General features: G+C 46.5%; 186 protein-coding genes, 3 tRNA genes and 4 pseudogenes (2 of these 193 running past the window's edge). 97 read left to right on the top strand and 96 right to left on the bottom strand.

The genetic code is table 11. The features are described from left to right. Positions 1 to 1,167 carry the 5' portion of a nucleoside kinase gene (locus NQ518_RS11205; protein WP_227961843.1) on the bottom strand. Its footprint begins 495 nt before the window's first position, so 1,167 of the gene's 1,662 nt are visible here — the first part of the coding sequence; its start codon is at positions 1,165 to 1,167; its stop codon lies beyond the left edge, outside the window. A gap of 98 nt (positions 1,168 to 1,265) precedes the next feature. Here NQ518_RS11205 and NQ518_RS11200 point away from each other — a divergent pair, with 98 nt between their 5' ends. Beyond that, complete coding sequence (locus NQ518_RS11200) at positions 1,266 to 2,981, top strand: Na/Pi cotransporter family protein (RefSeq protein WP_102696220.1); 1,716 nt, start codon at positions 1,266 to 1,268, stop codon at positions 2,979 to 2,981. A gap of 178 nt (positions 2,982 to 3,159) precedes the next feature. Here NQ518_RS11200 and NQ518_RS11195 read toward each other — a convergent pair whose 3' ends face one another. Both NQ518_RS11195 and NQ518_RS11190 read right to left on the bottom strand, forming a co-directional pair. Then, positions 3,160 to 3,513 (bottom strand): DUF1893 domain-containing protein, encoded by a 354-nt coding sequence (locus NQ518_RS11195; RefSeq protein ID WP_227961845.1) that lies wholly within the window; start codon positions 3,511 to 3,513, stop codon positions 3,160 to 3,162. Positions 3,514 to 3,600: 87 nt separating this feature from the next. Beyond that, positions 3,601 to 4,305 carry an SIR2 family NAD-dependent protein deacylase gene (locus tag NQ518_RS11190; RefSeq protein ID WP_227205307.1) on the bottom strand — a complete coding sequence of 235 codons (705 nt, stop codon included), beginning with the start codon at positions 4,303 to 4,305 and terminating at the stop codon, positions 3,601 to 3,603. A 166-nt stretch (positions 4,306 to 4,471) separates the two neighbouring features. Here NQ518_RS11190 and NQ518_RS11185 point away from each other — a divergent pair, with 166 nt between their 5' ends. The 6 genes from NQ518_RS11185 (at position 4,472) to NQ518_RS11160 (ending at position 10,588) form a co-directional block, all read left to right on the top strand. Beyond that, complete coding sequence (locus NQ518_RS11185) at positions 4,472 to 5,077, top strand: FKBP-type peptidyl-prolyl cis-trans isomerase (protein WP_227205309.1); 606 nt, start codon at positions 4,472 to 4,474, stop codon at positions 5,075 to 5,077. A gap of 15 nt (positions 5,078 to 5,092) precedes the next feature. After that, entirely contained in the window at positions 5,093 to 5,965 is an 873-nt protein-coding gene (locus NQ518_RS11180) for an FKBP-type peptidyl-prolyl cis-trans isomerase (RefSeq protein WP_102696223.1), read from the top strand. Between the two features lie 123 nt (positions 5,966 to 6,088). Beyond that, positions 6,089 to 6,997 (top strand): FKBP-type peptidyl-prolyl cis-trans isomerase, encoded by a 909-nt coding sequence (locus NQ518_RS11175; RefSeq protein ID WP_227205332.1) that lies wholly within the window; start codon positions 6,089 to 6,091, stop codon positions 6,995 to 6,997. Positions 6,998 to 7,286: 289 nt separating this feature from the next. Beyond that, positions 7,287 to 7,766, top strand: coding sequence for an Lrp/AsnC family transcriptional regulator (locus NQ518_RS11170; protein ID WP_227205311.1), 480 nt, complete (start codon positions 7,287 to 7,289; stop codon positions 7,764 to 7,766). Then, entirely contained in the window at positions 7,763 to 9,520 is a 1,758-nt protein-coding gene (locus NQ518_RS11165) for a membrane dipeptidase (RefSeq protein ID WP_227205313.1), read from the top strand. The genes NQ518_RS11170 and NQ518_RS11165 overlap by 4 nt, the downstream gene beginning before the upstream one ends. A 42-nt stretch (positions 9,521 to 9,562) precedes the next feature. Then, positions 9,563 to 10,588, top strand: a complete 1,026-nt coding sequence (locus NQ518_RS11160; RefSeq protein ID WP_227961847.1) for a M28 family peptidase — start codon at positions 9,563 to 9,565, stop codon at positions 10,586 to 10,588. A gap of 165 nt (positions 10,589 to 10,753) precedes the next feature. Here NQ518_RS11160 and NQ518_RS11155 read toward each other — a convergent pair whose 3' ends face one another. Then, the gene (locus tag NQ518_RS11155; RefSeq protein ID WP_227962357.1) at positions 10,754 to 11,371 is read right to left on the bottom strand and encodes a DUF4294 domain-containing protein; all 618 of its coding nucleotides are present in this window, start codon (positions 11,369 to 11,371) and stop codon (positions 10,754 to 10,756) included. Positions 11,372 to 11,521: 150 nt separating this feature from the next. On the opposite strand from NQ518_RS11155, the gene NQ518_RS11150 reads away from it, so the two are divergent. The 7 genes from NQ518_RS11150 to NQ518_RS11120 all read left to right on the top strand — a co-directional run bounded on the left by NQ518_RS11150 (position 11,522) and on the right by NQ518_RS11120 (position 21,276). Then, positions 11,522 to 13,381, top strand: coding sequence for a 2-oxoacid:acceptor oxidoreductase subunit alpha (locus NQ518_RS11150; RefSeq protein ID WP_227961849.1), 1,860 nt, complete (start codon positions 11,522 to 11,524; stop codon positions 13,379 to 13,381). After that, a complete protein-coding gene (locus tag NQ518_RS11145; RefSeq protein WP_227961851.1) occupies positions 13,378 to 14,385 on the top strand; it encodes a 2-oxoacid:ferredoxin oxidoreductase subunit beta in 1,008 nt (335 codons plus the stop codon). Before NQ518_RS11150 ends, NQ518_RS11145 begins: the two co-directional genes overlap by 4 nt. 372 nt (positions 14,386 to 14,757) lie before the next feature. Beyond that, the gene (locus NQ518_RS11140; protein ID WP_227961852.1) at positions 14,758 to 16,923 is read left to right on the top strand and encodes a glycoside hydrolase family 3 C-terminal domain-containing protein; all 2,166 of its coding nucleotides are present in this window, start codon (positions 14,758 to 14,760) and stop codon (positions 16,921 to 16,923) included. A gap of 126 nt (positions 16,924 to 17,049) precedes the next feature. After that, positions 17,050 to 19,044 carry a ComEA family DNA-binding protein gene (locus NQ518_RS11135; protein ID WP_227961854.1) on the top strand — a complete coding sequence of 665 codons (1,995 nt, stop codon included), beginning with the start codon at positions 17,050 to 17,052 and terminating at the stop codon, positions 19,042 to 19,044. 78 nt (positions 19,045 to 19,122) lie between these two features. Further along, the gene (locus NQ518_RS11130; protein WP_227961856.1) at positions 19,123 to 19,908 is read left to right on the top strand and encodes a polysaccharide deacetylase family protein; all 786 of its coding nucleotides are present in this window, start codon (positions 19,123 to 19,125) and stop codon (positions 19,906 to 19,908) included. After that, a complete protein-coding gene (locus tag NQ518_RS11125; RefSeq protein WP_227961858.1) occupies positions 19,905 to 20,861 on the top strand; it encodes a glycosyltransferase family 2 protein in 957 nt (318 codons plus the stop codon). The genes NQ518_RS11130 and NQ518_RS11125 overlap by 4 nt, the downstream gene beginning before the upstream one ends. Continuing rightward, entirely contained in the window at positions 20,851 to 21,276 is a 426-nt protein-coding gene (locus tag NQ518_RS11120; RefSeq protein ID WP_227961860.1) for a GtrA family protein, read from the top strand. Before NQ518_RS11125 ends, NQ518_RS11120 begins: the two co-directional genes overlap by 11 nt. Here NQ518_RS11120 and NQ518_RS11115 read toward each other — a convergent pair. Beyond that, positions 21,221 to 22,417, bottom strand: coding sequence for a glycosyltransferase family 87 protein (locus NQ518_RS11115; protein WP_227961862.1), 1,197 nt, complete (start codon positions 22,415 to 22,417; stop codon positions 21,221 to 21,223). The genes NQ518_RS11120 and NQ518_RS11115 overlap by 56 nt on opposite strands. Positions 22,418 to 22,605: 188 nt before the next feature. On the opposite strand from NQ518_RS11115, the gene NQ518_RS11110 reads away from it, so the two are divergent. Further along, positions 22,606 to 23,568, top strand: coding sequence for a glycosyltransferase family 2 protein (locus tag NQ518_RS11110; RefSeq protein WP_227961864.1), 963 nt, complete (start codon positions 22,606 to 22,608; stop codon positions 23,566 to 23,568). Here the strand turns inward: NQ518_RS11110 and NQ518_RS11105 are convergent. Genes NQ518_RS11105 through NQ518_RS11090 form a run of 4 tightly spaced genes read right to left on the bottom strand, consistent with a single transcriptional unit; the run spans position 23,565 to position 27,562 of the window. Then, complete coding sequence (locus NQ518_RS11105; protein ID WP_102696233.1) at positions 23,565 to 24,572, bottom strand: glycosyl transferase family 90; 1,008 nt, start codon at positions 24,570 to 24,572, stop codon at positions 23,565 to 23,567. The genes NQ518_RS11110 and NQ518_RS11105 overlap by 4 nt on opposite strands. Further along, on the bottom strand, positions 24,569 to 25,378 hold the full coding sequence (locus NQ518_RS11100; RefSeq protein WP_102696234.1) for a glycosyltransferase family 2 protein: 810 nt from the start codon (positions 25,376 to 25,378) through the stop codon (positions 24,569 to 24,571). The genes NQ518_RS11105 and NQ518_RS11100 overlap by 4 nt, the downstream gene beginning before the upstream one ends. Before the next feature lie 36 nt (positions 25,379 to 25,414). Then, positions 25,415 to 26,575 (bottom strand): glycosyltransferase family 4 protein, encoded by a 1,161-nt coding sequence (locus NQ518_RS11095; protein WP_102696235.1) that lies wholly within the window; start codon positions 26,573 to 26,575, stop codon positions 25,415 to 25,417. A 15-nt stretch (positions 26,576 to 26,590) separates the two neighbouring features. After that, positions 26,591 to 27,562 carry a lysophospholipid acyltransferase family protein gene (locus NQ518_RS11090; protein WP_227961867.1) on the bottom strand — a complete coding sequence of 324 codons (972 nt, stop codon included), beginning with the start codon at positions 27,560 to 27,562 and terminating at the stop codon, positions 26,591 to 26,593. Positions 27,563 to 27,827: 265 nt separating this feature from the next. On the opposite strand from NQ518_RS11090, the gene NQ518_RS11085 reads away from it, so the two are divergent. Continuing rightward, positions 27,828 to 28,652, top strand: a complete 825-nt coding sequence (locus NQ518_RS11085; RefSeq protein ID WP_227961869.1) for an alpha/beta hydrolase — start codon at positions 27,828 to 27,830, stop codon at positions 28,650 to 28,652. A 105-nt stretch (positions 28,653 to 28,757) separates the two neighbouring features. Here the strand turns inward: NQ518_RS11085 and NQ518_RS11080 are convergent, their stop codons facing one another. Continuing rightward, positions 28,758 to 29,933 carry a redoxin domain-containing protein gene (locus tag NQ518_RS11080; protein WP_374211116.1) on the bottom strand — a complete coding sequence of 392 codons (1,176 nt, stop codon included), beginning with the start codon at positions 29,931 to 29,933 and terminating at the stop codon, positions 28,758 to 28,760. A gap of 698 nt (positions 29,934 to 30,631) precedes the next feature. On the opposite strand from NQ518_RS11080, the gene topA reads away from it, so the two are divergent. The 5 genes from topA to NQ518_RS11055 all read left to right on the top strand — a co-directional run bounded on the left by topA (position 30,632) and on the right by NQ518_RS11055 (position 36,601). Next, the gene (gene topA / locus NQ518_RS11075; protein WP_227961871.1) at positions 30,632 to 32,962 is read left to right on the top strand and encodes a type I DNA topoisomerase; all 2,331 of its coding nucleotides are present in this window, start codon (positions 30,632 to 30,634) and stop codon (positions 32,960 to 32,962) included. Between the two features lie 16 nt (positions 32,963 to 32,978). Continuing rightward, positions 32,979 to 33,506 (top strand): shikimate kinase, encoded by a 528-nt coding sequence (locus tag NQ518_RS11070; RefSeq protein WP_227961873.1) that lies wholly within the window; start codon positions 32,979 to 32,981, stop codon positions 33,504 to 33,506. A 22-nt stretch (positions 33,507 to 33,528) separates the two neighbouring features. After that, positions 33,529 to 35,421 carry a biosynthetic arginine decarboxylase gene (gene speA, locus NQ518_RS11065; protein WP_227961875.1) on the top strand — a complete coding sequence of 631 codons (1,893 nt, stop codon included), beginning with the start codon at positions 33,529 to 33,531 and terminating at the stop codon, positions 35,419 to 35,421. 189 nt (positions 35,422 to 35,610) lie between these two features. Continuing rightward, positions 35,611 to 36,123 carry an RNA polymerase sigma factor gene (locus tag NQ518_RS11060; RefSeq protein ID WP_227961877.1) on the top strand — a complete coding sequence of 171 codons (513 nt, stop codon included), beginning with the start codon at positions 35,611 to 35,613 and terminating at the stop codon, positions 36,121 to 36,123. After that, positions 36,113 to 36,601 carry a pyruvate ferredoxin oxidoreductase gene (locus NQ518_RS11055; protein WP_227961879.1) on the top strand — a complete coding sequence of 163 codons (489 nt, stop codon included), beginning with the start codon at positions 36,113 to 36,115 and terminating at the stop codon, positions 36,599 to 36,601. The genes NQ518_RS11060 and NQ518_RS11055 overlap by 11 nt, the downstream gene beginning before the upstream one ends. 184 nt (positions 36,602 to 36,785) lie before the next feature. Here the strand turns inward: NQ518_RS11055 and NQ518_RS11050 are convergent, their stop codons facing one another. Genes NQ518_RS11050 through NQ518_RS11035 form a run of 4 tightly spaced genes read right to left on the bottom strand, consistent with a single transcriptional unit; the run spans position 36,786 to position 41,833 of the window. After that, positions 36,786 to 37,631, bottom strand: coding sequence for a CPBP family intramembrane glutamic endopeptidase (locus NQ518_RS11050; RefSeq protein ID WP_227961881.1), 846 nt, complete (start codon positions 37,629 to 37,631; stop codon positions 36,786 to 36,788). Further along, a complete protein-coding gene (locus tag NQ518_RS11045; protein WP_227961882.1) occupies positions 37,628 to 38,578 on the bottom strand; it encodes a bifunctional riboflavin kinase/FAD synthetase in 951 nt (316 codons plus the stop codon). The genes NQ518_RS11050 and NQ518_RS11045 overlap by 4 nt, the downstream gene beginning before the upstream one ends. A gap of 4 nt (positions 38,579 to 38,582) precedes the next feature. Then, positions 38,583 to 39,194: an HAD family hydrolase gene (locus NQ518_RS11040; RefSeq protein ID WP_227207768.1), complete on the bottom strand. Its 612-nt coding sequence runs from the start codon at positions 39,192 to 39,194 to the stop codon at positions 38,583 to 38,585. Next, complete coding sequence (locus NQ518_RS11035; protein WP_227961884.1) at positions 39,191 to 41,833, bottom strand: calcium-translocating P-type ATPase, PMCA-type; 2,643 nt, start codon at positions 41,831 to 41,833, stop codon at positions 39,191 to 39,193. The genes NQ518_RS11040 and NQ518_RS11035 overlap by 4 nt, the downstream gene beginning before the upstream one ends. Positions 41,834 to 42,107: 274 nt before the next feature. Between NQ518_RS11035 and NQ518_RS11030 the strand changes: the two genes are divergently transcribed. After that, complete coding sequence (locus NQ518_RS11030; RefSeq protein WP_227961886.1) at positions 42,108 to 43,064, top strand: alpha/beta hydrolase; 957 nt, start codon at positions 42,108 to 42,110, stop codon at positions 43,062 to 43,064. Between the two features lie 98 nt (positions 43,065 to 43,162). Here NQ518_RS11030 and NQ518_RS11025 read toward each other — a convergent pair whose 3' ends face one another. After that, positions 43,163 to 43,930, bottom strand: a complete 768-nt coding sequence (locus NQ518_RS11025; protein ID WP_227961888.1) for an ABC transporter ATP-binding protein — start codon at positions 43,928 to 43,930, stop codon at positions 43,163 to 43,165. Between the two features lie 86 nt (positions 43,931 to 44,016). On the opposite strand from NQ518_RS11025, the gene NQ518_RS11020 reads away from it, so the two are divergent. The 3 genes and pseudogenes from NQ518_RS11020 to NQ518_RS11010 all read left to right on the top strand — a co-directional run. Further along, positions 44,017 to 45,996, top strand: a complete 1,980-nt coding sequence (locus NQ518_RS11020) for an AAA domain-containing protein (RefSeq protein ID WP_227962361.1) — start codon at positions 44,017 to 44,019, stop codon at positions 45,994 to 45,996. A 31-nt stretch (positions 45,997 to 46,027) separates the two neighbouring features. Then, positions 46,028 to 46,444, top strand: a complete 417-nt coding sequence (locus tag NQ518_RS11015) for a hypothetical protein (RefSeq protein ID WP_227961890.1) — start codon at positions 46,028 to 46,030, stop codon at positions 46,442 to 46,444. Positions 46,445 to 46,503: 59 nt separating this feature from the next. Next, positions 46,504 to 46,632: pseudogene (locus NQ518_RS11010) on the top strand (arabinan endo-1,5-alpha-L-arabinosidase); the annotation flags it as partial. A 207-nt stretch (positions 46,633 to 46,839) separates the two neighbouring features. Here the strand turns inward: NQ518_RS11010 and ribD are convergent. Further along, complete coding sequence (gene ribD, locus NQ518_RS11005; protein ID WP_227961898.1) at positions 46,840 to 47,784, bottom strand: bifunctional diaminohydroxyphosphoribosylaminopyrimidine deaminase/5-amino-6-(5-phosphoribosylamino)uracil reductase RibD; 945 nt, start codon at positions 47,782 to 47,784, stop codon at positions 46,840 to 46,842. Between the two features lie 29 nt (positions 47,785 to 47,813). On the opposite strand from ribD, the gene prmC reads away from it, so the two are divergent. From prmC to NQ518_RS10975, 6 genes are all read left to right on the top strand, one after another. Next, a complete protein-coding gene (gene prmC / locus NQ518_RS11000) occupies positions 47,814 to 48,677 on the top strand; it encodes a peptide chain release factor N(5)-glutamine methyltransferase (protein ID WP_227961900.1) in 864 nt (287 codons plus the stop codon). Further along, a complete protein-coding gene (locus tag NQ518_RS10995) occupies positions 48,674 to 49,177 on the top strand; it encodes a regulatory protein RecX (protein ID WP_227961902.1) in 504 nt (167 codons plus the stop codon). Before prmC ends, NQ518_RS10995 begins: the two co-directional genes overlap by 4 nt. After that, positions 49,170 to 49,865 carry a ComF family protein gene (locus NQ518_RS10990; protein ID WP_227208269.1) on the top strand — a complete coding sequence of 232 codons (696 nt, stop codon included), beginning with the start codon at positions 49,170 to 49,172 and terminating at the stop codon, positions 49,863 to 49,865. The genes NQ518_RS10995 and NQ518_RS10990 overlap by 8 nt, the downstream gene beginning before the upstream one ends. A 92-nt stretch (positions 49,866 to 49,957) precedes the next feature. After that, positions 49,958 to 50,596, top strand: a complete 639-nt coding sequence (gene pyrE / locus NQ518_RS10985; RefSeq protein ID WP_004347598.1) for an orotate phosphoribosyltransferase — start codon at positions 49,958 to 49,960, stop codon at positions 50,594 to 50,596. 37 nt (positions 50,597 to 50,633) lie between these two features. Then, entirely contained in the window at positions 50,634 to 51,047 is a 414-nt protein-coding gene (locus tag NQ518_RS10980) for a hypothetical protein (protein WP_004347599.1), read from the top strand. Between the two features lie 52 nt (positions 51,048 to 51,099). After that, the gene (locus NQ518_RS10975) at positions 51,100 to 51,675 is read left to right on the top strand and encodes a hypothetical protein (RefSeq protein ID WP_227961904.1); all 576 of its coding nucleotides are present in this window, start codon (positions 51,100 to 51,102) and stop codon (positions 51,673 to 51,675) included. A 171-nt stretch (positions 51,676 to 51,846) separates the two neighbouring features. Here the strand turns inward: NQ518_RS10975 and NQ518_RS10970 are convergent, their stop codons facing one another. From NQ518_RS10970 to NQ518_RS10960, 3 genes are read right to left on the bottom strand one after another with little or no spacing between them, the layout of a single operon-like run. Beyond that, entirely contained in the window at positions 51,847 to 52,812 is a 966-nt protein-coding gene (locus tag NQ518_RS10970; protein ID WP_227208259.1) for a transporter, read from the bottom strand. Between the two features lie 29 nt (positions 52,813 to 52,841). After that, positions 52,842 to 53,036 carry a hypothetical protein gene (locus NQ518_RS10965; protein WP_227208257.1) on the bottom strand — a complete coding sequence of 65 codons (195 nt, stop codon included), beginning with the start codon at positions 53,034 to 53,036 and terminating at the stop codon, positions 52,842 to 52,844. Positions 53,037 to 53,040: 4 nt separating this feature from the next. Beyond that, positions 53,041 to 53,469 carry a Fur family transcriptional regulator gene (locus NQ518_RS10960; protein WP_227961907.1) on the bottom strand — a complete coding sequence of 143 codons (429 nt, stop codon included), beginning with the start codon at positions 53,467 to 53,469 and terminating at the stop codon, positions 53,041 to 53,043. A 4-nt stretch (positions 53,470 to 53,473) separates the two neighbouring features. On the opposite strand from NQ518_RS10960, the gene NQ518_RS10955 reads away from it, so the two are divergent. The 10 genes from NQ518_RS10955 (at position 53,474) to NQ518_RS10910 (ending at position 62,564) form a co-directional block, all read left to right on the top strand. After that, on the top strand, positions 53,474 to 53,689 hold the full coding sequence (locus tag NQ518_RS10955) for a hypothetical protein (protein WP_227961908.1): 216 nt from the start codon (positions 53,474 to 53,476) through the stop codon (positions 53,687 to 53,689). Between the two features lie 507 nt (positions 53,690 to 54,196). Next, positions 54,197 to 54,952 (top strand): 4-hydroxy-tetrahydrodipicolinate reductase, encoded by a 756-nt coding sequence (gene dapB, locus NQ518_RS10950; RefSeq protein WP_227961910.1) that lies wholly within the window; start codon positions 54,197 to 54,199, stop codon positions 54,950 to 54,952. 44 nt (positions 54,953 to 54,996) lie between these two features. Continuing rightward, a complete protein-coding gene (lepB, locus tag NQ518_RS10945) occupies positions 54,997 to 56,442 on the top strand; it encodes a signal peptidase I (protein ID WP_227961913.1) in 1,446 nt (481 codons plus the stop codon). Positions 56,443 to 56,478: 36 nt separating this feature from the next. Beyond that, positions 56,479 to 56,937, top strand: coding sequence for a signal peptidase I (gene lepB, locus NQ518_RS10940; RefSeq protein ID WP_102696253.1), 459 nt, complete (start codon positions 56,479 to 56,481; stop codon positions 56,935 to 56,937). Continuing rightward, entirely contained in the window at positions 56,930 to 57,559 is a 630-nt protein-coding gene (locus NQ518_RS10935) for a WbqC family protein (RefSeq protein WP_227208249.1), read from the top strand. The genes lepB (NQ518_RS10940) and NQ518_RS10935 overlap by 8 nt, the downstream gene beginning before the upstream one ends. Before the next feature lie 111 nt (positions 57,560 to 57,670). Continuing rightward, positions 57,671 to 58,279, top strand: a complete 609-nt coding sequence (gene nrfH, locus NQ518_RS10930; RefSeq protein WP_227208247.1) for a cytochrome c nitrite reductase small subunit — start codon at positions 57,671 to 57,673, stop codon at positions 58,277 to 58,279. 21 nt (positions 58,280 to 58,300) lie between these two features. Beyond that, a complete protein-coding gene (gene nrfA / locus NQ518_RS10925; protein WP_227208245.1) occupies positions 58,301 to 59,794 on the top strand; it encodes an ammonia-forming cytochrome c nitrite reductase in 1,494 nt (497 codons plus the stop codon). 116 nt (positions 59,795 to 59,910) lie between these two features. Further along, positions 59,911 to 61,140 (top strand): cytochrome c biogenesis protein ResB, encoded by a 1,230-nt coding sequence (locus NQ518_RS10920; RefSeq protein ID WP_227208243.1) that lies wholly within the window; start codon positions 59,911 to 59,913, stop codon positions 61,138 to 61,140. Next, on the top strand, positions 61,137 to 61,925 hold the full coding sequence (gene ccsA, locus NQ518_RS10915; RefSeq protein WP_227961916.1) for a cytochrome c biogenesis protein CcsA: 789 nt from the start codon (positions 61,137 to 61,139) through the stop codon (positions 61,923 to 61,925). The genes NQ518_RS10920 and ccsA overlap by 4 nt, the downstream gene beginning before the upstream one ends. 87 nt (positions 61,926 to 62,012) lie before the next feature. Continuing rightward, a complete protein-coding gene (locus NQ518_RS10910; protein WP_374211115.1) occupies positions 62,013 to 62,564 on the top strand; it encodes a DUF3332 domain-containing protein in 552 nt (183 codons plus the stop codon). A 115-nt stretch (positions 62,565 to 62,679) separates the two neighbouring features. Here NQ518_RS10910 and NQ518_RS10905 read toward each other — a convergent pair whose 3' ends face one another. Further along, on the bottom strand, positions 62,680 to 63,915 hold the full coding sequence (locus NQ518_RS10905) for a M16 family metallopeptidase (protein WP_227961918.1): 1,236 nt from the start codon (positions 63,913 to 63,915) through the stop codon (positions 62,680 to 62,682). A 173-nt stretch (positions 63,916 to 64,088) separates the two neighbouring features. Between NQ518_RS10905 and NQ518_RS10900 the strand changes: the two genes are divergently transcribed. The 3 genes from NQ518_RS10900 (at position 64,089) to NQ518_RS10890 (ending at position 66,987) form a co-directional block, all read left to right on the top strand. Then, positions 64,089 to 65,033 (top strand): carbohydrate kinase family protein, encoded by a 945-nt coding sequence (locus NQ518_RS10900; RefSeq protein ID WP_227961920.1) that lies wholly within the window; start codon positions 64,089 to 64,091, stop codon positions 65,031 to 65,033. Between the two features lie 38 nt (positions 65,034 to 65,071). Continuing rightward, a complete protein-coding gene (locus NQ518_RS10895; protein WP_227961922.1) occupies positions 65,072 to 66,265 on the top strand; it encodes an FprA family A-type flavoprotein in 1,194 nt (397 codons plus the stop codon). 467 nt (positions 66,266 to 66,732) lie between these two features. Continuing rightward, entirely contained in the window at positions 66,733 to 66,987 is a 255-nt protein-coding gene (locus NQ518_RS10890; RefSeq protein ID WP_227961924.1) for a hypothetical protein, read from the top strand. A 66-nt stretch (positions 66,988 to 67,053) separates the two neighbouring features. On the opposite strand, the gene murI is transcribed toward NQ518_RS10890, so the two are convergent. From murI to NQ518_RS10815, 15 genes are all read right to left on the bottom strand, one after another. Next, a complete protein-coding gene (gene murI / locus NQ518_RS10885) occupies positions 67,054 to 67,893 on the bottom strand; it encodes a glutamate racemase (protein WP_227206325.1) in 840 nt (279 codons plus the stop codon). 16 nt (positions 67,894 to 67,909) lie between these two features. Next, a complete protein-coding gene (locus NQ518_RS10880) occupies positions 67,910 to 68,431 on the bottom strand; it encodes an OmpH family outer membrane protein (protein ID WP_227206406.1) in 522 nt (173 codons plus the stop codon). A gap of 270 nt (positions 68,432 to 68,701) precedes the next feature. Beyond that, positions 68,702 to 69,202: an OmpH/Skp family outer membrane protein gene (locus NQ518_RS10875; RefSeq protein ID WP_227206327.1), complete on the bottom strand. Its 501-nt coding sequence runs from the start codon at positions 69,200 to 69,202 to the stop codon at positions 68,702 to 68,704. A gap of 34 nt (positions 69,203 to 69,236) precedes the next feature. Beyond that, a complete protein-coding gene (locus NQ518_RS10870) occupies positions 69,237 to 69,743 on the bottom strand; it encodes an OmpH/Skp family outer membrane protein (RefSeq protein WP_227206329.1) in 507 nt (168 codons plus the stop codon). Positions 69,744 to 69,848: 105 nt separating this feature from the next. Continuing rightward, positions 69,849 to 72,464, bottom strand: coding sequence for a BamA/OMP85 family outer membrane protein (locus NQ518_RS10865; RefSeq protein WP_227206331.1), 2,616 nt, complete (start codon positions 72,462 to 72,464; stop codon positions 69,849 to 69,851). After that, entirely contained in the window at positions 72,461 to 73,222 is a 762-nt protein-coding gene (locus tag NQ518_RS10860; protein WP_227962365.1) for an isoprenyl transferase, read from the bottom strand. The genes NQ518_RS10865 and NQ518_RS10860 overlap by 4 nt, the downstream gene beginning before the upstream one ends. Before the next feature lie 22 nt (positions 73,223 to 73,244). Next, positions 73,245 to 73,928 (bottom strand): type IX secretion system protein PorG, encoded by a 684-nt coding sequence (gene porG / locus NQ518_RS10855; RefSeq protein ID WP_227206333.1) that lies wholly within the window; start codon positions 73,926 to 73,928, stop codon positions 73,245 to 73,247. A gap of 19 nt (positions 73,929 to 73,947) precedes the next feature. Next, positions 73,948 to 75,354, bottom strand: a complete 1,407-nt coding sequence (locus NQ518_RS10850) for a DUF6242 domain-containing protein (protein ID WP_227961926.1) — start codon at positions 75,352 to 75,354, stop codon at positions 73,948 to 73,950. Positions 75,355 to 75,592: 238 nt separating this feature from the next. Then, complete coding sequence (locus NQ518_RS10845) at positions 75,593 to 75,871, bottom strand: hypothetical protein (RefSeq protein ID WP_227961928.1); 279 nt, start codon at positions 75,869 to 75,871, stop codon at positions 75,593 to 75,595. A gap of 206 nt (positions 75,872 to 76,077) precedes the next feature. Then, on the bottom strand, positions 76,078 to 76,473 hold the full coding sequence (locus NQ518_RS10840; RefSeq protein WP_227961930.1) for an HmuY family protein: 396 nt from the start codon (positions 76,471 to 76,473) through the stop codon (positions 76,078 to 76,080). Beyond that, complete coding sequence (locus tag NQ518_RS10835) at positions 76,470 to 77,969, bottom strand: C1 family peptidase (RefSeq protein ID WP_227961932.1); 1,500 nt, start codon at positions 77,967 to 77,969, stop codon at positions 76,470 to 76,472. The genes NQ518_RS10840 and NQ518_RS10835 overlap by 4 nt, the downstream gene beginning before the upstream one ends. After that, positions 77,962 to 80,130, bottom strand: coding sequence for a HEAT repeat domain-containing protein (locus NQ518_RS10830; protein WP_227961933.1), 2,169 nt, complete (start codon positions 80,128 to 80,130; stop codon positions 77,962 to 77,964). The genes NQ518_RS10835 and NQ518_RS10830 overlap by 8 nt, the downstream gene beginning before the upstream one ends. A gap of 93 nt (positions 80,131 to 80,223) precedes the next feature. After that, positions 80,224 to 81,810, bottom strand: coding sequence for a DUF6850 family outer membrane beta-barrel protein (locus NQ518_RS10825; RefSeq protein WP_227961934.1), 1,587 nt, complete (start codon positions 81,808 to 81,810; stop codon positions 80,224 to 80,226). 80 nt (positions 81,811 to 81,890) lie between these two features. Next, positions 81,891 to 83,096, bottom strand: a complete 1,206-nt coding sequence (locus NQ518_RS10820) for a DUF4876 domain-containing protein (protein WP_227961935.1) — start codon at positions 83,094 to 83,096, stop codon at positions 81,891 to 81,893. Positions 83,097 to 83,121: 25 nt separating this feature from the next. After that, positions 83,122 to 85,950, bottom strand: coding sequence for a TonB-dependent receptor (locus tag NQ518_RS10815; protein WP_227961936.1), 2,829 nt, complete (start codon positions 85,948 to 85,950; stop codon positions 83,122 to 83,124). A gap of 840 nt (positions 85,951 to 86,790) precedes the next feature. On the opposite strand from NQ518_RS10815, the gene NQ518_RS10810 reads away from it, so the two are divergent. Then, positions 86,791 to 86,861: transfer RNA gene (locus NQ518_RS10810), tRNA-Gln, on the top strand. 72 nt (positions 86,862 to 86,933) lie between these two features. On the opposite strand, the gene NQ518_RS10805 is transcribed toward NQ518_RS10810, so the two are convergent. After that, positions 86,934 to 87,221 (bottom strand): HU family DNA-binding protein, encoded by a 288-nt coding sequence (locus NQ518_RS10805; protein ID WP_459554063.1) that lies wholly within the window; start codon positions 87,219 to 87,221, stop codon positions 86,934 to 86,936. A 197-nt stretch (positions 87,222 to 87,418) separates the two neighbouring features. Between NQ518_RS10805 and NQ518_RS10800 the strand changes: the two genes are divergently transcribed. The 3 genes from NQ518_RS10800 (at position 87,419) to secDF (ending at position 92,586) form a co-directional block, all read left to right on the top strand. Then, positions 87,419 to 88,333 carry a rhomboid family intramembrane serine protease gene (locus NQ518_RS10800; RefSeq protein WP_227961937.1) on the top strand — a complete coding sequence of 305 codons (915 nt, stop codon included), beginning with the start codon at positions 87,419 to 87,421 and terminating at the stop codon, positions 88,331 to 88,333. A 12-nt stretch (positions 88,334 to 88,345) separates the two neighbouring features. Beyond that, positions 88,346 to 89,434 carry an endonuclease/exonuclease/phosphatase family protein gene (locus tag NQ518_RS10795; protein WP_227961938.1) on the top strand — a complete coding sequence of 363 codons (1,089 nt, stop codon included), beginning with the start codon at positions 88,346 to 88,348 and terminating at the stop codon, positions 89,432 to 89,434. Positions 89,435 to 89,541: 107 nt separating this feature from the next. Next, the gene (secDF, locus tag NQ518_RS10790; protein WP_227961939.1) at positions 89,542 to 92,586 is read left to right on the top strand and encodes a protein translocase subunit SecDF; all 3,045 of its coding nucleotides are present in this window, start codon (positions 89,542 to 89,544) and stop codon (positions 92,584 to 92,586) included. A 260-nt stretch (positions 92,587 to 92,846) separates the two neighbouring features. On the opposite strand, the gene dusB is transcribed toward secDF, so the two are convergent. The 10 genes from dusB to NQ518_RS10740 form a co-directional block, all read right to left on the bottom strand. Beyond that, on the bottom strand, positions 92,847 to 93,836 hold the full coding sequence (gene dusB / locus NQ518_RS10785; protein ID WP_227961940.1) for a tRNA dihydrouridine synthase DusB: 990 nt from the start codon (positions 93,834 to 93,836) through the stop codon (positions 92,847 to 92,849). Between the two features lie 102 nt (positions 93,837 to 93,938). After that, positions 93,939 to 95,072, bottom strand: coding sequence for a DNA-processing protein DprA (gene dprA, locus NQ518_RS10780; protein ID WP_227962369.1), 1,134 nt, complete (start codon positions 95,070 to 95,072; stop codon positions 93,939 to 93,941). Positions 95,073 to 95,074: 2 nt separating this feature from the next. Beyond that, positions 95,075 to 95,473: an acyl-CoA thioesterase gene (locus NQ518_RS10775; RefSeq protein WP_227961941.1), complete on the bottom strand. Its 399-nt coding sequence runs from the start codon at positions 95,471 to 95,473 to the stop codon at positions 95,075 to 95,077. A 100-nt stretch (positions 95,474 to 95,573) separates the two neighbouring features. After that, positions 95,574 to 96,875, bottom strand: a complete 1,302-nt coding sequence (locus NQ518_RS10770) for a DUF2851 family protein (protein WP_227961942.1) — start codon at positions 96,873 to 96,875, stop codon at positions 95,574 to 95,576. Between the two features lie 95 nt (positions 96,876 to 96,970). Next, positions 96,971 to 99,034, bottom strand: a complete 2,064-nt coding sequence (gene metG / locus NQ518_RS10765; protein ID WP_227961943.1) for a methionine--tRNA ligase — start codon at positions 99,032 to 99,034, stop codon at positions 96,971 to 96,973. A 96-nt stretch (positions 99,035 to 99,130) separates the two neighbouring features. After that, on the bottom strand, positions 99,131 to 100,672 hold the full coding sequence (locus NQ518_RS10760; RefSeq protein ID WP_227961944.1) for a YifB family Mg chelatase-like AAA ATPase: 1,542 nt from the start codon (positions 100,670 to 100,672) through the stop codon (positions 99,131 to 99,133). A gap of 11 nt (positions 100,673 to 100,683) precedes the next feature. Then, positions 100,684 to 101,679, bottom strand: coding sequence for a TlpA disulfide reductase family protein (locus NQ518_RS10755; RefSeq protein WP_227206365.1), 996 nt, complete (start codon positions 101,677 to 101,679; stop codon positions 100,684 to 100,686). Positions 101,680 to 101,693: 14 nt separating this feature from the next. Then, positions 101,694 to 103,367 (bottom strand): tetratricopeptide repeat protein, encoded by a 1,674-nt coding sequence (locus NQ518_RS10750; protein ID WP_227961945.1) that lies wholly within the window; start codon positions 103,365 to 103,367, stop codon positions 101,694 to 101,696. 23 nt (positions 103,368 to 103,390) lie between these two features. Further along, positions 103,391 to 103,476: transfer RNA gene (locus NQ518_RS10745), tRNA-Leu, on the bottom strand. A gap of 99 nt (positions 103,477 to 103,575) precedes the next feature. After that, positions 103,576 to 103,648, bottom strand: a tRNA-Gly gene (locus tag NQ518_RS10740). 305 nt (positions 103,649 to 103,953) lie between these two features. Here NQ518_RS10740 and NQ518_RS10735 point away from each other — a divergent pair. The 3 genes from NQ518_RS10735 to NQ518_RS10725 all read left to right on the top strand — a co-directional run bounded on the left by NQ518_RS10735 (position 103,954) and on the right by NQ518_RS10725 (position 108,014). After that, positions 103,954 to 104,211 carry a hypothetical protein gene (locus NQ518_RS10735; RefSeq protein ID WP_227961947.1) on the top strand — a complete coding sequence of 86 codons (258 nt, stop codon included), beginning with the start codon at positions 103,954 to 103,956 and terminating at the stop codon, positions 104,209 to 104,211. Between the two features lie 337 nt (positions 104,212 to 104,548). Beyond that, positions 104,549 to 106,597, top strand: coding sequence for a protein-disulfide reductase DsbD family protein (locus NQ518_RS10730; RefSeq protein WP_227961949.1), 2,049 nt, complete (start codon positions 104,549 to 104,551; stop codon positions 106,595 to 106,597). A gap of 124 nt (positions 106,598 to 106,721) precedes the next feature. Further along, positions 106,722 to 108,014 carry an L-cysteine desulfidase family protein gene (locus NQ518_RS10725; protein WP_227961951.1) on the top strand — a complete coding sequence of 431 codons (1,293 nt, stop codon included), beginning with the start codon at positions 106,722 to 106,724 and terminating at the stop codon, positions 108,012 to 108,014. Between the two features lie 186 nt (positions 108,015 to 108,200). Here NQ518_RS10725 and NQ518_RS10720 read toward each other — a convergent pair whose 3' ends face one another. The 17 genes from NQ518_RS10720 to NQ518_RS10640 all read right to left on the bottom strand — a co-directional run bounded on the left by NQ518_RS10720 (position 108,201) and on the right by NQ518_RS10640 (position 133,347). After that, positions 108,201 to 109,772: a S41 family peptidase gene (locus NQ518_RS10720; protein ID WP_227206375.1), complete on the bottom strand. Its 1,572-nt coding sequence runs from the start codon at positions 109,770 to 109,772 to the stop codon at positions 108,201 to 108,203. A gap of 70 nt (positions 109,773 to 109,842) precedes the next feature. Next, positions 109,843 to 111,855 carry a DNA topoisomerase IV subunit B gene (locus NQ518_RS10715; protein ID WP_227206377.1) on the bottom strand — a complete coding sequence of 671 codons (2,013 nt, stop codon included), beginning with the start codon at positions 111,853 to 111,855 and terminating at the stop codon, positions 109,843 to 109,845. A 147-nt stretch (positions 111,856 to 112,002) separates the two neighbouring features. Continuing rightward, entirely contained in the window at positions 112,003 to 113,151 is a 1,149-nt protein-coding gene (locus tag NQ518_RS10710; protein ID WP_227961953.1) for an N-acetyltransferase, read from the bottom strand. 406 nt (positions 113,152 to 113,557) lie between these two features. Then, on the bottom strand, positions 113,558 to 114,814 hold the full coding sequence (locus tag NQ518_RS10705; protein WP_227961955.1) for a class I SAM-dependent methyltransferase: 1,257 nt from the start codon (positions 114,812 to 114,814) through the stop codon (positions 113,558 to 113,560). Between the two features lie 45 nt (positions 114,815 to 114,859). Next, positions 114,860 to 115,534, bottom strand: coding sequence for a M15 family metallopeptidase (locus NQ518_RS10700; RefSeq protein WP_227961956.1), 675 nt, complete (start codon positions 115,532 to 115,534; stop codon positions 114,860 to 114,862). A gap of 57 nt (positions 115,535 to 115,591) precedes the next feature. After that, positions 115,592 to 116,350 (bottom strand): glycerophosphodiester phosphodiesterase family protein, encoded by a 759-nt coding sequence (locus NQ518_RS10695; RefSeq protein ID WP_309565387.1) that lies wholly within the window; start codon positions 116,348 to 116,350, stop codon positions 115,592 to 115,594. 117 nt (positions 116,351 to 116,467) lie between these two features. After that, complete coding sequence (locus tag NQ518_RS10690) at positions 116,468 to 117,991, bottom strand: DUF3943 domain-containing protein (RefSeq protein ID WP_227206385.1); 1,524 nt, start codon at positions 117,989 to 117,991, stop codon at positions 116,468 to 116,470. Between the two features lie 215 nt (positions 117,992 to 118,206). Beyond that, positions 118,207 to 119,508, bottom strand: coding sequence for a tyrosine--tRNA ligase (tyrS, locus tag NQ518_RS10685; RefSeq protein WP_227206387.1), 1,302 nt, complete (start codon positions 119,506 to 119,508; stop codon positions 118,207 to 118,209). A 61-nt stretch (positions 119,509 to 119,569) separates the two neighbouring features. Beyond that, positions 119,570 to 119,788, bottom strand: a complete 219-nt coding sequence (gene yidD, locus NQ518_RS10680; protein WP_004350642.1) for a membrane protein insertion efficiency factor YidD — start codon at positions 119,786 to 119,788, stop codon at positions 119,570 to 119,572. A 29-nt stretch (positions 119,789 to 119,817) separates the two neighbouring features. Continuing rightward, positions 119,818 to 120,231, bottom strand: a complete 414-nt coding sequence (gene rnpA / locus NQ518_RS10675) for a ribonuclease P protein component (RefSeq protein WP_227206391.1) — start codon at positions 120,229 to 120,231, stop codon at positions 119,818 to 119,820. 8 nt (positions 120,232 to 120,239) lie between these two features. Continuing rightward, complete coding sequence (locus tag NQ518_RS10670; RefSeq protein ID WP_227206393.1) at positions 120,240 to 120,989, bottom strand: uroporphyrinogen-III synthase; 750 nt, start codon at positions 120,987 to 120,989, stop codon at positions 120,240 to 120,242. A gap of 7 nt (positions 120,990 to 120,996) precedes the next feature. Next, positions 120,997 to 122,019: a DUF4271 domain-containing protein gene (locus NQ518_RS10665; RefSeq protein ID WP_227206395.1), complete on the bottom strand. Its 1,023-nt coding sequence runs from the start codon at positions 122,017 to 122,019 to the stop codon at positions 120,997 to 120,999. Positions 122,020 to 122,022: 3 nt separating this feature from the next. Then, positions 122,023 to 123,282, bottom strand: coding sequence for a methionine adenosyltransferase (gene metK / locus NQ518_RS10660; RefSeq protein ID WP_227206396.1), 1,260 nt, complete (start codon positions 123,280 to 123,282; stop codon positions 122,023 to 122,025). Positions 123,283 to 124,850: 1,568 nt separating this feature from the next. After that, a complete protein-coding gene (locus tag NQ518_RS10655) occupies positions 124,851 to 127,673 on the bottom strand; it encodes a M16 family metallopeptidase (protein WP_227206398.1) in 2,823 nt (940 codons plus the stop codon). A gap of 312 nt (positions 127,674 to 127,985) precedes the next feature. Then, entirely contained in the window at positions 127,986 to 130,763 is a 2,778-nt protein-coding gene (locus tag NQ518_RS10650) for a fimbrillin family protein (protein WP_227206400.1), read from the bottom strand. Positions 130,764 to 130,841: 78 nt separating this feature from the next. Beyond that, positions 130,842 to 131,012 carry a hypothetical protein gene (locus tag NQ518_RS10645; protein WP_227206402.1) on the bottom strand — a complete coding sequence of 57 codons (171 nt, stop codon included), beginning with the start codon at positions 131,010 to 131,012 and terminating at the stop codon, positions 130,842 to 130,844. 451 nt (positions 131,013 to 131,463) lie between these two features. Next, the gene (locus tag NQ518_RS10640) at positions 131,464 to 133,347 is read right to left on the bottom strand and encodes a DEAD/DEAH box helicase (RefSeq protein WP_227961958.1); all 1,884 of its coding nucleotides are present in this window, start codon (positions 133,345 to 133,347) and stop codon (positions 131,464 to 131,466) included. 292 nt (positions 133,348 to 133,639) lie between these two features. Between NQ518_RS10640 and NQ518_RS10635 the strand changes: the two genes are divergently transcribed. Continuing rightward, complete coding sequence (locus NQ518_RS10635) at positions 133,640 to 134,521, top strand: PfkB family carbohydrate kinase (RefSeq protein ID WP_227961960.1); 882 nt, start codon at positions 133,640 to 133,642, stop codon at positions 134,519 to 134,521. A 95-nt stretch (positions 134,522 to 134,616) separates the two neighbouring features. Here the strand turns inward: NQ518_RS10635 and NQ518_RS10630 are convergent, their stop codons facing one another. Together NQ518_RS10630 and xerA are read right to left on the bottom strand one after the other, a co-directional pair. Further along, complete coding sequence (locus NQ518_RS10630; protein WP_227961962.1) at positions 134,617 to 135,657, bottom strand: YeiH family protein; 1,041 nt, start codon at positions 135,655 to 135,657, stop codon at positions 134,617 to 134,619. A 458-nt stretch (positions 135,658 to 136,115) separates the two neighbouring features. Continuing rightward, positions 136,116 to 137,078, bottom strand: coding sequence for a site-specific tyrosine recombinase/integron integrase (gene xerA / locus NQ518_RS10625; RefSeq protein WP_227961964.1), 963 nt, complete (start codon positions 137,076 to 137,078; stop codon positions 136,116 to 136,118). A gap of 106 nt (positions 137,079 to 137,184) precedes the next feature. Here xerA and aroQ point away from each other — a divergent pair, with 106 nt between their 5' ends. After that, positions 137,185 to 137,601 carry a type II 3-dehydroquinate dehydratase gene (aroQ, locus tag NQ518_RS10620; RefSeq protein ID WP_227961966.1) on the top strand — a complete coding sequence of 139 codons (417 nt, stop codon included), beginning with the start codon at positions 137,185 to 137,187 and terminating at the stop codon, positions 137,599 to 137,601. 156 nt (positions 137,602 to 137,757) lie between these two features. Beyond that, complete coding sequence (locus tag NQ518_RS10615) at positions 137,758 to 138,399, top strand: O-methyltransferase (protein ID WP_227961968.1); 642 nt, start codon at positions 137,758 to 137,760, stop codon at positions 138,397 to 138,399. Between the two features lie 34 nt (positions 138,400 to 138,433). Here NQ518_RS10615 and NQ518_RS10610 read toward each other — a convergent pair whose 3' ends face one another. Then, on the bottom strand, positions 138,434 to 139,390 hold the full coding sequence (locus tag NQ518_RS10610) for an acyltransferase family protein (RefSeq protein ID WP_227961970.1): 957 nt from the start codon (positions 139,388 to 139,390) through the stop codon (positions 138,434 to 138,436). A gap of 103 nt (positions 139,391 to 139,493) precedes the next feature. Here NQ518_RS10610 and rbfA point away from each other — a divergent pair, with 103 nt between their 5' ends. Both rbfA and NQ518_RS10600 read left to right on the top strand, forming a co-directional pair. Further along, on the top strand, positions 139,494 to 139,829 hold the full coding sequence (gene rbfA / locus NQ518_RS10605; RefSeq protein WP_004350660.1) for a 30S ribosome-binding factor RbfA: 336 nt from the start codon (positions 139,494 to 139,496) through the stop codon (positions 139,827 to 139,829). A gap of 32 nt (positions 139,830 to 139,861) precedes the next feature. Beyond that, the gene (locus tag NQ518_RS10600; protein WP_227208179.1) at positions 139,862 to 141,097 is read left to right on the top strand and encodes an FtsX-like permease family protein; all 1,236 of its coding nucleotides are present in this window, start codon (positions 139,862 to 139,864) and stop codon (positions 141,095 to 141,097) included. A 147-nt stretch (positions 141,098 to 141,244) separates the two neighbouring features. Here the strand turns inward: NQ518_RS10600 and NQ518_RS10595 are convergent, their stop codons facing one another. The 5 genes from NQ518_RS10595 to NQ518_RS10575 all read right to left on the bottom strand — a co-directional run bounded on the left by NQ518_RS10595 (position 141,245) and on the right by NQ518_RS10575 (position 145,981). After that, positions 141,245 to 142,003, bottom strand: coding sequence for a succinate dehydrogenase/fumarate reductase iron-sulfur subunit (locus NQ518_RS10595; RefSeq protein ID WP_102696311.1), 759 nt, complete (start codon positions 142,001 to 142,003; stop codon positions 141,245 to 141,247). A 130-nt stretch (positions 142,004 to 142,133) separates the two neighbouring features. Beyond that, positions 142,134 to 142,493 carry a four helix bundle protein gene (locus tag NQ518_RS10590; protein WP_227208178.1) on the bottom strand — a complete coding sequence of 120 codons (360 nt, stop codon included), beginning with the start codon at positions 142,491 to 142,493 and terminating at the stop codon, positions 142,134 to 142,136. Positions 142,494 to 142,589: 96 nt separating this feature from the next. Then, positions 142,590 to 144,569 (bottom strand): fumarate reductase/succinate dehydrogenase flavoprotein subunit, encoded by a 1,980-nt coding sequence (locus NQ518_RS10585; RefSeq protein WP_004350665.1) that lies wholly within the window; start codon positions 144,567 to 144,569, stop codon positions 142,590 to 142,592. 34 nt (positions 144,570 to 144,603) lie between these two features. After that, positions 144,604 to 145,290 carry a fumarate reductase gene (locus NQ518_RS10580; protein ID WP_040563199.1) on the bottom strand — a complete coding sequence of 229 codons (687 nt, stop codon included), beginning with the start codon at positions 145,288 to 145,290 and terminating at the stop codon, positions 144,604 to 144,606. A 376-nt stretch (positions 145,291 to 145,666) separates the two neighbouring features. Further along, the gene (locus NQ518_RS10575) at positions 145,667 to 145,981 is read right to left on the bottom strand and encodes a DUF3467 domain-containing protein (protein ID WP_004350668.1); all 315 of its coding nucleotides are present in this window, start codon (positions 145,979 to 145,981) and stop codon (positions 145,667 to 145,669) included. An 841-nt stretch (positions 145,982 to 146,822) separates the two neighbouring features. On the opposite strand from NQ518_RS10575, the gene NQ518_RS10570 reads away from it, so the two are divergent. Then, the gene (locus NQ518_RS10570) at positions 146,823 to 147,743 is read left to right on the top strand and encodes a YitT family protein (protein ID WP_102696315.1); all 921 of its coding nucleotides are present in this window, start codon (positions 146,823 to 146,825) and stop codon (positions 147,741 to 147,743) included. An 86-nt stretch (positions 147,744 to 147,829) separates the two neighbouring features. Here NQ518_RS10570 and NQ518_RS10565 read toward each other — a convergent pair whose 3' ends face one another. Next, a complete protein-coding gene (locus NQ518_RS10565) occupies positions 147,830 to 150,391 on the bottom strand; it encodes a beta-N-acetylglucosaminidase domain-containing protein (protein WP_227206439.1) in 2,562 nt (853 codons plus the stop codon). A gap of 320 nt (positions 150,392 to 150,711) precedes the next feature. Between NQ518_RS10565 and mnmG the strand changes: the two genes are divergently transcribed. The 8 genes from mnmG (at position 150,712) to deoC (ending at position 158,516) form a co-directional block, all read left to right on the top strand. Further along, a complete protein-coding gene (gene mnmG, locus NQ518_RS10560; RefSeq protein WP_227206441.1) occupies positions 150,712 to 152,583 on the top strand; it encodes a tRNA uridine-5-carboxymethylaminomethyl(34) synthesis enzyme MnmG in 1,872 nt (623 codons plus the stop codon). Positions 152,584 to 152,663: 80 nt separating this feature from the next. Continuing rightward, complete coding sequence (locus NQ518_RS10555) at positions 152,664 to 153,194, top strand: adenine phosphoribosyltransferase (protein WP_004350676.1); 531 nt, start codon at positions 152,664 to 152,666, stop codon at positions 153,192 to 153,194. Positions 153,195 to 153,344: 150 nt separating this feature from the next. Then, complete coding sequence (uvrC, locus tag NQ518_RS10550) at positions 153,345 to 155,183, top strand: excinuclease ABC subunit UvrC (protein WP_227206443.1); 1,839 nt, start codon at positions 153,345 to 153,347, stop codon at positions 155,181 to 155,183. Between the two features lie 129 nt (positions 155,184 to 155,312). Further along, positions 155,313 to 155,741 carry a hypothetical protein gene (locus tag NQ518_RS10545; protein ID WP_227206445.1) on the top strand — a complete coding sequence of 143 codons (429 nt, stop codon included), beginning with the start codon at positions 155,313 to 155,315 and terminating at the stop codon, positions 155,739 to 155,741. A 275-nt stretch (positions 155,742 to 156,016) separates the two neighbouring features. Further along, the gene (locus NQ518_RS10540) at positions 156,017 to 156,412 is read left to right on the top strand and encodes a hypothetical protein (protein WP_227206447.1); all 396 of its coding nucleotides are present in this window, start codon (positions 156,017 to 156,019) and stop codon (positions 156,410 to 156,412) included. Between the two features lie 342 nt (positions 156,413 to 156,754). Then, a complete protein-coding gene (gene dtd, locus NQ518_RS10535; protein WP_227206449.1) occupies positions 156,755 to 157,207 on the top strand; it encodes a D-aminoacyl-tRNA deacylase in 453 nt (150 codons plus the stop codon). Between the two features lie 31 nt (positions 157,208 to 157,238). Continuing rightward, positions 157,239 to 157,562 carry a nucleotide pyrophosphohydrolase gene (locus NQ518_RS10530; protein ID WP_227206451.1) on the top strand — a complete coding sequence of 108 codons (324 nt, stop codon included), beginning with the start codon at positions 157,239 to 157,241 and terminating at the stop codon, positions 157,560 to 157,562. A 3-nt stretch (positions 157,563 to 157,565) separates the two neighbouring features. Beyond that, a complete protein-coding gene (gene deoC / locus NQ518_RS10525) occupies positions 157,566 to 158,516 on the top strand; it encodes a deoxyribose-phosphate aldolase (protein WP_227206453.1) in 951 nt (316 codons plus the stop codon). A 90-nt stretch (positions 158,517 to 158,606) separates the two neighbouring features. Here deoC and NQ518_RS10520 read toward each other — a convergent pair whose 3' ends face one another. Both NQ518_RS10520 and NQ518_RS10515 read right to left on the bottom strand, forming a co-directional pair. Further along, positions 158,607 to 159,971, bottom strand: coding sequence for an alpha/beta hydrolase (locus tag NQ518_RS10520; RefSeq protein WP_227206455.1), 1,365 nt, complete (start codon positions 159,969 to 159,971; stop codon positions 158,607 to 158,609). 78 nt (positions 159,972 to 160,049) lie between these two features. Then, a complete protein-coding gene (locus tag NQ518_RS10515) occupies positions 160,050 to 161,027 on the bottom strand; it encodes a polyprenyl synthetase family protein (protein ID WP_227206457.1) in 978 nt (325 codons plus the stop codon). 86 nt (positions 161,028 to 161,113) lie between these two features. Between NQ518_RS10515 and polA the strand changes: the two genes are divergently transcribed. Then, positions 161,114 to 163,876: a DNA polymerase I gene (polA, locus tag NQ518_RS10510; RefSeq protein WP_227206459.1), complete on the top strand. Its 2,763-nt coding sequence runs from the start codon at positions 161,114 to 161,116 to the stop codon at positions 163,874 to 163,876. Between the two features lie 60 nt (positions 163,877 to 163,936). Then, on the top strand, positions 163,937 to 164,143 hold the full coding sequence (locus tag NQ518_RS10505; RefSeq protein ID WP_227206461.1) for a type II toxin-antitoxin system Phd/YefM family antitoxin: 207 nt from the start codon (positions 163,937 to 163,939) through the stop codon (positions 164,141 to 164,143). A 361-nt stretch (positions 164,144 to 164,504) separates the two neighbouring features. On the opposite strand, the gene NQ518_RS10500 is transcribed toward NQ518_RS10505, so the two are convergent. From NQ518_RS10500 to NQ518_RS10485, 4 genes are all read right to left on the bottom strand, one after another. Further along, a complete protein-coding gene (locus NQ518_RS10500) occupies positions 164,505 to 166,151 on the bottom strand; it encodes a hypothetical protein (RefSeq protein ID WP_227961972.1) in 1,647 nt (548 codons plus the stop codon). A 120-nt stretch (positions 166,152 to 166,271) separates the two neighbouring features. After that, positions 166,272 to 168,392, bottom strand: a complete 2,121-nt coding sequence (locus tag NQ518_RS10495; RefSeq protein WP_227206464.1) for a TonB-dependent receptor — start codon at positions 168,390 to 168,392, stop codon at positions 166,272 to 166,274. Between the two features lie 225 nt (positions 168,393 to 168,617). After that, positions 168,618 to 168,929, bottom strand: a complete 312-nt coding sequence (locus tag NQ518_RS10490; protein ID WP_227206466.1) for a hypothetical protein — start codon at positions 168,927 to 168,929, stop codon at positions 168,618 to 168,620. Between the two features lie 176 nt (positions 168,930 to 169,105). After that, positions 169,106 to 170,398 carry a histidine-type phosphatase gene (locus NQ518_RS10485; RefSeq protein ID WP_227206468.1) on the bottom strand — a complete coding sequence of 431 codons (1,293 nt, stop codon included), beginning with the start codon at positions 170,396 to 170,398 and terminating at the stop codon, positions 169,106 to 169,108. Positions 170,399 to 170,580: 182 nt separating this feature from the next. Here NQ518_RS10485 and NQ518_RS10480 point away from each other — a divergent pair, with 182 nt between their 5' ends. From NQ518_RS10480 to NQ518_RS10460, 5 genes are all read left to right on the top strand, one after another. Then, positions 170,581 to 171,231 carry a hypothetical protein gene (locus NQ518_RS10480; protein WP_227206470.1) on the top strand — a complete coding sequence of 217 codons (651 nt, stop codon included), beginning with the start codon at positions 170,581 to 170,583 and terminating at the stop codon, positions 171,229 to 171,231. Between the two features lie 176 nt (positions 171,232 to 171,407). Then, a complete protein-coding gene (gene rpoN / locus NQ518_RS10475; RefSeq protein WP_227962373.1) occupies positions 171,408 to 172,901 on the top strand; it encodes an RNA polymerase factor sigma-54 in 1,494 nt (497 codons plus the stop codon). 81 nt (positions 172,902 to 172,982) lie between these two features. After that, a complete protein-coding gene (locus tag NQ518_RS10470) occupies positions 172,983 to 173,603 on the top strand; it encodes a phosphatase PAP2 family protein (RefSeq protein WP_004347835.1) in 621 nt (206 codons plus the stop codon). Positions 173,604 to 173,629: 26 nt separating this feature from the next. Beyond that, complete coding sequence (gene purE / locus NQ518_RS10465) at positions 173,630 to 174,139, top strand: 5-(carboxyamino)imidazole ribonucleotide mutase (RefSeq protein ID WP_227961974.1); 510 nt, start codon at positions 173,630 to 173,632, stop codon at positions 174,137 to 174,139. 15 nt (positions 174,140 to 174,154) lie between these two features. Next, positions 174,155 to 176,002: a 4-hydroxy-3-methylbut-2-en-1-yl diphosphate synthase gene (locus tag NQ518_RS10460; protein ID WP_227961976.1), complete on the top strand. Its 1,848-nt coding sequence runs from the start codon at positions 174,155 to 174,157 to the stop codon at positions 176,000 to 176,002. Between the two features lie 92 nt (positions 176,003 to 176,094). Here the strand turns inward: NQ518_RS10460 and rnc are convergent, their stop codons facing one another. From rnc to NQ518_RS10445, 3 genes are all read right to left on the bottom strand, one after another. Beyond that, entirely contained in the window at positions 176,095 to 177,147 is a 1,053-nt protein-coding gene (rnc, locus tag NQ518_RS10455; RefSeq protein ID WP_227961978.1) for a ribonuclease III, read from the bottom strand. Next, entirely contained in the window at positions 177,137 to 178,399 is a 1,263-nt protein-coding gene (fabF, locus tag NQ518_RS10450) for a beta-ketoacyl-ACP synthase II (protein WP_227961980.1), read from the bottom strand. Before fabF ends, rnc begins: the two co-directional genes overlap by 11 nt. Before the next feature lie 86 nt (positions 178,400 to 178,485). Continuing rightward, positions 178,486 to 178,722: an acyl carrier protein gene (locus NQ518_RS10445; protein ID WP_004347843.1), complete on the bottom strand. Its 237-nt coding sequence runs from the start codon at positions 178,720 to 178,722 to the stop codon at positions 178,486 to 178,488. Positions 178,723 to 179,118: 396 nt separating this feature from the next. Here NQ518_RS10445 and NQ518_RS10440 point away from each other — a divergent pair, with 396 nt between their 5' ends. From NQ518_RS10440 to rd, 4 genes are all read left to right on the top strand, one after another. Next, entirely contained in the window at positions 179,119 to 179,292 is a 174-nt protein-coding gene (locus NQ518_RS10440; protein WP_227961982.1) for a hypothetical protein, read from the top strand. A 304-nt stretch (positions 179,293 to 179,596) separates the two neighbouring features. Further along, positions 179,597 to 180,199 carry a DUF4254 domain-containing protein gene (locus NQ518_RS10435; RefSeq protein ID WP_227206477.1) on the top strand — a complete coding sequence of 201 codons (603 nt, stop codon included), beginning with the start codon at positions 179,597 to 179,599 and terminating at the stop codon, positions 180,197 to 180,199. Further along, entirely contained in the window at positions 180,200 to 181,258 is a 1,059-nt protein-coding gene (locus NQ518_RS10430) for a glycosyltransferase family 9 protein (RefSeq protein ID WP_227961983.1), read from the top strand. It abuts the gene before it with no gap. A 33-nt stretch (positions 181,259 to 181,291) separates the two neighbouring features. Then, a complete protein-coding gene (gene rd, locus NQ518_RS10425; protein WP_004347849.1) occupies positions 181,292 to 181,456 on the top strand; it encodes a rubredoxin in 165 nt (54 codons plus the stop codon). A 486-nt stretch (positions 181,457 to 181,942) separates the two neighbouring features. On the opposite strand, the gene NQ518_RS10420 is transcribed toward rd, so the two are convergent. The 7 genes from NQ518_RS10420 to leuS form a co-directional block, all read right to left on the bottom strand. Continuing rightward, positions 181,943 to 182,911 carry an acyltransferase family protein gene (locus NQ518_RS10420; protein WP_227206479.1) on the bottom strand — a complete coding sequence of 323 codons (969 nt, stop codon included), beginning with the start codon at positions 182,909 to 182,911 and terminating at the stop codon, positions 181,943 to 181,945. 125 nt (positions 182,912 to 183,036) lie between these two features. Next, positions 183,037 to 183,222 (bottom strand): hypothetical protein, encoded by a 186-nt coding sequence (locus NQ518_RS10415; RefSeq protein ID WP_227961985.1) that lies wholly within the window; start codon positions 183,220 to 183,222, stop codon positions 183,037 to 183,039. 407 nt (positions 183,223 to 183,629) lie between these two features. After that, on the bottom strand, positions 183,630 to 184,901 hold the full coding sequence (locus NQ518_RS10410; RefSeq protein WP_227961987.1) for a glycosyltransferase family 39 protein: 1,272 nt from the start codon (positions 184,899 to 184,901) through the stop codon (positions 183,630 to 183,632). Further along, on the bottom strand, positions 184,877 to 186,892 hold the full coding sequence (porZ, locus tag NQ518_RS10405; RefSeq protein WP_227961989.1) for a type IX secretion system anionic LPS delivery protein PorZ: 2,016 nt from the start codon (positions 186,890 to 186,892) through the stop codon (positions 184,877 to 184,879). Before porZ ends, NQ518_RS10410 begins: the two co-directional genes overlap by 25 nt. A gap of 12 nt (positions 186,893 to 186,904) precedes the next feature. Next, a complete protein-coding gene (locus NQ518_RS10400) occupies positions 186,905 to 187,543 on the bottom strand; it encodes a non-canonical purine NTP diphosphatase (RefSeq protein WP_227961991.1) in 639 nt (212 codons plus the stop codon). Further along, on the bottom strand, positions 187,491 to 188,468 hold the full coding sequence (locus tag NQ518_RS10395) for a YitT family protein (RefSeq protein WP_227206489.1): 978 nt from the start codon (positions 188,466 to 188,468) through the stop codon (positions 187,491 to 187,493). The genes NQ518_RS10400 and NQ518_RS10395 overlap by 53 nt, the downstream gene beginning before the upstream one ends. Continuing rightward, positions 188,465 to 191,317, bottom strand: coding sequence for a leucine--tRNA ligase (gene leuS, locus NQ518_RS10390; RefSeq protein WP_227961992.1), 2,853 nt, complete (start codon positions 191,315 to 191,317; stop codon positions 188,465 to 188,467). Before leuS ends, NQ518_RS10395 begins: the two co-directional genes overlap by 4 nt. Before the next feature lie 696 nt (positions 191,318 to 192,013). On the opposite strand from leuS, the gene NQ518_RS10385 reads away from it, so the two are divergent. The 7 genes from NQ518_RS10385 to NQ518_RS10355 all read left to right on the top strand — a co-directional run bounded on the left by NQ518_RS10385 (position 192,014) and on the right by NQ518_RS10355 (position 199,200). After that, on the top strand, positions 192,014 to 193,243 hold the full coding sequence (locus NQ518_RS10385) for a site-specific integrase (protein ID WP_227961994.1): 1,230 nt from the start codon (positions 192,014 to 192,016) through the stop codon (positions 193,241 to 193,243). A 51-nt stretch (positions 193,244 to 193,294) separates the two neighbouring features. Continuing rightward, on the top strand, positions 193,295 to 194,572 hold the full coding sequence (locus NQ518_RS10380; protein ID WP_227961996.1) for a site-specific integrase: 1,278 nt from the start codon (positions 193,295 to 193,297) through the stop codon (positions 194,570 to 194,572). 464 nt (positions 194,573 to 195,036) lie between these two features. Next, complete coding sequence (locus NQ518_RS10375) at positions 195,037 to 195,372, top strand: helix-turn-helix domain-containing protein (RefSeq protein WP_025064766.1); 336 nt, start codon at positions 195,037 to 195,039, stop codon at positions 195,370 to 195,372. A gap of 6 nt (positions 195,373 to 195,378) precedes the next feature. Continuing rightward, on the top strand, positions 195,379 to 195,759 hold the full coding sequence (locus tag NQ518_RS10370) for a MerR family transcriptional regulator (RefSeq protein WP_025064767.1): 381 nt from the start codon (positions 195,379 to 195,381) through the stop codon (positions 195,757 to 195,759). Then, positions 195,756 to 197,816, top strand: coding sequence for a bifunctional DNA primase/helicase (locus NQ518_RS10365; protein WP_227961998.1), 2,061 nt, complete (start codon positions 195,756 to 195,758; stop codon positions 197,814 to 197,816). The genes NQ518_RS10370 and NQ518_RS10365 overlap by 4 nt, the downstream gene beginning before the upstream one ends. Beyond that, on the top strand, positions 197,804 to 198,112 hold the full coding sequence (locus NQ518_RS10360; RefSeq protein WP_007173247.1) for a helix-turn-helix domain-containing protein: 309 nt from the start codon (positions 197,804 to 197,806) through the stop codon (positions 198,110 to 198,112). Before NQ518_RS10365 ends, NQ518_RS10360 begins: the two co-directional genes overlap by 13 nt. Positions 198,113 to 198,273: 161 nt before the next feature. Continuing rightward, on the top strand, positions 198,274 to 199,200 hold the full coding sequence (locus tag NQ518_RS10355; RefSeq protein WP_007173248.1) for an Abi family protein: 927 nt from the start codon (positions 198,274 to 198,276) through the stop codon (positions 199,198 to 199,200). 103 nt (positions 199,201 to 199,303) lie between these two features. On the opposite strand, the pseudogene NQ518_RS10350 reads toward NQ518_RS10355, so the two are convergent. The 5 genes and pseudogenes from NQ518_RS10350 to NQ518_RS10330 all read right to left on the bottom strand — a co-directional run. Further along, positions 199,304 to 200,419 (bottom strand): annotated as a pseudogene (locus tag NQ518_RS10350) (helicase); the annotation flags it as partial. A gap of 103 nt (positions 200,420 to 200,522) precedes the next feature. Then, complete coding sequence (gene ltrA / locus NQ518_RS10345) at positions 200,523 to 202,208, bottom strand: group II intron reverse transcriptase/maturase (RefSeq protein ID WP_153113795.1); 1,686 nt, start codon at positions 202,206 to 202,208, stop codon at positions 200,523 to 200,525. A 678-nt stretch (positions 202,209 to 202,886) separates the two neighbouring features. Further along, a pseudogene (locus NQ518_RS10340) lies at positions 202,887 to 207,986 on the bottom strand (DUF2958 domain-containing protein); the annotation flags it as partial. Positions 207,987 to 208,097: 111 nt separating this feature from the next. Beyond that, positions 208,098 to 210,182 carry a type IA DNA topoisomerase gene (locus NQ518_RS10335; RefSeq protein WP_007173277.1) on the bottom strand — a complete coding sequence of 695 codons (2,085 nt, stop codon included), beginning with the start codon at positions 210,180 to 210,182 and terminating at the stop codon, positions 208,098 to 208,100. A 21-nt stretch (positions 210,183 to 210,203) separates the two neighbouring features. After that, on the bottom strand, positions 210,204 to 211,604 hold the full coding sequence (locus NQ518_RS10330; RefSeq protein WP_007173278.1) for a DUF4099 domain-containing protein: 1,401 nt from the start codon (positions 211,602 to 211,604) through the stop codon (positions 210,204 to 210,206). 243 nt (positions 211,605 to 211,847) lie between these two features. On the opposite strand from NQ518_RS10330, the gene NQ518_RS10325 reads away from it, so the two are divergent. The 11 genes from NQ518_RS10325 (at position 211,848) to NQ518_RS10275 (ending at position 223,088) form a co-directional block, all read left to right on the top strand. Then, complete coding sequence (locus tag NQ518_RS10325) at positions 211,848 to 214,331, top strand: outer membrane beta-barrel protein (RefSeq protein WP_130828312.1); 2,484 nt, start codon at positions 211,848 to 211,850, stop codon at positions 214,329 to 214,331. 93 nt (positions 214,332 to 214,424) lie between these two features. Further along, complete coding sequence (locus NQ518_RS10320; protein ID WP_130828679.1) at positions 214,425 to 214,769, top strand: ISAon1 family transposase N-terminal region protein; 345 nt, start codon at positions 214,425 to 214,427, stop codon at positions 214,767 to 214,769. Position 214,770: 1 nt separating this feature from the next. Continuing rightward, positions 214,771 to 215,754: an ISAon1 family transposase gene (locus tag NQ518_RS10315; RefSeq protein ID WP_419471398.1), complete on the top strand. Its 984-nt coding sequence runs from the start codon at positions 214,771 to 214,773 to the stop codon at positions 215,752 to 215,754. A gap of 145 nt (positions 215,755 to 215,899) precedes the next feature. After that, complete coding sequence (locus tag NQ518_RS10310) at positions 215,900 to 217,312, top strand: leucine-rich repeat domain-containing protein (RefSeq protein ID WP_048741237.1); 1,413 nt, start codon at positions 215,900 to 215,902, stop codon at positions 217,310 to 217,312. Positions 217,313 to 217,373: 61 nt separating this feature from the next. After that, positions 217,374 to 217,904: a hypothetical protein gene (locus tag NQ518_RS10305; protein ID WP_227962003.1), complete on the top strand. Its 531-nt coding sequence runs from the start codon at positions 217,374 to 217,376 to the stop codon at positions 217,902 to 217,904. A gap of 6 nt (positions 217,905 to 217,910) precedes the next feature. Next, positions 217,911 to 218,588: a DUF4903 family protein gene (locus NQ518_RS10300; protein ID WP_007173282.1), complete on the top strand. Its 678-nt coding sequence runs from the start codon at positions 217,911 to 217,913 to the stop codon at positions 218,586 to 218,588. Positions 218,589 to 218,628: 40 nt separating this feature from the next. Beyond that, positions 218,629 to 220,731 carry a TonB-dependent receptor plug domain-containing protein gene (locus tag NQ518_RS10295; RefSeq protein WP_227962005.1) on the top strand — a complete coding sequence of 701 codons (2,103 nt, stop codon included), beginning with the start codon at positions 218,629 to 218,631 and terminating at the stop codon, positions 220,729 to 220,731. Continuing rightward, positions 220,731 to 221,477 carry an HmuY family protein gene (locus NQ518_RS10290; RefSeq protein ID WP_007173284.1) on the top strand — a complete coding sequence of 249 codons (747 nt, stop codon included), beginning with the start codon at positions 220,731 to 220,733 and terminating at the stop codon, positions 221,475 to 221,477. Before NQ518_RS10295 ends, NQ518_RS10290 begins: the two co-directional genes overlap by 1 nt. 19 nt (positions 221,478 to 221,496) lie before the next feature. After that, complete coding sequence (locus tag NQ518_RS10285) at positions 221,497 to 222,378, top strand: hypothetical protein (RefSeq protein ID WP_227962007.1); 882 nt, start codon at positions 221,497 to 221,499, stop codon at positions 222,376 to 222,378. 152 nt (positions 222,379 to 222,530) lie between these two features. Further along, positions 222,531 to 222,845, top strand: a complete 315-nt coding sequence (locus NQ518_RS10280) for a hypothetical protein (RefSeq protein WP_130828313.1) — start codon at positions 222,531 to 222,533, stop codon at positions 222,843 to 222,845. A gap of 108 nt (positions 222,846 to 222,953) precedes the next feature. Continuing rightward, a complete protein-coding gene (locus NQ518_RS10275; RefSeq protein WP_007173288.1) occupies positions 222,954 to 223,088 on the top strand; it encodes a hypothetical protein in 135 nt (44 codons plus the stop codon). A 309-nt stretch (positions 223,089 to 223,397) separates the two neighbouring features. Here NQ518_RS10275 and NQ518_RS10270 read toward each other — a convergent pair. Then, positions 223,398 to 223,703 (bottom strand): annotated as a pseudogene (locus tag NQ518_RS10270) (hypothetical protein); the annotation flags it as partial. 476 nt (positions 223,704 to 224,179) lie between these two features. On the opposite strand from NQ518_RS10270, the gene NQ518_RS10265 reads away from it, so the two are divergent. From NQ518_RS10265 to NQ518_RS10255, 3 genes are all read left to right on the top strand, one after another. After that, complete coding sequence (locus tag NQ518_RS10265; RefSeq protein WP_048739352.1) at positions 224,180 to 224,950, top strand: class I SAM-dependent methyltransferase; 771 nt, start codon at positions 224,180 to 224,182, stop codon at positions 224,948 to 224,950. Positions 224,951 to 225,027: 77 nt separating this feature from the next. Next, the gene (locus NQ518_RS10260; RefSeq protein ID WP_007173291.1) at positions 225,028 to 225,642 is read left to right on the top strand and encodes a tail fiber domain-containing protein; all 615 of its coding nucleotides are present in this window, start codon (positions 225,028 to 225,030) and stop codon (positions 225,640 to 225,642) included. 6 nt (positions 225,643 to 225,648) lie between these two features. Next, positions 225,649 to 227,457, top strand: coding sequence for a S8 family peptidase (locus NQ518_RS10255; RefSeq protein ID WP_080975323.1), 1,809 nt, complete (start codon positions 225,649 to 225,651; stop codon positions 227,455 to 227,457). A 99-nt stretch (positions 227,458 to 227,556) separates the two neighbouring features. On the opposite strand, the gene mobC is transcribed toward NQ518_RS10255, so the two are convergent. Both mobC and mobB read right to left on the bottom strand, forming a co-directional pair. Then, positions 227,557 to 229,560, bottom strand: coding sequence for a conjugal transfer protein MobC (gene mobC / locus NQ518_RS10250; RefSeq protein WP_007173293.1), 2,004 nt, complete (start codon positions 229,558 to 229,560; stop codon positions 227,557 to 227,559). A gap of 65 nt (positions 229,561 to 229,625) precedes the next feature. Beyond that, positions 229,626 to 230,686: the 3' portion of a conjugal transfer protein MobB gene (gene mobB / locus NQ518_RS10245; protein ID WP_007173294.1), read on the bottom strand. Its footprint extends 220 nt past the window's final position; the window shows 1,061 of its 1,281 coding nt (coding positions 221-1,281); the start codon falls outside the window, past its right edge — the gene reads right to left on this strand; its stop codon occupies positions 229,626 to 229,628.

The raw sequence follows: 230,686 nt of genomic DNA, 5'->3' as shown, positions 1-230,686 counted from the left end.
CAGGCGCAGTCGTTTACCACTCATTCCGCTTCTACCTGACAGGAAATCATACTTGGGTAGCTCAATCTCTTCACCCCTAAACAACGCACTGAGCTGTAAGTTGATGAGATTGATGTCTAAGGCGTGAATGCTTTCGTAGTCCCAATCGCCATCGGCATCCTTGGGCGTTTTTTCGCGATCTACAAAGTAGTCATCCAACGATATCTGCACGGGACGAATGCCGTTGGCCAGCAATTGGATGCTCAGTCGCTTGCAGAAGGTGGTCTTACCCGATGAGGACGGCCCGGCTATAAGCACCACTCTCACCTCTGGGTGCGTGGTGATTTGGTCGGCAATCTGCGATATTTTCTTCTCTTGCAGGGCTTCACTCACATTAATGAGATTGGTAGCATGGCCCGCTTTCACAGCCTCATTGAAGTCACCTATAGTACTCACGCCCAGAATGTGCTGCCAACGATGCTGCTCCAGGAATACTTCGAACATCTTGTCTTGCTTGACGAGCGCACCAAGTTGTGAGGGGTCGTGCTTCGAAGGAATGCGCAGCAACAAGCCTTCGAAATACCTTTCCAGTCCGAACAAGTAAATGTCCGACGTGTTGGTGAGCAACGCACCGTAGTAATAATCCACATAATCGTCGATACGGTGGTACACCGTGTAGAGCGAACCCACGCTCTTGAGCAGTTTCACCTTGGCCTCATCACCCTTTTGCTCAAACATGCGGATGGCCTCTTCGGTACGCACCTCGAAACGTTCGATGGGAATTTTCTCGTCAATGATTTGCTGCATGCGTTCGCGAATGCGCGTCGCATCCTCATCGGTTACCTCGCGTCCGATGTGCAAATTGATGTAATAGCCTTTGGAAACAGGAATATCAATCACCACTCTCGACCCCGGATAGAGGTCGTGAACAGCTTTGCACAGAATGAAGAACAGCGTTCGGGTGTAGTTTCTTGATGCCGAAGCATCGTGCATGTCCAAGAACTCTACATCTTTGTTGTGGTACAGTTGATAGTTCATTCCCACGACCTTGTTATTCACTCGCGCACAGATAGGCCCGTACGACATTTTCAAATTAAATTGCTTGAATACATCAGAAAGTGTGCTTCCGATAGCTACATCTTGAGTTTTTTTGTTATTTTTGCAACAAATTTGCAATACTTGTTTCATCAGCCTCGTTCGTTTTGGTTATTAAAATGTTACGGAGCGTAAAGATAACGAATTTCTACTGAAGCGCAAAAATTATATCGCATTACAATTCAATTATTATGACAACGAGTGATTATTTAGCGATTTTTTTCAAGATCATCGGCTCATTGGCTCTGCTGATTTACGGTATGAAAGTAATGAGCGAAGCTCTTCAAAAGATGGCAGGCTCACAGTTGCGCCACATTTTGAGTGCAATGACCACCAATCGGTTCACCGGCATGCTCACTGGTACGTTCATCACCTGTGCCGTACAGTCATCTTCAGCCACCACGGTGATGACCGTGTCGTTTGTCAACGCCGGACTGTTGACCCTCGCTCAGGCCATATCGGTAATCATGGGTGCGAACATTGGAACCACGCTCACGGCGTGGATTATGTCTTTAGGCTACACGGTTGACCTGACCAGCTTTGTCTTTCCGTCTTTCCTCGTGGGCATCATACTGATTTACAGTCGCAAGATGCGGTACATAGGCGATTTTCTCTTCGGTATCTCTTTTATGTTCTTCAGCTTGGTTCTGCTCAACACGTCGGGCAAAGAACTGCAACTGGAGAGCAATCCGCAAATCATTGAGTTTTTCAAGTCGTTCGACGTTGACAGCTATCTTACGATACTTTCTTTCCTGTTTATTGGCTCCATCATCACCTGTATCGTACAGTCGTCGGCTGCTGTGATGGCTATCACCATCCTGTTATGCTCGTCTGGCGTGCTTCCGATCTATCTGGGTATCGCGCTTGTCATGGGTGAAAACATCGGAACTACGGCCACGGCCAACCTTGCGGCCTTAGGTGCTAACACCCAAGCGCGACGAACCGCATTGGCCCACCTGGTGTTTAACCTCATCGGAGTGATTTGGGTATTGTGCGTGTTCTATCCGTTTGTCAATGCCGTGTGCGGCTTAGTACACTACGATCCCACGGGACACAACCTGACACAGGAGCAATTGGCCGTGAAATTGCCTATCGTCTTGGCGGCCTTCCACTCGTCTTTCAACATCATGAATACAGCTGTTTTGATATGGTTCATCCCTCAAATAGAGCGGTTGGTATGCATGCTGATCAAGCCAAGGCACAGCGATGACGAGGAAGACTTCCGTCTGCAATTCATCCAAGCGGGCATCATGAAGACGCCAGAGCTTTCGGTTTTGGAGGCACATAAGGAGATACGGTCGTTTGCCGGACGTATGCAGCGCATGTTTGGGATGGTGAGAGACCTTCTTGTCGAAAAGGATGAAAACACGTTTACCAGAATATTCGACCGGATAGAGAAATACGAAGGCATCAGCGACAGCATGGAAATAGAGATTGCCAACTATCTGGATCAAGTAGGAACGGCGCACCTCAGCGACGACACCAAGATGAAGATACGATCGATGTTACGAGAGATTACCGAGATAGAGAGTATCGGAGACAGTTGCTACAACATTGCCCGTGCCTTGAAACGCAAGCGCACTGGCAAGGAAGAGTTCCCCGAAAAGCTGTACGAGCAGTTGCACCAGATGTTCGAACTCACCGACGATGCCCTCACACAGATGAACGTCATCCTCTCTGGACGTAAGGCTAATCTGGATGCCGGTCTATCTTTTAACATCGAGAACGAAATCAACAGCTATCGAAATCAACTCAAGACAACCAACATCACCGATATCAATGCGCATCTATATACCTATGCCATTGGTACCATCTACATGGATATCATTCAAGAATGTGAAAAACTGGGCGACTATGTGGTGAATGTTGTTGAGGCTCGTATGGGTGTTCGGCAGCACAATGGGTGATCAGCTTACGGAGATTCTGCATGCCTCAACCAATAAGGTTCTAACTAACATGCAGGTTTCCCATTAACTGTATAGCGCTTACCTCACACAAATAGCATGCCCTGAGGGCCATACCGTTCACGACAAACGGTGAACTTGGCCATCAGGTTAGCTGCGAGATTGCTGCATAGGGGTGGCATCAATCTTTAATTTCGCCCATCTGCTTCCATATTTCCAAGAAGCGGTGGTGGTTTACTTTCTTATCGTAATCCACCTTTATGCCAGCGTCTTTGAGCCTATTATGCGCCTCTTCGCTTATCACATCAGCGTAGACTTCGGTTACACCACCATCTACCATGGCCTTGGCGGCGGTCTTACCAACTGCCTTAATGGCTACTTTCGACTTAAAAAGCGATTCGGGTTCATCGTTCAGCAGATTGTAGAGCATTCGCACTCCCCTACCTTCAAACGTGCGAATGTTTCCTTCGTGCAGCAGCACCAATGAGCATTGCTCTATGTGCAGCTTATCAATTAATTCGTTCATCATAAGCATTCCTCCTTGGATTGATTGGTTTTATTGATGTATAAGCTTACAGCTATATGCAAACATCATCATGGGTTAACAGGGCAATGGCCCTCTTTATTGGTTGGTGTCCAAGACCTTCATGAGTTCTTTCATCCCCTCACTGGCACCTTTCTGTATGTGCTTGAGATGACGGATGCCACTGGTATGCACCGTTTCGGGGTCGATAAGATAGATGGGACAATCGGGTTTGGTATATTGAACCAATCCCGCAGCGGGATAAACATTGAGCGACGTTCCGATGATGACAAAGATATCAGCTTCACGAGCGTATTCAGCTGCGACAGAAATCATGGGCACACTCTCGCCAAAGAAAACGATGAATGGGCGCAAGAGCGACCCATCTTCAGCCTTGGTCCCAGGTTCTACGGTACAATTCTCTTGGGGCAATTCGCGGATGTAGGCCTCATTGTAAGGATCACGACTGGAACATACCTTGGCCAGTTCGCCATGTAGATGGATTACTCTCGACGAACCAGCCCGCTCATGCAGATTGTCAACATTCTGAGTGATGACGGTTACGTCGTATGCCTCTTCGAGTTGCTGAATCAATCGGTGACCTTCATTGGGCTTTGCCGCATAGAGTTTCTTTCGAAGCATGTTGTAAAAGTTGGTCACAAGCGTTGGATCGGCTACCCAACCCTCATGCGTCGCCACCTGCTCAACGGGATAGTTTTCCCATAATCCGTCACTTCCTCTAAATGTTTTGAATCCACTTTCTACCGACATACCGGCACCTGTCAGAAATACAATCTTCTTCATGATCTTACCATTTCTTAATCCCATGCCTATCAATGGATAGACTTCGCTTTTACACTAATATTCTACAAAAATAGTATTTTTTTGAGAAATAACTCGAAGCTATGATAGTTTTTTGCTATCTTTGCCCTTGTTAAAAAGCAAAACTTATCAAAATAGATTATTTAAAATGGACAAAGTAAGCTACGCTTTGGGGCTTGGCATTGGTCAACAATTGTCTGATATGGGCGCCCAGAGTTTGAATATCGATGATTTTTCACAAGCCATCAAAGACGTAATCGCTGGTGCAAAGCCAAAAATAGACAATCAAGAAGCACAGACATTGGTGCAGAATTTCTTCCAAGAACAAGAGAAGAAGCAACGCGCAGCTGCCGAAGAGAAAGGCAAAGTGGCCAAGGAGGCTGGCGAAACCTACCTGGCTGAGAATGCAAAAAAGGATGGTGTGGTGACGCTTCCCAGCGGTTTGCAATACGTAGTACTGAAAGAAGGCAACGGCAAAAAGCCGAAAGCGACCGATCAGGTGACATGCCATTACGAAGGAATGCTGCATGATGGTACGCTCTTTGACAGCAGTATTCAACGAGGCGAGCCTGCAACATTCGCTTTAAACCAAGTTATCGCCGGTTGGACCGAAGGCCTTCAACTGATGCAGGAAGGTGCCAAGTATCGCTTTTTCATCCCTTATCACCTCGGATATGGTGAGCGGGGAGCAGGCAATGCCATCCCCCCATACTCGGCATTGGTATTCGATGTAGAGCTTATAAAAGTAATTTAATAACAACAAATAACAATGAAAAAACTTACATTCGTAGCCGCAATGGCTATCGCTGCTGCAACATTTACTGGTTGCGGCAACTCAACACCCAAGGCAAACCTCAAGACAGACGTGGATACATTGAGCTATGCCATCGGATTGGCACAGACTCAAGGACTCAAAGAGTATCTCATTGGCCGCATGAACATCGACACAACCTACATGGATCAGTTCATCAAGGGATTGAACGAAGGTGCTAATGCCGGAGATGACAAAGGCCGTGCCGCTTACTATGCAGGTATCCAGATTGGTCAACAAATCAGCAATCAGATGATTACCGGTATCAACCAAGAGGTATTTGGCAGCGATTCAACCAAGACCATCTCACTGAAGAACTTCATGGCAGGCTTCATCACTGGTACAACAGGCAAGAAAGGCCTCATGACCATCGAAGAGGCTGGACAGGTAGCACAGACCAAGATGAGCGAAATCAGAGCCAAAGTCATGGAAAAGGAATATGGCCCTAACAAGGCAGCTGGTGAGAAATTCCTCGCTGAGAACAAGAAGAAAGATGGCGTGAAGACATTGCCAAGCGGTGTACAATACAAGGTTATCAAGGTTGGCAACGGTGCCATGCCGGCAGATACATCCATGGTGAAGGTGCATTATGAAGGCAAGACCCTCGATGGAAAAGTGTTTGACAGCTCTTATAAGAATGGACAGCCTGTTTCCTTGCGTGCCAATCAGGTCATTAAGGGATGGACAGAAGCTCTCGTTCACATGCCTGTAGGCTCTGTATGGGAAGTTTATATTCCACAAGAGTTGGCTTACGGCGAGCGTGAACAGGGTCAGATTAAGCCTTTCTCCGCCTTGATTTTCAAGATTGAATTAATCAGCATCGAGAAGTAAACTGCTGACTACCATATATAATAAACATACGAAGACTTGCCTTGTATTTGATTGTTTTTGTGGCATTGCACCGCAAGAATCAACCATACAAGGTAAGTTTTTCTTTTGAATAAAATGTTGATGATGAAAAAGATTTTGTTACTTTCAGTGTTGTTCTTATCGGTTGCATCGGTCAGCATGGCCGCATTAGGCAAAGAGAAGGACAAGAAGCAGAAGACTCAGACAACCGTTAAGCCACTGCTTACACCACAAGATTCCTTGAGTTACGCGGCAGGATTGGCCGCAACCAATGGTTTGATGCCTTTCTTGCAGCAGGAATACGAGATGGAACCGGCACAGATTGCCGAATTTGTCGCAGGCTTTCAGGAGGCATTAAAGCAGATTGATTCGCCTCAATTCAAGGCTCGTCATGCAGGTGCTGCCATCGCCAGGATGGTAAAAAATCGTATTTTGCCGCAGACCACCAACGACTTCAAGGGAACGCCCAACGCTATTGATGCCGAAATCTTCAATCAAGGTTTCCTCGCCGGCGTACAGAATGACACGACTGTTTATTCGGTTGAAAAGGCGAGTGAACTGTTTCAAGAGCGCAGAACCCAAGTGAAGAAAGAGAAAGAATCGGCATACATCGCAGCCAACACAGCCTGGTTGAAGCAAAATGCCACACAGCCAGGTGTGAAAACAACTGCCAGCGGACTGCAATACAAGGTGATTACCGAAGGAAAGGGCGAGATTCCACAAAAGGATGACAAGGTAACTGTGAAATATGAGGGCAAGACCATCGACGGAAACGTGTTCGATAGTTCGTACAAGCGCAATCCACAAACCACCTCATTCCGTTGCAATCAGGTCATCAAGGGATGGACAGAGGCCCTCACCATGATGCCGGTAGGTAGCAAATGGGAAATCTACATCCCGCAAGAGTTGGCCTACGGAGAGCGTCAGGCCGGACAGATTCAACCCTACTCTACCCTGATTTTCACCGTTGAACTGGTCAGTATCGAGAAGGCATCTGATGCCTCGAAGAAGTAAACATAACGGGAAGGCACACTGTCATCAACCTCATATATAGATAATCTGGCCATCGATACAGCGCCATCCTTACAAACAGCCATCATCACTGTATAGACCTGGCGGGGCGAGAGCACACCTCTCTCCCTGTCAGGTTTATTTTTTATTGAGACAAACAGAGGCAAGACGCCACTCGGCAAAATATCTATCAAATAGGCACAATTTATCACATTTTTATTCACATCTTGTTGCTTATTTCATTAATATTACCTAATTTTGCTATCAAAATAACAACATAACACAGAAATCTATGGCAAGAGACACAGACAAGATTGACAAGTTGGACAGGAAAATCTTAAGTATTTTATCAACTAACGCACGTATTCCCTTCAAGGATGTAGCCACACAATGCGGCGTTTCGCGTGCAGCCATCCATCAACGCGTACAACATCTGGTGGAAAAAGGCATCATCACGGGCAGCGGATTCTATGTCAATCCGAAAAGCCTGGGTTATTCTACCTGCACATACGTAGGTCTAAACCTCGAACGCGGCAGCATGTACAAGAAGGTTGTCGAACAACTTCAGGAGATTCCCGAAATCATTGAGTGCCATTTCACCACTGGTCCTTACACCATGATGATTAAACTTTATGCACGCGATAACGAACAACTCATGGACTTGCTCAACAACCGTATGCAAACCATTCCAGGCGTTGTCAGCACCGAAACCTTGATTTCGCTTGAGCAGAGCATCAAACGTGAAATACCTGCAAATGTAGACGAGGAATGAAACAGTTTGACCTCAACTCCCACCTCAACCAAATTCACTCCTCCTACCCTGCCGCCCATCACCGTCCCTTGATAGGCATTACCACCAATTATGTAGATGGCGACGCCACGTTGCGCAATCGTTACTACAAGCAAGTGGTCGATGCCGGAGGCACACCCATGCTCATACCTCCCGTCAGCGACCCCGAGGTAATCATCAACACCCTGGAAAACATTGACGGACTGCTGCTCACTGGCGGTGGCGACCACAATCCCTTGTGGGCTGGAGAGGAACCCCAAAAAGAGCTGCATGGCATCAATGCTACGCGCGACTTGCCCGAACTGCTCATCACACGTCTGGCTTTTAACCGGCAAATCCCCATGTTTGGCATTTGCAGGGGCATGCAGACACTGGCCTTCGCCTTAGGCGGAAGGGTTGCACAAGACATCAACGCCACCCTTAAGCATTCGCAAGAAGCTGACAAAAGTGAACCCACACACAGCGTCATCCTCTCGCCCGAGAGCATGATACGCGACATTTATGACTCAGAACATATATTCGTCAACTCGTTCCACCATCAAGCTGTCAGCGACACCGGCCCGCACTTCCAGGCAACAGCCAGCTCGCCGGATGGCATCATCGAGGCCATGGAGAGCACGGAACACAAGTCTATCTTAGGCGTGCAGTGGCATCCAGAGTGGTTAGGTGATGAGGGACAAAAGCTTTTCAAATGGCTTGTCAACCGCGCCGGCGAGTTTTCAATGGCCAAATCGCTACACCACCGCCACCTTATCCTTGACACCCATTGCGACACACCGATGTTCTTTCCGCAAGGAATTCATTTCGAACAGCGCGACTGTCGCATCCTCGTCGACCTGCACAAGATGACCGAAGGGCGACAAGACGCCGTCATCATGGTGGCTTACCTCCCCCAAAACAAACCCGACAAAGCGTTTACAGACATCGCACCCTTCCCCGTTGAAGGACCAAAAGCCTACGCCGACCTTATTTTCGACAAGATAGAAGACATCGTGCAGGCCAACCATTCTTACCTTGCCTTGGCACGCAATCCCGAACAACTGTATCAAAACAAGCGACAAGGCAAAAAGAGTATCGTACTTGGCATTGAGAACGGATTGGCCCTTGAGGACGACATTCGTAACGTGCAGCATTTCGCCAACCGCGGCGTTACCTACATCACGCTCTGCCACAACGGCGACAACGACATCTGCGACAGTGCGCGCAGAAGCCAGAACACCCATCACGGCGTGTCCGATTTTGGCGAGAAGGTCATCAAAGAGATGAACGATTGCGGCCTGATGGTTGACCTCTCACACGGGGGCGAACAAAGTTTTTACGACGCATTGGACATCAGTAGGGTTCCCATTGTATGCAGCCACAGCAACTGCAAGGCGCTCTGCGACGTGCCACGCAACCTCACCGATGACCAACTTCGCGCCTTAGCCAAGGCTGGAGGCGTGGCTCACACCACGTTCTACCATGGCTTTTTACGGTCAGACGGTGCAACAGCCAGCATCATCGACGGCATCAACCACCTCGAACACGCCATCCAAATCATGGGCATCGACCATGTTGGCATCGGAACCGACTTTGATGGCGACGGCGGCGTGCCAGGCATGGCCAATTCGTCCGAGCTCATCAACTTCACCATCCAGTTGCTTCGTCGCCGATACAGCGAAGAAGACATCGCCAAGATATGGGGTGGCAACTGGCTCAGGGTGATGCGTCAGGTACAAGAGGGCAAGGTGAAATAACAAACTACACATACACGTTCTTATCGACAAGCAAACAAACCAATGAAGAAAAAACAAATCATCATGGTGACAATAATGGGTATTGTTCTGGCCGGAGCCGTGGCTTTGGGCTGGCAAGCCACGAAAGGAGCCTCGTCAGACATGAGCAACGAGGATGAAACAGCCTTGGCACAGCAGCCGGTGGGACCAGCATTCAACGCCGACTCGGCTTACGCTTACGTCCAAGCGCAATGCGACTTTGGCCCGCGTACCATGAATAGCGAGGCGCACGAGCAATGTGCCAATTGGATTATCCGTAAATTCCAACAGTTTGGATGCGATGTGACCACACAAAAAACAGATGTGAAAGGATATGACGGCACCAAGCTGCATGCCACCAACATCATAGCCAAATACAAACCAGAGGCCACCAAACGCATCTTGCTCTGCGCCCATTGGGACAGTCGTCCGTGGGCAGACAACGACCCAGACAGTGCCAATTGGCGCAAACCTGTGATGGCTGCCAACGATGGCGCCAGTGGAATTGCCGTAATGTTGGAGCTGGCTCGGCTGCTTCAAAACGACACCACCCTGACCTATGGCATCGACTTCGTATGCTTTGATGCCGAAGATTGGGGCACCCCACAATGGGAAAAACAGTCAGGCGGCGAAGACTCTTGGGCCTTGGGCGCACAATATTGGGCGAAAAACGCATCACACCACAATCGCCCCGAATACGGCATATTGTTGGACATGGTAGGCGGACAAGGGGCTAAATTCTATCAAGAGTTGGCCTCTAAGCAATATGCACCCAACATTGTGGAGAAGGTTTGGGCGGCAGCCGAAGCGGCAGGCTATGGCAGTTACTTTCCCAGACAGGACGGAGGTTACATCACGGACGACCACATCCCCGTGAACGAGCACGCCAAAATACCAACCATCGACATCATTCCCTTTTACCCCGACTGCCCACAAAGCAGTTTCGGTCCCACCTGGCACACCATTCACGACACGATGGAGCATATCGACAAAAACACACTCAAGGCCGTTGGACAGACCATGGTGCAGGTGCTGTTCAGCGAAGAATGAGTGTAGACAAATTCCATAACATTCTTGTGCTTGATTAAAAGCATTGACTTTGCCTACCAAAAGCATTGAGTTTGATAAGGAAAAGCATTGACTTTGGGGATCAAACTCAATGACTTTGAAAGCGAAGTAGTAAGGTGTTGGAATTCAGTTGTTTACACACGAAGATCAGAGTTGTCCGGCTTCTACCTGTAACACCACGCGTTCGGTGAGCCGGTCAACACCCTCGGCATCATATTTTTTCATCAAACTGGCACCGAAGGCCCAGGCAAAAGCTTGCCAAAATCCGGCTCGTATAGGCCCCATGAAGGCCTGTATGAGCTGATAAGATGACGAATCGCACTCGCGATACACCAGTTTGATGAGCAACTTTCCTTGCTGGTAATTCAGTTTTTTCATACGAGGCGTGTACTCATCGCGTATGCCTTTCTCCACCAATTTCATGTGTTCGTCGCGTGCTTGCTTGTTGGGAAGCGTCTGTAAGTAGTCGCCAGTCTCGATGATAATGCGGTTCACCTCTTTGGCTATGGGCAACACCAGCTTCACATTGCGCACCAATCGGTTGTAAACCGCACGCTGACGGGCACTCTTGAAAACCGGTTCTGGGTAAACGTAGACGTTACCAAACTCCATGTAAGGGATGGAATCTTTGCCATGCAGCACCTTACCCACCTTCACCATCGGTTCGAAAGTGGGACTGTCCATGTCAACCTGTCGCTCTTCCGGCGGGGTTGGCTGGGTGCGATTGTTGTTCTGCGCATACGTTTGCAAACCCGCAAACAGCATGAAGGGCAGAACAATATAGACCAATTTTCTCATCATCTTTTGGACAAAAGTAGCGATAATTTCGCAGGGTGGAAAGAAACTCTTGCAATTATTTTGTTGTATCGATAATATTTATCACCTTTGCATACTGACTAATCTAAACAAAATAAAATGGAATCAGAAGGTTTACGGGTTAAAGAACTCGAACATGTAGTCATTCGGTTTTCCGGTGATTCGGGAGACGGAATGCAGCTTGCAGGGAACATCTTCTCTACTATTTCAGCCACGGTAGGTAATGACATATCTACCTTTCCTGATTATCCGGCAGACATTCGTGCTCCGCAAGGTTCACTGACAGGCGTCAGTGGTTATCAAGTACACATTGGTGAATCGCGCGTTTACACACCTGGTGACCAGTGTGACGTGTTGGTTGCCATGAATGCAGCAGCCTTGAAAACGCAGTTAAAGTTTGCCAAGCCTACGGCGACCATCATCGTCGACACCGACAATTGCAAGGCAGCCGATTTGCAGAAGGCCGAAATTACCAGCGAGGATTACCTGGGTGAGCTGGGTATTGATCCCGACCGTGTGGTAGAATGCCCTATAACGACACTGGTCAAGGAGTGTCTGAAGGACTCAGGAATGGACAACAAGTCTATCTTGAAGTGTCGCAACATGTTTGCACTGGGCATGGTTTGCTGGCTGTTTAATCGTGACTTGTCGTTGGTAGACAAGTTCTTGGAAAAGAAGTTCAGTAAGAAGCCCGAGATATATCAAGCCAATAAGAAAGTTGTTGAGGCGGGTTACAATTATGGAGAGAACACCCACTCCAGCGTACCATCGACTTATCGCATCGAAACACGTCATAAAGTACCTGGTAGATACATGGATATCACAGGTAACAAGGCAACGGCCTACGGACTGATGGCTGCTGCTGAGAAGGCTGGCGTGACGCTGTTCCTTGGCTCATACCCCATCACACCGGCTTCAGACATCTTGCATGAACTGGCCAAACACAAATCAATGGGCGTGATTACCATGCAGTGTGAAGACGAAATATCGGGTTGCGCCACAGCCATTGGTGCTGCTTTCGCTGGCGCACTGGGCGTTACATCCACTTCGGGACCTGGCGTTTGCTTAAAGTCTGAGGGCATGAATCTGGCCGTGATGGACGAATTACCCTTGGTGTTGATTGACGTTCAGCGTGGTGGTCCATCGACCGGACTTCCCACCAAGACTGAACAGGGCGATCTCTTGCAGGTGCTTTACGGCCGTAACGGTGAGTCACCCATGCCGGTGATTGCACCAACCAGCCCTGTAAACTGCTTCGACGCAGCCTACATGGCTTGCAAAATCGCCATGGAACACATGACGCCCGTCGTGGTCTTGAGCGATGCTTACATTGCCAATGGGTCTGGAGCATGGCCCATACCCGAAATAAAAGATCTGCCAAGCATCACTCCGCACCGTGTTACGGAAGAGATGAAAGACAAATACACGCCATATATGCGCGATGAAAAGACGATGGCTCGCTATTGGGCTGTGCCGGGTCAAGAGGGTTATGCGCACATCATTGGCGGATTGGAGAAAGACTCGGCCACTGGACAAATATCCAATGATCCCGAAAACCACCATCAGATGGTGTGCAATAGGGCTGAGAAAGTGGCTCGTATTCCTGTCCCTGACCTGCATGTTTCGGGTGATGTGGATGGCGCCGAGTTGCTGATTGTAGGCTTCGGTGGTACCTATGGACACCTGTATACGGCGATGGAAGAGCTCTTGGAGCAAGGTAAGAAAGTGGCTTTGGCTCACTTTGAGTTCATCAATCCGTTGCCAGCCAACGCCATTGAGGTGCTGAAACGCTATCCTAAAGTGGTGGTTGCCGAGCAGAACATGGGACAATTTGCCACCTATCTCCGCTCGAAAGTCGACGGATTTGTTCCATATCAGTATAACGAAGTAAAGGGACAGCCATTCGTAGTGGCTAAGTTGGTAGATGCATTTACAAAAATATTGGAGGATAGAAAATGACACAAGTCACAGCAAATCAATATAAAAAAGGCCTGGCACGCTGGTGTCCAGGATGTGGAGATCATTTCTTCTTGGCCAATTTGCACAAGGCGATGGCCGAAATGGGCGTTTCACCGCATGAAATAGCGGTGATTTCGGGTATCGGATGCTCGAGCCGACTGTCTTATTATATGAGTACGTATGCCATGCAGACCATCCACGGGCGGGCTGCTGCCATCGCCTCTGGGGCCAAAATCGTGAATCCAAATCTCACGGTGTGGCAGATTAGTGGTGATGGAGATGGACTTGCCATCGGTGGAAATCATTTCATTCACACCATCAGGCGCAATGTTAACCTGAACATGGTTTTGCTCAACAACCGCATTTATGGCTTGACAAAGGGACAATATTCACCTACCTCACCCCGAGGATTTGTGTCAAAATCGTCCCCCTACGGTACGGTGGAAGATCCGTTCCAGCCAGCAGAGCTATGCTTTGGTGCCCGCGGAAGGTTCTTTGCGCGTGCGGTTGCCAACGATACGCCGCACACAGTTGAGATTCTTCAAGCTGCTTACAAGCACAAAGGCGCATCGCTGTGCGAGATTTTGCAAAACTGTGTCATCTTCAACAACGGTGCTTACGAGCCAATTTACACCAAAGACGGACGTAAACAACATGCCATCTATGTAGAGCATGGCAAACCATTATTGTTTGGAGAGAATAATGAATATGGCCTCGTGCAAGATGGTTTCGGCCTGAAAGTGGTGAAGTTGGGCGAGAATGGCATTACTGAGAAGGACATCTTGGTACACGACGCACATGCGCAAGACGACACATTACACCTCAAACTGGCCATGATGGACAACGAACATGGTTTTCCTGTGGCTCTCGGTGTCATCCGTGACGTGGAAGCACCTACGTATGATGAGATGGTGAACAAGCAGATTGAGGAAGTAACAGCAAAGAAACACTATCATAACTTTGCCGAATTATTGGAGACAAATGATATCTGGGAAGTGAAATAACCTTTCTGCTTTCCATATAACGGAATATCAAAAAAGCCCGAAGCCAATTGTATGCCACAAAGAATGCGATTGACTTTGGGCTTTATTGTTCACTCAAACCAGGCATTGCCACCTATTATGATATGTTATTATATGCACATCATGGCAGGCAGTTTAATGTTGTGTCGAATCAAAGACATGATTGATTGGCGCCATGTCGAGAAGGAAGCCTGGTGAAACCTCACCAACGAACCAACAGTATGCGCCTCTGCTCACTCGAAATACGCTGTCCTCATGGCAAGTGCCATGCCTACGATGCGGTTATCACTTACCCATGAGGCATCACTCATCACAAACTTACAATCTGTTCATCTTAATACTTCCCCAAAAACAATGAAGAAAATTCATATCACTATCCTGGCACTGGCTTGCGCTGTTAACAGCATACAGGCCCAAGTAACCTATCCCTTTCAAGATGCTCGCCTATCGTTTGAACAGCGAGCCGACGACCTTTGTAAACGCCTAACGCTGGAGGAAAAAGCGGGATTGATGCAAAACAACTCGAAACCTGTGCCGCGTTTGGGCATCAAGCAATTCCAATGGTGGGGCGAAGCGCTGCATGGTTCGGCTCGAACAGGGTTGGCAACAGTCTTTCCACAGACCATTGGTATGGCGGCATCGTTCGACGATGAACTGCTTTTACAAGTGTTCAACATCGCCAGTACCGAAGCACGTGCCAAATACAATGTAGCTGCTAAGAAGGGATATTTTGACACTTCTTGGAGCGTTTCGTTGTGGACACCCAATGTAAATATCTTCCGTGACCCTCGATGGGGACGAGGTCAGGAAACTTATGGAGAAGATCCTTACCTGACATCGCGCATGGGCTGTGCCGTGGTTGAAGGCCTGCAAGGTGGCAAGGGGCCACACAAATATTACAAGGCTTTTGCCTGTGCCAAGCATTTTGCCGTGCATAGTGGCCCTGAATGGAACCGCCACTCAATCAGCATTGACGATGTTTCGCCTCGTGACTTTCATGAAACATACCTTCCTGCCTTTAAATATTTGGTGCAAGTGGGCGGTGTGAAAGAAGTAATGTGTGCCTACAACAGCATTGATGGCGAACCCTGTTGCAGCGACCAGCGACTTCTGGAACAACTCTTGAGAGACGAATGGGGATTCAAAGGTATTGTGGTGAGCGACTGTGGTGCTATCGATGACATCTGGCGTAAGGGCTTTCATGAAGTAGAACCCGATGCTGCACATGCTTCAGCGCGTGCGGTCAAAGGTGGTACCGACATGAGCTGCGGCCAAACTTACGGTTCGTTGCCAGAGGCGGTGAGGCTGGGAAAGGTGACGGAAGAGCGCATCGACAAAAGCTTGAAGCGCCTGATTGTAGGACGAATGCAGCTGGGTGAGTTTGATCCCGATTCGATTACACGCTGGGGTGTCATCTCAATGAATGACGTCAGTACACCGTCAAGCCAGAAGATGGCATTGAAAATGGCACGCGAAACCATGACGCTATTGTACAATCCCAAGCATGCATTGCCCTTGTCCAAGCAGCTGAAGCAAGTGGTAGTCATGGGTCCAAACGCCAATGATTCGGTCATGATGTGGGGAAACTACAATGGGACGCCGCGCCACACCGTAACGATACTCGACGGAATACGTCGCAAGATAGGTGCGCAGCGGGTGAAATTTATTGAAGGTTGTGGCCTGGTTGAACCGCATCGAAGAGGTAATCAGGCGCTGACCACGCAGCAGTTGGTCGAAGAAGTGGGAGACAACAAGACGGTAATCTTCGTCGGAGGTATCTCTCCTCAGTTGGAAGGCGAGCAGCTGGAGGTCGAGGCAAAAGGCTTCAAAGGCGGCGATAGGGTGACCATTGAATTGCCCCAAGTGCAGCGAGAGATGATTGCAGCCCTGCATGCCGCAGGCAAACAGGTCATCATGGTCAACTGTAGTGGCAGCGCCATTGGGCTGGTTCCGGAGGTAACACATACCGATGCTATCTTACAAGCATGGTATCCGGGTGAACGTGGCGGTGAGGCTGTGGCCGATGTGCTGTTCGGTGATTACAATCCGGCAGGAAAATTGCCCGTTACGTTCTATCGGGATGACTCTCAACTACCCGACTATCTGGATTACAACATGCGTAACAGAACCTATCGATACTTCAAAGGAAAACCTCTTTTCCCGTTCGGACATGGTCTGAGTTATACGTCCTTCAAAATAGGAAAGGCGAAGATGAGGAACGGAAAACTCACGGTAAGCGTGAAAAACACGGGCAAACGTGCTGGCGAGGAGGTGGTGCAATTGTACATTAGTTGCCTTGATGACCCCAATGGCCCCATTAAATCGTTGAGGGGTTTCAAACGCATGGCACTGCAAGCCGGTGAGCAACGCACGGTAACCTTGAATCTTCCACGCAAATCTTTCGAGCGTTTTGACGAACAAACCAACACCATCCGTGTGGTTCCAGGCAAATACAGAGTGTATTATGGCACCAGTTCTGACGAGGCAGACTTACAATCTTTCATTTATCATTTGCAGTAAGAGGAAATAAATTTATTTTTATTTGCTTTTTCAAGGATTTCACATTATTTTTGTGAATCCACACTTGTTGACTACCTGATGCGGTTGATGCTAGGAAAACACCACCGCATCTATTCTTAACAATACATGAAAAAGACCTTCATATGCATGTTTCTTCTGCTGTTTGGCGGCTTCACCTTGGCACAGAACAAGCTGTCTTGGGAAACCTATTATGAGCAGTTGACCGACATCGACGGCATAGAATCGGGTTCCTGGGAGGCCGCTTATGAGGTATTGAGCGAGCTGGCCGAACACCCTTTGAACCTGAATGAGGCAACGAGGGAGGATCTGGAACAGCTTCCTTTCTTGACACCGCAGCAGATAGAAGAGCTGGTGGAGTATCTGGATCGCTATGCGCCGATACGCAGTTGGGGCGAGTTGGCGATGATTGAGTCGCTCGACGCAACGCGTAGGAAACTGCTATCCTTCTTCGTCACCCTTGGAACGGAGCGGCCGAAGGCATTCCCTTCCGCGGGCGATGTCATGAAGTATGGTCGTCATGAACTGTTATTCACGGGAAAAGTGCCGTTCTACAAACGTCAAGGTGACGAGAAAGGCTACCTGGGTTATCCTTACAAACATTGGTGGCGGTACAACTTCAAGTACGGACAGTATGTCAATGCGGGTCTCGTGGGGTCGCAAGATGCGGGCGAACCGTGGTTTGCGGGTCGCAATAAGTGGGGTTACGACTACTATTCCTACTATCTTCAGCTGAAAAACTGGGGACGGCTGAAATCGATGGTGATGGGTCGTTATCGACTGAAGTTCGGTCTGGGTGTCAGCATGAACCGTGACTTTGGATTCGGAAAGTTGGCTACATTATCTGCTTTGGGCAACAACACCAATACCATTCGGGCGCAGTCGTCACGCTCGGAAGCCAACTACATGCAGGGAGTTGCAGCCACGGTGAGCGTCGTGCGCGGCCTGGATTTGACGGGATTCGCATCCTATCGCAAGATTGACGGCACGTTGAGAAACGACGACAGCACGGCCATTGCCACGATTGTGAAAACAGGTTACCATCGCACGGAGCACGAAATGGATCGCAAGCACAACACGGCTGAGCTGGTGGTCGGTGGCCATGCGCAATATTTCAAAAATGGTTTTCATGTGGGAATGACAGCCTTTCACACGTCACTCGACCGCCCATTGCGACCGAAAACGGAACAGTTGTATCGCCTATACAACACTTCGGGCAAGTTGTTTTGGAATGCCAGCGTGGATTATGGTTACGTTAGTCGTAAATTATCCATACAAGGTGAGACCGCCACAGGCGATTGTAGAGCCTTGGCCACGGTACACTACTTGAGCTATCAGTGTACGTCAACGTGGTCGGTGATGGCCGTACAGCGTTTCTACTCGTACAAATACCACTCGCTGTTCAGCCAAAGTTTCAGCGAAGGAGGGAAAGCGCAGAACGAAAGCGGCATCTACCTGGGCACCAACTGGCATGCCTCTCGTCATCTATCGTTGATGGCCTATGTCGATTATGCTTACTTTCCATGGGCCAGATATCAAGTGAGCAAGGCCAGTTCGGCATGGGATTGTCTGCTGATGGGCAACTACCAGCGACGCAAGTGGCAGCTGCAAGGGCGCTACCGACTGCGACTTAGGGAGAAAGATAATGCGGAAAAGTTGGCCTTATTGCCCGAACGCATCCATCAGGGACGCCTATCAGTGGCGTTTGACGACGAACATTGGCTATTCAAGACGCAAGGCGACCTATCCTATCACTACTTATCAACTAAAAGCTTTGGCTACATGATCGCCGAAACCATGGGCTATCGGCGGGGACGTTTGCGCGCGTTTGCCAATATAGGATATTTCAATACCGACGATTTTAACAGTCGAATTTACTGTTACGAACGTGGTTTGCTCTACACGTTCGCCTTCCCCGTGTTCTCTGGAGAGGGCATGCGTTACACCATCAACGTGCGGTGGGATGCCAACAGCAAGCTTATGTTCATGGCAAAGCTGGGCACCACACACTACTTTGACCGTGACAAAATTGGCAGTTCGTACCAACAAATCAACCAAAGTTCGCAAACCGACCTGGAGATGCAGTTGCGTTGGAGATTTTAAGACAAATAACCTGACGGTTTGCTCAAAAGAAATAAATAATTTGTTACTTTTGCAAATACTATACGAAAAAGCAATGTCATGATATTATTGAGTTTCGACACCGAAGAATTTGATGTACCCAAAGAACACGGCGTGAACATTTCGTTAGAAGAAGGGATGCGTATTTCTGTTGAAGGCACGAACAAGATATTAGACTGCTTACAACAAAATGGAGTACACGCTACCTTCTTTTGTACGGCAAACTTTGCCGAACAGTCGCCTCAAACCATTAGGCGCATTATGCAAGAGGGGCACGAGGTGGCTTGTCATGGTGTGGACCATTGGCAACCTAAACCTACAGACGTGTTTGAATCCAAACGCATCGTAGAAAGTGTGGCAGGTACACAGGTGCATGGCTATCGACAACCAAGGATGTTTCCCGTGTCAGACAAAGACATTGAAAAAGCGGGCTATCTGTACAACTCTTCCCTAAATCCTGCCTTTATTCCTGGCAGATACATGCACCTCACAACGCCTCGCACATGGTTTATGCGCGGAGAAGTGATGCAAATACCAGCATCGGTAACGCCTTGGGTGCGCTTTCCGCTGTTCTGGCTGTCGTTACATCTCTTGCCACAGCAGCTCTATCACTGGATGACAAGGCGAGTACTGCGACACGATGGCTATTTTGTAACCTATTTTCATCCATGGGAGTTCTACGACCTCAACGCACACCGTGAATACAAGATGCCGTATATCATCCGCAAAAATAGTGGCGATAAAATGGTTCAACGATTGAGCAACCTCATCAAGATGTTGAAAAAAGAAGAGGAAGCGTTTGTTACCTTTACCGAATTTGCAAAAAGTAAATTGAACAAAGCATGATGAGATTAGCCACCATATCCCCCTGCTATAACGAAGAAGAGGTGCTGGAAAACTCAGTAGCCCAATTGACAACCCTTTTTAACGACCTCATACAACAAGGACACATCAGTGCCGACAGCATGATGGTATTTGTCAACGACGGCAGCAAAGACCGCACTTGGGAGCTTATTTGCAAGTTGCAACAAACCAACAAGTTTGTGAGAGGCATCAACTTGGCAAGCAACGTGGGACATCAGAATGCCATGATGGCTGGCATGATGACGGCTCGAACATGGGCAGATGCGGTCGTTACGATTGATGCCGACTTGCAAGACGACCTGAATGCCATTCCGCTGATGATTCACGAGTACACTCACAATAATTGCGAAGTGGTGTATGGCGTGAAGACTTCACGGCAGGCAGACCCACTATTGAAACGACTGAGTGCCACTGCCTTTTACCGATTGCAGAACAAGTTGGGTGTGAAAAGCGTGTTCAATCATGCAGATTTCCGCTTAATGAGCCGCCTTGCCCTTGACATCCTATCCACTTATCAGGAACACAACTTGTATTTGCGCGGATTGATACCTATGCTGGGATTGCCATCGGCATGTGTCGATGACCCCATCAGCGAGCGACAGGCAGGTAAATCCAAATACACACTGCGCAAAATGCTAAGCTTGGCACTCGATGGCATCACCTCGTTTACCGTACATCCCATATATTTCATACTGTATGCTGGTTTGCTTTTCATCTTTCTAAGCATCGGCATTGGCATCTATGTTATTCATGCACTGGCCGTGGGAACAGCCTATCCGGGTTGGGCATCAATCATGATGAGCATTTGGCTCGTAGGAGGATTCATCTTGCTGTCAATAGGTATTGTGGGCGTTTATATCGGAAAGATTTATACCGAAGTAAAAAACAGACCGCTATACCATGTAACCAAAATTGTTGGAGCGGATGAAGAATAGCTTCAAAGCATACGGAGAAAGACACCCCAAACTGCGAAAAGATGCAGGACGCATCGTTCGCTTTGGGTTAGTAGGTACGGTCTGTTCGCTGATTCATTATGGCATTTATTGCCTGTTCTTGATGTTTACCAATGCGAATGTTTCCTACACGGCAGGCTATGGGGTAGGATTGGTATGCAACTATGTACTCACTACTTATTTTACCTTCCACAAAAAGCCCACAAAGTCCAATGCTGCGGGCTTTGTGGGGAGTCATATTGTCAACTATCTTATGGAGATTGGCTTGCTGAATGTCTTTCTTTGGTTGGACGTGAGCAAATGGCTTTCGCCCATATTGGTGATGATTGTGGCTGTTCCCATCAACTTCTTGATGCTTCACTTTGTGTACCTACATCAGCGGAAGCATAATTCTTGAACATCATTTCATAGCATAGTTTCAGCCAAACCAAAGTGCATGGTAGGGCTTTCAACGAATATACTTGTATCAAGTCGTGCCGTATACAACGAGGATAGAGGTCGGACGAGCCAAATCCTGATATCATTAACACCAGCACCATGAAGACTACATCCCAACGATTGCGTTGCCACGGAGCAGACAGATACCATATACAAGCCCCACTAATGGCAATAATGTACGAACTACTCTCACTGCCTGTGCTGAAAAGTACGACGAACAGCAACACCGATGCAAGGTAGGTTTGGCGAAACATTGCATTTCTGTATTGCGAAAAGCGAAAGTAAGGGATGAAAAACAATACCAACGCTGGAGCGATGAGCCACAAATCGGAATATAAAAGATTGCCTGTAATGCGACGAACCATGCCCAATAAGGAGATATTTTGGGCAATAGATTGGAGGTTTTCTCCATTCTTTTCCAACAAGGTAACATACCATTCGTGATATTGCCCTATCACATAGTCGGCATTGCTTATCAGCATAGGCGCAACGAACAGCACAACAGCCCACAATAACAACGATAAAACGAACCGTCCTTTATGCTTGGAGAAGAAGAAAAAAGCCAGTCCCACCACCCCATATAGCTTGACAAATGTACCTAACACTATGAGGAATGCCGCCCAAAAGTCACGCTCTCGCTCTATCAAGAAGTACGAAGCAATGATAATGGCAGCAATGGCAATATTGAATTGCTGCATGAACAAGGAAGTTAGCAACGTCTCTGCACAAAACCAATAAATAAAGATTTGCTGTTTGTACTTCAGTTGCGACCTACTAATGGCAACATACAAGCAGAGCGAGAGTACTACATTCCAAAACAACATACCTAACCATACGGGCATTACAGCAAAGGGAGCAACGACCAAAGCGAATAAAGGTCCATAATGATTTACATCAAAATATTCGTTGGGGTACGCCCCATACAGCGATGTTTGGTTCACTGTATGCCAGAAAACGCCACGGAATATCAGATAATTGTTGTTGCGATGCAACTTGAAAACAGTGGCGATAATGGGCAAAAGTGTCCACAGCCACAACAAGGTTCGCTTGTCGTGAAAGAAAGGTTTGGCTAAGAATGCCCTGCATTTAAATTGTAGCATATAATATATCTTTGAGTTTTGTGAATACATATCAATGCTACAAAAATAATTAAATAAATACAGAGAGGAACTAAATTATCATAAAAAAAATAATACCTTTGTAAAAAAAATCACCTATATATCTACCTTGCGTTAATCAAGATGATTATGGCTTTTGTTTGATATTACTTATCTATTTTTATCAATCAATGAAAATATCAGTTTTAGTACCTATTTATAAAGTAGAGAATTACATCAAGGAATGTGCTGAAAGCTTATTCACGCAGACATACCAGGACATTGAGTTTATCTTTGTAGACGATTGCAGCCCCGACAAAAGTATTGACGTCTTGCGACAATGCGTGAGCAGGTATCCTGCCGTCAGTTCCAAGACCAAACTGATTAGGCACACTAAGAACAGGGGGCTTGCCGCCGTTCGTCAAACAGGAATAGATGCGTCTACAGGGGATTTTGTCGCTTTCGTAGATAGCGATGATTACCTATATGGTTGCGACGCCATTGAGAAAATGGCAAGAAAACAAATGGAGACCGACGCTGACATCGTAGAATGTGGCCACTGTTTTACGGCACAAAATCAGCTGCGAATGATTTATCCTGACAACAGAAGCCTGAAATGCCGCATCTTATCCATATTGCTGAGAAAGACTAAGGATTTTGGAGTTTGGGGAAAACTGTTTAGAAAGTCCCTGTTTACAGACCATCACATTCTCTTTTCAGAGGGCATCGGCTTCGGTGAGGATTACTCTGTGATACCTTGTTTACTGCTTGTGGGGCGCAGGGCTCTTTTAAACGAGGTTGTATATTACTATCGCAGAGAGCGCCCCGGCTCTTACTGCGCGTCCATTTCGTTAGAGTCACTATTCTCGTTTATACGGGCCATGAGGGTCGTTGAGTTTTTCTTCAGTAAGGAGAATGCTGACGACGCTTATGTAAAAGCAATAAATTTGGCAATGCTGTCAATATACGTTGACTGCTATGATTGTGATTTATCAAAACATCAAGTATCGCTAATAGAACAAAAGCTTGATTATCACCCACGCTTCTTGACAACCCGATTGCTGTATTTCCTGCTCCACAATACTTACCCCAGCCGAATTGTGCGAAGGATATATCGCTCAACAAGAAGATTGTATCTATACTTGCATCGCTAATGAGCATCATTAACGATATTCAAATACTTCTGCAAAACCAATAAGGACACCATGCGTTCACGCCGTTTATCCTTGAATTGTGCTACGAATTGGTGTGCATGCTCAACGATAGCTTCTGCATCTTCGGGATGATTGATATAATAACGAAGTTGTTGAGGAAGGTCCGAAAAGTCGGTTTTTATGGCAATATAGTGATAATTTGGTATCAGTTTACCTTCCATAAACCATGATTCGCAAGTAGGAGGGGGCATTACTGCTATCGAATTTGAGGACATGATCCACTTCAAATTGCTTGCCACGTCGTTCCCCTCCAACGCCATGATGAACTTATAATTCAAATGTTCGGCAATGGAAAGCTTAGGGGTGTGCCACTCTTCAAACTGCTCATCTACCACTCCCGCATCAATTAAGGGGTGCTGAAAGTACTTTTGCATGAACTCAAGACGATTTTGTTTTAAGTCGTTTCCTTCTTTCTGACCGATTTCTCCGCGGAATATCGCCATGTTTTTTTTATCCTGAAAGGCTTTCTTGTCCTGTATAAAAAGGAAATGGCGCACACGGTCGAGCTTCATCAACACTGCATTTTGATTACCTTTCACAATGGGCCTGCTCTTGACTATTGACGGAAGTTTAGGGACATATGTAACATCACCTGGCAATATTATCCACCGATAGTAGGGAGAAAAGGCTTTGGCATAACGATAAGAGTCTAGATAATACACTTTCGGGTGTTTTATTTTTTGCGTTCCAAGCATAGTGGAATTCTCGCGAAACACAGTTTTATCGATAGGAGTTTCTATCGCCAAACGGTTATAATAGTTCACCCTATTCCAAATATAATCTTGGTCCGCACGGTCAAGCAAAACTTTCTTATCCCGCTGCCACAAATACTTTAGAATAAAATGGGGCATGGACACTTGAATATAGGACACAAGATAATATTTCCACTTCGCATTCTTTTTGCAGCCAAATAGATGGTTTACCCAACGAAAAACATTAATCATGACTTTTTATATTGATCCAATCCATTTTCACACCATGCCATTAGCCTCTCTTTCACATGTGACAATTCCGCAAAATTACTGCGTTCATTTTGGCGAGACGCTTCTGGATGAAACAAATGATACACCACTCCACCCATTTTCAGCGTTCGTTTTCTTACTCCGGAAAAATGCAGACGGTATGCTAATTCGCTGTCTTCGTACCCCCACTCGATAAAGTCCTCATTAAAACCATTCACCCTTACAAGGTCATCTCGCCAATAAGCCATATTGCATCCACGAGCATGAGCAATGTTCCTGTCGTATCTATCAGCCAACAAGTGACGTAAACAATGCGAACGACTGCTGTTGGCCATGTATCCAAATGAAATATTCCACCAATGCAGACGGATTTGTTTGGCAGACAAAATACGATGAGACACCTGTTCGCTCAACTTTACTCTCGACCCACACACGAAACAATTAGATTCACAAATATCTAAATGATCACTCACAAAATGAGGAGACAAAATCACATCACCATCTATTTGCAAGATATAATCGCCTGTCATGACAACAATGGCCTTATTTAATATTTTTGTTTTGCGAAATCCTTTGTCTTTTTGCCATACATGCTTAAGGGGTACAGGGCTCTCATCTCGCAATCTCTGTATCAACGAACGCGTATCTTCCCGCGACCCATCATCAGCGATAACTATTTCGAACGGTAACACTGTTTGTGCGAAAATGCTGCGCAAACACAGTTCTAGCGCCTCTTTCCAGTTGTAGGTTGAGACGAGCATGCTTACCTTGATATCATTCCTGTTCATATATTGATGCTGCTAAGTAAAGACTGACGACCCATGTTATCTGCTTTTTCGCAACAACATGTGGTAAACGTTTGCTACCTGGGCTGCCACATCCAGGTTTTCAAACCGCTTGACATACAGCTTGCTTCTGTTTATCCTTTCCGTTCTGCCCACCGCACCTTGCAACACCGACGCTATGGCTTGTGCCAAAGATTGATGGTCATCGGGATGCACGTAAATGCAGTCTGGTCCTCCTGCTTCTTCCAAACAAGAGCCTGTACACGCCACGACAGGCAGACCACTTTGTATGGCTTCGACGACGGGAATGCCAAAACCCTCGTAACGCGAGGGATAAACAAAGCATTCTGCCTGCTGATAAATGGCAGGTAAATCATCGTTATTCACACTGTGAAGGATACGAACACGCTGTTGAAGACCGTTTTCAGAAATATATTTGCGCACCTTTTGCACATAAGAGGTCGCCTTGCCTACGGCCACGAGAGATATTTCTTGCGGCAATTGTCGCAATGCCTTGACGGCCAACAGCAAGTTTTTGCGCTCCTCCATCGTACCAACATATAGTATGAAGCGTCTCGGCAGGCGGTGAGTAGCGCGCACCCTCCGTTTCTCCTCACTGTCGGCAACAGCCTTAAAGTTTGTATCACAGCCCTGGTATATTACCTTTATTTGATCTTCCGGATAGTGAGAAAAAGCTAAAATATCTTGCTTTGTACGTTCGCTGATAGCAATGATGACATCGGCCTCTTGACAAGTAGACAGGAATTTGCGCTTGTACAACCATGCATCTATCCCGCTATAATATTCTGGATGGCGAAGAAAAATAAGATCATGTACCGTTGCAACACTCTTCACCCCACTAGCTTGAATACCTACAGGCAGCTCACCCGACAGTCCATGATAAACCTCAACCCCATCTTTCACCAATTGCCGCACCATGCCATGATGTCTCCACCAATCCCTTTGAATTCGGAAAGAATGATGACTAGGATAACAAAAACAAATATTTCTGGCATCCCTCACTTGGCCGCGCAAATCATCATTACCTTTGTCTGGCGCATAAAGCCTTAGCATGAGATGCGCCTCTTCTGCCAACAGCGCATTCACAAGCGTCCTACCATAATTTCCCAGTCCCGTCGGGTTACTCACTATGCGCTTGGCATCAAAGCCGACAGTAATGATGTTGTTGGTATTTTTCATAAGCAAAAAGACAATTTACACTTTTAACTTTACAACTTCCTGTGAAGAAGAGGCGTTCTTGTTCTTTGAGGCCTGTTCAGGAAATCTCGAATTATATTCCGCTCTGGTTCGTTTCCAACGGTTATGACTCCACAGCCATAGGGCAGGTTGGCGCTGTATGGTTTCTTCAAGCAACTTGAAATATAGGTTTGTAATTTCCCATTCTCCACAGTGTCTTGGATTTTCTGTCATCATTCTCATTTCACATTGATAATATCCTCGGTTGACGCGCCTCATGTCTCCGTAGAAACATACTTGATTGGTTTTCTTTACAATGCGCTCCGCCCCCGTTAAAACGGGTGTGTCATGATGCAAGAAATCAACCCAATGGTGGATGTTGTGCCACAGTGGAACCTGATCAGCAATATACCCCACCACCACCGTTTGGTGCTGCTGCTCATAGGAAAGTATCTTCCGCAACGACTCTTGCATGGGTATGCACAACGCATTTTGCCGCTCGCGGACATATCTAAACAAATAATCAAAGCATTTGTTTTCCAGAGGATGATACAATTGGCAACACTGTGTCTGCCCGGTCAACCACAAAGGCAGCGACGAAATCCACTCCCAATTGCAATAATGACCTAAATATATAGCACACGACTGCCCCTGCGCTAACACTTCATTCAGTTTTCCTATCCCTGTAAACTGCATTCTTCTCATGAGTTGCTTCTTGCTCATGGTCATCAGTTTGATTGTCTCCACAAGGTAGTCGCAGAACCAATGATAGAAGTCTTTCTCTATCTTCACCAGTTCCTCGTGGCTCTTTTCAGGGAAGCTGCTTGACAGGTTTTTCCAAATCACACGATGTCTGTATCTCAAGATGTAAGCCATGATGAGATACAACAGGTCGGACAATACGTAGAGCAAACGCATGGGCAGCAGTGACAACAGATACCAGGTGCCGTAAACCAAAACATATCCTACCTCATTCAGTACTTTCTTCATTCGAAAAGCGTTCAATTCATAGAATGCCACAAAGTTATAAAAAATCTTTGTATTGTCATCCCTGCACCGATGGCATTTTACCAAACGGCAAGTCTTTGAGCACACTTACAGACAACGATTCAGCGTTAAATGAACCATTCTCCCCTTGTTCCTACTCTTGAAAAATCTGAAAATCAAAGATACATTTGCACAAAACATTGACAAATCGTATCTTTGCATACAACGATTGGGAACAACATTGCGTTCCCTTAACAACAACATTTAGATGAAAACAAGAAAACTCCTCTTAACTCTTAGTTTATTGATTGCAGCGACTTATGCGAGCGCTCAGCAGGTATTCGACGTGAATTTATGGAATGGGCGCGCCCCACATCCCACCGGTGTTACTACCGACACGGCGAAGGTGCGCGTGTTTCTGCCCGCTGCCAAACGCGCCACAGGACGGGCTGTTGTTATCTGTCCGGGCGGCGGATATGCCCACTTGGCTTGGGAAAACGAAGGAACCAACTGGGCATCGTTCTTCAATGACATGGGCATCGCTGCCATCGTACTGAAATATCGCATGCCACATGGCGTGAAAGAAGCTCCGCTGAGCGATGCCGAACAGGCGATGCGGCTGGTGCGAAAGAACGCACAGGCATGGCACCTCAATCGTAATGACATCGGTATCATGGGGTTCTCAGCCGGAGGACACCTTGCCTCCACCGTGGCTACCAAAAGCAAAGGCGACGCAAAGGCCAATTTCCAAATACTGTTTTATCCCGTAATTACCATGATGCCAGGCTATACACATAAGGGTTCGCACGACAACTTGCTGGGCAAGAATCCGAGTAAGAGCACAGAACGCGAATACAGTACCGACCTACAGGTGAGCCGTGTGTCACCCAGAGCCTTCATCCTCTTGTCTGATGACGATACCGTGGTGCTGCCTGCCAATGGCGTTAACTATTACTTGGAGTTGTATCGGCACGACGTACCGGCATCGTTACACGTCTATCCTTCGGGCGATCATGGTTTTGGATACAACAGTTCGTTCCGCTATCACGTGGAGATGCGGCTTGAATTGCAGGCATGGTTGCGCAGTTTCTGACACAAAAACCGTCCCGCTACGCACCGGTTTGACGGTTTACACCAGCAACATCTTCACGAAAAGAGGGTGGCGGCAATTCATGATCCGTCACCCTCTTTTCGTCTTTTAGAGCCAAGACCGTATCTCAGCATCTAAATCTTTGATTTGCACATCTCGCTTCTGCAAAGTATTGTTCTTGTCAATGATGAAATAAGTGGGAATGTTCTGCACGTTATAGTTCACGAGAATGGCATTCTGCTCGTCAGCGTTGGCATGGACATTTATCCAAGGCAACGCCTCTGTCTTGGTCTTCCAAAAGTGCTCATCGGGGTCCAACGACACTTGATAAATCTCGAATCCGCGGTCGTGGTACTTATTATATAGTTCACGAAGGGCCATGATGCGCTCTGTTGATTGCTTGGAAGCGAAGATATGAAAATCGAGCATCACCACCTTTCCCTTCAAGTCGGTCAGCTTGCGAAGCACCCCACGGTGGTCGGTCAGCTCGATATCAATGAGTCCGGACGTAGTCACTTGACTGGCTGCCAACATCTTACGCTGGTTGTTCTGGATGATTCTCACATCCTTCATACCCTCGATGGCAATGTTATGCAGGTTGGCTCCGCGCTCAGCCTTTGGGTAGTAAGTGTCCCAACTGGTAGCCACGGCGGCGTAAACCTTCACGTCTTCGGCACTCGTGCGTGGATTGAAAATCAGCAAACTGCCGTTCCCAACGTTGATGGTCTGAAAAAGAGCGAAATAAGAAGATGCCTTCATCGGCTCCTTGTAGATGTAGTTCATCTTCACTTTGTCCTTATAAGCCTCAACCACCTTCTGCAAACTGTCGTTGATGGTTTGCGAATTTAAGTTCAAATTCTGAGCAATATCCTGAATCTGCTGTTGTAATGCCATCTGCATCAGCGTGAGTTCCTTGATTTTCGTGCAGTTCTCCGACCCCGTCACCTCGTATTGTGAAGCCATATTAGGGTATTGAGCCTTGACGTTGACCGTCTCGGTAGAGTCGATTGACACGTTGATGATTTGCCCTGCCACGCGCAGGCGGTAAAACTCCGGCGCATCAGTTGCTTTCTCACTGAATGCGAACGAGCCGTCTTCACCCAACCGAACAGAGTCAAGCACCTCCGGTCCATTCAGTCCCATGTTCTCGAAATACAAGGTTGAATCCTTGGCATTCGCAATGGTACCGTTGACGTTGAATTTCTTCTGCGTACACGAAACAGCACACAATGCACCGCAGGTGATGGCTGTCATGAAAAGAATATGATGGAAAGTCTTTTTCATATTTTTCAAAATAATGGTCTTTCAATGCTGCAAAGATATAGCAAATAATTGAGATTGTCAGCCTACCCAGATAGTTTTTTACAGAGTTATGCTTGGGCAGACTATCCATCATGCCCACCCCTGTGAGTGAATTTTCTTGACAAGAGGCCCCATCATGCTGGGCATATTTGCAAACCATCACCTGCCTGCGTGCAAATACGCCAAGGATGGACGCCATTTCTCAACTTGCTGTTACACAGTATATTGTGCATTCATCTCGCCATTTTAACTCCACCTTTTACGCCTTCACTCGGCAAAAGCATTGCTTTTGGTGGTCAATAAGCATGCTTTTGCGGTGCAACACCATGCTTATTAGGCACCAAAGTGATGCTATTTTCGATGAATCACATTGCTTTTATAGCGAAAAAGGCTTGTCATCCTACCAAAATGAGCCGTGTTTTCATCCTACAAGCCTATTGATTTTTTCTAGAATCAAAGATATAAGGGGTCGTTTTTGGGGCCTTTTTTGGTAAAAATAACCAACATTATTCAGTGCAGGACATGATGAATCACACCCCTAAGTGTGCTTATTTCGCACGCTTAAATTTCACAAAATCATCTTAAAAACTTAAAAAACAAAGTAAAATTGCCTATATATAAAAGGTATAAAGAAACTTTTGTTTACTTTTGCCGCAAATTATAAGATTCACAAAGAAACAATGCAGAAAAATTTAGTTATCGTAGAGAGCCCCGCAAAGGCGAAGACTATCGAGAAATTTCTAGGCGAAGACTATAAGGTCATGTCATCATACGGACACATCAGAGACCTGAAGAAAAAAGAGTTGAGCATTGATCCAGATACACTTGAACCCAATTACGAGATTCCGGAAGAGAAGAAAAAGCTTGTCAACGAATTGAAGAAGCAGGCCAAAGAGGCTAAGAAGGTGTGGCTGGCTTCCGATGAGGACCGCGAGGGAGAGGCTATATCATGGCATCTGTGCGAGGTGCTTGGTTTGGACGAAGAGAAGACCAACCGCATTGTCTTTCATGAGATTACCAAGCCAGCCATTCTCGAAGCCATCAAGAATCCACGTCATTTGAACATGGATTTGGTCAACGCACAACAGGCACGCCGTGTGCTCGACCGCCTGGTGGGTTTCCGCTTGTCGCCCGTGTTGTGGCGAAAGGTGAAGCCAGCCCTGTCGGCCGGACGTGTGCAAAGCGTGGCCGTGCGCCTCATCGTGGAGCGCGAACGCGAGATACAAGCCTTCGAAAGCGAACCTTACTATCGCATCAACGCCATCTTCGTCATCACCAACGAAGACGGATCGGCATCGGAAGTGAAGGCCGAACTGGACAAACGGTTCAGCAAACACGAAGAGGCCCTGGCCTTTCTGGAGCAATGTAAGGATGCCAAGTTCACCGTGGACAGCATCACGCGCAAGCCCCTGAAACGCACGCCAGCACCACCTTTCACCACTTCAACCCTGCAACAGGAAGCAGCCCGCAAGTTGGGATTTACGGTTGGACAGACCATGATGGTGGCTCAGCATCTGTATGAGAACGGACAAATCACCTACATGCGTACCGACAGCGTGAACCTCTCACAACTGGCAGTGAACACCTGTAAGGATGAAATCGTGAAGGCATACGGTGCAGAATACAGCAAACCACGCAAGTACCACACGCACTCGAAAGGCGCACAAGAGGCTCACGAGGCCATTCGCCCAACGTACATGAGCAAGCACGAGATAGAAGGTACATCGCAAGAGCGCCGTCTGTACGACCTGATTTGGAAACGCACGCTAGCCAGTCAGATGGCTGACGCACAGTTGGAGAAGACTACCGTGACCATTGATGTAAGCGGTGTGAAAGAACAGTTTACGGCCAATGTCGAAATCATCACGTTCGAAGGTTTCATCAAGGCTTATCACGAGTCGAACGATGAGGATGAGAACAACCAGGATGACTATACCCACTCGCTGCCAGCCTTGAAGGAAGGCGACCTGTTGGAACGTCGTGAAATCACCTCAACCGAACGCTATTCACAAAGTCCGATACGCTACACGGAAGCCAGTTTGGTGAAAAAACTGGAAGAATTGGGCATCGGCCGACCCTCTACCTACGCACCCACTATCAGCACCATACAGCAAAGAGAATATGTGCAGAAGGGCGATAAGAAGGGTACTGATAGGGCATACACCATCGATTCGCTGAAGGGTGGCAAGATAACGTCGAAGACCAAGAAAGAAGTGGTGGGCAACGAGAAAGGAAAACTATTGCCTACGGACATCGGAATGGTGGTGAACGACTTCCTGATGGAGAACTTCCCCAGTATCATGGACTACAACTTCACCGCGAATGTGGAAGAGAAATTCGACAGCATTGCTGAGGGAAACACCGAGTGGAACAAGATGATGAAGAGCTTTGACAAGAGCTTCAAGCCCACTGTAGAAAAGGTGATGAACGCACGAAGCGAACACAAGGCTGGCGAACGTGAACTGGGTATCGATCCCAAGAGTGGCAAACCGGTGTTCGTAAAGATAGGCAGATACGGACCAGTGGTACAAATCGGTACGGCCGATGATGACGAGAAACCCCGATTCTCACAACTCCCTGCGGACAAAAGCATGGAGGAGATGACCTTGGAAGACGCGCTCGAATTGTTCAAACTGCCGCGTACCGTGGGCCTGTTTGAAGGTACTGACGTGGTGATTGGGGCCGGACGATTCGGACCCTACGTTCTTCATCAGAAGAAATATGTGTCACTGCCCAAAGAAGAAAACCCGCTAAAGGTGACTTTGGAAACGGCCATCCAACTAATAGAACAGAAGCGGAAGCAGGAGAAAGAGAGGCACATCAAGTCGTTTGAACAAGACACAAAATTGGAAGTGCTGAATGGTCGTTACGGTCCTTACATCGCTTATGACGGCAAAAATTATCGCTTGCCCAAAGCCCAACATGGCAAGGCAGCCGACTTGACATACGAGGAGTGCATGGACATCGTGCATGCGGCACCGGCAAAGAAGACGGCTAAAAGCAGGAAATAATCAACTCACCCCAAGCATGGACCGCATCATCATCATGGGATACATGGGCTCGGGCAAGACAACGCTTGGAAAAGCCTTGTCTAAAGCCCTTGACATGCCGTTTTATGATCTTGACTGGTACATCGAAAGTAGGATGAGAAAAACCATCAAACAGCTCTTTGAGGAGCGAGGCGAAGAGGGGTTCAGGCAGATAGAATACCGCATGCTGCACGAAGTGGCAGAGTTTGAACACGTCATCCTGAGTTGCGGAGGAGGCACACCATGCTTCTTTGACAATATCGACTACATGAACCGGCAGGGCGAAACCGTGTTTCTGAAAGCCTCGCCCGAGGTGCTTTACGGCCATTTGAAGATGGGCAGGACAGTCAGACCTCTGTTGCAGGGCAAGACACCAGAGGAAGTGAAAGCCTTTATCCGCACACAACTGAAAGAGCGCGAGCCCTTTTATACGCAGGCAAAGCATACGCTGGACGTCAGTCTGATGGACTCTTACGGTAAGATACAGGCAACCGTAGACCAATTAAAAGTATTATTAAATCTATAAAAAACAGTTTCGTAAAACAACAATGAAGAAGTGGACGATTGAAGATTCAAAAGAGTTGTACAACATCAATGGATGGGGTGTTTCTTATTTTGGCATCAACGAAAAGGGCAATGCCTATGTGACGCCGTGTAAGGACAATACCGAAATAGACCTGCGAGACGTGATGGACGAGCTGGCTTTGCGCGACGTGAGTTCGCCAGTACTATTGCGTTTCCCCGACATTCTTGACAACCGAATTGAGAAAACGGCCAGCTGCTTTGCGCAAGCTGCAAAAGAATACGATTACAAAGCCGAGAACTTCATCATCTACCCAATAAAGGTGAACCAAATGCAGCCCGTGGTGGAAGAGATTATCTCTCACGGACAGAAGTTCAACCTGGGTTTGGAGGCGGGCAGTAAGCCTGAACTTCATGCCGTGATTGCCGTGCAATGCCAGAGCGACTCGCTCATCATTTGCAACGGATACAAAGACCAAAGCTACATAGAGCTGGCACTTTTGGCGCAAAAGATGGGCAAACGCATCTTCATTGTCATTGAGAAACTGAACGAACTGGACATCATCGCCAAGGCAGCGAAGAAGATTGGCGTGCGCCCGAACATTGGTATTCGAATCAAGTTGGCATCATCCGGTTCGGGTAAATGGGCAGACAGCGGCGGCGATGCCTCGAAGTTTGGCCTGAATTCATCTGAACTTCTGCTGGCCTTGAAGATGCTGGAGGAAAAAGGACTCAAAGACTGTCTGCATCTCATCCACTTCCACATCGGTTCTCAAATCACCAAAATTCGCCGCATCCAGACGGCGCTGCGCGAGGCCGCGCAATACTACATCAACCTACATAAGATGGGGTACAACGTTGATTTCGTGGACTGTGGGGGCGGACTGGGCGTAGATTATGACGGAACGCGTTCGTCGAGCAGCGAAAGTTCGGTGAATTACTCCATCCAAGAGTATGTCAACGACTGTATTTACACCTTCATTGATGCGGCCAACAAGAATGGCGTGCCACACCCAAACCTCATCACAGAGAGCGGCCGGTCATTGACAGCGCACCACTCGGTGTTGGTCATTGACGTGCTGGAAACAGCCAGTCTACCATCCATGCCTGATGAATTTGAGCCAACCGAAGAAGAACACCAGCTGGTAAAAGATCTGTATGAGATATGGGATAACCTCAATCCGCGCTCGATGTTGGAAGACTGGCACGACGCAGAGCAAATACGTGAAGAGTCACTCGACTTGTTCGCTCTGGGCATTGTCGACCTACAAACGCGCGCAGAGATAGAAAGCATGTACTGGAGTGTGTGTCGGGAAATCAACATGTTGTCCAAGTCAATGAAGCATGTCCCTGATGAGTTGAGGAATCTTGACAAGCTGTTGGCCGATAAATACTTCTGCAATTTCTCCCTCTTCCAGTCACTTCCCGACAGTTGGGCTATCGATCAGCTCTTCCCTATCTTACCGATTCAGCGACTGGACGAACGTCCCACACGCAATGCCACACTGCAAGACATCACCTGCGACAGCGATGGAAAGATAGCAAACTTCGTGACCAACCGCAATATCTCACACGTATTGCCTCTGCACCCATTGAAGAAAGGCGAGCCTTACTATCTCGGCGTGTTCCTTGTTGGGGCCTACCAGGAAATCTTAGGCGACCTGCATAATCTCTTTGGCGACACCAATGCCGTGCACATTTCCGTGAAAAACGGCAAATACAGCATCGACCAAGTGATTGATGGAGAGACCGTAGACGAGGTACTTGATTATGTTCAATACAGTCCGAAGAAACTGGTTAGGCAACTGGAAACATGGGTAACGAAGAGTGTTAAGCTGGGAAAAATATCCTTGGAAGAAGGTAAAGAGTTTTTAAACAACTACCGTTCGGGGCTTTACGGATATACTTACCTGGAATAATCCGTGGTGGCGGCACACTTTTTTATACTTGCTGCACACAATTCCACCAACGTCTACTTCTGGTAAAGAAGGCTTCACCAATAGCAAAAAAGGCAAGATTCATCCTACTGATTAACCTAAAAAAATAGTTAAATCTGCAGGTGCATGTAACTTATCCCTATCTCAATCGTCATTTAATTAGAGGCAAAGATGAAGAATATCAGTTTTCGTAACGATGTCTTACCACTCAAAGATGCGCTCTACAGGTTAGCTTTACGCATCACCCTCAGTCATGAGGAGGCCCAAGACATCGTACAAGACACACTGATAAAGGTTTGGGACAAGCGTGAAAGCTGGAATGAAATAGAATCGATAGAAGCCTTCAGCATCACTATCTGCCGCAACTTAGCACTCGACAGAATCAAGAAGCACGACAACCTCAATGATTCGCTCGAAGAAAGACAGACAGAAAGCCCAGACACCTCCTCGACACCATTCGAGGATACCCTACTACAAGACAGAATAGAACTTGTGAGAAACCTCGTTAATGCGCTTCCAGAAAAACAAAGAAGCTGCATGCAACTCAGAGATTTCGAGGGAAAGCCTTACAAAGAAATTGCCAAAATACTGGGCATCAGTGAAGAACAAGTGAAGGTAAACATCTTCAGAGCCCGGCAAATGGTAAAAGAAAGATTTCAAAAATACGACAATTATGGATTATAAATATATCGAACAACTATTGGAACGCTATTGGGCATGCGAGACAACGCTTCAAGAAGAAGAGATTCTCCGCACGTTCTTCAGTCAGGAAGACGTTCCCGCGGACTTGCAAAAGTATCGCGCATTGTTCGTATACGCTCAACAAGAAGCAACCCAAAAGGTATTGGGAGACGACTTTGATGAGAAGATTCTGTCCATGATCGATGAGCCAGCACCGGTCAAGGCGCGCACCATCAAGATGAGACAACGGCTGATGCCGCTCTTCAAAGCTGCCGCCGTGGTAGCCATTATCCTGACATTGAGCAACGCATTGCAGGTTCCGTTCATGCAAAATAACGACAACATAGGTGCATCCTATGATGGAACAGAACAGCTACAGCAAGGTACTTCAGTGGCCATTGGCGACTCTGCGACGATAGACAGCATGCAACAAAGCAACATAACACCCGCAGATGTGCAGCCGGCTACCATCATCAAATAAGATAATTTCTATGCTTTCTCAATTATAAAACATGTTTAGTAAAACAAAAACGAAGCTGTGAAGCTTCACTTTTCTCTCAAATTTTTCATAACATACTAACGTACTTAAGAAACGCCACCAAAGGGGTGGCGTTTCGCTATTTTAGTCATTTCATGTTCATGTCTACCCACCAACAACCCAACCGCTATGCCACTGGGTCGGCTTTCTTCAATCTTCGGGACAATTGGAACAAGGCTGGAAGCATGATGCACAGAGAGAAGAGCAAACTCATCCACACGGCTTGCTGGCTGCCTCCAAAGATATCAACAAGATTACCATTAGCCGAGCTGGGAATAAGATTATACACCATGAATATTGTAGAGTTGTTTACCCAATGCAAAACAATGCCAGGTACGATACTGTTGGTACGCACATACATCCATCCCAACAACAAACCCATGAGAAAAGCATGCGGCAATTGAGCCATATTGAAATGTGCAAGCCCAAAAATCAACGCCGAAAGGATGATCGACAGCCAAGTTGTACGGCCACGGAAGAGTTGGAGTAAGGTGCGAAGAACGGCGCCTCTGAAAACAGTTTCTTCGGCAATTGGCACCAAGATGCCAACGGATAGATACCCCCACCGATTGCCCATCAGGGCATTGAGCATTCGTTCTAAGCCAGAAGGTACCTCTACTTCCATCTGCTCAAGCAGCCATGCAGAGGGGATGATGGTGCCCAATGATAGTAAAACCACCCAAAACAACGCCGCCCAAGGCTTACTGCGCACATACGAACGTGCCACAGGTGTCCATTTAAGCGACATGAATAAGACGATTGTCAGCACACTGGAAACGGCAGAAGTGGCGATGACCGTCGTCGAACTGAACACGCGATGCGACTGAAGATAGTGCAATGCGGTCCCGAAGTCCATGCCATTGTGCAGCAAAGACAAGATGCTGACCAAATAAGTGGCCAACACTTGAAGCATGATAAACACCACCAAATACCATGCAATGTCTAATATTCCTTTGATTGATTTGCGCATCATTTCTCTATTTTGTTAAAATAATGATTTACTTCCCGTGCATCTTCCGTTATTTTAGCATGTAACAACGCCAAACTGTCAAACCGCTTTTCACCGCGAAGGCGTTTGAAAAAGGCCACGGAAAGCTGCTTATCATAGATGTTTTCATGAAATCCTTCAAGGATATGAGTTTCTACTGTCAGGCTTGTTCCATTGTAGGTGGGCCGCATACCGATACTGGTCATCGCCCGATACCATGGTCCTGTCCCCTCAACCTGCGCTTTCACGGCATAAACACCCATGGCAGGAAGCAGCTGTGTGACTTCGCTTAAATTGAGATTGGCTGTAGGAAAGCCAAGTTTCCTACCCTCTTTACACCCATCAACAACATGAGCCGTGAGCACATAGGGACGTCCCAGACAGCGATTGGCCTGCTCCATTGAACCCTCATGGATGTATTTTCGAATGGCAGAAGAACTCACATGCACGGCATCTTTGCCCAAAGAAAACTCCTCACTGCGTATCACCTCAATGCCTAATGCTCGTCCATAGCGCACATAATCATCAAATCCTTCTTCCCGATTGTGTCCAAACCGATTATCATAACCAATCACCAACTTGCGTACCTGTAACCGACGATGGAGCACATCGCCCATGAATTGTTGGGCTGTCATACTCGCCATCTCTTGCGTAAAGGGCAATACCACGACCTGATCAACAGCGGTTGCAGACAGCAGTTGCAGCTTTTGCTCGGTCGTGGTCAACAGTTCGGGGACATAATGGCTGTGTAACACTTGGCGAGGATGCTTGTCAAACGTGATGACTAGGGATGACAATCCCGCGTCACGAGCTATCTTCACGACCTGACGTATCAAGAATTGATGCCCCAAATGCACCCCATCGAAGAATCCTATGGTTGCCACACAGGGACTCGTTAGAACCGTTTTTTCATCCAATATCATGGTTTTCATATCCTTACCACGCATTTAACCAATCGTTACCTGTGGTCTCGTGCATCACCTGGATGCCCAGTTGTGCGGCCGATTCACAGTTTTCTTTTACGTCATCAATAAAGAGTGTCTCTGCTGCTTGCAGCTGTGAGTGCCTTAACACGGCCTCAAAAATCTTACGATCGGGTTTCGTAAGCTGCAACTTGTACGACAGATAAACGTCTTCGAAATAATCGTTTACCCCCAGATGGTGATAGGGAAAGAAATCGTTCACGCATTTCTGCCAGTGCATGTCATTGGTGTTGCTCAACAAGAAAAGTCGATATTCCTTGTTCAACTCCACCAAACGCTGTTTCTTCTCATCAGGAATACCCACCAAAAGTTGGTTCCATGCCCAGACAATATCCTTATCCTCAGCCTTGCATCGGCTCATTCTGCGAACTTCATCACAAAACTCTTCCGTCGTCATTTGGCCCGTTTCAATGTCAAAGAACAAGTCAGCCGTGCGATGATCCCGAACATAAGAGGCAACGTCTCCTGCCCCTATCTGCTCAAAAGCACGCACGCAGCGTTGTTTGTCAAGTCCTACAAGCACGCAACCCAGGTCAAATATGATGTTTTTTACGTTCTGTTTCATGACTTTCTTGCCCTTAATCGTTTCGTCCATCGCCACAGTTCACCCACCCAAAGCACAACAGAGGTAAGGCCAATGATGCCCAACCAGTCGCTGAGCGACAGCGGTACGGTGCGGAACATCTTACCTCCGAAGGTCACGATGAGCCACTGTCCCAAGATAACCAACAGCAACACGAGCAGCAGTCCCTTGTCTTTCCACAGATAGCGGAATGCCGAATGATTGGAACCGAGCGTCTTTGCATTGAACAGGTTCCACAACTGAATCATCACGAAGGTTGTGAAGAAGATGGTCAACTCACGCATACTGATGCCTTGCGACACATTACGTTCACAATAAATGAGCATGGCAAACAGGAAAATAAAGAAGGTTACGCCGCAGAAAAGAATGCCTTGGCGCATCTCTTTATTAAGAATGAACTCGTTTTCCTTACGCGGTTTGTCTTTCATCACCTCGCGTGAAGGAGGCAAAGAGGCTAATGCCATGGCTGCAAAGGTATCCATTAAGAGGTTCACCCACAATATCTGCGTCACCGTGAGCGGCATCTCCACACCGATGAAAGCCCCTCCAAGAACAAGAAGTAGCGCAGTGATGTTGACAATAAGCTGGAAAAAGAGGAAGCGTTGGATGTTCTTATACAACGAACGACCCCACATCACGGCATGTGCGATAGAGCCAAACGAGTCGTCGAGCAACGTCATATCGCTGGCTTCCTTGGCCACACTGGTTCCCGACCCCAACGACAAACCCACATGGGCATAATGCAATGCGGGCGCATCATTGGTCCCATCGCCCGTCACAGCCACCACTTCTTTGCGCTTTTGCAGCATTTCCACAAGTCGTTGTTTATCTGATGGACGCGCACGCGACATCACTTTGATGGTATGAGCGCGCTCGTATGCCTCTTCATCCGACAGCGCATTCCACTCTGGACCGGTCAGTGCGGCTTCCAAAGGCGTATCATCATGCCAGACACCTATCTGCCTTGCTATCTCAATAGCGGTGGCTTGCGTATCCCCCGTCACGACCTTCACCTCGATACCCGCTTGTTGGCATTGGTTAACAGCATTTGGAACATCCTCGCGAACAGGATCACTAATCGCTGCAACGCATTGCAAAGAGAGATTTTGCAAGTGATTCTTGATTTGGATATTGGATAGCGCATCCGCTTCAAGTTGCTTGCAAGCGAACGCCAAAGTGCGCATGACCTTGTGCTGATAGCCCAACAAAGTAGACTGATAGGATTCTTTTTCGGCTTCAGATAAGGTGCAGAAGTTCATCACAATCTCAGGCGCTCCTTTCACGAAGAGATACTTCCTGCCACCCATCTCTGCAACAGTTGCCATGTATTTGTTTTCAGTTGAGAACGGCAACTGCGCAATCGTTGTGGCTTGGTTACGGATGGTTTGATAATCAACGCCATGTTTTTGCAGCCATGTCAGCAGGGCTATCTCCGTTGGATTACCGATTCCAGCGCCATCTTCTCCCAACTCTGCCGTTGTATTGAGGGCGATAGCCTGAGCCAGCGCATCATGTTCAGACACATCCGTAACGATTGAAGAGCCAGCCATCTCCATGACCGTCATCTTGTTTTCCGTCAAGGTACCCGTTTTATCGGTACAGATTACTGTCACCGCCCCCATCGTCTCACACGCATGCAGCTTTCTAACAAGGTTGTTGCTCTTCAACATCCTGCGCATGTTCAGCGCCAAACTCAAGGTTACGGCCATGGGAAGTCCTTCGGGTACGGCCATCACTATCAGCGTTACAGCCATCATGAAGTACTGCAACACCACCTCGGCCATCTTGAAATAATCAGTGCCCTGCCATACAGCGTCATTGACAAGGATGTCGTGTATGAGGAAGATGATGAAGGCAGCAACAGCCACTACCGACCCAACCACCGAGATAAGTTTGGCCAATTTGGCTAATTGGGTGTCCAAAGGCGTTTGGGTATGCGTTATTTCGCTCGAGTTACGAGCCACCTTACCAATCTCCGTGGCGTCGCCAACCGCTGTAACAACGGCGGCCCCTCGGCCATTCATGACCATCGTACTGCGCAAGACCATGTCATGAGGGTAGGTTTTTTCATGTGCTTCATCATCCTCGTCATCGTCCACATCAATACCCTTTGAGCAGATGGGTTCGCCCGTCAACGACGACTCGTCTATCAACAAATCCACGCCCTTGACGAGTTTTCCGTCGGCAGGTATCTCGTCACCCACCTCAATAACCATCAAATCGCCCACTACCACATCCTTTCGAGGAATCTCCACGACATGTCCATTGCGTCGAACCTTCACCAACGACTCCTCATTCAGCGCATTAAGAATGTTGAATTTCTTGGCTGCATCCCGCTCAAAGTAAAAGCCGACGCTGGTTGCAAAGAAGATGGCAACAAAGATACCAATGGTTTCTATAAAGTTCTGTTCAACGAAAGCCAACACCAAAGAGACAGCGGCAGCAACCAAAAGCACTTGAATGATGGGGTCGCGATACTTGTCCAAATACAACTTCCACAATGAGGTTGTGGGGGGTGGCGTCAGTATGTTTTTGCCAAATTTTATCCTGTTAGCCGCCACCTGTTCGTCTGTCAAACCTGTATGATTGACCCTTTCGTTTCTAATGTTTTGCGTACTCATAATTTGTGCAAAGTTACTTGAATTCAAGAGCATAGCAAAATAAAAGCAACAAATCCTCTTTATTCATTTTGCTAATAATTGTAAAAAGATGCTACAACTTCTTCTTTCTACCAATTATTCGGATTAAAATATGTAACTTTGAAACATCATTGACGATTCACAACGCCGTCATAACTAAAAACAAAAAAGGCACATGTACTTATACTCACCTTATTTGTCTATATGGCAACAAGAACACAATGTACAAAACCACCCATAAACAACTAAGATTCTGATGAGAAAAATACTTAAGGTTTCACTAATCACTTCCATCATCATTGTGCTACTGGCAATCGTTGGTGGCAGTATATACATGATAGAATACTCGTTGAGACGTCCTTACCCCATCAACGTGTCCTACAAAGACCGTTTTGCGCACGTCATCAATGACAACCCAGAGATTAAACCCTGGATAGACAGTCTGACCCAAGGCAACCTCATCCATGACACCCTGGTAACGATGCAAGACAATGAGCAGCATCATGCCGTCTTCGTTTATGCGCCACAACCCACACGCAAGACGGCTATAGTGTTGCATGGTTACCACGACACGCATGCGAGCATGATGCAGATAGCCCACATCTATGCCCGCATGGGTTACAATGTGCTGCTGCCCGACCACCATGCGCATGGCTGGAGCGAAGGTAAGATGGTACAAATGGGATGGAAAGAGCGCCACGACGTGCTGCGCTGGATGGCCATTGCCGACTCGCTTTTCAGCGATTCAACCGGCCATTCCGAGCAAGTGGTCCACGGTATCTCCATGGGAGCCGCACTCACCATGTGCGTTTCGGGTGAAGACACCCCCGACTATGTCAAGTGCTTTGTGGAGGATTGTGGTTACACCAGCGTGTGGGACGAATTCAAAAACGAACTGAAAACGCAGTTTGGGCTACCACCCTTCCCCCTACTTTACACGGGCAGCGCACTAAACAAGCTGCTGTACGGATGGTCGTTTAGGGAGGCATCGCCCTTGAAGCAGGTGGCCAAATGCAAAAAGCCCATGCTCTTCATCCATGGCGACCGCGATACATACGTGCGAACCGACATGGTTTATCCGCTTTACAAGGCCAAATCTCAACCGAAACAGTTATGGATAGCCAAGGGTTCTAAACACGCTGAGAGCTACCAGGACCATCGACAAGATTATACGGAGGTTGTCAAGAAATTTGTCAGCCAATACATTCCTTAACAACCCTCGTTTACTCCTGCCAGTCATCCTGCTGTCCCATTCGGCACAGACGACTGGCCAGGAGAAACTTCTCACATGAGAAAATGCCGATGAAACCTTCATTTTTGAAGTCTAACAACGCGGTCATCGGCATTAAAACGGATATGTTCACTTTCGATGAAATGGTGCAAAGTGCCATCTTCTATGAGCTGTTTCGTCGTCCCAGTGTGCAGCTTTCGTTGATTATCCAGCAGCCATATCTCGTCTGTTATCTGTAAAGCCAGTTCGATATCATGGATGGATAAAAACACGGTCTTATCCAACTCATGTGCCAATTGGGCCAACAGACGCAACGTGTCCACCTTGCTTTGGAAATCAAGAAAGGCCGTTGGTTCGTCTAAAATGATGATGGGCGTTTGCTGTGCCAGGGCCTTTGCTATCATCGCCTTTTGGCGTTCACCATCGCTTAGGCTCGAAATGTTCCTTTCAGCCAACTGCTCGATGCCCACCAGTTGCATGGCATTCGAGACAATTTTACGGTCTTCGTCCGACAAAACGCCCCAAAATCCTGTGTAGGGCGTGCGTCCCAACCCCACCAATTCGGTAGCGGTAAGATTCCGAATGTCCATTCTTTCCGTCAGAACCACGCTGATTTTCTCGGCCAATTCGTGATGGGACAGCCGTTCCAAAGGCGTGCCTTGAATATATATATCGCCCGCTATGAGCGGTATAAAGCCCGCCAGTGTGCGCAAAAGAGTAGATTTACCCACGCCATTCCTCCCCAGCAAACAGGTCAACCGACCGCTGTTCAGAGTAGCGTTGATATCCGATACGACCGCATGTTTGCCGTATCCGATGGACAAATTGTATAATTGAATGGTCTGCATGTCTGTTGCAAAGATAGCGATTTACGCAAAATATAACGTTCGTAGCTCGTCAATTCTTGCTAAAAAGCGTATCTTTGTCCGTACTTATGTCACCACAATCGGCCATTTCAGAACTCAAACGTCAGAAGTTGTTGCTCCAATTGGAGTACGCAACCGAGAAGGATGCTTTCCGTAAGCAGACCGAAATGATGGGTATAGCCCGAAAGGTAAAGCGCGGTGATGCATGGTTTCCCGTCCGTGTGGGCAAGAGTTTTTACAACTCGCTCAATCAGTTGGCGGTCGAAGTGTTTCGTGCTGTCGATGAAGAGATTAGTCACAATTTTGAATACGGACGCCCGGTTGCCTTTTTTCAGATGGTTCAGAAGGCAGGAAAGCACGATGAAATGGGCAAAAACAATGCATCCGTTGCTTCTAAATCACTTTCTTATTTCCCCGTCACGGGCATGGTGAGCTATGCCGATAACGACCGAATGGTGGTCACGTTGCCTGACAATGGCATGGTTACCTCCATCCAAACAGCCGAACAGGTGGGCGTACAACTGTTTTTTGACGAGACCTCATATCGGTTGATGTTCGATGCTTTAGACCGCGTGATGAATGCCAAAGATAACCGATTGGCCTATCTTCGCAACCTTTTTTATTCGACTTCGCAGGCTGCCGAGTGCTTTTCTTTTGATGACATTCGGTTTCCTTGGCTCAATGACCTGCAGGCAGAAGCCGTGAACAAAGTGTTGAAAGCCAAGGATGTGATGGTGGTTCACGGTCCTCCAGGCACTGGCAAGACCACCACACTCGTAGAGGCAATCTACGAAACCCTCAAGCGTGAGAGTCAAGTTTTGGTCTGTGCGCAGAGCAATATGGCGGTCGATTGGATTAGTGAGCGACTTGTTGACCGGGGTGTGAACGTGCTTCGCATCGGCAATCCCACGCGGGTGAACGACAAAATGCTGTCGTTTACCTACGAACGAAGGTTCGAATCACATCCCGATTATCCGCAATTATGGGCCATACGCAAAGCCCTTCGCCAACTCAAACAGCATCGTAAAGCTGCCGGTTCTGGCTTTCACCAAAAGGTGGAACGTCTTCAAGAACGGGCAACCGAATTGGAGATACGCATCAAAGGACAGCTTTTTGGAGAAGCAAGGGTCATCGCTTCCACCTTAACAGGTGCCGCCAACCGCCTTCTGATGGGTCAAAAGTATCAAACATTGTTCATTGATGAGGCTGCACAGGCATTAGAAGCTGCCTGCTGGATAGCCATTCGGAAGGTTCACCGCGTGGTATTGGCTGGCGACCACTGTCAGTTGCCGCCGACAATCAAAAGCATTGCTGCCTTAAAGGGAGGTCTGGACAAAACGCTGATGCAACGCATTGTAGAGAATAAACCAGAAGTAGTGACGATGCTTGGCATGCAATATCGCATGAATGATCAGATTATGCGCTTCTCGAGCGACTGGTTTTATCACGGAAAAGTGCAGAGTGCGCCAGCTATTAAGTATCGGGGAATCTTGGATTATGATGTTCCCATCCAGTGGATAGATACCGCCGAACAGGCAGAAAACGCCCATTTCATCGAAGAATCTGCATCGGACGCACCGACATTTCAAGAACATTTTGTGGGTGAAAGCTTTGGCAGAATCAATGAAGATGAGGCTGAATTAACCCTCAGCACCCTGGAACAGTATTTCAATAAGATTGGTAAACAGCGCTTATTGGACGAAGCTGTCGACGTAGGCATCATCTCTCCGTATCGCGCACAAGTGCAGTATTTGCGCCGACTCATTAAAAAGCGTCCCTTTTTCAAGCCCTTTCGTCATCTCATCAGCGTGAACACGGTTGATGGTTTTCAAGGACAGGAACGAGATGTCATCCTCATTTCGCTGGTCAGGGCAAACGATGATGGACAGATAGGCTTTCTTCGTGACCTGCGTAGGATGAACGTTGCCATGACCCGAGCCCGCATGAAACTCATCATCTTAGGACATGTTCCCACGCTGGTGCGCCATCCTTTCTATAAAAAACTATATGACTATACGCAGAGTCTGCAACAAGATTCACTTTGGTAAACATGTTATAAATCACTAAACACTATATATTATGTTAGAACGTGACTACATTATGCGGCTTATCCGCGAGTTTCTGGCAGCCCTGGCCCGACTGTTAGAGAAGAAAGAAATGACTGACAGGCACGAGGAACTCAAAAAACTGTACGACCAATATGTTGGTCCTTACACCTTCTACCATCTGGCCCCGGTGGAAAAAGTCATTGAGACCCTTGGCCAAGAGGATGAAGAAAAGCGATTTTACAAGATGGAAATGCTGGCCGAACTCTATCTGGCAGAGGCTGACATGGTGTCGAAACCCGAAGGCGACCTGTTGCTTAAGAAGTCTTTTGCGCTGTTCGATTTCCTTGATCATTACAGCAAGACGTACTCAATAGAACGCCTCAAGAAGATGGATGCCATCCAACAAAGATTATCAAACAACAACAAAAACGAAACCAAAACAACCTAAAACGACAAGCAACTACTTCATGCGGTATGAAGGAGGATGGGGCTATCCGGGTTATCGGTCCGTTGACAGAAACCGATGGAAACCATCGTGAGACCTGCATTGACCGCATGCATTTCGATAAAAACAGCTTCATCAAACTCGTTAAGATGACCGTAGAGGGCGTAAAGAAGGTGAAGAAACGTAAGTAAAAAAGTTGAACAGCAAAGCAAGTGCTTGCTGATAGTAATTTAATTGCATTGACTTTGGGCTTCAAAGTCAATGCAATTGGCATGCAAACTCATTGAGATTGGTACCCAATCTCAATGAGTTTGTTTTTGCATCTATAATCCTTTGCTTTTCAATGAGTTGCCATATCGTTTTCAAACACATTGAACAGACTTTGACAACCATGAGGGTCAGATGCCCAAGGCTCCCCCTCGACCGAACGTATCCACCACGTTACCATCGTACATCTCACGGTTTCGCAAGATCAGACCCGCCGGTAAAACGGGCGCTTTCGTACCTTCCGAGACCAACAAACCACTGGTCTCCACGCGTATTTCGTCCCACAAACCCGCATCAATGAAGCTCTGCAACGTCTTGGCTCCACCCTCTACCATCAACGACTGTACATGTTGTTGATGCAAATCTACCATCAATTGAGGCAGCGTGATGCCATCGCACAGCACCAAGCGCAAGGGATTGGGGCCCGACCACTCACGCACCGTGAGGCGTGGATGTTCGCGTTCGTCCGTCACGCGACCAACAAGAATGGCGTCGTACTGCGCCCGCAACCGATGCACCAGCATCTGGGTGAATGGTGTGGACAATGCCAAAGGCTCTCCGTCGGCATCTAAAAAGCCATTGATGGTTTGGGCCCATTTCAGTAGGATATAGGGTCGTTCAAGCATATTGTACACGTTGAACTGCCGATTCAGCGCACGGCACTCGTCGCCCAACACGCCAACCGTCACGTCAATGCCCGCGTCACGAAGCTTCTGCACACCGCGTCCGTGCACCTGGGCAAATGGGTCAATGCAGCCACACACCACGCGTTTAACCTGCTTCCTGATAATCAAATCGGCGCAAGGAGGGGTCTTGCCAGTGTGACAGCAAGGCTCCAAACTAACGTAGAGCGTGCTTTGCGGCAGCAAAGGCTCGTCAACGGGACGGACAGATGCAAAGGCGTTAACCTCAGCGTGGGCCTGTCCACACCGCACATGATAACCTTCGCCCAATATTCTATCTTGATAAACAATCACTGCACCCACCATGGGATTGGGCTTAGCCAAAGCCCTACCCTGCTTGGCCAGCTGAAGGCAGCGGCGCATGTACATTTTATCAAGCTCTTCTTGGTTCATGTTCTTATTTTTTTAGTATATTTGTTGCCATGAAAAATTATCGGGAACTCTGGGAACAACTCACCCCCCTATACGATGAAACCGAAGCAAAAGCGGTGGTTAGGACGGTATTGGAGGTGCGTTTTGGATTGACTCTCACCGACATTCTGTGTGGCAAAGTTAACGATTTATCGGCAGAAGAAGGTCGTTCCTTGGAGAAAATCATGCAGCGGTTGCGGCAAGCAGAACCCGTACAATATGTATTGGGCGAAGCTGAGTTTGCCGGTCGCAGGTTCAAAGTGGCACCGGGTGTGCTGATTCCACGGCCAGAAACGGAGGAACTTTGCGCATGGATTGTCAACGAACAAACACCAACTGAGGGGCAGTCCATCACGATTTTGGACATCGGAACAGGCTCGGGATGCCTCGCAGTGACGCTCAGTTTGGACATTCCAAATACGACTGTTTCGGCGTGGGACATCTCTCAGGATGCGTTGCGGATAGCGAGCGAAAACGCAAAGGCATGGAAGGCACCTGTTAGTTTGGCGCTTCAGGATGCCTTAGCGGCACCAAAAGACTCGATGAAATGGGACATTATTGTATCAAACCCACCTTACATCTGTCCTTCTGAAGCAGCAGAAATGGCGAAAAACGTGCTGAAATTCGAGCCGTCCACGGCTCTGTTTGTTCCACAAAGTGACCCACTGCTGTTCTACAAAGCCATCGCCAACTATGCCATCCAAGCGCTTAAACCCGGCGGAAAACTGTATATTGAAATCAATCCGCTATACAGAAGCCAACTGGAAGAAATGCTCAAAAACGTAGGTTTCATCGATGTTGAAATCCGAAAAGACGCTTTTGGCAAGGACAGAATGGCCAGAGCGACCCGCCCTTGTCAAACCGAAAAGTCATGAAAACATTACGGATGATGAACGAAAAGAAAGAAATGACCGAAAAAGAGGCCTGGAACAAGCTGTCTGCCCTTTGTGCCAAGGCGGAACACTGCAGCGGAGAGATGGTTCGGAAGATGAGCCTTTGGGGCTTGGACACTGCGGTTCAAGAGCGCATCATGGATCGACTGATTGCTGGGAAATACGTTGATGACGAACGCTACACGCGGGCTTTTGTCAACGACAAGATGACTTACAACCAATGGGGACGCCGCAAGATAGAGCAGGCCTTGTATCAGAAAGGGATATCGAAGGACGTGTTTAACAGGGTTCTCGATGAGATTCCAGACAAAGACTACATCGCCATCCTGCGGCCACTCATCCATCGAAAGTTGAAAACCGTTACGGGCCGTAATGACTATGAGCGCAGCATGAAGCTCATCCGCTTTGCCATGGGTAGGGGATTTGACATTGAACAGATTAAACAATGTATCGACCAAGCTGACGATTGGATGGATGATTAGTTTGATTAGCAGAATCCTTGACCTGATATCTCCCCGCACTTGTGTGGAATGCAGGCGGAGATTGACCGAAGGCGAGCAGGTGTTGTGCGCCTCGTGCAACCTACATTTGCCTCGCACTCACTACGAAGACGATGCCTATGACAACGAGATGGCGCAACTGTTCTGGGTCCGCATTCCCATTGAACGTGCGGCAGCATTGTTCTTCTATCAAGCTCGGTCGGAGGCAAGTCGCATGATTTACGCCCTGAAATATGGCGATCACCCTGAGATTGGCGAACAATTAGGGTGCCTAACCGCTGAGGAGTTTCAGGCTAAAGGATTCTTCAAAGGCATCGATTGCATCGTGCCCGTTCCGCTGACGAAAAGCCGTGAACGTCAAAGGGGTTACAACCAAAGTCTTGAAATCGCCAAAGGGGTGAGCCAGGTGTGCGGGTTGCCCATCATGAGGCATGCACTGAAACGCGTGAAGTTTAAGGACAGCCAGACGCATAAGAACCGATTGGCTCGCACGGAGAATGTGGAAGACGCCTTTCAACTGGCCGAAAACGCGGGGTTGATGGGCAAACATGTGCTGCTCATCGATGACATCGTGACCACCGGGGCCACCATCTGCGCCTGCGGAAAGGCTCTGCAGCGGGACGGGAGGGTACACGTCAGCGTGCTATCTTTGGGTTGGGCAAAAGGATAGAACAGCACGAATGCCGCCAAAAAAGCCGCTCATCCCTTTGAAATATAGGAGATTTCAACTATCTTTGCAATATATACTCAACAACTTACGATATGGAAAATAACACATTAAAAAGAGATTTTGCATCCAAATTATTACGCATCAAAGCCATCAAGCTACAGCCCAACGAGCCTTTCACATGGGCTTCAGGCTGGAAATCGCCTTTTTATTGCGACAACAGGAAAACGCTTTCTTACCCCGACATACGCACTTTCGTGAAGGTAGGGATGGTGCATGCCATCTTGAAACACTTCCCCGAGGCTGACGTCATCGCAGGTGTGGCGACGGCAGGCATCCCACAAGCCGCCCTCATTGCTGATGTCTTGAACATGCCTTTGATATATGTGAGAAGCAAACCAAAGGACCACGGACTGGAAAACCTAATCGAAGGTGAGATGAAAGAGGGTGCCAAGGTAGTGGTTATCGAAGACCTTATCTCTACTGGAGGCAGCTCTTTGAAGGCGGTAGAGGCCATCAGAAAAGCCGGAGGAGACGTTGTTGGCATGGTTGCCTCTTACACTTACGGGTTCCCTGTCGCTGCACAAGCGTTCAAAGACACCAACGTCAAGCTGGTTACCCTGACCGACTATGACCATGTAGTGGCTGAGGCACTGGCCACGGGATATATCCAGGAAAGTGATATCGAGTTGCTCAACGAATGGCGAAAAGACCCATCTGGCTGGCGAAAGTAATTCCCCATTTAGTAAAAATCATACATGCTACAAAATTATGTCAAGCAAATTTGAAAGTTCCGTACGCGAGATTCCCTACTCACAGCAGTCTGTTTACAACATGCTGAGTGACCTAACAAACATCGAGAAGGTACGCGACAAAATACCAGAAGATAAGATTAAGGATCTAACCTTCGACGCTGATTCCATCTCTATCCATTCTCCAATGGGCGATGTACAACTAAACATCATCGAAAGAGACGAACCAAAGTGTATCAAGTTCGAGACGAAAAAGAGTCCAATCCCTGTCAATCTGTGGATACAGATATTGCCTGTAACCGACCATTCGAGCAAGATGAAGCTCACGATGAAGGCCGAAGTGAACCCTTTCATCAAGGCTATGGTGAAAAAACCGTTGCAAGAAGGTATCGAAAAGGTGGCTGATGCCTTGCAAATGATACAATATGAATAAGGTTAAAAGCAGGAAAAGAGATGGGATGAGGTGCCTTAAACGCATCCATAAAATGAAAAGAAAAGGAACATTCCTATTTCTTTTCCTGTCCTTATTGCTGTCATCGTGCGGAGAAAATCAGAACCAATACAGTTCTGTTCGGTGCTTCGTGGCAATCAATAACCAAGAACACAACGATGCAACGCTGGCCAGTGCGATGAATGCCACATCGCCTGGCGTGTTCTGTTTGGTACAACAAACCATGAAAGGTGGGGCTACTTATTTCTCTTTCAAAAACAACAGAGGCAGCCAAAGCATGTCCATTTTCAACTCGAGGGACCAAAGAACGGCTCTTACCTTTGGTTATAACAATGGCGTGATTGTTGGCTTTGGCAACTTAGACTATCCTCCCGTCTTCTATGCTTACGACAATCAATGCCCCAATTGCTTCGACTGGCTCACGATACCGCGCAGGAATTATCCTCTAACCCTCTCATCCAGCGGTATTGCAACGTGTAACAATTGTCACCGTGAATACAATATGAACACGGGAGGGAATATCATGAAGGGCTCTCGAGGTGAGAAAAATTACCTCACTCGCTATGCTGCTTCCACGTCTGGTCCATTCGGTTTGTTGACCATACACTAAGCGGAAGAGCCTTATCTGGCTCTACTTTCAGACCAATTTACATTCTTTTTTATCATCAACGTAACCTGGAAGATGCGAAAACACACGTAACTTCCTATGAAAACACACGTGACTTCCTGTAAAAACACACATAACTTCCTGTGAAAACGCAAGTTGGCTAAACGATTTCAGCTATGCTGATCGTTCCAAACCCCGCTTTCGATACATCCAGATTTCAACGCTATTGATGATATTCTGCCATAGGATATAACAACCAGGGCCGACGGATGAGATGGGATTGAGGTAGGAGTAGGCTATCCAGATGGCAAAAGCTGTATTCTTTTGGCCCAGTGCTTGACCGGCATTGACGGTAGCATTGAAATAGTGACCGATGAAACGTCCCACGGAAAACTGTATCACACAGAGCAGCAAGCCCAGCAAAGCGATGAGCAAGAGAAAAGGAACGGTTGTTTCTGCATGCACAATATTCTTCATCGTGGTGCCTGTCACAATCATCAAAGAACATCCCCAAAGATAATAAGAAAGGTCTTTTACCCCCACAACCCACCGATGAAACCGATGAAAATAGTGCTTAACGACATAAGCTAACCCCATCGGAACGACCAAGACAAGACACACTTGATTGAGTATTTTCAAGAATGCACCCATAAAAGTAATGTCACTTGTTTTTTCAATTAACGGGAAACAAATGGGAATGAGCAAGGCGGTAATAAAGTTAGACAAGAAGGTATAGGTGGTCATCTCTTCGAGATTGCCACCCAATTTCTGCGTAACCACCGCTGCAGCTGACGCACATGGGCCGATAATGCATGTGAGAAGTGCTTCCATCAGTATAAGATTGTTGTCCTTGAGGCGAAAAGACAGGATGATGGCAATGATGACAAAGACGAATAACACTTGAAAAAAACTCACCCAAAGATGCCACTTGACCGGAATTAAACGCCTAAAATTGACCTTACAAAAGGTCACAAACAAGATTAAAAACATGAACAAGGGCAGAATGGTGTCAAAGAAAGGCGCAAACAAGCATGCGGCCTTATCCAAAGAAGGGATGAAAGCAAAGACAGAATAGGCTGTCACTCCTATCACCATCGATATGGGCAACGTCCAGTTTTTGATAAATCTAATGATACTCATAAGATGTTTAAATTAACCAACACCATCATCTATTGTAAAACAACCCCCATTAAAAGTCGGTAGATAGAAACCACACGAACGAAGAACACCTGTTTCGGTGGCTGTCTGTCCTTGCGTTTATCACCATCAAACGGGGACACACCAATCTTGACGCTTCCTCGTTTATTAACTGCCGTCAACGTCCAAGCGGATTCTCTCATGTGCGTGGTTCGTCCGTTGGCCATCGTGTTATTTCAGTTTTTCAGTACACTCTGGGCACAAGCCTTTCAGCACATAATTGATGCTATGCAGGCTGAATCCATCCGGAAGCGGGACCACCGGCACAGCAATGTGCTTGAGACAGAACGTACGATGGCAGTTTTCGCAATAAAAATGCGTATGCTCTTCGTCAATCGAACAGTCGCAATCGTCGTCACAAACGGCGTACTTCAATGCACCTGAACCATCATCAATGGCATGAATCAGGCGATGAAGGAGAAACAAAGACAAGGTGCGCGATATGGTAGACTTGTCAACAGTGGGCAGATAGCGTTCCAAATCGGGCAACGATACGGCCTCATTGCCACGCATCATCTCGCGAAGAATGAGCAGTCGGGAGGCCGTTGGTTTGATTTCCCGATGGGTTAACTTTTGTATGTAATAATCTTCATGTACCATTTTCATGCAAAAATACACACAATTCTCGTATTTTCAAAATTTTGGTGGCTACTTTATCTTGCCGAAAAATCATTGGATGATTCTGGAGTTATCGGTTGGTTTTCCTGCCTGTTTTTCAAACGTTCTGTTAGAAAAAATGACAATAAAACGAGCAATTAAAAATGATAAAATAGGAAAAAACGCAGCGTCAGAAATCCATTTGCAATATGAAAAAGGTTAATGAAATATCACTTTCGTCGCCAATAACATAGCTTTTACCGCCACACCTCCACACAATTCAACGAAAAATGCATCACTTTACCGCGCTATCTACATGAGATTGAAGCGCAAAAGCATGGCTATTGGCGGCCAAAAGCAATGCTATTGACCGCAAAGAGCATAGCAAAAGACAGGGAATTTGTGCACATTACACGAAAAATATTGATTACCAGCAAGTTATAAAAACATCTCATATTTGCCGTATTTGCGACCAAGGACATGGTTGGTTGCAAATAAGCGAATCCTGAAGGGGTTGTTGTCAAGAAAAATGTCACCTGCACATCACCCGTATAGGCGTGACTGAGCAGTTTCAACCGCTGACCATGGGGCAAATTAGGTCTGATACCCTTTGCGCACAAAGGCAATAAAAACAGGGAGTGCAAGCGTCAATAAAAGCAAAAAACAAAGTACAATATTTTGATTTTCAGCCGATTTAAAGTATCTTTGTCATCATTTAAGAGCATTCGAAATGAAAATAGCATTGATAGGATATGGCAAGATGGGAAAGATGATTGAACAGATTGCCAAGGACAGAGGTCACGAAATCGTGAGCATCATCGACGTACAAAACCAGGAAGATTTTGACAGTGAAGCGTTTGCAAGTGCCGACGTGGCCATCGAATTCACTACGCCAACGGCTGCATACGGCAACTATCTGCGCGCATTCGCACACAATGTGAAGGTGGTGAGCGGGTCTACGGGATGGATGAAAGAGCATGGCGACGATGTGAAGCGCCTGTGCAGCGAAGGCGGACAAACGCTCTTCTGGGCATCAAACTTTAGCTTGGGCGTGGCCATCTTCTCGGCCGTGAACCGTTATCTGGCTAAAATTATGAATGATTTCCCACAATATGAGGTGAAAATAGAGGAAACCCATCATGTTCATAAACTGGATGCACCCTCCGGAACTGCCATCACGCTGGCCGAAGAAATCATCGATGAAATGGGCAGAAAACGCAGTTGGGTGAAAGGAGTGCAGCAGGCGGCTGACGGAAGTACGTCGGGTACGGACGACGTGGCGGCTGACCAGCTGGCCATAGACAGCGTACGCCGTGGCGAAGTGCCAGGCATTCATACCGTGACCTACGACTGTGAGGCCGATAAAATCACCATTTCGCACGATGCACACAATCGCACGGGCTTTGCCTTGGGGGCAGTGTTGGCAGCCGAGTACACCGCAACACACACAGGATTGCTCACCACGAGCGACTTGTTTAGGTTCTAAGCAATCTTATTTTTGAACATTTAAACTTACATCTTGTTATCACCATGATTAATAAACAGAAAGCAAAACTAAATATGAAGGTACAATGGACCAAGTTTATTGTGGTTCTCGCCTTGTATCTTTTGTTTCTATATTGGGTAAAAAGTTGGTGGGGACTGCTAGTGATTCCTTTCATCTACGACGTGTACATCAGCAAAAAGATACGCTGGCAGTGGTGGAAAGACGCCGAGGCACCCGTGCGTTTCGTAATGAGTTGGGTAGACGCGTTGGTGTTCGCATTGGTGGCCGTGTACTTCATCAATCTGTTTGTATTTCAGAATTACGTTATTCCATCGTCCTCTTTAGAGAAATCATTGCTCACTGGAGATTATCTTTTCGTGAGCAAGGTGAGCTACGGTCCGCGCATTCCACAAACCCCATTGACCATGCCGCTTACCCAACACACGCTTCCCATCATCAATACGAAGAGCTATATCGAGTTTCCGCACTGGGACTATCGACGGGTGAAAGGATTGGGTAACGTGAAACTCAACGACATCGTGGTGTTTAATTATCCGGCTGGGGACACCATTTGCACCGAATTGCCGTATCAAACTGAATACTACAGCATGGTGTATGGCTTCGGACAACAGATTTTCGAGCAGAACAACGGGGCGCCCATCGACCTCAACACACTGAACAAGCAGCAACAACACGACTACTTTGAGCAGGTGTATGCACTTGGAAGACAATACGTAGCCAGCAATCCGGTGGAGTTTGGCTCTATCGACAGCCGCCCTACCGACCGCCGCGAAAACTATGTGAAGCGATGTGTTGGACTGCCAGGGCAGACGCTCCAAATCAAAAACCGTATCGTTTACTTGGACGGCAAGCCCAACAAAGAGCCTGACAACGTACAATATACCTATTACATCAAACTGAAGCAGCATATCCCAGACGACCTCATGAAAGAGCTGGGCATATCCATGGAAGACCTTGGCAGCCTGAACCAACGTGGTTGCATGCCGCTGACCAAGGCTACAGCAAAGGCTCTTGCGGCGCGCAAGGACATTGTTGAGAGCATCAGCATCAACACCGATGCCACCGTGGGCGACCTTTATCCGCTGAATGCCGTGACGAATTGGACACGCGACAACTACGGGCCGATATGGATTCCGGCCAAGGGGAAAAGCATCAACCTGGACATGAACAACATCGCTGTGTACGAACGTCCCATCCGCGTGTACGAGAATAACGAGCTGAAGATTAAGAACAACCAGATATACATCAACGGACGACTGGCCAAGAGCTACACCTTCAAAATGGATTACTATTGGATGATGGGCGACAACCGTCACAATTCGGCAGACAGCCGCTACTGGGGATTTGTACCTGAGGACCACATCGTGGGCAAACCTATCTTCATTTGGTGGTCTTCCGACCCTGACCGCAAGGGACTGGGTGGCATCCGTTGGAACCGATTGTTCAACATGGTTGACAACATTAAATAGCAGTATGAACGTCGTCTGACCGCAACAGGCCAGCCGATGATGAGAAACAAAGCATCTCTTTTGCGAAACCTCTTACAATGGATGTTATCCATCGCTGTTTGCACCATAGTCATGTTGGCTATCCGTGCATACGCCTTTACCATCTTTACTGTACCCGATGAGGGGCTCAAGCCAGTGCTTCGAAAGGGTGACAGGGTGTTGGTAAACAGGCTGGCACGCACTGACTTCAAGCGCGGTGAGGTGGTATTGTTCGGACAGCAACAGCAAGCGTTGGGGCAAGTGATGGCACTTCCCGGCGACACCATTACCGTCAAGGGCGAAAAATATCTCATTCCAAACCACTGCAACGCACACTGTCGCTGCGGAACTTGCCAGTACCTGTTGCTGGGAATAGGCCGAAGACAGACGCTGGTTCAGCACGGTGACATCGCCGGAAAGGCTTATTCGCTGTTCAGATGGAAGCGTTGGCCACATTTTGAAAAGCATCATGAATAGCGTTCTTCTTTCATCCACCTACTTTGGTCCCGTGCAGTGGTACCAGAAACTCAATCGTTACGACGTTTGTTACTTGGAAAGTCACGACAATTACGTCAAGCAAACGTACCGCAACCGTTGCAACATCGCCATGACAAACGGCCTTCAGGTGCTGAGCATTCCGGTGGAAAAGTATGATTCCCTCAAATGTCCAATGCGCGATATTCGCATCAGCGACCATGCCAACTGGCGTCATCTGCACTGGAACGCCCTACAATCAGCCTACGGTGAGAGCCCTTTCTTTGAGTATTATGCGGACGACTTACACCCTTTTTTCACGAAGAAATGGACTTTTCTGTACGATTTCAACCTCGAAATCACGATGAAGATGTGCCAATTGTTGGACATCGAACCGAACATACAGGAAACCACTACCTATGTGAACGCTGATGACTTACCCCTGCAGATGCCCCAAATAACAGATCTCAGGGATGCCATTCGCCCCAAACATCCGCTGCCAGACGATGCTTTCACGCCCTGGCCGTACTATCAGGTCTATGCCCGGAAGCATGGATTCATCCCCAACCTTAGCATCCTGGACCTGCTCATGAACATGGGCAACGAGGCCGTTCTCTATCTTTAACCTTTTTCGGAAAGGCATTTTTATCCTTATAAATGAGGATATTTTCTTGTTTCTTGACACCAATTCCCAAAAATTATTCCTATATTTGCCACAGTATTCACTGAAAGGCCTATGAACCTTCGCAAATTGTCAAACAGGAAAAACGCGCTAACCTACCGACAGAAAGTTGCCGGGCTCATGGCTCTGGGGGTCATCGTGGGGCTTGCCGGCCTGTTTGCCTACCTGCTCCGGATGCACACCTATATTATAGGCGACGACCCAGCCGCGTGCGTCAATTGCCACATCATGACACCCTATTACGCCACCTGGTCACACTCGTCGCACGGACGCGACGCCACTTGCAACGACTGCCATGTGCCGCACCAAAACCTTTTCATGAAGTATTACTTCAAGGGAAAAGACGGCATGAAGCACGTCTACTACTTCGTGACCGACGGCGAGGCCCAAACCATCAAGGCAGAAGACGCGTCGGCACGGGTCATCATGGACAACTGCATACGCTGCCACACACAGCTGAACCAGGAATTCGTAAAGACGGGGCGCATGGACTACATGATGGCCAAGCGCGGCGAGGGCCTTGCCTGCTGGGAATGCCACAAGGACGTGCCACACGGGGGCATGAACAGCCTGTCGGGCACGCCCCACGCCGAGACGCAAGTGCCACTGCCCGAATCGCCGGTTCCCTCGTGGCTACAAGGCTTGTTAGACAAGGAAGAGTAAGAATCATAAAATTCAACAGATATGGCTAAACAACTAAAACGCTGGCAAGGATGGCTACTGTTTGGCGGCGCAATGGCCGTCGTCTTCGTACTGGGACTCATCACATCGTCCCTGATGGAACGGAGAGCCGAGGTGGCGAGTATCTTCAACAACCGCCGTACACCCATGACCGACTCGATAGTGGCCCAAAACGAAAAGTTCAAGGCCGACTTCCCGCGCGAATACGAGAGCTGGGCAATGACGGCCGACACGTCATTCACAAGTGAGTTCAATGGCTCGAAAGCCACCGACGAACTGGCCGACCGCCCCGAAATGGTCATCCTGTGGGCCGGATACGCCTTCTCGCAAGAATACAACACACCACGCGGCCACCGTCATGCCATCGAGGACCTGCGCAACATCCTGCGGACAGGGCACCCAGGCATTGACGGCGACGGCGACATGCAGCCGGGTACGTGCTGGACATGCAAAGGACCCGACGTGCCAAGGATGATGCGGGAAATGGGCACTGCCAACTTCTACAAGGCAACCTGGAGCGAGTTGGGCAACCAGATGATGAACAGCATAGGCTGCTCCGACTGCCATGACGCTCGCACCATGGACCTCAAGCCTGCCCGACCCGCCCTGTACGAGGCATGGAACCGCAGAGGGGAAGACGTCAAGAAGGCAACACACCAGGAAATGCGGTCGCTGGTCTGCGCACAATGCCATACCGAATACTACTTCGACAAGCAAACCAATTACCTGTCGTTCCCACAAGACAGCGGCCTTACGGTAGAGGCTGCCGAGGCCTACTACGACAAGACGGGCTTTTACGACTATATCCATCCGCTGAGCAAGACACCCATCTTGAAGGCCCAACATCCCGGGTACGAAATTTTCAAGCAAGGCATCCATGCACAGCGAGGGGTCTCGTGCGCCGACTGCCACATGCCCTACAAGAGCGAGGGAGGCGTGAAATACACCGACCACCACATCACCAGCCCGCTGGCCAACATAGACCGCACTTGCCAGGTGTGCCACCGCCAGAGCGAGAAAGAACTGAGACGGAACGTCTACGACAGGCAACGCATGGCCAGCGAGAAGCGCACAAGACTGGAAAAAGAACTGGCTGCCGCACACATCGAGGCCAAGTTTGCCTGGGACAAGGGTGCTACCGAAAAGGAAATGAAGCCCGTGCTGGCACTCATCCGCAAGAGCCAGTGGCGTTGGGACTACGGCTTTGCTAGCCACGGGGGCAGCTTCCACGCCCCGCAAGAGGTGATGCGCATCTTCAGCGACGGGCTCATCGCCGCACAAGAGGCACGTCTGCAGATTGCAAAGGTGTTGGCACGCCACGGGTTCACGGGCAACGTACCCATGCCCGACCTGTCGACCAAGGCCAAGGCACAAGCATACATAGGACTTGACATGAAGAAGCTGAGAGAGCAAAAACAACGGTTCGTCAATAACATAGTACCCAAGTGGATAGACGACGCCCGCAAGAACCACCGATTCGTGACGAAACCCATGTAGGCAACGTAGAGCAAACCCACTTCATGGGGACAACAGAAAGAGTCACTGCACGCATGCTCCATGCAGTGGCTTTCTTATGCTACCCCTGTGCATAAACATCCTGACACGACAACAGTATGTGGAACAAACCCTGGAAATACAAAGAAGGAATAGCCATTGGCGCAGGACTTGTCATCACCGGCCAACTGCTCCAGCTGACAGCAGGCCCCATAGACTGGAGCGTTTTTGCCTTCCCGGCCAACGCCATCGCACTGGCATGTACCGTACTGGTCCTGGCAACAATCTACGCCCTGCGCCCACACGTCTACCTTTTCCGCTATCTCACCACAACCTATTCGGCCACCACTGCCCTTGGCTTTGCCGCATTGATGACGGTTATCATGGGACTCACCCGGCAGGTTCCAGCCTCCATGCCGGCGACAGACGCTATCGGCCTTACCCGCATGTTGTCGTACTGGCCATTTGTATGGATATACCTTTGGGTCACCATCACGGTGGGGGAGACGGCCATACATCAGCTGTTGTCAATGAAACGGCGCAACATTCCCTCGCTGCTGTGCCACACTGGCCTGCTGCTTGTGCTGGTCACCGCAACACTGGGCAGTGCCGACATGAGGCGCCTGAAGATGATTTGCTACAAGGGACAGCCCGAATGGCGGGCCACAGACGGCCAAATGCGAATGCACGAGCTGCCCATTGCCATCCAGTTGGACAGCTTTACCATCGACCAATACCCGCCCAGGCTGTTGATGGCTGACGCACGGGGCAACGCATTGCCCGAAGGAACCCCTCAGAGCCTGCTGCTCGAGCCATCCCTGAGACAAGGAAAGCTACTGGGATGGGGCATCAAAATAGAGCAGAACATCAGCGAGGCTGCTCCCAAAATTATGGACGCATCGATGCAATACGTGCCGTGGATGTCATCCGGCGCAGTGAGTGCGGTACTCGTTGAAGCCACCTCGCCCGACGGGAAAACCCGCAAGAAAGACTGGATCAGCGACGGAAGCTACCTGTTCCCCAGCCAAACGCTGACCCTAACGGACAGCCTCCGCCTCTTCATGCCACTACGCGAGCCACTACGCTACGCCTCGACCGTGCAAATATTCACAAAGACCGGCAAGTGCGAGACAGCCGAAATAGAAGTTAACAAGCCATTCGCTGTCGATGGATGGAAGATCTACCTGCTGGACTACGACAAACGAATGGGACGCTGGAGCGACGAAAGCACATTCGAACTGGTTGCCGACCCCTGGCTGCCTGCAGTCTACACAGGCATCTGCCTGCTGCTGGCAGGAGCCGTCATGGTTTTCATCACCGCACAAAGAAGAAAGGAGGAACACCCATGACCTGGCACTATTTCTTGGCTTTCGCCATCCTCTCGGCACTGCTATGGGCAGGGGGCGCCTGGGCATCATGGAAGAACAAATCCCGCAGGGCATACACCCTGACGGGTCTAGGCCTGGCCGTTTTCTTCATGTACGTCCTCTGGATGTGGATAACCCTTGACCGCCCACCGCTCCGAACTATGGGGGAAACCCGTCTGTGGTACTCGCTCTTCCTTCCACTGGCTGGCCTCATCGTCTACAGCCGATGGAGATACAAGTGGATACTTCCCCTCTCCACCCTGCTCTCACTCGTCTTCATCTGCATCAACATCCTCAAACCTGAGATACACAGCAAGACGCTGATGCCTGCCCTGCAAAGCCCATGGTTTGCCCCACATGTCATCGTATACATGTTTGCATACGCCCTGCTGGGCGCCGCGTTTGTCATATCGGCCTACCTGCTGTTCATCAAGAGACAGAAGGCCAGCCTGGATGAAATGGACATCTGCGACAATCTGACCTACGTTGGCTGGGCTTTCCTGACAACCGGCATGCTCTTCGGCGCACTGTGGGCAAAAGAAGCCTGGGGACACTACTGGGCATGGGATCCCAAGGAAACGTGGGCCGCGGCCACATGGCTGGCCTATCTGGCCTACATCCACCTGCGACTGGGCGGCAAAGGAAGCTCAAGGACCGCGCTGTGGATACTCGTCATCAACTTCGCGCTGCTGCAGATGTGCTGGTGGGGCATCAATTTCCTGCCGTCGGCACAGGGAGTCAGCATACATACCTATAATATAAATTAAATTTTAGGTTAAAAAACATCATCCCCATGGCTGGCCTATAATTAATGTGTATCTTTGGAACACTGATTACACACCAAAACACTTTGAATGATGAAAAAGAAAAATCTTAGGGTTTCCACCCTTCTGCTGGCAGCAACCTTGCTGACAACATCTTGCATCGGAAGCTTCGGTCTGTTCAACAAGCTGTTGAGTTGGAACAAAACAGCCACGGACAGTAAGTTCCTGAACGAAATCATCTTCCTGATTCTCTCGCCGGCCTACGCCATCTGTGGCACTGCCGATGTCGTGGTACTCAACACCATTGAGTTCTGGACAGGTGACAATCCAATGGCCAATAACGGCAAGACAAAGCAAGTGATGGGACAAGATGGCAGGTACTATGCTGTGAAAACTCTGAAAGACGGCTATGAGATTACGGCACCAACTGGTGAGGTAACGAAGTTCTTGTATGACAAGTCTACCGACTCTTGGTCACAAGTAGCCAACGGAAAGCAAACAGAGTTGTTCCGTTTCAACGAGGATGGAACCATCAAGGCCACCCTGCCAAACGGCAAAAAGATGGATGTTGCTTTGACTGAAGCTGGCGTTTATCAGGTACACATGGCCGTGAATGACGGCACATACTGGGCGATGAAATAAGCTAACACACGGTAAAACGAATATAATACAGGCTGTTTTTGCAGGTAACCCAATGATGTTACTTACAAAAACAGTCTGTTTTACTTTTCACATCCGCTTATATTTAATCGGCTTGTCATTGAAAAATCAACGTGGTAAGCTTGTCCGCTGCCATGATGTCTTGTGCCACTTGTTGTATTTCTTGTGAGGTAACAGCATCGATTTGCTCATACAACCAATTGATATCTTTCTCGTATCCGTAGTGTAGGAAGGTCTTCCCAAAGTCCAAAGCGAAGCTTTCACGATTGTCACAAGCCACGCCAATTTGCCCTTTTATTTGTTTTTTAGCCGCCTTGAGTTGGTAATCAGTCAACGGTTGTTCTATCACTCTATCCAATTCTTTACGCACCAGTCGCTGGCATTTCGGCACATCGTGTAGGTCACAGCCAAAGTATAGGCACCACAATCCCGTGTCTGTGTAGCTCACCATCGAGCTTTCAACGGTATAAACCAACCCATGATGCTCGCGAAGAGACAGGTTGAGGCGGGCATTCATGCCAGGACCACCCAGGATATTGTTCAGCAAATACAGCGGAATCCGCTCGCGATGATGAATGTCATACGCCCGGTTGCCCATCATAACATGCGCCTGATGCGTGTCTTTCTTACGCACAATGACCATTGGGTCATTGCTGTTTGCCCACTGATGCGCATGACTTGATGACATCACAGGCGTTTTTTTCGGCATGTCTGCGGTAGCTTTGGAGAGCAATTTGACGATTTTGTCGAACGAAACATCCCCATCAATGAAGAAAATAGCATTCTCCGGCCGATAAAACTTCTGCGTAAAGCGCTGCGTGTCGGCCGTCATGAAGGAACGAACCGTATCGGTTGTGCCCAAAATATTATGGCCAAGAGGATGACCATGGAAGATGGTATTCTCGAAATCATCGTATATCAAATCGGCGGGAGAGTCGTTATAACTCTCGATTTCATCACAAATCACCTCCTTTTCTCTTGTCAGTTCCGCTTGCGGATAGGTGCTGTGAAACACAATATCCGTCAGGATGTCGATGGCTCGGGCGACATGTTCTTTCAAAATGGCCACATGATATACCGTATCTTCCTTGTTGGTAAAGGCGTTGAGGTCGCCTCCCACACTCTCCAGACTGTTGATGATGTGCCATGAACGGCGCCGCTGCGTCCCTTTGAACGTGGCATGTTCGCAGAAATGAGCCATGCCCTCTTCACCAGGTTCCTCATCCCTTGAACCCACATTGAGTTGATATCCGCAATAAACTACTGACGATTGCGAAGGACGATGAATGATTCGCAGACCGTTATCGAGCACAAAAGTATGATAATTCAGCATGATTTAATTCTTACACAGCTCAGCGTCAAACCTGCATTCTACGAATGCAAGCCTAACCAAGTTAGTGGTTTGCAAAGATAATCAATTTAGACAGATTTAAAATTTAATACTTCTTTTTATTTTGAGTTACTACCTATTTACCGTATATTTGCATGAGCAAAATCAAGTATGTTATGCGTAAGGTAATAGGTATCGGCGAGACTGTGCTCGATATTATTTTCAAAAACGACCAGCCCATCGGGGCTTATCCCGGTGGTTCGACATTCAATGGCCTTATTTCATTGGGGCGATCGGGGGTTCACACCACTTTCATCAGCGAGACAGGCAACGACCGTGTGGGGAACATGATTCGCCGTTTCCTGGAACAGAACGGCGTGGATGCCAGTCATGTAAACACCTTTCCCGACAGCAAATCGCCCATCTCCTTGGCTTTTCTCAATGAGAAGAACGACGCGGAGTACCTTTTTTACAAAGATCACCCTCACGACCAACTCGATTTTGCCTTCCCCGATATCCAACCAGACGATATCGTTATCTTCGGTTCTTACTATGCCGTCAACCCCGTTATCAGACCTCAAGTGATTGGATTGCTCGACTATGCCCGCAATCATGGTGCCATCATCTACTATGATGTCAACTTCCGACCAGCTCATCAGCATGACGTGATGCGCATCACCCCTAATCTGTTGGAGAATTTAGAGTATGCCGACATCGTCAGAGGCAGCAGAGAAGACTTTCAGACATTGTACAAACTTGACGACGCAGCCAAAGTATATCAGGCCGAAATATCATTCTACTGCAAACGATTTATTTACACACAGGGAGCCGAAGCCCTGCAATTGTTCGCAGAAAACAATTTCCACAAGGCTTACCCCGTGCCTGATGAAGCCCCGGTGAGCACCATCGGAGCCGGAGACAACTTCAATGCCGGCGTGTTGTTTGGGCTACTCAAACATGGCATTACGCGCCAAATGCTGGAACAAGGCCTGTCGGAGAAGCAATGGGATCAAGTCATCAGCTACGGTTTACGTTTCGCCTCGGAGAGTTGTAAGAGCATACACAACTATGTTGACACCAGTTTTGCCAACCTGATGAAAGCCGAATTGGCACAAGAATAAGCAGATTTTACCTCATTAATCACATAATAAATTCAAATATGATAGAACTCAAAAATAAAGTCTATTATGTAGGTGTGAACGACCGCAACAAGTCTTTGTTCGAAGGCTTGTGGCCTCTGCCGGCGGGCGTTTCATACAATTCGTACCTGATAGACGATGAAAAAGTGTGCCTTATCGATGCTGTTCAAGTGGATTTCTTCACGCAATTCATCGAAAACCTGCATGAGGTGCTGGGCGACCGACCCATCGATTACCTCGTAGTGAACCACATGGAACCCGACCACAGCGGCTCTTTGGGACTGCTAAAGAAGTACTATCCCAACATCAAAGTCATCGGTAACAAGAAAACGTTCGACCTGCTGGCCGGCTTCTACGGCATCAAAGACCAAACGATTGAAGTGAAACATGGCGAAATGATAGACCTTGGTCATCACAAGTTGAAGTTTTTCATGACGCCCATGGTGCACTGGCCCGAAACGATGATGACGCTCGACGAAACTGACCACATGCTGTTCTCGGGCGATGGCTTTGGGTGTTTCGGCGCATTGAACGGTGGTATACTGGACGAAGAGATAGACACCAGCTGGGCTTGGTTAGAGATGGTGCGCTATTACAGTAACATTGTGGGCAAATATGGCGTACCCGTGCAGAACGCCTTGAAGAAGTTGGCCGACCAACAGATTGATTATATCTGTTCCACCCACGGCCCCGTATGGCATCAGGAGGCATCTAAAGTAGTAGACCTTTATGACCAAATGTCCAAATATGAAACCGATGAAGGCATCGTCATCTGCTACGGAACCATGTATGGCAACACCGAACGCATGGCAGAAACCATCGCCAGGGCAGCCAGTCAGGCCGGCATCAAGAACATTTGCATGTACAACATCTCGAAGACGCACCACTCTTACATCCTTCGTGACATCTTCCGTTACCGTGGATTGATTGTGGGAGCGCCAACTTACAACAACGGCTTGTACCACGAGATGTCCGAACTACTGTCAGAAATAGCCAACCACGACATCAAGAACCATTACATCGGATGGTTTGGCAGCTATGGATGGGCCAGCAAAGCCGTACCCACCATTGCCGAATGGGTAGACACCAAGCTCAAATTTGAGCCTGTGGGAACGCCCGTAGAAATGAAACAAGCCATGTCAAAGGACGTACGCAGCCAGTGCGAAGAACTGGGAAAGGCCATGGCAGAACGCCTGAAAGCTGACCGTAAATAGTGTTGTTTAGGCCATTTCCATAGACCCATGACTTCTTGTTATCATGGGTCTATGGATTTTTTCTTTTACCGATAGGTTGTCCTTCATCGGCCTATCGCACAGCAACGCATACAAAAGAACAGGCGAATACTTCGTTTTTACCCAGACAGAACACACCGAACGCAGACTAACTCACATTGTCATTTCTTTTAACAACAGCCCCTTTCTCCTTGCATTATTCACAACCAACCAACCTCTTGGGCGCAAATACGCGAATTATGAGCAAATTTCATAACTCACAGATACACATTATGTTACGCAAAAATCGACGTCATTAAACTTTTAAAGATGACATTTAGAGGTATAAAGGCATTGAGTTTGCAGCACAAACTCAATGCTTTTGCACCACAAACCCATGCTAATTGGCGTCCAAAAGGGTGTGAAAAACGAGACTATCGCTATGCTTTATAGTCTAAAAACGGTTTTTCTTGATTTTCAAAACCGTAAAAGTACGCCGTTTCATCGGTTGTCTTTTCTACCTCAGGAGTTTACAAAAGCCATTTTTTTGTCATTTTTCAGGACAAAAAGAAGGGAATTTGATTATTCCTGGTCGAGCCACTTGCAAGGCTTACCCGTACGAAGCAGCATGGAATGCTGGACCTGCATGCCACGCAAAAGCAATGCCGCATCCTCAAAAAGGATGCGGCAACTATGGTTGTGAAGAGTTTGATCTTGCTTCTTAAAGAATGAGATGATTGTGGAAAACAATTCGCCATCTCGGGTAGATTCATGGAAACATTCCTGGAAAATTAAGCTAAATCAACATGATTTACCTGTATTTTTTCATGCAAAAACACTTGGGCTTGCTCTTGAAAACGCATGGGGTTTTCGGTTGTAAAGTATTGGCAAGTACCGGTTTTCGTACACTTTTCGTTCATTTCGGGGTGGCGTTTCAGATAGTCTTTCAAGCTATTGGCCACATATTCGCCTTGTGCGATGATGCGAACACCAGGGCGTTTGTACTTCTTTATCTTGGGCATGAGCAGCGGATAGTGCGTACAGCCCAAGATAATCGTATCGATAAGGGGATCTTTCTGTGCTAACGCATCCAGTCGCTTCTTGACAAAATAGTCGGCTCCAGGACTGTCTGCCTCGTTGTATTCAACCAATGGAACCCAGAAAGGGCAGGCAATTCCTGAAACTTGTATATCGGGAAAAAACTTTTTTATCTCGAGTTGGTAGCTCTCACTCTTCACCGTTCCTTCGGTAGCCAGCAGACCTACATGACGAGTAGTGGTGAGACTGCCAATAACTTCGGCCGTTGGACGAATCACGCCCAGCACCCTTCTGTTGTGATCGAGCGAGGGTAAATCATGCTGCTGGATGGTTCTCAGCGCCTTAGCCGACGCGGTATTACACCCCAAGATGACGAGATGGCACCCCATTTCGAAAAGTTTGATTACGGCTTGCCGTGTAAATTCGTACACCACATCGAACGAACGCATTCCATAAGGCGCACGCGCGTTGTCGCCCAGATACACATAATCGTATTCGGGCAGCAACTGACGGATGCCATGAAGGATGGTCAGTCCGCCATAACCGGAGTCGAACACCCCGATGGGGCCTGGCGTTTGAGGCAGCTGAGTCATAGGGTGTCTGCTGCGATTACTTGCCTCCTCGTGCCAAGAGACTCAGCACGGCGTCATTGAGGTTGTCGCCGTAAGCCATATCTATATAAGGCACAGCATCGCCATCGGCGTTCAGTATGAAGGCGTAACCACGCTCCTGGCCCAACTTTCGTATGGCACTGAGCACCTTTCCCTTGACAGGTGCCATGGCATCTTGTTCGGCTTGTGCCAGCAACCGTTGGGCTTCTTTCTTAAAAGCGATGTTCTTTTCCATCATATCTTGCAGTTCGGCTTGGCGTTTCTGCATAATGGTTGGTGCGAAATCACGTTGACCATCGAGAAATTCTTCATATTTTTTATTGAACTCATCCTCCGACCTTTTGGTTTCAGCCTCATACTTTACGCGCAGGTCAGCAATGTTTTTCTGAGCCGTAGCATACTCAGGAACGGCTTTCATCAAGGTGCTTAAGTTGAAATAACCAAACTTCGGCAGCATTTGTTGGGCCTGTGCCACGAAGGGCATCATCAATAAAAATAGAAATAAGAGTTGCTTTTTCATCATCCTATGATTTATGTTGTTATTATCGGAGGGCTGTGTTTCCCTCCTCTTCTTGATTCTTTCATGCGGTATTCCGGCACAAGTAATGGCCATATGCCGTATGAAAAAAGCAGAAAAGAGTTAGCAAACAATTGTCTGTGTCTTGCACATCAGCCCTTGTCTGCCAACTCCTTTTCTGTTTAATTGTAAGTTTTCTCCTAGTTGACGCTTCCCATCAATTGGTTCTTTCAATGTTGATGAACCTTAGGAAGCGTGACGGAACACTTCAAATTACTTTGTCTTGGCCAACTCAGCCTTTACCTTTGCAGTGACATCTTCGCTCAGCGTCTGACTGATGTAAGGGATGCCGGATGTGATGTCCATGATGTAAACATAGTTTCCTGCCTTTCCTACGGCCTGAATGGCGTTGACCAATTTAGCCGTGATAGGCTGCATCTTGTCTTGTTGAGCCTTCTGCAAAGCCTGTGAGTTGTCGTTGTAGGCCGTGCGAATCTTCTCATTCAGCTTCATCAACTCTTCCTCTGTCTCCTTTTGCTTCGTGGCATTCATGGTCGACTTTGTCTTCTCATATTCCTCAGCCTTGCGCTGCAATTCGTCTTGCATGGCCTTCAAATCATTCTCATACTGCTTGGCAGTGGCTTCAATCTCGCCGCGTGCCTTCACAAATTCAGGCATATCGTTCATTACCTGCTGTGAGTTCAGATGACCAAACTTTTGTGCAAACAGTGACATTGGTGCAAACAGCATCAACATTAAAATAAGCTTTTTCATTTTCTTTTGTTCTTTATTTGATTAATTATTAATTCTAATAACCCAGTTTCTGCAACACTTCGTTGCTGATGTCTATCTTCGGTGAGCCGAAGATAATACCCGAATTGGACGCACGATCAACGACCAATGAGTACCCACGCAATTCGGATATATCCCTTACGGCGTTGTATATCTCTTCTTGGATGGGGCTCATCAGGCTCTCACGCTTCTTAAACAGTTCGCCTTCTGGCCCGAAATACTTGCGTTTCAGCTCGCTGGCGGCCTTCTCTTTCTTCATGATTTGTTCCTGTCGAGCCTTCTTTTGCTCTTGCGAAAGAAACACTACCTCGTTCTGATAGTTCTTATACATCGTGGTTGCTTCTGTATTCAGCGCCTCCACCTCAGCCTGCCATTTCTTGCTTACCTGGTTCAATTGTTCATTGGCACGCTCGTATGCGGGGATATTCTTCAGCACATACTCCATGTCAACCAGTGCGAATTTTTGCGCACCGATGCCTAATGTTGCCATCAACATTAAGCTCATCAATATTATTTTCTTCATCAGCTCTCCTTTATTTTAATTGTATTATTAGATGGACGTTGTGAAATGTCCTTTCGTTTAGCTATTAAAGAGTATTTAACCCCTGGCAAACCAGTTTTAACTTCCTTAAAATTCTTGACCGAGAATGAAGTGGAATTGACTGCCACCTTTCTTTCCAAACACTTTATCAAAGCCGTAGGCCCAGTCGATACCCATCAAGCCCACCATGGGAAGGAAGATGCGTACGCCAAGTCCGGCACTACGTTTCATGTCGAAGGGATTGAACTTTCGAGTGTCATCCCAAGCGTTTCCGGCCTCAATGAAGCCCAGTCCATAGATGGTGGTGTTACCTAAGAGGAATGGATAACGAAGCTCCAGCGACATACGGTCGTATGCATAACCCTCGTATCCGTAAGGTGTCAGCGAGCCGTTTTCATAGCCACGCAGTCCAATGGTTTCCTCCGCATAGCCGGTAGAATAGCCACTCATGCCGTCACCACCCACATAGTAGGTCTCAAAGGGTGATTTCTTAAACCGATTATAACTGCCCAAGAGTCCTAATTCCACACGCGTCATCAAGACAAAACACTTCTGTCCGCCTGACAAAGCCGTATACGTCTTGGCCTTGAACTTCCACTTATGGTACTCAACCCATTTGTATTTCTCCTGTTGTTCGGCCAGGAAAGTACTCGATTGGCGGTTCAGTGCCAAGTTCTCATAGTCTTTCTTGTCCCACTTAGACCATGGTGGTGTGAGCGAAACCGATGCCGTAAACTCCGATCCACGACGTGGGTAAAGCTGGTTGTCCGTTGAGGTACGATTGATAGAGATGTTCAAGTTCAAGTTGTTGGCATTACCGGTCGTCATCAAGAAGTACTTCCAGTTTTTCAACATATAGCGTGTATAGGCGAGCTGAACCGACAGCGTGAAGTAGTCGTCAGGCCATCTCAGTCGCTTACCCCAACCCAGACTGGCTCCAAACATTTTGATGTAGGTGTCAGGGTCAAGGTAGTTTTCGTAATTATTGTAAGCATAGCTTCCGTACCCATACATGTAATTCATGTAATTGTTGCGCCATGAGCTGTTGTAAAAATTGGTGGACACATCCGTTGACTTTGAAAAATAAGCACCTACAGAGAATTGGGTAGGTCGCTTACCTCCAAACCAGTTGGTTGAATAGTTCATGTTGTACGACTGATAAAAACGGCCGTTGGTCTGCACACCCAATGACAACACCTCACCATCTCCAATGGGCAAGATTCCTCGTCGCTCACTGTTTTTATTGAAAAGGTTGCGGATAGAGAAGTTATTCAGCTTCAATCCTACACGTCCAATCAAACCATTTTGTCCCCAACCGAGTGAGAATTCTATCTGGTCATTGCTCTTTTGTTCAAGGTTCCAGTTGATGTCTACGGTTCCATTCTCTGGGTCTGGCTTCACATCTGGATTCACCTTTTCCGGGTCAAAGTGTCCCATGGATGCCAATTCACGTGCCGATCGCATGAGTGCCTCTTTGGAGAAGAGGTCGCCCGGCTTAGTCTTTAGCTCGCGACGCACCACATTTTCGTACAGTCGGTCGTTACCATTAATACGCACATGATTGAGTCTTGCCTGCTGATTCTCGGTGATACGCATCTCCAGGTCAATGGAGTCGCCCACGATGTTCACCTCCGTTGGCTGCAAGTTGTAGAACAAATAACCATTGTTCCAATACTTATTACCCACGGCATCATCATCTTCAGTCAGACGTTTAGACATCAAAGTCTGATTATACACATCCCCTTTCTTCATGCCCAGCAAAGCATTCAGATAGTCAGTAGCGTACACCGTGTTGCCCACCCACGTGATATTGCGGAGGTAATACTTGGTTCCTTCATCCACTTTTACCAGGATGTTGACGTGCTTGTCATCCACATTCCACACGCTGTCTTCAAGAATCACAGCATCACGGAACCCGTATTCATTGTATTTTTTGATGAGATTGCGCTTATCTTCCTTCCATCTTTCGGGCGTATACTTCTTTGATTTGAAGATATTGCCAAACTTTCCCGACTCATGAATCTTCTTAAAGGCACCCTTGGTGAATAGGGAACCCTTGATTTTCTTGTCGCTGAGCGCCTCATTGCCAACAATCTCGATGTGCCGAACGCGCATCTTTGCCTTCTTGTCCACGATGACATCCAGAATCACACTGTTCTTGTTGGACACGTCATCCCGCTGCATAATGTCGATGTCGGCATTGTTAAACCCCTTGTCATCAAAGTATTTCTTGGCCAAAAACTTCGCTCTACTAATGGTATTAGGTGTTACTTGTCCTCCTTTGAGCAACCCCAACTTCGTCTCCATGGCTTCGCGTTCCGACTTTTTCAGTCCGATATAATTGATTTCAGACACGCGTGGCAGCGTTTGCAGATAGATGTTCAGATAAATCTTGTTACCTACAATGGAGTCGGCCGATATCGAAACGTCGGAAAACAAACCATGCTTCCAATAGCGTTTCACGGCATCTGTAATGTCATTACCAGGCACCGTGATGGTCTGTCCCACCGATAAGCCGGAGATACCCGACAGCATATAGTCTTCATACCCCTGCACACCAGACACGGCAATGCCCCCAATGACTACTGTCCGAGGCGTTCCTGCGTAATTGATGTCAGGATGTATAATCTTATCTTGTGCATGAACGGTCACCCCACAGGTGATTGCCGTCGCTACCATCAACACCTTATATATATGATTCATCTTGTTGAATTATTATCAATCTTAATCTGGTCTTCTATCTGACGCTCCGTCTTTCCAAACCGTCGCTGCCTACCTTGGTAGTCCATGATGGCTCTGTGCAGGTCAGCCTCGTTGAAGTCGGGCCAATAGGTATCGCAGAAATACAATTCCGAATAGGCTATTTGCCACAACAGAAAGTTGGAAACACGTAATTCACCGCCCGTCCTGATGAGCAAATCAGGGTCGGGCATGAAAGCTGTTTCCAGATGTTGACCCACCAATTCCTCATTAACGTCATCTGCATGAACACGTCCTGCCTGCACAGCCGACACGATGTTTTGCAGGGCATGGGTCATTTCCCACCGTGCCGAATAGCTCAGAGCCACCACCATGGTCATGGCTGAGTTGGCTGCGGTATGCTCCTCCGTCTCCCGAAGTTTCGCTCTCACACTTTCTGGTAAACGCTTGACGTCGCCAATTACTCGAAAGCGGACATTGTTCTTCATGAAGATTTCGTCTTCCAATGAGCTCAACACCAAGCCCATGAGAGCCGACACCTCATCTTCCGGCCTGTTCCAGTTCTCCGTAGAGAAAGTGTACAGCGTGAGGTACTCAACGCCCAACCGGACACATTCTGACGTGATTCGGCGCACTGTTTCCACGCCTGCCTGGTGTCCGAAGCTGCGTTCCTTGCCGCGTTCAGCTGCCCAACGCCCATTACCATCCATGATGATGGCGACATGTGTCGGGATACGTTTCATGTCCAGTTCGTTATTCATCGTTGTTCTTGTAGTCATTCAGTTATTCAGCATCATTATGACACGTTCTACACTTGGCTTGAAAACTGTAAGTAAGCGTCACCAGCAGCGTCGAATAGCCATCGGTGTTCTTGAACAGTCCGCTGCTTTTGACGAGATAGGGATCAACCACACCGTCGAGTTTGTCACTCAACGAGAAGTGTGCCGCCCACTCCAATCCTATATTAACACGGTCGCCAAGCTTGTATTTCACACCCAGTCCCAAAGGTACATGGGCGGTCCACACATCTTTCGGTCCACCCGAAACATACGTACCCCCCACTCCTCCGAAGATGAAAGGGGTGAGCCGTTTGGCTCCCCGATAGTCTCTGCCCGTGCCGTATGGCCAAAAATTATATTCAAAGGTAACGCCCAGGTCACCCAACGAATGATTAAACTCGTAAGGTTTTTCCTGCATGTCAGGATAATAAGTCTGCACATCGGCCGACGAGCCTTTGAGCTTGCCATAGCTACCCTTGGCTTTTAGGGCCATTCGAGGGTTGAGTACCCATCGCCACACAAGCGAACCCATGGGTTGCATGTTCTTAACCACGCTGCCATTGAAGTCGCCCAGATAGGACACCAAGCCCGCTCCGCCCCCCACCTCCATACGATATTCCACGTCGTCTTGTGCCTGCGTTTGCACAGCGGCCACGAGCAATAATATAGAGAGCAGACCTTGACGCATGTTTCGTTATTTTGTATCGCTATTCAGTAATCACCCTTTTCACCACAGGCCAGCCCAACTTGTTGAGCCGTCCCCGCCAAACTTGTCCGGTTTTTCCACAAACCATCCACAGGTAGTGGTCGACATCGGCCGTCATGGCAAACGATGATTCACTGCTTTGAAAACCTTCTGGGAAGACCAGCGTGGCATGTTTTTTCCACGTCAAACCACCATCCACGCTGCCATATATCTCACTGAACGCCTTCACGCCGCTACTCTCGCCTTTTCCGGTACCACCCATGGCCACGAGCTCATCGTCATATTTCACCACCTGAAGGTTGGTCAAGTTGGGTAATGCGAACCGGTTTCCAGCCGATGGCGTATAACTTGTCCAAGGCTGATTTTCAGCCTTTTTATCGTTCTCTTCAATCTTTCCCCACTGAGAAACACGCTGGTCGGTGGTTCCAGCCATGAACAACTGATTGGCACCCGCATTGGTTTTCGAGGGTTGGACTACAAAATTCAAATCAGCCTCTGGCAACAGTGCGTTCGAGGGACTCAAGGTTTCCGTCGTCCAGGTAGCACCTCCGTCGCCCGAAACTAATATTTTATGATCTTCAGCCAGGGCATACAACTTGGCATCGCTAGCACCTACCAGCTGTTTAAGTGCGATGGTAGACACCACAGACCAGTTTTTCGCATCAGCAGATTTCACCACTTGACTGTCATGATAGCCATAGAATGTCTTGCCTTGCAATACTACCTGACGATAAAAGTCACTTGCCAACTGGATGTTGGGCTTGATTTCTTGCCATTGGTTTGCCGCCTTTCGCGCAGCCGTATAGACCTTTGCCTCCGACCCCTTGTTGCCAAAGACATACAAGTTTTCTCCATTCGCAAGTAAGCGCATGGCTGTTAGCTCGGCCAGCTTAGGCTCATTCTTTGTCTGACTGCTCCAGTTGAACGTGTCACCATCCTGCTGGTGAACGTTTACATGGACGGTATAGGTATTCATACCCGTACCCGAATTGTTGTAAACAACAACCTGACGGGGCTTGGTAAAATCGAGTGAATCGGCCGAATTGAAATATTTAATCGTATCGTTGTCAGCGTTTTTGATGCCAATTACACCCGCATTCTTAGCCGAAATGGTCGCTACCACTTTCGAAGCGTCAACACCTACCGGCAACGAGTCGGGATTATAAATTACCCTATTGAGTTGGTCTATGTAGAAAATATAGTCGCTTGCAGCAAAAGTCGTGATGTATGTGCTGTCGGCACCTTTGCTCGATTTGGTGTGTACCAAACGTTTGACGTTTTTAACCGAGAATCCTATAATGGCCGCATCGTCATATGTCATCTGCTCATCGTCGTTGTCTCTAAGACAAGAAGCGAATAGCAGCATCACTGAGCACAGCATGAGAAGCGGTAAAAATCTTCTATTCATTTACTTCTGATTATGATTTTAGCTGCAAATTTATATAGAATTCCGCAAATAGCACATCTTTTTAAGGCTTAATTATGCAAAATAGTGATTTATAGAACGTTTTTTAAGGTTGTTTAGGGTTTAAGCCGCGGCTGTTCGCAAGCAGACTGATTCTTCACACGCGGCTTCTTAGACTTGCAAAATAGGAGTGCGATTTATCAACTTACATACCGCCAACGACCTGCCTCCATGGAGTGTTTCAAACACAAATGAACAAGCGAACAGCATCAAAACGCAAAGCTGCATCTACAAAAACCACGGCTAACCAAAAAGCAAGAATCAATTCAGAAATTATTTTACATTTGCTTTCGTATGCTTCGATTATTTTGAACAAGATGGTCTTCTGCTCAGAAATACGCGAAATTTGAAGCTTTTTACATACCTTTGATTCACAAACACTTATAAGAAAACAGCCAAAATAAGGACTGAAAATCAGGTGCTTTTTTGCCAAAAAACGTGCAAAATCGACCGATTTCATCGCTACTTTTCAGGGAAAAGTCAATGCTTTAAGGGCATCAACTCATTGAGTTTGATCTCCAAAACGATAGATATTGGAGAGAAATGGCAGAAAAAACAGTTTTTCGTCTGTGTTGTTTTTCTAGAATGAGTTATTGAGAAGTGTTAAATTATTGTCACTTTAATTGACATTAACAAACAAATATAGGGGAAGAAAAAAGAGGATTTTCATTCTATCTCCACACTTTTTACCGTTACCGTCTGCCGTGTGTCCGTTTGGTAGGAAGGCGCCCTTAGATTTTCGATGTCATCATAATCCACCGGTGTCCACGTGATACCACCCTTCCCTTTGCCAGAAGAACCACTGTTGGTCCGAATCATTCCGTTACAAAAGGCGATATCCCAGTCGGTGCGCAGCATCCACAGGGCATCCTCATGGGTATCGCCCAAGGAGCTGCTTCCCACCACCTCATGGGCAGACAGCGAGACATACGTCCACCGGTTGGGCACATCGTTGACCGTCAACGAGACATCCTGAACGCCACGACCGACTGCATCTTCTGTGGCACAGCCTGCAAGAAGCAGCATCATGCCGGCCAACATCCATAGGCATACACGTTTCATTCTGTTTTATATTTGAGGGTTACTTTTCGGTTTTTGGCATCCGTCTTTTCTATTTTCAATTTAGCTGCCTTGCCATCTGCGGTCTTGAGCAAGAACACTTTGACAGAGGGTTGACCTTCATCGGCATACCGATAAGGCGAAACGCTCACATCAAAGGTTTTGAAGGGCTCGATGGTGAAGACATTGTCACCACCAACCAATTCGACTGGTGCTTTTGGCTGAAAGACATACTCTGTCGGCGCTTGCGTACGGTAATCGATGACAGAAACACTTTCCAGACACCCTTGCCCCACCTTTTGCCCGATGGCTGATTTGACGACATTCAGCTTGAAAGAGGCGTATTGCGCGTCTGGGCTGGACATGAACTCAGTGAAGTCCATGGCAAACTCAATGCTGTTTTCCAACCACTTGCCTTGCATTGGCAGGTCGCCACCTTGGTTGTGAAAGGCGTAGCAATAGTGATAGTTGGGCAGTGCGTCACCTTCCCCACGTTCAATGCCAGCCATGGAAAACTTCAAGTCGTCGCGCGAATCATAGCTCAACCGCACCTTGAAGACCACTTTAGGTTGATACCGCTTTGGCACCACACCCTGCAACTCACCGCTGAGCAGACGATTGCTGACACTGGGATCACGGAAGAAATCGTACGGCAGATAAAAGCGGCCATTGTCATGCGCCCACGAGCCCCATGTGTTGGCCACGATGAAGGCGCCTTTGTGCTGCCGCCCTTTCTCGTCCTCGTATTCCACCAGGTCGTCATAGCCCACAATGGTCAGCGCATGAGCGCCGCGGGTAGCCAGTTTTCTCAGCAAAGAGTGGTAGCCTGTTGCCGACGGTCCCTTGTATTGTTCATCTATCTTCCACCCGTCACTCTGCGTGGAAAAGGTTAATATTCCACCAGGTCTGCTGCCGTTTCCTGCATCATAAAGATAGCGTTTGAGCAAAGGGATGCTGTCATCAAAGACCAAGATTCGCTCCACTCGATTCTGCATGGCCCGCAAGTATTTGTCATAGCCGGTACACCATCTGAACTGCGAGACGGCCGATCCGCCATAATCGGCCTCGCTCATCATGCCATAGCGTTGGGCCAGGTACAATCCTTCCTCAGCAAATCCTCCCTGGTCCTCACCACCATTCAGCATATTCCATGAAAACAGATAGTCCATGCGATTCTCAGCACTGGCCGACGCGTCACGATCCAACAATCTGTTGAGTTCGTAAGTGAGCATGTAGCCGATGGCCGAAGCCTGCGCGCACGAGCCACCACGCTGTGAAAGGATGGGTGGAAAATACTTCGTTTTGCTGTTATCCACCGAGGTGGGCAACTGAACGGCATCTTCCGCAGTCTCGCTAACGGTGGTACGCAGCTGCCGAATGTCCACCACCGCCTGCGTGAGGCGTGGTTGTGGGTAGATCTTGCGTTGTACAAATTGAGCTTGTACCCGACCTATTCCCACCGCCAGGCACAAGCTCCAACAAAAGATTATTTTATTCATTAATCCGTTTATACGTTTTCAGCGCCTCGTCTTTTACAGCTTGCGTATAACCGTTGCCATTGATGATGCGCTGGCATGCAGCCGAGATAAGTGGACGCTGACAAGAATGTGTACGCCAACCCATGGCCTCCAGCAAAGCTATCTCAACCTGCTCATTCTTCTCTTGCTCGAGATAGCGCAACAAATCCGGAATCATGGCATGAATCATATAATTGCGCGTGAAGCGTATCCGCTGCAGCTTTTTCTTTACGGGGACGGTAGGATCCAAAATCTTACGCGTGTCCTCAACCCAGCGTTCTGAAGCATGATCGATGGCATTGTATATCAACGTACGGACAGAGTCCTTATGTATGTAGCACACTTCAGGTCGGTCAAACTGAAGTGCGAACTCCTTCAGGAGCTGACTCTTGGGGAATACGGTCAATGAGTTGATCGCATCGAAATTGATTCGGGCTGACGTGGCATTGGCAATGGCAATGCTGATGAGCTGCGGAATGAGCCGTTCGTCACCACTCTTGCCCATCATCACCACGGCACAACGCTGCAACAATTCGTAACTGTCGTTGGCAGCCAGCTGCAACAACTTGATGAAATTGTCGTCTTTGTAATCGCAAATGAGTGAAAAGGCTTGCATTCTGACGATATAAGAGGGCGAATTGCGGTAGATATTCAATAATTCGGCCGATGACATCGCCTTGAGCTGACAAAGAGCCTCCATAGCTAAGCACTGGCGTTCTGGCTGGTCTGACTTGAGTAGTTTGCGCCATGCGCCCTCTTTGTTATCGCTCACCAACCGGTCTACGTCCACGGCCTTGCCCTCAGTGGCGAACTTAAAGGTGGGGTCTCCAATGACATGCAGCTCCAAGTAATGGGCGTACTTCACGACATCACCCACGCAACCGCCATCCGCGATCAGTCCAATAAGTTTGTCTGCCCATTTGTCTTGCAGCGCATTGACGCTGTTTGCGATACACACCACGGTGTTTCCAGGCTGGAAGACATACTCGTTGGCGATGCAATCATTCAGATGAAACGACCCACAGAAGCAGGCATCAATCACCACGACAGGCGTGTTGGGAGTGAACTGGTATGCGCGGAAGTCTTCAAGATGCAGGTCGGCAGCGGCCTCATAGATGGAGTCCAGGCGAGCCAGCGAGTCACTCTGCGCATGCAGAACCCACGAGTCGGGCAGGTCAAACTTCTTCAATAGGGCGGTAGACAATGAGTCGGCATTCTTATTGCGCTGCTTCGCGTGATAAATATGCTCCCTGAGATTGCGCATGATGAAGGTCTTGGCACTGGCTACCGTGTTGGGCAAAATCAGATTGTTGAGGTATTGGGCATCAAAAGAACCGTGATGGTGCAGCATGGCAAGATCCATATCCTTGCGCATGAGCTCGCTCATCAGTCGCTCCTTCACGGGATTGACATCGTCGTGAGAAATATAACCAACTTGATGGGTGCGCCGTTTGAGCTGTGGAAAATGCTCGAAATAAGATATTTTCTCGTCTATTCGGGCATCTTTGGAAGCTGAGATGTATCCATGTCCATCAAAATAGAACATGTTGTTCAGCTTTCTGTTCGTCCGTTTGAGTGCAACCAGCTTCTGAAGATAGGCCTTTAGCTTGGCATATCTACTGATTCCACCAACGTCGGTAGGTCGTATTCTTCCCGTGTAAATGTTGGGTTGCAGGCGTTGAGAGCCCCTTGCTGTGAGTGAATAGTAATAATAAGGCGTACCCTCATCATGCCCCACAGACTTGAATTGCAAGGAGAAGTCGTCATAATAGCGGTCTGAAGGAACCGACGACTCCTGTCTTGAGTTGGTTTGATTCATCTTAAAGGCAGAGGTGAGATGCTGTGCGTCGCGTATCATAGGCACAGGAATGTCACCCACGAAGACGGCTCCTACAATAGGGTCACGCTTCTGATAATAGAGCTTTTGAAGTGCGGTACGGATAGAATCGGGTATCCCCCAACGGTCAACAACCGTATAAACCTTGAGTTCATTGACTTGTTCTACAGCCTGAGCATAAGCCTTCAACTCAGCTTGGGCATATTGGTAACTTTTAGTATCAACCACAATGGCAAATCCACTCTTGGCCATACCATGCCCTACCAACACAAGCAGGCAGAGCGATATGATGATGATTCGTTTCATTTCAATGTTTTTTAGATGTAAAAAAGTATTCATTAGGCGTTTTTTGATGGTTGCCTTACGCACGCTCATTCAGTCTTCTTGGATTTCAACATGTCAAAATTGCATGTAAAGACCGGCACAGATACCCACCCGCGACGTATGCCTAAGCGCACGAGCGAATGCGGCGGCGTCCGCATGAAGCCATGCATCTACCTTGATGTTCATTCCAACATTCATCCGTTTCAGGGAACGCTGCACGTCCAACATGCCGCCCATGCGCACACGCTTCGCACTCAAATACTCAAATTGAGGAGCGACATAGCGGTCGGTGATGTTACCCGTTTCTTCAGATGCTGATACAAATTGGCGTTCTGACAATGGGAGATAGTACCCTCCATGGACTGAAGTGTTGAGCGTATAATGCCTCCATTGCACGCTTGTACCCACTGTTGCCTGCATGAAAGCAAGCATCCACGCCTGTTTTTGTGTCCCTAAATCACTGGCATGTTTAATCCATGTCTGCGTTGTTCCTATCTTGCCTTCCACAAAAAATGGCATGTCCAACCGATAACCCAAGTCGGTTGACAACCGATAATCTTGGTGTACGCGCGCCTTTCCCAATACCTTGTAATCGGTTCGGTTGCCATGTTCGATGTCTGTTACTGCCTTCTGGTCGTACCAATAGCCATCTCCCTGATGCCAACGTGCATGTACTAAAAGCTGATGAGTCGTGCTGCGTCCAGAATGAAAGATAAGCCGAGCTTGTCCTTTCAGGCTTGAAAACTGATAATCTCCACCTTTGAAGACGTAAGCCTCACCACCGTCTACTGCGTTTTCATAACCCCGTGAGAACGCTATCTCTGTGAAACTGCTCCATCGAGAGGCCGTGGGCGTATAGGCAAGTTGGGCACCTACTTGTGCTGTTTGACCGTCATATTTGCGTTGATAGCCAGGATTGCTGGCTGTAGACCGCCTGAAATATTCGCCAAGTCCTTTCATGAGAAAGAAACGATGGTTGTTAAGCGGATTGACAACCGTATAGTTTATGTTTGTACGAACCATTTCCATACCTACCGATACGCCCAAGTGCCAGGCTGCGTTTAGTTGACATTCGGCACCAAGCAAAACGGGGAAGGAGGATGAAAGCGTCTTGGGGCGAGGGTCATCCTGGTCGGAAGAGCTGCCCATCATCAAACCGACACCGGCTCCCAACAACCATTTTTTGGAACATTGCCATGCCAACTCGGCACTCATACGGAACACTTCAGAGGAAGGTTCGCTCCAAACAGAATCGCCCAACACAAAGGGATTGTCCGGCATGAGATAGAATGACGAGTTCCATCGACGGTCTGTCTCCTGCCTGTTTTGATATTGCAGATATCCACTAAGCTTGACCTGATTCAAATCTTTGAGTCCCCCGACATACACATCCAGCTGCCGTTGCCTTTTGGCAGCATCCACAGCCTTGAACGATCCATTATGTTCGTCATAGGCTACCCTCGCTGTTCCTGCCGTAGACCGCTGATTATAGGCGATACGAATGGGGTTATTGCCGGAATATCTGACATTCGTCAACTCGTTCAGATGGTCCTCATGCCATGGGTCATCGGTATGGATAAAGACGGTTTGCGCAACAACAGCCTGCACGAACAACATGCAAGACAGGCAGCACAAGACGCGAATGGATGGAACATGTATCATAAATGACTGAATAAAGGTTCCACCGCCAAGACCTCACGACGATGGTCTTGACAGCGGAAATGATAGCTGAATGAATTGGATTATTTATCAACCTCCGTGAAAACACGCCCCGGCTGAAGTGGCTGGTTGTTGAGGAAGTCGACCGATGAATTATTGGTGTCCTTGAAATAAGCACGCCCGTTCACCACTTTTTCCACCTTGCGACGCAAGCATTTGCCCTCCCAAGCCTTGCTGGCCTTGACGGCTTTGGCATCGTCAACAGGCAAGAATTGTGGAAAATATGTCTCTGCATCGGATTTAGACATATCCACAGCATCCAGCACATACTTGTTTGGCATCAGTAAGTATTGCATCTTTGACTTGGTTCCTGGCGTAGTCTTTAAATTATTCTGGTCGGCAGCAAACTGCTTAGGGGTGATGCCGGCAGGCAGTTTGGCCAAGATGTAGCCACCATTGAAGAAGCCTAAGCCAAAGGCCTTCATGTTTTTATTGTTCTGGAAGATGATATCCATGTTGGGAGCGGGATAATCCACCTCACCTTTTACATTGTCAATATATACCTCCCACTGTGCTTTCGACAGATCTGGGCAATGGTTTCCCTCCGGAGCCATCTTGCCATGGTCCACTGCATCACTGGCAATCACGGTGCTTTCGCCAGGCTTGAGGGCAATCGACTTACCATCCTTACCTACGGGGAAGGCGATAACGGTACCTTGTCCACAAGCATAGCGGTCCTTGTAGCCGTTGGCTTGCCAAACGTTCTGCTCCTTCTTTTGTCCTCCAGGATTAGTCATTAGGATAACACCGTCTAGATATTGCACCTCATCAGAGTTGTTCACAATCTCAAAATAGTTATCCAACACATAGCCCTTTTTGCCTCCTGTGGTATAGATTTCCTTGAAGATGAGCGTCGACTTGCGCACCTTTTGCAGCTCAATAGTGGCTTTTTTGTTCGCATAGAGGTCTACTGAGAGCGTCCCTGTGAGGTAAGCATTGGCCTCATCCTTGACCTTTGCCGTGAGCAGCAAGTTGTACTGTCCCTGCGGAAGCGTTGTCGATAAGTCCTTCATATCCCTCAACACCAGGGTATCCTCTTTCGTTTCCTTTGTCAATACCAGCTTGGCATCGCTGATATCGTCTGCCTTCAATCCGTCAGGAAGTTGATAAGACAGCGTCAACTCGTAGTTCGCAATACTCGGCTCATCGTTTTTATTACAAGAAACGAAGCCTAAAACAGCGGTCAGCAGCAACAGAGCCGAGACCATTTTCCCAATACATTTGTTCATACTTATTACTGATTTAAATTGTTTTTTATAATTTGATTTTCACTTCCGCACCAAAATAAGGAGCAGGGTACAACTGTGTTCGTGACAGACTGTGAGGATTGGTGTGCCATCGTGACACATTAGGAAAGTTGTTGGCCGTGAATGAAAGTTCGGCCACCTTGCCTATTTCTTTTGTAAACCGCAGGCTCAACAACACCCATGGATGCGTTACATCTTTCTCAAAGTCGTATAGATAATAACGTCCCATCATGCGTTGACGCACGACATCGCGCTCTGCATCGGCCGACCAGGGATAGTAATGGCCGTCCCGCGTGTAATATCCTATAGGCGAGACACCCAGATATTCACGCCCCTCATAAGTGAACTGATGATAGCGACTCTTGCCATCCGGCTGTTTATATACCGCCCTTTCGCTTTCATACCACACCACTTGCACGGCCGTGGTGAAGATCATTTTGACAGCCGGCACATGGGTAACGAAGCGGAAGGTAGAGTTGACGCGGTCCCGGATGTACCCTGAACCGTTTGGCATGACTGGAACATAGTCGTAGTTGTAATCAACATACCTAAGCTGGTCTTTCTCATCGGTGCGCTCCGTATGGAACCAAGCGCCGTTGATGCTCAAGGATGTACGCAAAAGACTGAGCGAACCCAGGTCTATGCCATATTCTATTCCATGCTTGTGCGACCATGTATTGTTGGTCGGTCGGCTCCAAGTAGACATATCCACCTGCTCAGTTTTGCCGGCCATCATACGTACACCATTGTACAGATAGCTCACATCCCCTGTCTCTTCATGATATTTCGGGAGGGCAGCCTCCACCGGCAGGCTGAATTTGGGGTATCTATTCCAATACAATCTGCTTTCAAATCCAAACTCATGATGATGACGCTCGTTGTAATAAGTCACAAAGCCTCTGACCTTCCCGATTCGGAAAGTAAGCCCACACTCCCATTTTTGAGTATGCGTAGGCATCAAGTCGGGGTTGCCAACCTGCCCTATCACATCTGTCTGCAGCAGGGCCAACCGGTCCTCCTCACGCTCACCGTATTTACTCAGGCACACGTTGTCATAATAAACATTGTCGGGGTAGAGATACATCAAGGTGGGCATCTTGTTGGAAATGCCATAACCACCCGTCAAAGAGAGTTCGTCTATCCATGGATTACACGTCTTGTCCAACAGCGTATACGAAGCATTCAGTCGAGGCTCTGCAACAAACATTCCTCGCTTTCCGCCGCTCTTTCGCTTGTTCAGGAACAAGTTGCTTACCCGAAAGCCACCTTCCACCGTCAGATGCCGCTGAAAAACCTGCAACGACAGCTTGTCACTGACGAATGCCGACAGGGTGTTCAGCGCAGGAATATCCTTAAAAGCACGGGGTCGAAGGGTCTGCGTTCCCATTGACTGAGGCGGATTTTGCATGTCGAACAGCAAGCCCTTGCCATGGTTGGCACTATGAACAAACTCCACGCCCAGCTTTACATTGGTATAATTGGCGGTTCCCAATTGCAGATACTTGTTGCCCACAACCTGACCATAGAGATTAAGTGGTGCCCCAAGAATCTCGTATTTGGAGAAATAACTCTTGTTCTTGAAGATGGCAGGATGGATGCCCGGCGTGCGGACATCCGTGATGACACCATCGGGATTGGATACAAGATTGTCGTGTTGGTCGGTGGTTTTGGAATATTGTAACGACAGATTGTACGACAATGCCGAAAGAAAGGTACTACGCGCATGATATTTTCCGGATACAGACAGGCGCGTTCCAATGTTCTTGTTGGTGAAGCGGAGCTGCATTTCCCGGTATTGTGGGTCGTCTTTACGATTGTTGACGTTGCTGTAGAAAGCCCCTTTAATACTAAAGGTATTACGCCCGGCGGTCTTTGAATATCCTCCCGTGAACGTCAGGCGGTCGTATCCATTGCTATGTTTGCGCGTATCAGCCCACGACTGGCTCCAGTCTGCACTGAAGTTAACTGCGCCTCCGCGTTTCAAATTGAAGCCCTTTCCTACATAAAGCAGCTTGGAAAACGGGTCAGCCTGCGCCTTCACTTCCCACGGCGTATGCCCCATCTTGGTCTTGACGATGAGCATGCCCGACGTAAGGTTGCCGTATTCGACTGACGGAATGCCCCGAATCACCTCCACGCTCTCCACATTGCCGGCACTCACCGTACGCAAGTCGGCTCCCCGCCCGGCCGTGGTCTGGTCGCTCATACCGTCAGCTTGCGCTCCCGAAGAAGCTCTGAACCGGGCCGTACCCAACACTTGCAGATTGGCATCGTTGCTTACCGGCGTGCCATCCACCACCACAAGAGCACCAAGCGCGTTGTTTCTGTCACCGTCTATCTCGCGGATATGGGCTTGCGCCAACTTGTTCAGCGTGGGATTCTCAATCAGATTTCCCGGCACCAGTTGCAGGATGTCGGTCACGCTCTTGGGTTGTATGTGCCTGATGGCATCTTGCCCGATGAGCGACTTCGAACCCATTGCCTGCTGTCGGGCGGTAACCTCTACCGTCTTGAGCTGCAAGCCCAACTCACGCATCTGCACCTTGAGCTGTGGGGTATGGGCACTTATCGCCACCGTTCCACTGACCGTTTCGTACCCAACGAACGTGATGCGATAATCATAACGACCGGCCGGAACGTTGAGAAACTCGAACAGCCCGTCCTTGTTCGTAAATGCCACCAAGCTGTTGTTGAGGCTGACCGAGGCCAACTCGATGGCCTGGCCATGCTCATCAGTCACCTTACCTGCAAACTTATAGCCTTCCGGCTGTGCGTAAGCCTGGCTCAACAACACGCTGATACTGATGAAAAAAATAAAAACGGTCAATCTTTTCATAAGAGAAATGGAATAGGACTGCTGAAAACAACATTTTTTTTTAAGACCATAACTACCAATTATTTTGCAAAAGTACTCGTTTCGTCTTTTTGTGACAATACCCAAAAATAGGTATTTGCTTGTTTGTCGTCTCACGCGCAATCACACTTAGCCCTCCAAAAGCCTACACCTACCGACCGCTCGATTGGCTGATTAGAGCAGAGCGTGACAATTCATCCCCCTGCGAGAACCAGAGAAAGCTACAATAAAGTGTCCTGTTTTTTCATAAAAAATCGGCCTTAAAACAGCACTATGAAACTTTCAATCTGGAAAAATTCAATAGGCACGCAGGATGCAAACAGGCGATGATTGAGTTAGAAAAAACGGATTTTACCACAAAAGCAATGGTCTTACACCATTAAACGCATCACTTTGATTCGCAATTTACATGCCTTTGCATCACAAATGCATACTGATTGCACTCGAATATGCATGCTTTTGTCGTGTCAAAACCAGAAAAACGGATGCTCCAGAACATAAGAAAACCATAACACATTGCCATATAGGAAGATGGGAATGTGGCTCATATTTTGCGTATTTGCGACAAAGAGAGGAGTGATTACCAAATACGCGAAATATGAAGAGGTTGGTTGTCAAGAAAATTCGGAACCAAAACCCATTTAATTTTAAATTAATATTAGTGGGGTTCATAAGGAATCGCAGTATGAAAGAAAACCGCTCAAAAAAAATATCAACGTAAAAATTTGGCGGAAGACTAAAAAACGATTACCTTTGCACCGTCTTTTCAGCGACTAACGCTTTTTAGGAAGCTTCAAAAGGCGATGAGACGGCTTAAACGCTTGTCCTATGGTGTAATGGTAGCACAACAGGTTTTGGTTCTGTTTGTAGTGGTTCGAATCCGCTTAGGACAACAAACGTAAAGCAAATAAAAAAGGTGATTTCACATTGGAAATCACCTTTTTTATTTGTCTTAACTACAAAAATTAGTTGAGGACGTCTGCAAGTTCGGCACCAGCCTTGAACTTAGCAACCTTCTTGGCAGCGATTTTAATCTTCTGTTTTGTCAAAGGATTGATTCCTTCGCGAGCAGAACGCTCAGAAACACTGAAAGTACCGAAGCCGATGAGCTGTACTTTGTCACCTTTCTTCAAAGCTTCCTTGATTGAACCTGTTGTTGCATCCAAAGCCTTCTTCGCAGCTACCTTGCTGATGCCTGCAGCTTCAGCAATCTTGTCGATTAATTCTGTTTTATTCATTACTGTTGTGGTTATAAAATGATTAATAAAAATTAATGTGCTTTTTAACTGTGCACAAATATAGGTTAAACATTTCAGAAAACAAATAAAAAATCAGAAAAAATATACGATTTACTCAAAAAAAGGCTATAAATCACTTATTATATGCCAAATGACGGAGTTTTTTCGTAATTTTGCGCACATTAAAAAGACTTTTATACAACGAATTATCTATGCGCAGTATACCCACAGTTACCAAGAACCTGCTTATCATTAATGTCTTGGCCTTTGCCGCCATGTACGTATTTAGATCACAGGTAGACTTGAATGATATTCTTGGACTTCACTTCTTTTTAGCTTCCGACTTCCGGATTTACCAATTAGTGACCTACATGTTCATGCATGCCACTTTCGAACACATCTTCTTCAACATGTTTGCTTTGTGGATGTTCGGCTGTGTGGTGGAACGCGTGTGGGGACCAAAGAAGTTTTTGTTTTATTACCTTTCGTGCGGTATCGGAGCTGGTTTGTTCCAAGAGCTGGCACAATACGGATCGTATATGGTCGAAGGACTTGCCGCTTACGACAGCGTGTCGTTCGACGGAATGCGCATCGCCATGGGTGACTTTCTCAACAAATGGACCACCGTAGGAGCTTCGGGAGCCGTGTACGCGCTGCTCTTAGCCTTCGGCATGATTTTCCCGGAAGAGAGAATCTTCATTTTCCCGCTGCCCATCCCCATCAAAGCCAAGTGGTTCGTGATTTTCTACGCAGGTCTTTCACTGGTCATGGCATTGACTACAACCGGCGGAAACGTGGCCCACTTCGCTCATCTCGGTGGCATGGCATTTGGATTTTTCATGATTCGCTATTGGAGACGTCATCCGTACGGTGGCTCTGCGCGGTCGGACGGGCAACAATTTTTTGACAACTTGCGGGAGAAGTGGGAAGAACACGCACACAAGAAGGCTGACAACACGAAGCACGATGCCTACGACGAGCGTAAAAGCGACTGGGATTATAACGCGCAGAAGCAGCGTGAGCAAGAGGAAATAGACAAGATACTTGATAAAATTCGCAAAAGCGGTTACGACAGCTTAACGGCAGAAGAGAAACAAAAACTCTTTGACAGCAGTAATCGGCGTTAAGCAGAAGGGGGAATGGGAAAAGCTATTAAGAAGTTTGTCTTCCAACTCTTTGCCGGAGCAAACATCACCACCATCATCGCCATGTTGCTGGTTGGCTACGCCGACCGAATCAATCCGGCCCTCCACCCTTCATTAGCCAACATGGGATTGGTACTCCCCGTGATGCTCTGCATCAATCTGGGATTTCTTGTTTTCTGGATTTTTTTCCATCCAAAACATGTCTGGATTCCCCTGTTGGGATTTCTCGCATGCTACCAACCTATCAGGGTTTACTTCCCCATCAACCTTCCCAACCAAACACCCGAAGGTGCCATTAAGGTGCTTTCCTACAATGTTTGGTTCTTCGGAGGCAATGGATTTGAACACGAAAACAACCCCGTACTGGATTTTATCAAAGAGCAAGGCGCAGACATTGTATGCCTTCAAGAGTCTGACGCATGGGGCAAGTACGCAGACAAGGCAAAAGCTCAGATGGATTCACTATATCCTTACCACGCCGGTTCGCACGCCAAGAACAAAGGAGACATCATGGATATCTACAGTCGTCACCCCATCATCAGTCAAGAAGACATCAACTATCCCTCTGAAGGCAACCACTCAACGGCTTTCTATCTGAACATCAAGGGCGACACGGTGATTGTCATCAACAACCACCTGGAGTCCATTGGTCTGTCACCAGAAGACAAAGCCAACTTCAAGGGCATTGTCAAAGGAAACATCAAGGGCGACTCAGCCCAAATAAGCACCAAAACACTCATTAAAAAACTGGGAGAGGCATCAAGCATCAGAGCCGCGCAAGCCGATGCTGTAGCCCAATACATCGCCGCACATCGGGACAAGAGCGTGATATTATGCGGCGACTTCAACGACGGACCCAATTCGTATGCCCGCCGAACCATTGCCAAACAACTGCGCGACTGTTACGTAGAGACGGCAAATGGGCCTGGCATATCCTATCATCTTGGTGGATTTTATGTGCGTATTGACCACATGATGTGCTCGAAAGACTGGACTCCGTACAACTGTAAGGTAGACAACAAAATAAAAGCAAGCGACCACTATCCTATCTATTGCTGGCTGAAAAAGGCTCCAAATGCTTAAAAATGTGCATTTAAATGCCATAAATTTTTCGTACTAACAAAAAAATAGTATCTTTGCACGTCTATCAAAAGTTGTGAAAAAACAATCATCAATAATAATAAATTAAAATGCAAAACAAAGGAATTGTAATTGTAACGGCTGTCCTACTGACGCTTGCAAGCATCTTCTATTTGTCATTTTCAGCAGCCACTCGCTATTATGATGGCCAAGCAGCAAAGCTGAAAGATCCGATTGCACAACAAGAGTACAAAGACTCTGTGAAGTATCTGGGCATCTATTCTTACCAAAGATGTTTGGAAACTCAAATCGGATTGGGCCTTGACCTGAAAGGTGGTATGAACGTGATATTGGAGATATCAGTGCCTGACGTAGTAGAAATGCTCGCTGACCACAAGACAGATGCCGCATTCGTGAAATCGATGAAAGAGGCAAGAGCAGAGGAAGAAACCAGCCAGGAAGATTTTATCTCTCTCTTTATTAAAGCGTACAAGAAGAATGCACCAGGCCACAAATTGGCTGAAATCTTTGCCACGCAGCAACTGCAAGGTAAGGTGAACCCACAAAGCACCGACGCCGAGGTAGAGAAAGCATTGCGCCAAGAAACTCAATCGGCCATCGACAACTCGTTCAACGTCGTGCGCACGCGTATCGACCAATTTGGTGTTGTTCAGCCGAACATCCAGAAATTGGAGGGACAACAAGGTCGCATCATGGTTGAAATGCCTGGTATTCGTGAGCCAGAGCGTATGCGTAAACTGTTGCAAGGTAGTGCCAACCTCGAATTCTGGGAGACTTTCAACGCTGAAGAAATCATTCCTTACCTGACACAGATCGACGCTCGTCTGGCTAATGGCGACACACAAGTGGCCGACACAACCGCTGCCGACACCGCTGCAACTAAGGCCGTTGAGAAAACCAGTGAAGAGAAAGTCGTTAAGAAAGCAGATCCTAAGTTCCAACTCAAGAAAGACAAGAAACAAGGCGACGTAAAAGTTTCGAATGAAGAACAAATTGCTGCCGCCAAGAAAGAACACCCACTGTTGGCCATCTTGAGTACCACGGGGCGCAATGCACTGAGCCTCGTAGGTTATGCCAGTGTACGCGACACCGCAGAAGTAAACAGAATTATCCACTCAGACCTTGCCAAGCAGATTCTTCCTGCTGATTTGAAACTGCTTTGGAGTGCCAAACCAGCCGATGGATTGCAGGTGAAAAACTATTACGAACTGCATGCTTTGAAGATTACAACCACCACCGGACGCGCTCCGTTGGAAGGCGATGTGATTGTTGACGCATCCGACCAGTTTGACCACTTGTCAGGTAAGCCAGAGGTTTCCATGACCATGAACACCGACGGCGCACGCCGCTGGTCGGCCATCACCAAGGCTAACATCGGTAGAGCTGTTGCCATTGTGTTGGACGGATTGGTGTACACCTCTCCTCGCATCCAAGGCCAAATTGACGGCGGACAATCGTCTATCACGGGTAGCTTCACCATCGAAGACACCAAAGACTTGGCCAACACCCTGAAATCGGGTCGTATGCCGGCACCTGCACGCATCGTACAAGAAGAGGTGGTAGGTCCTACACTGGGTGCACAGTCTATCCAGCAAGGTATCATCTCATTCGTGATAGCCTTCGTACTGTTGATGATTTACATGATTTTGATGTACAATTTCATCCCAGGTATGATCGCCAACTGCGCCTTGATTGTGAACGTATTCTTCACCTTAGGTATTCTAACGTCGTTTCAAGCCGCCCTTACCATGTCGGGTATTGCCGGTATGGTGCTTACGTTAGGTACGGCCGTTGACGCCAACGTGCTGATATATGAACGTATCAAAGAGGAATTACGAGCAGGAAAAAGCATGAAACAGGCGGTAGCAGCTGGTTACAGTAATGCCTTCAGTGCCATCTTCGACTCTAACTTAACATCAGCCATCACGGGTGTTATCCTGTTGATATTCGGTACAGGACCCATTCAGGGATTTGCTACCACATGGTTGATTGGTCTGGCTTGTTCGTTCTTCAGTGCTGTATTCTTGACACGTTTGGTTTATGAGCACAAACTGAACAAAGACAAATGGCTGAACCTCAAGTTCTGGACGGGCATCTCAGAGAATATGATGCAGAACACACGCTATAAATTCATGAGCATGTTCAAGACCAGTGGCACGATTTACGCCATCGCAATCGTCATTTGCATCGGCAGCTTTATTGTTCGTGGTCTGAGCCAGAGCATTGACTTTACGGGTGGACGCAACTATGTTGTGACGGTTGACAAGAACACACATGTGGAAGAGGTACGCAACGCTTTGAACAATGCATTCCAAAATACAGTAGGTAAGAATGCAGGCAAACCCGCAACCACGACCGTGATTGCCATCGGTACCGACGGCAAGACCTTCCGTGTATCTACCAACTACAATCTGGAAAGCAATGACCCACAGATGGATGATCAGGCAGAAACGATTCTATATACTTCGCTGAAGAAAGCCGGACTTGTGAAGCAATCCAGCATAGAATCATTCAAGAACCCTGATATCCGCGAAGGTGGATCAATCATCAGTTCTTCTAAAGTGGGTCCATCCATCGCTAAGGACATCACGAACAATGCCATCAAGAGCGTTGTGATTGCACTGATATGTATCTTCTTATATATCTTACTGCGATTCCGCAACATCGGTTTCTCCATTGGTTCAGTTGCAGCATTGATTATAGACACGACGATTGTGGTCGGCTTGTTCTCGTTATGTTACGGATGGATAGGCTTCTCCTTGGAGATTGACCAAACGTTTATCGGTGCCATCCTAACGGTAATCGGTTACGACATCAACGACTCGGTGGTGGTGTTTGACCGTATCCGTGAGAACTTGAAGCTGCATCCAAAACAAGATTTACAGAAGACGTTCAACGATTCTATCAACCAGACGTTGGCTCGTACCATCAACACCTCAGTGTCTACATTGATTGTGTTGGTTCCAATCTTCATCCTCGGTGCTGACAGCATTCGCAGTTTCGCCTTTGCCATGATTATTGGTGTATTCGTTGGTACGCTCAGTTCTATCTTCTTGGCATCACCAATCGCTTACATAGTATTGGGACGCAAAATCAAGAAAGAACAAGAAGAAGAGGCTGTCGTTGTATCATAACAACATGGAACGCTGAACAAAGAAATAAACCACTAACAAGAGCGGCACAACCTCACCGAGGTCGTGCCGCTTTTATTTATGGAATGAGGAAAACGAAAAGAGGATGAGGGGACGGAACGGACACCTATAGCCTTGTAGGACTGATCAGAATAACAAGAGAAGTACAGGCTCGATGGCCAAATAAATAACCGAGAAGCATTCCCTTAGCACTATCCATTTGGACAAAGATAGCGTATTGAGGATGTTCTAAAACGAAGAACTTACAATTCCTGCACCAAGCGTTTTCTGCATGCTTCCAAGATGCTTTCCAGTTCTACAACGGTAGATGCCCGCAACATGGCGATGCGGGTTTGTCGGAAATCGGGGATGCCTTTGAAGATGGGACTGGCTGCCAAATGCCTCCGGGTATGCAAGATACCCCGGTATTCATCGATACGCGACACATTGATGTGCAGCTGTTCTTTCAATATGTCTATCTTTTTATTGATGTCAAGCGACGCATCGTAAGGTTTTCCGTCGAGATAGTCACGCATTTCTTTAAAGATCCAGGGCTGTCCAAAGGCTGCCCGGCCAACCATGACAGCATCTACGCCAAAACGCTCGAAAGCCTGTTTGGCTTCCTGGGGCGTGGTAATGTCGCCATTGCCAATGATAGGAATGTGGATGCGAGGATTGTTTTTCACCTCGCCAATCAGCGTCCAATCAGCATTTCCGGTGTACATCTGACTGCGCGTGCGGCCGTGAATGGTCAGCGCTTGGATGCCACAATCTTGCAGTTGTTCGGCCAATTCAGTGATAATAAGATTGTTTTCATCCCATCCCAAGCGTGTTTTTACAGTCACAGGCGTATGCACCGCCTTGACCACCTCTCGGGTAATCTCCAACAAAAGCGGTATGTTACGCAGCATACCAGCACCCGCACCTTTGCCTGCCACTTTCTTTACGGGACATCCAAAGTTGATGTCAATCACGTCAGGATGAGCCTGTTCAACAATCTTGGCAGCTTCCACCATAGACTCAACGTCCCTTCCGTAGATTTGTATGCCTACGGGTCGTTCGCTGTCACTAATGGTCAACTTGTTCAAACTGGCTTGAATAGACCGCACAAGTGCTTCTGCACTGACGAATTCGGTATATACCATGGATACGCCAAAGCGCTTGCACAACTGCCTGAAACCGATGTCTGTCACGTCTTCCATCGGAGCCAACAAGATTGGCTGCACGCCTAAGTCTATGTTTCCTATCTTCATTTTCCTGAAAAAGTTACTGATTTCATCTATTTTGAGCTGCCAAATCTAAACGACCTGACATAGAATGCGCATATACAATGTCAACCTATGAGCAGATTCCTATCAACTCATGAGCAAATGGTAAATACCACCAGGTAAGGCTTTCAACACACCTTTCATTTCCAAAGTAAAGAGAATGGCAGAGAGTTTAGCGATGGGAATGCCCGCCTGCACACTCAGCATGTTGATTTGCAAGTCGTTGTTTTTCTGCAACACGGCAACAACTTGCTGTTCCTCAGTCGATAAATCAGGGAATAACTGTCGCTCTATTCCTTCATGATGTGCACGACTGAGCCTTGCATCATCTTCCCATCCCATGCTTTTAACGAAATCATAGGCATGATTGATGAGCCCTGCCACGTTGTCTCGTATCAAGTTGTTGCATCCTTCACTATAGGGACTACCCACGTTACCCGGGAAGGCAAACACCTCTCTGTTATAGGTGCGAGCCAAACTGGCGGTGATTAATCCGCCACCATGGGCAGCACTTTCTACAACGATACATGCATCAGAAACGCCTGCTACGATACGATTTCTTCTCACAAAGTTCACTTTATCCGCATTGGTCTGCGTGAGGAATTCTGTGAGCAATCCTCCTTTTTGCACCATTTCATCGGCTGTTTGCCGATGTCTGGGAGGATAAAGATAATCCAATCCGTGCGCCAGAACACCCACAGTGGGATATCCATTCTGCAAAGCATGGCGGTGAGCGAGGATGTCAACGCCATAAGCGAGACCGCTTACCACGAGTACTTGTGGACACAACTGCCGCAGTTCTGCCATGAACCGACGAATCAAATCCTCTCCATAGACAGTGTTTCTTCGGGTTCCCACCACGCTGATGACACGGCGTTGGTTCAGGTTGACCGACCCTTTGTAGAACAACATCAACGGTGCATCATCGCATTCTCTGAGCCGTTGCGGGTAGTTTTCGTCATTCATGCAAAGCGGCATGACACCATTTGACACGTCCCACTCGAGCTCTTCCTCTGCTCTACGCAAGTATTGGTCTACGTTTTGAAGCGATGACACCAACTTAGGCGACGCATCTGGCAGCACCTCTCGGATGTCATGTCGATGCTCTATCACGGCTGTCGCCGAGCCCAACCTACGATACAGCTGAACCATTCCCGTAAGATGAAAATGGTTGATGCGTGTCAAAGCGATAGTGTTGATGAGTTCTTGTGGGTCTGTCATGTTCATAGATATTTAGCAAACGCGCTGTCGTACTCCTCACTATGCCCCAAACGGCCATGAATGAGGCACACCAACTCTACCTTACTCTTAAAACAAAGCTTGTCATCCTGCTCCCTAAAGATATCCTGATGGAAAATATAGCGCAGACCTTCTTTCTTTAAAGCCAACCGTGAAATGAAAGTGTCATCACACTTGAGTGGCGTTTTGTATTGCAAGTTCATGCGAGCCACCACCGCGTCGGTTCCCTGTTCGTGCATCTTAGCAAAGCTAAGGCCTAACGAACGGAGGAACAAATGGCGCGTATGCTCGATGTAATGGAGGTAATTGGCGTTGTTCACGATGCCTTCTATATCGCATTCATAGTCGCGAACCTCCATTCGTGTCTCGAAAATATAGTTCATTTTTGAGTTGATGAGTTCTTGAGTTTGTGAGTTTTTGAGTTCTTAAAAATGTGAGTTTTTGAGCCTTGTCAGCCGTGTTGGGTCTCTGACCAACAGCGAATCAATATTCCCTTCCTTTTAAATATTCATAGCCAATGCGGCATCTAAGGCATTCTTTCCGGTCACAATATTGCGTTTTGAGTTGGATTAAAGCCTGAGTGTCGCCTGCATTTTGCACATCGAGGCCACACTGTTGCCACATGTTGACAATGTGGTTTCGCTCTGGTTTGAGCTTTTCCAGATAATTGATGGCCTGTTCACATAGCTGCTCTGATGACTCGTGCCGACCGTAGGCGAACAGAAAAGGAATGGCGGTGTTGATGAGTAGAACATTAAGTGACGCTTCCGAAAGCCTCTTTTCGCTCTTCTTACTCACCGAACCAAACACATAATGAGTTTCCCAATAGGGTGAAACGGCCGATTTCATCGCTACTTTTAAGTCATCAAGGGTCTCACTTTCCACCAAATTGCGCAAGCCAAACCGACGGGAATGGTATAGATTGGCCAACTGTGCGATACGGATGTAGGGGAAATTTTGTGGGCGCAATCGCAAGAATCTCCACATTTTTCCATCGATGGGCTGTAGCGAGAACTTGCGTTGCAGATAGAGATATTCTGTTCGCAGAAGTTCAAAATAGCCCTCTTCATCCATCGTTGCATGATATTTTTGTGGAATAAGATGACGCTCGAGCAATCCGGCTTGTCCCATAAAGAACGCTTCTATCTGAAACAGGTCATCACGATGGTGATCCACAGCGTGCAGCGGAATCGATCTTGCCCACTGCTCAAAGGCCTCACCATTGATGCCAAAGCCATAATTGCGAGCCAACGTCATGAAGAGAGCAGCCTCCCAATCGCCGTCACACTGCTGCAAACGGCGTTCGATGTCATGCGTTTTTTGTTCTAAACGCTCTGTCTGCAAGGCCGACATCCATGCGTGAATCGTCAAACTTGACAGGTTGGGAATAATCTCATAGCACGGCGGATAGGTGTCGATGGTCTGCAATTGTTCGTAATGTTGCGCAACCGAAGTTGGCACAGAAAGCTGCAACTGGGGCACAACACGACCGCTCTCGGTTTTTACTTCCGCATCAATTTCACCCGCAACATGCAGTATTACATTATTATAAGCCGCATCTTGCTCGTGGCGATGCACATACCAGTCGCTCGACTTGACGTGTATTTCCACGTTGCCCACCCACACAGTGTTGCCTATCTTGACTTTGGCATTGAGAAAATCAGGACCCGAATTGGCATTATGCAACCCCACATCTATCACTTCCAACGCTTGGTTGTCAGTGGTAGTGAGTTGCCGTAATGGAAACAGACGATGCTTCCAACAATAATGCAATAGCTGCTCCATGATTTAAAAACTGATTTAAAGCCAAACGAAATGTGGCCAAACGAGTGGAAACGGATGGAGGCTTATCCCTATAATCCCTGTCTTTGGATGGATTCCTACATCACCTGACTACCTGGTTTGACAGGATGTTCAATGGTCGAGACGCTAAGCGAACCGTCAAAGTCCTCGGCTGAAAGTATCATACCTTGGCTCTCTATGCCCATCAACTTGCGTGGTGCCAGGTTGGCAATGAAGCAAACATCCTTGCCAATGAGGCTTTCTGGCTCATAGAACTTAGCAATACCGCTGACAATGGTGCGGTCTTTACCCGAGCCATCATCGATGGTAAACTTCAGCAACTTATTGGCTTTCTTCACACGCTCACAGTGTTTGATATGTCCAACACGGATGTCCAACTTCTCAAAATCAGCGAAATCAATCGTCGGTTTGATGGGTTTAGCCGTGTAGGCGGCAGCGGCATTGGCCTTCTTTGTATCTTCCAACTTTTTAAGTTGCAGCTCAATGGTCTCGTCTTCTATCTTCTCAAAAAGCAATTCGGGTTCAGCCAACTGATGACCAGCCTTCAACAAGTCATGGTTCCCCAACAAATTCCAGTCGCAAGTATCCATCTTAATGAGGCGACGAAGCTTCTCTGAAGAGAACGGCAAGAATGGTTCGAATGCGATGGCGAGGTTGGCAACCAACTGTAATGAGATGTACAAAACGGTTTTCACACGCTCTGGATCGGTCTTCCAAACCTTCCATGGCTCACATTCAGTCATGTATTTGTTGCCGATTCTGGCCAGGTTCATGGCTTCTTTCTGCGCCTCTCTGAACTTGAACGCATCGAGATAGCCCTCCACCTTGTTCTTCACATCCTTGAATTCATCAAGCGCTTGCTTGTCAACATCAAGCAATTCGCCACAGGGAGGCACCACTCCCTCGAAATATTTCTTGGTCAACTGCAACGCTCTGTTCACGAAATTGCCGTAGATGGCCACCAATTCCGAGTTGTTACGTTCTTGAAAATCTTTCCAAGTAAAGTTGTTATCCTTGGTTTCTGGCGCATTGGCCGTGAGTACATAGCGCAGCACATCCTGCTTTCCAGGAAGGTCTTTCAGGTACTCGTGCAACCAAACAGCCCAGTTGCGAGTGGTAGATATTTTATCATCCTCCAGATTGAGGAACTCGTTAGCCGGCACGTTGTCAGGCAGAATGTAATCGCCATGGGCTTTCAACATCGTGGGGAAAATCAGACAATGGAACACAATGTTATCCTTGCCGATGAAGTGTACCAGCCGGGTATCTTGGTCTTTCCACCATTTTTCCCATGATCCCCAGCGTTCAGGCTCCTTCTCACAGAGTTCTTTGGTATTCGATATGTACCCGATAGGCGCGTCGAACCAAACATAAAGCACCTTGCCTTCGGCTCCTTCTATAGGCACAGGGATTCCCCAATCAAGGTCACGCGTCATGGCACGAGGCTGCAAATCAAGGTCCAACCAGCTTTTACACTGTCCATACACATTGGATCGCCACTCTTGATGTCCCTCCAGAATCCATTTCTTGAGCCATGTTTGGTACTCGTTGAGCGGCAAATACCAGTTTTTAGTCTTCTTGATAACCGGCTTTGAACCGCTGACCGCCGACTTTGGATTAATCAATTCCATGGGTGAAAGGTCGCTGCCGCAATGCTCACACTGGTCGCCATAGGCTCCTTCATGATGACAATGGGGACATTCACCCGTGATATAGCGGTCGGCCAAGAACTGGTGAGCTTCCTCATCATAATACTGTTCTGTTTCTTGTTCCAGCAGTTTGCCTTCCTCGTACAACTTCTTGAAGAAGTCAGAAGCCAACTTGTGATGCGTTTCTGAGGTGGTTCGGGAATAGATGTCGAAGCTGATTCCGAACTCCTCGAAGCTCTTTTTGATGAGCGAATGATAGCGGTCTACCACATCTTGCGGCGTTACTCCTTCTTTCTTGGCGCGGATGGTGATGGGCACCCCATGCTCATCGCTGCCACCGATGAAGATAACATCTTCCTTCTTCAGGCGCAAATAACGTACATAGATGTCGGCCGGCACATAAACGCCAGCCAGATGACCGATATGAACTCCACCGTTTGCGTATGGCAAAGCGGCCGTAACGGTTGTTCGCTTAAAATTTTTCTCCTCCATGAGTATAGCTGTTTTTTAATATTTCTTCATGCAAAATTACGATAAATCGAAGAGATAGCAAAATAATGGGAGTAGTTAAAACAGCATCATGCTGCGCTATCGCTCAGCCCAATCGCCTCTATCCAGACTACGATAGCCTATGGCTTCAGCCAAATGTTCGGTCTTGACAGGCTCACTACCCTCCAAATCTGCGATGGTGCGGGCCACTTTCAGAATTCTATTGTAGGCCCGAGCCGACAAACTCAGCCGTTCCATCGCCATGCGGAGCATGTTGATGCCATCGGCATCAGGTTCGGCAAAGCGATGAATCATACGCTCCGTCATTTGGGCATTACAATAAATTCCCTTGCAGTCTTTATACCTTTCAATCTGAATGGCACGGGCCGCAATGACACGTTCACGAATATTGGCACTCGGTTCTCCAGGAGCTGCCTTGGAAATATCCTTGAAAGGCACGGGCGTGATTTCACATTGTATGTCGATGCGGTCGAGCAATGGACCGCTAATTTTGTTGAGGTATCGCTGGATTTGACCGGGAGTACAGACGCAAGTATGCGTTGGGTCGCCATAATAACCACACGGACAGGGATTCATCGACGCCACAAACATGAAGCTACAAGGGTATTCAATGGTGTATTTTGCGCGCGAGATGGTGATTTTCCGGTCTTCCAATGGCTGTCGTAACACTTCCAACGTGGATTTATTAAACTCGGGAAGCTCGTCACAGAACAACACGCCATGATGGGCCAAGGTAATCTCTCCCGGCTGCGGCGTGGACCCACCGCCCACCAATGCCACCTCACTGATGGTATGATGTGGGGCGCGGAATGGGCGTTGCGCAATCAATGATGTATCGGCACCCAGCTTACCTGCGATGCTGTGGACCTGTGTTGTTTCCAGACTTTCGGCCAATGTGAGGGGCGGAAGAATGGTTGGCAGGCGTTTGGCCATCATCGATTTTCCACTTCCGGGCGGTCCCACCATGATGAGGTTGTGTCCTCCAGCCGCCGCTACCTCCAACGCTCGCTTCACATTTTCCTGTCCTCGAACATCACTATAATCAAGGTCAAACCGATATTGGTGCTCGTAAAACTCTTTTCGGGTGTCAATCACGGTGGGTTCAAACGATTTGGCACCAGTCAAAAACTGCACGACATCCACCATCGAGTCCATGCCGTAGACCTCCAAATTGTTGACAACCGCGGCTTCACGCACATTCTGTTTGGGGACAATCAATCCCTTAAAATGCTCCTTACGGGCACGAATAGCGATGGGAAGTGCGCCCTTCACGGCCTGTAAGGTACCATCTAAACTCAACTCACCCACCATCATATACTGGTCGAGCACCTCAGAAACGATGCTGCCATTAGCGGCCAAGATGGCAATTGCCAAGGGCAAATCGAAGCTGCTACCCTCCTTACGAAGGTCGGCCGGTGCCATATTCACCGTGATGTCAGCATGCGGAAACTTGTAACCATTGAACTGCATAGCGGCAGCAATACGGCTACGCCCTTCCTTCACGGCCTCATCGCCCAGTCCGGTGAAATGGTACATGATGCCGTTTGTTAAACTAACTTCAATAGTTACAGTTGTCACTTCCATTCCGTTGACAGCTGCACAATAGGTTTTAACCAGCATGATAAGTCGCTTTAGATCAACTCTTCCAACTTCTTCATGAGAGCCTGAGCGTCAAGTCCACATGCTACTACGCGTCCGTTTTTCAAGATGATATTATAAGGTATGGATGAAATGCCTAATTGACGGACAAGATTGCCCTCGAACAACGCCTCATCACAGATGTTCGACCAGTGAATGGAGTCACGATCCAACGTCTCCTTGCAGGCCTTTTTGCTGGGGTCAATCGATAGTCCAACCACCTTAAGGCGTCCTGCATGCTTTTTCTGAAACTGATTGAGCTGCCGCTGTATATCCAGACTTTCGTAACTCCACGACGTCCAAACATTGATGACGGCCAAGGGAGCCTGACTCAAAGCTGCGCTGGTCACCACATTGCCGTTCACATCTGTCACCGAGAAGGAGGGCAATCGGTCACCTTCTGCCACATAGCCTCCCGAGAGTTGCCGTTGCAACCGGCTCAAAGCCCCATTCTTGGGCTGCTTCTTCACCATCACACCTACCAACTGTTTGGCCTTGGGGTAGTTGGGCTTGGGCGTTCTAAGAAAGTACTTAGAAACAAGATACCTGCCCACATCCGAGCTGGGATGGTCGTTCACAAACTGTTCTGCGTATTTCAACACCTCCGGAGGAGATGCGTTGGCAATCTTCTTCTTGAACTTAGACATTAGCTCGTTGTCATCCGTTCCTTTCACTTCCAGTTCCTTCAAATGCGAAGCATCCCCCTTCACCTCAACCTTTTTACCAGGTACAGCAAAGACGGGATGTTCTGAAAAGTTGGAAAACACGATGAGCAACGTTCCTGATTTCTCGCAAGGAATCTCGTACGTGAACCGCCCTCCCGTCACCTTGATGGTGTCCATTCCATCGATGATGCCATCGGGACTATAAACGTAAAACTCACCTTGGTTGAGATGCAGCAGCCGGCCATCGAGTTTAAAATGATGACTGTCGGTACCGCACGACATCAAAACCAAAGTGAGCCAAAAGAAATAGGCAATATGCTTCATAGCAAACAGTTGCCTTATCTCAAGATAGACAATTCTAAATCGTTGTCAGCGTATGTCTTTAATGAGGGGTCTTTCTTCAAAGCCTCTTTCAAATAAGATTCTGCAGCAAACTTGTTACCACGGCGTGCAGCCACGATGGCGTGCAGATAATCGGTCAAAGCATTGGGGTTTGCTACCTTGTCCAGCGTAGCAGCTGCTGCAGCATAGTTCTTGTTCATCAACTGTGCAAGTGCCGCACTGTTGCTGTTAACGCCTTCGAAGTCTTTCTCTGCTTGTGCAAAATTGCCCTTTGCCAGATTCAAACTACCGATAGCCACGTTTACATTCTGTTCGCCCAGTGCCTTGGCGATGCTGGTCTCTGCCTCTTTCACGTTTCCGTTAACTAGTTCCATGATACCCAGATTAGCCAAAGCCTCAGGAGCTTGCGGATTAACACGCAAAGCACGTTCGAGATAACGTGTGGCTTCCATCTCGTCACCCTTCTTGAATGCCAAGGTAGCCAGGTTATTCAAAGCCCGATAGTCTTTGTCATAATATTCTGCCGTGCGCTTGTAGATTTCTTCCTTCTTGGCCACATTGTCTTCCAAAGTAGCATAATAGAGCATTTCCTCTACGCTGAGTTTGGTGGCATCGGTGGCATATTGTGCCTTGATTTGCTCATCACTTCTGCCGATGGTCTCATAGTTAATAATCAGACGAGAACGACGCAACTCGGGCAAAATGCCATCTGCCAATTCGCGGAAGGCCTCACTCATGTTACGAATCTGCTGCTCTCTCTGCTCGGGATCCTTATACATGGACAGCACGCGCAGGATAACATCCTTGTCTTGAATGTTGCTGGCCTGAACCAATTTCTGGAAACCATCCCAGTCTTGTGCGGTGTAGTGAGCGTCAATACCAGTAGCCACGCCCGTCTGCTTCAGCTGCGATTTAACGTAAGCCTCAGAAGTATTCTGGCGCTTGCCAGCCAACTTGTCGTTGAAGCTGAATCCACCCTCCGGTGATGCATAAGCCTGAACCTCGACGTTGCGGATGTTCAATTTCTCGCGATCGGCATTGATGCGCTTCAACATGGCTACAAACTCCTTCACAGAGTTATTCTTCAATTCACTCCGACGCAAGTTGGCTTGGTTCACCAAGAACTTGATGTTGGCCTCTTGCTTCCGCGCATTAACACGCTGGAAAGAGTCGGGAGCGATGCAACCGCCGTCACTCAGCAGCAGTTGTTTGTACAGTTCGGACGTAGCAACCACGCCTTCGGCCACCTTCACGGCTGGTATATTGATTTTCTTATTGCCCCTGCGAGCGCTGAAAGTAAGATACATGTCGCTTTTCTGCATCGCAGGTACGAAATCAAACGCCGTCTTCATGGTGTAACGACCGCCCAAACGATAAGAAATCATCTGATCGTTTCCCAGCACTTTTTCGCCTTGGAACGTAGATCCTGTCCCTTTGGCAACCTGCCCATTTCCATATCTCAATTCGGGAATCACGGTCACAACAGCGTTTTTCTTCATGTATTTTTCAGGAAAAGCACCATTGATGGTAGCTGGAACCTGACCGCCTTTTGTCTCCAGCGGGTTTGGTGTTACCGTGAAATTGTCTGCTGACAACGCTCCCATTTTTGAGCATGAGCTGAGTGCCAGCACTGAACATACTGATAAAGTAAAGATGAGATTTTTGCGCATAGTAATCATTTTTAGTTTTAGTGTGCCGCGAGCGGGACTCGAACCCGCACAGCCATTACTGGCCAAGGGATTTTAAGTCCCTCGTGTCTACCAATTCCACCATTGCGGCAATCAGCCAAAACCGACTGTATCTGCCAGGTTTGTCCACGGAAAAAAGTTTTCATGTCGCACCAACCAGACTACAGCAGCCTGAACAAATATTAAAATGAGCGGCAAACGAGACTCGAACTCGCGACCCCAACCTTGGCAAGGTTGTGCTCTACCAACTGAGCTATTGCCGCATTTTTTATAGAGTGCAAAGGTAGCATATAATCTTTATATCCACAAAAAATTTTTATTTTTTTATTGATTAAGTTTAGTAAAACAGTAAGATGGCAGTGACCTTACTCAAAACAGTAGGGGGTAGACGCACACAAATCATGAAGCGTTTCCGCAAGCAACTACGTGAAGAAAAAGGATACTCATGGGGGCCTTACCGCACATAATATGTAAAGTATTTTTGAAAGAAAACGCCCCTAAAACGGCCTTCAGAAACGTACCTTCTAGAAAAAATCAATAGGCAAACGGGATGCAAACAAGGCGTTGATTGAAAAGAAAATGTCAACTTTCAACCCAACAGCAAGGAGATGATGCGGCTAAAGACATCCTTTCGGCGGTCAATAGGGTTGCCATTAGGGTGCTAAAGCATAGCTATTGGTGTCCAAAAGCAATGCTTTTACCCGTTAACGGCCCAGAAATTGAAGCCACAACAGTATCGCACAAGCGTAACAGCCTGTATAACAATAAAATAGAAATCTCTCTTATTTTGGGCGAATTTGAGACAAGAAGCGGGGTTGCTGATTGACAAGCCAAGCATGAGCGCATTCGTTGTCAAGATAATTCATCACGCTAAGCTTTCTTCGTGCTGAATGTTTGAATCTTACAGCAACGATGATTGCGGCTGTTGGGAATGGTGTGAAAATTCGCGTTCTCAAACAAGTATTTTTCACTTCTGCGTTTGTCTGTATCAACAGAATTATATATTTTTGCAAACAATACCGATTTGTGAGTTGGGGAAGCAGTGAAAGAGGTTGGCTTCTTCGGCAGTACAAAGGTGGCAGAATCCATGAACAGACAGAGGAAGTCGCATGCGACTTTCTTTAAATATAATATTGTTATTACAACCATAAACATCACTTAACATGAAAAAGTATTTAGTGCTGGCATTGTTGTCGTTGACAACGCTATTCACCCAAGCACAGATTGTAGACCCCATACAATCATCCGCACAACTCAAAACGGGCAAAACTGCTGAAGGCGAAATTGTCTTCAACCTACAAATAGAACAGGGATGGCACGTCTATTCCGTGAACCTTGGCAGCAATGGCCCTATCGAGGCCTCTTTCCATGTCAACAAAATGGACGGCGTAGAGAAAGTGGGTGGCCTGGTGGCGCGTGGCAACGAAATATCTAAGATGGACAACCTGTTTGGCATGAAGCTGCGCTTTTTTGAGCATAAGGCGCAGTTTGTCCAGAAAGTAAGGTTCACCAAACCCAATTATACCATTGATGCTTATTTGGAATATGGCGCCTGCAACGACCAAACGTGCATGCCACCACAAGAAGTAGCCTTTAAGAAAGCAGGAAAGTCGCCTGCCATCGTGGCTACGACAACGCCGCAGGAACCGACTGAAAAAGAGGCGAATGATGGAGATTCGCCTTCATCTCTCGTCCCAGATTCCGTGCAGAGCATGGCTGCCGACACACTTCTTCCCACATCGGTGGATACCGGTAGGGTGGCTGTCAGCACCGATTTGTGGCAACCTGTCGTCCAAGAATTGCAACAACAGGATGGTCGGAGCGAGCAGAACGGTTCACTGTGGTTTCTGTTCCTGATGGGGTTTGCCGGCGGATTACTGGCGCTGTTCACGCCCTGCGTATGGCCCATCATTCCCATGACGGTAAGTTTCTTCCTCAAACGCACCAAGGACAAAGCCAAAGGCATGCGCGATGCCATTACCTACGGATTGGCCATCATCGTGATTTTCCTGTCGCTGGGACTGCTTGTGACGGCTTTTACTGATCCACACAAGCTCAACGAACTGGCAACCAGTGCGGTGTTCAACATCTTCTTCTTCCTGTTGCTGGTGGTGTTCGCACTCTCTTTCTTCGGATGGTTCGAGCTGCGGCTTCCCGAGTCATGGGGCAATAAAATGGACAGCAAGGCCTCTTCCACCACCGGATTGCTCTCCATCTTCCTGATGGCCTTCACATTGGTGCTGGTATCTTTCTCTTGTACCGCACCCATCGTTGGCTTCTTGCTGGTACAAGCCGCCACGTCGGGCAACTGGGTGGGCCCTGCCATCGGCATGTTTGGCTTCGCCTTGGCACTGGCTCTGCCGTTTACGCTCTTCGCCCTGTTCCCTTCTTGGCTGAAGCAAGCGCCCAAATCGGGTTCTTGGATGAACACCATCAAGGTGGTATTGGGCTTTATCGAACTGGCCTTCGCGTTGAAATTCCTCTCCGTAGCCGACCTTGCATACGGCTGGCACATCCTCGATCGTGAGGTGTTCTTGTCGCTGTGGATTGTCATTTTCGGCATGTTGGGACTTTATCTCATCGGGCATCTCAAGTTCCAAAGCGACATGGTGGGCGGCGAGAACAAACCCATGCCGGTGGTATGTATCATGCTGGGCATGATTTCGCTGGCCTTCACGGTGTACATGGTGCCTGGTCTTTGGGGCGCACCCGTTAAGGCCGTGAGCGCTTTCGCACCGCCTATCAGCACACAAGACTTTAACCTGAACAACAAAGAGGTTCACGCCGCCTATACCAATTATGAAGAAGGAATGGCTGCCGCCAAAGCTCAGGGCAAGCCAGCATTCATCGATTTCACCGGCTTTGGTTGTGTCAACTGCCGAAAGATGGAAGCGGCTGTGTGGACAGATCCATCGGTTGCAGAGGTATTGACAAAAGATTATGTGCTCATCTCCTTGTTCGTGGACGACAAAACGCCGCTGAAAGAGCAGATAGAAGTGATGGACAACGGCAAAAAGCGCACGCTTCGCACGGTTGGCGACAAGTGGAGTTACCTGCAAAGTAGTAAGTTTGGCGCCAACACACAGCCATTCTATGTGCCACTAGACAATGCAGGAAAACCGCTGACTGGCTCATACAGCTATAAAGAAGATGTGCCAGCCTACCTCGATTTCTTGAAGAAAGGACTGGAGGCATACCGCAATCGCGACTGATTCTACACGCCCTTACCACGCAATACAGATTGTGCTGCGTGGCAAGGCAGCGTGCTTTGCACTGGTAAGGCAATCTTGCATACAAACAAACCACGATATAAAAACCATTTGAATCTACAAAACCATGCTTGAAGAACATATCCGAAAACAAATCATCCAGCTCATCCACCAGGAAGTAGTACCTGCCGTAGGATGCACAGAGCCCATGGCCGTGGCACTATGTACGGCCAAAGCGACGGAGTTGTTGGGCTGTCGACCCGAGAAAATAACCGCCCTACTGAGTGCCAACATCCTGAAAAACGCCATGGGTGTGGGCATTCCAGGCACCGGAATGATTGGACTACCCATCGCCATTGCCTTGGGCAGCATTGTAGGAAAGAGTGAATATCAGCTGGAAGTAATCAAGGATCTTACACCCGAGACGTTGGAAGAAGCGAAGAAATACATAGAGGAAAAACGCATAGACATCCAACTCAAACAGGGAATTACCGAGAAACTGTACATTGAGGTAACATGCCAGGCAAACGATCAAACGGCAAAAGCCATCATCGCAGGCGCGCATACCAACTTTGTACACCTATGCAAAAACGGGGAAATCCTACTTGACAAAGGCCTGAGGAAGCAAGATGAACCGGAGGAGAACGGCATACAACTTTCCTTCCGGATGGTCTACGACTTCGCCACCACCACCCCCATTGACGAAATCGGGTTCATGCTGAAAACCAAAGAGTATAACATGAATGCTGCCGAGCAGTCGCTGAAAGGCAACTACGGACACTGCTTGGGCAAGACAATGGATCGCCCATTGAGTCGAGGGATATTCGGTAACAGCATCTACTCGCACATCATCGCCAAGACAGCATTGGCCTGCGACGCCCGAATGGGTGGGGCCATGATACCGGTGATGAGCAATAGCGGGTCGGGAAACCAAGGTATCTGCGCCACGAACCCAGTGGTAGTGTACGCCATGGAAAACGAGAATACGGAAGAAGAGCTTATCCGTGCCCTGACACTCAGCCATCTATCGGCCATTTACATCAAGCAGAGCCTGGGCAAACTGTCGGCTCTGTGCGGCTGTGTGGTGGCCAGTATCGGCTCAAGCTGCGGCATCACCTACCTCATGGGCGGCGACTATGCGCACATCTGTCATGCTATCAAGAACATGATTGCCAACCTTACCGGCATGATTTGCGACGGAGCCAAGCCCAGTTGCTCACTGAAAATCAGTTCAGGTGTCAGCACAGCGGTGCTTTCGGCCTTGCTATCGATGGAAAACAAGCATGTAACATCGGCAGAAGGCATCATCGATGAGGACGTGGATCGCTCGATACGCAACCTCACCAGCATTGGCAAGGATGCCATGGGTACGACTGATGAGATGGTTCTAAGTATCATGACCAGCAAACAACGATGCTAAGTATCGTCCTCAAACCGGCGTCATTCCCCCATAAAGTCCATGAATATTCAATGCTGGCGATAGCATCAATGCCAGTTAGCGTCATGAGCGTGTACTCGCAATGCTACTATTAGTGGTAGCAAAGAATAAGACGCATGCGATTAAGAAGGTTACACAAGGCTTTTTATGTCCTGTCCTGTGTTCGCCTTAATTCATCAATTCAACGGCCTTGAGGACAATGTCATTGGTCTCATTGATAATCTGGAAATACTCGTTCATGTCCCACAAGTCGCGTGCAACCAATGCCTTTAGTTGGTTTTTCACAGCGGGTAAGGTCATTTGTAATTCCTCCTTATCCTTCGGTTTCACCTTTTCTTTCTCACCAGAGCGAATCACTGCATCCACCAACTGCTGCGGAACATCAAACTCACGCACAAACTTTGCGAAGGTTGGATATTGTTTTTGCAGCTGTTTGCGGTGTTGATCAACATACTTGAGGTTCTCTGTAATGATGATTCCCTTGGCTGCCAACTGCCGATGATATGGTGTGAATTTGGTCGTGTCGAGTGGAACAAAGTAATCAGGCATGATGCCTCCGCCACCATATACCGTGCGTTTGAGGCGCAAGGTCTTATACTTCAATGAGTCAGCGAAATGAATACTGTCAGCACTATACAGTTCTCCATGCTTGAAACGAGTGTCCAATTCACGGGCATAGCTTTCGTTATCACCTTTAATATATGGTTTCTGGATACAACGGCCTGATGGCGTATAGTAGTGAGCGATGGTGAGTCGCATCATACTTCCATCAGGAAATTCAATCGGACGCTGCACCAACCCCTTCCCAAACGAACGCCTTCCAACCACTTGTCCTCTGTCTTGGTCCTGGATGGCACCTGTTACAATCTCGGCAGCGGATGCTGAAAACTCATTCACCAGCACCATCACCTTGCCCGAAAGCAAACTACCGTTACCGTGTGCCTTATATTCCATACGCTCTGCGCGTCGTCCTTTGGTATAAACTATCAAGTCGTTGCGCTGCAAAAACTCATTGGCTATCTTCACCGCAGCTTGCAAATACCCGCCTCCATTGTCCTGCAAATCCAAGACAAGATCACGCATTCCCTGCTTTTTCAGTGCGGTGATACAGGCCATAAACTCATCATAAGTGGTCGCACCAAAGCTTCCTATGCGCACATAGCCTAATTGAGGACGGAGCATGTAACTGGCATCAACCGTTTTAACAGGTATCTTATCGCGCACTACGGTAAAGTAAAGCCGCTCCCCAATGCCCTTACGAAGGATGCCCAACTTCACTTTTGTTCCTTTCTTTCCACGCAACCGCCGCATAATCTCTTCGCGTGCCATCTTGACACCCGCAATGCTGCTGTCGTTAACACTCACGATTCGGTCGCCAGCCAATATGCCCACCTTCTCCGACGGACCATTGGTAATGGTCTGAATGACCATGAGTGTGTCTTGCATCATGTTGAATTGAATGCCAATACCTTCAAAAGATCCCTGCAAAGATTCAGTCATGGCCTTGGTTTCTTTCGCCGTTGTATACGAAGAATGCGGGTCTAACTTCTCCAACATGCCACGAATGGCATCTTCAACCAGTTTGTCTTCTTTCACCGTATCAACATAAAGATTGTTGATAGCCATCTCCGCAATTTGCAACTTGCGAAGTGGTGATTCTTTCCCGAAATTGATATTGATTTGAGCGGATACTGAATAAAATATCAATAGTGCCCAACATAAAGCAACGAGTCGTCTCATTTGTTTGATTTTAAATAAAAGAATTAATCACCCTAAAGACATCGATTCTCCTTCTAAATGACAAAGATTGTCAGTCAATTAGTTTGAGTTCGTCTTCCGGAAGGTCTTCCTCGACTACCAAATTATCAATGATAAAGTTTTGTCGTTCCATGGTATTCTTGCCCATGTAATACTCCAAAAGTTTTTGTACTTGGTCGTTTTTGTGCAGTGTCACCTGTTCCAATCGCATGTCAGGCCCGATGAAATGGACGAATTCGTCAGGAGATATCTCTCCCAATCCTTTGAATCGGGTGATTTCAGGCTCGGGTCCAAGATCCTTAATCGCCTCTTGTCGCTCTTCATCACTATAACAGTAGCGGGTGATGAAATCGCTCTTTCGCTCTTTTTTGTCACGACTTGCGTCCGCATCCGCTATCACTTGCTTGTTTTTAATCTTCGTTCTGCGGTTACGCACGCGGAAAAGAGGTGTCTGCAGCACATACACATGCCCTTTCTTGATAAGTTCGGGGAAGAACTGTAGAAAGAAAGTGATAATCAACAGACGGATGTGCATGCCATCGACATCGGCATCTGTGGCGACAATCACCTTGTTGTAGCGCAGCGTGTCCAAGCCATCTTCTATGTCGAGAGCCGCCTGCAAGAGGTTGAACTCTTCGTTTTCGTACACCACTTTCTTGGTCAATCCATACGAATTGAGTGGTTTTCCCCGCAACGAGAACACCGCTTGCGTGTTCACATCCCTGCTCTTGGTGATACTGCCGCTGGCCGAATCGCCCTCGGTAATAAAGATACAGCTCTCCTCTTTGCGGTCATTTTTCTCATCACTGAAATGAATTCGGCAGTCACGCAACTTCTTATTGTGCAGGTTGGCCTTCTTGGCACGCTCTCTGGCGAGCTTAGTTACCCCCGCCATAGCTTTGCGTTCGTGCTCGCTGGCCTTGATTTTAGCCTCCAGCACGTCCGCGCAATCTTCCTTGTGAATGTGCAGGTAGTTATCCACCTCACGCTTGATGAAATCGCCCACGTACTTATTGATGGTCTCACCACCTGGTGCCATAAGCGTCGACCCCAGTTTAATCTTGGTCTGACTCTCGAAAACAGGTTCTTCCACGTTGATGGCTACGGCCGCCACAAGGCCGTTTCGAATGTCAGTGTACTCGTAGTTTTTATCGTAAAACTCTTTGATAGTCTTGGCGATATGCTCCTTGAAAGCACTCTGATGCGTGCCTCCCTGTGTGGTATGTTGTCCGTTGACAAACGAGTGGTATTCTTCTCCGTACTGATTGGTATGCGTGAAAGCAATCTCGATGTCATCGCCAACCACATGGACAATGGGGTACAATCCGTCCGTTGTCATGTTGTCGTTAAGCAAGTCCTCCAATCCGTTACGGCTTTTGATGCGCCGCCCGTTGTACATGATGGTGAGTCCGGCATTCAGATAGGTATAGTTGCGCAGCATGGTTTCCACGATATCATCGTGGAACGAGTAGTTCTTGAACAGCGTGTTGTCGGGTTCAAAATACACATAGGTACCCGTTTCATCCTTCGTTTTATCGGTCTGATCGGTCTTGAGCTCACCTTTTTCAAACGTGATGGAACGAACTTTCCCCTCCCGGTACGACTTCACCTCAAAATGTGCACTCAAAGCATTCACGGCTTTGAGACCCACACCGTTCAATCCCACACTCTTCTTAAACGCTTTCGAGTCGTATTTTCCACCCGTATTCAGCATGCTCACGGCCTCTACCAGTTTACCTTGCGGAATACCACGACCGTAGTCGCGCACGCTGACGCGCAGGTTGTCTTCCACGTCAATCTCAATTCGGTCGCCCGACTTCATCTTAAACTCGTCGATGGAATTGTCAATCACTTCCTTCAACAGCACATAGATGCCATCCTCTGGTAAGTTACCATCGCCCAATCGGCCGATGTACATGCCCGGACGGGTACGCACATGCTCCATATCCGACAGGTGCCGGATGTTGTCATCTGTATAAGAAACGGTTTCTTCTGCCCCAACCGGAGCAGAAGCGGTATTGTTATGATTCGTCGATTGTAATTCTTGCTTGTTTTTATCAGTCATCGGTTTTTTGGTTGTTATTCGTTTTCAGCAGTTCCGTAGGGGATGGTTTCTACCAAATCAGCACACCCTACATACCATCGTCACGCACGAAAGAGCGTTTAAAACCCCAAAAAGAATCTACTTACCCGATACGACTGTGGGCAAGAATTAAATCTTCTTCTTGAAACAGCTGCGACGCTTATGATTCGTAGGCTTCAGCGGTCCCCATTGACTTTGCACGCCCTCATTGGTTTCCAGCTCCACTTGACTCTCGGCCCAAGTGAATCCATACTTGTTAAACACAGGTATCAAGTCGGTGAACAACAAGGCATTGGCACCCTTGGAGCGATACTCGGGCAGCACACCCATCAAGAGCAAGTCGCCCCCACCTCCTGTCTTTTGAAACTTGATGGCCCGCAACAGATGCCACCACCCCCAGGGGAGCAAGCGGCCTCTACGGCATTTTTGCAAGGCATACGACAGGGATGGAATTGAAATGCCCACGCCAATGAGTTTCCTGTCCTTATTCCAATCCTCAATGAGCGTAATCATGTTCAAATCGGCGAAGCGAAGATACATGTTCACATAGTGATCAATCTGCTTCTCACTGAGTTCAGAATAGCCATAAAGGTCTTTGTACGTCTCGTTGATGATGTCAAAAACCTTTCGTCCATAATCGGTCTTTTTCACTTCCCTTCGAGTCAGTTTCTTGATGTGCAGGTTGTAACGCGATTCTACAACCTCGGCTATCTTCGCATATTTCTCAGGAATTTCCTTAGGAACGTCAAAGAAATATTCCACATAGTTTTGGTCAACTTCCCATCCGCCCAACTTCTCTATATGCTGTGGGTAGTAAGGATAATTGTAAATGGTAATCATCGTACTGAGCTTGTCAAAGCCCCACGTGAGCATTCCTTCAGGATCCATGTCGGTGAAACCCAATGGACCCACCATCTCGGTCATGCCTTTTGAGCGGCCATAGGCAGCCACTTCATCAAACAAGGCGCGAGATACGTCCAGGTCATCTACGAAGTCAATCCAGCCAAACCGCACGATCTTCGTTTTCCATTTTTCATTGGCTCGATGGTTAATGATGGCTGCTACGCGCCCTACTACTTTACCTTGTTTGTATGCAATATAATATTCTGCCTCGCAAAACTCAAATGCAGCGTTCTTATCTTTACGCAAGGTGTTCATATCGTCCATGAAAAGATTCGGAACATCGTATGGGTCTCCCTCGTAAAGGTCGTAATGAAAGTCAACGAACGTTCTCAAATCGCGCAGCGACTCGACCTTCTTAATTTGTACAGATGGCATTCTTTTTAATAAGATTGTATGCAATATAGGCTTGCAAAGTTACGCTTATTTGGCCTATTTTCAAAATAAAACGCCTACATTTTTTACCGATTGCCGGGTGCGAGCATAGCAGTGAGAATCACGCCCCTACGGATGAAGATTTCAATAGCAATGAGTTTGGCATCCAAAGTCATTGAGTTTAGCAGCCAAAGTCATTGAGTTTACCGGGCAATAGCATTGAGTTTGGAAGACAAGCGTTTATGAGTATTCTATCAAATAGCGAGAAAACGGTATAAACACCTGTTTATCAACAATATACATTTCCATGACGGCGATGTCAAACAAGCTCGTCATCCAACGGCGGCACATATCAAACAGGAGATTGTTATCCGTCTTACGCATGAACCGATGATGAATATATTGCCCTCTACTTGCTGCAAATCAACAGAACATGCCGCCCATCTGCCTGCGTGGTAGCGAAAACATAAACCGCTCCCCCATCCTTCAGCTTGATCCGTTTGCGCAACTCGGCCACGGAAAGGGGAAAGTTGCGGGTGGTGATGTTGGCCTGGCGCACGTCGCGAAGCACTGACCTCAGTTCTTTCTTGTTCATCGATGAGAGGGCTTGGATACGGAACTTCCGCCCTGGAAACAACGGGAGGTCATGCTCAGAGATAAAGAGGTGCGAGTTGGGTGCTATCTTCTGAACGCCCAATTGGGTACTCACGGCCGAGAAACAGCCTGCTTTCATGATTGACGCATGAGGCTCGTAGAGAAACAATCCCGGCCGCATTTCTTCCGGACTGACGTAAGGAGGCGGTACGTCAGACGGCTCATCGGACGAACAAACAAAAGCCTGGTCGTCGTTTACGCAATGGAGGGTGAGCGGTTTATGCCGTTGCTTGCTCAAGACGAAGAGCAGTTCTTTGCACTCGTTTCTCACCGACAGGACATGTATCTCGCACATCTTCACCTCATCAGTCTCAAGTTGAGCCACGGCTTGGTGCCAGTCAAGCATCGGAGAGAGCTTCACCATGACAAAAAGACTCTTATCCGTGAGCTGTTCTTTCAAGCTCAATAAATCAGGTGTACAATCGCTGATGGCCACCGTTTTGTCGCCCTGTCGGTCACGACGGGCAGGATCCAGGTAGATTACCGTGGCGTGGCTCATCCGCCGTAGATAATCCACCCCATCGGCACACACCACTTCTGCCTGTTGCAAACCTAAGAGGGAGAAATTGTGTTGAGCCATCTCGCACAACGCTTGTTGCCGTTCTACGTAGATACAACGCTCGAATTGACGGGCCATAAAGGAGAAATCAACTCCAAAACCGCCTGTCAAATCGACCAAAGATGGCTCTGGTTCATGGGGCAGATGGGCTTTCTTCGGGTCTTCTGACCATGATTCTTGACCGAAATCTGCACAGAGCCGCGCGGCCAACTGCGCCTTGTAGCGCGCCGTTTGCTCGGAAGAGCATTGCTCCATAGACAGGTGTGGCGGGTACAACAGCGCATCTATGACTGCCCAGGACGGCAGTTTTTGTCGGGCAGTCTGTCGCCCCGCAATCTGTTGCAAGGCCAAAGGCATGTCCACGTCCGGGTGTTGACATCCCTTGAGAGCCAGCTGTCGCACGTCTTCTTCGGCGTGCCGGCGAATGAATGCTGCGGTAACCTCGTTCATCATACCCATGTCTTCATCGAAAATAAAATAAAAAAAGTAGCCAGTGGGCTACTTGATTACCTGATAATATCGCTTTGCCTGTGCCCGTGAGCGGAAGTTGAAATGCCACCATTCGGTACGCAAGGGTTTGAAACCAGCGTAGGTCATCACGTCACGAAGCAACTGACGGTTCTTGCGAGCCTGCGCACTGATGCGCTTCTGCGCCACCAGTTGGGCTTCGTTGTCAATGTGAGCCGCAGCTCCCATATAGTCTATTTTGGTGCCCATGTCAAGGGTATCGCCCTTCAGGGTACACAACGTGAGGTCGACAGCCAGTCCATAGTTGTGCAAACCACCGCCGCGTGCGGGATTGGACACATAGAAATATTTGGAGGTATGCTTCACCTTGTCCCACATTTTTTGCTGAATGGACATGGGACGGGCAGCGTCATAAACCTTCAATCGAAGATCCGGACGCAACTCCTTGAGCCGCTTTTGCGCCTTGACCAGTGCCTGTGCTGCGCGCGGATGGAGGTAGGCTTCGCGCAAATCGTCGTACAACACGCCGCCAGTGAAGTTGTCTGCGCGGGCATACATCAAGGATACCTGGATGGTCTTGTCGAGTTGTTGCACGTTGACATAGCCCCGACGCTCGAGCGACTGTGCCGTTTTACTAAGTTTTTGCTTGTCTTGAGCCACGGCAAAAGTGGTGGTCAAGACAAGCAATAAGATGATTTTTCGCATGCTTTGAGTGGATGTTCTATTAACGAAGAGATGGATTTTTTCTTTCCATCAGCCTCATTATCGCGTCAACTCGATGGCCAATACGGGCTCGTTAGTGGTGATGTAATCCACCCCAGCCTTATTCATTTCTTCAATACCAGCCTTGTCATTTACGGTCCAAACGTTAACCGTCATGCCCAGGTCGTGCGCTTCTTTGATCCATTCGGGGTGCTTGCGCAGAGCACTGATATGGTAATCAATGCCTGTGATGCCATCCTGATGGAGCTGAGCCGGCGTCTTGTTGCCCGAAAGATAAGCCACTTTTGCCTGCTTGTCCAGACGCACCAATTCCAAACATACGTCATGACTGAACGCAATGTATTCTACTTTGTCTTGAATTCCATATTTTTTCACGGCATTCACCGTTGCTTGGACAGCGCGTTTGTTGGCTTCTAACGTTGAATGGGTCTTGATTTCAATGATGAGTTTGGTCTTGCTTTTGGTCTTTTTCATCATCTTCAGCAAGTCCTTCAGCTGTGGCATCTTCTCACCATTCTTAAGTGTTAGGTTCTTACAATCCTTATAAGAAGCTTTTTCAAGCACCACGCCATTGAAATCAGCATCATGATTCACCATGAGTTTTCCATCGGTCGTGATCCATACATCTATTTCAGAGCCATAGATATTCAAGTCGAGTGCCTTTTGAAGCGCTGTCCGTGAGTTTTGAGCCGAGCCTGGTGTGGTCCAGTAACCACGGTGAGCTATGACTTTTGAACCTGCAAACATACTGACTGTTGCAAAGGCAGCAAAGGCCAGTGTACAAAATAATTTTTTCATAATGGTATGCGTATTGATTGTTTATGATTTACCTATGTATCTGCAAAGATAAGAAGTTAGCGTGACACAACCAAGCCCAAACACAAGTAAGCAGGGCGAGAAAGCGTAATTTTTTTACTACTTTAACTGATAGAGTAAGCCCAATCTCACTTCGTATGTACGGATGGTAGCATCGTTTCGATAGGTGTAGTGGGTATCTCGATGATAATAAGCACCCGACAGATGAAGCCCCCATTGTCGCCAAACGGGGATTTTGAGCATGGTACGCAACATCCATACGGATGATTGGTTACGCTCGCCTTGTGCGCTGAACGTTTCGTATGGTGTGTCAGCTGGCACATCTTCGTAGCCGCGCCAACTGTACATACGGAAAAAGCGGGCATCCAGAGAGAAAGAAAAGCGGTGACCTACCGAGAATTGCGTGCGTGACAGGGCGGTGAAGCCGCTACCCATGTTGTAGGATTTGTGAAAGGGATTGTCGGTATAATCGCTCCAAAGTCCGCCCAACAACATACCATTGAGGAAGAAAGATTGATCAAATTGCAGAGTTTGATGGATGAAAGGAACCCTGCAAAGCCACCCCACTCCAACGCTGGCTGCCTCGGAAAGCTGGTAAGGAGGTAAGCCTCCGTTACGCCCATTGGTATGTTCGTAGTTGAAATGTTGATAAACACCGAAACGCGACAGCATGCCCCAGCGTTCCATTACAGGGGTTGCAGCCAACTGTCCGATGATGTTGACGTGATTCACCGCATGTTGTTGATGTCCCAAAACCACACCCGCATCGAGGGTAAAGTAATCGAAAGGTTTGTGTTCCTCACTGAAAGCGTCGCCATAGCGGACCGAAAAATCCAAATAAGGCGTATGAAACCGCATCGTGGAAGCATCGTGGCCCGATACATATCTGTCGCCAACAGCCACCGTCATGCGTACGGGTAATCGGTCGTCATCATGATAAGAGGCCTTTTGAGGACATATCTTCCACGCCTCACCAGTGAATAGGCGATTCAATGCGCGAATGGGATTGATGGCTGCTCCCAATAGTTCTTGGGCAACACGCCGCCAACCTTGTCGGTCATCATGGTACACGAGGTTGGACAAACGATAGGTACTCTCGCCGATAGCCAACCCACCTATGCCGGTAGAAATGGCGTCATTGATGGATGGGAGTTCGTTTTCGCCGGCAATTTCCCACATCAAATCACCAGCCAGGGTATAAGGTATCGACTCCCAGAAGTTCATACCATTACTGCGAGCAGCATTGAAGAATAGATTGCCATGATAGGGATGGTACCATAAATTGGTGTGAAACACATCCCCATCCCAAAACCATTGATTGAGCCGAACGTTGCGTTTGAGTGTTTTACTGGTTACCTTGGCGAAGTCAGCATCTAATATAAAATAGTCAACGGCCAAGAGGGTAGCGTTAATCCCCACCACTTCAGCGGCTGCCCGCCATGGATATTTTTGGGGTTTGACTAACTGTTTCTCCATCAGTGAGTCAACATGGAACACATAGGGCGATTGATTTAACAAGGTATCAGGTAGCGCTACGCTGTCAACCAATGCACTTGAATCACTTTGTAGATGGCAGGTCTGCGCTTTACTTTCTATCGAAAATAAAGTAACAAGAACACTCATGCCAACCCAGCACTTGGTTTTAGCCAAACAATCTATAACAGATAAGTAATTCAAGTATACCGAACACCTTAAGCATGTTTCAACATAAGCGGCACTTCCCTCACCAACAAAAAAGCCTACCTGTCACTGAAACGATGTCTGAAAGGCACGATTTCCGGCGACACATAGGCCGTTTATAGTTCTAAAAACAGAACTGAGAGCAACCAGTTGCTGTTTTATTTTACGGTAATGAGGAAGTAATTCTTCTTTCCACGCTGCACCAACAGATACTTACCGTCTATCAAGTCGTCTGCCGTAATAACCTGATCAAAGGACGAAAGCTTCTCTTTGTTGAGCGAAACACCGCCGCCTTTCACCAGTTTCCGCATCTCACCTTTGCTTGGGAACATCTCCATTCCCTCCTGATTGAAGAGGTCTACAGCCGTAGAACCTAACTGATCCTTACCAATTTCGTATTGTGGAACGCCATTAAAGACATCGAGGAAGGTAGCTTCATCAAGCTTTTGAAGGCTCTCCTTGGTGGCTTTTCCGAACAAAATGTTGCTGGCTTCAATGGCCATGTCTAAGTCTTCCCGCGAATGAACCATCACCGTCACCTCCTCAGCCAAACGCTTTTGAAGAACACGGCGACCGGGATCTTGCTGATGTTCGGCCACAAGTGCTTCGATGGTCTCACGTTCTAAGGAGGTAAATATCTTGATGTATTTCTCCGCATCATCATCACTAACGTTCAACCAGAATTGATAGAACGCATACGGTGTTGTGCGGTTTCTGTCCAACCAGATGTTACCGTTCTCCGTCTTGCCGAACTTTTTCCCGTCGGCCTTCGTGATTAAGGGGCACGTCAGGCAGTAAGCATTCTCCTCAGCACCCAATGTTCGGCGAATCAACTCAGTGCCCGTCGTCATGTTTCCCCATTGGTCGTTGCCGCCAAGTTGCAGTTTGATGCCATGCTTCTGATAAAGATGAAGGAAGTCGTAGCCCTGTAACAGCTGGTAAGTGAACTCGGTAAACGACAAACCATCGCTGGCTTCACCGTTCAAACGCTTCTTCACACTGTCTTTGGCCATCATATAGTTCACGGTAATGTGCTTGCCTACCTCGCGTGCAAAGTCAAGGAAAGTGAAGTCTTTCATCCAGTCATAGTTATTCACCAGCTCGGCTTTGTTGGGTGTGTCACCATCAAAGTCGAGGAATTTGGACACCTGTTGCTTGATAGCCTCTTGATTATGGTACAAGGTAGCAGTGTCCAAGAGGTTGCGTTCCAAGCTCTTTCCCGAAGGATCTCCAATCATTCCCGTCGCTCCACCCAGCAACAGATAGGGCTTGTGCCCACATCTTTGCAGATGACGGAGCATCATAATGCCACACAAGTGGCCGATATGCAAGGAGTCGGCCGTTGGGTCAGTACCCAAATAAGCCGACACGAGTTCTTTTTCAAGTAGTTCTTCAGTGCCTGGCATCATCTGCGCTAACATGCCACGCCATTTCAGTTCTTCAACAAAGTTCTTTGTCATCGAATCAAATTTATATTTTTCGTTTGTATTATGAAGCTGGGGCCTCTACTCAAAGAGAAACTTACGGTACCGGATCATATCCACTACCACCCCACGGATTACATCGTAAGATGCGCCATACGGCCAACGCCAGCCCCTTGAACGGTCCATGCTTGATGATGGCCTGCCGTGCATATTCCGAACATGTCGGTGTGAATCGGCAAGACGGGGGCGTGTAAGGCGTGATGAATTTCTGATAAAACAAGATGGGAGCCAGCAAGATTCCCTGGAGAATCCGCATCATACCGTGACTTATAGACTTGAGAACATTCACAGTTTATCAGCTACTCGTTTTAATAAGACCTGCATACTTCGCTCCACGGTGTCCGTATCATGAAGCTCATCAGACATCCAGATAAAGCCCAATAACAGCTGACGATTGGGCGAATCTGCCATGGATGACACCACAATCTCTTTGTTCTGCCGATATGCCTCACGCACTTGTCGCTTCACGCGGTTGCGTTTAACGGCTCGCTTGAAGTGCCTTTTCGACACACTCACCATCATCTTGACGGGCGTTTCATGTTGTAAATCACCATCAGGTTGATCGGTCAGCAAATAGACAACCCTTAAAGGAAACACCGAAAAGGATTTGCTTTTGCCTCCGGTGAAGAGCTTTTCCAGCTGAGTTCTACTGCATATCCGCTCCCACTTACTAAGTTTAAAAGGCCTATCGGTCGGCAATTGACTTTCTATTTTTTATTTTTTTTCAGATAAGCCTTCAAGGCTCCCGTCATCGAAGGATTGTCTGCATCGGGTGCTTTCAAGTCTAATCGGAACCCTTCTGCCTCAACAGCCTTGCATGTGGCGGGGCCAAAAGCACCAATCTTGATGTCTCCTTGCTCAAAATGAGGCACATTTTTTTGCAATGCCTTCACGCCCGTAGGACTGAAGAAGATAATCATGTCGTAATCAAACGTCTTCACTTCCTCTTCTGTCATATCATTGCTCACCGTTCGATACATCACACATTCGGTATGTTTGATCTTCTTTGCGTCCAACAAGTTTTTGAGATCATCGTTGTGAACACTACTCATCGGAACGAGATACTTCTCGGTTTTATGCTTGACCATCAACGGAACCAAGTCGGCAATCTTGCCACTCGTTCCAAAAAACACCTTGCGCTTGCGATACTGTACATATTTCTGGATGTACAGCGCAATGGTTTCAAGTACACAGAAGTACTTCATGTCTTCCGGTATGGTGATGCGCATCTCCTTGGCCAGCGTGAAAAAATGGTCTATCGCATGGCGAGAAGTGAACACAATAGCAGAATAATCGAGAATGTTAATGCGTTGCTTACGAAATTCTTTTGCAGAGAGTCCCTCCACTTTGAAGAAGGGTCGGAACACACACTTCACACCATATTCTTTCTCAATATCATAATATGGCGACTTCTCACTTGTTGGTTGGGGCTGTGATACTAAGATTTTTTTGACCATCAGTGTCCTAAAAATTTACTTTAAAATGATTGTTTGCCAATCCAAAAACGCCCCACAAGGCGAGCATTGGAATGATTTCAAGTGCACAAAAGTACAAAATTATTTGCACAAAAGACCCCGTTTGACGGAAAAAGATGGCATACGACTTATAGAGTGTAAGCAATTTAATTAGCACGATGACAATAATTGCATAAATAACAGCACTTTTCATCGAGAAATCGAAATATGACAATAACATGACAATGGGAAACAATGCCACGCCTTCCATCGACACCAAGAACAACCGCACCTTCACCCATTGTCCGTTTTTTTTCCTATCAAAGAACACCCAGTTGGTGAATGTATAGACCAAGGTCTTCGCCATGAAATACAAAACGAGGGCTGCGGTATAGATACCCATCATCTGATAGTATTCCAGCACAAAGATATCGGTGACGTAGGTACGTGAATAGAAAAAGAACAAGAGGGCTAACAGCAGGCACGTCTGAAAGACAAAGAAGAACTGGAACCGTATTTCTTCGCCCGTTTCCGTGACCTCTGTCGTCCGTCCGCGCGGCTGATAAAAGAAGGTCTTAACCTGCTTTTCCAAGAACCGCTTAGACTTTGAAAAGGCGAGCATGGCCAGGATAAAGCATCCGAGCAGCACACCTGTAATCAAGTCGTCACCCGACACCGTGTATGGAACAGGGTCGCCGACCACTCCCACACGTCCTCCATCGAGTTCAGGATGGAACATCGAGTCTTTTGAAAAGAACGACTCTTTGTAATATTGCGGCAGACTGACATCGCGAAAGCTCTTCCCTACCGGATGGCCCGGCAAGTGAAGGGTGTCCGGCATCTGGCTCCAACTGATTTTGCTGGGCTTGATATGGGCCTGAATGGCCGAGTCTTGCTGTGCCGGAGTGGCATCTTTGGGCAACCACTTCAGCACCTGTGCCGGCGTAAGCTGCTTGGCCTGTCGCGCCATTGAGGACGCAGTATGCGCAGTATCGGCAACGATTGACTGTGAAAGAGAGTCGGTCTGCAACATTTACTATTTAATGCCAAAGGCTTGTTTGATGCGCTCCACGTCGTCCAGCTTCTCCCAAGTAAACAGTTCTACCTGCATGACTTTCGTTTCATGATAACGACTTTCAAACGTTTTCTCCTTCACTTCGTACTGTCGTCCCATGTGTCCGTAAGCCGCTGTCTCGAAATAAATAGGATTGCGAAGACCGAATTTCTTCTCAATGGCTTTCGGTCTAAGATCGTACATTTCACCAATCTTCTGGGCAATCTCGCCATCTGTCATCCCAATTTTGCCTCGTCCGTACGTATTTACATAGATGTTGATGGGCTTTGCCTCACCAATGGCATAACTAATCTGCACCAACACCTCGTCAGAAACGCCTGCTGCCACCAGGTTTTTAGCAATATATCGAGAAGCGTATGCTGCCGATCGGTCTACCTTGCTTGGGTCTTTGCCCGAGAATGCTCCGCCTCCGTGCGCGCCTTTCCCACCGTATGTATCTACGATAATCTTCCTTCCGGTGAGTCCGGTGTCGCCATGAGGTCCGCCAATGACAAACTTTCCCGTAGGATTCACATAATATAAGATGTCATCATTAAACAATGCGCGCGTCTTGTCGTCACACGCTGCCTTGACACGGGGTATGAGAATGTTGATGACGTCGGCCTTAATTTTGGCCAACATGCGATCGTCGTCGCTGTCAAACTCGTCGTGCTGCGTGCTCACCACAATGGTGTGGATGCGACGGGGCGTGTGGTCGTCGTTGTATTCTATCGTCACCTGGCTCTTCGCGTCGGGGCGAAGATAGGTCATTTCCTTGCCTTCCTTGCGGATATCGGCCAACACGCGCATGATGAGGTGAGCCAAATCAAGCGATACCGGCATGTAGTTTTCGGTTTCGTTGATGGCATAACCAAACATCATGCCTTGGTCACCGGCACCCTGTTCGTCCTCATTCGCCCGATTCACCCCACGGTCAATATCGTCACTCTGTTCGTGAATGGCCGACATGATGCCACACGAATCGCCGTCAAACTGATATTCCGACTTGGTGTAACCTATCTTCTTGATGGTTTTGCGCGCAATGGTTTGCAGGTCAACGTATTCTTTCGAGCGAACCTCTCCCATAATGACCACCTGCCCGGTGGTTACAAAGGTCTCGATGGCGCAATGTGCGTCACTATCGTAAGCCAAGAACTGATCGAGCAAAGCGTCTGAAATTTGGTCAGCAACTTTATCTGGATGTCCCTCTGAAACTGATTCTGATGAAAATAAATAGGCCATATCTATAATTCTTGTTGTTTGTTGAACATGCAAAGTTAGCAAAAAAAACACAATCTTTCACGCATCTGCTTTATTTTAACTCCTTTAGGACATTTCTGCATACTCGCCAAACGAAGCCTACTCGCCATTGTCCGTTCGTATGGAAGCACCATGCATTCGCATCTGTGAATGGAAGGTATGAGAAGCGTTACCCAAAAGGTGACAACGGCAAGAAGCGGGCATGTCCAAATTGTTTTCATGCTTCTTTGGCTCGTTTGACTGACACTTTTTGTCCTAAAAAAGTGTCTATAAAATGACATGTGTAAAGTGATGAAATAGAAAAATTAACTATGCTTACAGGATGCATCAATGGGTTAAAAAGTGAAGAAAATCGATATTTTCCGCTTAAAACATCGAAACTTACGGTCAATTTGCATGCGTTCGGGTTGTCATTCACATGGGTTTGCAGCGTAAAAAGCATGGGTTTGCGGCGTAAAAGCATAGCTATTGCCTGCCAATCTCAATGCTTTTGCACGAAAAACGTGTGTTAAAAGGGGCCAAAAATCTTACAATAACAACCAACGTGTTGACGCACAATCGGTTACAAAATATCTTCATATTTCCCGTATTTACGACGAGCAGGGATGTTGTTTACAAATACGCCAAAGGTGAAGAGGTGTTTGTCAAGAAAAAAGACAAATGAAATTCTACTTTGAGCATGGACGTTTCGTGCCGCTTTTACGCTCCAATCTTTTGACTTCAGCGTTGTGTCACACGGTTTGATTCAAACACACAGGGCATCAGCAACCTACAGGTTCAGGTTGGAGTTATGTCAAGGTTAGGAAATAGTCCACAACTTATTCTATTGAAAAACGGCACGAGAATGACACGGGCTGTAAGCCCAGAAGCCTACAGCCCAGGGCATCGCCCTGGGTAAGCGTGTGATTAGGTGTACGCCCTGCAAGGGCAAAAGCATTCATAACATGTTGATATTTAAACGCTTTTGCCCTTACAGGGCGCATATTCCACAACGTAATCCATTCCCAGGGTGTTACCCTGGGCTATAAGCTTTTGGGCTTTCAGCCCGTGGAGAACAGCGTCTTTCAAACAGAAAAATACAAGATAGGTGAGCAATAGGTTACAAACTTTTTGTGAGAAAATAACGAAGTTGAAATAAGGACAATTGAAATTCTACTTTGAACATGGACGTTTTGGGGCAGTATAATGATACGGCTACGATGCCGTTGGGGCGTGATTTATCACGTTCCGACACATCATGAGGCCAATCATTTAGCGTATTTGCTGATACGGGGCGTGATTCAACACGTTCCGAAAACGTCGTAAAACCAATCATTCAACGTGTCTACTCATACGGAACGTGATAAATCATGCTCCAACAATGTCCCTACTTGCGAACGGAACGTGATGAATCACGCCCCTACGATGTTTCGTAACGTGCCGTAACCTGCCAACATTAAAAATGCCATTGAACTATTGATACAGTTCAATGGCAATATCTGTGAACAAACAAGCTAACCACTCCCCTCCCTTTTGGGGAGGGGTTGGGGGTGAGGCTGTCGCCCCATTGCTTACTTCTTTTCTTCTGGCAACATGGTTACCGAGATGTAGTTTCCGGCCTTCAAGAATTCTTTCATGAAAGCGGCGATGGTCTGTGGTGTCTGTGCGCTAATCACCTTCTTATAATCAGTGTGCGTGTCAATACCGTGCTTACGATACAAATCCACCACACCATTCCAATAACGATTGGTCTTAGCCACATCATCCGCTTGCTTCAGCATCACGGCTTTAATCTTGTCAACCATCGTGGCATCCACCGTCTTGGTAAGCTCTTGCACGGCACTCTCCATGATGCTCAGGGCCAAATCCTTCTTCTCTGGCTTCATGGGGCAAACGCCTAATAATTGAATCACGTGATAATCGTCGTCGATGGTTGCTGCACCTTGTGCCCCACACGAGTAGGCTGCACCGGCATCCTCACGAATCTTCTGCAAATAAACCATCGATAATACCTGTCCGGCGATAGATGCTTTGACATCATTCTCCACGGTGTAAGGCATGTCTTCGTTGTACCATATCTTATAAGCCGTTGACTTAGGTGTTTCCATCTTGCGGTTGAAGGTGTTGTCTATCTTGCCTTTCTGCAAGAAGGTGACGCGATGTCCCTTCACAATCTTATTCTGTGAGGGCAGACTAGCAATGTATTGACAAATCAATGGTCGGATGGCAGCCTCGTCATAGTTTCCAATGAGCGTGAATGTCCATGCTGCCGCATTGGCCGTACGCTCCTTGGCCATGGCCAAGATACGGTCATAAGATACGTTTGGCAAGTCATCTACCTTGACGGGAGTCAACCGTGGATTGTGCCCGTACATCGTTGCCGTGAGCGAATCAGAGAGGGCCACCTCCGGCGAGAGCGAGCGATTTTTAAGACTTACCTTGTACTGACTGATGAGGTTGTCGTACGATTTCTGGTCTTTGTTGATGCCAGTGAAGTAGAGATACAGCATTTGCAGCATCGTTTCTACATCCTTGGGCGTGGATGACCCCGATGCCGAGCTATTCTTAAAGCCCAATGATAGGTTGACATTGGCAATCTTACCGGCCAATGCTTTTTGCAGTTCGGTCAGCGAGAACTGTCCCAATCCGCTATTTGCAATCACTTCATCAAACATCTTGGCGTTGAGATAATCCTTCTCACCGTATAACGAAGAGCCTCCAAAGCCCTCTGCCGACAACAGCACCTCATCCTTCTTCAAGTCGGTATGCTTGAGCACAACCGTCGCACCGTTAGACAGTTTCAGCTCCGTGTACCCCAATTTATCGTTCTTCTTCTCACTCTTGATGGTTCCAGGGGTCGGTTTTTTCGTAATCAACGGTTCGTTCTTCACGTTGTCAACGTATGCCGTTACCTGCTGTTGTTTGGCCGTTTGGAGGGCAGTGAGCAGTTCTTGACGGGTTGGATAGACCGCACCCTCTTTCTCGTTGTTAAAGCTTATAATCACAACGTTGCTGTCATTCTTGGGAATCAGCTGTTTCATATATTCGTTGACCGCTTCAACTGGAATGGCTGGAACCATCTGCTTCATCAGTTGATAGGTGTAATCGATGGACGGCATAGGCTCGTTGGTCAAGAAATAACCCAGACATTCGTTGAAGAACTGTGTGTTCTTGCGCTTGTCTTTGTTGCTGTATGCCTTGTCTAGGCTACTCAACAGGTTGGCTTTATATCGATCGTATTCGGTCTGGGTGAATCCAAATTCGACTGCACGACGGGCTTCTACCACGGCTGCGGTGAGCGAAGCGGCAAGTTGAGAGGGGTCTTTGGGTTGGGCAAAGATACTGAACGCATCTTTCGTCTTAGCAAAAATATAGTTGTCATCACTGGCTCCAGCACCCACGTATGGGCAGTCTGCCTTTTGTGCTGCTTCGGTATAGCGATCGTTCAGCATGTTGAGTGCGGCTCCTTTCAAATAACCATAGACGATATATTCAACGGAATTTTTCAACGAGTCGGGGTACGTATCGTGCTTGAACATCACCTGTACGTTGTTGGTGCGCTGCTCTTTATCCTTGTCAATGATAACGATTGGCTCGGCAGTGTCGGGCACTGGCTCATCAAGCACAGGAGCTTGGTTGGCTGGGTTCTTGATACCACCAAAGAGTTTCTTAATCATTGCCTCGGTATGGTTTACGTCCACGTCGCCAATCACAATGATGCCTTGGTTGGATGGATGATACCATTTCTCATAATAGTCACGCAATTCCTTGGGCGAGAAGTTGTCTACGACACTCATCAGACCGATAGGATAACGCACACCGTACTTACTTCCGGGATACAGTTTGGGCAGATTACGCTCAAACATGCGGCTCTGTGCGCTGGTACGTAGTCGCCATTCCTCATGTATCACACCACGCTCCTTGTCTATCTCCTTTGGATCGAGTGTCAAACCCGTAGACCAATCGCGCAATATCAACAAGCAAGAGTCGAGCGAACTCTGTCGAGTAGTGGGCACATTGTCAATGTTGTAAACTGTTTGGTCGATGGACGTGTAAGCATTGAGGTCGCTACCAAACTCCACACCAATGGAACGAAGGTACTCTATCAGGTCGTTGCCTTTGAAGTTGTCGCTGCCATTGAACGCCATGTGTTCCAAGAAATGCGCCAATCCACGCTGGCTTTCTTCCTCTTGAATGGACCCCACCTTCTGTGCAATGTAAAAGTTTGCACGGTGTTCGGGCCAGTTGTTGTAACGAATAAAATAGGTTAAGCCATTGTCGAGCTTACCCATTCGCACGGCAGTGTCTACCGGTACGGGCGGCATCTGCATCTGGGCATGCAACATACTTGCACACAACAGAAGCAAAGCACTAAAAAGATGTCTGATTTTCATAGGTAAAATAATTTTATAAAATGAAACTTATTGTCTACTTCTGGAGATAGAGCAAGCCGAAGACAGAGAAAGTTTACTTTCATTGTTAAGGCGCAGCCTATCCTCTACAAAGGTAGAAATTTATTGTCACACTGATGTCTTTGTCTTACAAAAAGTTCGTCTCATAACACACATCAAAGACATTTTTTCGTTTTATCTGCCGCTATCAAACATGCACTATGCAGAGCTTCATCACCTTACACCAACGCAAACGGTCGGAAGACGTTTGCCCCCCGACCGTATATATCATGACTCGATAGTCATCTCTGCTTTTTATTCATCAACTATTGAGCGTACGTTGGCAGGGGTAGACCGATAAAAACCTGGGGTCATTGCAAAATTTGCTTCATCATCGTCAGTACCTTTGTAGTAATAAAAGCCAAAACCTATATCAAAATTTCTCAGCTTGGTTACTGCACCTGAAGCCCAATAACCCACCCAGCTGTAGAGAACTGTCGGATCGTCTAAAGCGCCCCAGTAATATTCATCCATCTTAGGGAAGAAGATAGGGCTACCCGATGATTTTGGTTTGGTGATAAAATTAAAACCATCATTCCATTCACCTTGGGTGTGTGCCACTGCTTTCCAGTTATGCTGCTTGTCTCTAACCCAAGATTTTTTGATTGTAAAAAAGCCCGTGAATGCATCAAACTCAGGCACTCTGTATCCCACGGGACTGGGGTCGTAGATAGTTTTGATACAAGAAGTGGGTCGATCATCCTCATCACGATAATTGGCACACCAAAGGTTGATATACCAAGGCTCTGAATGATCATTATAATTTGTATAAACAGTATTTGGATTTTGAATACCTTTTTGCACTGTTTCTTGTTCATCGCTTTCTATACATCCACCATCACCGTTCTCAGGTTTTCCTGGTAATTTGGGGAAAGCGTCTTTGCGCCCAAACTCATAATATGTCATCGTATGTTCTTTCTTGCCACCTGTCTTTTGTGTAACGGTGATGTCGGCATACTGTTTTGCTCCCTTGTGACCAGCCACTTGTTCTACCCGAACCTTAACACTGCGATTCACAGAGTAGGTCGATCCATTCCATACATTATACTTGAAACCGAGTGGTTCCTTGGCAAACTTGTAGGTCTTACCGTCTTTGTTGTAACAAGCTATGGTGCTGAGCGCATCAGCAGGTGCCACCCAGATGTGCCATGACCACAACACTGTGCCTTTGCTATCTTTAACAGCTATCACGGCATTACCATTCTGAATAGTAGACTTGTTTACCTCGAACTGTAAATATGCGCCCGATCCTGTTCCTGTAACCTTTAAGTTAGACACCAAACCCTTCACGTCAGCCCACACTACTTCGGGTGTACCAACCTTATTGTCAGGATTCTGCACCATGATGTAGGGCGACTTGATTGGTTTGCCGTTGTGGTCGATGAAGTGCTCCATCACCTTTGTACTTTTGTTTCTTCCTGTATCGGTGTCTTTGTCTGTTTTATAGGCAGCCTCGTTTTTCGTTCCGTTCTTGATAGCATTTCCATACACCAAAGGCAACCGGTAGTAGCCGGGAGCAGATATCAAGTACGAGTTGGCGGTGTTCTCAATGGCGTTGCCACCATTGGTTTGGTTGGCCAAGTTGTAGTAAGTGGTCGAAGAACCCTTGGCGGGTGCATTCGCAATTTGCTGATTGCGCTCGCTCATCTGATTGTTAATATTGATGGTTACATGGGCAGAACCCGTTTCGGCCACCTCGCCGCCTTCACCACTACTCTTGTCAAGATTGGTAAGCCATGAGGGTTTTTCATCCATGGAGAAGGTTCCGTCGCCATTAGCATCATAGCCTACGACCTTCCAACCAACGGGTTGTTTGGTTCCATCGGGCGCAATACGATAACTAAGGATGCTATATGCATCAGGACTTACATTCTTGTCGTAATCAATAGCCGTTGGATTGGTTGCCTCAATATGATAAGTCCAATCAGATTCCTTTTGACTGATGGTATAAGTTTTGGTGTGCCCAGCTTGCCAATTACCCGATTTTAGCTTTGCAGTGATCTCGGTTCCGTCGATACAATGGAAGTACACCACGACATTATCCTCGGCGGTGAAGGTCTGTGGAACCATGTAGAAGGTGTAGTTATCACCCTCCGTACCCATGATAATGGTGTTCGGATTTTTGCTTGTATTGACTTTCACACCACTGAGTGTCATCGTAATACGATCGGAGGTGACATCCCAAGCTGCACCAGTGCCGTTCGTTTGGTCAGAGAGTGTGTACCTACCTTTGTATTGCACATTGCGCACTTCTACCTTGTCAATGGTCTTGTTCCACGAGAGGTTGCTTCCAATGGCAAAGCGTACGGCGCATAAGGCATGACGGAACTTTAGCTCCGGCCGTGGTGCTACGCCACGTTCGTTGTAATGAACCACCCCCGAACACGCCGTCAACAAGTCCACTTGCTTGGTGACATCGGTCTCTGACTCAAAGTCGATATAAGGCTTTCCAGCATAAGTTGCTTCCGAAAGCTTTAGCTTAGAGCCGGCCTCAACCTTCGGATAGATGCCATAGAAACGTGCATAAGGAATGTCCCACGACCAAGGTAGCGACGAAACAAGCTCGCCATCGCTCTTGGTGTCGGCGTTATAAAACCATTCGGGCGTATTGCTGATGCCCTGTTCACTGGTGCCTCGATAACCAAAGGACGAGAAGTTGGCGTCGATAGCCGTCTTCACCGTAGCTCTTGTTTGTGCATCTGTCTTCACAGGGTTCACACCGTCGACGGTGGTCTCCACTAGACTTACATCCAAGCCATCCGTACTAAATGCCTCATGTCGCTGCGGCAACAGCTTTGATACAGACAGTGCCCGTGTGCCTGGCAAAGCCTTGGGCGCCTTTCCTGTTTGTGCGATGCTGAGTTCCTGCACGTCGGTTGTGTTGAAACGCACATTGATACCGGTGTCGCTACTCTTCTTAACCGTGGTCAAGTCGTCATCTGCACACGACGTCACCATAACACCTACGATGCCACAGAGCAACCCTGCGATAGCACGGCAGCCATGGCGATAGACTGAAGTATTGATTTTCATAAAATTGTGTTTGTTTTTTCTGTTGTTAATACCTGCTTAAATGCTGGGCACATGGCACAGCTTGTCTCGGCTGTATGGTTAGCCTTCAATCTCTTCCCAATCATCTTCAATGGGGGGCTCAACAGTAGGGTCTGTTCCTGGACGTACATCAGGACTTCCTGCCAGCAGGGTATTCATATCTACTACTTTAATGACCTCGATAGCGGGTGCAACGTATTCACACTTACTTGTTATCCCTTTCATATTCATTTTGTTCTGTGTTGTATTTTAATTTTGTTCTTAATTAAATATACAAATTGTTCACTATCATTTTTATAATTCGTACAAAATTAGAAACAACAATTCACCCCCCCCCAAGTATTTTACACATTTTTAATAAACTTTTAATCTTATAAAATATATAGATGCAAGCATTTAGACCGCTATAACGTGAAAATAGGAAAGCAAGAAAATGATACAAATGGTAAAGCAGCAACCCCTTTCCGATAAGACACGGTGCAAACGCCAAGGCAAAGTGATTCATTCAAGACAACAAAACAGGCCATCTTGTTTCGCAAAATAAACTGATTTGTCGAGCCAGATAGCCTGCTTGATTGCTTGATGGGTAGGTTTCTCTCAGGGATGAGATAATGATTGGCGTTCTTTGCGCATACGGTACGAATCATTCAGCCGAAACGGAAAGCCATGTGCGACGTTGCCATTACCCCTTACGAGGCTTGCGGCGTGCCCATCCTTCTTCGGAGAAATCGGGGGTCTCACCCTTGAATTTCACCTCGGGTTGCTGGAAGAACTGTCGCCAGTCGCCGGTATCTTGCTGCTGATAAGAGGGGCGTTTCACGCTTTTTCCATTCTTTCGTCCGCTCTCCGCACGTCTACCTGCAGCTCTTCCGCCACCTCTTGTGGCTTGCGCTTTGCGTCCATGACCTTCTTCGTTGGCATCATTGCAGCGCACCTCTCTACCCTTGTAGGTCGCTCCCGACAAAGAACGCATCACCTTGTTGGCGTCTTTTTCGGGCACTTCGATATAGGATATTTTTCCCAACAGGTCAATATGCCCCACCTGCTGCCTACCTTTTACATGCTGGTTAATAAACTGCATCACCTCTCCGGGATAGAATCCATCGTCCTTACCCAAGTTGATGAACAGCCTGCGATAACCTCTCTCGGGTGTACGAGAACGGCCTCCGCCTCGCTCCGAACGAGCTTTCCTGCCACCACGCATACCTTTTTCCTCACCTCTGTCGCCACGTTTGAGCGAGGGTTTCTCTATCTCTGGCGCATTCGCGTAGTAATCCAAGAAGCGTCCAAACGTCAAACTGACAATCTTCTTGATGATATCATCCTTGTCGACATATTCAAAGTGTCGGTTAATTTCAACCATAAAGGGCGCAATCTGCTCTTCGTCAACATCAATCTTCTCGATGTCGTGCATGGCTTTATACAACTGCTTGGCGCAAATTTCCTGTGCGGTAGGCAATGTTCCATCAACAAATTCCTTGCCAATTATTTTCTCCACGGCACGCACTTTGGAACGCTCACGGGTGTGAATGATGCAAATAGAAGTACCTTTCTTCCCTGCACGTCCCGTTCGTCCGCTACGATGCGTGTAATTCTCGGTATCATCGGGCATGCCATAATTGATGACATGCGTCAGGTCGTCCACATCCAATCCACGTGCAGCCACATCGGTTGCCACCAACAGCTGGGTGACATGTTGGCGGAACTTCTGCATGGTGAGGTCGCGCTGTTGCTGACTCAGGTCGCCATGCAGCGCCTCTGCGTTGTACCCATCCTTGATAAGTTTGTCGGCAATTTCTTGCGTTTCAATCTTCGTTCGGCAGAAGATAATGGCAAAAATGCGTGGATAGTAATCCACGATGCGCTTCAGAGCCAAGTATTTGTCACGCGCATTCACCATATAATAAACGTGGTTCACGTTTTCGGCACCCTCGTTTCGGCTTCCCACTACAATCTCCTTGTAGTCACGCAAGTAAGTCTTGGCAATCTTTTCTATCTCGTTGCTCATGGTTGCCGAGAACAACAAGGTGTTGCGGTCGTCGGGAACGCCTGCCAAAATGGTATTGATGCTCTCCGAGAAACCCATGTTCAACATCTCATCAGCCTCATCCAACACCACATTGTTCACTTGGTCCAGCTTTGCTACCCCACGGTTCATCAGGTCGATAAGTCGTCCCGGAGTCGCCACAATGATTTGTGCGCCATGTTTGAGTGCATGAATTTGGGTGACGATACTGGCACCTCCGTACACGGGTTCTACGTGTAGATTCTTGATATATTTAGCGAAATCCTTCAAGTCATCAGCGATTTGCAAACACAGTTCGCGTGTAGGACTTAAAATAATGGCTTGTGTATGCTTGCTGTCAACATCTATTTTCTGCAAAAGGGGCAAGCCGTATGCTGCCGTTTTACCTGTTCCTGTCTGTGCTAATGCAATTACATCGTTCTTGTTTCCCAACAAATAAGGGATGACCTCTTCTTGTACTGGCATGGGGTGTACAAACCCCAGCTCCTCAATGGCGCGGCGAATCTCTTCGCTAACGCCTAATTCTTCAAATGTCTTCAAATTCTTTTCTTTAATCGGGTACAAAGGTACGGCTATTCCATGGATGCGCAAAGCAAATGCCTTTATTTCTATCTATCGGGATACAAACATTAACATTCGGCATCGTTTTGATTATCAATGCCAAACAAACATGATGCATCGGCACGACACCCTGCGAAGAACAAAAGAAGAACCAACGCCTCATACCCATAAAAAACACGACACGACTCTCTCCTATTTCATTTTTTTTGTAAAGCTAATCCTTTGATATTCGCTGTTTTTAAGTATCTTTGCCACAAATAAGGTACATACGATGACAGATATATGTTGTTTGGGGCATATCACGAGAGATAAGAATACGACACATAAACAGACCGTCTCCATGTCGGGAGGCACTGCTTATTATGTGGCTTATGCTTTTAATCATCTACCCTCGAAGGTTAGTTTTCAGTTAGTAACCAAGGTGGGTAGCGAAGATTTGCCAGTGACACAAGAGATGAAAGAGGCGGGTATTGACGTGAAAGTGTACCCCAGTGAACACACCGTTCTGTTTGAAAACATCTACGAAGAGAATCAAAATACCCGCTCACAGCGTGTATTAGCGAAGGCTGATCCCTTCACTATTGAGGAGATGAAGCCGTTAACGGGAAAGATATACCATATCGGTTCGCTTCTAAATGACGATTTCTCACCCGAGGTAGTGAAGTATTTATCTTCCAAAGGACAAATCTCTATTGATGCACAAGGCTATCTTCGAGAGGTTCGCGGACAGGATGTCCACCCCATTGACTGGAAAGACAAGCTGGAAATTTTGGCATGTACGGACATCATCAAGGTGAATGAACACGAAATGGAGGTCATCACAGGACTCAAAGACCCACGCCAAGCAGCCAAACAACTACACGCATGGGGTGTGAAAGAGGTCATCGTGACACTGGGAAGTGAGGGCTCTATCATTTATGCCAACGACCGTTTTTACGACATCCCAGCCTATGCACCGAGAGAAGTAGTAGATGCTACGGGGTGTGGCGACACTTACTCGGCTGGCTTTTTGTACTGTCGGTCACAGGGAATAGGGTTTGAAGAGGCAGGAAAGTTTGCCGCTGCCATGTGTACACTCAAGTTAGAACACAGCGGACCTTTTGACAGAAGCATTGAAGAGGTGCGAGCTATTATCAGAAAGCACGAGAAATAAGGACACTTCGTCATTGGCAAATATAGAACAACGCCACTTGGTTTTACTGAAACCAAGTGGCGTTGTTCATCAAAAGGACTTTTATATCAAGTACCTTATATATTCATCAGCATAGGAACGACATATTTAGCCAAGCAATAACCACCGCCAATGAGCCAAACAAATAAGATGGCTGCCAACAGAAAAGGCTTGGCTCCTGCTTTCTTAAATTTGTCAAAACTGGTTTCAGCTCCTAAAGCTGTCATCGCCATGGTTAAGAGAAAGGTATCAAACTGATTAATCCATTCTACCAAAGCAACGGGCAACAGATTGAACGAATTGAACCCGATGACCACCAAAAACAGAATGGCAAACCATGGAATGGTAATCTTTCCTTTAGCTTGTTCGGCGGCATCGCGCTTGGTAAGATTGCGGGCAACCGTCCAACTGATAATCAACAAGGCGGGCACGAGCATCATCACCCGAATCATCTTCACGATGATGGCGGTGTTGGACACGCCCTGCCCCATGGCGTTGCCTGCGCCTACGACATGCGCAACCTCATGAACAGTAGAACCAGTAAAAAGCCCCATCAACTCGGGCGACAGGTCAAAGACACCGTTGCGATATAACACAGGATAGAGAAACATCGACAACGTACCAAAGATGACCACGGTAGACACGGCCACAGCCGTTTTGTAGGGCTTGGTGTTGATGGCCGACTCGGCACCTAACACAGCCGCCGCGCCACAGATGCCACTACCAACGGAAGTGAGCAGAGCGATGCTTCGGTCCATTTTTAACAACTTACCAATCAGCACACCGCCACAAACGGTCACGGTTACAATGATGGCATCGATGAGAATGGCAGGTAGTCCCACGGCCGTGACATCCTGAAAGGTGAGCCTGAAACCGTACAAAATGATGCCAATTCGCAAGATGCGCTTGGAACAGAACAGGATTCCCGGAACCCATGTGTCAGGTAAATTGTTGCGTAAACTGTTGGCATAGAGCATGCCAAGGATGATGCCGACTATCATCGGACTGAACGATAGCCTTTTTACAAACCCCATGTCGCCGATATAGAAAGCGGCTAACGAAAACAAGGTTATCAATAGCACGCCATGCAGCATGCTGCTTCTTTTTTCACTAAGCATTGATTTTACTTTTTAATAATTGAGTGGCAAAGGTACACAAAAATCGCTAATGCGACGTATCGATAATCAATTTAACCCATAAATTTTCACTCAAAAAACAAAGGCTACGCAACTGTCGTTTCCCTACATATCTATACAACCACACTGAAAACTTTACATTTTTTAACTAAAATCCTGAACATATTCCGCACGAGGCGTAAGATTTTTCAAAATATCGCAAAAATGTACCACGCTCATTACCAGTACTTTACAATTTAAACGCCTACAAAATACTAGGCAAAAGCGCGCTATTAAGTTTTCAACACACAAAATGTACCCTGAAAAACGCATATTTGCAGTCTTGTTTTTTCTATTTGAAAGAAAACTCGAGGCAAAACCTGCATGTATAAAAATGAGTGTTCGTGCATTTTTAATAATCATAGCAACCAATGCATGTTCATCTCGCCAAGATGCATCGGCTACATCGTTTCAGAATTACCGGCAGATGTTCTGCCGCCCTCATCAGCCTTATCTTTGGCGTTTCGCGGGTGATGGAGGAGTATCTCCTCACGCAGGGTCGTGGTATCGATGTGCGTATAGATTTCAGTGGTGCCAATGCTTTCGTGCCCCAGCATCACTTGAATGGCGCGAAGGTCGGCCCCACCCTTCAGCAGCTCGGTGGCGAACGAGTGGCGAAGGGTGTGCGGAGAGATGGTTTTTTGGATGCCAGCCTCCTGGGCTTGTCGTTTTAGCATGATGAGAATCATGGTGCGAGTAAGATGAGCGCCACGGCGATTGAGGAACACATAGTCTTGTTCACCGGGTTTTATCTTCATCAAATTGCGGTCGAGAAACCAAAGATTCAACTCTTTGATGGCTTTGGGCGAGATGGGTACGAGCCGTTCTTTGTTGCCCTTTCCGGTGACGCGGATGAAGCCTTCGTCCAAATAAAGATTGGAAAGTTGCAGATTGACCAGCTCTGACACGCGCAAACCGCACGAGAACAACACCTCGATGATGGCCTTGTTACGCTGTCCTTCGGGCTTGGACAGGTCGATACTATTCTCTATCATATCAACTTCTTCGGTGGAAAGCACCTCGGGTAGATGCTCCCCAAGTCGCGGAGATTCCAACAACTCGGTAGGATCTTGTTCGATGTAGCCATCAAGAACCAGGAAACGGTAGAACGAACGCACGCCACTCAGGATGCGAGCTTGCGAGGTAGGGCCGATATGGTGTTCGTGCAACTGGCCTGCAAAGTGCTGCAAGTCATCCAATCGCACGTCCAAGGGGTTTATCTCTTGCTGCTCACAGAAGGATAAGAGCCAGCCCAAATCGTTTTGATAAGCAATCAATGTGTTGGGCGAGTAATTGCGTTCCAGCTTCAAATAGCGGGTATACGACTTCACGATATCTGTTGTTGTTTTCTTGTTGCTTTCCATTTTTATGCGTATTTTTGCATCATATACATCCCTTGCAGGCACGCAGATGATTTCGGCTTGACAAGACATGTATGAACGATACAAAGATAACTAAATCATGCGAATTATGAAAGTTCAAATTATCAATGGGCCAAATCTCAATTTGCTGGGAAGTAGAGAGCCAGACATCTATGGCCAGACCGCTTTCGATACATTTTTCAACGACTTGCAAAGCCAATATCCAACGGTAGAGCTGTCCTACTACCAAAGTAACATTGAAGGCGAGTTGATTGATAAAATGCAGGAAGTAGGGTTCACCTACGACGGCATTATTCTCAATGCAGGTGCCTACACCCACACCAGCATAGCCTTGCTCGACTGTATTCGCTCGCTCACTACCCCAGTGGTTGAGGTTCATATCTCGAATGTACACGCCCGAGAGGAGTTTCGTCATAAAAGCATGATTTCATCGGCTTGTCGAGGGGTGGTTATGGGTTTTGGACTCAACTCGTACCGACTGGCCTTAGAGGGAATTGTTGGATAGTGTACAAGGGTACAAGTTCACAAGTTTACGAGTTCACGAGTTCACGAGTTAATGGCTTGCAAGTTGAACGCTGATGAACTGGTCTGTCAAAAAAACTATCAACTCGTAAACTCGTAAACTCATAAACTAAAAAACTCATCAACTAAAAAACTTCCCGTGAATACTGAATTAGAACGCTATCTGCTCGCACACATTGATGCCGAAGGCGATTACCTATACCGCCTATATCGCGCCACAAACATCCACACCGTGCATGGACGTATGGCGAGTGGACATTTGCAAGGGCGGCTACTCAAGATGCTGGTAGAGATGATTCGGCCTAAGAATGTTTTAGAAGTAGGTACCTTCAGTGGCTACAGTGCCATTTGCATGGCTGAGGGATTGGGTGAAGATGGACGACTATATACGTTTGAAATCAACGATGAAATGGAGGATTTTACACGTCCATGGATAGAAAACTGTGCTGTGGCATCAAAGATTCATTTCATCATTGGCGATGCAAACGTGGAAGCTCCCAAGCTAAATATCGTGTTTGATATGGCGTTTATCGACGGCGACAAGCGTACTTATATAGAAACATACGAAACGGTGTTGAAGCTATTGCGACCTGGTGGATTCATTCTTGCCGATAATACGTTGTGGGATGGACATGTGATTGACCCGCACTATCAACACGATGCACAGACACAAGGAATCATCCATTTCAACGATTTCATCGCACAAGATGCACGAGTGGAAAAAGTAATCTTGCCCATTCGCGACGGTTTGACCATCATTAGGAAGAAGTTAAACGAATGACAAGAAGCTCTTAAAAGGACAAACAGACGGGTTATCATTTGATAATCCTTGACTTTCCAAACATATACTGTGCTATATGCAACTTTTGCAAGGTATAGGCAACGGTGAAACTGCCAACTACCGTAAACAGCAAAGCCACCAACATGAAAAGCATTCCTGACGGTTCGAACAACAGATAAGACTGAAACAACTTGGAAAGCACCGTAAACATGGGAGAGAAAAGCAACAGGATGAGTGAGTTTCTGCCGATGAAAAGGGAGATTTTTGCCATACCTTTGGGCAAATAGGGATACAGCCAAAGCAAAAAAGAGATGACGAAATACACGATGAGCATGCCCCCTATGGTATGCCGTTGAAGCGCATTTGGCACGCAAGTGACAACTAATACAACCCCTATGAGCGACCACCATGCGGGGTGAAATGTATCAACGAATGGACGATGATACAGACGCAATGCGACACCTACACAAAAATACACAGCATTGATCCAAGTAACAAGTCCCAAAAGTGCCAACACCCACAAACATAGCAACACGCCAATCAGCATCCATACACGATGACGACTCGCAAATTGGGCAACGACATAAGTAACGATGCCACACAACATCAGCGTATGCAGGTACCAATAAGGTCCCAAAGGGTGTAAAAACAGTTTATCAAGAAACAAGCCAAAGGTGAGCTGCTGAATATGCTCACGAATGGGTAAGATAGACGCCATGACCACATACCCACACTCCATCAGCAAATAAGGTACGAAAATCCATTGCATATAGCGCAAGAACTGCGGAACGCGCTTGTGAACATTGAGCAAGTAACCCGAAATAATGAGAAATCCAGGCATGTGGAATGTGTACACAAAAGCCTTGGCAACAGGATAGCGATTGCCAATATAGACAAGGTGAAAAACTATCATCAAGAGAATAAACACACACTTGAGATAATCTAACTCCAAGATTCTTGTCTGTTGTTTTGTTGGAGGAGTTGTCACCATCGGCACAAAATTACGAAAAAAGAATTAATTGTCAACTATTATAATTATCTTTGTCTTCCACTAAGTTTTCCACTAAATTGTACACCCTTAAAATACAAATTTTATGCAAGAGACAAGACAAAACCGCATCGCGCGACTGCTTCAAAAAGAACTCGCCATCATATTTCAATCGCAAACAAGAGCTACCCATGGTGTCATGGTAAGCGTCACCCGGGTACGTGTCAGTCCTGATTTGAGTATTTGCACCGCCTACTTGAGTATTTTTCCCTCAGAAAAAGCGGAGGAAATCATCAAGAACATCACGGCAAATGAGAAAACCATTCGTTACGACTTGGGCACACGGGTACGCAATCAGCTGCGTATTGTTCCCGAATTGCGTTTCTTCATCGACGACAGCCTTGATTACATCGAACACATCGACGAACTGTTGAAGAAATAAAACAACGGCTCAGAGTACAAATATTCCAATAGATGAACTTCCCTTTATTTGTTGCACGTCGTTATCTCTTTTCAAAAAAGAGCACGAATGCCATCAATGTCATCTCCATTATCTCCATGATAGGCGTGGCGGTGGCAACGATGGCATTGGTCATTGTGATGAGCGTTTTCAACGGTTTTCATGACTTGGTGGCCTCTTTTCTGACCAACTTCGACCCACAACTCGAAGTAGTTCCTACGGAAGGGAAATCAGCCAACGCCAACGACTCCTTGCTCACGAAGGTTAAACAGCTTCGTCAGGTGGATGTAGCCACAGAGAATGTGGAGGACATGGCAATGGCCATGTATGGCGACAAGCTAACCATGGTGACCATCAAAGGTGTGGATGACAATTTTGATAAGCTCACCCACATCAAGGAAATCCTATATGGGGACGGCGAATATGAGTTGCACGCTGGCAATTTGGAGTATGGTATCATCGGCATTCGATTGGCTCAAACACTTGATGTAGGCGCAACTTGGAACGGTTACCTCAAGATCTACGCACCCAAGCGGTCAGGACAGTTGGACATGAGTAATCCTGCCAGCGGGTTTGCGGTAGACTCTCTTCTGTCACCAGGCGTAGTGTTCTCGGTGAATCAAGCCAGATATGACAAGGGACATATACTCACTTCAATTGAATTTGCACGCAACCTTTTTGACATGAAGGGGCGCATCTCCTCACTTGAACTCCGGCTTCAAGAGAACAGTAACCTCAAGGAGGTGAAGAAAGAGATACAAGCTATCGTCGGAAGTCGGTACAAGGTGCTTGATCGTTTTGAACAACAAGCGGACACATTTAAGATCATGCAGATCGAGAAGATTATCGCTTATTTCTTCCTTACGTTCATCTTGGTTGTGGCGTGCTTTAACATTATCGGTTCGCTTTCCATGCTCATGATTGACAAGAAGAATGATGTGGTGACGTTAAGAAACATCGGAGCCAGCGACAAACAAATCACTAAAATCTTTCTTTTCGAAGGCCGAATGATTTCAGTCATAGGCGCTCTCATAGGCATTCTGTTGGGTTTGTTGCTCTGTTGGCTTCAACAGACCTTCGGTTTCGTATCACTTGGGCAAAGATCTGGCGACTTTGTTGTCAATGCTTATCCCGTTAGTGTGCACTATTTAGATATTTTCTTAATTTTCATCACGGTGATTGCCGTTGGTTGGATGGCGGTATGGTACCCCGTAAGATACTTTAGTAAACGCCTTTTGGCCAATCGTTAAATCACGAACACGCATCCACTTGATGCGTCACCTTATTGCGAACATTATAAAAGCCCATACGTCAAAGAGAACGTATGGGCTATATTTATGAGTTTAAGAATTGCAAATACGCTCGTTTAAAGCGTGAATTTGCAAAACAAGTGCTGCTTAATCTTTAAACTTTGCTGTGATGTATTCACGGTTCAGTCGTGCGATGTTAGCAATCGACTCGTTCTTTGGACATACGGCTTCGCATGAACGAGTGTTGGTACAGTTACCAAATCCCAGCTCATCCATCTTGAGAACCATGGCTTTGGCACGCTTAGCAGCCTCTGGACGGCCTTGTGGCAACAACGCCAACTGGCTAACCTTGGAGCTAACGAAGAGCATGGCAGAGCCGTTTTTACATGCTGCTACGCAGGCACCACAACCGATGCAGGAAGCACAGTCCATGGCCTCATCGGCCTTCTCCTTAGGAATAAGGATGGAATTGGCATCCTGTGCCTGTCCTGTTCGAATGGTATTGTAGCCACCTGCAGCGATGATTTTGTCGAAAGCGTTACGGTCTACCATACAATCCTTGATAACTGGGAAGCCTGCTGAACGCCAAGGTTCTACGGTAATGACATCGCCATCGTTGAAACGACGCATGTACAATTGGCAGGTTGTCGCACCTCGTTCGGTCTTTCCGTGTGGCACTCCATTGATATAGAGTGAGCACATTCCGCAAATACCTTCACGACAGTCGTGATCGAAAACAAACGGTTCTTTCCCATCCTCGATGAGTTCCTCGTTGAGGATGTCAAGCATTTCGAGGAAAGAAGTATCGTCTGGGATATTCTTCATCTCGTGAGTGTCAAAATGTCCCTTGTCTTTAGGACCGTTCTGACGCCAAAATTTAATTGTAAAACTTATATTTTTTGACATGGCTTGTATTTTTTTAGTTTACGAGTTCACAAGTTCACAAGTTCACAAGTTAATAGACTTTTTTCAATGGTTACAAGAAATTTATAGATAGCTATATATTTTAAATGCAACGGTTTGATGAATATTTTGTCTATTGTTGTTGACTTTTAATGAGTGCTGTTAGCATTTTTAAGACTTCTATATTTAATTGATAGAGTTCTTGGTAAGCCTCCAAATCAATAATAAAGCCCAGCTCTTTACAGAGAATAATTTGAGTATCCAATTCAGAAGCTGAACCCAAAGCTATATATAAGAAATGTAACAACTCTTTTGTTGTTCCTCTGCCATAACCTTCGGCTATGTTCGAAGGTATTGAAATTGCAGCTCTACGCATTTGAGAGGAGATTCCCATGAGTTCTTCATGTGGAAAACATCTCGTTACTTGATAAATCCTTTTCACAAGAATGATGCTCTTTTGCCAAACAATCAAGTCTTTGTGCGTAGATTTCATATCCAATTCGGATTACATATTAGCTATGAGAAGAACCTCACGAATTCACTATCATCTTGTCTACTCGTCAGCTTGTTAACTCGTCAACTCATCAATTTAATTCTTATAATTACGTGTCTGTACCTTGATGGCCTCGTACTCGAGTGGCTCTTTGAGCAGCTCGGGGGCGGTTTCATCATTGTTCTGGTACTTCCAACAACCTACATAGAAATAGTTTTCATCGTCACGCTTTGCCTCTCCCTCAGGTGTTTGGTACTCCTCACGGAAGTGACCTCCACAACTCTCATTACGAGAGATGGCATCGTAAGCAACGAGTTCGCCCATCAATAAGAAATCACGCAAATGGATAGCTTTATCCAACTCAACGTTCAGACCTTCCTTAGAACCTGGAATAAACAGGTTGGTATCGAACTCTTTACGCAAGTCTGCTATCATCTTCAAGCCTTCTTCGAGACCTTCCTTGGTACGACCCATTCCCACGTGTTCCCACATGATGTGACCCAACTCCTTGTGAATAGAATCGACAGAGCGCTTACCCTTGATGTTCATCAAACGGTCAATCTCTGCTTGTACCTTCTTTTCAGCCTCTTCAAACTCTGGAAGATCGGTAGAAAGACGTGGCCAAACAGCTTGGTCTGCCAAATAATTTTGAATGGTGTATGGCAACACGAAGTAACCATCTGCCAAACCTTGCATCAACGCTGAAGCTCCCAAACGGTTAGCACCGTGATCAGAGAAGTTACATTCACCGATGGCAAACAGTCCTGCGACAGAGGTCATCAACTCGTAATCTACCCAAATACCACCCATGGTATAATGGATAGCGGGGAAGATCATCATGGGCTTGTAGTACTTTTCACCATTGATTTCGTTCGCCATGTCGCCTGGGAACACGTCTGTAATCTCTTCATACATCTCGAAGAGGTTTCCATAACGCTGCATGATTTCATCAAGTCCCAATCGGTTGATTGACTCAGAGAAGTCGAGGAACACAGCCAAACCAGTGTTATTCACACCAAAACCCTTATCGCAACGCTCCTTCGCAGCACGCGAAGCCACGTCACGAGGCACTAAGTTACCAAATGCTGGGTAGCGACGCTCCAAGTAGTAGTCGCGATCCTCCTCTGGTATTTCCCAGCCTTGTTTCGTTCCTGCCTGCAATGCCTTGGCATCTTCAATCTTCTTAGGAACCCAAATACGTCCGTCGTTACGCAACGATTCTGACATCAACGTCAGCTTCGATTGCTTGTCACCATGTACAGGAATACAGGTGGGGTGAATCTGCACATACGAAGGGTTAGCAAAATAAGCACCCTTACGGTAGCACTGAACGGCAGCGGTACAGTTACATCCCATTGCATTGGTAGAAAGGAAATAAGCATTTCCGTATCCGCCAGTGGCAATCACTACGGCATTGGCAGAGAATCTCTCTAACTTACCAGTCACCAAGTTCTTGGCTATGATACCACGAGCACGACCGTCAATGATGACTACGTCCTCCATCTCGTAACGTGTATAGAGCTTTACTTTGCCTGCATGTACTTGACACATCAGTGATGAGTAAGCACCTAACAACAGCTGCTGACCTGTTTGACCTTTGGCATAGAACGTTCTACTTACCTGTGCACCACCAAATGAACGGTTGGCCAACATGCCTCCGTATTCACGAGCGAATGGTACGCCTTGTGCAACACATTGGTCGATGATAGCATTTGACACCTCTGCCAAACGGTAAACGTTAGCTTCGCGAGCACGATAGTCGCCACCTTTTACGGTATCATAGAACAAACGATAAACAGAGTCACCGTCATTCTGATAATCCTTGGCAGCATTGATACCTCCTTGTGCAGCAATAGAGTGTGCACGACGAGGCGAGTCTTGAATACAAAAGTTGAATACATTGAATCCCATCTCGCCCAACGAAGCGGCGGCACTGGCACCTGCTAAGCCTGTACCAACAACGATGACATCCAATTTTAATTTATTCTTTGGGTTAACCAAGCGCTGGTGAGCCTTGTAATTGGTCCACTTCTCAGCTACTGGTCCTTCAGGTATTTTTGAATTTATTTGTGTCATAATATTCTTCCTTACATGTAATCAGATTAAACAATTACGCACAGCACAAACTTGGCGCGCAGCCAAAGGCAAATGCGAGAACAACAACAAGGAAGCCTAACATCAGCAACGTGGCGTACACCTCGCCGATGGTCTTCCATCGATTGAACCAGATTTTGTTGCTGATTCCAAGTGTTTGCATTGCACTCCAGAAGCCATGCGTGAGATGGAACCAGATGGCAACCAGCCAAATGACATACAGCACCACATACAGAGGTTGTGCGAATGTTTCACGAATGTAACCAAATCCGTCAGCAGGATTGCCTAACGGGTCGGCAATGTGAAAGATCTCGGCAAACATCATGTTGTACCAGAAATTGTACAAGTGAAGAAGTAAGCCCAAAAGAATGATGATGCCTAACACCAACATGTTTTGAGATGCCCACTCTACCTTAGAGCTTCTTTGCGTAACGGCATAACGTTCGTTGCCGCGAGCCCGCAGGTTTTGTGCCGTCAGGATGAATGCGTAGACGATATGACAAACAACCAAAGCTGCAAGTGCTATCGTAGCTACCACCGCATACCAGTTGGCACCCAAAAGTTCACAAATCATGTTGTACGCTTCTCCAGAAAAGAGGGCGACAACATTCATTGACATGTGAAATGTCAGGAACAGAATAAGCGCAATGCCGGTAACCGACATGACCACTTTTCTACCAATAGATGAATTGATTAACCACATAAATGATTGATAATTAAAGTATTTAAATGTTAGTATATTGATGTGTGCGTTTAAATAGTTGTTCCTTGGCTGGTGTTCTTTACAAATGTTCATCATCAAACATCCTCATTTTTAGGTATCAGATACCGCCAGCCGTTGCAAAAATACTACAATTTAGTGATAACTCAAAGCTTTTCGTTAAAAATACGAGAAAACTCATCAAGGTGACAGGACGGACAAAGATGAGGAACCGATTTTACGCAGATACGCCTAAAAGGAAATAGCAAGAGAACGCGGAAATAGTTTCACGAACGAACCGCAGTCTTTAACACATTCGCTGAAGAAAGAGCCACCTATCGACAGAGAAAGAACTATCTATCGCCAAAGGGAGCGCAATCTACGCTTCCCCCTTGGTACCTTCGAAAGGAGCAATGGTGCGGCCTGCCATCTCTGGCAGTTGAATCTTGCCAAACTGCTGCTCGTATTTATAGATGTTCTCCTGCAAGGCCATGAGAAGTCGTTTGGCATGTTCGGGTGCCATCACCACACGACTTACCACCTGAGGTTTGGGTATTCCGGGCAAAATACTGGTAAAATCAAGTACAAACTCTGAACTGGAGTGTGAGATCAGGGCCAGATTTACATACTTACCCTGAGCCACCTCGGGATTCAACTCCAATTGCAATCCCTGCTGCTGCGTGTTATCTTCCATATCGACAAAACAATTTTTAGTTATTTCAAAATGAATGTAAATATAGTGAGTTTTTTCTATATGCAAGGCTGAACTTCATGATTTTAACACTTTTAAGGTGCACATCTGATTTTATTCGCCCACAACAGGGTGCGTGATGCGGCTAAACATGGTGACAATGTCCGAACTTGAGAACCGTTTGCTGAAACATGAAGGCTATGCAATAAAACGCGATAGAACATGCTCCTACTGGTGAAATATCTTGACAACACACTCTCTTATAATTTGCGTATTTACGAACAGCCTTCACTTTCGTCGCAAATACGCCCAAAATGAGCAACATTTGTATTCTCTTGACATACAGCATATTGCAAAATCAAGACACGAATATCAGCCCATTTACGCGCTATTTTAAGCACAAAAGCATAGCTTTTAGGCAGATATTTGCATGCTTTTGCCGTGCAATACCATATCTATTGGGCGGCAATATCATGCATATAACACCTTAAACGCATTACTATTGCCTTAAAATCTCATTTTTCTTGCTTCATGATAGCTTGTTTGCATCCTCCTTGCCTATTGATTTTTTCTAGATTGAAAGTTTTGAAGTGCCATTTTAGGGCTGTTTTTTAGTAAAGAAATGGAACATTTTTGCACGAAACACCATCAAACCGTTTTCGGGAAAGGACTCGAGCGCATCCCAAGAACAGCTTCATTGGAGTTACGGTTCACACATCATCAGCACATTTTAGGGGCAATGAGAAACAGATAAACATCTTTTTTGTAACTTTGCCGACGACATCCTTTCGTACCATCCAAGGTACAACAAGGAATAACAAGACGCTAAAAAAACAAACTCACCATGCCAAGAAAAAAGAAATCAGAACTGAAAGATTACGCCGTCATCACACTGGCCATGCTCATGGGTAGCTTAGGCCTAACCGTCTTCTTGTTGCCCAACCACATCGGTATGGGCGGCATCACAGGTATCTCGTCTATCATCTATTGGGGGTTTAATATTCCCGTAGAGGTCACTTACCTAGTCATCAACGCCACCCTGCTGGCCTTTGCACTCAAGATTCTGGGGTGGCGATTTTGCGTCAAGACCATCTATGCCGCCCTGACGTTCGCCATGTTTGTGTGGCTCATCAGACAGGTGACGCACGATGAGGCAATCATCAACGACCAACCTTTCATGGCGGCCATTCTGGGAGCTGTGCTCATGGGGTCGAGCATCGGAATGGGATTGTCGAGCAACGGCAGCACAGGTGGAACGGATGTCATTGCGGCCATGATTAACAAATATCATGACATCTCGCTGGGAAAGGTCATCCTTCTCTGCGACATCACCATCATCACATCCAGCTACCTGGTGCTGCACGACTGGGAGCAGGTGTTGTATGGCTATGTGGTGCTCATTGTTTCTTCGGCTTGCGTGGACAAAGTGGTGAACATGAACCGACGGTCGGTTCAATTCTTCATCATCTCAGAAAAATACGAAGAGATAGGTAGGGCCATCAATACGACGGTTCAACGAGGATGTACCACGCTCACGGGCAACGGATTTTACTCTGGACGCGACATGAAAATGCTTTTCGTGCTGGCCAAACAAACCGAGTCGTCCATGATTTTCAGAACGATTGACGAGATAGACCCAGAGGCTTTTGTCTCTCAGAGTGCGGTTATCGGTGTATACGGACTGGGCTTTGACAAGTTCAAGGTGAACAAAAAGAAGAAATCACCACGAGTGGCGCAAGCTAAAAAAGAAGAACCCACCCGTTAATCAAGGCCAAACAAAAGACGATGTGCTGATGAATCGGCATAAAAATAAGGTGTGTCATCAAACTGGCACACCTTATTTTTATTCGCTTACTTGCGGATGATTTCAAAAATTTCTGCGTTGCCCTCGATGGTTAGGCGGGTAGCTTTTTTCGCGACATCAAGTTGATGGAAGGATGAGCTAACGGTAGTTTCAGCCACAACACGTCCCTTCTTGTCATGTTGTTTCACCTTGACCGACTGATTTTCGGGCAGCTTCATCAGCAAAATATAACGCTGCGTATGCTTTGGAATGTCGAACGAAAGGGTGCCAGCAAGATGGAAAGAGGTCAAAGGTTGTTCATCAAAAGCACGGATGGCCTTCTCGCCTTGGTCTGTGTGTACGTCAAAATCCAGGTGTGACAACGTGATAGGATTGACCTTGAACGTGCGAATGGCCAACCAATGGGTCTTCTCTGAAGGTAGTTTGCGCAAGCGTACATAGCGTCCCTGCACACCCTGCCCCGTCCAATGAATATCGTACTGCTTCTGAAGGTCGGCGATGAGGGGGTGCCAGGTCTGTCCGTCAGCAGAGCATTCAAGGATGGCATGGTCGAAATAATCTACGTCATCTGTCGCATTGCGGCCTTGCTTGAGGTCAACTTCCCAAATCGGCATCACCTTTCCCAGGTCCAGTCCAACCCAATCACCCGTCTTTTGTGCGATGCCCGAATGATAGAATGAGAGGGAATCGGCATCCAACATGTGCTTGCTCTGCGTGGTATACACGCTGGGATAAGATCCGATGGGACGCTGTATGGCTGACTTTTTCCCCGCGAGTTGCTCATAGAAGGCCTCGCTCATGTCCTCCATGGCCTTTTCATAAAACGGCTGTAGCTTCATGGTTCCCGACCGATGAGCATCGTAAGTCTTCTTGTCTTCCGCGCTCATGAGGTTCTGCACATAGCTGTTCCAGAATGCTTCCGGGGCTTCATGCTTAAACATCTCCATGAGTTTCAACGCATTTTTACCGCGCGTTCCTAACTTGCCGAACTCGGTGAGCCATGGACGCAACTCGTTGAACAGCCCTCGGTTGGCCAATCCTTGTTCCAACTGTGCCGGCACCTTCTCTATCTTTTCGAACTCACGCATGAGGTCATCATATTGTTTTGGGGTGTAATGGTCGAAGCTGAAGGTTGTTGTTTCCCACGATTCGTCACGCCGATAACCCGTTTCTGTGTCGGCAGAATGGATGGCAAAGGTGCGATATGCGTCCTTTGCCTGCGGTGCCATCACCGCCAATCCGCGCTCCCAACTGTCCAATGCGTTATAGGCTGTAGGGTTCCAAGCGTAGTCAGCAACGCTGTACAAAGCAAGTTTAGAGGCTTCACCATGCTCCATGGGATTGCTCAGCAGACCGGTCATCTCGCCTGCGGTGACGGTGTTTTCCAATCCATAGACGGGTCCTTGCAACACGATGTGGCGCACATAGTCGGTCACGGGATAGTTCCACCAAAACAGAGCCGGTCGCTTGATGCGTGAATTGACCCACGCTAAGGTCGTTCGTGTGACGTCACTGCATACGACATCGCCTGTCCAGAACACCCTCACCGATGGGTCTAAGGTTCGACCATACACCGACAAGCTGCCTTCGGGCGTTGGGTTGGCCCAGGCTCGGCTATAGTCTGTGGGACAAATGATGAGTGGCGAAACGTCTCCTTTGACCTTGACAAACTCTTTTGTCAGGCGGTTCAACAGCTCTACTTGCCTGGCTGGATTGGTTCCATCACCAGAGATATCATCAAAGAAGATGGCGAACGAGCGGACTCCCAGTTGGTACATCAGGTCGAATTTGTGCTTCAGGTTGTTGTAATCTTCCTCATTCCACTTGATGTCTTTGCCTGGATGAATGGCCCAAACAAACTCTACCTTGTTTTTATCACAGGCCTCTACCAGCTCATGAATGTTCTTAGCTTCGTCCGCCGGATAAGGCTTTCGCCAGTTGGGTGAACTGTGATAGGGGTCGTCTTTGGGTCCGTAAACGTATGTGTTCAACTTGTATTTGCCATAAAAATCAATCAACGATAGGCGCACCTTGTGTGACCAGGGGGTGCCATAGAATCCTTCAATGATGCCACGGTATGGGAATACGGGATAATCATTGACCTCCAAATAAGGCAGGGTCTTGCCGTTTTGGGCGATGGGACTTTCCATAATCTGGCGCAAAGTCTGGATGCCATAGTACACACCGGCATCATCATAGCCCACAATATCAATGCCTTGCCGATTAATGCGCAACGAATAAGCGCCGCTGACGGGCTTCACACTGCAGCTTTTAACTGTATTTTCCAAGGCAATGTTCAAGGGAACGCCAGCGGATTGCAAGGGCAGAAAGGCCAAATCCTCTTTGATATCTCGTTTCTGCCGACCGAGTTTAGTAGATAATTTGACCCCAGTCGTGACGTCTAATGTTCCACTAATGGAAAGATTGAGATAGTTAGGTACGGGATTGATTATCAATCCTTTGTGATCAACTTGATGCCCTGTCAGCTTTGGTACGTCTGCACTTTCCTTGCGTTGTGATGACAAATCGAAACCAGACACTTGTGACATGCTCACATGGGAGGACAAAAGTCCTACGAATAAAATAGTTCCAAGTTTAAGATAATTCATAATTTAAAAAGATAAGGGACGGTAGGAATCCAATCCTACCATTGTTCTACCGGGATGTTCCACGACAATTTGACGCAAAGATAGATAAAATAAACTGAATAAATCGGAGTAAAGAGGGTTTTTAATTCGTAATCAAGTCATAATTAAAATTTATTGCGTACTTTTGCGATGTATTGTGTTCTTTGTTTATCAGACATTTACAATAATGCCTGCGCAATGACACAACGATTCAAAAGGATAACAGATTTGGGCAACGAAAAGGCCTTGTCAGGCTCGCAGAAACAAGAAATGCCCATGGAGAAGAAAGGTAATTGATTAATATGAAATTCAAATACGACGTTATAATAATAGGTGGTGGACACGCTGGTTGCGAGGCAGCGACGGCATCGGCCAACATGGGAGCAAGTACTTGTCTCATCACCATGGACATGAACAAGGTGGGACAGATGAGTTGCAACCCAGCCATTGGCGGCATAGCGAAAGGACAAATCGTTCGCGAGATTGACGCTTTGGGGGGACAGATGGGCCTCATTACCGACGCAACGGCCATCCAGTTTCGTATGCTCAACAAGGGTAAAGGACCTGCTGTGTGGAGTCCTCGCGCACAATGCGACCGAGGAAAATACATCTGGGAATGGAGAAAAGTGTTGGACAACACCCCACTTCTTGACATTTGGCAAGATGAAGCCCACGAATTAATCGTAGAAAACGGAGAAGCCGTTGGCGTAATTACGGTTTGGGGAGTTGAGTTTAGAGCGAAAAGCGTAGTTATCACAGCAGGAACTTTCTTGAATGGTCTGATGCATATCGGGCGACATCAACTGCCAGGCGGACGTTGTGCCGAGCCTGCGGTGTATCATTTGAGTGAAAGTATTTCGAGACACGGCATCCGTGTGGATCGCATGAAGACGGGTACTCCTGTCAGAATAGATGCGCGAACGGTGCATTTTGAGGACATGGAACGGCAGGATGGCGAGAACGATTTCCATCAATTCAGCTACATGAGTGAACATAGAAAGCTGAAACAACTACCTTGTTGGACATGTTATACCAATCAAGAATGTCACGAAGTATTGAGGCAAGGATTGTCAGATTCTCCCCTTTTCAACGGACAAATACAAAGTACAGGCCCTCGTTATTGCCCTTCGGTGGAGACAAAGCTTGTTACTTTTCCCGACAAAGACCAGCATCCACTGTTTTTAGAACCTGAAGGAGAAAGCACCAACGAAATGTATTTGAACGGCTTTTCATCGAGTATGCCGCTGCATATACAACTGGAAGCAATCCACAAGATACCCGCTTTTCGCGATGCAAAAATCTACCGAGCCGGCTATGCCATAGAGTATGATTACTTTGACCCTACCCAATTGAAACAAACGTTGGAATCGAAGGTTTTGAAAGGTTTGTTCTTAGCTGGGCAAGTGAACGGCACTACCGGATATGAAGAAGCGGCCGGACAAGGTTTGGTGGCTGGAGTGAACGCTGCACTGCATTGCACCAACAGCGAACCTTTCGTCATGCACCGTGATGAAAGCTACATCGGTGTGCTGATAGATGACTTGACAACCAAAGGAGTTGATGAGCCTTATCGCATGTTTACATCACGCGCTGAATACAGAATTCTATTAAGGCAAGACGATGCCGACGCACGATTGACGGAGAAAGCGTACCAATTAGGCCTGGCAAATCGCGAGCGTTACGATTGGTGGATGGAGAAGAAGGAAAGCATTAAGGCTCTTCTTGATTTCTGTAATCAAACACCGATTAAACCGAATGAAATCAACAATTTCCTTGAAAGCATAGGAACTTCCCCCCTTCACGGCACCTCCAAGATATCTGACCTCGTGGGGCGGCCACAAGTATCGTTGACACAACTTGCCGAACATATCACGACTTTGAAAGAAATGCTTAATAAACCTCGCAACCGAAAGGAAGAGATTGCAGAGGCAACAGAGATAAAAATCAAATATAAAGGTTATATTGAGCGTGAAAAACTCATGGCCGAAAAGATGCACCGCCTAAGGGATATCAAGATAAAAGGACGCTTTCAATATAGCGAATTACATGAATTATCTACGGAAGCTCGCCAAAAGTTAGAGCGAATCGACCCCGAAACGCTCGCACAAGCCAGCAGAATACCGGGTATTTCACCAAGCGATATCAATGTTCTTCTGGTTCTATTAGGGAGATAACTTATATCGAAAGGAATCATATGGCAGATATGTTTCACATGAAACAATAAGATATTTAATAACAACATAACGCATTAATAATGAACAACAAATTACTTTTGGACAATTTGCGCAGCATACAAGATTGGCCAATCAAAGGAGTGAACTTCAGAGATGTTACTACTCTATTCAAAAATCCTGAGTGTTTACGAACCATCAGCGATGAAATGTACGAATTATACAAAAACAAAGGCATCACAAAGATTGTGGGAATCGAGAGTCGTGGCTTTGTGATGTCATCCGCCATCGCTATCAAATTAGGTGCTGGAATCGTCTTATGTCGCAAGCCAGGCAAACTTCCTTGCGAAACAGTACAAGAAAGTTACGCCAAAGAATACGGCATCGACACCATCGAAATTCATAAAGATGCTATCAACGAGAATGACATTGTTCTATTACACGACGACCTGTTAGCAACTGGAGGGACAATGAAAGCGGCCTGTGATCTTGTGAAGAAGTTCCATCCAAAGAAGATTTATGCAAACTTTATCATTGAACTCAAGAGCGAGTTCCCACACTGCAGAGAGCAGTTTGACAAAGACATCGAGATTGAATCACTGTTGCAATTTTAACCAACAGTAACAAATGTAAGCGGTAGTGGAAAGTAAACTCCACTACCCTCTCACGATATTTGCGTCGGAGCGCTCCGTACTGAAGGACACGCAGATGTTTCACATGAAACAATTAGGCCATCATTTCTTGTGATACAGGGACTTATAGCGATGAACAAAGAGGAAAACTTAAAGAGAATTGACCATCTAAAAAGTATAGCGTTGAGCATGCCTGGGAAGCCTGGCAGCTACCAATTCTATGATCAAGACCACCAAATTATATATGTAGGTAAGGCCAAGAACTTGAAAAATCGTGTCTCTTCGTATTTCAGAAAGGAAGTAGATCGCTACAAAACCAAGGTCCTTGTCAGTAAAGTTTGGGACATCACTTACACCGTAGTCAATACAGAAGAGGATGCACTGCTACTCGAAAACAGTCTTATTAAGAAGTACAATCCACGCTACAACGTACTGTTGAAAGACGGAAAGACCTACCCAAGCATTTGTGTGACGAAAGAATATCTACCCAGAATCTTCAAAACCAGGCGCATTGACAAGCGATTTGGCACCTATTATGGTCCCTATAGCCAAATCGCAATCATGTATTCTCTTCTTGAACTCATCAAAAAACTCTACAAACCACGCACCTGCCGCTTCCCTATCACCCCAGAAGGTATCAGTCAAGGCAAGTATAAAGCTTGTTTGGAGTATCACATTCACAACTGTAAAGCGCCCTGCGTGGGAAAACAGACACATGAAAACTATCAGGAAAACATTGCTCAAGCCCGTGAAATATTAAAGGGAAACACCCGAGAAGTGAGCAAAATACTCTACCAACAAATGCTAAAAAAGGCAGAAGAACTGAAGTTTGAAGAGGCTGAAGAGCTTAAGCAAAAATACGAAATGCTCAACAATTTCGTGGCGAAGAGTGAGGTAGTAAGCAACACCATACAAGACTTAGACGTGTTTACCCTCACAGATGACAACCAGAAAAAGAACGCATTCATCAACTACATCCACGTCAAAAACGGCACTATCAACCAGAGTTTTACCTTTGAATACAAACGAAAACTTGATGAAACCGATGAAGAACTGCTCATTACTGCCATTCAAGAAATCAGAAGCAGGTTTAAAAGCAAGGCCAAAGAGATCATCGTACCCTTCGACATCAACTGGAGTTTGAGCAATGCTACCTTCTTCATCCCCCAACGTGGGGACAAAAAACACCTGCTGGACCTGTCTGAAATGAACGGGAAACAGTATAAATTTGATCGACTCAAACGATCGGAAAAGCTCAATCCGGAACAAAAACAGACCCGTTTGATGAAGGAATTGCAAACCAAACTCAAGCTCCCCAAGCTGCCCTATCATATCGAATGTTTCGACAACTCTAACATATCCGGCACCGATGCCGTAGCAGGCTGCATCGTATTCAAGGGCATGAAACCCTCAAAGAAAGACTACCGCAAATACAACATCAAGACCGTGAGCGGTCCAGACGATTACGCTTCCATGCAAGAGGTGGTGCGTCGCCGATACAGCAGGATGATGGAAGAGCAGACACCCCTACCCGACTTGATTATCACCGATGGCGGAAAAGGGCAGATGGAGGTAGTAAGAGAGGTGGTAGAAGACGAACTGCACCTGCACATACCCATCGCAGGACTGGCTAAAAACGACCGCCACAGAACCAACGAACTTTTATTCGGTTTTCCACCACAAGTCATTGGTTTAAAGGCAGATAGCGAACTTTTCCACCTCCTCACGCACATTCAAGATGAAGTGCATCGATATGCCATCAGCTTTCATCGCGACAAACGAAGCAAACACGCACTACACAGCGAATTAGACGACATCAAAGGCATCGGTCCCAAAACCAAAGAGCTACTCCTGAAAGCCCTGAAAAGCGTGAAAAGAATCAAAGACGCAGATCTTGAAACGCTCACCGAAATCATCAAAGAAACAAAGGCAAAAATCATTTTCAATCATTTTCACCCCAACAATCCATAAAAAAATGCTTATCTTTGCGGCCAATAGGCTGCGCAACGGCAATTTGAACTCAATCTCATAGCCGCTGACAGTAGTACACACTACCTGCATCCTTTAGAAACAACTTATCAAAAAGACGTCAACTAACTGATGAAAACCTGGATACAGACCCTACTGCTTTTTCTGGTCCTACTGCTTGGTAACCAGAACACTTGCATAGCACATGCCAACGATACGAGGCCTGGCATGGCTGAAGAAGGCTGCACGTCCGGGTATTCCGATGATGAAAAGAACAAAGACCGCATCTACGAAGACACGATAGAACCGGCCCAAAGACAAACAGCCCTCATCACCGACACCAGTCAAACCGTACGCCTATGCAACACCCGCCCACAGCGCATCCTGCCCTCGTTTACAGCTAAGCCAACACATCTGCTTAGCCAAAACACATTTCACAATAAGTTTTATTCGCTTCATTTTCAAGGAATCGACCGCTACCTCACAACGGTCACAACCCCTATTCCATCCTCTGCCGCATGCGATTATTACGTCATCGCATTGAGGCAAATCATTCGTTGACCAATCTTCTTTCTATTCAGTACGCACATCGTAACCAATCAAATCCTGTGCGTACAATGAGATTTCACTAAAATATCGTAAAAGCTGCTTCAAACATGTCGATAGCAAGGTAGCCAACCACTCGCCCACAGAGAGGTCATAAACATGGCTACCTTACCTTCAATCGGTTCAAAAATTCCGAAAAGAAGTGCCAACGACCTGTATATCAGGATTATATAGGTTTTTGAGCAGCTCGAAAACAACTCAACAAGACAATCAATAAAAAGAAGAAAATTATGGCAAGTATAAATAATTTAGAGATGGCAGAAACCATTGCCAACAATTCAAATATCAAGATTTCAAAAGGGTTCTTAGGCATTGGCAGCAAAGCCACATACACACCCACGAACAGCAAGCTGAACGCGGTCATCAACTACTACAGTGCGGAAGATGCTCAGGCATACGTGAAACTCATCAATGCAGCGGAAACAGAAATAGCAAGCCTGGCAAAAAAGGTGACACCACCGGCGAAACTGAGCATCAGCAACTACCGCCTCGAGGCATGCGTAACCGACGACAAACAGTTTGTTGCCATCCAAGTGCTGAGTTATGCCGACTTCCGCAACACGCCCATTTGTGATGTAAAATACTTTGAGGGCGAAGCAGCACAAGCCATTGCCGCAATGCTATAAGACCAAAAAGAGCCATTTCATCGGGCTTTTGGCAACCCATCTCCCATCTGTCAAGCGATGACAAATGGGAGATTTTTCATGAACAGAACTACCACATACAACGTGATGCACAACATCAGCAAAACAAGGAGAATAACATGACTTTTCAATTGCATGGAGATTGGCCGTCAAAGTCAATGAGTTTAAGCACCAAAGTCATTGAGATTGGCCGCTAAAGTCAATGCAATTAAAATGCCTCCATAACTACCTATAGATCAAAGGAAAAGCGCGTGAAGATAAAAGATGTGCTCAATTATCGAATGATTATTTGGTTTGCACCATAAAAATAAATATCTTTGTAATATGAGAATTGTCATACAAAGAGTTTCAGATGCATCGGTAAGCATCAAAGACACGATGAAATCGTCCATTCAGCAAGGTTTTCTAATCCTTTTAGGGATAGGTGAAGATGATACCGAAGACGATATTGAATGGCTTGTAAAGAAGGTTGTCAACCTTCGTGTGTTTGATGATGAACAGGGGATTATGAACAAATCTATCCTCGACATCAATGGCGAAATATTAGTAGTGAGCCAGTTTACCCTCATGGCATCATATAAAAAAGGCAATCGCCCCTCGTACATACATGCTGCAGGGCACGAGATTTCTATCCCACTCTACGAGTTGTTTTGCAAACGTTTGAGTGCCCAATTGGGGAAAGAAGTTGGCACTGGCGAGTTTGGTGCCGATATGCAGGTGAAATTAGTGAACGATGGTCCGGTAACCATCTGCATGGATACCAAAAATAAAGAGTAACGCAAACACCCCCAAGAACAAGGTTCAAAATATGGAAATCAAAGAAGCACAGCAACAAGTAGACCGCTGGATTAAGGAATATGGCGTGCGCTATTTCTCCGAACTCACCAACATGGCGTGCCTCACCGAAGAGGTTGGCGAGTTGGCACGCGTCATCTCACGCACCTATGGCGACCAAAGTTTCAAGCCAGGAGAGACACCTAATCTTGCCGATGAAATGGCGGATGTGCTGTGGGTACTCATCTGTCTGGCCAACCAAACAGGGGTTGACCTGACCGAAGCTTTTGAAGAAAACATGAAGAAGAAAACAAACAGAGATAAAACAAGACATATTAACAACCCAAAACTTCAATAAATAATGGCTATCAAACAAAACATAGAAGCATCGAAAGAGCAATTGAACGCTAAGAATGCGCCCAAGCAAACAGTCAATAAGTACGAACAGGCTTTGAAAAAGTTCAACACCAATCTCAACGACGATGACGTTCGTGAGGCGGTTAAGAAGATTATCGAAGAGAAAGTACATACCAATGACACCCTTGAGGTGAAGAAATTCCTGTTTGGAAGCATCGAACTGACCTCATTGAAATGCACCGATTCGGACGAAAGCATCATGGCATTTACCGAAAAAGTAAACCAGTTTGACACGCAATACGCTGACCTTCCCCACGTTGCCACCATCTGCGTGTATCCTTGTTTTGCTCAAGCGGTACGCGACACCTTGGAGGTCGAAGGCGTTGAAATAGCCTGCGTGTCGGGCAGTTTCCCCTCTTCACAAGCCCTCATCGAGGTAAAGGTAGCCGAAACAGCATTGGCAGTGAAAGATGGAGCTACGGAGATTGACATCGTAATGCCTGTAGGCAAATTCCTAAGCGGCAATTACGAAGAGATGTGCGAGGATATACAAGAGTTGAAAGAAACTTGCGGAGACGCAGCCATGAAGGTGATTTTAGAGACAGGATGCTTAAAAACAGCCTCAAACATCAAAAAAGCCTCTATCCTTTCCATGTATGCCGGAGCCGATTACATCAAGACTTCTACGGGCAAAGAGAAGGTGGCAGCCACGCCAGAAGCTGCGTATGTGATGTGCCAAGCCATCAAGGAATACTACGATGAAACGGGCATTCAGATAGGTTTTAAGCCTGCTGGCGGCATCAACTCGGTGATGGACGCCCTCATCTACTACACCATTGTGAAAGAAGTGTTAGGCGAAAAATGGCTTACCAACAAGTGGTTCCGCTTAGGTACCAGTCGCTTGGCGAACATGTTGCTCAGCGAAATTGAAGGAAAGGAAGTAAAATTCTTCTAATGATACAATAGAAGCAACTGAAAAAAATACCTTGTACAAAAGCGGATATACACCTCAGAAATGTATATCCGCTTGAGCTTTTTAGCATCATCAAAGTGCCTTGATCCAATCAACGATGTCTTGCATCACCTCTGGCGCAAAGGTTTCTTCTATCAATCGATACTCCGTTGTCTGCCCCGTAGTACAGTGTTGGAACAGATGGTTCAGTCCTTTGTATTCTTTAATCAGGTTCTTTTTGTTGGGTTTCAAGCCTTTTCGCAAGGCAGAAAGATTGTCGTGCGCATCTACCTGCACATCTTTACTACCATTCACCGCCATGACAGGACACTTGATTTTTGGAAGATAGCAAGCCATGTCGGTAGCGATGAAATCGAGAACCCATGGAGTTTGCATGGTGATAACGGGTAACAAACTTTGCCGGCTCAATGCGGGGAGCGACACATTAGTTTGTTTCAACAAGGAGTCTAACACGGCTTCGGGGTGAGAAATGTCTTTCTTGGCATTTCTATAAGCATAAATAGCCCCCAACACCTTACAGTAATCGCGGGCGAAAGAAGCACCACCTCTCGCCTCCATCGCTTGATATACTTGCTTCAACATCAAGCTATCACCACGTCCAGCAACCCCTGCAAGACTCACAATGAAATCGGGTAAGCCCGCTGCTGCCAACATCATGGCAATACTACCACCCTCACTATGTCCCATGACACCTATCTTTCCAAACTTTTTCAGGCTTTTCAGGTAGTTGAACCCACAGCGGGCATCCTCCGCATTGTCTTTCATCGTCGATTGAGAAGCATCACCTGTTGACTTTGCAAACCCTCTGTCATCGTACCGAAGCGAAGCAATGCCATGGCGAGCCAAGTAATCTGCCAAGACTAAGAAAGGCTGATGGTCGAATATTTCCTCGTTTCTATTTTCCTGACCGCTACCTGTTACCATCAGTACCACAGGTACTTTCTGCTTGTTCATCTGCTCATACCCTACAGGATAAGTCAATGTTCCCGAGAAAACGGCATTCGCCTTGGCGTTTTGAAAGGTCACTTCCTCTGTTAGATAAGGATAAGGCGCATGCGGAGTTTGCGGTCTTTTTAGTTCCTCCACACCACGATTGAGCATCAAGGGGAAAGACCTCCCAAACTGTGTAAACGTTCCTTGAATGTGGTCTCCTTGCTGTTTGCCGAGATACCGAGCCCCAATAGAGGAGATAGCAATATCCACAGAGTCGGCTGTAAGACTGTTCACTGTGGCAGGAACACCTTTTACACTTTGGTCAGGACTATCCATCGTACCGATGAAACCGCTGTTTTTGTCCTTTTCAATGTGAAAGACAAGCGTTAATTGTACACCTTGAACCGACAGTTTGCCCGTCCAACTACCTTCCAATTTCTGTGCATGCGATACGCAAACGGAAGCACACAACAGAAGCATAAAAGTGAGAAATCTTGTTTTCATGACTAAAAAAATATGATTATTACAGGTAATCTACCACGCTCAAAACAAAAACAAGGCAGCAAAAGGTGTTCGTACTCCTTATTTAGTACGCTTCACCACATAGTCGATATAGGCCTGCAAAGCCTTCTTAATATCGGCATCCGCCACATGCATGTCTATAAAAGCCAATGCTTGTTGATGCAATTCGCCCATGCGTTGTTCGGCATATTCAATGCCACCCTGCTGCTTGGTGAAAGTTACCAATTGTGCGATTTCATCGGGCGTCACCGTGTTTTCCTTCACCTTATGTGCCAATTGAAGCATGGTGGCATCGTGCGTAGAATTCAAGGCATAAATAACAGGGAGGGTAAGTTTCCCCTCTACCATATCATTGCCAGTGGGTTTGCCAATCTCTTTCGATTCAAAATAATCGAAAATATCATCCCTAATCTGGAAAATAATACCCAACGTCTGTCCAAATTCACGAGCTGCCTCCACCTCTTCGGGTGTTGCTTTGCCTGCTTGTGCGCCAATCACGGCACACGATTCGAACAAAGCAGCCGTCTTTTGCTTAATGACTTGGTAATATACTTCTTCCGAAATGTCCTGATTCTGGATATTGCTCAGCTGCAAAATCTCACCATTCGACAAGGTTCTACCAAGGTTGGCAAGGTTTTGAATAATGGCTTCCGAATGGGTGAAAGAAACCTGCAACAAAGCCGTTGACAGGATATAATCGCCCACCAGCACCGCCACTTTGTTGTCATAGGTAGCATTCACCGATGCCTGTCCACGACGTTCGCCACTCTCGTCCACCACATCATCGTGGACAAGGCTGGCGGTATGCAGCAGTTCCAAGCCCACCGCAGCATGTTGGGCGGTCGAGGTAACCCCACTAAAGTTCTTCGCTATTAACAAAATAAGCATGGGCCGCATGCGCTTTCCCTTTCGTTGACGAATGTGAGAAAGTGCTTGCGAGAGCAGTCCATCACCGTGTGACAATGATTCATTATACAGGTAATCAAAGTCATTCAATTCATCGACAATAGGTTGTTGTATCAAGGATAAATAGTCCATGCTTGCTATTTTTGTCACAAAAATACAGAATAAATCCCTATTTGTTCCATTTTTTTCGTAATTTTACAGGAATAATACACTAAAATATGGACAAACTGTTTCTCTTGGACGCCTATGCACTCATTTATAGGTCGTATTACGCATTCATCAACAACCCGCGTATCAACTCCAAAGGCCTCAATACATCGGCTATCATGGGCTTTTGCAACACCCTCAACGAGGTGTTGACAAAAGAGAATCCCACATATATTGGCGTGGCATTCGACCATGGACTTACCTTTAGGAACGAGGCTTTCCCCGCTTACAAGGCTCAACGGGAAGCCACACCCGAAGACATTAAGAAAGCGGTACCTATCATCAAACAAATATTGGAGGCCTACCACATTCCAAGTTTGCAAGTAGACGGCTTCGAAGCCGACGATGTTATCGGCACATTAGCGATGAAATCGGGCAAAAAAGGCATTGATACTTATATGCTTACCCCTGACAAAGACTATGGACAATTGGTGAGAAAGAACGTCTTCATGTACCGTCCACGGCACGGAGGGGGTTACGAAACGCTGGGTGTAAAAGAGATATGCGACAAATACAACATCACTACCCCACTACAAGTCATCGACCTTTTGGCACTGATGGGTGACTCGGCAGACAACTTTCCGGGGTGTCCAGGCGTGGGAGAAAAGACCGCTTCAAAACTTATCAATCAGTTTGGCTCTGTGGAGGAGCTGTTGAAACGAACCGCAGAGATTAAAGGTAAGTTGCGCGAGAAAGTGGAGAATGCCATCGAGGATATTAAGATGTCCCAATTCTTGGCAACCATTCGCACCGATGTCCCCATCGAGTTAAATCTGGATGAATTGAAGTTGAAACAACCTGATGAAAATAAATTGGCCGAAATCTTCACCGAATTGGAATTCAAAACGTTCGCCAACAGAATCCTTAATAAATCACAAAATAACCCAAAAACAGCAAACAAACAGCTCAATCTCTTTGCAGAATCCTCGGCAATTGGGCAGATTGAGCCAAAAAACGCGAGTTTTGAGAGCCTTAAAACGGGTCATTACGAATACAAACTCATTGATAGTCAAGAAGAAGCGCATCGGATTTGTGACTTTTTCTTAACAAATAAAATTCTCAGTCTAGACACAGAGACCACTTCAACCAACCCCATGGAGGCAGAATTGGTTGGTTTGAGCTTTGCTGTTGAGCCGAAAAAGGCATTTTATGTGCCTGTTCCGGCTAACCGTGAAGATGCCGTAAATCTTGTTAAAATATTCAAACCTCTCTATGAAAACGAGGAGATTGTGAAAGTAGGACAAAATATCAAGTACGACATGGAGGTGCTTCGCAATTACGGTATCGAACTAAAAGGACCGATGTTCGACACCATGATCGCCCATTATGTGCTGCAACCTGAACTTCGTCACAACATGGATTACATGGCGGAGGTGTACCTCAACTATCAAACCATTCATATTGAAGAACTGATTGGCGAGCGAGGAAAGAACCAAAAGAACATGCGCGACCTCGCTCCTACCGATGTTTACCTGTACGCTTGCGAAGATGCAGACATCACATTACAACTTAAAAACGCGCTCGAACCTAAACTCAAGGAAGCCGGAGTCGCTAATCTGTTCTACCAAATGGAAATGCCTTTGGTGAACGTACTGGCCGAAATGGAAATGAACGGCGTGCGCATAGACACCGAAGCGTTGAAGGAAACGTCAGAAAACTTCACCAAACGAATGCTGGATTTGGAGCATCAGATTCACGAACTGGCTGGCGAGTCATTTAATGTGTCATCTCCTAAACAGGTGGGCGACATTCTTTTCGGCAAATTACAAATAGCCGAAAAGCCCAAAAAGACAAAGACCGGGCAGTTTGTTACCAGTGAAGAGGAACTACAAAAATATGCGGCTGGCAACGAAATAGTAACCCTCATCTTAGATTACCGTGGACTGAAGAAACTCTTGGGAACGTATGTCGATGCCCTACCCAAGCTCATCAATCCCCGAACAGGACACATCCACACCTCGTTCAACCAAACCGTAACGGCCACAGGTCGGCTCTCCTCGAGCGATCCCAACCTGCAAAACATCCCCGTACGGGGCGAGGATGGGAAGGAAATACGCAAGTGTTTCATCCCCGAAGACGGTTGTTTGTTCTTCTCTGCTGATTATAGTCAGATAGAATTGCGTGTCATGGCGCATCTCAGTGGTGACAAACACATGATCGAGGCTTTTGAACATGGCTATGACATCCATGCTGCTACCGCTGCCAAAATATACGGAAAGGACATGAAAGACGTGACGCGTGATGAACGAACCAAAGCCAAACGCGCCAACTTCGGCATCATCTATGGCATCACGGTGTTTGGCTTGGCAGAACGATTGGGCATCGATCGGAACGAAGCCAAACAGCTTATCGACGGCTATTTCACCACCTTTCCGCAGGTATACGACTACATGGAACAGGCTAAAACAACGGCTCGCGAGCAAGGATATGTGGAAACATTCTTCCATCGCCGCCGCTATCTCCCCGATATCAACAGCCGCAACGCTACCGTTCGTGGTTTTGCAGAGCGCAATGCTATCAATGCCCCCATCCAAGGGTCGGCTGCCGACATCATCAAGGTGGCGATGATACGCATTTACGAACGGTTCAAACGAGAGAACATCCAATCAAAAATGATTCTTCAGGTACACGACGAACTTAATTTCAGCGTGCTGCCCGAGGAGAAAGAGCAGGTTGAACGCATCGTGATGGAAGAGATGCAAAACGCTTATCCGCTGCGGGTTCCACTGATAGCCGATGGCGGTTGGGGTAAAAACTGGCTGGAAGCGCACTAACAACCTATGCCGTTTGCGGGACAAAGCACCGCGAACACACAAACCCAAACGACTACTTACATGAAAATAATAGATATCCTAAGATACGCGACCGACCCCATCAGCTACATGGATGAAGTGGCCAACGGCAACGAAACGCTGTTGGTACAACGCCCAGGTGACAAGAGTGTGGTGATACTTCCCATGGAAGAGTACAACCGCCTGAAAGCCATTGAATGGCGACAACAATCAAACGAGCCCCCTACCCCATGCGATAACAACAAATAAACGAATGATGCCTTGAAGACGTTGGCCACGCCTGAGAACCTCACTCGCCGCAATATCAAAACCAACTGAATACCAATTGGTTACAAAATATCAAGAAAACACTTTTCAAAAGCATTGAGTTTGAACTCCAAAAGCATTGAGTTTGGCCTTCAAAAGCATTGAGTTTGGACACCAAAAGCATAGAGATTGAAGGGCAGTAGCATGGAGACGGAAAAAATATCATCCATACGTTGGGTAACGCATGGATGAGGATAGGAAGCAGCTTGGCAGGCTCATCTCGCACCCGAGCGGTTACATGTACCGCAAAGGGCGCAGCATAACCTGCCAAGCTGTGTTGCATCAAGCAGTTTACAGAACTGCATTAGAACCAAAACCCACTGCCGTCGTGATCGGGAGTGTCGTTCATCAGCCAATAAAACTCTGCCAGAGCCACCTTAAAATCTTTCAGGTCGAAGGCTTTCATCATTGTCGTTACGATGCCTTGGTCGCGATTAGAAAGGTCGCTCAGCTTCATTGTTTCAAAGTGTTGAATGCTGCCATCATCAATCATGTCCAGGCTTTTTTCGTCCACGTCCATATATACTCTCACCGGAATGTCTATGCTTGGCATCCATGTCTCTTCGGCTTGCTGTTGCTTGGTTGGCTGATAAAAGACAGAAGGCTTTCCCCCCACCAACTTTGACTGCCGCGCACGCATCAACCTAACGCTCAACGTAAACTGCTTATGCGCACGCTTAAAGGCAAAATAACCTTTGAGTCCAATGGGATGATTGTCATCATTAAAAACAGCATGGTCATCATGATTGGTCTTATTCCATGGATCAGTGTCGCAATAGGTGTAATTGAAAAAGTCGGAGTTGTTGCCATCCGTAGCCTCCTCTACCCCACCATACGAAGGTTTGATATTGCTTGCGGTAAAGAAATGTTGATGGTGTTGGCCTTCACCCTTGTCCACAATCTGCCCCGTTATATCCTCATGCTTATCGTTGAAATAGCGCAATGCGAAGGCATAGATGGCATATTCTTTGGCACTTCCCAAGACGTTCACCCATGCAGGATTTGTTTTATCAGCCACCCACCGATTGTTTTCTAAGGTGTATTTCAACCGATACGACTTCCCCAAATATTCATTATTCTTTGAATATCCGTTTTGATGAAACGCTTTTTTGCCATGCAAATGTCCCTCGTACACCTCTATTTCCACCGTTTTGGGTTGAAACATCGACGCATCGAGAGGTTTCACGTCCCCTTGAGCCACCTGTCCGTCTACATCAAAGGGCAGCGACACCGTAATGTCCCACTGACCGGTAGAGGTGAGAACCGCTGCAGGAAGATAGAAAGGTGACAACCGATTGTCCTTATCATATTTGCTTTGAGCCGCATGCAGCAAGTCTACTGACAGGTTGAACGCTTCACTCGGATGCACAATCTGCAACAACCCGTCAAATCCAACGGGGTTGGTAGCCCCCATGTCTACCCCATTGTATTGGTCCACATAGCAATAATCGTAGGGCAATTGGCTCTTATCTGTCACGCGAGCCTTGCCTGTCTTGCCCAACACCGTAGTGGTTTTGTACAGCGAAAAGAAGTGCTGGTGTATCTTATCTTGTCCCAAATCAAAGAACTGGTGATTGATTTTCTGCCCCTTACTATTATAATATTCAATGGACAGGTGGTACACTACCGCTGGATTCTCCTTGACGCTCTTCACTTGAAAGTGTTTGAGCGCACTGCTAACGTGCCACCCTTCTTTGGGTGTTATTTCCCAAACGATTTGTTGTGCCGGCGTTGTTGATGGGGTAAAATCTGCCAACACCAACTGCTGGTTAAACGATTTGTTACCCTTGATGGACCCCTCTTGTAGGGTAAAAACGGCCTTCACCGGGTCTTCGTGCAACTTGTTTTTTGTTTCATCGACAGCCTCTTCGGGCTTACACGATACTACTACAAATATCAACAACATACAGAGGTATGCGAAAACGGTTGAAAATATGGTCTTTGTTCTCATTGTTTTTTTTTATTTTGATTATGTTTGTTTTTTATAAAATGATGAATACGGTTATCATTATTGATGAACCCGCAAACTATCAACTGGTCAACTTGTTAACTCGTGAACTCGTCAACTATCTCAATTAAACTTCCAGCGAAGGGTACAACGAATGTCCCTACCCAAGTCGTGTGCATAATAACGACTTCGATTGGTGTACTCCTTATACAATTGATTCAACACATTGGTTCCTTCGAACAACAAGGATAGTTGTTGATGGTGAGGCATTTTCCAGGTAACACCACAGTTAAAGCCCACCAAATGGTATGCCGCAGGCGTATCATCTGTTAGATCGGTAGCCGCATTAAACCTGCGTTGTTTGGCTACATAGCGATGTTCAATGCCCACAGAAGGATGCCAAGCCCCACTGACAGCAGGCTTCCACGACAGTTGTTGTGTGAGCTTAAACGACGGAATGTACGGCAAATACGCCTTGGTTCGTTGTTCGTTTGCCCATATCCATGATGCAAACACGCGATAATCAATCGTACGCAAGGGGTAAAAATGCGCATCTACATCCACTCCACGAAACAAGGCATTGGTCTGAACGTATTGAAATACGGGGTATGCTCCAGACACTACGACGATGTTCTCGTGCGTAGGATAATCGTAAATGTAATGATTAATCCATTGCACATATCCATCCACCCGGGCTTGCACCCATGTGTTGGCGTAGCTGAGTGAGGTCACCCACTTGTAACTCTGCTCTGAACGGAGCGTGGAGTCGCCACGCACAAACATGCCAGAGCTTAGCTCGTTGCCATTACTAAACAGTTCGTAAACGTGTGGTGCGCGCCATGCCATGCCCACGTTCGAGGCAAGTGTCAGTTGTTTGGTAAAATGCTGATGTGCCCCAAGCGTAAAGGTAACGTTCTCAAAGTGCCTGCTTCCGCCGTATCGATGCCCGGTCCAATCGTAACCATCGGCACGGGTAAGCTGGTAATCAAACCTTGTTCCGCCCTCTACACCCCATGTATCGCCCAGATATTTGCGCAACGCATAAGCACCAAGGGTGGTCTCTGTATAGTTGGGTATTACAGGTACCACTCCCGTTCCACGCTCATTACTATTCTTCATGAGCATACCTTGCGCCCCCCACTCTGTCTTCCAACGGTCAGACAGTTTACTCCAATGCCATTGTGATTGCAGTGATTGCAAGAAAAGACTAACCGAAGGGATGTCCGAATGGTTCATGCGACGGATGCGATTTTCACGCCTGTCGTCGGCTTGATAGGTGGTTTGCCAACTGCATTTCACGCGCCTACTGGGCTGATAATAAACATTGACAAAGGCGGTATGATGCGCCACGCGCTGAAAGGGATAATCTATTTGATAGGTAAAAGGCGTAAACTCAACCGGTTGCCCTATCCTGATGCGCTCTTGCAGCAACTGCTCGTTGCCCATTTGCGCACTACGCATCACCCCCATTTTCTGCCAAAACAAGCTGTAACCCGTCTCAATGCGCCACTGGTTGTGCTGGTATCCAAGCGAAAAAACGGCGTTGCGTTGCCGCATGCCCGTGTTGTTAAGCAGATAAGCCGCCGTACTTCGGTCGCCCGAGTGTTCAAAAGTGCCTTGCAAGCTCCACGCTATTTGGCGGTTAAAAGGCATCGTTCCCTGCATGTATCCTACCGTTCCCATCTGCCGTCCGTTGCTTCCATAGTAGCTCATCACGTCGGCTTGCATCTGAGGAGCGCCATACGGCAAGGGTTTGGCATTCATCAAGATGATACCACCCAATGCCTCAGCGCCATATCTTACCGACTCAGAGCCTTTCACAACCACCACGTCGTTGAAGGCATTCTTGTCGATTTCCGGCGCATGGTCTATCCCCCACTGCTGTCCGGTAAGCTTAGCGCCTCGGCTCACTACCAATATTCGGTTGCCATACATGCCGTGTATCACGGGTTTGGCAACGTTGGAACCCGTCTGAAGCATGCTCACCCCACTGACGTTCTCTAACATCGACGCCAAAGACTTACCCGCGGCACGGGCAATATCATCTTGAGTGAGTGTGGCACTCACACTGTTGGGCGTAACAATTTGTCGCTTACTCTTCACCACTACCTCGCCCAAAGTAATGGTATCTTTTAGATGTTGCCGAGGTATGTGTTCAATATCCTGCGCACTCACCAACGTTCTATTGCTCATCAACATACACGACAATAGGATGATAAGCCATAGTTTTTCCTTTTTATTCATTTGTATAATTTCTCCTTTTCATTCAATAGGCACCGACACAGCCATCCAATCATGATTGAATGGCCTTCAGTTTGCACTATTTTTCAATAAGATAGGCATCGCCTCAGCAATTACAAACAAGTTTGATTGCGTTCAGCTCGTACTATCTTTGCATAAAACAGGGGTATGAATATCATCATTCTTCAGCCGAAAGAAGTCTCTCTCCTCCGAATTATGAATTATGAATTAAGAATTATGAATTAAAAAAGGTGGCGAATGCGCGTTTACCGCAAGCGGTTCACGATAAACGATTTGTGTTGTAAATAGCGGTTTAACAATACGCTTTACAAGCAACACAGACTGCCAAACAAAGAGTTTGGGCATGCTCATCTTGCACAGGTCAAAGTTACAAATGTAACAATACGCCTGTACTGTGGGTTGATGTTGCTCTGTTTGGTCTAAGTGCTGTACATTTATGCTGTGCGCATGAACGTCTTTAACAAGAAGAGCCGAGATGAAGGTAAGCACCATCATCCACGCCATCAATCTGCGTTTCATCCTTCTTGTCATCATTCGCACTAAAATAACCTTACTATCTTTAGTACGCAAAAATAGACAAAATATGGTAATCGCATGGTAAAGATACCATTATTGTCACTATTTTTTCATTTATCTTAACAAAAATATTGTTTCTTTACAAGCGTTTGACAACCGTAAAAACGGATCACCTTCGGCTACTTCTTGGTTTGAAATTGATCTATTTTGTTCAGATAATAAGTCTTAAAGTCGTCCCAATGATAATAGGGAGCGATGTCGGTCGGGAGGGGTAGAGTGGTTTCGTCTTCGTTCAGAAGCACCTTCACGAGGATGTCGTGTGGATGCGCTTGCGAGCGATAGAACACAAACTGTAGGTTGCAGGCCATGGGGAAGATGCGGTAATCCAGCCAATTCTCATCATCCAAACGCTCCAAATCCTCAATCTGTTTGCCGTAACCATTGATGTCTAACAGGCACACCAGGGGCATCACCATCGTGTCGTGTCCGTAACGAAGCGTTGCGCCGGGGTGGGAGAGAGCCACGCAACTGTCGGCATCGGTGATGATGCGGCGCAGCAACATGCGTTGCGAATAGGGCTGAACAGCGCCATTCAAGGGCGACGGCCCATAGTTGATGTACCACCACGCATTGGTTTTGAGCCAAGCATCATACAACTCGTCGTGAGTAAAGAGATCTAAGAGCGACAGCTGGTGGCGCAGTTCGGTGCTCTGCACGTTGCTGGCAAGGTTGTAAAGTTGGGTGTTTAATCGTGTTGCGTCGACGTGTTCACGCCAATAGCTTTCATCCTTGAAAATTCGGTTCATCACTCCTACATGGTTGTCATGTCGCTTGGCAAAGGCCTCGTAGATATCTTTTACGTTTCCGGGCATTTTGTATTTGTGCAAAGCCGTGTCGCCATACACCAAATAGGGCATGTCATACGCACTGGCATCGTGCGTGATGTGCAGTTGAGGATTGAGCTTTGCCAGCTGCTGCAACGCATTTTCCATGGACAAGATGCAGCGAATAACGGTGCTGCTCTTGGCATCTACGTTTATTTTTCCACTCAGCACTTCCGGAAAACGCTCGAACATGCGGCGCGCTATCTGCTGATGTTGCTCGGCTCCGCGTAAGGTTAGCTCGCCCAATCGGCCTTTCGACTCGTTGCAAATCAGGGTTACTTTGCGCAACACCTCCTTGCCCAAAGAGGTGAGTTTTCCCAGGCTGTCGGACTGTTGCAGCGTGCGAAGCGGACTGTTGTAATCGTTTGGGTCAATGAGATAGCGCGAACCGTGCCGTCCATAATGACTGATGTAAAACGGAACATATCCCTTTGGTGCGGGCGTGAGCTGCGGTTTGAGCGGACCAGGATAAGCGTAATAGCCGTTGGCAGCCAACAAAGGGTTGTTGCGAATCTCGGTTTTAGAAAGTTGAGCGTTGGAGGTAATCCAACAAAAGCACAAAGACAGGATGATTAAAGTTTTGTTCATCGTGGTAACTATTGATTCATGAATGATGCAAAAGTAATGCTTTTGCAAGAAAAAGCAAAGCGTTTACTTGATGCTTTGCAAAAGTTATGTTATCTTTGCCTCAAAGAGTTTTTGCAGCAACTGTGTAAAACACGCATCCTTGCAAACTGCGCATGCTCTTTTTGTCAAAACAATGAATGATCATGTCAATACCCAATGAATGGTCGGACGACTATTGGTTGCTGTTGATGCAACTGTACCTGAAGAAGCCTATTGGCGTGAAAGCTTTGTATTCGCGCGCCATGGTTGACCTTTGCCTGGAGCTACACATACCGCCACAGACCTTATACGAGCAGATGTTTCGGCTGAGACGACTGGACACGCCACGCTTGGAAAAGCTGTGGAACGAGTATGCCGAGCACCCCAGCAAATTGGCTCGTGGGGTTAAGTTGCTGAGAAAGATGCGGGGATTTGGACAAGCTGCGTCGTTTTACGATGGGGTAGAGGTGAACGAATCATTTGAACACGACTTTAAACCGCTTGCGGCTGACGCGGAACTCACACCGATAATGCTCATCATCATCTTGGATTTGTATTTCAGGCTCGTACCTATTACCATGGTAGCCGAAACACCCGAGATTGTCAGTCTGGCCAAATTGATGCGCCTGAAACCAGGCAAAATCGTGGAAGTGATGACGGTTTTCAAGTTCTGTGACCCATACCTGAATCGTGATGACATGATGATTCATCCGCTGCTTGTACCCTGTCAGGACATTTGGCAGCGTTATGGCAACGCCAATCCGGAACACCTGGCCGCACTGGCCGCACAGCTCAAGGATTATTTTAAGGATTGATGAATGACGCTTTCTTAGCGTGCGCCAACCGAAAGCGAACCTGCCAGCAGCGCAATCTTGGAAAATTACCCCCAAAAGAAGCGGATTATAAGAATATCTTTTGTATTTTTGCATGTGCGTCAACAGTACATGAAGAACGCGCACGAACATCATCAGAAGAGATTGGATATACAGTAATGGCCAACAAACTCATACAGACTCAAGAGCAACGACAACAGCAGGTACAGCGACTCTCGCAGCAACAAATGTTGCAAGTGAAGCTGTTGGAGATGCCATTGACCGAACTGGAGGAGAGCGTCAACGCCGAATTGGATGACAATCCGGCGTTGGAGAAAGCCGAAGGGGAGGAACGCTATGAGGATGAAACGGATGGCCGGGACGAACGCGAGGAAGATTTTGCCGAGCGAACTGAACGCGAAGAGCGCGAAGAAGCATTGGACAAAGCCCTGGAAAACATCGGCAGGGACGACGAGATGCCTGACGCTTACGGAGCCTATCATCCGCAAGACAACGCCGACTATGAGGAGATTGTCTACGGAGACACCAAATCTTTCTACGACAAACTGAAAGAGCAGATGATGATGGAGAACCTCACGGACACGCAAAAAGACGTGATGGAATACCTCATCGGTTCGCTCGACGATGACGGTTACCTGCGAAAGGATATAGAATCGATTAGTGACGAACTGGCCATTTACCACAACATCGACGTCACGCCCACGCAAATAGAGGAGGTGTTGTATATTCTGCAAGGGTTCGACCCTGCGGGCATCGGCGCCAGGTCGCTGCAAGAGTGTCTGCTGTTGCAGGTGGAAAGGCGTCCAGAGAGCAAACTCAAAGACATCTTGCAGCAAGTAGTGACTCGCCAGTTTGACGCGTTCACCAAGAAACATTGGGACAAAATACAGGCCAACCTCAAACTATCCGACTTGCAACTGCAAGCGGTTCAAGAAGAAATACGTAAGCTCAATCCCAAACCCGGCGCATCAATGGGCGAGACCATGGGCAGGAACGTCCAGCAAATCACGCCCGACTTTATCATCGACGTGGATGATAACAACAACATTTCGTTCACACTGAACCAAGGAAAAATTCCACAACTGACCATCTCTCCATCGTTTTCCGACATGGTAGACACCTACAAAAACAACAAGGAGAATATGAACCGGCAGGAAAAGGAAGCGCTGTTGTACGCCAAACAGAAAGTAGACAAGGCGCAAGGGTTCATCGATGCCATCAAACAACGCCGACATACGCTGTACATAACGATGAAAGCGATTATAGACTGGCAGCGTAAGTTCTTCATCGACGGTGACGAGTCAGACCTCAAACCCATGATTCTGAAAGACATTGCCGATAAGACCGAACTGGATATCTCTACCATCTCGCGCGTAAGCAACATCAAGTATGCACAGACGAAATGGGGCACTTTCCCGCTCAGATTCTTCTTCACCGACAGCTATACCACCGAAGATGGGGAAGAACTCTCTACCCGGAAAATCAAACTGACACTGAAAGAAATAATCGACCACGAGGACAAACGCAAGCCGTTCAGTGATGAGGCGCTGGCCAAGGAACTGAAAAAGATGGGATTTCCCGTAGCCCGACGCACCGTAGCCAAGTACAGAGAACAATTAGGGTTATCGGTTGCCCGGCTTAGGAAAGAATAATTGACACATCGTTTGTCATTAATGACGCTAAAACATGAAGAAAAAACCATCCGCAAAGATACAACCTGCGGATGACACAATATGAAAGAAAAGAACATTATTTTGGCCGCTCGGACGATTAGCATCGTCTTCACACCTTTCTATCTGCCCGTGCTTGGGTTGGTAGCACTATTCATGTTGAGTTATCTCAACAGGTTGGTTCCTTGGTATTACAAGCTGACTGTCATCATGATGGTGTATCTTTTCACTGTATTGCTGCCAACCTTGTTGATACACCTATATCGAAAATACCAGGGATGGACACTACACGAGCTGGGAATGAAGGAGCGACGAATGGTGCCTTACATTATCTCGATTGTGTGTTACTTCGCATGTTACTACATCATGAACCTGTATCACATCCCACATTTCATCAGCAGTATCCTCATCACGGCACTCGCCATCCAGATTATCTGTGCGCTCATCAACGTCTGGTGGAAGATATCTACCCACTCGGCAGCCATCGGTGGCGTAACAGGCGCATTGATGTCGTTTGCCTTGTTGTTTCACTTCAATCCTACTTGGTGGCTCTGTTTGGCCATCTTGTTCGCAGGATTGGTGGGGTCGAGCCGCATCATTCTCAAGCAACACACACTTTCACAGGTGAACGTTGGATTCATTGTGGGTCTGATATCCGCCTTCTATATAATCTCAATGATTTGAAATCAAACTCTTAAAACAATATGAATATGAAACCATTAGTAAGCATCATCATGGGTAGCACAAGCGATCTCCCAGTCATGGAGAAAGCATGTAAGTTTCTAAACGACCTAAAAATACCCTTTGAAGTAAACGCTTTGTCGGCTCACCGCACGCCTGCTGCCGTTGAAGAGTTTGCCAAAGAGGCCGCAAACAGAGGTATCAAAGTAATTATAGCCGCTGCCGGAATGGCTGCTGCACTGCCTGGTGTGATTGCCGCCAACACCACATTGCCCGTCATCGGCGTTCCTATTAAAGGGATGCTGGATGGCTTAGACGCCATGCTCAGCATCATACAGATGCCACCGGGCATTCCAGTTGCCACGGTAGGAGTTAACGCTTCCATGAACGCTGCTATCCTTGCGGTGGAGATGTTGGCACTGACAGACGAAGCGATTGCGCAAAAAATCAAAGATCATAAAGCTGGATTGGGTGCCAAAATCACGAAAGCAAATGCTGATTTGGCACAAATAAAAGATTACGAATACAAGACTAACTAAGAGAAACGTGTACTCATGACAGATCTTTTTAATTATCAACGCCGTAAATCGAACGTAGTACATGTAGGTAATATCGATATGGGTGGCGATAATCCGGTACGCATCCAATCGATGACCACAACCGACACGAATGACACGGAGGCGTGCATTGAGCAAGCAGAACGCATCATTCAGGCTGGCGGAGAATTGGTACGACTCACCACACAGGGTAGGAGAGAGGCTGAAAACCTGAAGAACATCCATGACGGATTGCATGCCAAAGGGTATGACACACCATTGGTAGCCGACGTACACTTTAATGCTAACGTGGCTGACGTGGCCGCACAGCATACCGAGAAGGTACGCATTAACCCGGGAAATTATGTAGATCCCGCCAGAAAGTTCATACAATTAGAGTACACGGACGAGGAATATGCGCGAGAACTCAAAAAGATTGAAGACCGCTTTGTACCTTTTCTCAATATTTGTAAAGCCAACCACACCGCCATTCGCATAGGGGTAAACCACGGATCGCTATCGGATAGAATACGAAACCGATACGGTGACACGCCCGAAGGCATTGTAGAAAGTTGCATGGAGTTTCTCCGTATCTGCAAAAAGCAGCAATTTCACGACGTCGTCATTTCCATCAAGGCAAGCAATACGGTAGTGATGGTGCAATCAATGCGCTTGCTTGTCGACACAATGGACAAGGAAGACATGCACTATCCCTTACACCTTGGCGTGACAGAAGCTGGAGAAGGCGAGGACGGACGCATCAAAAGCGCGGTGGGAATCGGTGCTTTATTGGCAGATGGCATCGGAGACACCATCCGTGTATCGCTTTCCGAAGAACCCGAATGTGAGATACCTGTGGCCAAATACTTGGTAGATTACGTCGCAAAGCGTGCCGGACACCTGATAATTCCAGCAGAACCCAACAAACATTTCAACTATCTTCGCCCTGAAAGGCGTAAAACACGTGCAATTGGCAACATCGGTGGAAGCAACGTACCCATTGTCATTACTTCGAATGAAGGCTGCAAGGCCGACTACATTTACGTGGGAAACCAAGTTCCTAAATATGCAGAAGACCGGAAATATATCGTTGATTACAGCGAATATCATGGCGAAAAACATACCTATCCCATCTTTCCAGCCATGGCTATGCCATTCATTGGTAGCATGAAGTCGGACATCAAGTTCCTTGTTTTGCAGTTCGGAACGCCTACAGAGGAATATGTTGCGTGCCTAAAAGCCCATCCCGAGATTGTTGTGGTGTGCATGAGCAACCATCAAAACAGGGTAGGAGACCAACGAGCATTGGTTCACGAGATGATGAACAACGGTGTATACAATCCCGTAGTCTTCGCTCAAATGTACCGTCATGATGAGAAAAGCGACTTCCAACTGGACGCGTCGGCCGACATGGGAGCATTGATGATTGACGGATTGACAGATGGTATCTGGCTCATGAACGATGGAAAACTGTCTGATAGCGTATTGGAAGAAACGGCATTCAATATCTTACAGGCAGGAAGACTGCGCATGAGCAAAACCGAATACATTAGTTGTCCGGGCTGTGGACGCACCTTATACGATCTACAACAGACCATTGCGCGCATTAAAGACGCCACAAAAGAGATGAAAGGCCTCAAGATAGGCATCATGGGATGCATTGTCAACGGTCCTGGAGAGATGGCTGATGCCGATTATGGCTATGTAGGTGCCGGCCCGGGAAAGGTTTCTTTGTACAGAAAACAAACCTGTGTGGAGAAAAACATCCCTACGGAAGAGGCGGTAGAACACCTGCTCAAACTCATCCATGAGGACCAGAAAACGGCCAAATCAGCAGCTGAACCAACCGCATCACTACTGACTTAAATACCTATCTACATGAATTAAAAAGGACGATACATGCTCGCTGCCGACAGATACGCCGACAGCGAGCATCTGTATGCACGCTGCTGACGTAGCTATTCATTCGAAAAGGCTTCTTCTTCGGCCTTGGCAATGATTTCCTCATCGCTCATTCTTTGGGCGCTGATATCGTCTAAATGCAGCTCATCAATCTCATCTACCAAGTTGGAGATAACAGGCGACTCTTCAAGAACCTCTTCTTGAGAATCGGTAAAGACCTCTTCCTGGAAGGGTGATTCGTGCTTTTGTACCGGTAGGTCTTCACTCTTCACCACGATGAAATCATCCTGTGGATGCGTATCCGGCACGATAACAACCGGCTCTTCTTCCATCTTGGTGCGGTTGGTCTTGGCGGCAAACACCTCATCGATGAACTGCGGCTTGCGTTTCAGTTGTTCCAACGTAAGCTTACTGGCCAGCTGTTGACTCTCTTTCTTGCTGAATCCCTCACCAGAACACCCCTCAATTCCTTCCAATTCGGCTGCATACTTAAAGACCGGGTTACCGTTTTTATCCTGCCCTTGATTCAACAGCTTGAAGTTAATCTTCACTTTGTTTTTCTGGCTCCATTCAATCAGCTTACTCTTGAAATTCACTTCCTTGTAAGCCACCTTATCAATGTTGAGCATTTCCTTCAAGATACGGTCTTTCATGAAGCGCATACAAGCATCGTAACCACGATCCAGATAGATGGCACCCACAAGCGCTTCGAACGCATTTCCGCCCATATAACTGTTATGCGAGGCGTTGCGTCCGCTACTAAGGATAAGCTTGCAAATGCCCATCTCATTGGCCAACTTGTTCAAAGTACTGCGTTGAACCAGCTTACTGCGTGTGTTGGTGAGAAATCCCTCACGCTTACCGGGAAAATGCTCGTACACGATATGCCCTACGGTAGCATCGAGAATGGCATCACCGAGAAACTCCAAACGCTCGTTATTCACGGGTTTGCCCTTGGCATTGCGACGCATGACGCTCTTATGCATCAAGGCCAATTTGTAATAACTGATATCGTGTGGATAGAAACCGATGATACGGCATAAAGACGAATAAAGCTCCCTTTCACGACGGAAGGGGAGCTTTATCCGATCGAGAATATTACTCAGCATATTTCTTGAATACTACGCAAGCGTTATGTCCACCAAACCCGAACGTATTACTCAATGCTACACGCACCTCACGCTTCTGAGCTTGGTTGAACGTATAGTTCAGTTCGTAATCAATTTCAGGGTCTTTGTCATCCTCCTCATGATTGATAGTGGGAGGAATGATGCCGTCCCGAACGGCCAACACACAGGCCATAGCCTCTACAGTACCTGCTGCACCCAGCAAGTGGCCGGTCATACTCTTGGTAGAACTGATATTCAACTTGTAGGCATGGTCACCAAACACATCCTTGATGGCTTTAACCTCAGAGATATCTCCAACAGGTGTAGAAGTACCATGCACATTGATGTAATCAACATCTTCTGGCTTCAGACCGGCATCTTCTAATGCTGCGGTCATCACCAGCTTAGCACCAAGACCTTCCGGGTGGCTGGCCGTGATGTGATAAGCGTCGCCACTGGCACCTTCACCAATCATTTCGGCATAGATTTTGGCACCGCGCGCCTTGGCATGTTCCAACTCTTCAAGAATCAAACAACCTGCTCCCTCGCCCATGACGAAACCGTCACGACTGGCGCTGAACGGCCGTGAAGCATGTTCAGGGTCGTCATTACGGGTTGACAACGCATGCATGGCATTGAATCCACCCACACCACTGGCCGTAATGGCTGCCTCGGCACCACCTGAAACGATGATGTTCGCCTTGCCCAAACGAATGAGATTGAATGCATCTGACAAGGCTGTGCTCGAAGAAGCACACGCACTGGTTGTGGTATAGTTGGGACCATGAAATCCAAAGTGAATGGAAATCTGTCCGGAAGCGATGTCGGCAATCATCTTAGGAATGAAGAATGGGCTGAATTTAGGTCCGTTTTCCTTATTCAAGGCATAATACGAAACCTCTTCTTCGAAGGTTTTAATACCCCCGATACCCACACCATAGATAACACCGATACGGTTTTTGTCTTCTTTTTCCAAGTCAAGTCCAGCATCTTTTACACCCTGCATGGCCGAAATCATGGCCAACTGCGTGTAGCGATCCAGCTTGCGTACGGCCTTTCTATCAATATAGTCGTTGATGTTCAGGTCTTTTACCTCACAAGCAAACTGTGTCTTGAAGTTGGAAGTATCAAATAATGTAATAGGAGCAGCACCACTCTTACCTGCCAACATGCTTTTCCATGTTTCTTCAGGCGTATTGCCAATAGGTGTCACGGCACCAAGTCCTGTTACTACTACTCTTTTTAATTCCATTGATTGAATAAAAAAAATTGATTAAAAGCAAATTGAAATTGAGCTGAAAGAAATCTCCCAGCTCAACCCAAATCGTTTGCTTTTAATTATTTTGCATTTTCTTCTATATAAGAAATGGCATCACCTACCGTTGCAATCTTCTCAGCTTTATCGTCTGGAATAGAGATGCCGAATTCTTTCTCGAATTCCATGATCAGCTCTACAGTGTCCAATGAATCGGCACCCAGATCATTGGTGAAACTTGCTTCTGGCTTTACTTCTGCCTCATCAACACCCAACTTATCTACGATAATAGCCTTTACTTTGCTTTCAATTTCTGACATAATTGTAACTTTTTTAAAATGTTTATAAGTGATTCATTATCAAAAATACGGATGCAAAGGAACAAATTTTTATTCACATCTACAAATGTTTTATCGAAAAAAGTACCTCATATTGCACATTATACCATATATTGTGCAATTTTAATGCTTGTTTTTTTGAAAATAGCTGTAATTTATAGAGTTATAATAGATGCTTTCTTCAAAAAAGAAAAAAAACATTAATAAATAGGTAAGTGCGTAATGATTTAAAACACTACGGCATTGTGCCACAGGATGAACTGCATCTTTAGCTGAAAAAATGTAGAATTTTTTAACCAAATAATGCTCCTAAAACAGCACTTCAAAACTTTCATTCTGGAAAAATTCACTAGGCAAGGAGGGAGCAAACAAGCTATCATGAAGCAAGAAAAATTAAATTTTAAGGCAACAGCAATGCGTTTAAGGTTCAATATATACGACTTTGCCGGTCAATTTACAAGGCTTAACACACCAAAAGCATGCATATTGAAGCCTAAAAGCAATGCGTTTACCCTGAAAAAAGCAAAAATGAAGTGGTCTAACTATGGTTGAAAGCTGTATTTTATTATGTGTCAATCATATACAAAAACAACCTATATTTGGCGTATTTGCAAACGGATGAAGAGTTATTTACAAATACGCCCAAAATAAAAGGGTTGCTTGTCAAGAAAATTCACACTCCTTTCAATATTTATTTTGATTTGTCAAAACAGTGGAAAGACAAGAACGTCTAAAACGATAAAAATCAAATTAAACAACGCATACTTTGTTACAATGTACTAAAAAACCTTGATTTTGTTTTGACCATTACCTTTTATTATTTATATTTGCATAAGTAACCAAAAGAAAACGCAACATGTCATTTAGTGAACAATGTAACAAAATCTTTCAACGAGCTATTGATGATTATCACGTCCATGATGATATTGACACACCAATCAATAATCCCTACGACGAAGGAACCATCGAAAACCGGTTGTATCTGAAGTGCTGGATTGACACTGTTCAATGGCATTTTGAAGATATCATCAGAGACCCGCACATTGATCCAATGGAAGCGTTGGCCTTGAAGCGCCGCATTGACCGATCGAATCAAGACCGTACTGATCTTGTTGAACAGATAGACAGCTATTTCAGGCAGAAATACAGTGAGGTGAAAGTGCTGCCCGACGCACGCATCAACACCGAAAGTCCGGCATGGGCAATAGATAGACTGTCCATACTGGCACTGAAGATTTATCACATGCGCGAGCAAGTCGAACGACAAGATGCTTCAAAAGAGCACAAAGATACATGTACGGCCAAGCTAAATGTCCTGCTGGAACAACAAAAAGACTTGGGAACAGCCATTGATCAGCTGCTGGAAGACATCCAAGAGGGACGAAAATACATGAAAGTGTACCGACAAATGAAGATGTACAATGATCCGTCGACCAACCCGGTTCTCTACAAAAAATAAATGAAGACCGAACATCTGCTCATCATACGGTTCTCGGCTATGGGTGACGTAGCCATGACGGTTCCGGTAGTGTACTCGTTGGCAAAACAATATCCCAACATTCGCATCAGCGTGTTGAGCCGACCCTTTGCAGCGAATTTCTTTGACAAATTGGCACCAAACGTGGATTTCATGTCTGCCGACCTGAACAATGAATATAAGAATCTGCGCGGACTGAATAAACTTTACCGCAGACTGACGGCCAAACGATTCACCGCCATAGCTGATTTTCATGACAACCTGCGCTCGAAATATCTACGCACCAGATTTTCGTTAGACAGGTTCAAAGTGGCTCATATTGACAAGCATCGGGCCGACAGACGTAGGCTAACCGCTAAAGGGAATAAGGTATTGACGCCGCTACAAACGTCTTTCCAAAACTATGCGGATGTATTAGCAAAATTAGGTTACCCTATTGAGATAGATTTTACATCCATCTTTCCACGTCAAGACGGTACCATGCCTGACTTACCAAATGGTATCGAAGCGAAAAACAAGGAAGAACGGTGGATTGGCATAGCGCCTTTTGCGGCACACAAGGGTAAAGTTTATCCATTGGAAAAAATGGAAAAAACAATTGAGATGATACAAACCAAGTACGAAAATACACGAATTTTCCTATTTGGGGGCAGAAAAGAAGAAAAGGAGCAGCTATCTTTGTGGGCAAAAAAATATGAAAGATGTGTCAGTGTACCAACGCTATTAAACACGTTGCAGGAAGAACTGCTTTTGATGTACCACTTGGATGTGATGATTAGTATGGACAGTGCCAACATGCATCTGGCATCATTGGTTAACACACCCGTCATCAGCATTTGGGGTGCCACACATCCCTTTGCGGGATTTATGGGGTGGAATCAAAGCGCAGACCTTGCAGTTCAGACCGACTTAACGTGTCGCCCGTGTTCCATTTATGGCAATAAACCGTGCTGGAGGAATGACTATGCTTGCTTAAATGAAATAAAACCAGAACAAATCATCAATAAACTTGATGAAGTTATACATAATAACAGAAACTAAAATTAATTCATTCACTTATTAAAAAACAAGATTATGAAAAAGTATGTATGTGAAACTTGCGGTTATGTTTATGACCCAGCAGAAGGCGATCCTGATGGAGGCATCGCTCCCGGAACAGCATTTGAAGATCTCCCAGATGATTGGGTATGCCCATTATGCGGTGTAGGAAAAGAAGATTTCACTCCTCAAGCTGAATAAAACAGCATTTGATGAACTTAAATAAGGCAACGATTTGTGTCGTTGCCTTATTTATTTGCTTCAAACGAAACATACAAACACTTATACACAATCATTGTGCATAACTCTGTTTATAAATGTTGAATAACTGCCTGTTTATCCACTTAGTAAGTAAACAACATAAAAGTTGGTGCATATCCACACACTTATGACGAAGTTATACATCAATTTCCACAATTATTCGGCCAAGAAATTTATCAACTTATTCATATCATTCGATACTTCACTATATTGTGGAAAAGATAGCTAACAAATTGATTAAGAATAGAAAGATATGCCGTTGAAGTGTGTAAAAACCAACATAAGAGCGTAATAACGAAAAAAGCAAATAAATCGATGTATAGTTATCAACATATCCACCGTACATCATCTCTCTTCATATTTCTTTCTTTTAAAAAATAAATAAAAAGAATATATAAATAGGATGTGGACAACATTAAAAAGTAACTAGACTATTTTGATGTACTTATATATAATCCAAGTTATAAAAGTTGTAATGACAAGTACACAAAAGAATACAGGTAAAAGTTGAAGGTAGTTTGAAGAATAGCCTAAGGAAATGGCATTGAATACTTTGCTTGTCAGTAGTGGTATGCCACCACATAAAAAATAAAATACTATGCAGTGCCTGCCTACATATTGTATAAAATGAAATTGTGGCAATTTTTTTGCTAAATAAATAATGATGTAAATAGATAGAAATGTATCTATTAAAAATATAAAGACATTATCTATATTCAAAACATATATGATCATATTTAATTCATAGTAGTTTTCTATTATCTTGCAAATAACTAACACAACGAGTGCCAATACAAAAGTAAAGGAGTTGGTATAGTGACAAAATAAATGATTAAAACGATGATACAGATAACCTGATGCAATAAACAAAACAGATAAGGCAGCGATATGTGCATGCCAGGGTATTAATAAGTCGGTGTGGTTGAACGATAAGCCTATGCAAAACAAGATACAGCTACTAACTATGATAATACTTGTTTTTTCTTTGCTAACATATAAAATAATAGAAAAAATAAATTCGGCAATAATTAGTGCAGCTATGAACCACGATGCATGACCTAATAAAATTTGTTTGATGATATTGATCATCTCTATATTTTCTCCATGAACCATTGTTTTTGGAATAGAAATGATAGCAGTGAATATAAAATAAGGCTTGATGAGTGAACGAAAGATAGACTTTATTTTCTTTTTAATATGAAAGTTGTTTTCTTTATAAAATAAAAATCCAGATATGAAGAAAAACATAACGAGTGCGTTTACCACATACATACTGTAAGGAATGATGGTGGTGTTAGTATAATATATTTCAGTATGAAAATACAGAATTGCTATCATACAAAATCCTCGTACACTATCAATCCAGCTTATTCTATGCGGAATGGGCATTATCATATTTAGTTATTTTTTTTCTTAACAATTATTTTTATTTATCTATTAGTTGGGTAACAGACCGAGAACGTCATGCAAGAAATTGGCAATGCGCCCATAAGGAAGAAATTGAACAACGCTGAGATACACTACAAGCTATTTTTCAATTGGGCTATTTCCTCGTTCTTTTTACGATGTTGGTTATTCAACAACTCGATGTTACGGTTTAATATAGCAATTTCAACATACTGTTGATTGATGGTTTCACGCATCAATCGCATTTCTTCTGCCATGTTCTGCAGTACTTTAGAGATATCCGTAACTTGCTCTTTCATGGGTATGAAAGTACAGAAAATATCTGAAATACGCAAGAGAATACGGCTCTTTTTTAGATGATTTTCAAGAAAAATCATACTGAGGAATAAGGCTGAACCGGACTATTATTACTACCGCTGAATAGTTACAATTGTGCATAATTCTGTTTATAAATATTGAAAAACTGCCTGTTTATTCACTTAGTAAGTAAACAACATAAAAGTTGGTGCATATCCACACACTTATGATGAAATTATACATCAATTTCCACAATTATTTGGCCAAGAAATTTATCAACTTATTCACATCATTTGATACTTTAATATATTATGGAAAAGATAGCTAACTTTTTTCTTTTAATAAATAAATAAAAAGAATATATAAATAGGATGTGGACAACTAAGCCATGAAAGAGAAACGGTATGTATTAGAAAACTCGTCGCTTGTGAATGAATTCATAGATGCTAACCGCCGCACCCATGAAGATAAAAGGCATGAAAGGAGCCTTAAATCGAGTTTCTCCGTGTACTGCCAAGACCAAAGCTAATGAACCTCCTATGACGATACAACATAAAAGAAATAAGGTGTCGTACTTTTTTTCTGATTGTAAAACGTGGAGGGAAAAGGCAAAGGTCATTAGGAGGAATGCGTAATAAATCATGTTGAGCAGTCCAGCCCACTGTATGGAGGATAGATTTTGAAGGTTGTATAGTAGCGTTCGATAGGGAAGTGTGACGTAATTGTTTTGGACTTTTGATTTATCATGCATAAAAGCAGGTATGTTATCCATGTCGTTCATGTACATGTAAACCAATCTTCCAGGTATTTTACTCAAATAGTTTGCTTTGTTATCCTTGAGCCATTCCAAACATCTTTGTTTCCATATTTGGTTGCATTCTATCGCCGTTTTATCCTTCATGTGGTCAATATACCTGATGGTTCCTTTGGGATAAGCCTCGGCATTGTAATGAGGTTCTACGCTGGTTTCATATGTTGCTGCCGCCATGTTGAACCACAAAGTTTCACTTTGGTACAAGAAATAGCCCGTACGCAGCCAGCAAGTGGTGCCAACTACGAGGATGAACAAGGCATATCCAGCCAGCAGGGAACTGAAAGAACGTAACCATTGTTTGTTTTTAAAGAATAGAAAATAGAGAAGAAACGTACCCATAAATACCAAACTGATGGGACGAAACCAATTGGCTACAGCCATTAACATGCCTGCTATGAAGAGATTTCGCACACGGGAGGTGTGTAGAATGATGAAAACCGCCCCTAACAAGAGTGTGATGGATGGTATTTCGGAGAGTATTGTCGTGCTTTGTCCCCAATTATTGGGATAGCACACATATAATAGTAGGGCAATGAGTCCTATCTGGTCGTTGCATGTTTTTTGTGCTATGCGTGCTATTAAGTAGGCTGAAGCGGCTTTGAGGAAGCACATCAACACTAAGATGGGATATACAGAATGGAATAGATACAGCGAGAGAGCCACTAAATTAATCTGTCCAATGTTCCAAATAAAGGGTTGTCCATTGATGGTAGACGCACAAGGATAGGGTTCTTCGTAGTCGATGCACATCCTGGCGTATTCAATATAGCCATCTCCATCGTTTGTGGGTGTATAGCCAAATAGGAAGAGCACCAACAATAGGAAAGCCAGAAAGAGCAGACTTATCTGACGATAGCGATTTTGCATACAGTTCCTTTGTTTCCTGTTTGGTCGGCAGTTTGTACCATATAGATGCCCGATGCCACCGGGTTTCCGTTCATATCATTGCCATCCCACACGAAAGTTCCGCCATTACTTTTGCCTTTAGTCACTAAGGTGCCATTGACAGTTACTATTTTGATGTCGGCTTGATAACTGAGTCCAACAACCGTTATAGGGCCATTGTAAGAGGGTTCTACCGGATTTGGGTATGCATAAGTAACGTCTTTGTTCATCGATTCCACAGCCTCGGTAGCGTCACTTTGGAAAGAACAAAGTCCTTTGTCTGTCCCAAAAAACACTTCTCCTGTTTGATTATTGATGGCAATGCTTTCTATATGGTTAGAAGGTAATACGCTGTTTGCTATGGTAAAATGATGAATTTGCTGGTTGTTATCAGCACTGATGAGATATACTCCATTACTTCCTGTACCAAACCATTTGCGGTTACTCTTGTCAACTGCAATGCAGGTGATGTCTACTCCTGCCAATAAATAGTCGGCTAAGTTAGTTCCGTCGTTGCGAGGAATCTTTATTTGTGTGAAAGTAACATCGGGAAGTTGATTGATCTTTGAGGCTTCAAGCAGCAATACTCCTGTATTTGTACCAATCCAAAGATTGTTCTCCATATCTTCAGCGATATATTTTACAGCTGTTGTTTTTAGACTGTTTCCATCTTGGTTGATGAAATTGGTTATCGTGTGCAGCGTTTCAGTCTTCCTATCATAACAAAACAGTGCCGGAAACTTGTAGTTCCCGTTGCCGAACCATAATAAACCTCGACTGTCAAACATGGGATGATAGAGTAAACTGGGGCTCACTCCATTTCTCATCAGCGATGGTTGATGGTGTGATTTCATGGTTCCATCTGGCAGTAATTCGATGATGCTTTGTCCCTTGGTTTGGTTGTTTAATATCCAAAGATGGCGCTCTTCATCGAACAGCAGACCGTTGATGAGAACATATTCATTATCCAGTTCTTTTCCTTTATCAACTGCTGGCATCAGAATACTGTTGTCTTTATTGTAGTATTTGGTGAGTTTTCCGTTTTGAAATTCGTAAAGTCCGGTTCTACCTCCTGCAAATACATGGTTTGCATCTTTAGGGTCGATAGCCAAACAGTTGATTTCTGAATATGAATAACCTGTTGTTTTTTGGATATCATCTTGATAGATGTGCCATTGACCATCCTCAAGTACTTGGATAATGCCTGGATGTGAGAGGCTAACACCTTCCGATTCAAAGCCTCCTCCCGCAGTGTAAAGGCGGTTATTGATAAACTTTAGGAAATAAAAATGGTTGTATTTTGGACCTTCCGGACGCATGCTTTCCATTTTATTCCATAGTTCTTTGTCTACTTCTTTGTTGTTTTCAGTATAGTTTCCTATTCTTTTCCAATTCTTTTTGTCAAGTAAATTAGAAGACAAATCAGCAGCATATTTTCCATGGGTCATTGATGCTGCAATGATTTTGTTTTGCTGTATAAGTGTCCAATCTACGCGAAAGCCCAGAAAATAAGTATCACTAATCTCGGCATCACTCACATTTAGCTTGACAATACCAAATCCTGTGGACAAATAAGCATAGCTTCCATTGACATAAATGCTGTGAATGGTTTTGTCTTCTGTCAGCGATTTTTTATAATAGTCAGCGATATTGGTTACATTTCCCTTACTATCTAGTAAGTCAATGTTGTTGTTTTTGTAGACAATGATCAATCTTTTTGCCGCAGAACTATAAGCGATGTGGCTGATTTCAACATCATTCAAGCCTGTTTTCTTATCAAAAGTTTGTATGCTGTTGTCATCCTTATCATAGCAAAACAATCCACCCGATGCCAACACATATACGATGTTACCTGCCGGTTGCACGTCCGTTATGTCGTGATAGGAAGGATATACTTTCCAAGAACCTATTTGGGACAAGCCTTGCAAGCAACCCATGATGAGTAAAAGGATAGATACTATCGTTGTTTTCATTGCGCCATTCAGTTAGACAGATTGTGCTATATCTTCGTTAAGATAGGCTGCTAATTTTTCAACTGCCAGTGCACGATGTGAAATGTGGTTCTTTATATCCTCGCCAAGTTCGGCAAAACTCTGGTTATATCCGTTGGGAATGAACAGCGGATCATAACCAAAACCAGCATCACCACGCTTTTCTTCTGCGATTAAGCCATCCACACGTCCTTCAAAATAATGTATTTCAGGTGCTGCACAAGCATTATCTACATTTTTTTCTTGTTGATTTTTGGGATGTTGCAGCAAGGCAATGACAGTGCGAAAATGAGCCTTTCTGTTTTCTTTATCCTGTAATTCGTGCAAAAGTTTCTGCATGTTTGCCTCGCTATCATGGTCGGTTCCTTCGGCATAACGTGCACTGTGAACACCGGGTGCACCATGAAGAGCCTCCACTTCGAGCCCCGTATCATCGGCAAAACAGTCCAACCCATAGTGTTCTGCCACATACATGGCCTTTTGTAAGGCATTCTCTTGCAAGGTATCTCCTGTCTCTGGAATATCCTCATGACAACCAATATCTTGCAAAGACACTATTTCAAACCGTTCTCCCAGTATGTCACGAATTTCCTGAAGCTTGTTCTTGTTGTTTGTTGCGAAGACTATTTTCATGTTTTTTCTTTACTTTTACCTTGATTTGATCAAATCCCTCGCCGTACACACCGATGACAGAACTCTGACTAACAAAGGCATTTGGGTCGGTCATCTTGATGAGTCGGAAGATTAATTGACTTTCACTTTTACGGGCTAACAAACAAATTACCTTGATTTCTTGTCCGGTATACCAGCCGTGACCATCAAGAATAGTCAGTCCATGGTCGGTTTCTTTGGACAGAATTTCAGCGATTTCTTCATGTTTTCTCGAATAAATCATAAACTGAACCGATTGCCGTTGACGAGCAAACACAAAGTCGAGCATGAAACATTCGATGATGATGGTACAGTAACCAAATACCACTTTGTGGGCTCGTTCAGCCATTTCGCCAAACTGTGGGAAGAAGAAACAACTGCTGACTATAAAGATATCTACCAATATTAGTACCTGTCCTAAGGACATATCCTTGTATTTGTTGACACAAGCAGCAATGATATCCGACCCGCCTGTACTGCCATTGTTGAGAAACACCACTGCCAATGATGAACCAGTGATACAGCATCCAATGACCATTGACATGAAGTCTTGTCCCTCGCCCAATACCTTGATAAAGTTTCCGTTAGCATCCAAAGGCATTAGACTTTGTGCAAACATTAACATAAAGTATAGGGCAAAGATGGCATAGATGGTTTTCATCATGAATCGGAAGCCCAAAATCTTCAGGGCTACGATTAACAATGAAATGTTGATAATCATGTATGTGTTCTCCAGCTTAAAGCCAGTGGCATAATAAATGATGGCCGACATACCGGTTACCCCACCGGTTACAATTTCGTAGGGCATCAGGAAGATGGTGAAGGCAGTGCTGTAAAGCAACAGGCCTAACGTGATGAACACATAATCTTTTACTTCAGATAAGATAAATTCCTTGTTTTTAATCATTTTAGTACGATATTAATGATTTTTTTTGGAACGATGATAGTTTTTATAATTGTTTTGTCTGCGATGTATTTTTGGGTGCGCTCGTCGGCAAGCACCTTTTCTTCGATGGCTTCACGACTGTCGTCTATGCCGAACACCATCTGGAAACGAGCCTTTCCGTTGAACGATACCGTCATCTGTACATCGCTTTCTTTGAGATATTCCTCATTGCATACAGGCCATTGGGCATCGCAAACAGAACCCTCTCCACCCAACACATGCCACAGCTCTTCACTGATGTGTGGCGCAAAGGGTGACAATAGTTTGATGACATCCTTGAGCAGTTCCTTGTTGGTGCACTTGCTTTGTGCCAGTTCGTTGATGCAAATCATGAAGGCAGAGATGGCCGTATTATACGAAAACTGTTCGATGTCGCCCGTTACTTTCTTGATGAGTTTGTGCACAGACTTAAGTTGTTCAGGGGTTGGAGCGTCGTCGTTGGGCAAGAATTGGTCAGTTCTGTATTCATACACCAGTCCCCACAGCTTTTTCAGGAATCGGTGACAACCGTCAATACCGTTGGTATCCCATGGCTTGCTGGCCTCTACCGGGCCAAGGAACATTTCGTACAAGCGCAGCGTGTCGGCACCATACTGTTCTACTATCATATCAGGATTGACAACGTTGTACATTGATTTCGACATCTTCTCGATGGCCCAGCCGCACACATATTTATCTCCTTCCAAGATAAATTCAGCCTGTTTGTATTCTGGTCGCCACGCTTTGAAGGCCTCTATGTCCAACACGTCGCCGTGAACCATATTCACATCCACATGAATGGGAGTGGTTTCGTATTGTTCTTTCAATCCCACTGATACGAAAACAGGCGCTGCTGAATGGTCATCGTTGTTGATACGATAAACAAAGTTGCTGCGTCCTTGTATCATTCCTTGGTTCACCAACTTCTCAAAAGGTTCTTCTTTGAAGGAATAACCATAATCGTGTAAGAACTTATTCCAAAATCTTGAATAAATCAAGTGGCCCGTTGCGTGTTCTGTTCCACCCACATAAAGATCTACATTCTGCCAATAAGCAGCTACCTTTTTATCCACCAATGCTTCATCGTTGTGTGGATCCATGTAACGAAGATAATAAGCCGAGCTGCCAGCGAAGCCTGGCATGGTGTTTAGTTCCAACGGGAATATGGTAGAATTGTTGACAAGCGATTTGTCTACCACCTTGTTTTGTTCCACATCCCAGGCCCATTTTTTGGCTCTACCCAATGGCGGTTCGCCTGTCTCGGTAGGCTCATACTTATCAATCTCAGGCAATTCGAGCGGCAAGCATTCTTCGGGAATCATGTGAGGCATGCCGTCTTGATAATATACTGGGAAGGGTTCGCCCCAATAGCGCTGACGAGAGAAGATGGCATCGCGCAGGCGATAGTTCACCCGAACGCGTCCGATACCCTGTTCAACCACATATTTTCGGGTGGCGGCGATGGCCTCTTTCACCGTCAATCCATTGAGGCTCAACGCTGTTTGTTTTCCTTCCACCGGACTGTTAGTCATGATTCCCTCTTTCGCATCGTAGCTCTCTTCACTCACGTCAGCTCCTTCAATCAGCGGAATGATGGGCAGATTGAAATGCTTGGCAAAGGCATAGTCGCGACTGTCGTGTGCCGGAACGGCCATGATGGCCCCTGTTCCGTAGCCTGCCAGTACATAGTCGCTCACCCAGATAGGGATATTTTCGCCCGTCAATGGGTTCACGGCGTAGCTTCCGGTGAACACTCCGGTTACTTTTCTATCGGCGATGCGTTCCCGTTCAGTACGTTTTTTCGTCGCATCTACATATTCTTCAACGGCTGTTGCCTGCTCGGGAGTGGTCACTTGGCTGACGTATTCGCTCTCTGGAGCCAGCACCATGAACGTAACACCGAACATGGTATCGGCGCGGGTGGTGAACACCGTCAAAGACAGCTCATCGTGGTTGGCCACTTTAAACTGCACTTCGGTTCCTTGCGAGCGTCCAATCCAGTTGCGTTGTGTTTCTTTCAGCGACTCCGTCCAGTTTACTTTTTCCAGTCCGTCGAGCAAGCGTTGCGCATACGCAGACACGCGCAAGCACCACTGTTTCATTTTCTTTTGCACCACGGGGTAGCCACCTCGCTCGCTCACGCCATCTACCACCTCATCGTTGGCCAGCACAGTGCCCAGTCCGGCACACCAATTTACCATCGTTTCGCCCAGGTAAGCAATGCGGTAGTTCATGAGCGTTTGCTGCTGTTGAAGCTCAGTCATGGCTTTCCATTCATCGGCTGTGAACTGCAGTTCTTCGCTCTGAGCGGCGTTCAAACCGTCAGTACCTTTGGTTTCAAAATGCTGTACGAGCGTTGTGATAGGCTGTGCTTTCTGCAAATCGTTGTCATAATACGATTGAAACATTTTGATGAACGCCCATTGTGTCCACTTGTAATATGCCGGGTCGCAGGTTCTGATCTCACGATCCCAATCGAACGAAAATCCAATTTTGTCCAACTGCTCGCGATAGTGCTTGATGTTTGCCTCGGTAGTGATGGAGGGATGTTGCCCCGTTTGTATGGCATACTGCTCGGCTGGCAGTCCATAGGCATCGTATCCCATGGGGTTGAGAACGTTGAATCCATTCTGTCGCTTGTATCGCGCATAGATATCGCTGGCAATATAGCCCAAAGGATGGCCTACATGAAGGCCCGCTCCAGATGGGTAGGGGAACATGTTAAGCACATAAAATTTCTTCTTTTGGGCATCTTCCACAACGTGATAGGTTTTGTTTTTCACCCATTGTTGTTGCCACTTTTTCTCAATTTCTCTGAAATTGTATTCCATAAGATATCCTAAATTAACGTTCTGTTGTGTTTCGATGTGTATATAATAGGTGACAAAAGTACGAAAAAAATAAGATATGGATTGTATAAATACTGAATTTTATTAATAATAACCTGTCTGACCGTTGGTGACACGACAAACACCAATGTTTTGGAAAGAGGATGAAACTGCACTGATTTATCGTGTTTACGCAGCGAATGCCATCCTGATAAATGTCCTGATTATTTACCAAATAATGGCCTTAAAATGGCACTTCTTATTTGGTAATCTAGAAAAAATCAATAGGCAAGGAGGAAGCAAGAATGAGATTTTTGGGTGAGAAAAATAAGATTTCGGTGCAATAACCATGAGTTATAGTTGCCATATCCATGACTTTGCGCCGCAATAACTATGACATCATGCCGCAACTAATCAACGAAAATGAAGAAATATCGAAGTTGGTGTAAACAGACTGATAATGAGCAGGAAACGGAATAATTTGCATAGAAGTGCTCTTTTCAAAAAGAGTTATAATATGCAGATTTAAGCAGAAGTTCAGTTACCAGAGCGTTACCCGATTTAGTCATAGGTAACGATGGAGTAATGTTCGGTAACTGAATTATTTTCGCTCGTGTGGCTGTTGCTTCAGTCGGCAGTCTTCTGCATAAGTGAGGAACGCTTTGATTTTGGTAATTTTGCCACAAAACATCAAAGCGTATGAATACAGAGAAAATGAAGGTGTTGCTCTACCTTAAAAAGAGCGGTCTTGACAAGTCTGGAAAAGCTCCGATTATGGGACGCATTACCATCGGACATTCTATCGCCCAGTTCAGTTGCAAGCTCTCCTGCAATCCTGACTTGTGGAATCCCCGTGAGAGCAGAATGGACGGAAAAAGTCGTGAGGCGGTGGAGGTGAATGGCAGGTTGGAGAACTTGCTGCTGTCCATTCAGTCAGCCTATCAGTCTTTGCTTGCAAGAGGTTGCCCATTTGACGCAACCGATGTGAAGGAACAGTTTCAAGGCAGTGTGCAGACACGGTGCATGCTCATCGAAAGGCTTGATATGCTCATAAAGGAGAAAGAAAGTCATGTCGGTGTAGACATCAGAAAAGAGTCAATGGCAAGCTATCACTCCACGAGAATCCACTTGCAGGAGTTCATCCAAAAGAAGTATAAGGTTTCTGACTTAGCCCTCTCACAACTGACAGAGAACTTCATCCATGAGTTTCAGCAGTACTTCTTGGGAGAGTGTGGATTTCAGGAAAGCTCATTCTACAATGTCGCCACCCATTTGAAAACGGTATGCAGGCTGGCTTACCGTGAGGGGGTGGCAGACATCCTGCTTTTCGACAAAGTCAAAATCAGCAAGGGTAACAAGAAACTCCCCAAAGCACTTGACAGAGGGGCATTTGAGAAGTTAAAGACTCTCCACTTTGAGGACTTGGAGGAGGAAATGGAAACGGCGAGGGATATTTTCCTCTTTGCCTGTTATACGGGTGCTGCATATTGTGATTTGATGGAACTGGACAAGTCCCATCTTGTGCGTGATGACGAGGGTAGCCTTTGGCTGAAGTTCAACCGCCAAAAAACAGGTGTGCCTTGTCGTGTCAAACTGCTGCCCGAAGCCATACGGCTGATGGAGAAGCTCCACAGCGATGAAAGGGAAACATTGCTCCCTTTCATGGGATATGCTACTTACCAATCTTATTTGAAAGCCTTGCGGCTTCGTGCAGGCATCTCGTTTCCTTTTACCACACATACGGCAAGGCACACATTTGCCACGCTCATCACGCTTGAACAGGGTGTACCCATTGAGACCGTTAGTAAGATGCTGGGGCATTCCAACGTGAGCATGACCGAGTGTTATGCAAAGGTAACCCCACAGAAACTCTTTGAGGAATTTGATCGTTTCCTTTCTTTCACTGAAGATATGCAGTTAATAATCTAATTCCTATTTTTTCTATCTTATCATTATTCATTATTCAAAACCACCAAGACAATGAGAAGTACATTCAAGATACTGTTCTATATCAACAGACAGAAGACAAAGGCAGACGGCAATACCGCCATTCTCTGCCGTATCACCATAGACGGAAAGAACACAGCCATTACCACAGGCGAAGAGTGCCATCCTGCCGAGTGGAACACCAAGCAGGGGTTGACAACCAACAAGAAAACAAACCAAAGAATCATTGAGTTCAGAGATTTGGTGGAAAAGACCTATCGGGACATTCTTGTAATGGATGGAGTGGTAAGTGTGGAACTTATCAAGAACCGCTTACAAGGCATTGCCACTAATCCGACAACGCTCCTTGCCATGAGTAAGGCAGAATTGCAATCCGTCAAGGAGAGCGTAGGCAAGTCAAGGGCAGAGGGAACTTATCTGAATCTGTTCTATTCTGACAGAAATCTCCGTGAATTTGTCGAAAACAAAGGAGTGCAGGATATACCCATCGGAGCCATTACAGAGGACTTGTTCGAGGAATACCGCTTCTTTCTCAAAAAGCGTGGACTGAAAGCATCTACCGTCAACAGCAACCTCTGCTGGCTGAGCCGACTAATGTTCCGTGCGGTCAGCAAGAGAATTATCCGCTGTAATCCGTTTGAGAATGCCAAGTATGAGAAAGAGGAAAAGAAGATACGCTTTTTGCAAAAGAGCGATGTAATGAAACTGATGTTAATGAAGATGAACGACAGAGAAGCGGAGCTGGCAAGACTGATGTTTGTCTTTTCCTGCTTCACAGGCTTGGCTATTTCAGATATGGAGAATTTGGAATACAAGCATATCCAAACGACAGCGGATGGACAGATGTATATAAGAAAGGAACGTCAGAAGACCAAGGTTGAGTTCATCGTGCCGTTACATCCCATAGCGGAAGCCATCATCAGTCATTGTCAGAAAGAGCAGGAAAGAAGCGAGGAACAGCAGACGGTGAAAGAAAAAGATGACCACCTTGTCTTTCACCGTAATTGCAGCCGTAGTGTCATGGATACCAAACTGAGCATCGTGGGAAAGGCTTGCGGTATCCGCCAAAGACTTTCCTTCCACATGGCAAGACATACATTCGGCACGATGAGCCTAAGCGCAGGAATACCTATTGAGAGCATAGCCAAGATGATGGGGCATGCCTCCATATCAAGCACTCAAGTTTATGCGCAGGTGACGGACAAAAAGATATCAGAGGATATGGACAGGCTCATTGCCAAGCAATCGGCAAAAGAAAAAGAAACTTCGGAGAGAGAGGTTTATGAACCAAACTCTGCTAACTCGTTGTAATTAACTGTTCTATCAATTTTGACAAATCGGTAGTGTAGCATTTTTGTAGCAGTATTTTGACCGCTTGATGACTACCATTCTGACTACCTGTTGAAAGCACAACTGCTCTCTTTTCTTGGGTACAAAAGTATATAAAATTGTACTAACCTCCAAATCTTTGTACCATAAAGATTTAGATATTTTACTGCTACACTTTCCAGTGCAAGGTGCAAGCCCCTATATATAAGGGGACTTGCACCTTGCACTGGAGGGATTTTCTCAAAATTATTTGATTTTGTTCTGGAATGATTGTTATTACAATGTATTTTCGTTTATGAATTCTAGAAAACAAACCAATTAAATCATCCCATGTTGACATCGCTCATCATATTCATCTGCACCTAATGCAAGCCACCTTGCATGGGATGCAAACATTTGAATGTGGCGGGTTGCTCAAATTTAGGTGTCTTTGTAACTTTATACATATGAAACAGTTGCACAAAACCCTAAAGGAAAAGCGAGAGCATGAAGGATACTCACAGGAGTATATCGCTGAAAAACTGAAAGTTAGCTCAAGTACCATCTCAAGATGGGAAACAGGAGCCGTATCCATGAGTATAGTACAAATTTGCAGCTATGCCAAAGTTTTGGAAATGGATGAGAGTGATCTGCTTGCATCTATTGCAAGGAGAAGAAGAGAAATACCACCCCCATTTATCCGACTGGGCATAGACGTGTTTGATGAAGAGACTTATGGAAAGATAATGGATCTCGCCAAGGAATTGGGACCGCAGCACATTATCTTACAAACCAAACTGTGATGACATATGGAAATAATAGCAGTAGAAAGCCAAGCCTATCAAGAACTGATAGACAGGCTCAACCGAATTGAGCAGTATGTTGAGCGCACCTCCCGTCTTATCCAAGACATTGACGACGAGCTGGAGATGACCACGAAAGACCTTATCGGGACTCTGAATGTTTCAGAGTCCACCCTTTACCGTTGGCGCAAGAAGCAGTTGGTGAGGTATCGCTACACAGAAGGTGGTGATGTGCGTTATTTTTTCAAGTCTATCGTGATTGCCACGAAATGCAACCGCCTCCGTGTTTCCGGTATGAGGAATGACGAGGTTCTTGGTCGGCTCAACCGTTTTAAGGACAATCTTATCATGAGTTCATGTCTTAACCCTAAAAACAGACAACTATGATAGAAAAAGAACAGATTCTTTTGCTTACCCAAGGAGGTTTGAATGTATTTTCCCATTTCCTTGGTTTTGAGGTGAATCTTCACCGAAACTTCCGTAGCCCCTTCTATGACGACAAACGGGCTTCCTGTCATATCTACTATGATAGGAAAACTTCTTCTTATAAATTTTATGATCATGGCGATACCACCTATTCAGGGGATTGCTTCTGGTTTGTGGCAACGTTGCGTAGTTTGAATTTGAAAACGAATTTTCCCGAGGTCTTGGAAATCATCGTACAAGAACTTGGATTGTATTCTTTATGTGATGCCGAAAAGCATAACAAGCATATCACACCGTCATATAAAAATCCTATAGCCTCCAGTCCTACGGTCGAAAAGACCAAGCGGACGGAAGAACGACCATATAGTTTCGAGATACAGCCATTTGACGATGGACTGCTGAACTATTGGGCGCATTATGGTATCCATGAAGATACACTCCGGCAGTTTCGGGTACGGAGTCTTAAACGGTATGAGAGCGTATCTGCCGAGGGCAAGAAGTTTGAACTTCACAGTTCACCGACAGAACCGATATTTGCCTATATCGGAAACGGCTATGTAAAGATATACCGACCACACAGTCTGAAAATCCGCTTTCTCTATGGTGGAAGAATGCCTGTCACCTATTGCTTCGGTATGGAGCAGATTCCCACCAAAGGTGATATTCTTTTCATCACAGGTGGAGAAAAGGATGTGCTCTCGTTATATGCACACGGCTTCAATGCGATATGCTTCAACAGTGAAACGGCACAAATACCGACAAGCATCCTTGAGAGTCTTCAACTTCGCTTTCGGCATATCATACTCTTGTATGATGCGGATGAAACTGGTGTAAGGGAGGCGCATAAACAGGCTGAACATTTAGTAGAATTCAAGGTGTTGAATCTTACACTTCCTCTTAGTGGAACCAAGACGGAAAAGGATATTTCTGATTTCTTTGCTTTGGGCAATGGGGCAAAGGAACTGAAAGAACTGCTTGCCAAGATGTTTGCAGACCTATACAGCCAAACCATGATGATGGTGCGCTCCTGCGAAATAGACTACGAAAACCCTCCTGACATTTCCAAATCGGTGGTGGCTGTGAATGGTGTCCCATTGGGAACCCAAGACAATCTATTCTGCATCACCGGAGGAGAAGGTACGGGCAAGAGTAACTATGTAGGAGCCATTCTTGCTGGAACATTGGGAGTAGAACAACTGCCAATAGAGAAAACCTTGGGCTTGGAGATTACCGCCAATCCCAAAGGCTTGGCAGTCCTGCACTATGACACAGAACAGTCAGAGGCACAACTTCATAAGAATTTAGGCAAGACACTCCGTCGGGCTTCACAGGCAACAGTACCTGAGTATTATCATTCTCTGTATCTTGCTTCGCTCTCCCGCAAAGACCGGTTGAAACTTATCCGTGAGAGTATGGATTTGTTTCACCACAAGCATGGGGGCATCCATCTTGTGGTGATTGACGGCATAGCTGACTTGATACGTTCCGCCAACGATGAAACGGAAAGCATTGCCATCGTGGATGAGCTTTACCGTCTGGCAGGGATTTACAACACCTGCATCATCTGCGTGCTGCACTTCGTGCCAAATGGTATCAAACTCCGTGGGCATATTGGCTCCGAACTTCAACGCAAGGCGGCAGGCATTCTCTCCATAGAGAAAGATGACAATCCTGAATACTCTGTGGTGAAAGCTCTGAAAGTCCGTGACGGAAGTCCGTTGGACGTACCGATGATGCTTTTCGGCTGGGATAAGGCTGAGGACATGCACGTCTATCGTGGCGAGAAATCTAAAGAGGACAAGGAAAAGCGCAAGGCTGATGAACTCATTGCCGTTGTCAAAGAAGCCTTCCGAAATTCTTTCAAGCTCACTTACCAAGAGCTTTGTGAGGTTCTGATGCGCGAAATGGAAATCAAGGAAAGAACCGCAAAGAAGTACATCGCCTATATGAAAGAACAACGTATCTTGGCACAAGATACCAATGGTAACTATCAAAAAGGAGAACTATGCCGTACATAGATTATAAAACCGAAGACACTTGGCAAAAACGCCTGTTCGACAAGCTGATAAGCGTCGAGGATAAACTCGACCGCCTGCTGATCCTGCAAGAGCAATCTGTTGATACAACTGTCCATCCTCCCCTGAAACCGGAATATCTGGATATCATAGATGTATCCAAGATACTCAAAGTAGAACAAAAGACCATCTATAATTGGGTGTGGGCAGGAAAAATTCCCTATCTTAAAGCCAATGGCAGGTTACTTTTTCTTCGGGAAGAGATAGATAAAATGGTACGGAAGCGAGATGATTGGTAATTTTTATCACTTAAAAAATATCTGCAATTATTTTGCTGAAACAAAAAAAATACTTACCTTTGCAATCAGAAAGTTAGTTGTGGATTTCCACACTCAAAGATAACAGTACTCGCTTGGCATACCGTAAGATCTGCTGGCGAGTCATTTTTTTTATAGATACTATGGCGAATAAAGAATCACGTTCCATTCAGGAACAAATCGATTTACTGAAGCATAGAGGCATGATTATAGAAGATGAGGAGTTTGCCCATCTTCATTTAAGTCATATCAGCTACTACCGTTTGAAGGGGTATTGGTGGGATATGCAAACAGACAAAGAACGGCATATATTCAAGAATGACGCCAATTTTAAGGACGTTATCGCACGATATTTCTTTGATAAGGAGTTGCGTCTTATCTTGTTCGATGCCATTGAAGCCATAGAGATTGCGTTGCGGACGAAGATGATTTATCATCTTTCACAATCATACGGTGGGCTGTACTATATGGATAAGGGACTTTTCAACAATGAAGAGCTCCAACAGCAACATATACATGATCTGATGGGCGAGTTTATGCGTAGCAGTGAGATTTTCATAAAAGACTACAAATGCAAATATGGAGTGTGGGAGGACAGAAAATGTATATCTCTTACCCAACAGCCTGACGCATGGATTATTTTTGAAGTTGCGACTTTTGGAACACTTTCAAAGATATATAAGAATCTTAATCATCAGTTACCGGAAAAGGCAAGAATTGCCAATGAATTCGGACTTAATATGCATACAGAACTCTCAAGCTGGCTTGAAGCCATCTCCTATTTGAGAAATATTGTCGCCCATCATTCAAGAGTATGGAGTCGAAATATGGTAAAACGTCCAATGGATATTAGTAATCCAAGAGGCATTTGGCTGCAACATCCTCTTTCGGAATTCTCTAAAAAGAAGCCATTTCTAATCATTACTTCCATGTTATACTTGTGCAATGCTATCAATGCTGGAGATACATATAAGAGAAAGACAATCTCACTGATAGAGAAAAATCCGGACATTCCTATTTATAAGATAGGTTTTCCAGACCATTGGAATAGGGAATCTATCTGGCAATAATTTTGTACGGGAATTTCAATTGCAATATTCCCGTACTTTATTTATGTCTACTAAAAAAATGAAAGTAAGACATTTTTGCTTCCATTGGATAATAAACATGCGTTTAGTGTCTCCATTTGGGTCTGAAGTTTTGTGAACGATTGTCTTCTTCCTTGTCATGAGTAGGATAACTCTCGTTCTTTACTCCAGCTGAGTGATTGTTGTTAGACAAATTCTCTCCTTGGTTTACTTTTTCCGTCTCTTCTTTTTCCTCCTCCGGCGGTGCAAGCGTAAGTGCAATCCGCCTATCCAGCTCGGCTGCTTCTCCTTTGAGCGCACGTAGTTCGTCCTCCCTCTTCCATGAACTATTGGCAATGTTGGTATAAACGTCTTTATTGGCTGCAACCTTTGCCATTTCCTTCTCATGTGACTCTATCACCTTAGGGATACGCTCCAAGGCATTTACGAAGTTCTCGCAGGCAAGTTTCGGGTCTGCCGCTAACTTACCGTTATTATAGGTATAGTAGATGCTTTCCTGTCCCTTGACAAAAAAGCGGTTCACCGAGCAGTCGAACAAGTCCTTGGAAGTGCTCTCCGTCTTGACCATGATGGAAAAGCCGTAAACCTCGCCAATCTTGTTGTACTCGCTCTTGGTACGAGCCTTTTCCTCTATCTCGTGCAGACGAGCGGCGATGACCTTTATGTCGGTGCTGTCCTCTACACCTTTGATTGTCAGTTTATTGACGGGCAGTCCCTCCGTATCACGCTCCATGCGCTGCTCAAAGCAAGCCAAGTCAGCCTGCGCTTCCTTGATTTTATCCGAATGGAAGGACACGGAACTCTCAATCTCCGCCAGCTTGCCCGTTGCGGCATCACGCTCACGGAGGAAATTCTTGCGCTCTGATTCCAAGGTGGTAATCTTCTTATCCAATCTTGCTTTCTCCAAAAGGTCGGTGTTGCCTGAAAGTACTGCTACATATTCTGAGAAGTTCATACCGCTGTCCTCGTCCATCGAACCCTCATCAATGGTACGACTACCAAGCGTGTTTGTCTTTAGTTGGTTGATGAAAAGCTGCTTGTTGTGCAGCAGGTTGAACTTGTAGCTGTCCAGCGACCGTTCCACGGCATAGATAATCACATCAACTTTATTGTCCGCAAACTCCTTGGCGATAAGGTTTCCCTTGCGCACAGCACGCCCGTTGCGCTGCTCCAAGTCCGATGGTCGATCGGGTAGGTCAAGGGCATTGCTGCCCTCTTCCCCCCTAAGAACCGTACATGAGAGTTTCCCCTCATACGGCTCAAGCTTTTCTAAGCCTCTGTTTGTATGCAGAGACCGGCTCAAACTACTTCTTGTTTCCATTTGATTTGCGGGATAATTTAAAACATTCATCATGAACCAACAGATTGCATTTCTTTCCGTTTTGAACGGTTGGCATGACATTCCATGCCTTGTGCGTATCAATAGGCTCACCGCATATAGGACATTTGCGTCCTTGCTTTTCCCATAGGTACAGCAGTGACTTGCGTCCTTTTAGCGTAACAAGCATTTTCGACTTCTTTCTTTTATAGAAGTACAGACGACAGTCTGCATCAAACGGGTTCATGTCTCCTTTAATCTGCGTGTATTGCAGGAATGGAAACGATGAAGTCAGAGACAATAATGTCAATTGGTCTTCCTTTCCGTTTGGTTTCTTGAATTTTGAAGCGAAAGTCCATTTGTTCCCTCGAATGTCATGCCAATATCGGTCTTTTATCCACCGTTTCCCTTTCTTGGAATGACGGCGTTTTGCCCATTGCCATAGTGAGAGGAATATCTGATGGTCGATTCTGTGAAATGAATCACGTGTCGCTCCATGCTGATAATAACCTCCCCATCCTCGGATTTTAGAGTTCAACATTCTGATTAACGACTCCTGTCTGCAACCCTTGTTCTCCTTAATTACCTTACGGATATTCTCCATAAAGCGTTTCTCGGATTTCTTTGTCGGCTTGGTCAATATGTCCTTGCCGTATTTGCGGATATTAAAGCCAAGAAAATCAAAACCGTCATGCACGTTGGTTATCACCGTCTTTTCCTCTGATAAGGTCAGACCTCTTTCAGACATAAATTCAGCAACCAATGGCTTGATTTCATTTTCAAGAGTTTCCTTGTTCTCGCAAGTGATGATAAAATCATCCGCATAACGTACAAGGTTCACCATTGGTGAATACAACTTACCATTAACATGATGGCGCTTATATCTATCTGCAAGAGCTTTCTGCAATCCGTCCAAAGTCATATTGGCAAGTGTCGGAGAAATTATACCACCTTGCGGTGTTCCTTCCTCGGTCGGGAACATTTGCTTGTTGAAAACATAGCCACATTTCAACCATTTTCGGAGTATTGCCTTATCCATTGGGATATTGGCAAGTAACCACTCATGGCTGATATGGTCAAAACACCCTTTTATGTCACCCTCCAAAATCCATTCGGGAGAATATCCCTTTCGGAGAATGTTATGACATTGCTGTACTGCATCCATACAGCAGCGTTCCTTGCGGAAACCGTATGAACGAGTATCAGCTGTAGTTTCTGATACAGGCTCCAATGCCATAAGATAGAGTGCTTGCATGGCTCTGTCTTTCATTGTCGGTATTCCCAACGGTCGCAGTTTGCCGTTGCTCTTCTTGATATGAACTCTTCTCAGCGGCATTGGCTGGTAGCCTCTGCGTTTGAGTTGGGTTATTGCTTGCGTTTTAGCTTTAGGGGTATCCCATATTTCTTTGTCAACCCCAGGAGTACAACCACCCCCGTTAGAAGTAACCCTCTTTACGGCTAAGGCTTTTGCGTAAAAAGAGTGGGTAAGCGTCCATTGCAAGGCTTTCACCTTGTTATGTCTGCCTTCCTTCTGAGCCTTTACAATACGAGCTTGAAGCTTCTTAACAGCTTGCTCCGCCTTAGTCCAGTCTATTCTGTCCCAATTTGATTGCAGGTTGTCAGTCGGCGCACACGATTGGTCGAGGAGATTTTCTTTGATTTTATCGTTCATTTGCATTCCTACTTTAAAAAAGTTCTAAAAGTTTATTGTAAAGAATTACCATTTGGCTAATGTTGGGTATTTGCCTCCCAAACATTACCACAGAAGTCTGCCCACTTTCGTGGTAGGTTGATGTTGTCCCTTGTCAACTCGTGATAAGTGGCTCAAACCCTATCCGTCCCATTACAGAACGGCATTCGCTTTCTCTGTTATCTTATACCTGCACATCATTCAGCATCCATTACTTTCAGCTTACCTGTCTTTTGTCTGACAGGAGATGTACAGGCTTACCATGTTCCACATAGATAACTAACGGATAGGTTAGGTTCTGTCTCATCCTCCGACGGTCTTTACATCCGTGTAATCCTACCATGGAGAGGATTATCTGACCGCATCCCATTTTGGGTAGAGTGTATCAGTATCTTGCACTCTTTTACGACATTACGAAGTTTACTAACAGTTCGCTTATGCTAACCATACTATCCAGCCTCGCCACTCTACGGTATGATACTAACCATACTTAATTTCCCCTCACGGTTCTGTCTTGTCTTGCGAAAGTGTACTTTGTCCCGACCGCTTAATACAACATTAAGGTGCATCGGTCGGTAGGCTACCGCTGACGGAACAGCGGGTTAAAGCTGATACTTAAAGTATCATTCCAACAATTATCTATGCGACTTCATGTCGCACCCAAGGCGTGTCCAAATGATGGATGGCCACGGCACGTTGTTGAGCATTCACACCAGTACCCAACATAGAGGTAGAACCGAAGATGATGCGAATGTCGCCACGGTTCATGGCATCGACCATTGCTTTCTTTGCTTTCTCGTTCTTGCACTCCTGAATAAAACGTATCTCGTATGCCGGGATATGGTAGTCCTCTACCAATTTTCTCTTGATTTCCGAATAGATATTGAAGTCTCCGCCGGGCTTGTAAGTCCCCAAGTCAGAGAAAACAAACTGCGTTCCCTTTTGTGCATCATACTTTTGGTAATAGTCATTCAAGAGTTTCGCACAATGGCTTGCCTTGTTGTCTATATGGTCTGAGTACCCATTTTCATCTATCATGCGTAAATCAAGGCTCATCTTGCGGGCGTAGTCAGTTGCAATGAGCATTTTTGCTCTTTCCTCGCTCTCACTCAGTGGCGCTCGTCCCAAGAGCGTGGCATCGCCACTCTTGGCAAACTCCATCAGCTTGCCGATAAAAACCTCCTGCTCGGGTGTGGGCGGAATGTTATGCAATATCTCGTTCTTCTCCGGTCTGTCAATGCCAATATCCTTTGCCGTGCGGAAATCGCAAATCTCCGCATAGAACGAGGCGAGTTCAGGCACTTTAATAAAGGTTCTGAAGCGTTCCTTCTGAATAATCTCATTCGTGATGGAAAACTCATAGTCGGTGGACTTCTTGGCAAAGACCGCTGCCCAAGCGTCAAAACTGTTGATGCCCTGCTTTTCCAGGGCTTGCGGGCGCAAGTATTTGAAAAGCAAGTATAATTCTGTTAGTGAATTACTGATAGTAGTTCCCGAAAGGAATGTCGCCCCCAGATCCTTGCCCGACCGCTCCTGTATAGTGCGAATGGCAAAGAGCATATTGAGCGCACGCTGCGAGCCGTCCGGATTGCCCAAGCCCGACACTCTGTCGTGGCGAGTATTAAACATCAGGTTCTTGAATTGATGGCTTTCATCTACAAAAAGGTGGTCAATACCCATCATCTTGAAATCCACGGCATCGTCCTTGCGCTCGGCAATGCTGTCTTGAATGCCCTGCAACTTGGCTTCCAAGGTCTGCTTACGTTTTTCTAAGCCTTTGAGCATGGCACGGGAAATGTCCGCTCCCTGCATACGGAGTACTTCAAGGTTTTCCTCCACAGAATCTTTTTCTTTCTGCAAAATCACTTCTTGTATCTCCAAAGCCTGCGGTATCATGCCAAACTGCTCATGCGTAAGGATAATGCAATCCCAATCGTTGTTCTTGATGTCGTTGAAGATACGCTGGCGATTTTGCTTACTGAAGTCGTTCTTGCCTGGATAGAGTATCTTGGCATTGGGATAAGCCTTGCGAAACGTGTCGGCAATATCGAATACATTTGCCTTCAGTCCGATAATCATCGGCTTGTTGGCTAATCCCAACCGCTTCATCTCGTAGGCAGCCGTACACATAATAAGCGTCTTGCCCGCACCCACCTCGTGGTCGCAGATACCTCCGCCATTGGTTTTGAGCATCCATACGGCATCCTTCTGACTCTTATAAAGGTCTGGTATGCCCAACCTTTTAAGGTCGAGGTTGGGAAACGACTGGTGCGTACCGTCAAAATTGGGACGCACAAAGCAATTGAAAAGGCGGTTGTAACGGTCAGAGAGCTGCTCTTTGAACGTGTCAGGTGTCCGTCCGAGCCAGTCCACAAAACCCTGTCTGATTTCCTCAATCTTGGCGTTCGCCATCTGTGTGGCATGTCCGTCCCTTACTTTGATGGTCTTGGTTTCTCCCGTAATTTTATCCGTCACTTCCTTGCTCTTGTTGATGTCGGGAATGGTATTGTGAAGTGCGTGTTTCAGCAGGTTGATGCCGTCATATCGGCGAAATTCTCCCTGCACGGCATATTTGTGCCAGATATTGGCATTCTTTCGGTCGCAGACAAGGGAATACTCGTCCATATTGGAATGGTAGGACACGTTGATGTCTGTCTCGAAGAACTCCGAAGCAAACTTGCCATAGACTTTGGCAGGTATCCATCGTTCACCGAGATTGAAGTCCAAATCGGCAAAGGGAATGGGCGTAGGCGTGGCGGCACGCAGGGCGGCAAGACCTTGCTTTGCTTCCTCGTGTTCGGGGTGATCCAAGAGCCACGACTCGATACGCTCCGCCTTTTCAATCACGTTGCCTGAAATGAATTTGTCGGCTACCTCGTAGCTGTTCTCTTCGGGATTGTAGAAGATGCGCCCCTCCAAGGCGGAAAGCATATCACTCTCTTCCATGTCGGGGAGCAGGGAACTCATATAGTCAAGTTCCACCGTGCCGTATTTGTTGAGTGATGCGCCCAATGCCTCCATCGGGTCTGCGGCAATGGACAGTTCGGTGGTGGAGAAAGCCGTCGGATGGTCGAAGATGTCCGCTTTGATGTACTTGCCGTTCTCGGAGCGTTCCAAGAACAGCATTTCCACTCCTGTGGCATCCATTTTGATGACATCGGTATTTGTCTTTTGATTGAAATTCCCCCAACGACCTACATAGCCATCATAAAGACGGTTGAGTTTCTCACGCTCTTCCTTGTCCTCCGCTTGGTTGTTCGCCTCGTAATCATAGAGTCTGTGATAACTCTCCCTAATCTCAATGTATGCTTTCAGCCGTGAGAGCTGGGCAAAGGGCAAGTCCATAGGATTGAAAGTGGGATGTCGTTTCAGGTCAGAGAGAAAGCCGACCTGTCCTTTTTGCATGACAATAGAGCCGTCCCTCAGATGAGAGTCGGGCGATGAGAGAAAGGGACGCGGTGAAGCGTCAAACTCTTTCTTGACTTCTGCTATGGGCTGTAGCTTGCGAGGCTCGGCTTCCTCCATAAAGTCAAAGAGCGAGGGCTCTCTGACGGGAGCAGATGCAGTTTTCTTGTTTCTGCGGGGATTGCTTGGGGTGCTTCTTGCTGGCTTGGGTTGCCTGCTCGCAGGAAGTGATTGGTTTTCGCTGAGCTTCTTTTGTTGAGCAGCCTCCTTGATTTCATTATTTACACGGACTACATCTTGTGTCCAAAGACTATATTCCTCCGGGGCAAACAAGAACTGTTCCGTTGCTTCTGTCTCTATGGCGCTATCTATAATCGGATGATGGTCTTCATCAAAGAATACAGTTTGTCCGTTCATTTCACGTGGGGATTCCACGTCTGTGCGAATTTCACGGCTTTCTTGTTCGTATTGTCTTTGAAGGGTAATTACGGGGACACCTTCTGGCGCAGGTTCAGTTTCAGGCTCTATTGTTGGAAGTACCTGTGCAGCTTGTGCTTCTTTTTCTGTCTCTGATTCGTTTCTTGATTCATCTGCCACTATCTTATTACCATCTTCGACCTTCTCTTGGGGCAGAGTGTCTTCCTGTACTGGTCTTAGAACTTCCTGACGGTTTTCTTCCTTGACTTCCTCTATGATGGGTTCTTTAGTGTATTGTCCTCTGACAATCTCCTCCAGCTCCGCAATCTCGTGCAATTTTGTGGGCTTGAAGTATAAGTCCCGCTCAATTCCCAAGCCTCTGACCTTTACTTCCTCCATTTCATCAAGCGACATTGTACCCAATTCCCAGCCGTAGCCCATCGTAACAGCACCGAAGCCGATGCGCTCCTTGGGGTCGTACTCCAATAGATAAGCCGTGTAAGCCCCCATTGGGAAAAAGTAGCGAGCGTAGGCTATTCTATCGCCAATGAGTTCTTTTTCTGTCTTATAGAGTTTGGGAAGCTGTTTTTTGATGCTATCAGGCATCAGATTATAGGCATTATCTTCTTCCTTATCCTTGATTTCCTGTTCATGAGGTGTTTCTTCCGTTTTTAAGCCTCCTTGCACTTTCTGCACCATCTTGTCCACGTGTACCTGCCATTCCTCCCCGGTCATGGGTATGCCAGTTTCATAGAGTTTACGATCGAAACGCTGCTCCACTTCCAAAGAGAGCTGTGTACGCAGACTGTCAGCCATATCCTCGATACCGCCGTCAAACGTATATTCCCAAGCGGGCTTGCCGTATGGATCCGTACCCATTTGTCTGTCTGTGGCAATCGTGCGGTGGGAAATATTCTTCCATTCGCCCTCGAAGAGTGAGTTGTGGTTGAACGCAATAGAAAAACCGTCGCCTTTGGGAACAGAGGCGGTTTGTACAAACTGCTGCTCGATGCCTTCACCAATTTCCTTGCCCGACTGCTTTTGCAGGACAATGAGGTCGCTGCCAACATCCGTACCTGCATTCTCGGAGAACATACCCGAAGGCAAACGGATAGCGGAGATAAGCCGGCTGTTCTGCATGAGGTAACGGCGGATGGCTTCATTTTTGGGACTGTCCAATACGCCCTGCGAGGTAATAAATGCAAGAAGTCCGCCCTCTTTGATAGTGTCCAGCCCTTTCACAAAGAAATAATTGTGAATGGTTCTGGTGGATTCCCGTTTAAGGATATTCTCTCCCTTGCTATAACTACGGTCATAGACCATAAAGTCGCCAAAGGGAATGTTGCTGGTGATAAGGTCGTATTTATCCTTCTCTTCCAATTCCCCGATGGCTTCAAAGGGTTCTTGCCGAACAAAGATATTGTCCTTGCCGTAAGGATGCAGGGCTTGTGTGATGCGTGCCGTCAGCAGGTCTTTTTCCATTGCATCGACCATGCCTGCTTGTTTGGCAAAGGTTTCGGTAAAGGCTCCCACACCTGCCGATGGGTCCAAGCATCGTCTTACTTGCACATCGGTGGCACTAAGGGCATCGGCAATGGCAGAGACGATACGGGTATCGGTATAGAAGGAAGTTAGTACGCTTGCCTTGATACTCTCCCAATAGCGTTTGGCGGTGTTGGCATCGACGGCATCACGGTAAATCATCTGCTTGAGCCTTTGGGTAGGCTCGAACAAATTTTGCTCCGATGCACTCCAATAGCGGAGGTCATCGGGATTATCACATCGGTTCAAGACGCATTTCAGACCACCGAAACCTTGATAACCTCTGAGCAGGACTTTCTCGGCTTCGGTGGCTTCACGTCGTTCTTTCTCTAATCGGAGGATCATACGGATGGCTTCCGTATTGCCCTCCAAGACTGCTTTCTTATTGTATGCCATAGTTTTTCTGTTTTAAAATGGAGAGAGAATATTAGTCGGGGGGTCATTTCTGACGTATAGTTCTTTTTACTATCTCCCAACTAATTTGTTTTATCTCCGATTCTGTGAGAGTTATCTCCCTCGTGCTTTGCCTTTCTTTCCCTCAAACTCAAAGGAGGTGGTATAGTCTTCGCCCAGAACAAGACGTGCGTTGAACTTCTTGCCTGCCTTGCTCGTCAAGCCTTTGAGGATGGGCGTTCGCCCGGTGGTTATCAAATCACGGATATTGTCTTCGGAAAGGAACGTGCCGCAGATTTCACGGAAGATGTGGAAGTCGCAGCCCTCGTGCCTGCATTTGGCAATCTTGGCATAGATGCCCACGCTTTCGTTGCCGCATTTGGGACAGCGGTAGGTGGGATAGGACTTCTGCATCGGTGGAGCAAGGGCAAGGAGTTCCTCGCAAATCGTCTCCACGTAGGAGTTGATGCCTTGCGCGAACTTCTCGGGGGGCATCTGTCCTGCCTCAATGGCAGCAAGGGTCAGTTCCCACGAACCTGTCATCTCTGCATTGGCAATTCGTTTGTCCTTGACAATCTCATAGACTGCCAAGCCTTTCTCTGTCGGGACTACCGTCTTCTTTTCTCTTCGGATATAGTCTCGCAGAATCAATGTCTCGATGATGTTGGCGCGGGTGGCAGGTGTACCGATGCCGCACTCTGCCATTGCTCTTTTACTTTCTGCATCTGATACCTCTTTCCCTGCGTTTTCCATAGCAGAAAGCAAAGTCGCTTCAGTATAGAGCGGTTTCGGCTTGGTCTTGTGCTCGGTAATTTCTGAAGAAAGCAGCGGTAACACCTCGTTTTCTGTTAGATTGGGCAATACGGATAAAGTCTGTTCTTCATCCTCCTTACCTTTTTCATCGTTCGTGCCAGTACCTTGCTGTACGGCTTTCCAGCCCAAAGAAATGCTTCGACATGCCTTCCAAATGAAGGTGTTTGTACCGTCGGACAATTCCACCTGCATACGCTCCTCCTCTGAATCGGGAGAAAAGGCTTCGATGAAACGGCGGACTACCATTTGGTGGATGGTCGTTTCATCTGCCGATAGTCCCGATGGAGTTTCACCCGTAGGGATGATGGCGTGGTGGTCGGTTACCTTGTCGCTGTCCACCGAATGGCGGTTAAACGGAGTCGGAAGTGTTTCTCTTATCTTGCGCAGCAAGGCGGGTACTTCCTCGAAAACGTCTTCACTGATATATCGACTGCCGGTGCGGGGATAGGTCGTGATTTTCTTCTCATAGAGGCTCTGAGCTATTGAGAGGGTTTTATCTGCTGAAAAGCCATGCTTTTTGTTGGCTTCCTTTTGTAGAGTGGTAAGGTCGAACAAGAGGGGTGGCGACGTATGCGTTACCTTTCTTGCGACCGATATTACCTGAAGCCTGCTCTGTTCGCGAAGCAAAGAGAGAGCGGACTGTGCATCGGCTTCACTCTCGAATGCACCACTGCTCACGGCTTTCAGCGATATGCCCTCTTTCTCTGTTGCTACGGAGAGTTTCCAATATGGAACGGAAGAAAAATCACGATTTTCTATATACCGACGGCAGACCATTGCGAGTGTAGGGGTCTGTACTCGTCCCAAAGAGTAACCGCCTTTGCGTGCGATGGACAGGGCACGGCTGGCATTGATGCCCACAAGCCAATCGGCTTCACTTCTTGCCTTGGCGGAGTGATAGAGATTGTCATACGCAGTTCCTGCCTTGAGATGGGCAAGTCCTTCACGGATGGCTTTATCCGTGAGGGAGGAAATCCAAAGTCTGTCAAAAGGTTTGTGGCAGTTCAAATGGTTGTAGATATAGCGGAAGATGAGTTCACCTTCACGCCCAGCATCGGTGGCTACGATGATGCGGTCAGCCTTGTCGAAACAACCTCGGATAGCTTTGAGCTGTTTGAGTGCTGCGGGGTCTGACGTGTAGTCCTTATCCTTACGAACTTGTCGCACGATAAGCTGGAAAGGATTGGGACGGATGGGCAGATCTTCGGCTTTATAGGCTGCAAAACCGTAGGCTTCGGGCATGGCAAGGGTGATGAGATGTCCCATCGCCCATGTTACCACATAACCGCTACCTTCCAAAAATCCGTCTTGTCTGGTATTAGCTCCTACTATACGGGCTATATCTCTGGCTACCGAGGGTTTCTCGGCAATAATACAAGTAATCATAGTCGGGTTTGGTTTTAAGGGTTACATCTTGGGTCCACGGCGCTGCTGTTTCTTCTCGTCCTGTTTCTGCTTTTGGGCGGCAGTGGGCTGTGTCTGCCCGGACTTTAACGGCTCGTTCACGTTCTTGGTGGCTTCGTTGGTCTTGCCTTGGTTGTTCACTGCAACCTGTGTCTTGTGTTCTTCGGCTACGGCTACCACCTTTTCCTTGCCGGTCTCCTGCTTCTTGTCTGGATTCCACTTGTAGAAACGCGGGCGGTTCTGTTCCTTGTCCATCTTGACGTAGGCATTAAAAGGTTGCCCTTCCTTGTCCACCATGTTCTTCAGATAAAGTGTGCGACCGCTGTCCAAGGCTTCACGCTGCTTGTCGGAGAGTTCCAAACCGCAGAGCTTATGTGGTGCGCCTTGTTGTTGGCTGTGCTGCTGTCGCTCCTTCAAGCCTTGCTTGTTGTTGAAGATAAACTCGATGCCTTTCTTCTCGGCATTGACTTGCAGGGTAGCATCAAAGGACTTACCACTCTTAGCGGTCATTCCTTCCACTTTCACGGCTTTGCCCTCTACAAGGTCTTTGTACTGCGCATCGGAAAGCGTAACGCCTTTGATTTCCTTTGGAATAGCCACACGGTCGGCACGAAGGGCAATGAGTTCGTTGGTCTGAGGGTCAATGGAGACGTATGCGGCAAAAGGTTCGCCCTTTTTGGGCGTTATCTCGATGGTCTTTCCAAGATTACCCGTTGCAAGGAGTTGTTCTTTCTCTTCATTAGAGAACTTGTGTCCCATATAGGGGAAGTCGAGCTGTGGCTCTTTGCGAAGCGGGTGAACTGCCAAGCCGATATTACCCTCGCCATCGGTACGAAATGCCAAACGGGCATCGGTGTAGATGGTGGTATCACCCATAGGTATGGCAATGGTAACAAGGTTACTCTTCTGCCAGTTGAGCATTTTTGCCAACTCTCCACTCTGTTCCAATCGCTCACGGGTAAGTCCGAGGTTGTCGAGCTGCTTCCAATCTATCTTTGACTCGTCAATCGCAGTGGCATTCTTCTGTTTGGGTAGGAAGTCGTCAAAGCGCACTTGACTATCTGCCAACTGCTGCTTGTTCTCTGGCTTCTCACGGTTCTGAAGCATGGTGTGGAGCGATGCCACACCTTGTTCTACGTTGTTAGCTACTACTTTGTAGAGTCCGAAACGGGACGGCTCGTTGAACTGTTTGAGGAAATTGGTCATGAAGTTCTTCAACAAGCCATCCTTGTTGTTGAACTTCAAAAAGGCTACCTGATGCACGTTTTTGGCTTCCGTTGTTTGGAGCTTGCCTTTGTCGTCAATCCCAGAGACCACTGAGAGTTTCCCAGCTTCATTCTCGTTCTTCACTTCCGCGCGGTCTTCTAATACCAGCACATAATTGTCATTGTTGTTCGATTCCATAAATCATTTATTATTGAATGAATAATTCATTATCGAACAGCAAAATTATAGCAATAATATTATGAATTTAGAAATGAGGAAATGTTGGGAAGTAGTAGGAAATACCAGGAAAAGAAAATTATTGGTTGAGCAAACAATAATCAAAAGCAGAATTAAAAATACAAATTTATGTATTTATGATTTTTGCAAAATCGCCATTTTAAGGTATTGCATATTCTGATTGACAACCATAACTTTGCAAAAATGATGACTCTAAGGCCTTTTTTGACATTTGTCCTTCTGTTTCTGTTTAATCTCACAGCTAATTCCATCATATTGGATATTGTTGTGGGTGATACCATATCCCCCACACTCAGGTCGGATTCTTTACTCAAAAAAACGATAGAACTTGATGAAGTTCTGGTTATCGGCGAGCGCAAACTGATTACAATGCGGAAGGATACGACCTTTATCAATACCAATTGTCTGCGGGTGAGACAGGGAGCTAATCTGGAAGACCTGATACAGGAAATTCCGGGTATGGAGTATGACAGGAACAACAAAACTTTGTCGTTCAAGGGAAAAATTCTCAATGGGGTAAATATCAACGGAGAAAAGTTCATGGGCAACGACATCATCGCTGCTTTGGAAAACCTGCCTGCCGATGCCGTGGAGTTGCTGAAGCTATACGACATGCTCAGTGCTCTAGAGAAAATGACGGGTGTGGACGACGGGGCTGACAACTTCGTGCTGGATATCAAGACGAAATCTTCCTATAATGGCAGCCTGACGGGTTCTCTTACGGCAGAGCATGGCAGCCAAGACAGGCGTAAGGATGAGATGCAGGGTAATCTGTTCAATGCGAATGGCGAAAACGCGACGCTGACAATCCGTTCAGACAACCTGAGCAACACGAGCGTGGGAAAAGATAATTTTCAGAATATACTGGCGGGAAACATCGTGAAGAAATTCGGTAAAAAAATTACGTTTAATGCTAACCTCTCGCTCAACACCTTCCATAATGAAAGCACGAGCGACGACTTCTATGAGCAATACCTTACATCTGGAACAAATTATCAAAAATCCACGTTATTCTTCCTTGGTAAAAGTCATAACCATTCGGCAATTATAAGCTTTCAGTACAACATCAACGAAAAGACACTGTTGAATGTCATGTTCAACGGAACCCTCGGGAATTCGGACAACCTGACTGACAACACGACCTCTCTTTATGAGCAAAACAGCACGAGGGCAGACACGTTGACCTCGGGAATGCTGAGAAGCGGTGCTAAGGGAAACAACAGGAAATATTACTTTTCTTCCGACTTCACCCGACGCATCGGTAAGGGTGGAGCCTCCATCACTTTTGAGACATCACTCAGCGGCAGTTCAGACAGAACGGAGAACAGCAGCCTTTCAAAGACCAGATTCCATCATCTGCTCAATGCGTTAGGTAATGACTCCGTTCTCCTTCGCAACCTCTGCCAGCAGATGCCTTCACGACGAAACGAAGCCCTGATGTCTCTGCGCTACACACAGCCCATTGGCAAACAGCTGAGATTGCAGGTCAGTTATGGGTTGCGAAACGAGAAGAGCATGAACACAAGCGATACTTATGACGATGCCATGCAGCATCTACATATCGACAGCCTTAGCTATGAAAGCGCACTATCTACATTGGGACAGCAGATCAGGCTGCAAATGGACTATAAGGGCAGTCGATGGAAAATCAACGGAGGCATTAATGTGGAGTGGCAGCAGCGCCACATCAGCCGCCGGCACACACTGCAAGCCGTGGACTCCACCGTCAGAGCCGTTGAATACAAGCCTATGTTCAATGTGAAATGGAACGGACGAAGCCTGGATATGGAACTGCGTTACAGCGGCAGCAGTCAGCTGCCCTCCATTCAGGAACTATTGACGATTGACGACAAGCGTAATCCGCTTTACCATGGACTGGGAAATCCTAACCTTAATCCATCATTTCGTCAGCAGCTGTCTTTTAGTTTGGATCATCAAAAATCCGGATTGACCCTGACGGGCAACTGGAGGAACACATTCAATGATCTTGCGAACGAGGTGTCGTATGAAGAAAATACGGGCGCACGGACCTACAGGACGGTAAACGTTGGAGGAAACTATTCCGTTTCCGGAATGCTGCAATGGCAAAAGCAGATAAAGCGTCTCGTGCTGTCGGGCAGTACAGGAGGTTCTTTTCAGAACCACGTCTATTTCCTGAACGAACAAACGCAAGGCAACTCCTCGAAATGTAAGACGCACATATACGGAAACTCTATCTCCATTAGAGGCAGTTATCAGCCTAAATGGGGAAGTATAGACCTGCATGGCAGTTTGCAGACGAGTCGTTCACATAACCTTCTGACAGACATTCGTGTCAACACTTTTGATTACGATTTTGGTGTCAGTGGCACAATCGACATTCCCCATGATGTGCAGATTTGGGGCGACGCAAACGGTCGCCTGCATCGCGGAACCTATGCGGTGACTGATGACGACCAGTGGCTGCTGAACATCGGAGCATCGTGGCGTTTCCTCAAAAAGAAACAGGCAACCCTCTCGTTCAAGTGGAACGACATTCTGAACAGGCGCACCCCCCTTATGCGCTCTGTTACGGAATACGGTTATCACGAGAGCTATCGTCCACAAATCAGAAGCTATGTCCTTCTCTCTTTGAGATACCGTTTTAGCATAAGTAAGCGTAAATCAGAGGGAAATCACCACAAATAGTTATATCCTCATAAATGGGGTCAGTCGTAAAACCCAGTTGCATCCCCTCCCTCTCATGCACATAATTTCATAAGTATTTGTTATCTTTGCATCATGAAGACCGAGCAATTGTTGCGTTGTATCTTTCCAGAGATACTTGCAGATTATTTTGATGTGATAGATATCCAAGAGAGCATTTCCCGGATAGACTTCTGGTTGGATGAGCGTAACTTTATGGAAGAGGCAGACCGCAAGGCCGGCAAAGTAAGCTGTTACGGCTTTACCGCCGAACGGGTTGTCCATGACTTTCCCCTTCGTGGCAAGCCCGTTTACCTTCATGTCCGCCGTCGAAAATGGCATGACAGTTCCACGGGTGAGATATTCAGTTATTCTTACGATGACTTGACGGCTGAGGGCAGCAAACTATCCCCTGAGTTCGTTTCTTTTTTAAAAGAATAGAATTGAGTCTACTGCGGAGAGCATTACAGGTATCGGCTCTCATTATGGCGTAGACGGTAAGCAGCTTTCCACACAATACAAGGAGCATTTCAGCGATTATCGCCAGTGGGAGCAGTTGTCGCATGCGGGAGACTGGCTGCTGTTTGATGAGAACCTGGGAGAGAGCCTGAGTATCGATGAGACTTGTCTGAGCAGCGGTGAGGTCTATACGTTTCTGACCAACAAGGCCGGCAAAGGTGGCAGGGGTACGCTGGTAGCTGTGGTCAGGGGAACAAAAGCCGAAGATGTGATCCGTGTTCTGGAAAAGATTGCCCTTTCCAAAAGAAAGACTGTCAAGGAGATAACGCTCGACTTGTCTTCCTCTATGATGATCATTGCGCGCACGGTGTTCCCCAAGGCACTCATCACCAGTGACAGGTTTCATGTGCAGAAACTTTACTATGACGCTTTGGACGACATGCGCATAGCCTACCGGTGGATGGCAAGGGACAGAGAAAATGAGGAGATGAAGGAAGCCAAAGCCAAGAACGAAACCTACAAGCCATTCAGATATAGCAACGGTGACACACGTAAGCAACTGCTTGCCAGGGCGAAGTTTATACTGACTAAACACAAGTCCAAGTGGACGGAATCGCAAAGGCTAAGGGTGGAAATAATCTTTGAAAACTACCCAGAACTCAAAAAAGCCTATGACCTGGCCATGGAACTTACCGATATTTATAATGCCGGAAGCATCAAGGACGCGGCAAGGCTGAAACTGGCTAAGTGGTTTAACGAGGTAGAGAAGTTGGGGGTGGACAACTTCTATACGGTGATTGACACCTTTAAGAACCATTATGATACCATACTCAATTTCTTTGTCAATAGAGTCACAAATGCCAATGCTGAATCCTTCAACGCAAAAGTCAAAGCCTTCAGGGCACAGTTCAGGGGAGTAACGGATATTCCTTTCTTCCTTTACAGGCTTATAAAATTATGTGCATGAGAGGGAGGGGGATGCAACTGGGTTTTACGACTGACCCCATAAATGAGGATAGGGAGTTGTCCGCTAAAATCATAGATTTTGGGTATTGTGGCATCATTATAAATAACCTATCTTTGCACCAAAACAGTTTAATTAATATAAAAAAATGAGAACCATAAGAAAAATCGCACTGCCAGTAATGGCATTTCTTGTAATGGGGCTTGCCTCATGCAACAAGGACGAGGCAATTAATTACAGTACAAAGTCCCTTAAAAACACAGAGTTGATGGACATTCTGAAAAAGAGGGGCTTTGCCTTTGACAAAGACGGCAAGTTGGAACTCAACGACTTGGCGGAGAAAACCACCACATTGGATTTAAGTGGAACCAAACTCAAAGATCTCAGCGGACTTGACATTCTGCCCAACCTGAAGGAGGTGAAGCTGTCGAACAATGACTATAAACTTTCATTCGACTTTTCACAACTCCCCTCGCAAATCACCGGTGTTGATTTAACCGGCAATGAGATTTATGAGTTTACAGGGTTGACCAAAGAGGACGAAACCGGCAATATCACGATATTGCATCATCTTAACAAACTTTACCTGCCCAACAGTGCAAAATACAACGAGGACGAAATCGTGAATTTCTTCACGACTGCAAAAGACGTTGATATGCAGATGAGCGATGAAAAAGGAACTTTGCAGAAGTACAACACACTGCGCGAGGTGCCGGACGAAGTGCTGCGCAAGGGTATGAAAGAGGTTTTCCCCAGTATTTTTACTGGCGACAAGGTAGATATTGCCAAACGAATTGTTAATCCAGAGGAGGCTGTCATGCCAACGGCATTTATGGAGGCAGATATTAATAATTTCGAGGGATTGCAATATATCATACACAACAAGGGCTGGAGAGGTACTACAGTTGTTACCTACACGGAAAGCGAGAAAGAATTTACAACGTCGATACCATATCTCAAGATTCCTAAGACGGTGCAGGGCTTGATATTGACCAATGTCAGTACGCCAAATGGTATAGACATCAGTGCTTGCACGGATCTCATGAAAGTGAGCATCAACGATAACCCATCTCTCAAGGAACTGGATTTTAGCATGGTAAAGGCATGGGGACAGCGAGGTTATCAGACGGAAATAGCCTCTGAAGGGATGAGCTATATGGAAATCGTGAACTGTGCGAATTTGGAGAAGATAACGCTACCAAAAGAAGCGAAGCACACCAGTACACTGAGTTTCATTGCACTGCCGAACTTGAAAGAGCTGAATTTTGCGAACTTCGCCTTTGTGCCAAACATGGACCTATACGATTTACCTAAGTGTAAAATAACTTATCCGACGAACAAGCTTGAAGAGCATACAGTTACAATGCCTAATGGCACAACTGAGAAAAAAGAGGCTATATTTACTATTTCCAAGGAATTGTTTGATGCGACTAATGCAAAGGAATATGTTATGAAAAACAAGGGAACTTTGCGTAGTGGCACGTCGTTTTCTTGTATGAACTCCGTTCTCGACAAAATGGCAAGAAAAATGAAAGCCTATGACTGGTCTAAGGATTATTAAGTGATTTCACCACTTATGTTCTTTCATTTTATTCATTCACAACTTTTTAATTTTTTAAAACATGAGAAAGTTATTTTTGATGCTTGCGTTTATCGCAACAAGTTTATTCACTGCCAATGCGCAGGTGAATGGGTTTAACAACGTTCTTTTCGCACAAGGAAGCGAGAAAGTGGCAGGAGTTTACACGGGCAAAATCATTCATGCCTATATGAACAAAAAGAAGGATGTGGCCTACCGTTTCCAAGACTATGTGAATTTCGAACTGGTTGACAGGGGAGGCGGTATGTACGCACTTCGCGGTATTTTGGAATTCCAAGCTGGACCTGCAAAACACGAGATTGACTTCACGGACGAACGGGTTACGCTCAACACCGATGCCAATGGCAACATCATCAGCGCGACTGGCAAAGGGCATATCAGAGTGTCCGTTTGGAAACAGGATTGGGTGAACAGTGATTTCACGGTAACAGTTCCCGTTGGCACATCATACGCAAGGGACGGAGTCCTCAATCTCAGGTTGGAGTGCGATGTAGTTGGTGGTGTACTTGGCAAGCCGTATAAGGCCATCTTCGAGTTTAATGGTAATAAGTAAGGAGACATGACTAAGGAAAAGTTTTCGCTTTTACTTGGTTTGGCACTCACCGCCTGTTTGGTCTTCTCGTCGTGCAATAGCGACGAGAAGATTAACTCCACTCCCATTCAGGACGAGGTGATACTCGCTAAAGCCAAGGAATTGCTGACCAAGGAAGAATTTATAGTGCTTCGTGCACGCGCGATGATGGGCCCTGAGGACAAGACGCGGTTGCCCGAGGGGTGTCCGCTTAAATATTATTTCTCGTGGAACACCGCTGCAGGTAAAGCCGACCGTCCGCTCAACATCAAACTCATCAAATTCACGGTAGGAAGTATGCCACTCACGGTAGATTTCAACATCCACTGCAAGTTCATTCCGCTTAACAAGTGGGAACGCGACGAGTACAAGGGCGACGGATGGATAAAGTTCGTAGGCGAGAAAGGCGACGTGGGATACATACCTAACGAGAAAGACGAGAAGGGTATCTACACCGATGGAGAAGGTGGATTGGGCACCGTAGTGGGCTATCTCAACGTAGACACCAAAGAGATAGAATTCTCAACCAATTTCAACGTGATGCTGATGCAGAGTTTTGTCTACCGACAAAAGATTGATTACTCTAAAAAACTTACTTATGAACAGGACTTCAAGCAGTACGAAGAGGATCTTGCGAAGTATAAGAAAGAGCATGGCATTCTCTAATGTAATGAAGATACCTGTACGAAATAACAAGTGGAGTGAAATGAACGGGAAATTATCCATCCCGTTGCTGCTGTGTCTCCTCCCTGTTGGGGTAGTGGCACAGCAGTCGCATATAAACAGTGCAGACAGCGTGAGGAGTCTCGGCGAGGTGATAGTAACGGGATCACGTACGCCACGCCCTGTGAATTCGTCTCCCGTGACCACGCAGTTACTCAGTGGCAAGGTTATGAGAGATGCTGGCTTCGGAGATTTTCAATCGGCTTTGCAGCACCTCACGCCCGGACTCAATGTGCAGAAGGTGGCTTTCGGCAGCGAGATGAGTATGGACGGCATGGATGCACGCCATGTGGTGATGCTGCAAGATGGTGAGCGCATGACGGGCGATATGGCTGGTAATTTGGACTACGAAAGGTTCAATATTCACGGCATAGACCGCGTGGAAGTCGTCAAGGGAGCCAGCAGCACGCTTTATGGCAGCCGTGCATCCGGAGCAGTGATCAATGTCATCGGAAAGAAGACGCACAAGCCTCTTGACATAGATGTGGGCGTGCGCTGGGGACAGATGAACGAACGCAACTACAGGAATCCCAAGAAGAAGGATTTTATCTATATGTTCGAGAAGAATGCCGACCGTCCCAACCTCTCGGCGTGGCTCTCAGCGGGTGCACACCAGGGCTGGTTCACGTCGCAGACCGATGTGTGGTATAGTTCCACAGATGCCTTCTATCTTTATCAGAAAGTGGGCGATCGCAAGGTGTACTCGCGCGAAGCTAATCCATGGCTGCACAAAGACACTGTGTTGCAAAGCACCTTCCCTCGCCCGCCGATGGGCATCGAGGGCAGGGAACATATAGTGGCTTCGCAGAAACTGTGGGTAGAACCCATGGCAGAACTGTCGGTGCAGCTCTATGGGTCGTGCTTCTTCATGAATAGTTACGACCTGGTGCAGGACCTCGTGTTCACCCAAGCGCGCGACTGGACTTACGGTCTGAAGGCATCGTATCGATGGAAGGACTATCTCACGGCGAAACTCATGCTTCACACCGACCGCTACGCCAGCTTCAAGCGACACGAGCGGCGAGACGAGCGCAAGCCGGTCTATAAGTCGCGAATCCTTCAGCCGAGACTCACGCTGCAAAGTCGCTATTTCGACGGTCACGAGCTGAACGCCGGCATCGAACTGTTTGACGACGTGCTCACCTCTGACCGTTTCGTGAATCACAAGGTGACCACACGCACCCTGAGTGAGATGGAATGGTTTGTGCAGGACGACTGGTCGCCCACGCAGCAGTGGACGGTGTCGGCAGGACTGCGCACCAACTACTCACGCGTGTTCGGACTGATATGGCTGCCCAAGGTGGCAGTGAAATGGCAACCAGATACTCACTGGGCCTTGCGTGCGGTCTATTCCAAGGGCTCGCGCTCACCCAGCATCAAGGAACTGTTCTTCAACTGGGACCACCTCGGCATGTTCGTCATCAGGGGAAACGAAAATTTACAGCCCGAAAAAAACCATTACCTCTCCTTGGGCGTGGAGTATGCTTCGCCTAAGCTCTTCGTCAACGCAAACGGCTACGCCAACCTCTACCGCGACAAAATAGAGGGCGTGTGGAAGATTTACGATATGCAGTACAACTTCCTCTACACCAACCTCGCACGGCAGACCGTGGCTGGCCTTGACGTGCTGGCACGATGGAAACCGTGGACGTGGCTCACACTCGATGCCAACTACTCCTATGTGTATATCACTGCGGAGAAGGGGCGGCGGTTCTCCACCACCTCACCCCATGCGGCGACAGCCAATGCGACGTATAAATATAGCCGCCGCGGCTACAACCTCGGCGTGACGCTCTCTGCCCAAATCATGGGTGAGAAACGCTACGATGTGCAGGATCGTCTCTTCCTCCCTTCCGAGGGACGCGGGCGCGATGCCTATTTCCGCTGCACGCTACCGGCCTATGCGCTGTGCAACCTCAACGTAGCACAGACTTTCAGTGACAAGTACCGGCTTTCGGTGGGTGTAAACAACCTGCTGAACTACAAGCCCAAGACTTTAGGCTCAGGACTGACCACGTTTAGCGTACCGGCGGAGGCGGGTGCAAGGCTCTACGTGCAATTTGAAGTAAAAATCGACAAGAAGTAATGATGAAGAATAATCTTACAGATAAGACCATCGGCATACTCATGGCAGCAGCCTCTGCAATATTACTCGGAAGCTGTGTGCATTACGATGCCGACGAGTTCGAAGGAAAGGTGATGCCTCGCGCCACAGGTGCCTATACGGGAGTTACCGACGACTGGCTCTACTTCAACCTGCGAACGGGCAAGGCGTTCAATCTTTCCGCTCCCAATCAGGATATCACAGAAGGAGACCAGTTGAAACGTCTGGACTGGGACATCGCCTTCTGCGGAGCGCATATCCGCACCAATGGCGGCACGTCGGGTCCGGGCAAGGGGGCGGCGGCAGACCTCGGTTTCGGCGACTACGACCACTGGCAGGACAGAGTGCAGATTCCCGACGATGTGAAGTGGGTGGAGGACGACACAACCTCCGTCTATGTCACCTACTCGCAGCGCGAGTGGTACAACTACGTGAACACTCACTACCTCAAGCCCGACGGCACACCCGACAACGACGGACACCCATGGTTTGACCCCAACCGCGGACCGGCACGACGGCTCACCAGTGGCAATCCGCTCTTGGAGCAGTGCATCAAAATAGAGGGACCTCCCATGACTTACACGCCGTCCTATCACGTCTACGTTATACGCTGTGCCGACGGTGTGCGGTGCTTCAAACTACAGGTGGTGAGCTGGTTCAACCAGCAGTCGTCCATCGATGACGAGGGCGGCGGGCAGATGAGCTATTACATCGATGAACTGAAATAATAATAACAACATATCATCAATGGATACAAAACGTAAAATATATCCTTGGCGCACTATCGTATCGTTCTTACTGGTACTCTTTGCCATGCCGTTGGGACATGCGCTGATGATACTAATGGAGAAGTTTATGGACGAGGGCGCCATGCATGTAGCAGGGTTTGCGATGGGTTTCGTGGGGCTTGTCCTCGTTATCGTCGGCGTGTTCGTGAAAGGCGACACCCGCCAGACGCTGTGGGGACTCTTCGGCGGACTGCTCTTCTGGACGGGATGGGTGGAATTTCTCTTCCTCTACTATGCCCGCCGCTACGGCGTGCAGCCTGAAATGGAGAACGGCGTGGTGGTGACCAAGCCCGAATATCTCATCATGCCGGCCTCATTCGGACTGTGGATGATGGTGATGACGATGTACATCTTCAGCACCAAGAACGGCTGCGACTTCATCACGTGGATACAGAAAATGGTGTTCCGCAGCCGCCGCAAGGTCATCGCTGCCCAGCCCATGACACGCCACACGAGCATCGTGACGTTCATGGAACTCAACATGATGCTGTGGGGACTGTACCTGCTGCTGATGTTCTGTTACGACAAACGCTTCGTCGGCGACCACCATCCCGTGACGTTTTTCGTGGGCCTGGGCTGCCTCGTGGCATCAGTGTTCATGTTCCTTAAACAACTGCGCATCGCCTCGTGGGGAGCAAACATACGTATGGCGATAGCCACGGTCATCGTATTCTGGACGCCCGTGGAAATTCTCGGTCGCATCAATTTCTTTAAGGAATTCTGGGTTGAGCCCGAGAAGTACAGGTTGCAGATGATTGCAATCCTCGCGGTCTTCATTGTTCTCGGCTTTTATCTTTGGATAAAGAGCAAACAGCACAGGAGAGCTAAGACGAATGATTGAACTCCACGCATATAGCAAACCTAATCATAAACCCAAAAGACGGCTTGATAGCCGGTCTTGATAAAAAAACTTCAACGATGAAAGAAAATTTCAAAATCTCTATTCTCTGGGTGTCGATAATTGCAGGTATGTCTGCACATTCATTAATGGATATGATACCCCTTTTCTGGAATGCAAACATAGCAATCTCCAATGACGGTGTGGCTCCTATGTCGATGCTTGTGTTGATGGCGGTCGTTTCTGTCACCTTGCCGATGACGGGACTGCTGCTTTCGCTCTATGCCTGTAAAAGTCGGTATAAGTTAGTGCATTTCTGCCTTGCCGCACTCATTGCACTGTTTTGCACAGCACATTGCACGGAGCTTATATTCACTTTCGAGTTTCCACAGCTCTTTATCCACCCCATGCTAGTTGTGCTGAGCATAACGCTTGCCTATGAGTCGTGGAAATGGTATAAGGAGGCGTAAGCCTTTTATCATTATAAGAAACGCACTTGTCTTAATGATATAATGCGTTTTTTTATCTCACGTAATGAATACTGTTCACTTTTCCAATAAATCTCGTTATTTTCAACAATGAATAAAACGATATTCACCTTTATCTTATCGTTCATTCCCTTTTTCGGGTGGGCACAGGAACAGACCGTTTCGCCTTTTCACAAGGACGACCACGAGGGAGGACTGTTTGCAGGCGGTGCCGTCACTTATTAGAACAACACCAAGACCAAAGCCACTACGCTACAGTTGTATCCCGAGGTAGGCTGGCGGTTCAACGAGACATGGGCTACGGGCATCATGTTGGGTTATGCCTTCGGCTCGGAACGTGGCGAGAACGGACGAGAGAAAACCCATGCCCTGAAACTGTCACCTTTCGTACGCTACTACTATCTGCATAAAGGACTGTTCAACCTGTATTTAGACGGCGGTTTCGGCTACAACTACATCACTCCCGTCGGTTCTGCCGGAACTTACAGGCATCATGGCTTTGAGGTAGGGGTGCGTCCGGGCGTATGCGTGGATCTGAAGCATGGTGTGGAGCGATGCCACACCTTGTTCTACGTTGTTAGCTACTACCTTGTAGAGTCCGAAACGGGACGGCTCGTTGAACTGACGTAGAAAATTGCTCATGAAGTTTTTTAGAAGTCCGTCCTTGTTGTTAAACTTCAAGAACGCTGCCTGATTGGCAGCGATTACTTCGGTGGTTTTAAGGTTACCCTTGTCGTCAATACCGGATACTACGGAGAGTTTTCCCGTTTCTTTCTCGTTCTTTACCTCAGTGCGGTCTTCCAAGACCAGCACATAGTTGTCATTGTCTTTTGGTTCCATAATTATTTGTTATTTATTTGTTATTGAGTTACTATGTTGAACGACAAAGATATAAGCAATAATCAGATTGTTTATAACATAAAGAATTCACGGGAAAAGAAGGGAAAATAAAGGTATTATTGAAAGGTGTTTTGTAAACCTTAATTTGATTACTTACCAAAATATGATGTCGATTTCTTCGCTATCTGAGAACATGAAGTTTTAATGAAAAAGGAGATGTTGAACTTCTGTTATTACACTCTATCACACCAAATGTTGGATGAGGCAGATTTAATATTAAACCATTGATACATACTATATAGAATAATATCACCAATATTAGGTATATACAGATAAGTTTTTTTTTGTAAAAACTCCGCAAGTCATACCGTCTTATTGGTATTTTTATGGTACTTGCAAAAAAAATAATGATATTAGTTTGCTTATTTGTTTTTTTTTGCTTTCTTTGTAAAAAGAACTAATACAGTTAAGAATATATGCAATACCGACAATCTGATAGAAAGCTATATTTTCATGAACTTTCCACAACAAGCCAAAAATATTTTATTCCTTATATCGAAAAATATAAGGAAATAACTCATGGAATAAATGTTTTGGAAATAGGTTGTGGTGACGGAGGAAATCTTTTGCCTTTTTCTAAAAAGGGATGCAACACTCTTGGGGTTGATTTGGCAGAATGCAGAATTAGTGATGCTAAAAAGTTCTTTCATGAAGCCAATGCTGCAGGAGAATTTTTTGCTTCAGATATATTTGATATTAAAGGGAAGGATGGGCTTTTTGATTTAATAATTTGTCACGATGTTTTAGAACATATAGAGAATAAGTCTTTTTTTATATCTTCCTTAAAAAGATTTCTTGCCCCACGAGGGGTTGTTTTTATCTCTTTTCCTGCGTGGCAAATGCCGTTTGGAGGACATCAACAAATTTGTAGAGGAAAGTTCCTTTCTCATCTTCCTTGGTTTCATTTGTTACCTAAAATTTTATACGAAAGCCTTCTCAAACTTGGGAGAGAAAAAGAAGATACAATTAAGGAATTACTTAGCATCAAAAAGACAAAATGTCCTATTGAGCTTTTTGAGAAATTGATAGAAAAGAAATTTAGAGTTCTTGATAGAACTCTGTTTTTCATAAATCCGCATTATGAGGTGAAATTTAAGTTAAGGCCTCGCCTATTACATCCGACAATTGGGAAAATACCCTATATTCGTAATTTTTTCACAACGTCTTGCTTCTATTTATTATCATAATAAATTATTAAACAAGGTAATCTTACTTCCGAAAAGCGATTTCATAATCTCAAATTATTAATTAAAACCTGACAGCAATGAAAAATTTAATGGTTAAGAAAGCTGTTTCTGCTTTAGTTTTTGCTCTTTTTTGTGTAACTGCAAATGCACAAATGAAATTGTACAGTAATGGTCAATTAACAATTGGCAATACTGCACCCTATGGTTTCTACAAACAAACCATTGAAGGTCTTGGAATGTACTTCAAGTGTAAGACAAGCAATTTTTTCCAAATTGACGTCTCACCTGTTGGTACCCGTTTGGCTAGTCATGCCGACCAAGTTGTATTCTACAATACACAGACAAGTACTTTCAACAGTATTCAAGTTAAGGATGTTTATAATTACTCTGATGCAAGAGCGAAATCTAATATTCGTTCTTTACAAAATGGATTAAATTGCATTCTCAAATTGCGTCCCGTGTCATACTCTTTTTCAGATAAACCTACTAGAGAGGCTTCTTTACTAAGGAAAGGAGGAGATGAAAGGGAAATAGGTCTACTCGCACAAGAGGTTGAAAAAGTTTTACCTAATGTAGTTTTAACTGATGCGGAAGGTAAGAAATTGATTAACTATACTGCACTTATCCCTGTAATGATTGACGCTATCAAATCTTTACAAACGGAAATAGAACTTCTTAAAAATAAAAAATAGAATCCTATGAGATACAAGAATTTTATACTACTTTATACGGCGTTGATTTGCTCTTCTGTGGTAATTATATCTTGTAGTGATGTAATAGATAATAATATCATTAACAAGTCCGATAATCAAATTTCGACACGAGCAAGCCACAGACGCCCAACGGATTATTATTATTGGTATAATGGTAAAAAAATAGAAATATCTTCTTTACGAAATTTATACTATATTTCATCATCCGATAGTTCAAAGTTAGTGGCTATTGACTTGAAAAATTCTGCTGTTTCTACAATTACAACAAAGCAAGCAGTACAAAGCCAAAAAGGCTCTCAGTCGCGTTTTTGGAAAATAGTTGAAATAAGACCAGTTGGCAATGTAACTACGAATGGAATTCTTAGTTCAATGATACAAAAATTGAAAGGAAACAAAGATGTTCAAGTTGCGCCAGTGTTTGGACTTGATGAACAAGACTATATATCAACAAGTGAGTACTTTTATATAAAGTTAAAATCATCTCAAGACTATAATCTTCTCCAAAGTGTTGCGAAAGACTTTGACGCAAAGGTTATAAAGGAAGTTGATTACATGCCTAATTGGTACATTCTAAAGTCGCCGATAAATTCTAATGGTTTGGAAACTTCAAACAAATTCTACGAAACAGGCAAATTTGCGGATGTAGACCCTGCTTTTATGTTTAATTTTAAGACAAATAATTGTACCTCTGAGCCTGATTTTAATCGGCAATGGGGACTAGAAAAGGTCAATGCGTGCAATGCTTGGAAATTAACTAAAGGCAAACCTCAAATTACTGTTGCGGTTTTAGACCAAGGTGTAGATCAAAACCATAGAGAGTTCGCGAATAATTATAGTCCATTGTCATATGACATACATAATGGTCATTCTCCATCTGTTGTACGTGGAAGGCACGGTACTCATGTAGGAGGTATTATAGGTGCAAACCATAATGGAATTCAAATAGCAGGTCTTGCCCCTCAATCCACAATTTTATCCATCAGTCATGGATTGTACATTTCGCCAACTATTAGTAGCGAGTTAGCAACAGGGTTTGGATATGCGACATCTCACAATGTTGATGTTATCAACAACTCTTGGGGAGATCAGGGTGGAGCCTTTTACAAAGAAATGCATAGTGCTATCTTGGAAGATGCTATTAGGACCGCAATGACTTCTGGTAGGAATGGGAAAGGAATGATTGTTGTTTTTGCTTCTGGAAATTATAATAAATCAGTGCCAGATTATCCCGCAAATTTCCATCCAGACATTCTTGTTGTTGGTTCCGTAGACCAAAGGGATAAAAAATCTAGTTTTTCATCTTATGGGAAAGCTCTTGATGTTGTTGCACCAGGTAGTAATATTTTATCAACAGTTCCTAACAATGGTCTTGATGAGATGAGTGGTACTTCTATGGCAGCTCCTCATGTGAGTGCCATCGCTTCATTAGTTTTATCTATTAATCCAGAATTGACAAGAAAAGATGTTGTAGATATAATAGAACAAACTGCACAAAAGGCAGGAAATTATGTATATTCTACTTTACCTGATAGAACGAATGGAACTTGGAATGAGCAAATGGGATATGGTATCTGCGATGCCTTTTCAGCTGTTTCAGCAGCACAAGGAGGGATTGTTTACTTCTATGATCAAACAGTAACATCCAATAGAAATGTAGCAGGATGGATTATTAAAGCAAAAAATTTTAATGTTACAAGCAATTCATATTTGAAGTTCACATATGGTAATATTGTAACTATTGATGCTCCATTCACCATAACGAAAGGTTCTGTATTTGAGATCTCCAAGAAATAATTATCTTTTATATGCAGAAGAGGGATAAAATTTATCTGATAAAATTTATCCTTCTTCTGTCGTTCTTTTTAAGGATATTTCTTCCTTTTTCACCCTGAATTAATCTTTGATAAGATGTGATAATGATGGATCAGACTTTATCCTTTCCGTTTCCTTGCCAACAAGATTTAAAACCTCTCTCTTCACTCGTTTATAATTTTCCTCTATTGTTTCTTTGAGAGTATCTTTCCCCTCTTCATCTGTGAACTCAACAATCACAGGAATTGATAGATAGGCTTTCATCTCAGCGGAGACTTTGACACTATCCACCACTATTTCAGCATGGAAAATCTTCTGGTCGATGCGTTCATCGAAGTTGTCAGATACTGCTCCAACGAACATACCTTGTGTAAGGTTGGAAATCTTACTTGCAGGGATAAGACTATCCATCTGTGTTGAAATGGAAGTGGATTTGTCGTTACGGTTGATGGTCATAGACTGTCGTTGCTGGAGAACCTTTCCAAATCGTTCAGAAAGCGTCTTGGCCGTTTCTCCGACGACTTGCCCGGAGAAAACATTGCCTACCGTATTCTGAATCACTTTGCTCTCCTTATCCCCATAGTCACGGGTAAGCTGCGAAAAGTCCTGAAAACCCAGACACACTGCTACTTTATTACTTCGTGCAGTGGCAATCAGATTGTCCAAACCACGGAAGTAGATTGTCGGCAACTCGTCGATAATCACTGAGGATTTGAGTTGCTTCTTCTTGTTGATGAGCTTCACGATACGGCTGTTATACAAACCAAGTGCAGCCGAGTAGATATTCTGACGGTCGGGATTGTTACCCACAACAAGGACTTTCGGCTCATTGGGATTGTTGATGTCAAGTGAGAAATCATCACCTGTCATTACCCAATAGAGAGCTGGCGAAATCATACGTGAAAGCGGTATCTTGGCACTGGCAATCTGTCCCTGTAGCTGGTCTTGCGCTCCGCCCTCCCAAGCATCCATAAAGGGAGAAAGGTAGTTGGCAAGCTCATCGTAGGAAGTAAGTATCGGAAATATCTGTGCGTAGGGACGGTTCAGGAATTCTATGGCATGTGGAAAGGTGCAATACCTGCCGTTCTCATATATCTTCAGAAACCAGATAATGGCGGCAAGCAAGATAATCGGTGATTCGACGAAAAAATCTCCTTGCTTCTGAATCCACGAACGGTTCAGATTAAGCATAATGGTATAGGCACTCTCGTAGGCATCCGATATATCCGTCATAAAAGCAGGATTGATAGGATTGCAGCGGTGCGATTTGCGTGGGTCATCAAAGTTAATCACATAGAACTGAGGCTTTACTTGGTAGGCATCAAGGTGGTTGAGCAAATGGTTGTAGGCAATCTCGGAAAGGTCGGGAAACTTATAATCATAGATATACATGGCAAAGCCTTTCTCTATCTGTTGCTTGATGTAGTTGTTCACGATAGCGTATGACTTACCAGAGCCGGGTGTGCCGAGCACCATCGAGGCACGGAATGGATTGACTACATTGATCCAGCCCTTGTTCCACTTCTTCTTATAGTAGAATCGTGTAGGAAGGTTTACCGAGTATTCGTTCTCCATCAACCGAGTTTCCTGCATAAAGCTCTCATTCTCGGTATTGAACACATCGTCCATCAAGTTGTTTTTGAGCAGTCGGCTCATCCACACACCTGCCATCAGCAGACAGATATAGCCCACAGACAGCGTAAAGATATAGAGCGAAGCAGTACCCACCTTACCAATGGGCAATGCCAACAGCCACCAATTCAGAAAAAAGAGCACAAAACCTGCGAAAAGCACCGTCCAAATCTTTGGCCATGTGATTTTCTCTTCCTTCACGCCTTTTGTACCTAAACAGGAGAGCGCAAGGAAAACCACACAAAAGAGTTTCGTCCAAAGGATGGACGAGAACAAGCCCGTAGTCCGCTCAAAATTCATCAGTATTTTGTTGATGATGCTCAATGTGAAATGCCATTGCTGGAATGCCTCGTAACAAAACCAATAACAGTTAATCAGGAGGAATATCACAGATATACCCCGCATAAAGTCCATAACTTTACCCAATGCCCTTAAATCATCTTCTTGTGCCATAATAATGTATTTGTAGCCTCCCCCCAACCCCTCCGAAAGGAGGGGAGTTGGAATTGCTCGTTTATTTAATGTTTTCTTCGTCTAAGATTTACCTTACTTTGCTTTCGGAGTTTACGCTGCCATGCCGCTTCTTTCCAATCATCATTGCCCGATGCAGAGAAAGTTTCTCCCACCATATCGTCGATTAGTTCATCAACAAGGTTGTCGCCTTCCTCTGTGTCTTGTTGTAATAACTGCATGTTATTTATCTGTTCATGGCTAACGGACGGATTACCATAAAGCGATTCATCCAAGAATGGATTGTGAGCAGGGTTAGAGAAGTACTCGTTAAACTTATTGGCGGCATATCCCTTCCCCAATCGTGAGCCGTTGAGCGCAACGCCTCCTTCGTCGTCTATGAAGGTAATGCCATAGATACGTCCGCTTTCATTCTTTCGGATTGCCACACGCAAGCCCTGTTCCTCCAATCTTTGTCGAAGTTCTTCCTCTGTCTTTGGAGAGGTACGCATAACTTCCAATATCTTTCTTCTAACGGTTGGTATCAGCGGCTTGATGGCTTGCTTCGATTTCCGCATCCTGTTCTGCACGGCAGTGTGGCCTACACCACGGCCGATGTCTGAGGCATGGATGGGTGTGCCTGCCTTGTTTCCCTTGTCATTAGTCGAGACATAGACAAGCCCGTCGTATTTCCTTCCCCGAAACTCCTTCCTGACTTCTTCCACTGCAAGATTGTATGCGGAGAGAACGGCGTTCAGTTCACCCAATGAACAGAAGCGATAATGCTTCAGCACCCTGCGGAGGACGCTTGCCACCTGCTCCTTGATGTTTCCTTTACCCATATCCACCTTGGGCGTTTCTGTTTCTGCCTTATTACTAATTTTTGAACTTGGAATAAGATTATACTTCCTTTCCAAGGCATCGGTAATCTGCTTGCTCCGCCGCTTCTCAAACTTATCGTTCATCTTTCTTCCTTTGCTGTCCACCCGAAGCGACACGATGTGTATATGCTCACGGGCAATGTCATTATGCTTGAAGACGATGTAGGGTTGCTTGCCATAGCCGAGTGCCTCCATATATTCCTTTGCAATCTGCGTGAGTTGCTCATCAGATAGTTTCTCGTCTGGGT

The organism is Hoylesella buccalis ATCC 35310, from assembly GCF_025151385.1.
Lineage (GTDB): Bacteria > Bacteroidota > Bacteroidia > Bacteroidales > Bacteroidaceae > Prevotella > Prevotella buccalis.
Note: the sequence above shows the minus strand (reverse complement) of the source record. Positions and strands in the feature narration are given on the sequence as shown.

Bases quoted from the DNA above. Each gene is read 5' to 3' on its own strand.
- NQ518_RS11200 (WP_102696220.1), top strand. From the start codon at position 1,266: ATGACAACGAGTGATTATTTAGCGATTTTTTTCAAGATCATCGGCTCA.
- NQ518_RS11195 (WP_227961845.1), bottom strand. From the start codon at position 3,513: ATGCTTATGATGAACGAATTAATTGATAAGCTGCACATAGAGCAATGC.
- NQ518_RS11190 (WP_227205307.1), bottom strand. From the start codon at position 4,305: ATGAAGAAGATTGTATTTCTGACAGGTGCCGGTATGTCGGTAGAAAGT.
- NQ518_RS11185 (WP_227205309.1), top strand. From the start codon at position 4,472: ATGGACAAAGTAAGCTACGCTTTGGGGCTTGGCATTGGTCAACAATTG.
- NQ518_RS11180 (WP_102696223.1), top strand. From the start codon at position 5,093: ATGAAAAAACTTACATTCGTAGCCGCAATGGCTATCGCTGCTGCAACA.
- NQ518_RS11175 (WP_227205332.1), top strand. From the start codon at position 6,089: ATGAAAAAGATTTTGTTACTTTCAGTGTTGTTCTTATCGGTTGCATCG.
- NQ518_RS11170 (WP_227205311.1), top strand. From the start codon at position 7,287: ATGGCAAGAGACACAGACAAGATTGACAAGTTGGACAGGAAAATCTTA.
- NQ518_RS11165 (WP_227205313.1), top strand. From the start codon at position 7,763: ATGAAACAGTTTGACCTCAACTCCCACCTCAACCAAATTCACTCCTCC.
- NQ518_RS11160 (WP_227961847.1), top strand. From the start codon at position 9,563: ATGAAGAAAAAACAAATCATCATGGTGACAATAATGGGTATTGTTCTG.
- NQ518_RS11155 (WP_227962357.1), bottom strand. From the start codon at position 11,371: ATGCTGTTTGCGGGTTTGCAAACGTATGCGCAGAACAACAATCGCACC.
- NQ518_RS11150 (WP_227961849.1), top strand. From the start codon at position 11,522: ATGGAATCAGAAGGTTTACGGGTTAAAGAACTCGAACATGTAGTCATT.
- NQ518_RS11145 (WP_227961851.1), top strand. From the start codon at position 13,378: ATGACACAAGTCACAGCAAATCAATATAAAAAAGGCCTGGCACGCTGG.
- NQ518_RS11140 (WP_227961852.1), top strand. From the start codon at position 14,758: ATGAAGAAAATTCATATCACTATCCTGGCACTGGCTTGCGCTGTTAAC.
- NQ518_RS11135 (WP_227961854.1), top strand. From the start codon at position 17,050: ATGAAAAAGACCTTCATATGCATGTTTCTTCTGCTGTTTGGCGGCTTC.
- NQ518_RS11130 (WP_227961856.1), top strand. From the start codon at position 19,123: ATGATATTATTGAGTTTCGACACCGAAGAATTTGATGTACCCAAAGAA.
- NQ518_RS11125 (WP_227961858.1), top strand. From the start codon at position 19,905: ATGATGAGATTAGCCACCATATCCCCCTGCTATAACGAAGAAGAGGTG.
- NQ518_RS11120 (WP_227961860.1), top strand. From the start codon at position 20,851: ATGAAGAATAGCTTCAAAGCATACGGAGAAAGACACCCCAAACTGCGA.
- NQ518_RS11115 (WP_227961862.1), bottom strand. From the start codon at position 22,417: ATGCTACAATTTAAATGCAGGGCATTCTTAGCCAAACCTTTCTTTCAC.
- NQ518_RS11110 (WP_227961864.1), top strand. From the start codon at position 22,606: ATGAAAATATCAGTTTTAGTACCTATTTATAAAGTAGAGAATTACATC.
- NQ518_RS11105 (WP_102696233.1), bottom strand. From the start codon at position 24,572: ATGATTAATGTTTTTCGTTGGGTAAACCATCTATTTGGCTGCAAAAAG.
- NQ518_RS11100 (WP_102696234.1), bottom strand. From the start codon at position 25,378: ATGAACAGGAATGATATCAAGGTAAGCATGCTCGTCTCAACCTACAAC.
- NQ518_RS11095 (WP_102696235.1), bottom strand. From the start codon at position 26,575: ATGAAAAATACCAACAACATCATTACTGTCGGCTTTGATGCCAAGCGC.
- NQ518_RS11090 (WP_227961867.1), bottom strand. From the start codon at position 27,562: ATGAAGAAAGTACTGAATGAGGTAGGATATGTTTTGGTTTACGGCACC.
- NQ518_RS11085 (WP_227961869.1), top strand. From the start codon at position 27,828: ATGAAAACAAGAAAACTCCTCTTAACTCTTAGTTTATTGATTGCAGCG.
- NQ518_RS11080 (WP_374211116.1), bottom strand. From the start codon at position 29,933: ATGAAAAAGACTTTCCATCATATTCTTTTCATGACAGCCATCACCTGC.
- topA (WP_227961871.1), top strand. From the start codon at position 30,632: ATGCAGAAAAATTTAGTTATCGTAGAGAGCCCCGCAAAGGCGAAGACT.
- NQ518_RS11070 (WP_227961873.1), top strand. From the start codon at position 32,979: ATGGACCGCATCATCATCATGGGATACATGGGCTCGGGCAAGACAACG.
- speA (WP_227961875.1), top strand. From the start codon at position 33,529: ATGAAGAAGTGGACGATTGAAGATTCAAAAGAGTTGTACAACATCAAT.
- NQ518_RS11060 (WP_227961877.1), top strand. From the start codon at position 35,611: ATGAAGAATATCAGTTTTCGTAACGATGTCTTACCACTCAAAGATGCG.
- NQ518_RS11055 (WP_227961879.1), top strand. From the start codon at position 36,113: ATGGATTATAAATATATCGAACAACTATTGGAACGCTATTGGGCATGC.
- NQ518_RS11050 (WP_227961881.1), bottom strand. From the start codon at position 37,631: ATGATGCGCAAATCAATCAAAGGAATATTAGACATTGCATGGTATTTG.
- NQ518_RS11045 (WP_227961882.1), bottom strand. From the start codon at position 38,578: ATGAAAACCATGATATTGGATGAAAAAACGGTTCTAACGAGTCCCTGT.
- NQ518_RS11040 (WP_227207768.1), bottom strand. From the start codon at position 39,194: ATGAAACAGAACGTAAAAAACATCATATTTGACCTGGGTTGCGTGCTT.
- NQ518_RS11035 (WP_227961884.1), bottom strand. From the start codon at position 41,833: ATGAGTACGCAAAACATTAGAAACGAAAGGGTCAATCATACAGGTTTG.
- NQ518_RS11030 (WP_227961886.1), top strand. From the start codon at position 42,108: ATGAGAAAAATACTTAAGGTTTCACTAATCACTTCCATCATCATTGTG.
- NQ518_RS11025 (WP_227961888.1), bottom strand. From the start codon at position 43,930: ATGCAGACCATTCAATTATACAATTTGTCCATCGGATACGGCAAACAT.
- NQ518_RS11020 (WP_227962361.1), top strand. From the start codon at position 44,017: ATGTCACCACAATCGGCCATTTCAGAACTCAAACGTCAGAAGTTGTTG.
- NQ518_RS11015 (WP_227961890.1), top strand. From the start codon at position 46,028: ATGTTAGAACGTGACTACATTATGCGGCTTATCCGCGAGTTTCTGGCA.
- ribD (WP_227961898.1), bottom strand. From the start codon at position 47,784: ATGAACCAAGAAGAGCTTGATAAAATGTACATGCGCCGCTGCCTTCAG.
- prmC (WP_227961900.1), top strand. From the start codon at position 47,814: ATGAAAAATTATCGGGAACTCTGGGAACAACTCACCCCCCTATACGAT.
- NQ518_RS10995 (WP_227961902.1), top strand. From the start codon at position 48,674: ATGAAAACATTACGGATGATGAACGAAAAGAAAGAAATGACCGAAAAA.
- NQ518_RS10990 (WP_227208269.1), top strand. From the start codon at position 49,170: ATGATTAGTTTGATTAGCAGAATCCTTGACCTGATATCTCCCCGCACT.
- pyrE (WP_004347598.1), top strand. From the start codon at position 49,958: ATGGAAAATAACACATTAAAAAGAGATTTTGCATCCAAATTATTACGC.
- NQ518_RS10980 (WP_004347599.1), top strand. From the start codon at position 50,634: ATGTCAAGCAAATTTGAAAGTTCCGTACGCGAGATTCCCTACTCACAG.
- NQ518_RS10975 (WP_227961904.1), top strand. From the start codon at position 51,100: ATGAAAAGAAAAGGAACATTCCTATTTCTTTTCCTGTCCTTATTGCTG.
- NQ518_RS10970 (WP_227208259.1), bottom strand. From the start codon at position 52,812: ATGAGTATCATTAGATTTATCAAAAACTGGACGTTGCCCATATCGATG.
- NQ518_RS10965 (WP_227208257.1), bottom strand. From the start codon at position 53,036: ATGGCCAACGGACGAACCACGCACATGAGAGAATCCGCTTGGACGTTG.
- NQ518_RS10960 (WP_227961907.1), bottom strand. From the start codon at position 53,469: ATGGTACATGAAGATTATTACATACAAAAGTTAACCCATCGGGAAATC.
- NQ518_RS10955 (WP_227961908.1), top strand. From the start codon at position 53,474: ATGCAAAAATACACACAATTCTCGTATTTTCAAAATTTTGGTGGCTAC.
- dapB (WP_227961910.1), top strand. From the start codon at position 54,197: ATGAAAATAGCATTGATAGGATATGGCAAGATGGGAAAGATGATTGAA.
- lepB (WP_227961913.1), top strand. From the start codon at position 54,997: ATGATTAATAAACAGAAAGCAAAACTAAATATGAAGGTACAATGGACC.
- lepB (WP_102696253.1), top strand. From the start codon at position 56,479: ATGATGAGAAACAAAGCATCTCTTTTGCGAAACCTCTTACAATGGATG.
- NQ518_RS10935 (WP_227208249.1), top strand. From the start codon at position 56,930: ATGAATAGCGTTCTTCTTTCATCCACCTACTTTGGTCCCGTGCAGTGG.
- nrfH (WP_227208247.1), top strand. From the start codon at position 57,671: ATGAACCTTCGCAAATTGTCAAACAGGAAAAACGCGCTAACCTACCGA.
- nrfA (WP_227208245.1), top strand. From the start codon at position 58,301: ATGGCTAAACAACTAAAACGCTGGCAAGGATGGCTACTGTTTGGCGGC.
- NQ518_RS10920 (WP_227208243.1), top strand. From the start codon at position 59,911: ATGTGGAACAAACCCTGGAAATACAAAGAAGGAATAGCCATTGGCGCA.
- ccsA (WP_227961916.1), top strand. From the start codon at position 61,137: ATGACCTGGCACTATTTCTTGGCTTTCGCCATCCTCTCGGCACTGCTA.
- NQ518_RS10910 (WP_374211115.1), top strand. From the start codon at position 62,013: ATGATGAAAAAGAAAAATCTTAGGGTTTCCACCCTTCTGCTGGCAGCA.
- NQ518_RS10905 (WP_227961918.1), bottom strand. From the start codon at position 63,915: ATGCTGAATTATCATACTTTTGTGCTCGATAACGGTCTGCGAATCATT.
- NQ518_RS10900 (WP_227961920.1), top strand. From the start codon at position 64,089: ATGCGTAAGGTAATAGGTATCGGCGAGACTGTGCTCGATATTATTTTC.
- NQ518_RS10895 (WP_227961922.1), top strand. From the start codon at position 65,072: ATGATAGAACTCAAAAATAAAGTCTATTATGTAGGTGTGAACGACCGC.
- murI (WP_227206325.1), bottom strand. From the start codon at position 67,893: ATGACTCAGCTGCCTCAAACGCCAGGCCCCATCGGGGTGTTCGACTCC.
- NQ518_RS10880 (WP_227206406.1), bottom strand. From the start codon at position 68,431: ATGAAAAAGCAACTCTTATTTCTATTTTTATTGATGATGCCCTTCGTG.
- NQ518_RS10875 (WP_227206327.1), bottom strand. From the start codon at position 69,202: ATGAAAAAGCTTATTTTAATGTTGATGCTGTTTGCACCAATGTCACTG.
- NQ518_RS10870 (WP_227206329.1), bottom strand. From the start codon at position 69,743: ATGAAGAAAATAATATTGATGAGCTTAATGTTGATGGCAACATTAGGC.
- NQ518_RS10865 (WP_227206331.1), bottom strand. From the start codon at position 72,464: ATGAATCATATATATAAGGTGTTGATGGTAGCGACGGCAATCACCTGT.
- NQ518_RS10860 (WP_227962365.1), bottom strand. From the start codon at position 73,222: ATGAATAACGAACTGGACATGAAACGTATCCCGACACATGTCGCCATC.
- porG (WP_227206333.1), bottom strand. From the start codon at position 73,928: ATGCGTCAAGGTCTGCTCTCTATATTATTGCTCGTGGCCGCTGTGCAA.
- NQ518_RS10850 (WP_227961926.1), bottom strand. From the start codon at position 75,354: ATGAATAGAAGATTTTTACCGCTTCTCATGCTGTGCTCAGTGATGCTG.
- NQ518_RS10845 (WP_227961928.1), bottom strand. From the start codon at position 75,871: ATGAAATCGGTCGATTTTGCACGTTTTTTGGCAAAAAAGCACCTGATT.
- NQ518_RS10840 (WP_227961930.1), bottom strand. From the start codon at position 76,473: ATGAAACGTGTATGCCTATGGATGTTGGCCGGCATGATGCTGCTTCTT.
- NQ518_RS10835 (WP_227961932.1), bottom strand. From the start codon at position 77,969: ATGAATAAAATAATCTTTTGTTGGAGCTTGTGCCTGGCGGTGGGAATA.
- NQ518_RS10830 (WP_227961933.1), bottom strand. From the start codon at position 80,130: ATGAAACGAATCATCATCATATCGCTCTGCCTGCTTGTGTTGGTAGGG.
- NQ518_RS10825 (WP_227961934.1), bottom strand. From the start codon at position 81,810: ATGATACATGTTCCATCCATTCGCGTCTTGTGCTGCCTGTCTTGCATG.
- NQ518_RS10820 (WP_227961935.1), bottom strand. From the start codon at position 83,096: ATGAACAAATGTATTGGGAAAATGGTCTCGGCTCTGTTGCTGCTGACC.
- NQ518_RS10815 (WP_227961936.1), bottom strand. From the start codon at position 85,950: ATGAAAAGATTGACCGTTTTTATTTTTTTCATCAGTATCAGCGTGTTG.
- NQ518_RS10800 (WP_227961937.1), top strand. From the start codon at position 87,419: ATGCGCAGTATACCCACAGTTACCAAGAACCTGCTTATCATTAATGTC.
- NQ518_RS10795 (WP_227961938.1), top strand. From the start codon at position 88,346: ATGGGAAAAGCTATTAAGAAGTTTGTCTTCCAACTCTTTGCCGGAGCA.
- secDF (WP_227961939.1), top strand. From the start codon at position 89,542: ATGCAAAACAAAGGAATTGTAATTGTAACGGCTGTCCTACTGACGCTT.
- dusB (WP_227961940.1), bottom strand. From the start codon at position 93,836: ATGAAGATAGGAAACATAGACTTAGGCGTGCAGCCAATCTTGTTGGCT.
- dprA (WP_227962369.1), bottom strand. From the start codon at position 95,072: ATGACAGACCCACAAGAACTCATCAACACTATCGCTTTGACACGCATC.
- NQ518_RS10775 (WP_227961941.1), bottom strand. From the start codon at position 95,473: ATGAACTATATTTTCGAGACACGAATGGAGGTTCGCGACTATGAATGC.
- NQ518_RS10770 (WP_227961942.1), bottom strand. From the start codon at position 96,875: ATGGAGCAGCTATTGCATTATTGTTGGAAGCATCGTCTGTTTCCATTA.
- metG (WP_227961943.1), bottom strand. From the start codon at position 99,034: ATGGAGGAGAAAAATTTTAAGCGAACAACCGTTACGGCCGCTTTGCCA.
- NQ518_RS10760 (WP_227961944.1), bottom strand. From the start codon at position 100,672: ATGCTGGTTAAAACCTATTGTGCAGCTGTCAACGGAATGGAAGTGACA.
- NQ518_RS10755 (WP_227206365.1), bottom strand. From the start codon at position 101,679: ATGAAGCATATTGCCTATTTCTTTTGGCTCACTTTGGTTTTGATGTCG.
- NQ518_RS10750 (WP_227961945.1), bottom strand. From the start codon at position 103,367: ATGCGCAAAAATCTCATCTTTACTTTATCAGTATGTTCAGTGCTGGCA.
- NQ518_RS10730 (WP_227961949.1), top strand. From the start codon at position 104,549: ATGAAAAAGTATTTAGTGCTGGCATTGTTGTCGTTGACAACGCTATTC.
- NQ518_RS10725 (WP_227961951.1), top strand. From the start codon at position 106,722: ATGCTTGAAGAACATATCCGAAAACAAATCATCCAGCTCATCCACCAG.
- NQ518_RS10720 (WP_227206375.1), bottom strand. From the start codon at position 109,772: ATGAGACGACTCGTTGCTTTATGTTGGGCACTATTGATATTTTATTCA.
- NQ518_RS10715 (WP_227206377.1), bottom strand. From the start codon at position 111,855: ATGACTGATAAAAACAAGCAAGAATTACAATCGACGAATCATAACAAT.
- NQ518_RS10710 (WP_227961953.1), bottom strand. From the start codon at position 113,151: ATGCCATCTGTACAAATTAAGAAGGTCGAGTCGCTGCGCGATTTGAGA.
- NQ518_RS10705 (WP_227961955.1), bottom strand. From the start codon at position 114,814: ATGATGAACGAGGTTACCGCAGCATTCATTCGCCGGCACGCCGAAGAA.
- NQ518_RS10700 (WP_227961956.1), bottom strand. From the start codon at position 115,534: ATGCGAAAAATCATCTTATTGCTTGTCTTGACCACCACTTTTGCCGTG.
- NQ518_RS10695 (WP_309565387.1), bottom strand. From the start codon at position 116,350: ATGAAAAAATTATTTTGTACACTGGCCTTTGCTGCCTTTGCAACAGTC.
- NQ518_RS10690 (WP_227206385.1), bottom strand. From the start codon at position 117,991: ATGAGTGTTCTTGTTACTTTATTTTCGATAGAAAGTAAAGCGCAGACC.
- tyrS (WP_227206387.1), bottom strand. From the start codon at position 119,508: ATGACAAAGAACTTTGTTGAAGAACTGAAATGGCGTGGCATGTTAGCG.
- yidD (WP_004350642.1), bottom strand. From the start codon at position 119,788: ATGCGGATTCTCCAGGGAATCTTGCTGGCTCCCATCTTGTTTTATCAG.
- NQ518_RS10670 (WP_227206393.1), bottom strand. From the start codon at position 120,989: ATGGTCAAAAAAATCTTAGTATCACAGCCCCAACCAACAAGTGAGAAG.
- NQ518_RS10665 (WP_227206395.1), bottom strand. From the start codon at position 122,019: ATGTTGCAGACCGACTCTCTTTCACAGTCAATCGTTGCCGATACTGCG.
- metK (WP_227206396.1), bottom strand. From the start codon at position 123,282: ATGGCCTATTTATTTTCATCAGAATCAGTTTCAGAGGGACATCCAGAT.
- NQ518_RS10655 (WP_227206398.1), bottom strand. From the start codon at position 127,673: ATGAAAATCAGACATCTTTTTAGTGCTTTGCTTCTGTTGTGTGCAAGT.
- NQ518_RS10650 (WP_227206400.1), bottom strand. From the start codon at position 130,763: ATGAAAATCAATACTTCAGTCTATCGCCATGGCTGCCGTGCTATCGCA.
- NQ518_RS10645 (WP_227206402.1), bottom strand. From the start codon at position 131,012: ATGAATATGAAAGGGATAACAAGTAAGTGTGAATACGTTGCACCCGCT.
- NQ518_RS10635 (WP_227961960.1), top strand. From the start codon at position 133,640: ATGACAGATATATGTTGTTTGGGGCATATCACGAGAGATAAGAATACG.
- NQ518_RS10630 (WP_227961962.1), bottom strand. From the start codon at position 135,657: ATGCTTAGTGAAAAAAGAAGCAGCATGCTGCATGGCGTGCTATTGATA.
- xerA (WP_227961964.1), bottom strand. From the start codon at position 137,078: ATGGAAAGCAACAAGAAAACAACAACAGATATCGTGAAGTCGTATACC.
- aroQ (WP_227961966.1), top strand. From the start codon at position 137,185: ATGAAAGTTCAAATTATCAATGGGCCAAATCTCAATTTGCTGGGAAGT.
- NQ518_RS10610 (WP_227961970.1), bottom strand. From the start codon at position 139,390: ATGGTGACAACTCCTCCAACAAAACAACAGACAAGAATCTTGGAGTTA.
- rbfA (WP_004350660.1), top strand. From the start codon at position 139,494: ATGCAAGAGACAAGACAAAACCGCATCGCGCGACTGCTTCAAAAAGAA.
- NQ518_RS10600 (WP_227208179.1), top strand. From the start codon at position 139,862: ATGAACTTCCCTTTATTTGTTGCACGTCGTTATCTCTTTTCAAAAAAG.
- NQ518_RS10595 (WP_102696311.1), bottom strand. From the start codon at position 142,003: ATGTCAAAAAATATAAGTTTTACAATTAAATTTTGGCGTCAGAACGGT.
- NQ518_RS10590 (WP_227208178.1), bottom strand. From the start codon at position 142,493: ATGAAATCTACGCACAAAGACTTGATTGTTTGGCAAAAGAGCATCATT.
- NQ518_RS10585 (WP_004350665.1), bottom strand. From the start codon at position 144,569: ATGACACAAATAAATTCAAAAATACCTGAAGGACCAGTAGCTGAGAAG.
- NQ518_RS10580 (WP_040563199.1), bottom strand. From the start codon at position 145,290: ATGTGGTTAATCAATTCATCTATTGGTAGAAAAGTGGTCATGTCGGTT.
- NQ518_RS10575 (WP_004350668.1), bottom strand. From the start codon at position 145,981: ATGGAAGATAACACGCAGCAGCAGGGATTGCAATTGGAGTTGAATCCC.
- NQ518_RS10570 (WP_102696315.1), top strand. From the start codon at position 146,823: ATGCCAAGAAAAAAGAAATCAGAACTGAAAGATTACGCCGTCATCACA.
- NQ518_RS10565 (WP_227206439.1), bottom strand. From the start codon at position 150,391: ATGAATTATCTTAAACTTGGAACTATTTTATTCGTAGGACTTTTGTCC.
- mnmG (WP_227206441.1), top strand. From the start codon at position 150,712: ATGAAATTCAAATACGACGTTATAATAATAGGTGGTGGACACGCTGGT.
- NQ518_RS10555 (WP_004350676.1), top strand. From the start codon at position 152,664: ATGAACAACAAATTACTTTTGGACAATTTGCGCAGCATACAAGATTGG.
- uvrC (WP_227206443.1), top strand. From the start codon at position 153,345: ATGAACAAAGAGGAAAACTTAAAGAGAATTGACCATCTAAAAAGTATA.
- NQ518_RS10545 (WP_227206445.1), top strand. From the start codon at position 155,313: ATGAAAACCTGGATACAGACCCTACTGCTTTTTCTGGTCCTACTGCTT.
- NQ518_RS10540 (WP_227206447.1), top strand. From the start codon at position 156,017: ATGGCAAGTATAAATAATTTAGAGATGGCAGAAACCATTGCCAACAAT.
- dtd (WP_227206449.1), top strand. From the start codon at position 156,755: ATGAGAATTGTCATACAAAGAGTTTCAGATGCATCGGTAAGCATCAAA.
- NQ518_RS10530 (WP_227206451.1), top strand. From the start codon at position 157,239: ATGGAAATCAAAGAAGCACAGCAACAAGTAGACCGCTGGATTAAGGAA.
- deoC (WP_227206453.1), top strand. From the start codon at position 157,566: ATGGCTATCAAACAAAACATAGAAGCATCGAAAGAGCAATTGAACGCT.
- NQ518_RS10520 (WP_227206455.1), bottom strand. From the start codon at position 159,971: ATGAAAACAAGATTTCTCACTTTTATGCTTCTGTTGTGTGCTTCCGTT.
- NQ518_RS10515 (WP_227206457.1), bottom strand. From the start codon at position 161,027: ATGGACTATTTATCCTTGATACAACAACCTATTGTCGATGAATTGAAT.
- polA (WP_227206459.1), top strand. From the start codon at position 161,114: ATGGACAAACTGTTTCTCTTGGACGCCTATGCACTCATTTATAGGTCG.
- NQ518_RS10505 (WP_227206461.1), top strand. From the start codon at position 163,937: ATGAAAATAATAGATATCCTAAGATACGCGACCGACCCCATCAGCTAC.
- NQ518_RS10500 (WP_227961972.1), bottom strand. From the start codon at position 166,151: ATGAGAACAAAGACCATATTTTCAACCGTTTTCGCATACCTCTGTATG.
- NQ518_RS10495 (WP_227206464.1), bottom strand. From the start codon at position 168,392: ATGAATAAAAAGGAAAAACTATGGCTTATCATCCTATTGTCGTGTATG.
- NQ518_RS10490 (WP_227206466.1), bottom strand. From the start codon at position 168,929: ATGAAACGCAGATTGATGGCGTGGATGATGGTGCTTACCTTCATCTCG.
- NQ518_RS10485 (WP_227206468.1), bottom strand. From the start codon at position 170,398: ATGAACAAAACTTTAATCATCCTGTCTTTGTGCTTTTGTTGGATTACC.
- NQ518_RS10480 (WP_227206470.1), top strand. From the start codon at position 170,581: ATGTCAATACCCAATGAATGGTCGGACGACTATTGGTTGCTGTTGATG.
- rpoN (WP_227962373.1), top strand. From the start codon at position 171,408: ATGGCCAACAAACTCATACAGACTCAAGAGCAACGACAACAGCAGGTA.
- NQ518_RS10470 (WP_004347835.1), top strand. From the start codon at position 172,983: ATGAAAGAAAAGAACATTATTTTGGCCGCTCGGACGATTAGCATCGTC.
- purE (WP_227961974.1), top strand. From the start codon at position 173,630: ATGAAACCATTAGTAAGCATCATCATGGGTAGCACAAGCGATCTCCCA.
- NQ518_RS10460 (WP_227961976.1), top strand. From the start codon at position 174,155: ATGACAGATCTTTTTAATTATCAACGCCGTAAATCGAACGTAGTACAT.
- rnc (WP_227961978.1), bottom strand. From the start codon at position 177,147: ATGCTGAGTAATATTCTCGATCGGATAAAGCTCCCCTTCCGTCGTGAA.
- fabF (WP_227961980.1), bottom strand. From the start codon at position 178,399: ATGGAATTAAAAAGAGTAGTAGTAACAGGACTTGGTGCCGTGACACCT.
- NQ518_RS10445 (WP_004347843.1), bottom strand. From the start codon at position 178,722: ATGTCAGAAATTGAAAGCAAAGTAAAGGCTATTATCGTAGATAAGTTG.
- NQ518_RS10440 (WP_227961982.1), top strand. From the start codon at position 179,119: ATGAAGCAAGAAAAATTAAATTTTAAGGCAACAGCAATGCGTTTAAGG.
- NQ518_RS10435 (WP_227206477.1), top strand. From the start codon at position 179,597: ATGTCATTTAGTGAACAATGTAACAAAATCTTTCAACGAGCTATTGAT.
- NQ518_RS10430 (WP_227961983.1), top strand. From the start codon at position 180,200: ATGAAGACCGAACATCTGCTCATCATACGGTTCTCGGCTATGGGTGAC.
- rd (WP_004347849.1), top strand. From the start codon at position 181,292: ATGAAAAAGTATGTATGTGAAACTTGCGGTTATGTTTATGACCCAGCA.
- NQ518_RS10420 (WP_227206479.1), bottom strand. From the start codon at position 182,911: ATGATAATGCCCATTCCGCATAGAATAAGCTGGATTGATAGTGTACGA.
- NQ518_RS10415 (WP_227961985.1), bottom strand. From the start codon at position 183,222: ATGAAAGAGCAAGTTACGGATATCTCTAAAGTACTGCAGAACATGGCA.
- NQ518_RS10410 (WP_227961987.1), bottom strand. From the start codon at position 184,901: ATGCAAAATCGCTATCGTCAGATAAGTCTGCTCTTTCTGGCTTTCCTA.
- porZ (WP_227961989.1), bottom strand. From the start codon at position 186,892: ATGAAAACAACGATAGTATCTATCCTTTTACTCATCATGGGTTGCTTG.
- NQ518_RS10400 (WP_227961991.1), bottom strand. From the start codon at position 187,543: ATGAAAATAGTCTTCGCAACAAACAACAAGAACAAGCTTCAGGAAATT.
- NQ518_RS10395 (WP_227206489.1), bottom strand. From the start codon at position 188,468: ATGATTAAAAACAAGGAATTTATCTTATCTGAAGTAAAAGATTATGTG.
- leuS (WP_227961992.1), bottom strand. From the start codon at position 191,317: ATGGAATACAATTTCAGAGAAATTGAGAAAAAGTGGCAACAACAATGG.
- NQ518_RS10385 (WP_227961994.1), top strand. From the start codon at position 192,014: ATGAATACAGAGAAAATGAAGGTGTTGCTCTACCTTAAAAAGAGCGGT.
- NQ518_RS10380 (WP_227961996.1), top strand. From the start codon at position 193,295: ATGAGAAGTACATTCAAGATACTGTTCTATATCAACAGACAGAAGACA.
- NQ518_RS10375 (WP_025064766.1), top strand. From the start codon at position 195,037: ATGAAACAGTTGCACAAAACCCTAAAGGAAAAGCGAGAGCATGAAGGA.
- NQ518_RS10370 (WP_025064767.1), top strand. From the start codon at position 195,379: ATGGAAATAATAGCAGTAGAAAGCCAAGCCTATCAAGAACTGATAGAC.
- NQ518_RS10365 (WP_227961998.1), top strand. From the start codon at position 195,756: ATGATAGAAAAAGAACAGATTCTTTTGCTTACCCAAGGAGGTTTGAAT.
- NQ518_RS10360 (WP_007173247.1), top strand. From the start codon at position 197,804: ATGCCGTACATAGATTATAAAACCGAAGACACTTGGCAAAAACGCCTG.
- NQ518_RS10355 (WP_007173248.1), top strand. From the start codon at position 198,274: ATGGCGAATAAAGAATCACGTTCCATTCAGGAACAAATCGATTTACTG.
- ltrA (WP_153113795.1), bottom strand. From the start codon at position 202,208: ATGAACGATAAAATCAAAGAAAATCTCCTCGACCAATCGTGTGCGCCG.
- NQ518_RS10335 (WP_007173277.1), bottom strand. From the start codon at position 210,182: ATGATTACTTGTATTATTGCCGAGAAACCCTCGGTAGCCAGAGATATA.
- NQ518_RS10330 (WP_007173278.1), bottom strand. From the start codon at position 211,604: ATGGAATCGAACAACAATGACAATTATGTGCTGGTATTAGAAGACCGC.
- NQ518_RS10325 (WP_130828312.1), top strand. From the start codon at position 211,848: ATGATGACTCTAAGGCCTTTTTTGACATTTGTCCTTCTGTTTCTGTTT.
- NQ518_RS10320 (WP_130828679.1), top strand. From the start codon at position 214,425: ATGAAGACCGAGCAATTGTTGCGTTGTATCTTTCCAGAGATACTTGCA.
- NQ518_RS10310 (WP_048741237.1), top strand. From the start codon at position 215,900: ATGAGAACCATAAGAAAAATCGCACTGCCAGTAATGGCATTTCTTGTA.
- NQ518_RS10305 (WP_227962003.1), top strand. From the start codon at position 217,374: ATGAGAAAGTTATTTTTGATGCTTGCGTTTATCGCAACAAGTTTATTC.
- NQ518_RS10300 (WP_007173282.1), top strand. From the start codon at position 217,911: ATGACTAAGGAAAAGTTTTCGCTTTTACTTGGTTTGGCACTCACCGCC.
- NQ518_RS10295 (WP_227962005.1), top strand. From the start codon at position 218,629: ATGAACGGGAAATTATCCATCCCGTTGCTGCTGTGTCTCCTCCCTGTT.
- NQ518_RS10290 (WP_007173284.1), top strand. From the start codon at position 220,731: ATGATGAAGAATAATCTTACAGATAAGACCATCGGCATACTCATGGCA.
- NQ518_RS10285 (WP_227962007.1), top strand. From the start codon at position 221,497: ATGGATACAAAACGTAAAATATATCCTTGGCGCACTATCGTATCGTTC.
- NQ518_RS10280 (WP_130828313.1), top strand. From the start codon at position 222,531: ATGATACCCCTTTTCTGGAATGCAAACATAGCAATCTCCAATGACGGT.
- NQ518_RS10275 (WP_007173288.1), top strand. From the start codon at position 222,954: ATGAATAAAACGATATTCACCTTTATCTTATCGTTCATTCCCTTTTTC.
- NQ518_RS10265 (WP_048739352.1), top strand. From the start codon at position 224,180: ATGCAATACCGACAATCTGATAGAAAGCTATATTTTCATGAACTTTCC.
- NQ518_RS10260 (WP_007173291.1), top strand. From the start codon at position 225,028: ATGAAAAATTTAATGGTTAAGAAAGCTGTTTCTGCTTTAGTTTTTGCT.
- NQ518_RS10255 (WP_080975323.1), top strand. From the start codon at position 225,649: ATGAGATACAAGAATTTTATACTACTTTATACGGCGTTGATTTGCTCT.
- mobC (WP_007173293.1), bottom strand. From the start codon at position 229,560: ATGGCACAAGAAGATGATTTAAGGGCATTGGGTAAAGTTATGGACTTT.